This is a genomic window from Microbacterium hominis, assembly GCF_013282805.1.
In the GTDB taxonomy this organism is placed as follows: domain Bacteria; phylum Actinomycetota; class Actinomycetes; order Actinomycetales; family Microbacteriaceae; genus Microbacterium; species Microbacterium hominis_B.
The window spans coordinates 3,382,341-3,613,026 of record NZ_CP054038.1; the positions used below are offsets into that span (position 1 = coordinate 3,382,341).

Consider the following 230,686-nt stretch of genomic DNA (forward strand, 5'->3'; position numbering starts at 1 on the left):
TCCACTTGGAGATCGTGGGGTAGCCCCAGTACTCCTCCTGGTTGAACGCGTGGTCCACGATCTCGCGCAGCGGGTCGCCGTCGAACCAGGCGACGAAGTTCGCCGCCGGGATCGTCTCGGCGATGCGCTCGCCCGAGGCCGACATGAGGTAGCCCTCGCGGGTGTTCCACGCGGCGTCTCCGCCGATGACCCACGATTCGGCCCCCTCGTAGCGGGGGTCGATGTCGCCCGAGGCCCCACGGCCGGTGTCGACCGTCGCCGGGACATCCCACAGGATCTCGCCGGTGCGGGAGTCGCGGAACGTCGCACCGCGGTTGCCGGCGGCGTTCATGTTCTCGTGCACCGAGAACATCTCCAGGCCAGGACGGCTGGGGTCGAGGTCGGAGACATGCTGCGCGTCGCCGTGACCGAGGCCGGTCGCGTAGAGCAGGGTGCCGTCGTCGTCGACCGTGGCCGACCCGAAGATCACCTCGTCCTTGCTGTCGCCGTCCACGTCGGCCACCGACATCGAGTGATAGCCCTCGCCGTACAGGCCCTCGGCACCCTCCTCGTTCGAGTCGATCACCCAGCGGCTGCTGAGGTTCTCGCCGTCGAAGTCGTACGCGCCGATCACCGCGCGGGTGTAGTACCCGCGGCTGAAGATCGCACTCGGCGTCTCCCCGTCGAGGTACGCCACCGACGCGAGGAACCGGTCGACCCGGTTGCCGTAGGCGTCGCCCCACGCACCGACATCGCCGCGCGGCGGGATGAAGTCGATCGTGTCGATCGCCGCACCCGTCTGCCCGTCGAACACCGTGAGGAACTCCGGACCGGTGAGCACGTACCCCGAGCTGTTGCGGTGGTCGGCGCTCGCGTTGCCGATCGGCTGACCCACGCCGTCGATCGTGCCGTCGGCGGTGCGGGTGATGAGCTCCGCCGTGCCGTTGCCGTCGAAGTCGTAGAACATCAGGTCGGTGTAGTGGGCACCGGCGCGGATGTTCACGCCCAGGTCGACGCGCCACAGGCGCGTGCCGTCGAGGCGGTACGCATCCACGTACACGTTGCCGGTGTAACCGGCCTGCGAGTTGTCCTTCGCGTTGGACGGGTACCACTTGACGAGGTACTCGTACTGGCCGTCGCCGTCGACATCGCCCACCGAGGCGTCGTTGGCCGAGTAGCTGTAGGGCTGCCCGTCCTTCGTGTACGCGTCGGCCGGCTTCTGCAGCGGGATCGACAGGTAGGCGCTCGTCTGCACGCCGAACTCGTCGGTCTCGGTCGTCTCGACCTCGTTCAGCACCCCTGTGCCCGTGAGCGCCGTGACGAAGTAGATCGAGTCCGCGTCGCCGTCGGCGTCGAGCAGGTTCGTCGAGCCGGTGACCGGCTCGTCGGTGATCCGCTTCCCGTCGCGGTAGACGTGGAACGCCACGCTCGCCGGGTCGGTGCCCAGCAGACGCCACGTCACGAGGTTGCCCTCATCGGTGGCCATCGCATGCGGCGCCCGGTCGAGGTACTCCGCCTGACGCTGCAGCACGGTCGGAGCATCCGTCTCGAGCTGAGTGGATGCCGCACCCGCGCCACCCGCGTTCACACCGATCACGGTGTAGAAGTACGGGATGGTGGTCAGCACGTCGGCGTCGGTGAATCGGCTCGTCGGGGCGAAGCCGACCAGGTCGCCCTGCTCGCCCTCCACCTCGGAGCGGAACACGAGGTAGTACAGCGTGTTCACCGGCGCGGCCCACGAGATCTCGAGCTCGCGCTTGTCGAGGCTCACGACCGAGAGGTCCTGCGGCGCGCTGGGCACCTCGACCTCGGCATCCACGAACGAGACCTCCACCGTCTGGGACGGCACCGACTCGAGCGCGGTCTGGTCGACGGCGGTCACGTAGTAGTCGTAGTCGAGCCCCACCCGCGCGGTGGTGTCGACGTACGACGGCTCGCTCACCGAGCCGACGCGCACCGGCTTGGTCTCGAACGGCGACTGCCGGTAGACGTTCCAGGTGAGGCCGGGCTCGGCATCCCACACCAGCGACACACTCGGCGCCTCGGGGTCGGCATCGACCGATGCCACCTCGAGCCCGGTCGGGCCGAGGAGGATCGGCGTGACCTCGAGTCCGTTGAAGCGCGTGCCGGCGGCGGCGCCGTAGGCCTCGACGTTCAGCTGACCGTCGGTGACCAGGAACGGTCCGCGCAGCGTGTCGTTGACACTCGCGCGACCGGCGTTCCCGGTGCCCGCCTCGCGGCCCTCGACCCGGAAGCTCGTGCGGGTGGAGCCGATCCAGTCGCCCGAGTAGGTCTTCACGGAGTAGGTGCCGTTGGGCACGTCGAGCGTGAAGGTCGACGAGTCACCCGGCAGCATGAAGTCGCGGATGAGGTCGTTCGATCCCTCGGCGGGGCCGCGGTCGCGGCCCGCGCCCGACGAGAGTGGTGTCTCGAAGCCGAACCCGCGCTCCGCGGTGTAGCCCATGGTCGGCAGCACCTCGGTGTAGCCGGGCATGAGCGGGTTGCCCGCGAGCTGGAAGTCGAACTTGTACTTCGCCTGCTTCGTGGTGAAGGTCACCGCAGCGCTCGGCTCGGACTCGCCGCGGCCGTTGACGGCCACGACCCGGTACCGGTACGCGGTGCCCTCGGCGAGACCCTGCACGATCGAGCTCGTCTGGGTGACCATGCCCACGAGCGCCCAGGTGGGCTCCGGGTCGGCGACGGCCTGACGATAGATCTTGTAGATGTCGGCGGTCGGCGCGGCATCCCATTGCAGGGTCGCACCGCCGTTGGAGATCGCACCCGCGACGACGTTCTGCGGCGCCGGCGGCACCTCGGCCGGAGGCTCGATGTCGGCTACCTCGGCGGCCAGCGGGTCGTCGAGCTGCGCGACGTCCTGCGCGATGAGCCGGGCCATCTGGATGGCGCCGTACTCCTGGAAGTGCGTGTCGTCGACGATGCCGGCGGGGCGGTTCGGGAACACGCCCGGATCGACGTGCAGGAACACGGCCTTGGCCGCCTCGGGGCCGATCTCGTTCAGGTACTCCCGCGACGAGAGGGAGAGGTCGACCAGCAGCACGTCCTCCTCCTGTGCGAGCTCGGTCATCTTCGCGACGTACTCGGGGAAGCTGACGTTGAACAGTCCCGTGTCGGCGTTGAAGCTCCGGCGCGAGACCGGGGTCACCAGGATCGGGGTCGCGCCGCGCTGGCGGGCGCCCTCGACGTAGGTGCGGAGGTACTCCTTGTAGTCCTCGGGGCTCGCGTAACGGTCGTCGACGCCCTGCGTGGCGTCGTTGTGCCCGAACTGCACGAACAGGTAGTCACCCGGACGGATGGCGCGCAGCACCTCGTCGAGACGCCCCTGCGTGATGAAGTTCTTCGACGACCGGCCGCCGATCGCGTGGTTGGCGAAGGCGATGTCGTCGGCGAAGAACCGGTCGATCATCTGGCCCCAGCCGGCCTGCGGCGCGTAGGCGATCGGGTCGTAGGTCTGCACCGTGGAGTCGCCCGTGATGTACGCGGTGGTGATGGCACCGGCCACGCGCGCGGGCAGTCGGGTGATGGTGAGGGCGTTGAGGGATGCCGCGTCCCCGGCGAACTCGAGGGTCAGCGTGCCGTCGACGAGCGCGAGCGTGAACGCCATCTCCAGGTACGCGCCCGCCGCCTGCGGGTTGGCGAGCACCTTGGCGATGCCCTCTGCGGTGATCGTGGTGGTGGTGGCGTTCTCCGCGTCGCCGGCGATCAGCTGCACGGAGTAGTCGCCCGCGCCGAGGGCCACCTCGAAGGTGGAGTCCGTCACGGCGACGAAGTCGCTGCGGAGGGCGTCGGCCGTGCCGCGGTCGATGTCGGCGGGAGTCGCGGCCGGCGCGGTGGTGAAGCCGTAGCCCCACTCCTCGGCGAACGTGGTCGCGGCCGTCACCGGCAGCGCACCGTCGGCGACGGCACCGGAGCCGAAGTCGAAGGTCACGACGTCGCTGTCGGGCAGCGGCGCCGGGGCGATGTACACGGCGGAGTCGACCGAGGTGGATGCCGCGCCGGCCGCGTTCTGAGCCGTGACGCGGTACGTCCACGCCTGGTCGGTGTCGACCCCGGTGTCGGTGTACCCGGGGGCGTCGAGGGTGGCGAGCGTCTCGAAAGCGTCGCTGCCGGCGGCCGCACGCTCGACCAGGTACGTGTCGGTGTTCGCGACCGCGCTCCAGGTGAGGGCCACCGAGTCGGTGGTGACCGCGGCGACCGCGAGGTCGGCCGGGGCCTCGGGCTCGGCCAGCGCCGGGATCTCGCCGCTGAGCGCGTTCGCGCTCGGGGCGGAGGACCGGTCGTAGGCGCTGACCGCGACGACGGCGTAGGCGTACGAGCCGCCGACCGCGACAGACGTGTCAGAGTATGCCGGGTCGGTGAGGCCCTCGGCGATCGGTGCGAAGGTGCCGGTGGTGTCGCCGGTGACGTCGGCGCGCAGCACGCGGTAGGTCGCAGCATCCGCCATAGCGGACCAGGTGAGGTCCACCGCGTTCCACGCGATGCGGCTCACCGTGACGTCGGCGGGAGCATCGGGGACGACCGGGGCGACCTCGAGGCCGTTGATGTACGCGCCGAGGTTGCTGCCGGTGAACCGGACGCTGAGCTGCCCGTCTTCGACCACGACGTTCGCTGTTTGGGATGCCGAAGAACCGCGGCCGTTCGTGAAGCGCGGCTGCGCGACGCTTTCGTAGCTGATGGTGGCGTTTGTTCCAGACGCGCTGGCGAGCGCGTCTCCGATCGTCGCCTTCACCATATACGCCCCGTCGGGGACGTCGACGGCGAACTCATAGTCCGTAGATGCGAGGAAATCGCCGAGCATCGGATCGGGCTGATCACCCGTTCGATCGCGTGAAAACAGCGCGGTTCCCGTGACGGCAGTGATGCCGTAACCGGCCTCCTCGGTGTAGAGCGACGTCGCGTCGATCTCTATCCAGCCCTCGGCGACCGGGCTCGTGCCGGTGCCGAAGTCGAACAGGTACGCGCCGTCGGCATTCGGCTCGATGGCGGTCGCGGCGCCGGCGGGGGCGACGGTCAGCAGGGCGCCGACGACGGCCGCTGCGGTCGTGGCGGCCGCGATGCGGCGCGCGCGGTGGACGGGGGGCGAGGGCGGCGCGACGGCCGTGTGCTCGGGTCGTGCGCTCTGGGGGCGCACAGACGGATCAGGCACGGTTCCTCCTTGTGTCTACATCGGCAAAGGAGCGAACGGATGCCGCTACGGCGCGGCGTCCTCTCGCGGTGAACCGGGCGCGTACGGACTCGGGCCCTGCGTTCTTCTGTTGTGGATCGACCTGTCGTGCGACGGACTACGGACGGATGGAAAACGCATTCCTAGGTCGACCGTGGGCAGTCTTGCACAGCCGTCCCGACTCCGGCAAGCCCTTTCCCGAAACGTTTCATGGATCCGGAGGCTGTACTTGCGGGCATCCCCCCTCCTCGCCTAGCCTCGACCGCGAAACGTTTCACGGCTCACCGTCGACGTGATTACGGACCTCGTCGACGGTGGGCCACCTGTATGTTTCCGCCATGCCCCAGCGGCACCCGCCGCCGGTTCGACGACGAGACGAGGCGCCATGAAGCGAGTCGGCATCCGCGATGTCGCCGACCGCGCCGGCGTGTCGATCTCCACGGTCTCCAACGCCCTCAACCGCCCTCACCTGGTGAGCGAGCGACTCGTCGAGCGGGTCCGCAGCGCCGCCGACCAGCTCGGCTACGTGCCCCTGCAGGCGGCGCAGCAGCTGCGCGCCGGGCGCAGCGGACTGCTCGGCATGACCGTCATCAACATCGCCAATCCGTTCTTCGGCGACATGGTCGCCGGCGCGGAAGACGCCGCTTCGGCCGCCGGGCTGCGGATCCTCGTCGGAAACTCGAGTGACGACGCCGCCAAGGAGCGCGACCACCTCGAGCTGTTCGAACGCGTGCAGGTCGAGGGCGCGCTCGTCTCCCCCTTCGGCGAGACCGGGCCGTGGCTCGAGCGGCTGCGACGGCGCGGCATCCCGGTCGTGCTGGTCGATGCGATCGACGACCAGGGCGAGCTCCCCTCGGTCTCGTTCGACGACGTGGCGGGTGGCCGCCTCGCGGCCGAGCACCTGCTCGCAACGGGACGGCGGCGCCTGGCCTATGTCGGTGCGCGAGAAGCCGTGCGACAGGTGCGCGAGCGTCTGCAGGGCGCCCGCGCGGCCGTCGCCGCGGTGGCCGGCGCGACGCTCGAGCCGGTGTGGACCGAGCGCACGACCTCGGAGCTCGGTCGCGCGTTCGGCGAGCAGCTCGCCGCGCGGGCTCCCGAGGACCGGCCCGACGGCCTCGTCGTGTCGAACGACCACCTCGCGATCGGCCTCGTGCACGGACTCATCTCGCGCGGTGTGCGCGTGCCCGAAGACGTCGCGGTCGTCGGCTACGACGACATCGAGTTCGCGGCGATCGCCGCGGTGCCGCTCACGTCGGTGCGCCAGCCTGCGCGGGAGATGGGGCGCACAGCCGCCGACCTGCTCATCGCGCGCATCAACGGCGAGGCCGGGTCCACCCTCGGCAACATCGTCTACCAGCCCGAGCTCGCCGTGCGCGCCTCCACCGCGGGCCGCGGCAGGTACTGAGCGCCGCCGCCCGCAGAGCCCTGGCCCCGCGTCCACCGCTCGGCTGCGCCCCGCCGCCCCGCGTCCGCTGCTCCGCTGTCCCCGCCGTCCCGCGTCCGCCGCCCCGCGTCCGCTGCTCCGCTGTCGCAATCTGCGCTTGCCCGTGCACTTTGTGACAGCGGAGCGGTGGACGGCGGGCGGGGAGGCGCCTGCCTGGCGTCAGCTCACAAGCTGCGAGCCCTTCGCCGGCTGATCGCCGTCGCGGCGCTCGATCGCGCGCAGCTGCCGGCCGGCGTACGCCGCGATGCGGCGCGCCCCGCGCTCGTGGAAGTGCGTGTCGTCGGCGAGTCCATCGGGCCACAGCGGGTGCTCCCCCGGTGCGAAGTGCGAGAGCAGCTCCGTGGATGCCGCGGGCCCGAGATCCTCGTAGAGCCAGGTCGTGAACGCGGTGAGGTCGATCAGCGGCACGTCGAGCTCGTGCGCGAGGTCGCGCACGGCGTTCGGGTAGTCGCCGTGCGTGGGGGTCACCCGGTCCCCGTCGAACCAGCGGCGCTCGGTCGAAGTGCACAGCACCGCCGACGCGCCGCGCTCGCGCACCTCGGCCACGAAGCCGCGCAGCCGGTCGGCGTAGCCGCCGCGCGCGGCGAGCTCGGCGACCTTCTGGTCGTTGTGCCCGAATTGGATGACCACGGTGTCACCGGCGACCACGCCGCCGATCAGCTCGGCCCAGGAGCCGGCATCGATGAACGACTGGGTCGTCGCCCCGCCGAAGGCGAGGTTGCGCACCGGCGCCTCCACGACCGGCTCGAGGTAGTCGCCCCATCCGGTCATCGGCAGCTCGGCGGGCTTGGCGGGCGCGACTGTCGAGTCGCCGGCGAGGTGGTACGTCATTTCTTCCTCCGGTCGGCCGCGGTGCGGCATCCATCGCTACGATGTCATCATGACGCAGAAAGCGTTTACCGGGACGATCCGGATCGTGCAGAACCCCCGCCCCGCGCGCTCGGTGCTGCGCCTCTTGGCGCGCCGACCGGGCCGGATGACGGTCGCGATCCTCGCCTTCGCGTGCAAGGAGATCCCGCTGTGGTTCCTGCCGGTGGTGACCGCGCGCATCATCGACATCGTCGCCAACGGCGGCGAGGTGTCCACGGTGCTCATCTGGTTCGCCATCGCCGCCGTGCTGCTGCTGCAGAACTACCCGATGCACATCGTCTACACGCGCAACTTCATGACGGTGGTGCGCGACACCGGCGCGGACCTGCGCAACGCCCTCGCCGCACGCCTGCAGAGCCTGTCGATCGGCTACCACACGCGGGTGAGCTCCTCGATCGTGCAGACCAAGGTCGTGCGCGATGTCGAGAACATCGAACTCATGCTGCAGCAGGTCACGCACCCGCTGCTGTCGGCGACGATGGTGATGATCGGCGCGATCTCGATGACGGCGATCGCCGTGCCGCAGTTCCTGCCCGTGTACGCGCTCGCCGTGCCGATCGCCCTCGGCATCCGGTACGGGCTGCGCAACCGCTCGCGCGAGCGCAACGAGGTGTTCCGCCGCGAGGTGGAGACGCTCTCGGCCCGCGTCGGCGAGATGGCCTCCCTCATCCCCGTCACCCGTGCGCACGGCCTCGAGCAGACGGCCGTCACGCGCGTGGCGACGGGCGCCGACGGCGTGCGGCGCGCGGGGCTGCACCTCGACATGCTCAACGGGCACGTGGCATCCATCTCCTGGGTGGCGATGCAGCTGCTCGGAGTGGGCTGCCTGGTGCTCGCCGCGATCTTCTCGCTCACCGGCGTGCTGCCGATCACGCCCGGCGAGGTCGTGCTGCTCTCGACCTACTTCACGCTGCTGACCGGCGGGCTCACCCAGCTGCTCATGCTCATCCCCGTCGGCGCGCGCGGCCTGGAGTCCATGCGCTCGATCTCGGAGGTGCTGCAGGAGCCCGACCTCGAGCAGAACGAGGGCAAGCGGGCGGTCGACGACGTGGGCGGCCACCTCGCGCTCGACCACGTCTCGCACCGCTACGACGGCGCGGACCGGGATGCCGTGCACGACGTCTCGCTCGACATCCGCCCGGGCGAGACCGTGGCGTTCGTGGGGTCGTCGGGGTCGGGCAAGTCGACCATGCTGAACCTCGTGCTCGGATTCGTGCGCCCCTCTTCCGGCCGGATCCTGCTCGACGGCGCCGATATGCAGGACCTCGACCTGCGCACGGTGCGCCGGTCGGTCTCGGTCGTGCCGCAGGAATCCGTGCTGTTCGAGGGGACGATCCGCGAGAACATCGCGTACGGCCTCGACGACGTATCGGACGAGCAGCTGCGGGCGGCGCTGCGCGACGCCAACGCCGCGGAGTTCGTCGACACGCTGCCGGGCGGATGGGACACCGTCGTCGGCGAGCGCGGCGCGCGCCTGTCCGGCGGCCAGCGCCAGCGCCTGGCGATCGCGCGGGCGCTCGTGCGGGATCCGCGGATCCTGCTGCTCGACGAGGCGACCTCGGCTCTCGACCCGGAGTCGGAGGAGCTCGTCAAAGACGCCCTCAACCGCCTCATGCGGGGCCGCACGACGCTCGTGGTCGCCCACCGGCTCTCGACGATCCGCGAGGCCGACCGCATCGTGGTGCTCGAGCACGGCCGGGTGGTCGAGGTCGGTCCCCACGATGCGCTCGTCGCCTCGGGCGGCCGCTACGCCCACCTGCATGCCACGCAGGCCGGCCTCGCCCGCTGAACCGGCGCGCACGGGCGGGATAGCGCTTTCCTGCGAAACGTTTTAGGGTGGGATGGATGCCGCGGGGTGCGGCATCCACCCGTCGAAGGAGACCACCTGTGACCGACTCCCTCCGCTGCGTGATCGTGGGCACCGGTGCGATCGCCCACGCCCACGCCGACGCGATCGAGGCCTACCCGGCCGCCGAGCTGGTGGCGGTCACCGACCTCTCACGGGCGTCGGCCGAGGCCTTCGCCGAGCGCCACGGCGTGGCCGCGGTCTACGACGACCTCGACACCCTCCTGGCCGAGGTGAAGCCCGACGTCGTGCACGTGTGCACTCCCCCCGTTGCGCACACCGCCCAGACGCTCGCCGCCTTCGCCGCGGGTGCCCACGTGGTGGTCGAGAAGCCCCCGGCACCGAGCCTCGAGGAGCTCGACCAGATGCGCGCGGCCGCCGCCGCGGCAGGGCGCGAGCTCGCTGTCGTGTTCCAGCAGCGGACCGGCACCGCCGCCGCCCACGTCAAGCGCCTCCTCGACGCCGGCGCCTTCGGCCGGCCTCTGATGGCCCAGTGCCAGACGCTCTGGTTCCGGGGCGCCGACTACTTCGCCGTACCGTGGCGCGGCAAGTGGGAGACCGAGGGCGGCGGCCCCACCCTCGGTCACGCGATCCACCAGATCGACCTGCTCGCCTACCTCCTCGGCGAGTGGGAGAGCGTGCAGGGACAGCTCTGGCGCCTCGACCGCGAGACCGGCACCGAAGACGCCTCGACGGCGACCGTGACGTTCGCGAACGGCGCCGTCGCCGCGGTGACGACCAGCGCGGTCTCGCCGCGCGAGGTGAGCTCCATCCGCATCGACACGCAGAAGGCCACGATCACCGTCGACCACCTCTACGGGCACGCGCACGAGCACTGGAAGATCACCCCCGCACCGGGCTTCGAAGCCGAGGCCGAGGCCTGGCAGCTGCCGGAGAGCGAGGAGGCGAGCGGCCACAACCCGCTCATCCGTGCGGTCTTCGATGCGCTGCGGGCGGGGGCCCCGCTGCCTCCGACTGCGGCCGACCCGGCGCGCTCGTTCGAGATCGTCGCGGCGATCTACGCCTCGGCAGCCGACGGCGCCGCGGTGACGCCGGAGCGCCTGGCGCAGCATCCGACGCACCGCCGCGGGTTCGCGAGCCCCGTCACCGACCGACGCGCCTGATCCCATGACGGCCGCCGACCGCGACACGGACGCCATCGACCCCGATGCGCCCGCCATCGACCCCGATGCCTCCGCCCCGGGCGAGATCTACCGGGACCCGGTCTACGACGGCGCCACCGACCCGCGCGTGGTGCGCGACGCGGGGAGCGGATGGTGGATGTTCTACACGCAGCGCCGGGCGACGCATCCCGAACCCGGTCCCGGGGTCGCGTGGGTGCACGGGTCGCGGGTGGGCGTCGCCCGCAGCGACGACGGGCTGCGCTGGACCTATGCCGGAACCCTCGAGCCCGAGGCCGCCCGCCTCGTGCTGCGGTCCGGCGAACCGCCGACGGCGGTGGATGCCACGCACTGGGCCCCGGAGATCGTCCACGACGGTGCGCGGTGGCGCATGTACCTCACCGAGATCGCGGGCATCCCGTCGCAGTGGGCGGGGCATCCGCGGCACATCGTGGAGTACGTGTCCGACGATCTCGCGACGTGGACGCGGCGCGGCAAACTCGACCTCGACAGCGACCGCGTGATCGACGCGGCCGTCGAGCGCTGCCCCGACGGGCTGTGGCGCCTCTGGTACAAGGACGAGGCGGCCGATTCGGTGACCAAGGTCGCGGTCTCGCCGGACCTCTCGTCGTGGCGGGCCGACGGCACCGCGATCGGCGGGCGTCCCCACGAGGGCCCGACCGCGTTCCCCCTCGACGGCTCGTGGTTCCTGATCGTCGACGAGTGGCGCGGCATGGCGGTGTATCGCTCCGACGACGCGATCTCGTGGGAGCGGCAGGGCGGGGCGGATGCCGTGGTCCTCGGCGAATCCGGACCGCCCGCGCGCGGCATCCAGATCGGCCGGCACGGCGCCGTGACCCTCGTCGGCGACGAGGCGCTGCTCTACTACTTCACGCATCCGTGGTGGGACGGCAGCGAACTCGAGGACGCCGCCGACCTGGCGCACCGCCGCAGCGCCGTGCACGTCGCGCGGCTCCGCGTGGAGGACGGCGAGCTCGTCGCCGAGCGCTGAGCGCGGAGCGCTCGCGGCGCGCAGCGCTGCGCGCGCGGCGCGCGGGGCGCGGCATCCACTGCTGTTCCCCACTTGCTGAGATCAGGTGATCCGCCGAAGACAGGCCGATCGGGAGCGCCTGCGGCCTGTTCTCGGCAGAACACCTGATCTCAGCAACAATGGGCGGGCGACGCATCCACTCCCCGTTTGCGGAGAACCGGTGATCTGCCGGAGACAGGCCTTATGCAGCAACATGCGGCCTGCCGTCGGCAGAACACCTTTTCTCGGCGACGGTGTCTGAGCACCGACTCGTCACTCGGGCAGACGGTGGCCGATCAGCGCGAGATTCTGGATCGCGGCGAGACCGTACTGTGCGACGTCGTTTGTGCCCACGCTCGGCGCCTCATCGACGGGGTTCAGAACCGCGGCGCCGTCGATCCGCTTCAGCACGAAGTCGCTGCGGTGAACGAGCCACTCGCCGATGCCCTCGAAGGCCTCCCACGCCGAGTCTGCAAGCGCATCGTCGCCGGTCGCCGCCGCCGCGTATGCGGTGAGACGGCTGTGGGCCTGCTCGAGATGGATGCCGCTCAGCTGCTCGCCCACGGCGGCGATCTGCTCCTCCGGTGAGGCCAGATACAGGCGGCAGTAATCGATCCAGGCCCCCCGGAACCCGGGGACATCGACCAGCGAGATCAGCTCGCTCGCGACCTCCACGAGGCCGAAGACGGCGCTCAGATGCGACACCGCGACGCGATCGCGGGTCGTCTCGAACCGGCCCGCGTCGATGTCGTACAGCGCCTCCCCCGTGAGGAACCCGCGCGGCAGTGCGCCGATGTCCGCCATCGTCCCCAGGAGACGGTCGCGCGACCGCTCGTTGCCCGTGCGCTCCCAGTCCGCGAGCCACGTCGCGGCCAGAGCGCCCCAATCGGTGCCCAAGCCCACCGCCAGGGCGCCACGATCCGGACGGTAGGTGGCGGCATCCGGGCGCACCTTGCGCGTCGGGTCGGTATCGAGGAATCGGGCGTCGCTGTCACGCAGCTCCGTCAGCAGGTCGCCGACCCGCTCGTCGGCGGTGAGGTAGTGGAAGAAGCGACGGTATATCGGGCTGGAGATGCGGAGCTGCTTGGCACTGCATCCCCAGTGCTGCACGTTGTGCCGAGATCCGAGGCCCTGCCAGCGACCGAGGTGATAGACATCGACCTCGCCGGTATGACGGGTCATCGCCTCGGCGAGACGGAAGACGTCTGCTCGACCGGTGCGCAGGTACGAGTACCACAGCCACAGGTCGGGCGAGAGCTCGCTGTTGTCCCAGGCGTAGCCGCCGACGTCGTAACGCCAGACATGTCGGTCCGGATCGTACGCGTGCATGACATCGCCGTAGTTCCAGAACCCGTACCAGCGGCGCTGATCGATCTGCCGCAGGTAGAAGTCGAGCAGGAAGTCGAGGCTGTCCTCGATCTCCGCCCGGGCCGCCGTGGAACGGTCCACCGGAGCCCAATCGCCGAACACGCCCACCGAAGCGAGGTGTCCGGGCGTCGGCTGGAGGAGCGGCGGCTGCTGCAGCGCCGACACCGCCTCGGCGGCGCGCTCGATGGTGGGCGTCGCGTCGTACGCGAACAGAGTCAGCTCGTGCGTCCGGGCGACACCATGGGCGTCGCCGAAACCGGGCTCATAGTCCTCGTAGGTGATCTCGAGCGCTTCGAGCTGCGTCGCGAAGTCCTCCTGGCCAAGGCCGTCGTGGTAGAAACGCATGTCCATCGGTCGCGCCTCGGGCGCATACAGCCACGCCGTGAGCTCCGCCCTCTCTCCCGTCAAGCCCCTCAGGTCGAGCTGGCCGGGGTGGGACTGCCAGAACGACCGGATGCCGACACCCAGGCCACCGCTCGGGTCGCTGACCGCGACGTACCCCTCCGCGCGTGTGCCGGCCCCCGCATCGATCCAGGCGTGCCCGGCCTTCGTCCGCTTGCGGATGGCGAAGCCGTCGGCGCTCAGCTGGGTGAGCGTGAGGTCGGCCCAGGACGGGATGAGCTCCAACCGGTTCGAGACCTCGGGATTCCATGACTCCGTCGCCGGTGTACGCCGCCCGGCGATCTGGGCGGCGCGCACATCTGCGCCGGGGTCGCGGCGCAGGCCGGTCACGCCGCGCACCGACTCCGAGAAGAATCCCCCCTCTGCCCCGGCGAGTCTCACGTGGCGGTCGTGCAGCGGTTCTCTGAGCGGAACCGCAGCACGCAGGCCCAATCCTGCGAGGAAGTCATGCTCGGCGTCGCCGTCCCAGATCACGCTGTGCACGAGGCGCAGCTGCGCAGAGCCCGTAACCACGACGACGCGCAGGGTGAACGGCAGCCACTCCCGGTCTCCGTCCTGAGCGCGATGGATGCCCTCGATGCGCACGACCGCGCGCACGGGGCCGCGCTGCTCGACCTCGACGGCTGTGGTGCGCGAGGCGAAGCGCACACGGGGCGCCGCCCCGCCGTCCTCCGGGATTTCGTGCTGCAGCAGACTCACCATGCGCACGTCCTCGGCGACCGCCCGGCCGCCTCTATCGATGGAGCGCAGGAGCATGTCGGAACCCACGGCGCCGAACTCGACCTCGACCAGGCCGTTGGAGACCACGACGCTGCCGCCCCGGTGCTCGACGGTGACGGGCGCCTCCGGCTGCACAGACGCGCCCACGGCATCCGCGATCACGACCTCGTACTCGCGCGGCTCGTCCAGCGCTCCCACGGCGGTGCCGGCCCACTTCACCGAACCGTCGGGCCAGGTCGCGAGCGTCCAGAACTGCGCGGGCACCTCGGCCCCCGCGACCTCACGCAGTCGCAGCGATGCCGGGTCGGCGACCGTTCCGCGCGTGAGGGGCACTCCCCAGGTGGCGCCTGCGGCCAGGGAGGCCGGCACCGCATCGTCGAGCCAGCGGAGCGGGATGGTGGTCTCGGACCGGGTCACAGCGCGTGAACCTCCAGGTTTCGATAGCGGGCGACGAGAGGCGACATCTGGCGGAATCCGATGCGGCCGTCGCGGATGCGAGGACCGGTGGATTGGTCGTCGCTCCAGGAGAAGAGCGGAAGTCCGTCGATCGCGAACGCGACGTGCGCGCCGTCCTTTACGACCTCGATGCGGTAGAACGCGTCGCGGGCGTCGGCGACGGGCGGCAACGGGTCCGCACCCTGCGCAACCAGGTGGAAGCCCGGCGACTTGCGCAGGTTGCACGTGTGGAACGCGCGTTCGTCTTCCCACCGACGGCGGAAGTACGACACGTGCAGGGTGCGGATGTCGCCAGAGTGGTACTGGGGATACGCGCCCGTGCGCGCGGCGAGACCGTCATCGAAGATCCCGCCGCCGCCATCGGCGGCGGCCCCGAAGAACAGCATGGCGAGCCCGGGCTCACCACGGGGCGAGAACTCCCACGTCACCCGGATGCGATCACCGAAGACCTCGGGGCACCAGAGCGTCCAGTGGTCGTCGAAGCCGCCGCCGCTGGAGAGCTCCAGTCCATCGCCGCCGGGCCCGGCGGACAGCGGCCCCTCAGCGACCCAATCGGCGATGTCGTCGGGTTCCGCGAGCGGGTTCGCGTACAGCAGGCTCATCCCTTCACCGAGCCGATCAGCATGCCCTTGGCGAAGTGCTTCTGCAGGAACGGGTAGAACAGGACGATCGGGAGCGTGGCCACGATGATCACGGCGAACTTGATCCCCTGGGCCGGCGGCAGCTGCGACGGATCGGCTTCGACGATGGAGAGATCCGTCGCGACGGTGACCTGGCGCAGGAACATCTGCAGCGTCCACATCGAGTTGTCGTTCAGGTAGAGCAGCGGCGACATGAAGTCGTTCCAGATGCCGACGGCATAGAACAGGGCGAAGGTCGCCAGCACGGGCTTGGACAGCGGGAGGACGACGCTCCAGAGCGTCTGCAACTCGTTGGCGCCGTCGATCTTCGCCGACTCCTCCAGCTCGTTCGGGAGCTGCTGGAAGAAGTTCTTGATGATGATCAGGCTGAAGGGGTTGATGGCCATGGGCAAGATCAACGCCCAGTAGTTGTTGAGCAACCCGAGATCCTTCACCACGAGGAAGGTCGGGATCATGCCGCCCGAGAACACCATCGTGAAGACCACCAGAGAGAGGATCAACCGCCCACCGGGCAGGTTCGCCTTACTGAGCGGGTAGGCCATCGTGGCAGTCAGCATCAGCTGCACGAGGGTTCCGACCGCGGTCACGGCGATCGTCGTGATCAGCGCCCGCACGAACGCGGGGCTGGTGAAGATCGCCTCATACGCCCTCAGCGAGAACGTCTCCGGCCAGAGGAAGAAAGATCGGGTCGCGAGCTCGGCTTCGGTCGCGAACGATCCCGCGAGCACGAAGACGAACGGCACCAGGGCGATGATCCCGATGGCGATCATCAGGACGACGTTGAAGACGTCGAAGACGCGCCCCGCAGGGGTGTTGAAGCGGTACTTCTCGCGTGCCATCAGAAGATTCCCGTCTGGTTGAGGCGCTTGGCGAGCCAGTTCGCGCCGAAGATCAGAACGACCCCGACGACCGCCTTGAACAGGCCGACCGCGGTGGAGTAGCTGTACGAGCCCTGCGTGATGCCCATGAAGTAGACGTACGTGTCGAAGACGTCGGCGACCGACCGGTTCAGCGAGTTCGTCATGAGGTAGATCTGCTCGAAACCGGTGTTGAGGATCTGCCCCATCTGGAGCACGAGCATGACGATGATCGTCGGCATGATGGACGGCAACGTGATGTGCCAGACGCGCTGGAAACGGCCCGCGCCATCGATGATGGCCGCCTCATACTGTTCCTGATCGACCGTCGCGAGTGCGGCGAGGAAGATGATGGTTCCCCATCCGGTGTTCTTCCAGATGTCTTGCAGCACGATGATCGGCCGGAACCACGCCGGATCGGCGAGGAAGTTGATGTCGGTGCCGAGGATGCCGTTGATGAGCTGGAACAGCGGTCCCACATCGAGCGCGAACAGCAGATACGTCAGCGAGGCCACCACTGTCCAGGACAGGAAGTGCGGGATGTAGATGAGGGTCTGCACCGATCGCTTGAGGATCATCACGCGCATCTCGTTGAGCAGGAGCGCGACGACGATCGTCAAGGGGAAGGCGATCAGCAGGCTCAGTGCGGCGAGGATCAGCGTGTTCGCAAGCAGCCGGGGGAAGTCCGGGCTCGAGAAGAAGTCTTCGAAGTGCTGGAAGCCCACCCACGGACTGTCGGCGATGCCCAGGAACGGCACATAGTCCTTGAACGCGATGACCGCGCCGTACATCGGCCAGTAACGGAAGAGCGCGAAGTACAGGATGCCGGGCAGCAGCAGGAGATAAAGCCACTTGTATTGCGTGAAGTGCACGCGCACGCCGCGCCGTCGCTTCGATGCCGTTTCGACCGTGATGGTCTCGGTCGCCGTGACGGCGGTGTCGAGGATAGCCATGGGAGAACCTCCGGGAAGTGCCGGAGGCGACGCGAGCGCCGCCCCCGGCATCCGAATCAGGAGTCAGCCGAAGCCAGCTCGTTGATCTCGGCGATGATGTCGTCGCCGCCGCTCGTGCGCCACAGCTCGATCGCGTCCTCCAGCGCGGCGAGGTCGATCTGACCTGCGAGGTACTGGATACGCGCGTCTGCGACGATCGTGTCCAGCTGGGCACCCTTCGACACGTAGGTGGGAGACACGTACGGTGCGGACGGGTCGAATTCGGCGGACTCGGTGTCCTCGGCTTCGATCGCCTTGCGCTTGTCGTACATCTCCTGCTCGTAATCCGTCGCCTGCTTCGGCAGGTATCCCTGGAAGCCCGTGACGTTCATGCCCAGCTGAGCGAAGCTCATGACGGTGTCCTTCAGCGCCTGAGGTGCGTCGTCGACGGCGACGGCGAGATCGCCGTCGAGCTCGTAGGTGACGCCTTCGATGCCGTTGTTCAGCAGCGGGCCGGCCTCGTCGGAGTTCAGGTCGTTCAGCACCGCGAGCACGGCGCGCAGGTCCTCCTCGGTGCGCACCTTCGCCTTGGGGATGGCCAGGAAGCCGCTGTAGCCCGTGGTCGGCAGGGCGTGCATGTCGCCGTCAGGACCCGTGAGGTTTCCCGTGACGTCGACGTACGCGTCGAAGTTGTCCGGGTCGGCCTCCTTGAAGAGGTTGATCAGCACACCGGCGCGCGAGTGCACGTCGATGATGATCCCGCCCTTGCCGTTGAGGAAGGGCTCGTTCCAGGTCGCGGAATCGAAGGTCGCGAAGTCAGGGTTGACGACGCCCTCCTCGACGAGCTTCCGCTCGAACTGGACGGCCTCCAGCCACTGGTCGGTCGTGAAGTTGGGAACCAGCTCGCCACCGTCCTCAGTCCAGCGGTTGCCGGCGCCGTACCAGGTCTCCATGGCGTCCCAGGGGCTGTTGGTGCCGATGGTTCCCGGCCACTTCGGCACGATGATGCCGTAGGTGTCGTCCTGGCCGTTGCCGTCGGGGTCGTCCTCGGTGAAGGCCTTCGCGACCTCGTAAAGGTCCTCGGTCGTCTTCGGCAGCTCCAGGCCGAGGTTCTCGAGCCAGTCCTTCCGAACGATCACGGCCTCACGCATCACGTCTCGGGCGCGGAACACTCCGTAGACCTTGCCGTTGACGCTCGAGGCCTTCTGCACCTCAGGGAACGTCGTGTCGAGGTTGGGGTACTCGGCCAGATAGTCGGTGAGGTCCCAGAACGCGCCGGCCTCGGCGTTGCGCACGAAGCCCGGGTCCTTGCCCTGAATGACCATCACGTGAGGAAGGTCATCGCCGGCCAGGGTGATGTTCACCTTGTCGCCGTAAGACGAGTTCGGAACCCAGGTGATGTCGAGGTCGACGCCGACGACGTCCTCGACCGCGGTCTCGATCTCGTTGCCCTCTTCGGGCGCGTTCGTCACGAGGTAGGGCGCCATGATCTCGATGGTGTCGAGATCAGCCGCTTCGGTGCCGCCGCCGGCCGAGCATCCGGCCAGCGCGAGCGCCGTCACTGTGACGGCGCCGATACCGGCGATCGCCTTGGTGCGAATCATGAAGGAACTCCTTCGTTCATTGGTGGGGGTGGGGGCTGCGATGCCGTGAGGTCATCGCGCGGACTGCTCGAGAGCAACCCGCTTGTCATTGGAGACGTAGAAGGCGATGCACATGGCCGTGCTGGCCGTGATCCATGCACCGAGTGACAGGAAGGGGATGATTCCGGGTAGGACGAATCCGGCGCCGACGATCGCGACGCCGACGAGAGCGAGCATCGCGATGTGCGGGAGATTGCGCACCGTCCACCGCATCGCCGTGAAAAGGTAGGCGCCGCGCGGGAGGTCGTAGTGGGCGTACATCGTGACGGCCACGGTGGTCACGGCGGTCGCCACGCTCAGAGCGCCGACGGCGATAACCCCGAAGGCGGAGCCGAGGCTTCCCGCCTGCGCCATTCCGAGCACGCCGACCAGCAGCAGCGCCGATGCGCCGAACCCTGGAAGAAGCGCCACGTTGGCGTCCCGGAAGTGGCGACGCCAACTGCGCGAGAACTCATGGAGGACAGGAAATGCCTCGCCACGCAGCCGCCGACGAGTCAGCTCCGATGCGACCGCCGACGCCGGGGCAGCCCCGAGGACCACTCCACCGAGAATCGTGAACAGGTACCAGAGGGCATTGACCGTGAGCACCCACGAGATCCATTCGAAAGCGTCGTGCAGACGCAGCGCCCAGGTGGGCGAAGGCGTGCTCGTCGTCATCAGGATCTCCGTCGATGTGGTGGCGGATGTCGGCGAAGACATCCTGGAATGCGTTTTCCCGGCAACGTAACCCACAACTTGAAACGAGTCAACCTGGGTTGGCGCCGTTACTGAATCGTTCGAATTTCTTCCTTGCCGGTATTGCGAAACGTTTTTCTCTGCAGTACGTTAGCGGGCAAGCGCTTTCCGCCACCCGGGCACCAAGGGATGCGCACACACCGCACCAACGGACAACGAACGCCGTCGCGGGACAATGGACGCAGGCGTTCAGAGAGAGGACAAGGATGTTCAGCAAGAAGCGGACGTTCGCCGGCATCGCACTCGCGACCGGCGCCGCACTGACGCTGGCCGGTTGCGCGGGCGGCGACGCCCCCGAAGCCGACCCCACGTTCAACCCCGACGAAGAGGTCACGCTCGACCTCGCCTTCTGGGGCAACGACGTGCGCGCGGAGCTCTACAACGAGGCCATCGAGGCCTTCAACGAGGAGTACCCCAACATCACGGTCAACGCGACCTTCCTCGGCTTCCCCGAGTTCTGGGAGAAGCGCCAGACCGAGGCCGCCGGCGGCAACCTGCCCGACGTGATGCAGTTCGACTACTCGTACCTGCGCCAGTACTCCGAGAACGGCCTCCTGCTCGACCTCGACCCGTACCTCGGCAGCATCATCGACACCGAGCCGCTCCCCGAGAACATCCTCGGCATCGGCGTCGTGAACGGCACCACCTACGGCATCGCCACCTCGACCAACGCCTGGGGCCTGTTCACCAACCCCGTGCTGCTCGAGGAGGCCGGCGTCGAGGAGTTCGCCGGTGGCAGCTGGGAGGACTACGCCGGCTGGATGACGGAGATCACGGATGCCGCGGGCGGCGAGTTCTACGGCGGCGGCGACTACGCCGGCCGCATCCAGAACTTCGAGGTGCAGCTTCGCGCCGAGGGCTCGTACCTGTTCAGCGACGAGGGCGAGGCCGGCTTCGACGAGGAGCGCCTGACCGAGTTCTGGGAGTCGACCGCGGACTTCCGCGCCGACGGCATGATCCCGCAGCAGCGCGTCGAGGAGGTCGCTCCCAAGGGTGGCTTCGACTCGGCCCTGACCGCCAGCGAGCTCACCTGGGACAACTTCGGCGCCGGCTACCTCGCCGGTCTGGGCGAGGGTTACACCGAGCTCGGCCTCATCGCTCCCCCCGTGCAGGTGGAGGGTGCGAAGGACCTTTACCTGAAGCCGTCGATGCTGCACGCGATCTCGGCGAACACCGACAACCCCGAGGCTGCCGCCACGCTGGTCGACTTCCTCGTGAACTCGGAGCAGTCGGGTGAGATCTTCGGCACCAACCGTGGCCTTCCGGCTTCGGAGACCGCTCTGGCCGCGGCCGAGCTCGACCCGCTGAGCCAGCAGGTCAAGGACTACGAGGCCTCGATCGCCGACCGCCTGGGCGACGCCCCGCCGGTGCCGATCGTCGGCTACGGCACGCTCGAGGAGAAGTTCCGCCAGCTCGGCACCGAGCTCGCCTTCGGCACCATCACGGTCGAAGAAGCTGTCTCGCAGTTCTTCGCCGAGATGGACGTCATCCTCACCCAGTAAGACCTTCCGGGGTCCGGTGGCGTCTCGTCTCCGGACCCCGGAACACCACCGAGCCACCAATCAGGAGAGAGTCGACGTGAGTACCACAGCGACGAGAGTGATCACGACGGGGAAGCCGTCGTCGGGTCGGAGCCTGTTCCGGCGCCGGTACCGTGAGGACAATCTGTCGCGGCCGGGTCAGAAGGCTCGTCTGCGGAAGGAGTCGCTGGCCGGGTACGGGTTCCTGGTGCCGTGGCTGGTCGGGTTCTTCGGGTTGACGATCATCCCGATGGTGTACTCGCTGTACCTGTCGTTCACGTCGTACAACATCTTCTCCCCGCCCCGGTGGATCGGGTTCGACAACTATGTGCGGATGTTCACGAACGACCCGTCGTTCATCCAGTCCGCGCAGATCACCCTGGTCTACGTGCTGGTCGGCACCCCGATCACCCTGCTGGCCGCTCTGCTGGTGGCGATGCTGCTGAACTACCGGGACAAGGGTGCCGGGTTCTACCGGTCCGCGTTCTACGCCCCCTCCCTGATCGGCGGGTCGGTGAGCGTGGCGATCGTGTGGCGAGCGATGTTCGCCTCCGACGGCCCCGTCGACCAATCGCTCAGCTTCTTCGGCATCGATCTGGGCGGGTGGATCGGGAACCCCTCGCTGGTGCTCCCGGCGATGATCCTGCTCGCGGTGTGGCAGTTCGGATCGACGATGGTGATCTTCCTCGCCGGTCTGAAGCAGATCCCGAAGGAACTGTACGAAGCCGCCGAGATGGACGGCGCCGGCCCCTGGCACCGATTCCGGGCGGTCACCATCCCGATGCTGTCCCCGGTGATCTTCTTCAACCTGCTGCTCGGCCTGATCGGCGCGTTCCAGGTGTTCTCCTCCGCCTACATCATCAGCAACGGGTCCGGCGGCCCCGCGGGCATGACGAACTTCATCACCCTGTACCTGTACAAGCGCGGCTTCTCCGACGGGCAGATGGGTTACGCGGCCGCGATCGCGTGGGTGCTGCTGATCGTCGTCGCGATCATCGCCTTCATTCTGTTCCGCACCCAGAAATCGTGGGTCCACTACGCGGGAGACAACCGATGACCACTGCAAGCCTCGGCGCCGGCGGCGTCCAGATGCTCGAGAACCAGCTCACCGACGAGCAGGTCCCCACCCCCACACGCCGCAAGGTCAAGCGCAAGACCTGGCAGACCCTGATCTGGTTCATCGCGCTCACCGCGATCACCCTGATCGTGCTGTACCCGCTGGTGTGGCTGCTGTTCGCGACCTTCAAACCCAACAGCGAGTTCGGCCAGTCCATCGCGCTGCTGCCCAACAACCCCACCCTGGACAACTACATCAAGGTGTCCGAAGGCATCGCCGGGGTGCCCATGTGGCGGTTCTTCCTGAACTCGCTGATCATCGCGGTCGGGTCCGTGATCGGCACCGTGCTGTCCTCAGCCCTGGCCGCGTACGCGTTCGCGCGGATCCAGTTCAAGGGCCTCGGCATCCTGTTCGCCGCGATGATCGGCACCCTGCTGCTGCCGTTCCACGTCGTGATCATCCCGCAGTACATCATCTTCAACAACCTCGACATGGTCGACACGTTCTGGCCGCTGCTGCTGCCCAAGTTCCTGGCCACCGAAGCGTTCTTCGTGTTCCTGCTGGTCCAGTTCATGCGGCAGATGCCCCGCGACATGGACGAAGCAGCCCGCATCGACGGCGCCGGCCACGTCCGCATCTTCTGGTCGATCATCCTGCCGCTGATCAAGCCCGCGCTGATCACCTGCTCGATCTTCGCGTTCATCTGGGCCTGGAACGACTTCCTCGGCCCCCTCCTCTACCTCACCTCGCCGGAGAACTACCCCCTCCCCATCGCCCTCCGCCTCTACAACGACCAGACCTCGTCGTCGGACTACGGCGCCACCGTCACCGCGTCGTTCATCGCCCTCCTCCCCGTCCTCCTCTTCTTCCTGGTGTTCCAGCGCTTCCTCGTCGACGGCGTCGCCACCCAGGGCCTCAAAGGCTGACACCATGGACCGCCGAGAAGCGAGAGCCGCCCGTCGCGCCGAGCGCGACGGCTCGGGCCCCACGCTCGAAGAGCGGGAGCCCACGCGCTATCCCGGCGCGACGGGCGCGTTCGCACTGTTCGGCGAGGCCCTGTACACCGGGCTGCTCATCACGATCGCGAGCCTGCCGATTGTCACGATGCCCGCCGCGCTGACGGCCGGCATCCGGCACCTGCGCCGCTACCTGAACGCCGAGCAGTCCCATGCGCGACAGTTCTGGCGCGACTACCGCACCGCACTCCCTGGCGGGATCGCCGTCGGGGCGGTCACCGCGGTGATCGCCGCGGTGCTCACCGCCGACATCCTGCTCGCCGGTACCGGCGCCCTCCCCGGCGGCACCGTCATCGGCGCGGTCGGCTGGGTGGGCCTGGTCGCCGCCGGCGTCGCCCTGCTGGCCATCACCGGCGGGTACGAACCGGCACGCGGATGGATGCCGGCTGTGCGCGGCATCCCGAGCATCATCCGCGCCGACTTCGTCGGCGCCCTCTACCTCGCCGCGACCGTCGTCTTCGTCGGCGTCGCGACCTGGATGCTCATCCCCCTGCTGCTCCCGGCCCTCGGGCTCGCAGCCCTCGCCGTCGTCGCCATCCCCACCCGCCGCCGCGGGCGCTGACGACGACCGCTTCCCGCATCACCCACCACCCATCCCCTCTCAGGAGACCCGCTTTGCTGTACGGCGCCGACTACAACCCCGACCAGTGGCCGGAGGAGGTGTGGGACGAGGATGTTCGTCTCATGCAGGAGGCGGGCGTCAACATCGTGAGCCTCGGGATCTTCGCGTGGTCGCGCATCCAGCCGGCCGAGCACGTGTGGGACTTCGCATGGCTCGACGCCGTCATCGAGAAGCTGCACGCGGGCGGCATCCAGGTGAACCTCGCGACCGCGACCGCGTCGCCCCCGCCGTGGGTGAGCGCGAACTACCCCGAGACGCTCCCGGCGGACGAGAGCGGCGCCTCGTACTGGCCGGGCAGCCGACAGCACTTCGCCCCGTCGTCTCCGACGTATCGCCGGCTCGCCGGGGAACTGGTGCGCCGCCTCGCCGAGCGCTACGTGCACCACCCGGCCGTGGTCATGTGGCACGTGGGCAATGAGTTCGGCTGCCACCTGTGGATGGACTTCTCCGACTCCGCCCGCGATGCCTACCGGATCTGGCTCGCGGACCGCTACGAGCACATCGACGCGCTCAACGCGGCGTGGGGCACGAGCTTCTGGTCGCAGCGGTACGGCTCGTTCGAGGAGATCTTCCCGCCGCGCCTCGCGCCCTACAGCCACAACCCGTCGTCGATGCTCGACTGGCGCCGGTTCACGAGCGACATGCTGCTGGAGTGCTACCTCGCCGAGCGCGCGATCCTGCTCGAGGCCGGCGCGACCCAGCCGATCACCACGAACTTCATGGGCCCGTTCAAGCCCGCCGACTATGCGAAGTGGGCGCCGTTCATGGACGTGATCGCCGACGACTGCTACCCCGACCCCACGAGCCCCACCCGCGTGCGCGACGCCGCGTTCCAGCGCGATCTCGTGCGCTCGCTCAAGCCGGGTGTGCCCTGGCTGCTGTGGGAGCAGGCGACGGATGCCGTCAACTGGCGCCCCTCGAACCCCGGCAAGCGCCCCGGTGCCCTGATGGCAGAGACGGCGCAGTCGATCGGCCGCGGCGCCGACGGGATCATGTTCTTCCAGTGGCGCCAGTCCCGTGCAGGCAGCGAGAAATTCCACTCCGCGATGCTCCCCCACGCCGGCACCGACACGTCCACGTGGCGCGCGGTCACCGAGCTCGGTGCGCGCCTGAAGGCGCTCGGCGACCTGCCCGCCCCCGGACGCGACGCGCGTGTGGCGCTCGTGTTCGACTGGGAGGCGTGGTGGGCGGTCGAGGAGCGCGACCACCCGGTGCAGATCGACTACCTCGCCGTGATGCTCGAGTGGTACGGGGCGCTCCATGCCCGCGGCATCCAGGTCGACATCGTCGCGCCCGAGCGCGTCGACGACGGCTACGACCTGGCCCTGGCCCCCGTGCTCTATCTGCTGCGCGACGAGGGCGCCGCGGCGCTCATCCGCTTCGTCGAAGGCGGCGGCACCCTGCTCGCCGGGCCGTTCACCGATCTCGTCGACGGTCACGACCAGTTCCGCGCCGGCGGCTTCGTCACCCAGCTGCGCGCCCTGCTCGGCATCCGCTACGAGGACTTCGGCGCCCTGGGCGGCACCTCCGCGGGCGGCATGGGCGTGGGCGCGATGAGCCTGAAGGCCGTGCTCGCGCAGGTCGACACCGCGCGCTTCGCCGTCGGCGGTGTGGATGCCGCCGGCAGCCTGCTCGCGGAGGTGGTGCACCCCGCCGGTGCGCAGGTCGAGTCGCGCTTCGAAACCGGTCCTTCGGCCGGCAGCCCCGCCCTCACCCGCCACCGCCACGGCGCGGGCGAGGCGTGGTACATCGCCACGGTCCCCGATGCCGCAGGCGCCGACGCCGTCGTGGGGGCTCTCGTGGCCGCGGCCGACGTGCACCCCATCGTCGAGGGGCTCCCCACCGGCGTCGAGGTCGCCCGGCGCGGCGACCTCGTCACGCTGATCAACCACGGCGATGACACCGTCTCGATCCCGGTCTCGGGGACGGATGCCGAGACGGGCGCCGCCCTCGAGCACCTCACACTGGCGAGCCAGGAGGTGGCGTTCGTGCGGGTGCCCGTGGCCGCCGATCGGCTCGACGCGAACGCCGCGGCATCCATCTCCGTGTCCTGACTCCCCCGCCGACCGCACCGCCTCGAAAGGCCATGATGACCGACGCGACCGCACGCTTGGACCCCTACAACGAGATCTCCGATATCGACCGACGCGTCTTCGGCGGCTTCGTCGAGCACCTCGGCCGGCACATCTACGACGGGATCTTCGAGCCCGGTCACCCCGCCGCCGATGAGTCCGGCTTCCGCACGGATGTGATCGACCTCGTCAAGGAGCTCGGCGTCTCGACGATCCGCTACCCCGGCGGCAACTTCGTGTCGGGCTACCGCTGGGAGGACGGCATCGGCCCGGTCGAGGACCGACCCCGCCGACTCGACCTCGCGTGGCACTCGACCGAGACCAACGAGGTCGGCCTGCACGAATTCTCCGACTGGCTCGAGCGCGTCGGCTCCGAGCTCATGCTCGCCGTCAACCTCGGCACGCGGGGCACGCAGGAGGCCCTCGACGTGCTGGAGTACTCCAACTCTTCAGCGCACACCGCCTGGACCGACCGGCGCGCCGCCAACGGGCATCCCGAGCCGTTCGCCGTGACGATGTGGTGCCTCGGCAACGAGATGGACGGCCCGTGGCAGATCGGCCACAAGAACGCCGACGACTACGGCAAGCTCGCCTCGCAGACCGCGAAGGCGATGCGCATGCTCGACCCGGGCGTCGAGCTCGTGGTCTGCGGCTCGTCGGGTCGCGGGATGCCGACGTTCGGCTCGTGGGAGCGCACGGTTCTCGAGCACACCTTCGACGACGTCGACTTCATCTCGTGCCACTCCTACTACCAGGAGATGGGCGGCAACGCCCAGGAATTCCTCGCGTCGGGCGTCGACATGGCGAAGTTCATCGAGTCGGTGGTAGCGATCGCCGACACGGTGGCGGCCACCAAGAAGAGCGAGAAGCGCATCATGATCTCGTTCGACGAGTGGAACATCTGGTACCTCCACAACGAGGAGGGCGGGCAGAACGACAAGCCCGAGGAGCAGGGCTGGCCGGTCGCACCCCGCCTGCTCGAAGACCAGTACCACGCGCTCGACGCGGTCGTCTTCGGCGACCTCATGATCACGCTGCTGCAGCACGCCGACCGTGTGCGCTCGGCCTCGCTCGCTCAGCTCGTGAACGTCATCGCCCCGATCATGACCGAGCCCGGCGGACCCGCCTGGAAGCAGACGACCTTCTTCCCGTTCTCGCTGACGTCCCGGCTGGCGAACGGCCGCGCGGTGCGTGTTCCGGTCGATGCCGGCACGTTCGAGTCCGACAAGCTCGGGTCGGTCGACAAGGTCAATGCCGTCGCGACGATCGATGAAGAAGGCGTCTCGCTGTTCGTCGTGAACCGTTCGGTGACAGAGTCCGCCGACCTGCGCGTCGACCTGTCGCCGCTCGTCGCAGCGCTCGGCCGCTCAGTCGCGGTGGTCGAGTCGCACCTCCTCCACGAGGACGACATGTACGCCGCGAACACGCTCGAATCCCCCGAGCGCGTGGGTGTTCGGGATGCCTCGGCCTCGGTCGACTCCGACACCCTCACGGTGTCGCTCCCCGCCGTCAGCTGGGCGGCGATCCGCCTGGCGTGACCCCGACCGCCGCGGGTCCGGGCTCCGGGGGGATGCCCCGGGCCCGCGGCATCCCGAATCTGTGCCGGGCGGAGGCTTTGTGACCGGCGGAGGCCGTTTCGCCCCCGATGCGGCCTCCACCCCTCGCAAAGCCTCCGCTCGTTCCGCGACGAAAGGACGATGATGACCCTTCGCACAGCCTCGACCCCGCCGCTGGGGTGGAACAGCTGGGACTCGTACGGCACGACGATCACCGAGGACGAGGTGCTCGCGAACGCCCGGTTCCTGGCCGAGCACCTGCTGCCGCACGGGTGGGACACCGTCGTGATCGACGCCGACTGGTCCGATCCGACCCCGCGCACCCATGGCTACACAGAGGATGCGCAGCTGAACCTCGACGCCCACGGCCGGCTGATCCCCGATCCGGTGCGGTTCCCGTCGTCGGCCGGCGGCGCCGGGTTCGGCCCGCTCGCGGCTCGGCTGCACGAGATGGGCCTGAAGCTCGGCATCCACATCATGCGAGGCATCCCGAAGCGCGCGGTCGCGCTCGACCTTCCCGTCGCGGGCACCGACCTGACCGCCGCGCAGATCGCCGATCTGACGAACCTCTGCGAGTGGAACCCCCACTACTCCGGCCTCGCGCCCGAGCACGCGGGTGACTACTACCGCTCGCTCATCGCGCTGTACGACCAGTGGGGCATCGACTTCATCAAGGCCGATGACCTGCTGTGGCCGTATCAGGCCGCCGACATCGAAGCGCTGTCGGCCGCGATCGAGGCGTCTCCGCGCGAGATCTCGCTGTCGCTGTCTCCCGGCCGGCACCTGTCGGCCGCGCACCTCGACCACCTCCGCGCCCACTCCACGATGTGGCGCGTGTGCGACGACGTGTGGGACCGCTGGATCGACGTCGAAGAGAACTTCTCGCGCCTCGCCCGGTGGGCTCCGTTCGCGGGCGAAGGCGGATGGCCGGACGCCGACATGCTCCCGCTCGGGCGCATCGGCCTGCGCGCCGAGCGCGGCGATCCTCGCCACGACCTCCTCACCCCCGGCGAGCGGCGGTCGATGGTGACGCTGTGGTGCATCGCCCGGTCGCCGCTCATGGTCGGCGGCGACCTGCCGACCTCCGACCCCGCGACGATCGCGCTGCTGCAGAACGACGACGTGCTGGCGCTCCTGCGGTCGGCGAACAGCCGCGAACTCCTCCGCGAACGCGACCTCGTCGTGTGGGCTGCCGAGGGTGCGGACGGCGAGCGCTGGGTCGCCGTGTTCAACCTCTCCGACGAGCACCGCGTCGAGCCGTTCGACACCCGCTCGCTGGGGCTCGGTCCGGCGCCGGCGCGGATCGTCGAGGTGTGGACCGGGTCGGATGCCTCGGTCGAGGCGGTCCACGAGCAGTCGAATGCCGCCCGCAGCGTCGCTCCGGGTTCGTCGGTCGTGCGGGCCGACCTCGCTCCGCACGGGTGCGTGCTGTGGCGGGCCTGAGCACCTTCGTCCCACTGGGTGACGTCCGCCTTCTCGAGGGGCCGGATGCCTCGGCCCAGCGCACCGTGTCGGCCACGCTTCAGCGGCTCGACCCCGAGCGGCTGCTGGCTCCGTTCCGACGCGAGGCCGGGCTGACGCCGCACGCCGAGCCGTACCCGGGGTGGGAGTCGGACGGGCTGGACGGACACACCGCCGGCCATGTGCTCACCGCCGCGAGTCAGCTCGCCGCCCAGGGCGACGCGGCCGCCCGTGCGCTGGCGGCGCACATCGTCGCGGGCATGCGGGCCTGCCAGGTCGCGATCGGCACCGGGTACGTCGGCGGAGTTCCGGACGGTGCCGCGCTGTGGGACGAGCTCGCCGCCGGCCGCGTCGAGGCGGGCGCGTTCCATCTCAACGGACGCTGGGTTCCGCTCTACAACCTGCACAAGACGCTCGCCGGGCTCCTCGACGCGGCGCAGCTCGCCGCGATCCCCGATGCCGAGACCGCGGTGGCCGCGTTCGGCGACTGGTGGCTGGCTGCCTGCGCCCGGCTCGATGACCCGACGCTCCAGACGATCCTGCGCACCGAGTTCGGAGGCATCCCGGACGCCCTCGCACGGCTCGCGCTGCACCGCCGCGACCGCGCGCTGCTCGACCTGGCTCGCCGGTTCGTGCCCGATGCCCTCGTCGAACCCCTCGCCGCCGGACGCGACGAGCTCGACGGCCTGCACGCGAACACGCAGATCCCGGTGGTGGTGGGCTTCGCGGCGATCGAGCGCGCTGCGGCGGTCCTCGCCCCCGACCTCGCAGCCGACATCGCCGCCCGCGAAGGGGCGGCCGCGCGCACCTTCTTCGCCGCCGTCGCCCACCGCCGCAGCTCGGCGATCGGCGGTGACAGCGTGCGCGAGCACTTCCCGGCCGACGCGCTCGCGATGTTCACTGCGCGCGAAGGTCCCGAGACCTGCAACACGCACAACATGGTGCGCCTCGCCGGCGAGCTCCACCTGCTGACCGGCGACGACCGGTACCTGCTGTGGGCCGAGAACGCCCGGATCAACCATCTGCGCTCGGCGCAGCATCCCGAGCATGGCGGGCTCGTGTACTTCACGAGCCAGCGCCCGGCGCACTACCGCGTGTACTCGCCCGAGGCCGAGGGCTTCTGGTGCTGCATGGGCTCGGGCTTCGAGGCGCAATCCCGCCACGCGGCGCAGGTGTTCTCGGTCACGGGTGACGGCGTGCTGCAGCTCAACGCGTTCCCCGCCGCCGAGGCGAGGTGGAACGACGGGGTGGTGTCGATCGCACCTGCCGACGGCGTCGACGTCTGGCACCTGACGGCGACGACCTCGACGCGGGTGAGCGTTCTGATCCCCGACTGGGTCGACGGCGTCGCGACCGTGGATGGGGCGATGGATGCCTCGGCCGGGTCTCGTGTCGCGCTCGAGCTCGCCGCCGGGGAGGGGGTCGAGCTCCGACTCCCCCGCCGGCTGAGGGTCGAGAGGATGCCCGGCGCCGAGGACTGGGGCTGGGTCGTGGACGGACCGCACGTGCTCGCCCAGCGCATCCCCGATGACACGGTGTCGTACCGTGGCGACGGCGCCCGCCTCGGACACATCGCGACCGGTCCGCTGCGACGCCTGGCCGAGACGCCCGTGCTCGAGCCCGAGCTCAGGGCCGTCCGCCTCGGCGACGGGCGCGTGCGCGTCGTGACCGACGTCGGCCCCGTCGACCTCGAACCTTTCGCGCATCTGCACGACGCCCGTTACACGCTGGCGTGGCCGTTGGGCGACCCGGCCACACGGCGCGACCAGCTCGCCGCTATCGACGCCGCTTCGCTCGAACTCGACGCCCGCACCCGCGACGTCATCCGCTTCGGCGAGCAGCAACCCGAGAGCGACCACGGCCTCACCGCGACCGACGAGCTGACCGGCATCGACGGGGGCGAGCGCTGGCGCGCGACGCGCGGCACGATCACGGTGACGCTGCGCGACTGGTCGGGCGCAGCATCCCATCTCCTGCTCGCGGGAGCAGGCGGCGACGTCCGGGTGCGCGTCCGCGACACCGTCCTGCACGAGGGCGCGGTGGATGCCTCGGGCACCGCGATTCCGCTGCCTCCGGGCGGTGCGGAGGTCGAGCACACGGTGCACCTCGAGTCCGCCGGCGGCGAGCCGACCGCACGCCTGACCGAGCTGCGACTGATGGCCGAGGCATCCGACTGATCGGAAAGCGCTTGCGGGATGCCTCGCCCCGTGGCACACTGTTGGAAAGCGTTTACCCGCTCCCTTGAACTTCCTGTCGTGACCGTGGCGTCGCAACAGGCCACACCGAAGAAAGCAGGACCATCGTGACCGACACGACCCTCGTCGCAGCCCAGGCCGAGGCTGCCCCCGCCGTCCGCGAGATCGGCATCATCATGAACGGCGTCTCGGGCCGCATGGGCTACCGCCAGCACCTCGTTCGCTCGATCCTCGCGATCCGCGACCAGGGCGGCATCGAGCTGTCCGACGGCACCAAGGTCACCGTCAAGCCCCTGCTCGTCGGCCGCACCGAGGGCAAGCTCGCCGAGCTCGCCGCCAAGCACGGCATCGAGGACTACACGACCGACCTCGACGCCGCCCTCGCCGACCCGCGCTGGGAGATCTACGCCGACTTCCTCGTCACGAAGGCCCGCGCCACGGCGCTCCGCAAGGCCATCGCCGCCGGCAAGACCATCTACACCGAGAAGCCCACGGCCGAGTCGGTCGAAGAGGCCCTCGAGCTCGCGCAGCTCGCCAAGGCCGCCGGCGTCAAGACCGGTGTCGTGCACGACAAGCTCTACCTGCCGGGTCTGCAGAAGCTCAAGCGCCTCATCGACTCCGGCTTCTTCGGCCGCATCCTGTCGGTGCGCGGCGAGTTCGGCTACTGGGTGTTCGAGGGCGACTGGCAGCCCGCGCAGCGTCCGTCGTGGAACTACCGCGTCGAAGACGGCGGCGGCATCATCGTCGACATGTTCCCGCACTGGAACTACATCCTCGAGAACCTCTTCGGCGGCGTGAAGACCGTCTACGCGCAGGCATCGACCCACATCCCCACCCGTTGGGACGAGCAGAACCAGCCCTACACCGCGACCGCCGAGGACGCCGCGTACGGCATCTTCGAGCTCGAGAACGACGTGATCGCCCAGATCAACTCGTCGTGGACGGTGCGCGTGAACCGCGACGAGCTCGTCGAGTTCCACGTCGACGGCACGCACGGCTCGGCCGTCGTGGGCCTGTTCGGCGCGAAGATCCAGCACCGCAACGCCACCCCCAAGCCGGTGTGGAACCCCGACCTGGCCGACAGCCACGACTACGACCGCGACTGGGCCGAGGTGCCCACGAACGAGATCTTCATCAACGGCTTCCGCCAGCAGTGGGAGGAGTTCCTGGAGTCCTACGTGCTCGGCACCGAGTACGAGTACGACCTGCTCGCCGGCGCCCGCGGCGTCGCGCTCGCCGAGGCCGGCCTCGAGTCGGCCCGCGAGGGCCGCAAGGTCGCGCTCCCCGAGCTGAACCTGGGCTGACCCGCATGGTCACCCTCTCGCTGCTCGGCGCCGACGGCGCCGTCACGGGCACAGAGCTCAACGAGGCCCCGGGCTATAACAAGCCCGAAGGCCCGCTGAAGAGCCGCGTCGCCTACGCCGCCGCGCACGTCGTGCCGAAGATCCACGCCGACAACACGCCGGGTCAGCCGGCCGACGTCGACTGGGACGCCACGCTCGACTTCCGCCGTGCCGTGTACTCGTGGGGTCTGGGCGTCGCCGACGCCATGGACACCGCCCAGCGCAACATGGGACTGGATGCCGCGGCCACCCGCGACCTCATCGCCCGCTCGGCACAGGTCGCGCGCGAAGAGGGCGGCTCGGTCGTCGTCGGCGTCAACACCGACCACGTCGAGGACGAGCACATCTCACTCGACCAGGTGATCGACGCCTACAAGTCGCAGCTGCACTTCACCGAAGAGCAGGGCGCGGGCCCGGTCCTCATGGCATCGCGTCACCTGGCGCGCGTGGCGCAGTCGGCCGACGACTACCGTCACGTCTACCGCGAGGTGCTGCAGTCGGCCACCGCGCCGGTCGTCCTGCACTGGCTGGGCACCGCGTTCGACCCGGTGCTCGAGGGCTACTTCGGCTCGACCGACTGGCGCGAGGCATCCAGTGTTCTGCTCGACGTGATCGGCGAGAACACCGACAAGGTGGCGGGCGTCAAGATGAGCCTGCTGGATGCCGCGAGCGAGGTCTCCGTGCGCGAGCGCCTCCCCGAGGGCGTGCGCATGTTCACGGGCGACGACTTCAACTACGTAGGACTCATCGGCGGTGCCGACGTGCCCCAGGCGACGCAGCCAGACCGCGATCCGAGCTCCCCGCGCCAGCACTCCGACGCGCTGCTCGGCGCGTTCGCCGCGCTCACCCCGGTGGCCTCGGCGGCCATCCAGGCGCTCGATGCCGGTCGCCCCGACGAGTACCTGCGCATCCTCGGTCCCACCGAGGAGCTCAGCCGCCAGATCTTCGCCGCGCCCACGTTCTACTACAAGACGGGCGTCGCGTTCCTGTCGTGGCTGAACGGCCACCAGTCCGCGTTCCAGATGGTCGGCGGTCTGCACTCCGCGCGCAGCCTGCCGCATCTGTCACGCATCGTCGAGCTGGCGAACGCCTCGGGAGCGCTCGAGAAGCCCGAACTGGCGATGATCCGCTGGCACGGGATGCTGCGCCACAACGGCATCGATGTTCCGGGAGTCATCGCATGAGCACGGTCGACCCGCGCCTGTCCATCAACCAGGGCACCATCAAGAAGGCCGACCTCGCCGAGGCGCTGCGGGCGACCGCGGCGAACGGCGTGTCGTCGATCGGACTGTGGCGCGAGCCCGTGCAGGAGGTGGGCCTGGCCACCGCGGCGAAGATGCTCGCCGACTCGGGCCTGCGCTTCTCCACGCACTGCCGCTCGGGCTTCTTCACGATGCCCGAGGGCCCCGCCCGCCGCGCGTCGATCGACGACAACCTCGTCGCGATCGAAGAGGCCGCAACCCTCGCCGCCGCCGGCGCCCCGGGCTCGTTCCCGGTGCTCGTGCTCGTCGCAGGCGGTCTGCCGGAAGGCTCGCGCGACGTCGTCGGCGCCCGCGAGCGGGTGCGCGACGCGATCGGCGAGCTGGCTCCCGCGGCACAGGCGGCCGGCGTGCAGCTGGCGATCGAGCCGCTGCACCCGATGTACGCGTCCGACCGCTGCGTCGTCTCGACCCTCGGCCAGGCGCTCGACATCGCGGCAGACTTCGCGCCCGAGGTCGTCGGCGTCACGGTCGACACCTTCCACATCTGGTGGGACCCCGAGGTGCTGGCATCCATCGCCCGCGCCGGTCGCGAGGGACGCATCGCCACCTATCAGGTCTGCGACTGGAAGACGCCGCTGGCCGCCGACGTGCTGCTGAGCCGCCACTACCCGGGCGACGGCGTGATCGATTTCGCATCGCTCACGCGCGCCGTGGAGGAGACCGGCTACGACCGCGACATCGAGGTCGAGATCTTCAACGCCGACATCTGGGCGAAGGACCCCGACACGATCGTGCGCGAGACGGCGGCCGGCTTCGGCGCCGCGGTCTCCCCGCACCTGCGCGCGACCGTCGCGCGGTGACTCCCGCCATGCCCTGCGGCCTCCCGCGATGAGCGGGGGCCGCTGGCGGGGTACCTCGATCTGTCCGCCTACCTCGCCGGCGCCGAGCCGCCCCCTCTGCGGGATGCCGACCGGCAGCGACTCGCCCGGATTCTGGGGGCTCGCACCGCCGTCGCCACGGACATCCGCACCGAACGCGAATGGCGGGAAGGTGGCGTGCACGGCCGCGCGCTGTCGTGGGACGTCGGTTTCGGCCCCCGCACGCGCGCGTTCCTCCTGACTCCGGCGGAGCACAACGGCGTGCTTCCCGGTCTGCTCGCCCTGCACTGCCACGGCGGGGTGCGCTCGACCGGCGCCGAGCAGCTGGTCGGCACGGGCCTTGCCCCGCACCCCTCCGCCGCGGCGCTGCGCGGCTCCGTGTACGCCGGGCTGCCGGTCGCCAACGACCTCGCCCGCGCCGGGTTCGCGGTGCTGGCGCACGACGCGTTCTCGTGGGGCTCCCGCGCGTTCGACCTGTCGGCGCCGTCGCCGAGGCTCGCCGCACAGGTCGACGCGCTCGAGGCGCTGTGGCGCGAACGCGGCGGCGCACCCAGCGACGAGGAGCGGTTCGACGCGATCTCCGCCCTGCACGAGGATCACCTCGCGAAGGCGCTCGGCGTGCTCGGCTCGACGCCGGCGGGGATGGTCGCCACCGACGACCTCGCCGCCCTCGAGGTGCTTGCGGCGCTGCCGGAGGTGGACCCCGCCCGGCTCGGTGCCTTCGGCCTCTCCGGCGGCGGCGGACGTGCGGTGGTGCTGTCCGCCCTCGACGAGCGCGTTCGGGCATCGGTCGTCGCGTGCATGATGGCCACGTCGGCCTCGCTGTTGCCCGACCACCTCGACGCGCACTCGTGGCTGCTCCACTCCCCGGGGCTGGCCGCCTGGCGCGACTGGCCTGACATCGCCGCGATGACCGACGGCCGGATGCTGGTGCTGTACGGGCAGCGCGATCCGCTGTTCCCGCCCGCGGGGATGGCGGCGGCCGACCGGAGGCTGGCCTCCCTTCTCGGGGCGCGGTACACCGGCATCCACTACGACGCGGGCCACGAGTGGAGCGCGCCGATGCAGGCCGACGCCGCGGCGTGGCTGGCCGATGCCCTGGCGGTCCGACAGTGACGCCCGCGCGCGAGGAGATCGCGAACGAGCGATCGGCCGCCCCCGGGCGGAAACCGCTTCCCGCCCTGGCATTCGCCGGGAGCGCCGCGCCGCCCCCGCGCGATCGGCGTTCTAGACTCGGCGCTGTGAGCGACCCGACGCGAACCACCCGCACTGCCGCAACCCTGCACGACGTCGCCCGCGAGGCCGGCGTCTCGCTCGCGACCGCCTCCCGCGTGCTCAACGGCTCCACCCGCAAGGTGGCGGAGAGCTATCGCGAACGCGTGCAGGCCGCGGCCGACAAGCTCGGCTACACGGCGAACCTGTCCGCGCAGGCGACCGCCCGCGGCACGGCCGCGATCGTCGCCCTGCTCGTTGCCGACATCGCCGACCCGTACTTCGGCCAGCTCGCCTCCGGCGTCGCCCGCGGCGCCGATGAGGCGGGTCTCGTGGTGACGATCGCGATCACCGAGCGCGATCCGCAGCGCGAGGTGCGCCTGGTGCGGGCGCTGCGGGGCCAGCGGCCGCGCGGACTCATCCTCGCGGCATCCCGCACCGACGAGAACGACGCGGCGGGCCTCGCTCCCGAGCTGGAGGCGTTCGCGGCGAACGGCGGCCGGGTCGTGGCCCTCGGCCGTGTCGCCGGGGACATCCGCTCGGTGCCTCTCGACAACCACGCCGGCGCGGCGGCGCTGGGCGCCCGGCTCGCGGGCCTCGGCTACCGAGACGCCGTCATCGTGGGCGCCGCCGAGGGCATCCGCACCTCCGACGACCGCATCGCCGGGTTCGCCGCCGGCTTCGGCGGGGGCGGCGGAACGGTCCGCGAGATCGTGCGCGGTGGCTTCACGCGCGACGCCGGCTATGAGACCGGCGTGCGGCTGCTCGAAGACGGCCTCGCCGAGGGAACTCTCGTGTTCGGCATCTCCGATGTCGTCGCGATCGGCATCATGTCGGCGGTGCGCGACGCGGGCCGCAGCATCGGCGACGACATCGCGGTCGCGGGCTTCGACGACATCGCGACTGGGCGGGACATCCGCCCGGGCCTGACCACCGTGCGCGTTCCGCTCGAGGAACTCGGCCACCGCGCGCTGCGTGCCGTCGTCGACGAGGACTGGGACGCCGACCAGGCTCCGCTCCCCCTCGAGGTCATCGTGCGCGGCAGCACCCCGCCCCGCAGCTGAGTCCCGCGAGAGGAGCTCCATGGCCCGCCAGCCCAAGGGCGTCACGATCACCGATGTCGCCAAGAAGGCGGGCGTGTCACTGTCGACCGTGTCACGCGCCCTCAACGGCAACCCGACCGTCGACCCCGCCCTCGTGGAGCGGGTGAGGGATGCCGCGGCCGAACTCGACTACTCCGCCAACCCCCTCGCGCGCAGCCTGGTGCTCGGCCGCACCCAGACCGTCGCCGTAGTGGTGCCCGACCTCGGCAACCCGACCTTCCAGGCGATCCTGCGAGGACTCAGCCGCGCGGCGGCCGCCGACGACTACCACGTGCTCGTCGCCGACTCGGCCGAGAGCATCGACGAGGAGCGGGCGCTCGCCGGCACCACGCGGCGGCGCACCGACGGGGTGATCCTCTGCTCGCCGCGTGTTCCGCAGGAGGAGCTCGACCGCCTCGTCGGAGGCCTGCGTCCGGTCGTGCTGGTCAATCGGTCCTCCGGTGACATCCCCTCCGTGCGCGCGGACTATCGCGCCGCGCTCGCCGATGCGCTCGCCCATCTGCACGGGCTCGGGCACCGCCGCATCGTCTTCCTCGCCGGCGTGCAAGCGAGCGTCGCGAACACCTCTCGCCTCGAAGCGATCGCGGCCTTCCGCCAGGCCCATCCCGACACCACGATCGAGGAACTGCCGGGCGGCGTCGACTTCGACGCGGGCGCGGCTGCGGCCGACGCTGTGCTGTCGTCGGGCGCGACGGCCGCGCTCGCCTTCAACGACCTCGTGGCCATGGGGCTGCTGAGCGCCGTGCAGGCGAGGGGATGCCGCGTGCCGGCCGACCTGTCGATCGTCGGCTTCGACGACATCCCGTTCGCCCGGTACACGACGCCTCCGCTGACGACCGCGCGCGTGCCGGCCGAGGAGCTCGGCGCCCAGGCGTGGGCGCGCATGCGCGCGCTGCTGGACGCCGCAAGCACCGTCCCGCAGCCCGCGCTGTGGCTGACCCCGGAGCTCACCGCTCGGGGGACGACCGGCCCCGCCCCCGCCTGACCGGCCCACGCGGCATCCATCACGCTCCCCCGCGTCTCCGCCACCCCGTGATACTCTGAGAAAACGTTTCCTGAAGGAGTGAGATGAGTCACCGTCGTTACGCCCTGGTCGGGGCCGGCGCCCGCGCGCAGATGTACGTCGACGCGATCCTGCACACGTATGCGGATCGTGCCGAGCTGGTCGCGATCGTGGAGCCGAACCCGGTGCGCGCACAGTTCTACGTCGATCTGGTGACCGCCGCGGGCAGCCCCGCGCCGGTGGTCGCCGGCCCCGACGACCTCGAGACGGTCATCGCCGAACAGCGGATCGACCGGGTCATCATCTGCGCCCGCGACGACAAGCACGCCGAGCTCATCGTGCGGTCGCTCGATGCCGGGGCCGACGTCGTCGTCGAGAAGCCCCTCACCATCGACGGGCCGTCCGCCGCGGCGATCGAGGACGCCATCGACCGCACCGGCCGCGAGGTCGTCATCACGTTCAACTACCGCTACTCCCCCGCAACTCCGCGCTGCGTCAGGTCATCCAGGACGGCACGATCGGGCAGGTCACCTCGATCGACTTCTCGTGGATGCTGGACACCAAGCACGGTGCGGACTACTTCCGCCGCTGGCACCGCGACAAGAAGAACGCCGGCGGTCTCCTCGTCCACAAATCCAGCCACCACTTCGACCTGGTGAACTGGTGGATCCGCTCCGCCCCGCGTCGCGTGTACGCCTCCGGCGGGCTGAAGTTCTACGGGGCCGACAACGCCGCCGAGCGCGGCATCACCGGCCGCGCCGCCCGCGGCACCCACGACGGCGCCGACGCGTTCGACCTCGACCTGCGCGACGACGAGCGCCTCAAGGCGCTGTACCTCGATGCCGAGCAGCACGACGGCTACCTCCGAGACCTCGACGTGTTCAGCGACGGCATCACCATCGAGGACAACCTCGCCCTCGTCGTCGACTACCTCTCCGGCGCCACCCTGTCCTACTCCCTCAACGCCCACGCCCCTGGGAGGGATACCGGGTCGCCGTCAACGGCACCGAAGGACGCGCCGAGCTGGAGGTGATCGAGCGCGGCGCCGTGCTCGCCGACGAGGGACTCCACCCGGTGCTCGACCCCTCCGCGACCGATGCCGGCTCCTCCGGGTCGCTGCGCCCCGAGGGCGAACGCCTGCTCGTGCAGCGGCACTGGGAGGCCGCCTACGAGGTCGAGATCGTGAACCAGGCCGGCGGCCACGGCGGCGGCGACCGGCTGCTGCTGGCCGACGTGTTCGAGGGCGCCGACCCGACCGATCCGCTCGCCCGCGCCGCGGACTGGCGCGACGGCGTCCGCTCGATCGCCACGGGCATCGCCGGCAACATCTCGCTCGAGACGGGGCTCCCGGTCGAGGTCGCCGACCTCGGCGTGCGCTTCCTCCTCGCCGACGCCGTCGCCAAGGCCGGGCGATGAGCCGCATCGTCGTCACCGGCGGAGCCGGGCGCCTCGGGCGCAGCCTCGTGCGCGGACTCGCCGACGCGGGGCACGAGCTCGTCTCGCTCGATCGCGCCGTCTCCGACGCGACCGAGCTCGCCGGCATCGAGCAGGTCGCCGTCGACCTCACCGACGCGGATGCCGCGCACGCCGCCGTCGCGGGCGCCCGCGCCGACGCGCTCATCCACCTGGCGGCCATCGCGGTGCCCTTCAGCGCCCCCGAAGACGTCATCATCCGCACCAACGCGGCGCTGGCCGTCAACGCGATCGGTGCGGGCGTCGCCGCCGGCATCCCCAAGATCGTCGCCGCGTCCAGCCCCACGGTGCTCGGCTACAACGCCCCTGCGGGGTGGCTGCCCGACCGGTTCCCGCTCGACGAGGACACCGCGCCGAAGCCGTGGAACGCGTACGCCCTGTCGAAGCACCTCGTCGAGCAGACGCTCGCGATGTTCGCCCGCCAGACCGGCGACGCGACGCGGTTCGCGGCGTTCCGCCCGTGCTACGTGATCGCGCCCGAGGAATGGCGGGGCGCCCTCACCCAGCAGGGCCACACCGTTCTCGAGCGGCTCGCCGACCCGGCGCTGTCGGCGCCCGCGCTGTTCAACTACGTCGATGCGCGCGACGTGGCGTCTTTCATCGACACGCTGCTGCACGCGCTGCCGGAGATCCCCAACGCCGAGGTGTTCTTCGTAGGCGCCGACGACGCCCTCGCCCGCCGGCCGCTGGCCGAACTGCTCCCGCAGTTCGTTCCCGGCTCCGAGACCCTGGCGGCACACCTCACCGGCACCGCGCCCGCATTCTCGAACGCCAAGGCCGCGCGCCTGCTCGGCTGGCGTCCGGCGCGCACCTGGCGCGGCGAACTGGGCGAGAGCCCGGTCGACGCCTTTGCCACCCCCGCCGCCCCGACCCGAAAGGACGTGCTGGCGTGAACTTCGACGGCATCCTCTTCTTCCCCGTCACCCCCTTCGACGCCGACGGCCGCGTCGACGACGACCTGCTCCGCCAGCACGTGTCGACGACCCTCGAGCACTCCCCGGGCGGCGTCTTCCCCGCCTGCGGCACGGGCGAGTTCCACGCCCTCTCGGCCGATGAGGCTGCGCACGTCGTGCGGGTCGCCACCGAGACCGTCGCGGGCCGCGTGCCCGTGGTCGCCGGCACCGGCGGTCCGCTCGGCCAGGCCGTGGCCCTCGCGAAGTCGGCGGCGGATGCCGGCGCCGACGCCCTGCTGGTGCTGCCGCCCTACCTGGTCGGCGGCCCGCAGGCGGGACTCGTCGCCTACGTCGAAGCCGTCGCGGCGGCATCCGATCTCCCCGTCGTCATTTACCACCGCGGCACCGCGCAGTACTCCGTCGAGTCCGTTCGCCGGCTCGCCCGAAATCCGAAGGTCGTCGGCTTCAAGGACGGCGTGGGCGACGTCGGACTCGCGCAGCAGATCGTGCGCGCGGTCGCCGAGGAGGGCCGCGACGACTTCGCGTTCTTCAACGGCCTGCTCACGGCGGAGCTCAGTCAGGGCGCCTACCGCGGCATCGGCATCCCGCTGTACTCGTCGGCGGCCTTCGCGATGATCCCCGAGGTGGCGAACGCGTATTACCGCGCGTACGTCGACGGCGACGAGGCGCGCCGCGCGGAGCTGCTCGACGGCTTCTACGCGCCGCTCGTGCGTCTGCGCGACGAGACCCCGGGGTTCGGCGTCTCGCTCATCAAGGCGGGGCTGCGGCTGAGCGGCCTGGCCGTCGGCCCGGTGCGGGCACCCCTCGTCGACCCGACCCCCGCACAGGAGGAGCGCCTCGCCGACATCCTCGCCGCGGGACGGGAACTGCTGTGACCCTGCCCTCACCGACGATGGATGCCGCGGGTGCGGCGACCTCCGCGACGATCGCCTCGTTCGACACGCGGCTCGTGCGGGTTCCGCTCACGCGCCCGTGGGCGGCCGACGTGACCTCGGTCGGGGTCGTGGCCACCCACGTCGTGCGCTCGGACGGCGTCGAAGGCTGGGGCTTCTCGTGGACGCCGCAGATCGGCGCCGAGGCCGTGCACGCCCTGCTCGCGCACGACATCACCGCGTTCGCGGTCGGGCGCTCGGCCGCCCCCGACGAGATGTGGCTGCCGGCCTGGCAGCACCTGCACGAGGCGGGCGGCGGCGGGGTGACCACCATCGCCCTCGCGGGGCTCGACCTCGCCCTGTGGGACGCCGCCGCCCGTGCCGCCCACACGTCGGTGTCGACGCTGCTCGGCCGCACCCGATCGAGCGTGCGCGCCTACGGGTCGGGCGTGAACCTCCACTACAGCGAGGACGAACTGGTCGCCCAGGTGCGCCGGTGGGTGGAGGCCGGGTTCGACGCCGTCAAGGTGAAGGTCGGCAAGCCCGACGTGCACGAGGACCTCGACCGCATGGAGGCCGTGCGCGAGGTGCTGGGGCCCGACCGCGCCCTGATGATCGACGCGAACCAGCGCTGGGACCTCGAGCGTGCGACGCGCTCCCTCGAGGTGCTCGCCGCCGTCGCCCCCGCCTGGATCGAGGAGCCCCTCCGCGCCGACGACCTGGCCGGGCACGCGGAGCTCGCCGCGCGGCTGCGCTCGTCGAGCGGCATCCCGATCGCGGTCGGCGAGAACCTGCACACCGCCTATCGCTTCGACGACTTCCTGCGCACCGGGGCCGCGCAGATCGTGCAGCCCAATGTCGTGCGCGTGGGCGGGATCACGCCGTTCCTGGAGGTCGCGCGGATCTCCGCCGCGCACGGTGCGGCCCTGCACCCGCACCTGCTGCCCGAGCTCTCGGGCCCGCTCGCCCTGACCCTTCCCGACGTGCCGGGCGTGCCCGCGCCGATGGCCGAGGACGTGGAGGATGCCGGCTTCGGCGCCCTCGGCGCACTGCAGGACCCCTCGCCCGTCGCGATCGCCGACGGCACGCTCATCGAGGTCAACCACGTCGGCCTCGGCATCCGCTTCTCCTGATTCTCGACCGAGAGGACTCCCCCGATGACCACCCTCACCGCGACCACCACCGTCGAGCAGCTCGACGCGCTCGCACAGGCCGCCGAGGCGGCGGCCCCGGTCTGGCGCGCAGCCGATGCCGCCACGCGCGCCTCCTGGCTGCGCGCCGCGGCCGACGCCCTCGACGCCGCGATCGACGAGCTGGTCGCGATCGCCGACGAGGAGACCCGGCTCGGCGAGACCCGCCTGCGCGGCGAGGTCGGCCGCACGAGCGGACAGCTGCGCCTGTTCGCCACCGTCGTCGAGGAGGGCTCGTACCTCGAGCTCACCATCGACGACGCCGACCCGTCGGCCACTCCGCCCCGCCCCGAACTGCGCCGCATGCTGACCGGCGTCGGCCCCGTGGCGGTGTTCTCGGCCTCCAACTTCCCGTTCGCCTTCTCCGTCGCCGGCGGCGACACGGCCTCGGCACTCGCCGCCGGCAACCCGGTGATCGTGAAGGCCCACTCGGGCCACCCGCGGCTGTCGGAGCGGACGGCCGAGGTCGTCGCCGCGGCCCTGGTCGCCGCCGGCGCACCGGAGGGCTCGCTGACGCTGGTCACCGGGCGCGAGGCCGGCAACGCCCTCGTGCAGCACCCGGTCATCCAGGCGGCGGGCTTCACCGGATCGGTCGCGGGCGGGCGCGCGCTGTTCGACCTCGCATCGGGGCGCCCCGACCCCATCCCCTTCTACGGCGAGCTCGGCTCGGTGAACCCGGTGGTCCTCACCCCCGCCGCCGTCATCGCGCGCGGCGAGGCGCTCGCCCAGGGGCTCGTCGGCTCGTTCACCCTCGGCGTCGGGCAGTTCTGCACGAAGCCGGGCGTCGTGTTCGTGCCCGAGGGCGCGGGCTTCGAGGCGCTCGTCGCCGGCTTCGCCGCCGGCGCGGCCGGCGGGCCGCTGCTGACCGATCGCATCACCGACGCGTTCCCGTCGGGCATCGCGCACCTGGAGGCCGACCCCTCGGTCGCCATCGTGGCGCAGGGTCTGCCCGCCGCCGACGACGCCGCGCGCCCCGTGGTGCTGTCGACGGATGCCGCGGCCGTCGCCGCGCGCCCGGAGACGCTGCTGGAGGAGTGCTTCGGCCCGGTGACGCTGCTCGTGCGCTACGCGTCGCAGGACGACCTGCTCGCGGCGCTGCGCGCCGTGCCCGGATCGCTCACCGCCACGCTCCACAGCGAAGACGGCGACGAGGTCGACGACGTGCTCGCGGTGCTCGAGCGACGCGCCGGCCGTGTGCTGTTCGCGGGCTGGCCGACGGGAGTCGCGGTCACGTGGTCGCAGCACCACGGCGGACCGTGGCCGGCGACGACGTCGCTGCACACGTCGGTGGGTGCCACCGCGATCCGCCGGTTCCTGCGGCCGGTCGTGTTCCAGGACGCCCCCGAGCGGCTGCTGCCCCCGGTGCTGCGCGAGAGCGCGCTGGCCGCGCTGCCGCACCGCCGCAACGGCGTGCTGCGCGTACCCTAGGGCGCGCCAGTCAGCCGCCGAGCGTCGTCGCGAGGCGCGCCCCGGCGGCGCGCAGCCATGTCGCCGGCTCCGCCATCGCGGCCTCGGGTGAACCCGCGAGGGTCGTCAGCGACACCGCCTCGGCGAACGCCGTCACGTCGGCGTCGGCGGTGATCCGCCCCGCGACGAGCGCGACGGGAACACCCGCGTCTTCGGCGAGCGCGCCCACGTGCGCGGGAACCTTGCCGGCCGCCGACTGCCCGTCGAACGACCCCTCGCCGGTGATCACGTGGGATGCCGCCTCCACGGCGTCGTGCAGGCCGATCAGCTCCGCGACCGCCGGAGAGCCCGGCACGAGCGACGCGCCCCACGCGATGAGGCCGAATCCGGTGCCGCCTGCCGCCCCGGCGCCCGGCGTCGACGGGTCGGCGCGGCCCGGACCGACGAGATCGGCGAATCGGGCGAGCGCGGCATCCAGCCGCACGACATCGTCGGGACGTGCCCCCTTCTGAGGGCCGAACACCGCGGCCGCGCCCCACGCGCCGAGGAGCGGATTGGTGACGTCGCTCAGCACCTGCACCCCACCCGCGGGAAGCGCGGCAAGACCCGACAGGTCGATCGCGGCGACGGCAGCGAGCCCGCGCCCGCCCGGTGGGACCGGCAGCCCCGCCCGGTCGACGGCGGTGGCGCCGAGCGCGCGCAGCATCCCGAGTCCGCCGTCGGTCGACGAGCTGGATCCTATGCCGAGCACGAGCCGGCTCACGCCGTGCGCCAGCGCCGCGGCGATCGCCTCGCCGAACCCGCGGGTGTCGGCGTCGAGCGGGCGCAGTCGCTGCGGTGCACCGAGCAGCTCGATGCCGCTCGTGGAGGCGAGTTCGACCACCGCGGTCCCCGCCGGCGCGTCAGGGGTGGGCGGGAGAAGGAGCCAGGATGCCGCCACCGGCGACGCCTCGGGACCGGTCACGGTCACCGGCATTCGCCGGGCACCGGGCACTGCGGCCGCGAACGCATCGAGCGTGCCCTCGCCCCCGTCGGCCATCGGCCGGAGCCGGATCCGGTCGTCGGGGCGGGCCGAAGTCCACCCCTCGGCGAGGGCGGCTGCGGCGGAGGCAGCGGGGATCGACCCCTTGAAGCTGTCCGGGGCGATCACGACCGTGTGCGGCATCCCCCCATTCTGGCCGACACGGCGGGAAAACGCTATCCCGCTGGGGTTTCCGGCCGGATCCCCGCCGATCCCCCCGCGCGGCTCAGCCCGCCGCCCGGCGGGCCTCCCAGCCCGTGCGCACCATCTCGTCGACGCTGTAGCGCATCTTCCAGTCGAGGTCGCGGGCCGCGAGCTCGCCGGTGGCGACGATCCGGTCCGGATCGCCGGGCCGGCGCGGCGACACCTCGGGGACGAAGTCGATTCCGGTGACGCGGGCCATGGCATCCATGATCTGCTTCACGGACAGCCCGTCGCCCGACCCGAGGTTGTAGGCCGGCTCGACCGCCTCGCCCGCGGCCAGGCGCTGCGCGGCGACCACGTGGGCAGCGGCGATGTCGGCGACGTGCACGTAGTCGCGCACGTTCGTGCCGTCGGCGGTGTCGTAGTCGTCGCCGAAGATCTTCGGCGTGCGCCCGTCGATGAGCGCCTCGAACACGAGCGGGAAGAGGTTGTGAGGGCTCGTGTCGTACACGCTCGGGTCGCCGGAGCCGACGACGTTGAAGTACCGCAGCGAGGTGTGGCGCAGCGGCGTGTCGGTGCCGGCGGTCGCGATGCCCTGATCGCGCAGCAGCCACTCGCCGATGAGCTTCGACTCGCCGTACGGCGAGGCCGGGCGCTTGGGCAGATCCTCGGTCACCAGCGGCACGTCGGGCGTGCCGAAGACCGCCGCGCTCGACGAGAACACGATGTTCGCGACGCCGACCGCCGCCATCGCCTCGAGAACGATGCGCGTGCCCTCGACGTTCTGCGCATAGGTGTGCAGCGGCCGCTGCACCGAGACCCCCGCGTACTTGAAGCCCGCGACGTGGATGACGCCCTCGACCTCGTGCGCGCGCAGCGTCTGCTCGACGAGGTCGCGATCGAGGATCGAGCCCCGCACGAACGCGACCCCCTCGGGCACGAAGCCGCCGTGACCGCTGGAGAGGTCATCGAGCACGATCGGCGCGATGCCGGCGGCGGCGAGCGCGCGGACGACGTGGGCGCCGATGTAACCGGCACCTCCGGTGACGAGCCAGGACATGTGTCTCCTCAGGTGTTTCTCGGATGGATGCCGGGAGCGGACCGCTCCCCATTGTGCATGGTCAGCGGGCCGCGGGCGCTCCGGTGCTCGCGCGCACGACGAGCTCGGTCGGCACCGTCGCGGCGACGGCCGCGTCGGGGGCGGGGTCCTGCTCGGCGAGCAGCGCGACGGCGCGCTCGCCCAGCACGTCGAAGCGCTGGCGCACCGTGGTCAGCGGCGGGCGGTAGTCGGCGGCGTCCGCGACGTCGTCGAAGCCGACCACGCTCACGCGCCCCGGAACGTCGAGTCCCGCCTCGGCGAGGCCGCGCAGCAGGCCGAGCGCCATCTGGTCGTTGGCGGCGAAGACCGCCGTGACGGCGTCTGCGCGGGGGGTGTGAATGTCGCCGGCGGCGGCGTCTGCGAACCGGGATGCCGCGCGATGCCCCGACGCCGAGGTCCAGTCTCCGCGCACGGGCGCCGGCACGGCCGCCCCGGCCGCCTCCAGCGCGGCGCGCCAGCCGCGCTCGCGCTCGGCGGCCGCGAACGAGTCGGCCGGCCCCGCGAGGTGGTGGACGGTGCGGTGCCCGAGCGCGAGCAGGTGCTCGGTGGCCGCGCGCGCGCCGCCGGCATGGTCGGACTGCACGATCGACGCGCGCGGATCGGGCGCGCTGTCGACGATGACCAGCCGCAGCGACGAGGGCAGTGTCGCGCCGCGGGCGATCGCGGTCGCCTCGTTGAGCACGATCGCTCCGTCGACCCCCTGGTCATGGAGGCGCTCGAACGCATCGACGAGCGCGTCGGCGCCCGAGGCCGTCACGACGGTGACGGCATAGCCGCGCTCGGTCGCCGCGTCGGCGACGGCCTGCAGCATGCGGAAGTTGCCGACCGTCTCCAGCGTCGACACGACCAGCCCGAGAGTCTGCGTGCGGCCGGTGCGCAGCGCCCGGGCGGCGCGATGCGGGCGGTAGCCGAGCTGCGACATGGCGGCCTCGACGCGCGCGCGAGTGGCCGGATCGACGCGGGGACTGCCGTTGACCACGCGCGAGACCGTCTGCCCGGACACCCCCGCACGGGCGGCGACGTCGGCCATCGAGACGCGGCGCTGCGCGGCATCCACAATTCCTCGCCCTTCCGCCCACGACGTGAAACCCGGGGGCGTGTTGACGTTACCACGCTTGTCGGGTTACCGTGTTTACGTGAACATGCCCGCTGCTTCGACCACGCCCGCCCCCGCGGCGGTCTCCCTCGGCGCCGGCGTCGTCAAGCGCGCCACGCGCCTGGCCGACGGCCGGGAGCTGATCTACTTCGACGACCCCGGCACGGCTCTCGGGGCGGACCGTCGCGTCGACGCCCGCACGCTCGACCCGCGCCCCGCGACGGCCACGATGCGTCGCGACGTGCTGACCGGCGACTGGGTCTCGGTGGCCGCGGCACGCCAGAACCGGGCGTTCCTCCCGCCCGCCGAACTCGACCCGCTCGCACCCCAGACGCCGACCAATCCGTCGGAGATCCCGTCGCGGTACGACGTCGCGGTCTTCGAGAACAAGAGCCCCTCGTTCGGACCGGCTCTGGCCACGGCGCACGGCGACGCTCCCGCCGCGGTCGACGCGCCGCTCGGCCTCGACGACCTCGACGCCCCGGGACTCGGCCGCACGCGCACGAGCGTCGGGCGCTGCGAGGTCGTGTGCTTCAGCCCCGAGCACGCGGGGTCGTTCGGAACGCAGTCTCGCGTGCGGGCCCGCACGGTGATCGAGGCGTGGGCCGACCGCGTCGCCGCGCTGTCGGCGCTGCCCGGGATCGAACAGGTCTTCCCGTTCGAGAACCGGGGCGAGGCCATCGGCGTCACGCTGCCGCACCCGCATGGGCAGATCTACGCCTACCCGTACGTCACGCCGCGCACGCAGGGGTTGCTGCGCTCGATCGAGCGCGAGGGCGAGGACCTCTTCGCGCGGATCCTGGAGTTCGAGCGCGCGTCCGAGCGCGTCATCCTCGCGGGCGAGCACTGGACGGCGTTCGTGCCGTTCGCGGCCCGGTGGCCGCTCGAGGTGCACCTCATGCCGCACCGGCATGTCGCCGATCTCGCCGAGACCAGCGCGGCCGAGCGCGACGAGCTCGCACCGCTCTACCTGCGGCTGCTGCGCGGCGTCGACGCGCTCTACGACTCGCCCACGCCGTACATCGCAGCCTGGCACCAGGCGCCGGTGAACGTCGGCCGCTCCTCGGTGCGTCTGCACCTGCAGCTGACGAGCCCGCGCCGCGCCGCCGACAAGCTCAAGTTCCTCGCCGGATCCGAGGCCGCCATGGGCGCCTGGATCGGCGACATCCCGCCCGAGGCGGCCGCCGCGCGTCTGCGCGAGGCCGTCGCATCCATCCCCGAGGTGACCGAATGACCGTTTCCGCCGCCACCACCACCGCGTCCGCCCTCTTCGCCGCGCGCTTCGGCTCGGCGCCCATCGGCACGTGGTCGGCGCCGGGTCGTGTGAACCTCATCGGCGAGCACACCGACTACAACGACGGATTCGTCCTGCCGTTCGCAATCCAGCACCGCACGCACGTGGCACTGGGGACCCGCCCCGACGGCGTGATCCGCGTGGTGTCGACCTTCGACGACGACGCCGTCGAGGTCGCGCTCGATGCGCTCGACGCCGTGTTCCCGGATCGGCGCGACGAGATCGTCGAGTGGGCGCGGTATCCGCTCGGGGTCGCGTGGGCGCTGCTGTCGGCCGCCGGCGCCGACCCGGCGTCGGTGACAGGCGTCGACCTCGCGTTCGCCTCCGACGTGCCGGTGGGGGCGGGCCTGTCGTCCTCAGCGGCCATCGAGGGAGCGACCGCCGTCGCCCTCGCCGACACGTGGGGACTCGACCTCGACCGCGTCGCGCTCGCGCGTGCAGGGCGCCGTGCCGAGAACGAGGCCGTCGGTGCGCCCACCGGGATCATGGATCAGATGGCGTCGCTGCTCGGACGCGCCGATGCGGCGATCTTCCTCGACTGCCGGTCGCTGGAGGCGACGACCGTCGACCTCGGCTTCGAGGCCGCGGGGCTCGAGCTGCTCGTGATGGACACCGGGGTGAAGCACGCCCACTCCACCGGCGGCTACGGCGAGCGCCGGGCCGCCTGCGAGCGCGGTGCGGCGGCGCTGGGGGTGCCGGCGCTGCGCGACGTGAACGAGGCGGACCTCGATCGCCTCGCGGCGCTGGTCGACGAGGTGACGCTGCGCCGCGTCCGTCACGTCGTGACCGAGAACCAGCGGGTGCTCGACACGGTGCGGCTCGTCGGCGCCCAGGGCCCGGCAGCCATCGGCGATCTGCTCGTCGCCTCGCACGCCTCGATGCGCGACGACTTCGAGATCTCCGTGCCCGAACTCGACACCGCGGTGGAGGCGGCGCTGGCCGCGGGAGCGGTGGGTGCGCGCATGACCGGCGGCGGGTTCGGCGGGGCCGCGATCGCGCTCGTCGCCCGGGAGCGGATCGACGCAGTGCGCGAAGCCGTCGCAGCCGCCTTCGCGGCGGCGGGATTCGCCGCGCCGACGCAGTTCACCGTCGCGCCCTCCGCGGGCGCGGCCCGGGACTGAGGGCCGCCGGGACTGAGCGCCGCAGGGAACGGAGAGTTCACCGGGCGGCATCCACAAGCCCCTTCCGAACGTGGATGCCGCGGCCTAGCGTTCTTCGCGTAGCCGCGGCATCCGGATCCCGCGGCGCGGAAGGAGCGATCGTGGCTTACATCACCGTCGGAACCGAGAACTCGGTCGACATCGACCTCTTCTACACCGACCAGGGCTCCGGCCAGCCCGTGGTGCTCATCCACGGGTTCCCGCTGAACGGGGAGTCGTGGGGCAAGCAGCAGGCGGCGCTGTTGGATGCCGGCTTCCGCGTGATCGCCTACGACCGTCGTGGTTTCGGCGCGTCGACCAAGGTGGCAGGGGGCTTCGACTACGACACGTTCGCGGGCGACCTGCACGCGCTCATGGAGGACCTCGACCTGCGGGATGCCGTGCTCGTCGGATTCTCGATGGGCACCGGCGAGGTCGCGCGCTACCTCTCGCGCTACGGCAGCGGACGCGTCGCGAAGGCCGTCTTCCTGGGCTCGCTCGAGCCCTACCTGCTCAAGACGGACGACAACCCGGAGGGCGCGGGTCCGCAGGAGTTCTTCGACGGCATCGCCGCGGCGGTGCGCGAAGACCGCTACGCGTTCATGGGCGGGTTCTTCAAGGACTTCTACAACCTCGACGACACGCTCGGGTCGCGCATCTCGGAGGAGGCGGTCGCCGCGAGTGTGGCGACCGCGGCGCAGGCGGGCAACGCGGCGCTCGCCGCCGCCCCGCTGACGTGGCCGACGGACTTCCGCGCGGACATTCCCGCAATCGACGTGCCGGCACTGATCGTGCACGGCACGGCCGACAACATCCTCCCGATCGATCCGACCGCGCGCCGGTTCAAGGATCTGCTTCCTTCGGCCACGTACGTGGAGCTCGAGGGCGCACCCCACGGCATGCTCTGGACGCACGGCGCGGAGATCAACGAGCTGCTGCTCGGATTCCTGCGGGACTGAGCGGTGATGCCGGGCGGGGCGCGCGCGGCTTGGACTTCACGGGGTGCGCGCGTCGTGGATTTCCCGGGGTGCGCGCGGCTCGGCGTTCACGGGGGGGCGCGCGTCTCAGATTTCACGTGGTCTCGAAATCACCATTGAACTTCCGGCTCACACACCACCCCATTGAACCTCCCGCTCACACAGCATCCCCGACAGGGGGTGTGGTGCGTGTGAGCGGGAAGTTCAATGGCGAAATCGGGAACACCGCGGCGCCCCGAACGCCGCGAACGCCGCGAAGCCGCCGGCCTACTGCCGCGGGGCGTTCGCCATCGCGATGAGGCCGTCGATCATCTCGGGGCTCACACCCCCGCCCTCACCGCCCGCCTGACCGGCGGCGAACATCCCGATGCGACCGAAGGGGAACGACTCCATCATCTTGGTGGCGTCCACGCCCTCGGGCATGATCGCCTCGACGCCGTCCATGCCGCTCATCATCTGCGCGATCGCAGCCTGGACGACCGGACCAGCCACCGGGTGGGCCATGACCTCCCCCATCGACGAGGACTTCGACAGCGGCACGACCACGTCGTCGCCGGGGATCTCGACGGCAGCCGCCGCGCGGATGTCACGACTCGACGCACCGACCTCGACGGAGTACGCGCCTCCCTCGACGACCCACTGGTCCACCCGGATGTCCCAGTACGCGAGGTCCTTCCGGCGCACCGTCAGGACGACCTCGCGGGTCTCCCCCGGCGCGAGGGCGACCGACGCGAACGACTTGAGCTCGCGCACCGGACGCTGCACGCGCGACCCCGCGAGCGACGTGTAGACCTGAACCACCTCGCGACCGTCGCGGTCGCCGGTGTTGGTGACCGGCACGGTGACGACCACGTCGCCGTCGCCGGCGACCGCCGCGACGGCATCCCCGTACGAGAAGGTCGTGTACGACAGGCCGTGACCGAACGGGAACGCCACCGGCAGCCGCCGCGCGTCGTACCAGCGGTACCCGACGAACAGGCCCTCGCCGTAGCGCACCCGCGAGAACTCGCCCGGGAAGTCGAGGTACGCGGGGGTGTCCTCGAGCCGCACCGGGATGGTCTCGGTGAGCTTCGCCGACGGGTTGACCACGCCGAACAGCACGTCGGCAGTCGCCCCGCCGCCGGCCTGGCCGAGAAGCCAGCCCTCGAGCAGAGCCGGCACGCGCTCGGCGAACGGCAGCGCCACGACACCGCCATTGGAGAGCACCACGACGACGTTCGCGTTCACGGCGAGCACGGCATCCAGCAGCTCGAGCTGTTCGGCGGGCAGGTCGATGTCGGTGCGGTCGTAGCCCTCCGACTCGAGGCGCGCGGGCAGGCCGAGGAACAGCACGACCGTCTCGGCATCCGCGGCGACCGCGACGGCCTCCGCGCGAAGGGCCGCGTTCTGCTCCGCCGTGGTCGTCGAATGGATGCCGAACCCGGCCGCGTACGACACCTCGCCGTCGGCGAGGGCGCGGATCTCGTCGAGCGCGCTGTCCAGACGCGTCGGATTGATCATCGACGACCCTGCGCCCTGGTAGCGCGGCTTCTCGGCGAACTCGCCGATCACCGCGATGCGCCCGTCGCGCGCCAGTGGCAGCACGCCGCCCTCGTTGCGCAGCAGCACGATCGAGCGGCCCGCCGCCTCGCGCGCCAGCGCGTGGTGCGCATCGACGTCGAGCGGTCCCTCGACCGCCCCGGCGCCGTCGGTCGCCTTGCGCACGAGGTCGAGCACACGGCCCGCCGCGACGTCGACGACCGCCTCATCGAGCGAGCCGTCGCGGACCGCCGCCACGATCTGCGCGTCGGTCACCCCGCCCGACGAGGGCATCTCCAGATCCATGCCGGCCGCAAGGCCCGGGACCCGCTCGTTGACCGCACCCCAGTCCGAGACGACGAGCCCCTCGAAGCCCCACTCGTCGCGCAGCACCTTGGTGAGGAGCCACGGATCCTCCGAGGCGTACACGCCGTTGATGCGGTTGTACGAGCACATGACCGTCCACGGCTGCGCGTCCTCGACCACGCGCTGGAATCCGCGCAGGTAGATCTCGCGCAGCGGGCGCGGGTCGACGTCGGACGACGCGCGCATGCGGTCGTCCTCCTGGTTGTTGGCCGCGAAGTGCTTGAGCGAGGCGCCGACGCCCTGCGACTGCACACCCTTCACGATCGCCGCGCCCAGCACACCCGACACGATCGGGTCCTCCGAGAGGTACTCGAAGTTGCGGCCGCACAGCGGCGAGCGCTTGATGTTGATGCCGGGCCCGAGGAGCACGGCGACGCCCTCGATCGAGGTCTCCGCGCCGAGCGCCTCGCCCACGCGGCGGGCGAGGTCGGCGTCCCATGACGATCCGAGAGCCACCGCCGGCGGGAAGCACGTCGCCGGAACGCTCGTGCCGATGCCGAGGTGGTCGCCGCCCTCCGCCTGCTTGCGCAGACCGTGCGGGCCATCGGTCACCATGATCGCCGGGATGCCGACGCGCTGGATCGGCTTGGTCCACCAGAAGCTCGCGCCGCTGGTGAGCGACGCCTTCTCCTCGAGCGTGAGGTCGTCGATGGATGCCGCGGGCGCGGCATCCAGGGTGCTGAGGTCTGTCATCTCATCGTCCTTTCGGGGGATCTCAGGCGGCGACAGCCGCCTCCGTCTTCGTGCGGTCGCCGAGGTGGAGGAACCAGACCGGGCGGCCGTAGTCCTTCTGCAGCCACGGCCAGAACGCCCACCAGATCAGGAGGACCGCACCCGCACCCGCGATCAGCCCGAAGAACGTGTCGCTGAGCCAGTGCGCGTTGATGAGCGTGCGCTGCCACATCATGCCGAGCATCAGCACGCCGCCGATCACCCACCACACGCGCCGGAGCACGCCCGGGCGGATGACGGCGGCGATCGTGAAGGCGAAGGCCGCCGCCGCGACCGCGTGGCCCGACGGGTACGAGCCGTGGTCCACCTCGAAGAGCGGTCCGAACAGGCCGAGCGCCTCATCGGCCGCAGGGCGCGGGCGGTCGACGAGGTTCTTCATGCCCTGCGAGTACAGGCCCATCGAGGTCATGGTCGCCGCGACCACGAACAGCGCCGAGCGCCAGCGGCCGATGACGGCGAGCACGAGCGGGAGTCCCGCCACCAGCAGCAGCGATCCGGGGCCGCCGATGAATTGGTAGAACATCGCGAACGGCGCGAGGTACATCGTGCTCTCGGGCGAGGCGCCCACGATGAGACGCCACGCGTCGTCGGTCGCCTGCGTGAACGGCGCCTCCGCGTCGAGCGCGACGATCATGCCCATCGCGGCGAACGCCGCGGTGAGGCCCAGCGCCCACCACAGGAGTGCGCGCGGGCGGCGCGCGGCGGGTGCGGCATCCATCTCGGTCATCTCTTCGCCGGGCACGGTCAGCGCACCGCCTTGATCGGCCACACCGCGAAGGCGCCGGCGATGCCCAGCACGATCGCGACAGGGAACAGGCCCGCATAGCCGAAGGCGAGCACGATCGCGCCTGCCACACCCGGGGCGAGGGTCTGCGGCAGGGTCGCGGCGATGTTGACGACGCCGAGGTCCTTCGCGAAGGACTTCGCCGAGGGCAGCACCTCGCTCATGAGGGCGGTGTCGACGGCCTGGAACATGCCGAATCCGAGGCCCGAGATGAAGGTCATGATCATCCACGCGTTGAGGTCCTGCCACACCCACGGCAGGAGGAACGCGGCGCCGACGACGACCGACGACGCGAACACGAACGGCTTGCGGCGGCCGAGGCGGTCGGAGAGCGGCCCCGACACGATCGTGGCGAGCAGGATGCCGGAGAGGCTGATGAGTCCCAGCAGCGGGATCACCGTCTCGGGGCTCTCGACGCCGAAGTAGTCGGTGAGCAGGAACAGCTGGTAGCCGGTGACGGCGAAGTAGCCGGTGTAGAGCAGCAGGCGTCCGGTGAAGGCCCAGAAGAAGTCGGGGTGCTGGATCGGGTTGACCCAGAAGGTGCCGAGGAAGGCCTTGAGGTCGAAGGGCTCGGGCTCGAGGTCGGTGCTGGAGTAGTCGGGGTTGAAGACCGTGAACAGGGTGAGGGTGACCACGGAGATCGCCGCGAAGGTGATGTACCCCGCGGTGATGCTGTTGAAGAACAGCGAGCCGACGATGGAGCCGCCGAGCGCGCCGACCATGAGGCCGATGCCCGACAGCGCCGCGAAGGTGCCGCGGCGCTTGAGCGGCACCCGGTCGGGCAGGATCGCCGACAGCGGACCCTGGGCGACGTTGAACGACACCTGCACGAAGATCCAGGCGACGATGAAGCCCACGAGCGAGTCCGCGAACGCGAGGCCGATGAGCGAGAGTGCGCCGGCGAGCGCGCCGATCACGATCCACGGTGCCCGGCGGCCGAAGCGCGAGCGCGTGCGATCGGACACCGTGCCCGCGATGGGCTGGGCGAGCATCGCGACGAACGCGCCGATCGTGGCGACGATGGCGAGGTTCGCGACCTTGTCGGCTTCGCCGAGGGTCAGCGTGATCTGCTGCGGGAGGAGGATGCCGGGCACGGCGCCCCAGATGAGGAACACGCCGAGGTTGGCGGGGATGATCCATCCGAGCAGTCGCCCGAGGCCCTTCTTCGGGGCCGGCGGATCATCGTTTCCGGCCGCCTCGGCGATGAACGCGAGGTCGGTGGTGGTGTCGGCCGGCGGCTCTGCGGGCGAGGGTGCGGTGGCTTCTGACGACGTCGTCATGGGGTTCCTTCTCGGGTGAGGAGTCGCTCGTCATCGAGCAACGAAGAAACCATATGCCACTAGGTTTTGAAGTTCAAGCAGTCTTCGGCTTTACTGACCTCATGGCACAGACGCAGCGGGGACGACGCGGTTCCTACGCCAAGGGCATCGCCAAGCGCGAGGAGATCCTCACGCGCGCACTCGACGTGATCGCCCGGGAGGGCATGGCCGGCACGTCCGTCAAGGAACTGGCCGCCGCGGTGGGACTGAGCCAGGCCGGGCTCCTCCATTACTTCGACAGCAAGGAGGAGCTCTTCGCCGAGATCCTCCGCAAGCGCGACGAGGTCGACTCGGCCGCGTTCTCGGTGCCCGAGGACCTCTCGCGGGCGACCCTCGAGGACATCCGCCGGGGGTATGTCGGCATCACCCGCCACAACGCCCAGGTCCCCGGAGTCGTGCAGCTGTTCGCACAGCTCTCCGTCGAGGCCGCCGACCCGGGGCACGCGGCGCACGACTTCTTCGTCGCACGCGGCGCGCAGCTGCGCGGCTACTTCGCCGACGCCGTCGCGCGCGCGCAGGCCGACGGGCTGATCACCTCGGAGGTGGCCCCCGAGACGATCGCGCGCATCTTCCAGGCTGTCGCGGACGGGCTTCAGGTGCAGTGGATGCTCGAGCCCGACCTCGACATGGCCGACGCCGTCGACGCGCTCTTCACCCTCCTCACCGCCCGCACCTCCCCGACCGAGAAGGAGCACGTCGCCGATGACGAGCAGCGCTGACACCACCCTCGCCCCCACCGTCACCTTCTCGGCGGGCGCCGTCCGCGGCACGTGGCGGGGCGAGCCGGGCGCCGCGGGTTCGTCGGCGGCCTTCCTCGGCATCCCGTTCGCGCAGCCGCCCGTCGGCGACCTCCGCTTCGCGGCGCCGCTGCCGGCCGAGCCGTGGGAGGGCGTGCGCGACGCGACCGCGTACGGCGCGACGCCCCAGCGCGGCGACAACGGCATCACGCTCATCCCGGAGCCCTCCGTCCCCGGAGAGTCGACCCTGAACGTGAACGTCTTCACACCCGTGCCGGGGGAGATGGATGCCGCGCTCCCGGTGCTCGTCTACATCCACGGCGGCGGGTACGTGTCGGGCTCGCCCGCGAGCCCCTGGTACGACGGCGCCGCGTTCAACCGGGACGGCGTCGTCACGGTGACCGTCTCGTACCGGCTCGGATTCGACGGCTTCGGGCACATCGCGGGGGCGCCGAGCAACCGCGGCGTGCGGGACTGGATCGCCGCGCTCGAGTGGGTGCAGGCGAACATCCGCGCCTTCGGCGGCGACCCCGGCCAGGTGACGATCGCGGGCCAGTCGGCCGGCGGCGGGGCCGTGATGACCCTGCTCGGCATGCCCGCCACCCAGCACCTGTTCCACCGCGTGTGGGCGCTGTCGTCGGCCACCTCGCTCGTCACCGGCGAGCGCGCCCGCACCCTCTCGGCCAAGCTCGCGAACATCGCCGCCGTCGCGCCGACGCGCGACGGCTTCGCATCGATCCCCGAGGAGCAGCTGCGCGGCCTCCAGGAGAAGGCCGCGGCGCCCGACACGAAGAATCCGCTCGGAATGCTGCACGCGCTCGTGTCGGACGGCCTCGCCTGGGGTCCCATGATCGACGGCGACCTGATCACCCGTCCGACGCTCGAGTCCCTCGCGGCGGGCGTGGGCGCCGACAAGCCGCTCGTCCTGGGCGCCACCGACGACGAGTTCACCATGGCGCTCGACGGCGCGCGCGGCAAGCTGCGGTTCGTGCCGGTCGACCTGGCGCTGCGCCCTCTCAAGCTCGACCGGGCCGTGCGGCGCGACTACCTCGCCGCCAACAAGGACGTGCGCGCGAAGGGCACCGCGGCGATGCTCGGCCGCTACATCACCGACGCGATCTTCCGCTCGTCGGTCGTGCGCATCGCGGAGGCACGGACGAAGGTCGGCGCCGCGCCGACGTGGACGTACCGGTTCAGCTGGGCATCCCCCACCCGCACATGGTCGCTGCACTGCCTCGACGTGCCGTTCTGGTTCGACTGCCTCGACGCGCCCACGGTCTCGGCGATCGCGGGCGAGAACCCGCCGCCCGCGCTCGCCGCCGCGGTGCACGGCAGCGCGGTGGCGCTCATACGGGACGGCGACCCGGGCTGGACGCCGTGGTCGGCATCCCCTGGCGCGACGCGCGTGTTCGGCGGCGACCCCTCCCGGCCCGACGTCGACGCCGACGGCTACGCGAGCGTGCGCCCCCTCGTCTGACCCGCGAACAGGTCAGCTCATCGCGGGGATGACGTCGCGCTCGAAGAGGTCGACGCCGGAGCGGTCGAACGCGTGCTCGGGGAAGTAGTGGATCGCGTAATCCAGCCCCCGTGCGCGCATCGCATCGAGGCGCTCGGAGACCTCCTCGATCGTGCCCACGAGGGCCGTGCGCGATCGGTACTCGCGCATGTAGTCGGCCGTCTTGGCCCCGAGGAAGGGCTCGATGCGCGCCTCCATCCGGTCGAGGCGCTCCTCGACCTCGCCGTCGGTCTCGCCGACCACGGTGTTGAAGTTCGCCGAGCGCACGATCTCGTCCGCATCCCGGCCGAGCGTCGCGCAGTGTCCCTCGAAGATCTCGCGCTTGCGCGAGAACTCGTCGGGGTTCGAACTCCAGTTGACGTAGTCGCCGTACTGCGCCGCGATGCGCAGGGTGACCTTCTCGCCGCCGCCGGCGATCCACACGGGGATGCCGCCCTCCTGCAGCGGCTGCGGCTGCACGATGGCGCCGTCGACGGTGTAGTGCTTCCCCGCGAAGGTCGCCGAGCCGGTGGCCCAGGCCTCCTTCATGATCTGCACGCCCTCGTCGAGCATGCCGAGCCGCTCGCCGATGGACGGGAAGCCGTAGCCGTACGCGCGCCACTCGTGCTCGTACCACCCGCCGCCGATGCCCATCTCGACGCGTCCGCCCGAGATCACATCGATCGTCGCGGCGACCTTCGCCAGGTAGGCGGGGTTGCGGTAGCCCATGCACGTGCACATCTGACCGAGCCGGATGCGGTCGGTCGCGGCGGCGAACGCGGCCATGAGCGTCCACGCCTCGTGGGTCGCCTCCTGGCTCACCACCGGCACGGTGTGGAAGTGGTCGTAGACCCACAGCGACTCCCACGGGCCGCGGTCGGCGGACTGCGCGAGCGACGCCATGACGCGCCATTGGTCGGCGGGCTCGATGCCCACGAGGTCGTGTCGCCAGCCCTGCGGGATGAAGGTTCCGAATCGCATGCGGTTCAGCCTATTCCTCTGGCTAACCTGGGCGGGATGAACATCTGGTTCGCCCGGGCGGCGTGGCTGTGGGCCGAGGCCTCCGCTCCCGCGCGGCCGGACGAACTGGCGGCCTTCGCGGCGCGCCACACGGTGCGCGAGGTCTCGGTCAGCGTGCCGTGGAACGGGCCCACCCGTGGCACCGCCGCCCACGTGCGGGCGCTCGCCGCACGCGGAATCGCCGCGTCGGCGCTCGGCGGCACGCCGGAATGGACGATGGATGCCGCCTCCGCCGTCACCTGGACGGAGCGGGCCCTGCGCGGCGGGCTGTTCACCGGCATCCATCTCGACATCGAGCCCTGGGCTCTGCCGGACTGGCCCGCCGACGCGGACCCCCTCCTCGACCGGCTCGTGCGCACCGTGCGGGCCGTGGCGGATTCCGCGGGGCGCGTGCCGATCGAGATCGACCTGCCCGGATGGCTGGCGCGCACGCATCCGGAGGCGTTCGTGGCCCTCGTGCGCGCCGCCGATGCGATCACGATCATGGCGTACCGCGACACGGCTGCGGCGATCCTCGCCGAGGCCGCAGCGGCGGTGGAGATCGCCGAGACGCGCGCCCGCTCCTTCCGGATCGGCGTGGATGCGGTGCCCGCCCTCGAGCCGGGCACGACGTTCGCCGACGACGGCGCCGACGCGCTGGCACGGCACACGGCCGTCGTGGCGGCGACCTTGGCGCGGCATCCCGAGTTCTGCGGCATCGCCGTGCACGACCTCGCCGCGTGGCGGGCTCTGCGCCCGTAGGCTCCGGGGGCTCAGCCGGCGGCGGGCGTCAGCACCCGCGCGTGCGGCATGCGGCGGCGCATGATCTCGATCGCGGCGGGGTTCGCGTCGACCAGCACCGCATCGCGGCCGAGGGCGGAGGCGACCGCGCCGGTGGTGCCGCTGCCGGCGAACAGGTCGAGCACCCGGTCGCCCGGGCGGCTGGAGGCCTGCACGATGCGCCGCAGCACGCCCTCGGGCTTCTGGGTCGGGTAGCCGGTCTTCTCGCGGCCGGTGGTCGGAACGATCGTGTGCCACCACACGTCGGTGGGGAGCTTGCCGCGCTCCGCCTTCTCGGGGGTCACCAGCCCCGGCGCCATGTACGGCTCGCGGTCGACGGCCTCGGAGTCGAACCAGTAGCGCGACGGATCCTTCACGTACACGAGGATCGTGTCGTGCTTAGTGGGCCAGCGCCGCCGGGTCTTGCCGCCGAAGTCATAGGCCCAGATGAGCTCGTTGAGGAAGCGCTCGCGGCCGAACAGGGCGTCCATCAGCACCTTGGCGTAGTGCGCTTCGCGGTAGTCGAGGTGGAGGTAGAGTGTGCCGTCGTCGGCCAGGAGCCGCCAGGCTTCGGCGAGGCGCGGCTCGAGGAAGCCCCAGTAGTCCTCGAAGCGGTCGTCGTACGAGGTGAGGTCGCCCCGCAGGCGCTCGTACTCCCGGCCGTGGAACCCCCGGCGCACGACGGCCGGGGCGGCCGGGGCGGGCGGGGCGGGCGGGGCGGCCGCGCCTGCAGAACTCCGGAGATCCGCGCCGGAATCGCCGGTATCGGGCTCGGGATCGGGCTCGGCGGCGAATTCTTCCGGAGTTCTGCCTGCGACCGTCGTCGCACGGGCCGTCTCGAGGCTCCGCTCCCGCGCGCGGCCGGTGTTGAACGGCGGGTCGAGGTAGACGAGCGTGAAGGATGCCGCGGGCAGCCCCTGCGCGACCGCGAGGTTGTCGCCGTGGTGGATATCGACGGCGCCCGGTGTCGCGTCGGTCACGGCACCCGGTGCAGCCACGCGTCGGTGGCGAACTTCGCCTCGACGAGGGCTTCGGCCTCGGCGTACTCGTCGTCGGAGATCGTCCCGGGGACGGCGCCGTAGAGGTTCGCGAACGTCTCCTTGAAGCGCTCGATGATGGCCTCGCGCGGGAGCCCCGTCTGGCGCCGCAGCGGATCGACGCGCTTGGCCGCGGAGGTCGTGCCCTTGTCACTCAGCTTCTCGCGGCCGATGCGCAGCACCTCCGTCATCATCTGGCCGTCCATGTCGTACGACAGGGTGGCGTGGTGCAGCACGCCGCCGTTGGCGAGGCGCTTCTGGGCGGCGCCGCCGATCTTGCCCTGGGCGCCGGCGATGTCGTTGAGCGGCTGGTAGGTCGCCTCGATGCCGAGCGAGCGCAGCGCGTGCAGCACCCAGTCGTCGAGGAACGCGTACGAGTCGGCGAAGGTCATCCCGGCGACGAGGGATGCCGGCACGTACAGCGAGTAGGTGACGATCGAGTTCGCGCCCATCATCATCGCGCCGCCGCCCGAGATCCGGCGCACCACATCGAAGCCGTGCCGGGCCGCGCCCTCGGGGTCGACCTCGTTGCGGTACGACTGGAACGAGCCGATCACGACCGCGGACTCGTTCCATTCCCACAGGCGCAGGGTGGGCCGGCGGCGCCCGTCGCCGACGCGCCCCGTGAGCACCTCGTCGAGGGCGAGGTTCATGCGCGGCGAAACCGGCTTCTCGTGCACGATCTCCCAGTCGAAGTCGCGCCAGCCCGGCGCGGTGACCAGGGCGCGGCGCACCGCGGTGCCCACCGATTCGGGCGTGAAGCCGAGCAGCTGCGCGCCCTCCGGCAGCGCGCCGCGCACGGCGGCCGCGATGGCGGCCACGTCCGACTCGATCGGCAGGCCGTTCACGGCCGCGTCGATGTCGAGGAGGGCTTCGTCGGGCTCCAGGAAGAAGTCGCCCGCGAGGTGGAAGTCGGCGATGCGGCCGTCGCGCTCTTCGAGATCGACGACGACGAGCTTGCCGCCGGGAACCTTGTACTCGCCGTGCATGACTTCGACTCTAGATCGCGCGGGGCCGCGCGGGCGCGCGCCGCTCAGTCGCGCGCCGGGAACCGCCGGTCCAGCCACGCGAGGAGATCGCCGCGCACGTCCTCCTGCATGACCTCGTTGAAGATCTCGTGGCGCGCGTCCGGGTACACGAGGGTGGTCACGTCGGTGAATCCCGACCGGGTGCGGTAGGCCTCGGCGAGGCGGTGGACGCTGCGCGGACCGCCCACCGTGTCGTCGCGGCCCACCATGAGGAGGGTCGGGATGTCTCGCGCGAGGTCGCGCCGGGGCTTGCCGATGAGGCGGAGCGTGTCGAGCGGGCCGAACAGCTGGGGAAGCGGCGTCGTCGTGACCAGCGGGTCGTCGAGGAACCCCTGCTGCACCGTCACATCGGTCGACAGCCACTCCACGCCGTTGGCGCCGGCCCCCTTCCACGGTGCATTCAGGTCTCCGGAGTTCAGCGATCCCGGCCACCGCAGCGACGAGCCGCTGAGCACCAGCGCGTCATAGGCGTCGGGATGCCGATCCACCAGCATCTGCGCGAGGAACGATCCCCACGAGTGGCCGAGGAGCACGAGCGGCAGGTCGGGGTTCTCGGCGCGGATGAGGTCGGTGAGCCGGGCGACCGCATCGCGGGCGGCGCGCAGTCCGCCGGGCCCCAGACGCCCGAGCTGGGACGCGTCTCCCCCGTGCTGGCGCATGCCGGTGCGCCCGTGCCCGCGATGATCGTCGGCGTACACGATGTAGCCGGCGGCCGTCAGCGCATCGACCAGTGCGGTGTATCTCCCGGCGTGCTCGCCGACCCCGTGGAGCAGCTGGACGACCGCGCGCGCCGTGGTCCGGGCGGGGTGGACGTCGTAGACGATCGCGATGCCGTGTGCATCGGTGAACTCGGGCATGGCGGCCAGTCTAGGCATCGGAATTTACTTAACCAGGGTAATGAACTAGGTTAACTATTCTGATGCCCCACGGAACGCCCGCGCCCACGCTCTCCACCGCCGCCTCACAGCTGCGCATCTCCACCTTCCGGCTCGCCCGCCGCATGCGCACGCAGCGCGCCATCGACTCGATGAGCGACGGCCAGTTCGCCGTGCTCGCGGCGCTCTTCGTGCACGGCCCGCATACCCTCAGCGACCTCGCCGACCGCGAGCGCGTGTCCGCCCCGGCCATGACCCGCACGATCAACTGCCTGCAGGAGTCGGGGTACGTCACCCGCGGGGCCGACGAGACCGACGGCCGCAAGGTCGTCGTCGACCTGACCGAGACCGGTCGCTCGGTCGTCGACGAGACGGCCCGTCGCCGCGACGCGTGGGTGGAGGCAGCCCTCGAGGAGCTCACCGCTGATGAGCGCGCGACCCTCGCCGCCGCCGCCGAGATCATGGAGCGGATGGTGGCCCGATGACCCCCATGTTCCGTTCGTTCTCCGTGTTCAACTACCGCGTGTGGTTCATCGGCGCGCTCGTGTCGAACATCGGCGCCTGGATGCAGGCCACCGCGATCAGCTGGGTGGTGCTCACCGAGCTGACCGACAACGACGCCGGCGCGATGGGGGTCACGATGGCCCTCCAGTTCGCACCCCCGCTGCTGCTGGTCGGGGTGACCGGGTGGGTCGCCGACCGCTTCGACCGCCGGCGCCTGCTCCTGGTGACGCAGGGGGCGCTGATGCTCCTCGGCATCGCGATCGGCGCACTGATCTTCGCGGGCGCGATGACCCTGCCGATCATGTACGGCTTCGCTCTCGCCCTCGGCGTCGTCGCCGCGTTCGACAACCCCACCCGACAGGCGTTCGTCTCGGACCTGGTCGCGAAGGAGAACGCCTCCAACGCCGTCGCCCTCAACGCCGCGTCGTTCAACGGCGCGCGCATGATCGGCCCGGCGGTCGGCGGCGTCGTCATCGTCGCGGTCGGAACGGGCTGGGTGTTCGTCATCAACGCGGTGACGTTCATCGCGATGCTCGTCGCGCTGATGCTCATCCGCACCCACGAGCTGATCCCTCGGGTGAAGGCGCCGGGCTCGGCGCGCCTGGCGGACGGCTTCCGGTATGTCGCGCGTCGGCCCGACCTCATGGTGGTGTTCGCGATGGTGTTCATCGTCGGCGCGTTCGGCATGAACTTCCCGATCGTCGCATCCACCATGGCGATCGAGTTCGGGCACGACGCCGACGGGTTCGGTCTGCTGAGTTCGATCCTCGCGATCGGCTCGCTCGCCGGAGCGCTGCTCGCGGCTCGGCGCGACCGCGCCCGGATCCGGGTGGTGATCGGCGGCATCCTGCTGTTCGCCGCCGCCGCCGGCCTGTCGACGCTGATGCCCTCGTACTGGCTCTACGCGGTCACGCTCATGCTCACGGGCTTCTCGGTCGTCACGATGCTGACCACCGCCAACGGCTACGTGCAGACGACGACCGACCCCGCCCTGCGCGGCCGGGTGCTCGCCCTCTACATGGCGATCCTGCTCGGCGGCACACCCGTCGGCGCGCCGATCGTGGGATGGGTCGCCGCCGAGTTCGGCCCGCGCGCGGCGATCCTGCTCGGCGCGGCCGCCGCGGTGGTCGCCTTCGGGATCGGCGCGACATGGCTGATCATGTCGGGCCGCCTGCAGCGCCACGAGCAGAAGCGCTTCCGCCTCACCCTCGCCGAGACCCGCCCGCTGTCGATCGTGCAGCCCGTGCCGGAGGAATTCAGCGACGAGGTGGCCGGGACCACGCCGATCAGCCTCCCGGAGCCCGAGCGCGCCGCACTCGCCGCGCGTCGCGCGGGCTGAGCGGCAGCTCAGTCGCGCGGGAGCACGATCGCCGCGTCGAGCGCTTCCTCGAGCGAGGTCATGTCGAAGCCGAGCACGAGCGCGCGCAGGAAATCGGCCAGCGCATCGGCCATGTCGATGGCATCGGGATTGAGCAGCCACTGCACCTGCAGTCCGTCCATCATCGCGATCGTCGCGACGGCGGCCCGATCCGGATCCACGTCGCCGCGCAGGCGACCGGCGGCGGCGACGCGCTCGAACGAGCCGCGGATGCTCGTGCGCACGTCGACGTAGCGGCGCGTGAAGTAGTCGTGGGCGGGATGATCGGGGGCGGTGGCCTCCGCCGAGAGCACGCAGAACAGCTCGACGACCCCGGGGACGGACTGGTTGTAGCGGGCGAGCGCGACGAGTCCGCGCAGGGCGTCGGCGCCGTCCTCGCTCTCGAGGTCGACGATCGAGCGGGAGTGCTCGTCGCGGTGGTCGAGCACCGCCATGAGCAGCGCGCTCTTGCTCTTGAAGTGGTGGAGCAGTCCCGCCTCGCTCATGCCCACCCGTGCGGCGATGTCGCGCAGCGAACCGCCGTGGTACCCCTGCGAGAACACCTCGAGCGCGGCATCCAGGATCGCCAGACGCTTCTCGGCCGTCTTCGCATACGAGCCGCGAGGCTTGCGCACCCGCGGCGGGGCTGAAGCCGCTGTCAGCTCTGTCATCGTCCCACCGTAACCGGCACGCGGTGTCGCCATCGGCACCTCCGCAACCGCCTTTCACGTCTGTTCTATAACGAAATCCAAGCGATCGCTAGTTTTTTATTGTAAAAACCTAGCGCTCACTCGGTATTGCTGTTACTTTCGTGCCACAGAGGCGATCCGCAGGGGGACCGCCCAGACCGAAAGGGACCAAGGATGTTCCGATGGAAGGCCACAGCAGCCCTCACGGCCATCGCGGCGCTCGCCCTCACCGGGTGCGCCGGTGGCAGCGGTGACACCGATGGCGAGAACGCCTCCGGCCGCGCAGACCGACTCACACTGACCGCGATCATCGGCCCGACCAGCTACGACGTCGGCGCCGGCGCGGAGTGGGGCAACCGCAGCCCCTACTTCCAGGCGGTGTTCGACACGCTGCTGATGAGCAGCGCCACGGGCGAGATCGAGCCGTGGCTGGCGACCGAGTGGGAGTTCAACGAGGACAACACGGTCCTCACCCTCACCCTCCGCGACGATGTCACCTTCACCGACGGCGAGACGCTGGATGCCGACGCCGTGGTCGCGAGCCTGGAGCGCTTCCGCGACGGCACGTCGCCGCAGGCGTCGAACCTCGCCGGCAAGGAGTTCACCGCGGTCGACGCCACCACGGTCGAGATCGCGATGGAGGCTCCCGACCCGTCGCTGCTGAGCGTGCTCTCGAAGGCGGCCGGCCTCATCCAGGCGCCGTCGACCTTCGACGACCCGAACTCGGCGACCAACCCGATCGGCTCGGGCCCGTACGTTCTCGACACGGACGCCTCCGTCACCGGCACGACGTACGTGTACACGGCCAACCCCGACTACTGGAACCCCGACGCGGTGAAGTACGACAACCTGACGATCAACGTCATCGAAGACCCGACGGCCACCCTTAACGCCATCAAGGCCGGCGAGGCGAACGGCGCCAAGATCACCCTCAACGACCAGATCCCCGAGATCGAGGGATCGGGCTGGGTCATAGAGGCCAACGAGCTCGACTTCCAGGGCCTGCTGCTGTTCGACCGCGACGGCACGATGGCGCCCGAGCTCGGCGACGTCCGCGTTCGCCAGGCGATCAACATGGCCTTCGATCGCGAGGCGCTGCTGCAGGCGCTGCAGTCCGGCTACGGCACCGTCACGGAGCAGGTGTTCCCCGAGAGCTCGGTCGGCTACGACGACGCCCTCGACAGCACCTACGGGTACGACCCCGAGGCCGCCATGGAGCTGCTGGCCGATGCCGGCTACCCGGACGGTTTCGAGCTCGACATGATGTCGACGCCCGCGTTCCAGACCACGTTCGACCTCGTCGCCCAGCAGCTGGCCGACATCGGCATCACCGTGAACTACACCGACCCCGGAGCGGGGAACTTCATCACCGACATGCTGGCACCGAAGTACCCCGCCACCTGGATGGCGCTGGAGCAGAACCCCGACTGGCAGCTGATCAACTTCATGATCTCGCCCGAGGCGACGTTCAACCCGTTCCACTCGCAGGACCCGCAGGTGGACGAGTACATCTCGACGATCCAGCTGGGCACGCCCGAGGAAGCCGAGCAGGCGACCAAGGATCTCAACGCCTACATGGTCGACCAGGCCTGGTTCGCTCCGTTCTTCCGCGTGCAGGGCACCTACGCGGTCGACGCGAACACCGACCTGGAGATGTGGTCGGTCAACGCCTACCCGTCGATCTTCGCCTTCTCGCCGAAGAACTGATCCGCTCGGGCCGCCCGCTCTGCACCCGCAGCGCGGGCGGCCCGCACCAGACGGGAACCACTCATGCTCTCCTTCATCTTCCGGCGCTTGATCTCCGGCGTCGTGCTGCTCTTCGTGATCTCCCTCATCACCTTCGCGCTCCTCTACCTCGGTGGCGGCGACATCGCCCGCCGCATCCTCGGAGAGAACGCGACCGCGGAGACCGTCGCCCGGCGCACCGAAGAGCTCGGACTCAACCGGCCCTTCTTCGTGCAGTACTGGGACTGGCTCACCTCCGCCCTCACCGGCGACCTCGGCCGCAGCTGGTTCACGGGCGAACTCGTCACCGTGAGCGTCAGCGGCCGCGTCGCGGTCACCCTGTCGCTCGTGATCGGCACGACGGTCGTGTCGGCGATCCTCGCGGTCGTGCTCGGCGTCTGGGCGGCACGCCGCGGCGGCGCCGTCGACGGCGGTGTGCAGATCTTCTCGCTGATCGGCTTCGCGATCCCCGGCTTCCTCATCGCCCTCGTGCTCGTGCTCGTGTTCGCGGTCAACCTCGGCTGGTTCAAGGCCACCGGGTACATCCCGATCTCGACGTCGTTCACGGGCTGGCTCTCGTCGGTCACCCTGCCGATCATCGCCCTCTCGATCGGCGCGATCGCGGTGGTGGCCCAGCAGGTGCGCGGTTCGGTCATCGACGCGATGTCGCGCGACTACGTGCGCACGCTGCGTTCCCGCGGCCTCGGCTCGAACACGGTCGTCTACCAGCACGTGCTGCGCAACGCCGGCGGCCCCGCCCTCGCGGTGCTCGCCGTGCAGTTCATCGGGCTCCTCGGCGGCGCCGTCATCGTCGAGCAGGTCTTCGCCATCCCCGGTATGGGCCAGCTCACGGTGCGCGCCGGAACGCTCGGCGACATCCCGGTGATGATGGGCCTCGTGGTCGTCTACGCGATCATCGTGGTCATCGTCAACCTCCTCATCGACCTCGCCCAGGCGGCGCTCAACCCGAAGGTGCGACTCTCATGACCGCCATCGACGTCCCTCCCGCCGTCCCGACGGCGCCCGTCCGCGTGTCGCTGTGGCGACGCCTGATGCGTCGCCCGCTGGGCGTGGCATCCCTCCTCTTCCTCGCCTTCGTGGTGCTGATCGCCATCATCGGACCGTTCATCGCCCCGCAGGACCCCAACTTCGCCGATATCCGCAACGTGCTCGCCGCGCCGAGCGCCGAGCACCTGCTCGGCACCGACGGCAGCGGCCGCGACGTGCTGTCGCGACTGCTCTACGCGACGCAGACCACCATCGCCGCGGCGATGGTCGCGATCGTCGTCTCGCTCGTGCTCGGCGTGATCAGCGGCCTCATCGCCGGCTACTACCAGGGGTGGTTCAACTCGGCCGCGACCTGGGTCACCGAGCTCACGATGGCCCTGCCGGGGATCGTGATCCTGCTGGCGGCGCGCTCCGTGCTCGGACCGTCGGTGTGGATCTCGATGCTCATCTTCGGGCTCCTGCTGGCACCCGCCTTCTACCGGCTCGTGTTCGCTTCGGTGACGGCCGTCCGCTCCGAGCTGTACGTGGATGCCGCGCGGGTGTCGGGTCTGAGCGACGGGCGCATCATCGGCCGCCACGTGCTGTCGGTGGTGCGGGCGCCCATCATCATCCAGGGCGCGATCATCGCGGGCATCGCGCTCGCGATCCAGTCGGGGCTGGAGTTCCTCGGCCTCGGCGACATCGGGGTGCCGACGTGGGGCTCCATGCTCAACGACGGCTTCAAGAACATCTTCAAGGAGCCGATCCTGATGCTGTGGCCGGCCCTCGCCCTCGGCCTCACGTGCATGGCGCTGACGCTGCTCGCCAACGTCATGCGCGACGAGCTCGAGCGCACCGTGACCGTCCGCCGCAAGCGTCGGCGCGCCGTCACGACCGCCACCGGCTCCATCGCCGCCGTCACCACCTCGGTGTCGATGAGCGGCAAGGACCACGTCGATGACCTCGACGAGCCGCCGGTCTTCGACGACGCGGGTGTGATCGTGCACCGCGAAGACGACCGCAGCAAGATCAGCGAGAAGGTGCTCGAGATCACCGACCTGCGCGTCGGCTACGACCAGCCCGACGGATCGCACATCGAGGTCGTCCACGGCGTGAGCCTCGACATCCGCAAGGGCGAGGTGCACGGGCTGATCGGCGAATCCGGCTCCGGGAAGACCCAGACGGCGTTCGCGGTGCTCGGCCTTCTCCCCCGGGGCGGCCACGTCACCGCGGGGTCGATCCTCTACGAGGGCACGCAGCTGGCCGACGGGTCCGAGAAGGACTACGCCGGCGTGCGCGGCAAGCGCATCGGCTACATCCCGCAGGAGCCGATGTCGAACCTCGACCCGTCGTTCACGATCGGCAGCCAGCTGGTGCAGCCGCTGCGCAAGAACCTGGGGCTGTCCAAGAAGGACGCCACGGATCGTGCACTCCACCTGCTCGACCGGGTCGGCATCCCGAACCCGAAGCGCACGTTCGACGCCTACCCGTTCGAGGTCTCCGGCGGCATGGCCCAGCGCGTGCTCATCGCGGGAGCCGTCTCGACCGACCCCGACCTCATCATCGCCGACGAGCCGACCACCGCTCTCGACGTGACGGTGCAGGCCGAGGTGCTGGAGCTCTTGCGGGACCTGCAGAACGAGCGTCACATGGCGATGCTGCTGGTCACGCACAACTTCGGCGTCGTCGCCGACCTGTGCGACCGGGTCACGGTCATGCAGAACGGCCTGTTCGTCGAGCAGGGCCCGGTGCGCGCCATCTTCAATCAGGCGCAGCACCCCTACACGCAGACGCTGCTGGACGCGATCCTCGACGAGGGTCCCGCCCGCGGACCGCTGGTCACGAAGGGAGCACTCGCATGAGCGCGCCGCTGCTGGACATCAAGGATCTCGTCGTCGAGTACCCCGGAAAGGGTCTGCGGGCCAAGCCGTTCCGCGCCCTGAAGGGCGTCTCGCTCGACATCCTCCCCGGTGAGACCGTGGGACTGGTCGGCGAGTCGGGCTCGGGCAAGACCACGCTCGGACGCGCCGCGCTGGGCCTGGCCCCCGTCACCGAGGGCTCGATCCACTACGACGGGAACGACATCTCCCACCTGCACCGCCGCGAGCGCCGGGCGCTCAGCTCGGAGATCCAGGTGGTCTTCCAGGATCCCTACTCGTCGCTGAACCCGTCGATGACGGTCGAGCAGATCCTCATCGAGCCGCTGACCGTCGCCGGCGTCCCGTCGGCCGAGGCCAAGGCGCGGGTGAAGGAGCTGCTCGATCAGGTGGGGCTCCCCGTCGACGCGCGCAGCCGCCTTCCCCGCGAGTTCTCCGGCGGGCAGCGCCAGCGCGTCGCGATCGCCCGCGCCCTCGCGCTGAGCCCGCGCCTGATCGTCTGCGACGAGCCGGTGTCGGCCCTGGACCTGTCGACGCAGGCCCGCGTGCTCGACCTGTTCATCGAGATCCAGGAGCGCACCGGCGTCGCGTACCTGTTCGTCACCCACGACCTCGCCGTCGTCCGCCACATCAGCCACCGCGTGGCCGTGATGTACCGGGGCGAGATCGTGGAGTCCGGCGACGGCGACCGGGTCACGTCGGCGCCCGAGCACCCCTACACGCAGCGCCTCTTCATGGCGGCGCCCGTGCCCGATCCCGACAAGCAGGAGGAGCGCCGCATCGCGCGGCGGGCGATGCTCGCCGCCGAGGCGACCGCCGCGGCATCCACAGCCTCCGTCTGACCGAGGAGCCATCCCGGTGGGGGCGCCGCATGCGTCCCCGCCGTCTCCTCCCCTGCCTTCCCGAAAAGCCCCGCTCCACAGATTGGACGCCCCTCATGACCGAGTCCGTCGACCACCTCCGTCCCCTGCTCGAGAAGCTCTCGCTGGAGCAGAAGGCCGCCTTCGTGCAGGGCGCCGATTTCTGGACGACCGTGCCGCTGCCCGAGGCGGGGGTGCGGGCGATGACGCTCTCCGACGGCCCCGCCGGCGTGCGCGGCCCGCGCTGGGATGAGCGCGATCCGTCGCTGAACCTGCCCTCCGGCTCCGCTCTCGCCGCCTCCTGGGATGCCGACCTCGCCTACCGGTACGGCGCCGCCGCCGCCGCCGAGGCCCGCCGCAAGGGCGTCGACGTCGTGCTCGGCCCGACCATCAACCTGCACCGCTCGCCCCTCGGCGGCCGGCATTTCGAGTGCTTCAGCGAGGATCCGGAGCTCACCGCCGACCTCGCCGCCGCCTACGTGCGGGGGCTGCAGGACAACGGCGTCGCCGCCTGTCCCAAGCACTACGTCGCCAACGACTCCGAGACCGACCGGTTCACCGTCGACGTGCAGGTGCACGAGCGTCCGCTGCGCGAGCTCTACCTCGCGCCCTTCGAGCGCGCGGTGGATGCCGGCGCCTGGACGCTCATGAGCGCCTACAACGCCGTCGACGGCGTCACGATGACCGAGAACGATCTCCTCGAGACACCGCTGAACTCCGAGTGGGGATTCGACGGCGTGGTGATCAGCGACTGGACCGCGGTCCGCTCGCTGGGCTCGATCCCGGCCGCGCAGGATCTCGCGATGCCCGGCCCCGCCCCCGCGTGGGCGGACCTGGTCGAGGCCGTCCGCGACGGACGCGTCGACGAGGCCGACATCGACCGCAAGGTGCTGCGTCTGCTGCTGCTCGCCGAGCGCGTCGGCGCGCTCGAGGGTGCGGCCGGGGTCGAGCCGGCGCCCGTCGACGGCGTCGCGTTCGCTCGCGAGGCGGCGATCGAGGGCACGGTGCTGCTCGCCAACGACGGCATCCTGCCTCTCGACGCCGACGCGCTGCGCTCGGTCGCGGTGATCGGTCAGAACGCCCGTGACGCGCGCACGCAGGGCGGCGGCAGTGCCACGGTGCTCCCCGAGCACGTGGTCACGCCGCTCGACGGCATCCGCGCCGCCCTGCCCGCAGCCGACGTGCGCTACGAGCTCGGCGCGGTCGTGCAGGAGGGCGTGGCCGAGATCCCGCTCGCGCAGCTCACCAACCCCGTGACCGGCGAGCCGGGCATGCGCGTCAGCTTCGTGGATGCCGCCGGCACCGAGCTGTTCGCCGAAGACCGCCGCGCCACCGCGCTCGTGTGGTTCGGCGGCGACGCCCCCATCGCGCAGACCCGCACCCTCGTCTTCGAGACCACCTACACACCGGCGGAGTCGGGCGAGATCGAGCTCGGCTTCGCCGGCGCCAACCCCGGCCGACTGTTCGTCGACGGCACGCTCGTGCTCGACGACAGCCCGGTCATCATCGGCACGGATCTCGGCGCGGCTTTCCTCAACCCGCCGTCGATCACCGCACCGGTCGCGGTCGAGGCGGGCGTGCCCGTCGCCGTGCGCGTGGAGTTCACCCGCGAAGCCCGCGGCGCGCTCGACGGCGCGATGAGCGCCACGCTCGGCATCGCCCCGGAGCGCACCGCGTCGTCGGAGCTGATCGCCCGAGCCGTGGATGCCGCGACCTCGGCCGACGTCGCCATCGTCGTCGTCGGCACCAACGCCAAGGTCGAGTCCGAGGGCTACGACCGCGAGAGCCTGGACCTGCCGGGCGACCAGGACGCCCTCGTGCGCGCCGTCGTCGCCGCGAACCCCCGCACCGTCGTCGTCGTCAACGCGGGCTCACCCGTCGTGCTGCCGTGGGCCGACGAGGTCGCCGCGGTCGTGCAGGGCTACTTCGGCGGCCAGGAGTTCGGCGCCGCCCTCGCCGACGTGCTCACCGGCGCCGCCGAGCCCGGCGGACGTCTGCCCACCACCTGGCCCGCCGCTCTCGCGGATGTGCCGGTGACCGAGGTGATCCCGACCGACGGCGTGCTGCGCTACACCGAGGGGCTGCACATCGGCTACCGGGCGTGGCTGCGCGCCGGTGCCGAGCCGGCGTTCCCGTTCGGGCACGGCCTGGGCTACACGACGTGGTCGTGGGGCCTCGCCCAGCGCGACGGCGACGTGCTGGAGGTCACCGTGACCAACACCGGCGAGCGCTCCGGCAAGCAGGTCGTGCAGGTCTACGCCGAGCGGGCAGGCTCAGCCGTCGAGCGTCCGGTGCGCTGGCTGGTCGGCTCCGCCGTGGTCCGTGCCGCCGCCGGCGAGACCGTCACCGCCCGCATCGAGCTTCCCGATCGACGCTTCGCCCACTACGAGGGCGGGTGGCAGCGGGAGGCGGGCACCTTCGACCTCCGTGTCGGATCGTCGTCGACCGACCTGCCGCTGTCGGCGGAGTGGGCCGTCGAGCCGGCGCTGGTCGGCTGATGCTGACGACTCCCGGCACCCGCTTGCAGGGCCGCGTCGACGCGCGCCTCGACGAGATCGCCGCGCGCCTCGACGGCTACCTCGCCGCCGATCCCGACCTCTCGTTCCAGGCGGCCGCCTATCACGAGGGCGCTCTCGTGCTCGACGTGTGGGGCGGGCCTCACCTGGCGGAGGACTCCGTCATGGTGCCGTATTCGGTCACCAAGAACACGATCGGCCTCACGGTGGGCCTGCTCGTGCAGCGAGGCGAGCTCGACCTCGACCAGACCGTCGCGCACTACTGGCCCGAGTTCGCGGAGAAGGGCAAGGCGCGAGTCACCGTCCGGCAGCTGCTCTCGCACCAGGCGGGACTGCCGCAGGCGACGCCGGCGCTCACCTGGGACGAGCTGCTCGACCACCACGCCGGCGCCGCCCGGCTCGCCGCCAGCACGCCGTTCTGGCACCCGGGCAGCGCCTTCGGCTACCACGCGATCACGATCGGCAATCTGGCCTCGGAGCTCATCTTCCGCGCGACCGGCCGCACGCTGCACGAGGTGTACGAGCAGGACGTGCGCGCGCCGCACGGCATCGACTTCCACCTGGGCCTGCCGCCCGAGCACGACCACCGCAAAGCGCCGACGCTGCCGATGATCCGCCCGGCCAACGACACCGCCGAGATCTTCGGCTCGCTCCTGGGCCCGGCCGTCTTCGCGACGCCGGGCGCACCGGTCGACCTCGCCAACGACGAGCGCTCCTGGCGATTCGGCCACCCCGCGGGATCGGGCACGGGCACGGCCCGCGGTCTCGCGACGCTGTTCGCGACGATGGTCACCGGCATCGGCGACGCCGCACCGGTGCTCGATGCCGACACCGTCGCGACCATCGGCCAGCAGCAGGTGCGCGGCTACGACGAGGTGCTCGGGCAGCCGCACCGCTCGCACTCCATCGTGTTCCAGAAGCCGACACCGTCGCTCGCCTTCGGCGGTCCGCGCGCTTTCGGGCACGACGGCGCCATGGGCGCACTCGCGTGCGTCGACCCCGACACCGGCGTCGCCTTCGCGTGGACGATCGCGCGCGGCCCGTGGCCGGGCGGCGCCGACCCGCGCGCCCTGGCTCTCGCGACCGAACTCGGCGCCGTGCTCGGCGGCTGAGGTCGGCATCCACACCCTCCCGCACTCACGAACGGACCGACGATGACGACGCTGCACAACCCCCTGATCAACGGCTTCCACCCCGATCCGTCGGTGGTGAAGGTGGGCGACTGGTACTACATCGCCACCTCCACGTTCGAGTACCTGCCCGGCATCCCGATCCATCGCTCGCGCGATTTCGAGACCTGGGAGCTCATCGGCCACGTGGCCACCCGCCCCGGCCAGCTCGGCGCGGCGACCGTGCCCACCGGCGGCGGCGCGTGGGCGCCGACGATCCGCCACCACGGCGGGCGGTTCCACCTCGTCATCACCGACGCGATGGGCCGGGGCATGCTCCACTTCACCGCCGACGACGCCGCCGGTCCGTGGAGCGACGGCGACCTCCTCCTGGTGGAGGACGGGTCGGCGACCATCTCGGGCATCGACCCCGACATCGCCTGGGATGCCGCGGGCCAGGCCTACCTCACGTTCTCGGGTCTGCTCCTGGGCGGCGGGATCGACCCCAACGCGCCGGCGCACCTGGGCATCCAGCAGGTGAAGGTCGACCTCGAGACGCACCGCGCCGTGGAGGAGCCCCGCTCCCTGTGGTCGGGAACGGGTCTCATGTTCCCGGAGGCACCGCACCTCTACGAGATCGACGGGGCCTGGTACCTGATGATCGCCGAGGGCGGCACCGAGCGCGGCCACTCGATCTCCATCGCGCGGGGCGCCTCCCCGGAGGGCCCGTTCGAGGGCGCGCCCGGCAACCCGCTCGTCTCGGCCCGGTCGACGCCCCGGCCGATCCAGAACACGGGCCACGGCGACCTCGTCGAGGGGCCCGGCGGCCAGTGGCTGTGCGTGCTCCTGGGCGTGCGGCCGCGCGGCGGCACCCGCGCCTTCTCCGCGCTCGGCCGCGAGACCTTCGTCACGCCGGTGACGTGGGCCGACGGCTGGCCGGCGATCGCGCCGGTCGCGCTCAGCCCCCGCGCGGGCACGCGCGTGGACATCGCCTTCGACGCGCCGCTCGACGCCGAGTGGGTGGGCGTGCGCCGCTTCCCGGCCGAGGTGTCGACGATCGAGGGCGGGCGCCTCGTGCTCACCGCCGACGGGTCGACGCTCGCCGACGCGCAGCCGGTGTTCGTGGGGCGACGGCAGGAGCACCTCTCCAACGAGGTGTCGGTCTCCCTCGACGTCTCCGCCGGCGTGGGCGGACTCGCCGTGCGCTACGACGAGGGCTTCCGCATCGAGCTCGAAGCGGGCGCCGGCGCGGTCACCGCACGTGCCCACATCGGCGGACTCCTGCAGGAGTGGTCGGCGCCGCTCGCCGGCGACGCGCTCGAACTGCATCTCGCCTCGCGCCGGCCCGACGGGTTCGCGCACGGCATGTTCGCCGCCAGCGACGCGTTCCACCTCGCCGCCACGATCGACGGCGAGCGCATCGAGCTCGCGCGCATCGACGGGCGCTTCCTCTCGAGCGAGGTCACCGAATCATTCACCGGACGCGTCATCGGCGTCTACGCTGTCGAGGGCCGCGTCGCCGTGTCGCGCTGGGTCGCCGAAGGAGACGACGAATGACGAGTACCGCACGCATCGCGACGCTGAAGGCCGAGCTGCGCGACGACACGACGTTCGTCGCCACCACCGCACCGCGTCTGAGCTGGACCGTGGATGCTGCGGAGCCGGGCTGGCTGCAGGCGGCCGCCGATCTCACCGACGGCCGCGCGACCGTCACCGTCGAGGGGCGCGACAGCGTGCTCGTCGACTGGCCGTTCGCGCCGCTGGCGGCCGGCGAGACGCGCGAGGTGCGCGTGCGCGCCCGCGCGGAGTCGGGGGCGGGCACCGACTGGAGCGCGCCGTTGCGCGTCGACGCCGGCTTCCTCGCGGAGGGCGAGTGGACCGCGCAGCCGATCGGCCTGGCCGATCCCGATCGCGAGGCGCAGCCGTTCGAGGCGCGCACGCGATTCACGCTCGACCGGCCGGTGCAGCGTGCCCTGCTGTTCTGGACCGCGCTGGGCGTGGCCGAGCCCGCCGTGAACGGGTCGCCGGTCTCCGACGAGGTGCTCGCCCCCGGCTGGACCTCGTACCGCGATCGCCTCGTGCACGAGACCGTCGACATCACCGCGCTCGTGCGCGAAGGCGAGAACGTGCTCAGCGCCACGGTCGCGGGCGCCTGGTACACCGAGAAGTACGGCTTCTTCGCCTTCGCCGACCGCCTCTACGGCACGCAGCCGTCACTGCTCGCGCAGCTGCGGGTGACGTACGCCGACGGCGTGGTCGAGACCCTCGCCGCCACCGGAGCGGGCTGGGATGCCGCCGGCGACGGCACCGTCGTCGACAGCGGCATCTACCCCGGCGAGCACCAGGACCTCCGCCGCTCCGCCCGGGCCTGGGCGCCCGCCCGCGTCGGCACAGCCGCGCACGCCGGCTTCGAGAACGTGCCGGTGCCCGAGGCGCGCATCGCGCCGCCGGTGCGCGAGATCGAGACCCTTCCGGTCGCGGAGGTCATCGCGTCGGCATCCGGCGGCCGCATCCTCGACTTCGGACAGAACCTCGTCGGCCGCCTCCGCGTGCGCGCGCACGGCGAGCCCGGTCAGCGCGTCGTCATCCGGCACGCCGAGGTGCTCGAGCACGGGGAGCTCGGCATCCGACCGCTTCGCAACGCCGCCGCGACCGCGACGTTCGACCTGTCCGGTGGCGACGACGTGCTCGAGTCCCGCTTCACGTTCTACGGCTTCCGGTACGCCGAGATCACGGGCCTCGACGTCGACCCCGACGACATCGAGGCGGTCGTGCTGCACACCGACATGACGCGCACGGGCTGGTTCGCGGCATCCGACCCGCTCATCGAGCGCCTGCACGAGAACGTCGTGTGGGGCATGCGCGGAAACTTCCTCTCGATCCCCACGGACTGCCCGCAGCGCGATGAGCGGCTCGGATGGACCGGCGACATCCAGGTGTTCGCTCCGACGGCGTCGTTCCTGTTCGACTGCGACGGATTCCTCACCTCCTGGCTGCGCGACCTCGCCCACGAGCAGGCACGCTCGGGCGGAGTCGTGCCCGTGGTGATCCCCTCGGCGCTGCCTGCGTTCGCCGGCGGCGGACCCACCGCCGCCTGGGGCGATGCGGCCACGGTCGTGCCGACGGTGCTGCACGACCGGTTCGGCGACGTCGAGGTGCTGGCGGCGCAGTATCCGAGCATGACCGCATGGGTGGATGCCGTGCTCGCCGACACCGACGGCTCGGGGCTCTGGGCCGGGCGCATGCAGCTCGGCGACTGGCTCGACCCCGCCGCGCCGCCGGACAAGCCGGGCAAGGCGAAGGTCGACGGCGACATCGTCGCCACCGCCTACCTCGCCCGTTCTCTGCGTCAGGTCGCCGAGGCGGCGGCGCTGCTCGGCTTCGACGGCGACGCGGAGGCCTACGGCGCTCTGGCGGAGCGCTCGCGCGCGGCCTTCGTCTCCGAGTACGTCACCCCGTCGGGCCGCATGATGAGCGATGCGCCCACCGCCTACGCGCTGGCCCTGGAATTCGACCTCGTCCGCGACCCGGCTCTGCGGCAGGCGCTGGCCGACCGGCTGGCGGCCCTCGTGCGCGAGGGCGGCTACCGCATCGGCACCGGCTTCGTCGGAACGCCGCTGGTCACCGACGCCCTCTGTGCCGGCGGACACGTGGGTGCCGCTGAGCGGCTGCTCACGCAGACCGAGAGCCCGTCGTGGCTGTACCCGGTGACGATGGGCGCCACCACCGTCTGGGAGCGCTGGGACTCGATGCTGCCCGACGGCACGATCAACCCCGGCGAGATGACCTCGTTCAACCACTACGCGCTGGGCGCGGTCGCCGACTGGCTCCACCGGGTGGTCGCCGGGCTCGCCCCCGCCTCGTCGGGCTACCGGTCGCTGCGGATCGCCCCGCGCTTCCTCGATGCGCTCGCCTACGCCTCGGCCCGCCACCTCACCCCGTACGGCGAGGCGTCCGTGGCGTGGGAGCGCGACGGAGCCGAGATCGTCGTGCGCGCGACGGTGCCCGCCAACACCACGGCGACCGTGGATCTGCCGGGCAGCGCGCCCCGCGAGGTCGGGTCGGGCGCGCACGAGTGGCGGGTGGCGGCATCCGCCCCTGTCGTCCGTCCCGCACTGCCGGGACTCGACGCCGCCCTGGCCGACGTCATCGACGACCCCCGCGCCTACCGCGCGCTGTTCGACACGCTCGAGGCCTTCGACCCCGCGCGCGCGGAGGCCGTGCGCACCGGCACGATGTGGGGCGCACGGCGCCCGGTGTCGACGGCGCTCATGTTCACGCCGCCGGCGGTTCTGGAGCAGGTCGACGAGGCGATCCGCGCCGCCACGGCCTGACCCGCGATTCCCGCTGTCGCGCACCCGCCGCTCCCTGCTCGGCGGGTGCGCGGTGGCGTTCTGCGCAGCCCGGCGCGATCCGGAAACCGGACCCCGTCACGTTCTCCGGATCGTCGCACTCTTCCGGTCCGGAAAGGCCGCGAGCCTCCGGTTTCCGGATCGGCCGCCCAGAGGGAACACCTGAGGGGGGTCGCCGGAAGCAACCCCCCTCAGGTACGTGAACGCGGGGACGTCAGACGAGCTCGTCCGACGTGCGCGCCTGCAGCGCAGCGCGCACGACCGCGGTGTCGCGCGGGTAGGTGCGGTACAGGATCGACAGGAACGCCGCGTTGACCAGCATCAAGCCGACCAGCACCCACAGGAACACCTGCTGCAGGCCGAACTGCACCGCGAGCGAGCCCGCGCTCAGGGCGAAGATCGCCCAGCCGATCGTCTCGAAGACGGTCAGCCAGATCGCGAAGGCCTGACCGCGCAGCTCCGGCATGACGACCGCCGCGACGATCGGGCGGTTCACCGGCGGGTTGAGACCCTGGGCGATGCCCAGCACGCCCCACAGCACGGCGTACGCCGCGAAGTCGTCGTAGACGATCTGCGTGGCGAAGAACGCGGTGACGGCGAACAGCACCTGCGCGGCCTGGAGCACGACAACGCGCGAGCGCTCCCCCATGAGGCGGTCCAGCGCGGGCAGCGCGTAGCCGATCGAAACCGTCGAGATCGCATAGCCGACGCCGAAGGGCAGCGCCACGATGACAGCGAACGCGTTGTCGATGCCGCGCTCGGTGACCAGGAACTGCACGCCGAAGATGAGGATCAGCAGGTGCCCGGAGAGCAGCCGCGAGACCATCATCACGTTGTACGACGGGATGCGGAACAGACCCATCACCTGGCGCACGGTCACCTTGCCGCGGGTGTCGCTGGCGGCCGGAGCCCCCTCCAGGCGGTCGGCCGCGCCCACGCCAGGATCGCGGAAGAGCGAGAGCACGACGACGCCGATGACGAAGCAGGCGACACCCATGGCGCCGAACGCCCACCGCCAGCCGTCGACCATGCCGAGGAAGGCCGCGATGAGCGGTGCGATCGCGAGGCTGATCAGCTGCAGGGCCCCGAAGAAGATGCCCATGGCGCGCGCACGCTCACGGTCGACGAACGAATCCGAGATGACCGCCATCGAGATCGGCATGCCGCCGATCGCCGACATCGCCATGAGCGTGGTGAACACCAGCAGCATCGGGAACGACTCGGAGAACGCGGCGCCCAGGCCGAAGGCGCCCGAGGCGAACGACGTGAGAGCGAGCACCCACCGTCGGCCGACCTTCGTCGACAGCCACACCCAGAACGGCCCTGCCGGGACGCTTGCGACCTTGCCGAGCGCGGCGATGATTCCGAGGTGGCTGCTGTCGAGACGGAGACTGGCCGCGAGCGACGGGAACACCATGTTCACGAGGCCGGCCTCGGTGTTGTCGACGATGGACGAACCGCCCATCACGCTGAGATTGCGCCAGCGGTGCGGCACCTTCTGCGGGGACGCCGACTCCATCTCGGGGAGGTCGACCGTGGACTTCGTTGTCATGAATGCTCCTCTTTGCGCATTTCTTCGGGGGGTGGGTGGCTGTGAGCGCCTCAGCGGTGGACCGCGACGGCGACAGCGAGTTCGGCATCCAGGAAGCGCAGCTGGTCCGCGGGGATCATGCCGAATCGTGCGAGACCGATCAGCGAGAGACCCATGCCCGCGCCGAGGCCCTCGCTGTTGCCGAGCTGCGGTGCCAGACGTGAGAGCACGTCGCGCACCGGAGTGATCGCGAGCGCCTCGATGATCGGCAGCTCGAGGATGTCGCGGCACTGAAGGTCGTCGGGGGCGGGCAGGGGCGCGGCCGTGGCCGTGGCGAGGTCGCGCTGCGCGCGCACGAGCAGATGCGCGCTCGTCAGCTCGCCGACGCGCGGAAACCCGAGACGTTCGAACTGGCTGTCGGGAGCGTCGTTGGCGATGAGCTGGGCTCGCAGGAGCTCGAGCATGCGCAACTCCACCGTGTCGTCGACCATCGGGAGCTCCTGTCGGGGGTCCTTCTCGAGGTCGAACAGCAGCGTGCCGTGCTGCCAGGGGCTCATCCACATGCCGGTCGTCGGCATGCGCATCGTACGCACTCCCTTGGTGAACGACATCGGCTCGGCGGGCTCCCACGCGGTCAGCTCATGTACCCCGAAGCGCGAGCGCATGTGCGTGGGCATGAGCGTGAACTCCTCCAGCGGTGTGTTCTCACGCGCCGCCGCGGCGCGCATGTACACGTAGCGCCCGTCGGTCACGTTCACGTGCCCGCCGTGGATGCCGAACAACGCCGCCTCACGGGGCTCGGACTCCGCGACGAGGATCTCGCCGAGGTCGTGGCCGAGCATGTCCTCGGTCGGCTCGAGCTCGAAGTAGCGAAGCACCGTGGGGGCGATGTCGATCGTCTGCGTGAGTGCGGACCGCCGGTCGCCGCGTGCCTTCGTGCGGGGATCCCACACGAACATGGGCAGGTGGACGAGCTCGTTATACCAGGGCTGCACCGACTTCGCCCACCAGCCGTGCTCGCCGAGGAGGAACCCGTGATCGGTGTTGACGATCAGCAGCGTGTCTTCCCAGAGCCCGTGCCGGTCGAACGCGTCGAGCACGCGCCCGAGGGAGGCGTCGCACATGCTCACCAGAGCGGCATACTCCATGCGCGCATGCTCGACCTGGTCCTCGGGCTCGTAGACCTTCTGGTACCCCGGCCAGTCGAACTCCGGTCCGTCGTATTCGTGCGGGTACTGATCCTTGTACTTCTGATGCGTGAAGAACGGCTCGTGCGGGTCGAAGAGCTCGATCTGCACCAGCCACTTGTCGGCGGCGCTGTTCGTGTCGATGAACTCCAGGCCGGCATCCACGGTCAGCGTCTGCGAGTGCTCCGCCTCGGTGGGCATGTAGCGGCGGTTGATCGCGTCCTGCCGCCGCATCGCGACCAACGGGTTCGAGGCAGCACCGGCCGGGTCGACGACGCCCTTCCACGGGTCGCCCTCCTGCCCGCGCAGGAACTCCCACGTGCTGTAGCGCGTGTGGTAGGTGGCCCCGCCGTCTTCCCAGTAGTGGGGGTGGTCGGACACGAGATGGGTGTGGATGCCGGCATCCCGGAGCATCTCGGGCATCGAGTCGTCGAAGGGCTCGAGCGGCCCCCAGCTGCGGTGCAGGAAGTTGTAGCGGCCGGTGTGCATCTCGCGACGCGCGGGCATGCACGGCATCGAGCCCGCGTAGAAGTTGTCGAACACGACGGTGCGGGCGGCGAGCCGGTCGAAGTTCGGCGTCTGGATGAAGCTGTCCGCGTACGGGCTCAGCATGTGCCGGTTGAGGCTGTCGAACATCAGGATCACGGCCCTCATCGCTGCGCTCCTTCCGCCGCGGGAACGTCTTCCCTGTCGATGAGCGGGCGGCCGTCCATCAGCCGAGCCCGCAGATCCATCAGCGAGGCGATGTGGCGATCCATCTCCGAAGCGCCGCGCCGATGCGTCCACTCCTCCAGCTCCGCAAGCCGCTCGGCGCTCAGGCCGGTGGACCGCGGGAACCGCTCGCGGTCGCGGCCGCGATACTTCGCGACCTCGGCGAGGCGCGTCTCGATCTCGGTGTCGAGCAGCCGCATCAGCTGCTCCTCGCTCATGTGGCCGGCGTTGCTCAGACGCACAGCGAAATCCGGGTCCTGGAAGCGCGACGGCGGGTTGTACGGCGAGTCGATCCAGTCCTGAAACGCGCCCAGGCCCTCTTCGGTCAGTGCGTAGCGCTTGGCATCGTTGGCGCCGGCACGGGACTCGACCGTGTGGGTGACCCAGCCGCGGGCCTCCATCGACGCGAGCGTGCGGTACACCTGGCTCATCGTCGTGTTCGAGCGCGCGAAGCGCGCCGAGGTGTCGAAGTGCCGCTTGATCTCGTACCCCGTCGAGGGGTGATCGAAGAGCGTTCCGAAGAGAAGAATCTCGAGCTTCATTGCCGTCCTCACGTGCATCCATGCCACTTGTGACACGGATAACCATGACACAAGTGGAATAGCACGTCAAGAGAATGGGGAACTCCCCCTGCGAGAGTTCCCCGTTCTCGTGATCAGCGCACGGTGAGGATGACCCGCCCGTACGACGTGAGCGGGCGGGGTGCGGCATCCCGAGCCTCGACGATGAGGTGGATGCTGTCCCCCGGCCGCGCGTCGTCGGGCACCCGCACCACAGCCTCGGCCCCATCGGTGTGCACCGTGACGTCCGCCTCGCACGTGCCCGCCTCGCGGTACACCCACCAGCGGCACGACACGTCGTCGCCGTCGGGGTCGGACACGGTCGCAGCCAGCGCGACCTCCTCACCCGGGACGACCTCGCGGTCGGCGGGCACCTCGAGCACGGGGTGATGGTTGGCGTCCGAGAACTCCGGGGTGACCGACCATCGCAGCCGCTCGGCGAAGTCCTCCTGCGCGAGGCGGAACCAGCGGGTGACCGACCGCTCGTCGCCCTCGCCGCCGAAGCCCGTGTCGGCGATGACCCACGTATCGGGGCCGACGGCGGTGGGCGTCGAGCGCCCGCCCCAGCCTCCGAACGAGGGATGCTCGTGGCCACGCAGCGACGGAACGATCAGGTTCAGCATGTTCGTGGTGTCACCCTCGGAGATCCACTCGCCCGCGGGCTGCGGGTCGATCCAGACCTTGTAGCCCTCGGCCCTCAGCTCGTCGGCGGTGAGCCCCGAGAGGCCGAAGAAGTCCGTGGTGTCGCCCGGCACCATCTGCTTGCCGTCGCCCCAGACCCGGTACAGCGCGCCGAGCGGGCCGACGCCGGTCACGTTCTCGCGCATCCACGATGCGCTCAGCAGCGGAAGGTCTTCCTCCGGCACCCGGAGCCGGGCCGTGTACCCCCAGGTGAACGTCGCCACCTCGATCACCCGGATGTCGGGCCACCGCGTCAGGATGTATCCGTCGTAGGTCTCGTCCTGCGATGCGAACTTGGTGATGACGGCCTTGGCCGACACGGCGGCGTGCACGCGATCCCACTCGGGAGTGCCGCCGTAGCGCTCCTCGATCGACAGGAGTGCGCGCGCGACGGTGCTCGGCCCCGCCCATAGCTGCAGGAACACCGGATCGGTGCGGTCGTCGAGCAGCACGTCGGCGATCAGCTGCGATCCGGGCGACTCGGCCGAGATGTCGCCCTCGAAGGCGACGTTGCCGTGGCGCACGAGCGCCCGCAGCGCCTCGGGCGCGGGGTAGCGCGGATCGTGCACCGCGAGATTGGCGTGCACCTGCGCGTATGCGTCGAGCGCGTCGTCGATGAACCGCTCGCCGTCGGCCCAGCGGTGCGACGACTGCGGCTCGGTGTACTCGCGATCCGGCAGGAAGAAGGTCGTGCCCCGGCCGTCGCCGCGCCAGTGGAACCGGCTGCTCGCGTACACGAGCCCCGCCACCTCCACCTCGTTGGTGTACAGCAGGAAGCGGATCATCGAGTTGAGGTCGTCGAGCTCCGGATCCGCGGTGACGATCGTGCGCGGGCGCACGGTGGCCGTGCGGCGGTCGTGCAGCGCGGTCATGACGCCGCCCCCGCGGCATCCACTGCGGCCTGCCAGTCGCAGAACTCGGCGAGCTTGAGGTACATGTCCTCGAACATCAGGCGGGTGTCGACCCAGGTGTACACGCGCATCGGACGCGCGTCGGGCGCCGCGAGGTACCCGCCGTCGTCGGCGAGGGCCGGGGTCGGCATCGAGACGTAACGGCTCGACGAGGGGTCGGGCTCGAAGACCGACTGCAGCGCCGTGAGCAGCACGAGCGGAGAGTCGCCGAGCGCGTACGTCTCGCTCGCACCACCCAGGTGCCGGTCGATCATCGTGAAGACGGTGGCGAGCTCGTCGTACAGGTACCGGCCCAGGGAGCCGGTGGATGCCACGCGCAGCCGCAGCTCGGCATCGGAGACCAGGGTCTGACGGTAGACGTCGCGCGGAACCTGCCAGATCGGGATCGCCGAGTCGTTGAACACGACCTGGCCCGCGACCGGATCGATGAGCAGGTTGTACTCGATCGGCATGGGGTTCGGCGGCGGCACCGCAAGGCCGTCATGCTCGGCGCCCCCGATCCACACGAGCGTGAGGCGTTCGGCGATCGCGGGCTCGGTGAGCACGGCGGAGGCGAGGTCGGTGAGCCCGCCGCCGGCGACGTAGAACAGCGGACGGGGATCGTCGCGCAACGCTTCGGCGATGATCGCGTCGACCGCCGGCGCCGGGCGGGGCGTGCCGCGGTCGACGAGCGCCTCGTTCGAGCCGGTGACGATCACGTCGGTCGAGGTCAGGCCCATGCGCGCGAACACGTCGTGCACGATGAGGGCCGCGTTCTCGGCGCTGCGCCCCGACGGATCCCAGAAGTCGTCGGCTCGCAGGTGCGAAGCGACCACGAGCGGGATCTCCACGCTCGGCGACAGCAGGTGGTGCACGAGCTGGTAGAGGTCGTCGGGATCACCGGCGAAATCGTTGTCGATGATCACGCGGGCCCGGCCGGTCGAGGCGGGCGCTATCGCCTGCCAGGGCGCGGTGCCGAGTGTCCACGCGGCGGCGGAGCGGTGCTCCTCGATCGCCTCGGGGGTGGGGATTCGGGTCATCGTCGACGTCCTTTCGCCGAGGCGAGCCTACTGGTCGCCGGGCTCGATTGCCAAACCGGTTGACCACTTGCCCGGTTGGAGCACGCCCGGGGCGGTCAGCGCGCGTCGCGCACGCCCAGGCGCACGAGGTGGTCGTTGACGAAGCGTCCTTCCGGATCGAGGCGCTCGAATACCGCGCGGGCATCGGCGAGGCGCGGATGCACACGCTCGATGGCCTCGCGGTCGAACGCGTGGACCTTCCCCCAGTGCGGACGTGCGTCGAACGGCGCCAGCGCCTCCTCGATGCGCGGCAGCAGCGCGCCCACCTCCGCCGGGTGGTTGTGCCAGGTGAAGTGGATGATCACGACGTCCCGCCGGTACGCGGGACTCAGCCACAGCTCGTCGGCGGCGGCCGTGCGCAGCTCAGTCCAGATCAGGTGGGGACGGATGCCGTCGCCCAGCGCCTTCACCGCGGCGAGCGCCGCGGGCGCGTGCGCCCGGGCCACGAAGTACTCGGACTGGATCTCGTCGCCGAACGACGGCTGCGCGTCGAGGCGGAAGTGCGGGAGGCGCAGCATCCACGGACCCGGCACGCCCGCGAGCTCCGTCACGTTGTCCTCGACGCCCAGCGGCGATTCCCCACCGGTGGCGCGCACGCCGTCCAGCAGCGTGTCGGCGACCGGGTCGTCGTCGGCGGCCAGCCGGGTCTTCACCCAGACGAACCCGACGGAGGGATCCTCCCACCGCGAGAAGATCGAGACGCTGTAGCCGCCGCCGGTCACGCCCGCGTAGTCGGCGAGCGCGGCATCCCACGAGACTCCCGTGTAGATGTCCTGCCGCACCCGGAAGGCCGGCACCACGTCGAGGGTCACCGCGACGATGACGCCGAAGGCGCCGAGGCCGACCACCAGCGCATCGAAGTCGGGATCGCCGCGGCGCACCTCGTGCACCTCGGCGTCGGCGCCGACGTATCGCAGCGCCCGCACGGAGGCCGAGAGCACCTGATTGGCGTCACCCGACCCGTGGGTGCCGGTCGCGGTCGCCCCGCCGACGTTGATGTGCGGCAGCGAGCCCATGTTGCGCAGCGCCCAGTCCCGTTCGTCGAGCCACAGCGCGAGCACGCCGTAGCGCGTGCCGGCGGCGACGGTGACGGTCTGCGCCCCCTCGTCGAGCGCGAACGCGGGCGGCAGCCCGGTGACATCGATCAGGGTGCCGACGGTGTCGGGCAGGTCGGTGAACGAGTGCCGCGTGCCGAGCGCATGCACCGGCCCGGGACGGGCGAGGGTCCGGCGCACGTCATCGACCGAGCGCGCCTCGACGATGCGCGGTGCGGCGTATTCGTAGGTTCCTGCCCAGTTGCGCGGCATCCCTCACTCACTCCCGCCGAGCGCGTCGATGGCCGCCCACACCTCTTCGGGAACGACGGCGGTGGCGAACGCATCGACTCCTGCGAGGCGATCAGCGGTCTTCACTCCCACCACGGTCGAGTCGATGAGGTCCGAGCGCAGCGAGAACTGGAGCGCCACGGCCGGGAGCGCAACCCCGTGCGCGCGGCAGATCTCCTCGAGCCGGTGGACACGCTCGACGATCTCGGGCTCGGGCTCGCGGTAGACGTACGTCGCCGACGCGCCCTTCACGAGGATGCCGCTCGCGAACGGCGCCGCGTTGAAGACCGTCATCCCCCGGCGCCGGGCTTCGCCGAACAGCGGCGCGGCACTCTGATCGAGCAGGGTGTAGCGGTTGTGGCTGAGCACCGCGTCGAACACCCCGGTGCCGACATACTCGAGCATCTCGTCGACCGGGTAGGTCGCGATGCCGATGGCGCCGACCACTCCCGCGTCGCGCAGCTCCCGCAGGCCGTCGACGGCGCCGCCGGGGGCCATCGCCTCGGCCACGCTCACCGCGTAAGGGTCGTGGAAGTGCAGCAGCGGCAGACGATCGACGCCGAGGCGGGACGCGCTCTCCTCGAAGGAGCGCAGCACCCGGTCGCGATCGAACGCGCCAGTCACCGGGTCGACGTCGACCTTGGTGATGACGCGGGATGCCGCATCACCGCCCGCCTGCGCGAGCGCGAGTCCGATCACGGCTTCGGAGCGCCCGCCGGCGTAGTTGTTGGAGGTGTCGAGGTAGGCGTGCGGCGATTCGAGCAGCGCGACCACATCGGCCACCGCCGCCGCCTCGCCTTCGCTGCCGGGCGCGGTGCCTTCCCCGAGGCCTGACATGCCGAGGGTGAGGGGGCTGGGATTCACGACAGGGGGCTTCATCGTCGATGTCCTTCCATGTGCGATCGATGCGGGCGCCGCGACCCGGTCTCCGGCGGCTCGCGCCTCAACCTACCGCCGTGAGAGCACTGTCGGCGCGGTCAGTCACCGCCCCGATTCGGCAGCCAGGCGCGCAGACGCGGTCGCCATGTGCGCCGCCATCGCGGATGCCGCGGCGTCGGCATTCACGGCTTCGACCGCCGCGAGGACGGCGTCGTGCTCCCCGATCGCGGTCTGCGCGGCCTCGGCGTCGTGCACCGCGCGGTCGGAGTACACCTGGAGCAGCGACCGCACGACGTGGAGCAGATCGACGAGCGTCTCGTTGTGGGCTGCTGTCGCGAGGGCGGCGTGGAAGTCGGCGTCCGCCTTCGCGAAGGACTTGAGGTCGCCGACGGTGCCGCGCATGCGCTGGAGAGTGGATGCCAGCACCGCGCGCTCGGGTTCCGACGCCCGTGCGGCGGCCAGCCGCGCGACGTAGATCTCGAGCCCCGAGCGCAGGTCGAGAAGGTCGGCCGTGCTCTTCTCCCCGATGAGCAGGCCCCATCGGAGCGTCTGCGGCAGCAGGTCGCTCGCGGTGCCGCGCAGGTAGGTGCCGGATCCCGGCCGCACGTCGACGATGCCGAGGATCTCGAGCGCGGCGAGCGCCTCGCGCACCGCGGACCGCCCGACCTCGAGGGTCGCCGCGAGCTGACGCTCGGGGGCAGTCGGGTGCCGGCGGCGATCGAGCCGCCGGTGAACAGGTCCATGAGGCGGCGCGCCACTTCGGAGACCGGCGTGCCGGACGGGAGCGCGCCGAGGGCGGCGGTGATCTCCGCTGATCGGTCGCCGGGGTATGCGGGCATGCAGACACTGTATCCTCCAGTTCGGCTTGCAATTGGTCAACCGGTTTGTCAGACTTGTGCTGTTCCCGCCAGATGCCAGTGGGAGCTGCACCGCGAACGACCAAGGAGCCGCGATGACGCGCCTGTGGAACGACCCCGCCGACTTCGCCGACGAGATGATCGACGGCTTCGTGGCCGCGAACGGCCGCTATGTGCGCCGAGTCACCGGCGGGGTGGTGCGCTCGACCGTGTCGCCGGCGGGACAGGTGGCCGTGGTCGTCGGCGGCGGCTCGGGCCACTACCCCGCGTTCGGCGGGCTGGTGGGTCCGGGGCTGGCGCACGGCGCGGCGATGGGCAACCTGTTCGCCTCGCCTTCCACGCAGCAGGTCTACGCGGTCGCGAAGGCGTCCGACAACGGCGGCGGCGTGTTCTTCTCGTACGGCAACTACGCCGGCGATGTGCTGAACTTCGACGCCGCCCAGGAGCGGCTGCGGGCCGAGGGCATCGCGTGCGAGACGGTGACGGTGACGGACGACATCTTCAGCGCCTCCACGGTCGAGAAGCACAAGCGCCGCGGGATCGCGGGCGATCTCACCGTCTTCCGCGTCGCCGCCGCAGCCGCCGAAGCGGGTGCGGACCTCGCCGAGGTCACCCGGCTCGCCCGCCTCGCCAATGAGCGCACGCGTTCCTTCGGCGTGGCCTTCACGGGGTGCACGCTGCCCGGCGCCGCGCAGCCCCTCTTCTCGGTGCCCGAAGGCCGCATGGCGGTCGGGCTCGGCATCCACGGCGAGCCGGGCATCGATGAGACCGACATCCCGACCGCCGACGGCCTGGCGGAGCTTCTCGTCGACAAGCTCCTGCAAGAGCTCCCCGACGGTGTGGACAACCCCGAGGGCGCCCGCGTCGTGCCGATCCTGAACGGTCTCGGTTCGCTCAAGTACGAGGAGATGTTCGTCGTCTACCGGCGCATCGCGCAGCTGCTCGAAGCTGCCGGCATCGAGCTGGTCGACCCGCACGTCGGCGAGTACTGCACGAGCTTCGACATGGCAGGCACATCGCTCACCCTGTTCTGGCTGACCGACGAGCTCGCCGCACTGTGGGAGACCCCCGTCGACACGCCCGCCTACCGACGCGGTGCGGTCGCGCCGCAGGAGCGGGCGATGGATGCCGCACCCGGCACCCCGGCCGAGGCCGACGCCGTTCCAGCCGCCGACGACGACTCCCGGCGCCTGGCCGTGCGCGTCGCGGCGGCCGTCGAGACGATCGCGGCCACCGTGGACGCCCACGTCGACGAGCTGGGCCGCATCGACGCGATCGCCGGCGACGGCGACCACGGCATCGGCATGCAGCGCGGCTCCCACGCCGCCCGCGACGCCGCCCGCACCGCGCGGGATGCCGGCGCGGGAGCCCAGACCGTGCTCGCCCGCGCCGCCGACGCGTGGAGCGACAGGGCCGGCGGCACCTCGGGCGCACTGTGGGGCGTCATCCTCCAGGCGCTCGCGGCGCGGCTGGGCGACACGGGCTCTCCCGATGCCACCGCGATCGCCGCGGGCGTGTCCGCCGCCTCCGCCGGGGTGATGGCCTACGGCAAGGCGGAACCCGGCGACAAGACCCTCGTCGACGCGCTCGTGCCGTTCGCCTCGACGCTGTCCGCCCAGGTCGACGCGGGCGCCTCCCTCATCGACGCATGGATCGTCGCCGCCGACGCGGCCACGCGCGCCGCCGACGCCACCGCCGACCTCCTCCCCCGCATGGGCCGCGCCCGCTCGCACGGCCAGAACAGTGTGGGAACCCCCGACCCCGGCGCGATCTCGCTCGCGCTCATCGTGACCGCCGTGGGCGAGCAGCTCGCGGCCGAGAAGGAGACCGTACGATGACCACCTCCCCCGCACCCCTGCGCATCGTGATCGGCTGCGATGACGCCGGGTTCGACTACAAGGAGATCCTCAAGAAGGACCTCGAGCAGAACGCCGGCGTCGCAAGCGTCGTCGATGTCGGCGTCGATGCCGACGGACACACGCCCTACCCGAAGGTCGCGATCGAGGCCGCGCAGCAGGTCGCGGCCGGTGACGCCGACCGCGCACTCCTCATCTGCGGCACGGGCCTGGGCGTCGCGATCGCGGCGAACAAGGTCGCCGGCATCCGCGCCGTCACCGCCCACGACTCGTTCTCGGTCGAACGCGGCGTGCTCTCCAACAACGCGCAGGTGCTCACCATGGGACAGCGCGTGGTCGGCATCGAGCTCGCCCGCCGCCTCGTGCGGGAATGGCTCACCTACCGCTTCGACACGACCTCGGCCTCCGCCGACAAGGTCGCCGTCATCGACGAGTACGAGACCACCGGAAGCTGCTGATGCCCGCACCCGTCACCGTCGGCGTGAGCCTGAAGATGTACTTCGGTCATCGGCAGGCTCGGGAGTGGTTCGCGCGCGTCGCACCGCGCCTCGCGGCGCACCCCGCCGTGGCGAGCGGTGGCGTGCGGGTGTTCGTCATCCCGACCTACCTGCAGGTGCTCCCGGCACGGGAGGCGTTCGCGGACACCCCTGTGCTCGTGGGTGCGCAGGACGCCGCGACCGAGGACTCCGGCGCCTTCACCGGCGAGGTCAGTGCCGCCGAGCTCGCCGAGGTCGGCGCCTCGGTGGTCGAGATCGGCCATGCCGAGCGGCGACGCCTGTTCGGAGAGACCGACGAGATCACCGCGCTGAAGGCGGCAGCCGCGCTGCGCAACGGCCTGACCCCGGTGCTGTGCCTCGGCGAGGCCGACCGCCAGGACGGGGTGGATGCCGCCGCAGCCACCGTCGCGCAGCTGCACGCCGACCTCGCGGGGGCGCCTGCCGGCCCCGTGATCGTGGCCTATGAGCCGGTGTGGGCGATCGGCGCCGCCGAGCCCGCACCCGTCGCGCACATCGAGACGGTGACCCGGGCGCTGACCGCCGCACTGTCGGCTCTTCCCGACCGCGCGGGCAGCGCCGTGATCTACGGCGGATCGGCCGGACCCGGCCTGCTCACCGAGCTCGGCGACGCGGTCGACGGACTCTTCCTCGGACGCTTCGCGCACGACCCCGACGCGTTCCTGGCCGTCATCGACGAGGCCGCCGCGCTCGCGGAGGTGAGCCGATGATCGGCCTCGGCACCTACGCCTACTTCTGGCAGCACTCCGACCGGGTGCCCGAGCCGCTCTCGCTCATCGGCGCGTTCGAAGACACCGCGGCGCAGGGCGTCGCCCTGTTCCAGATCTGCGACTACGCGCCGCTGGAGGGAATGGATGCCGCCGCGCTTGCCGACGCGGCCACCGCCGCCCGCGATCTCGGTCTCACCATCGAACTCGGCACGAAGGGCCTCGAACCGGAACGCCTCGCCCGCTTCCTCGCCCTCGCCGAGGTGTTCGACGCCACGCTCGTACGCAGCATGCTGCTCTCGCCGACGTCGCGCCCGACGCTCGATGAGGCCGAGGTGTGGCTGCGCGCCGCGATGCCCGCATTCGAGGACGCCGGAGTCACCCTCGCGCTGGAGACGTACGAGCAGGTCGCGACCTGCGATCTCGTCGCGCTGATCGAGCGGGTCGGCAGCGACCGGCTCGGCGTCTGCCTCGACCCCGCCAATGTCGTGGCGAGACTCGAATCCCCGCGGGCGTGCGTCGAGGTCGCGGCATCCCTCGTGAAGAACATCCACGTGAAGGACTTCGCGTTCGCCCGCCAAGACGGCTGGGTCGGCTTCACGTACGGCGGTGCGCCCATGGGCTCGGGCCTCCACGACTACCCCCACCTGCTCGAGACCGTCACGCCGCGCGACCGGGGCGTCAACGAGATCGTCGAGCACTGGCTCTCCTGGCAGGGAGACGCCGAGACCACCATCCGAACCGAGCGGGAATGGACCCGCACCACCCTCGAATACCTCAGGAGCACACCGTGAGCACTGCAACCGACACGTACAAGATCGCCGTCATCGGCGCAGGCGGCAAGATGGGTATGCGCGTGTCCAACAACCTCGCACGGACCGACCACACCGTCTGGTACGTCGAGAACTCCCCCGCCGGACAGCAGCGCACCATCGACGCCGGTCGCGAGCTGACGGATGCCGCCACCGCCGTCTCCGACGCCGACATCGTCGTGCTCGCCGTGCCCGACCTGGCGCTCGGCCCGGTCACCGCCGACCTCGTGCCGCAGATGAAGGCCGGCGCGATCGTGCTGACCCTCGACCCCGCCGCCGCGTACGCGGGCCTTCTCACCACACGCGCCGACGTGATCCAGGCTGTCGCCCACCCGTGCCACCCGTCGATCTTCCTGCAGCGCGAGACGCCCGAGCAGTGGGCCGACACCTTCGGCGGCATCGCCGCCCCGCAGGACGCCATCGCCGCCGTCGAGAGCGCCGACCCCGCCAAGCAGGCGATCGTCGAGGCGACGGTCCGCGCGATCTACGCCCCGGTCATCGACGTGCACTGGGTGACGATCAAGCAGCTCGCCCAGCTCGAGCCCACACTCGTCGAGACGGTGGCCTGCATGATCGGCGCCCTCCTCAACGAGGCCCTCGAGGAGACGGTGAACACGATGGGCGTTCCCGAGGCGGCCGCGCGCAGCATCCTCTACGGTCACACCCAGGTCGCGCTCGCCAACGGTCTGCGCGGCGACAACCCGTTCAGCGACGCCTGCCTCATCGCCATGGACTATGGCCGCGAGTCGATCATCAAGGAAGACTGGAAGAAGATCTTCCGCGACGACGAGCTCGACAAGAACCTCGCCCGCATGCTGCACCTCGACCACATCGAGCGCTGACCCGGAACTGAGATCCCCATGGCACAACTCGAAGGCAAGACCGCGCTGATCACCGGCGGCGCGCTGGGCATCGGCCTGGCCGTCGCGCAGCGCTTCGCCCGTGAGGGCGCGCGGGTCATCCTCGCCGACCGCAACGGCGAGGGCGCCGCCGCGGCCGCCGCCGAGATCGGCGCGAACGCGCGCGCGGTCACGATGGACATCTCCGACGAAGCTGCGGTCGCCGCAGCCTTCGCCGAGGTGGAGGCCGACGGCTGGGCGCCCGACGTGGTCGTCGCCAACGCCGGCGTGCAGTTGTTCGGGCAGGACGCCCCGGTCGCCGACCTCGACCTCGATGTCTGGAAGCGCACGATCGACATCAACCTGACCGGCGCCTTCCTCACCGTGAAGTACGCGGTGCGCACGATGCTGAAGCTCGGCGGCGGGTCGATCATCCTCACCGGCAGCCCGACGGCTGTCAACGGCGAGGGCAAGGACTTCACGGCGTACAGCTCGTCGAAGGCCGGTATGCACGGCCTTTCGCGCACGGTCGCCGCCGCATATGCCGATCGCGGCATCCGTGTGAACACGGTGCAGCCCGCCTACACCGAGACCCCCTCGTGGCGGCCATCAGCGAAGACCCGGAGTCGCGTGCGGCGATCATCAGCCGCATCCCGATCGGCCGGGCGGGCACGCCCGACGACGTCGCCGGGATCATGGTGTACCTGGCCAGCGACGACGGCGCGTTCGCCACGGGCGCCACGTTCCAGGTCGACGGCGGAATGACATCGCTCTGATGTGCTGGCGCACCTCGTCTCGCGCGCGGTCGAGCGGCCCGTGGTCGCTCGACCTGCGCGACGACGAGATCGCCGACCTCGCGTACGACGGCGTGCCGGTGCTGCGCAGCATCCGCGCCGTCGTGCGCGACCGCGACTGGGCCGCGGCCGCGCTCGTGGTCGACCGCGTGCGCGAGACCGACGCGACCCTCACGCTCCACGTGCGCTCGCAGGGCCTCGGTTCCTCGTTCGCGGGCGTCGTGCGCGTGGAGGCGCGCGCCGACGGGCTCGTGGTGCTGTGCGACCTCGAGTCCGCCGACGAGTTCTGGACCAACCGCACCGGCCTTGTCGTGCTGCACCCGCCGCAGACCGCGGGCGCCGCAGTGGAGGTCACCCACTCCGACGGCGAGCGCGTCGCATCGACGCTGCCCGTGGAGATCAGCCCCCACCAGCCGGTGTTCGACATCGCGGCTCTGGCCTGGGAGCACGGCGGCCTCGCCGTGTCGGTCGCCTTCGCCGGCGACGTGTTCGAGATGGAGGACCAGCGCAACTGGACCGACGCCTCGTTCAAGACCTACAGCCGTCCGCTCGCCCTGCCGTTCCCGTATCGTGTCGCGCCCGGTGAACGGGTGCGGCAGTCGATCACCGTGCGGGCGGAGCATGTGGATGCCGCGCCCGCCGCCTCTGCCGATCGGGATGTGATCACGCTCAGCCCGGCCGGGGCGTTCCCCGAGGTCGCCGTCGGCGCCTCGACCGCTCCCGACCCGGCGCCCGCCGACTGGACGCCCGTGACCGACACGGTGCTCGTCGAACTCGACCTCGCGAGCACGAACTGGCGCGCCGCGCTCGCACGCGCGGCCGCATCCGGCCTGCGGCTCGACGTGCGGCTCACGCTCGACGCCCGCCGGCCGGAGGCGGTCGCCGAGGCCGCCGAAGCACTGTCGGGCCTGCCGGTGGTGCGCGTCGCGGCGTTCCAGCCCGCCGGTCACCCGGCCGAGCACGTGACGGATGCCGCCGCGGCATCCGCTCTGCGCGCCGCGCTCGCCGATGCCGGGCTGAACGTGCCGGTCATCGGGGGCGCGCGCTCGCATTTCACCGAGCTCAACCGCGAGGCCGATCGGGTGCCCGGCGACCTCGACGCGATCGCGGTGGCGATGACGCCGCTGTTCCACGCGCGGGGAACGGAGCAGCTCATCGAGTCGATCGCGATGCAGCGACTCGTGGCGCGACAGACCGTCGCGTTCGCGGCGGGCCGCCCGGTGCACGTCGGCCCCGTGTGCCTGCGGCCCCGCTTCAACAACGTGGCGACCGGGCCTCAGCCGGGGCCAACGCGCGACGACCTGTCGGAGGGGTACGGCGCGGCGTTCACGGGAGCGGCCGACCCGCGTCAGTCCGCCCCGGAGCTCGCGGCGTGGGTGATCGCGAGCGCTGCGGCCCTCGGCGTGCCGGGTGTGGCGTCGCTCGCCTACTTCGAGGAGTGGGGGCCGCGCGGCATCCACTCCGATGACGGAGCCGCGTACGCGGCGGCCGCGGCGGTGGCCGCGCTGGCCGCGCTCTCCGGCGCAGAGCTGCTGACCGGAGACAGCCCCGACGGCCTCGTGTGGGCGATCGGGGCCTTCCGCGACGATCGCACGACGGTCCTCCTCGCCAACCTCGACGAGCGCCCCCGGCGGATCGTGGCGCACACGCCCCACGGCACGGCGGAAGCCGTCGTCGCCTCCTTCAGCCACGCGGCGATCTCCCTCACCGCCTGATCCCCTCATGCGTCGGCGGGAGTCGGCGCTGCTGCCGACGAGACCGGAGAATCCGATGACGCTCACCGTGTCCGCCCCCCGATTCGAGCACCACCGCGAGGCGCGGGGAATCGGCGAGCCGCGGCCCCGCCTCTCGTGGGTCGTCGAGTCCGCCCCGGCCGGATGGACCGCCACGGCATATCGCGTCGCGATCGTCCGCGGCGACGCCACCGATCGTTACGAGGTCGAGGGCGGCGATCAGGTGCTCGTGCCGTGGCCCGCCCCCGCACTCGCATCCCGTGAACGGGCCGATGTGCGCATCGCGGTGCGCGGCGCCGACGGCGCGTGGAGCGCGTACTCGGCGCCCGCGACAGTGGAAGCGGGCCTGCTCGACCTGTCGGAGTGGACGGCCGGGCCGATCGGATCGATCGAGAACGAGAACCCGCTCACCGACACGCGCCGCCCGATGCTCGTGCGGCGGGAGTTCGCCGCGGGACCGGGCCTGGTCCGCGCGCGCCTGTATGCGACGGCTCACGGGCTGTACCAGGCGGAGATCAACGGCGTCCGTGTCGGCGATGACGTGCTGTCGCCGGGCTGGACGGTCTACCGCGAACGGCTCCGGTACTACACGTACGACGTCACCCATCTCATCCGCGAGGGCGCCAACGCGATCGGCGCGTGGCTCGGCGACGGCTGGTACCGCGGGCGTCTGGGCTGGCGTGGCGGGTTCCGCAACGTCTACGGCGACGACCAGTCCTTCATCGGGCAGCTCGAGCTCACGTACGCCGACGGCACGCGCGAGACCGTCGCCACGGATACGTCCTGGCGCGCGGCATCCAGCCCCATCCTCACCTCCGGGATCTACGACGGCGAGACCTACGACGCTCGGCAGGAACGGCCGGGCTGGTCGTCTCCGGGCTTCGACGACCGCGAGTGGGGGCGGGTGCAGCTGCGCCGCCGTGACCCCGCCACCCTCGTCGCCCCGACGGCGCCGCCGGTGCGGGTGACCCAGGAGGTCTCCCCCGTCGAGGTGCTCACCACTCCGACCGGTCGCGTCGTGCTGGACTTCGGTCAGAACCTGGTCGGCGTCGTGCGCCTGCGCGCCACCGCCGCGCCGGGCACCACGGTGACGCTGCGGACGGCCGAGGTGCTCCAGGACGGCGAGCTCTACACCCGCCCGCTGCGCGATGCGACATCGACCGACGTGTACACGTTCGCCGGGCGCCCTGAGGGCGAGGAGTGGGAGCCCCGCTTCACGTACCACGGCTTCCGCTACGTCGAGGTCGACGGCTGGCCGGGCGATCTGCACCGGGCCGTGGCCGACGGCGGGCTGGTAGCGCGGGTGCTGCACACCGACCTCGAGCGGACCGGCTGGTTCACGTGTTCGAACCCGCTCGTCGACCGGCTGCACGAGAACGTCGTCTGGGGCATGCGCGGCAACTTCGTCGACATCCCGAGCGACTGCCCGCAGCGCGACGAGCGTCTGGGCTGGACCGGTGACATCCAGGTCTTCGCGCCGACCGCGTCGTACCTCTACGACTGCTCGGGCATGCTCGCCGGCTGGCTGCGCGATCTCGCCGCCGAGCAGCTGCCCGACGGCACCGTGCCGTGGTTCGTTCCCGTCATCCCCTCCGACCGCATGTGGACACCGCAGCGGCCGGGGGCGGCGTGGGGGGATGCCGCCACCGTCGTCCCCTGGACGCTGTTCACCCGGTTCGGGGATGCCGGGGTGCTGCGCGCGCAGTTCGACAGCGCTCGGGCGTGGGTGGACCTCCAATCCGAGATCGCGGGCCCGTCGCGCCTGTGGGACACCGGGTTCCAGCTGGGCGACTGGCTCGACCCGGCCGCGCCCCCGCAGGATCCCGCCGATGCCCGCGCCGACCGCCACCTCGTTGCCGGCGCGTACTTCGCCCTGTCGGCGCGGCTGGTCGCACGCATGGCCGCGGTGCTCGGCGAGTCCGAGCACGCCGAGTCGTACGGTCGGCTCGCCGACGAGGTGCGCGACGCCTTCGCCGCGGCGTACATCGGCTCCGACGGCACCATGACCAGCGACGCCCCCACCGCCTACGCGGTCGCACTCCAGTTCGGCCTCATGCCGTCGGAGCTCCGCGCCGCCGCCGCCACGCGACTGGCCGACCTCGTCCACGCCGAGGGCAACCGCATCGCGACGGGCTTCGTGGGCACGCCGCTCGTGTCCGACGCCCTCAGTGCGAACGGCCGGCTCGCGACGGCGTACGACCTGCTGCTCGAGGAGGGATGCCCCTCGTGGCTGTACCAGGTCACCATGGGCGCCACCACGATCTGGGAGCGCTGGGACTCGATGCTCCCCGACGGCTCGGTCAATCCCGGGACGATGACCTCGTTCAACCACTACGCGCTGGGGGCGGTCGCCGACTGGCTGCACCGGGTGGTCGCGGGGCTCGCCCCGGATGGGCCGGGCTATCGCCGCATCCGCTTCGCCCCGCGTCCGGGCGGCGGACTCACCCACGCGTCGGCGCGGCACCGCACGCCGTACGGCGACGCGGCCATCGCCTGGCGTCTCGACGACGACGGCCTGCATGTGGACCTGGAGGTTCCGATCGGCACCACGGCTGTCATCGACATCGAGGGTCACGGTGACGAGGATCTCGTCCCCGGCCGGCACACCCGCACCTTCGCGGTTCAGCGATAGCCGTCCCATACGGGCGCGTGAAACGAGCGCCGCTCAGGCGAGCGCCGAGTCCGCCCACACGGCGACCGCCCACGGCCCGAGCGTCACCGTCTCCCCGCTCGGGTATGCCCGCCCGCCGTGGAGGAGATCCTGCGCCGCCCGCGCCGTCGTCACCGACGACGGATGGGGCGACCAGTTGTGCAGCACCCACACGCGCCCGCGGGGTCCGATGAGGGAGTGCGCGGTCATCGAGCCTGCGAGCCCGGCGACCGGCGGGGCGGGATCCGGCGCCGGGGCGACGGCCGCGAGGAGGCGTGCGAGCATGGCCCGATCCGCGATCGTGCCGACCGTGAGCACGCGCCCCTCCCCGAAGGAATGTGCGACCGCGGCGGCGAACCGTCCGTAATGGGGGTGCCGGTAGCCGGCCACCACCTCACCGCCTTCCGGAACGAGCCCGTCGATCCAGCCCGACGCGACGCCCTCGACCCCCTCGAGCGGCCCCGAACCGCGCAGAGCGATCTCGCCGGAGAGCGCGGCGAACTCGTCGTGTCGCACCCCGGCCGCCGCACGCAGCACCCCCGGCGCCGTCACCGACCGCACGCGCCCGAGGCCGTCGGCGACGCCCGTGCGCGGTCCGAGGATGAGCACCCCGCCGCGCCTCACGTACTCGACGAGCACGTCCATCGTTCGATCGGCGAGACAGAACAGTCCCGCAGCGACGACGATCGGGAACCGCGCGAGCATCGCGGTCGCGTCGGGGAGCTGACGCTCGTCGACGACGCCCGCCTGAAGCCCGGCATCCAGCACCGCGCGCGCGAACGAGCGCTGGATCCGCGCGAACGAGCGCGGATCAGCCGAGCCGTCGGCCCGGGCGAGCGGAGGCTCGAAGTCCATCATCCATTCCGCGTCGCGCGACGAGAGGATCGCGACCTGCGCATCGGGCACGGCATCGGCGAGCCAGTCCTCGGCTGCGGCGAACTGGGCGGCGATATCGGCGATCTCGCCGTGGATGCGGCCCGGGCGGAGGTCGTGGCCGAGGATCCCTCCCCAGTGCGACTCCCATCCCGAGTGCAGCGTGTGCCAGTGCCAGTACGACACCAGGCGCGCGCCGCGCGATGCCAGCAGCCAGGCGGTCTGGCCGAGCTGACCGGCGTACGGCGGGCGCGTCTGGTGGGCGGCGCCGATCGATGCGGCGCCGGTCTCCGTGACGAGGAACGGCTCCTGGCGCGACCCGCGCATGCGGTCGGCCAGGAGCACGAGCTGCGGAACGTCGTCGGCGAACCACTGGTCGCCCGCTCCCTCCCTCTCGAGCTGCAGGGCGTCCTGCGCGATCGCGTAGGCGTTGCCGCCGGCGATATCGAGGGTCGCGCCGACGGCGACGTCGTCCATCGCGGGGCGGCCGTAGGCGATGCAGGTCGTGAGAGCCGTGGTCTCAGCGACCAGCGGACGGACGACCTCCGCCTGCCACGCGAGGTAAGCGGTCGTCTGCTCAGCCTGGAACCTCCGCCACGCCAGATCATAGGCGGGCGTCGTGTTGCCTGCGGGCGCCCAGAGCTCGTCGAAGGAGGAGATGCGGTGCGACCAGTAGGCCAGGCCCCACGCCCGGTTGAGCTCATCCGGCGTCTCGAATCTGTCGGCCACCCAGCCCCGGAACCGCGCGACGAGCTGTTCGTTGTGGATGAGATGCAGGCCCGCTTCGTTGTCGAGCTGGACGGCCACGAGGGCAGAGTGCCGGCCGTGCCGGCCGACGACCGTCTCGATCACCCGCCGCGCGTACCCGCGGAACAGCTCCGACGTGTAGTCGACCTCCTGCCGCCCACCCCACGGCACCGGCGACCCGTCTCGGCGCACCACGGCGAGTTCGGGATGCTTCACCTGCAGCCACGGCGGAATGGCGTACGTCGGCGTGCCCAGGATCACGTCGATCCCGTGATCGGCCGCGCCGTCGAGCACGGGGGTGAGCCACTCGAGGTCGAATACGCCCTCACGGGGCTCCCATGTCGACCACACCGACTCGCCCACCCGGATGACGGAGAGCCCCGCCTCGCGCATCAGCTGCAGATCGATCGCGAGCCGCGAAGGATCGGGCAGGTATTCGTTGTAGTACGCCGAGCCGAGCCGCGGTCCCCGCCGCCAGTGCGCGAGCCGGTCGATGCGCCGGCGCGGGGCGGTGGTCGTCATCAGCGCACCCGGGTGATCCGCAGCGCGATCGCCTCGCCCTCGGGCAGGGCGAGCGCGGCATCCGCCGTCGCGAAGGCGTCGTTGCGCCGCACGTCGTCGAGTGTGAACGTGCGGCCCGCGGGCGTCACCGTCATGCCCCACGTGTCGATGACGTCGACCTCGAACCGGTCGCCGACCTCGAGCGGCACTCCGCCGCTCCCCTGCGGCAGGCGGAACGTCCACTGCGCGGGCGCCGACCGTCCGAGGTACTGCAGATACTGATCCCGCGCGCGTCCGGCAACATGGGCGGGATCATCCCACTTGTCGATGGGATCGAGGCCGGGGATCCGCAGCTCCTCCAGGATGCGGCGGAGGAAGGCGAGGCGCTGCGGCGACCGCCCCCGCAGTCGGCCGCCCTCGACCATGTGGAGGCTGCCGCTCGGAATCGCGAAGCTCTCGCCGTGCGATGCGTAGCAGCCCGCCACGGTCGTGATCCAGAACTGGTGCACGAGCTGCTCCGCGGCGATGTTCCCCCAGCGCTCCGGGATGTCGCCCTCGTACTTGATCTCGTCGAGCACCACGGGCTTGCGCCACACGTCCCGATAGAGCGAGGCGCGGCCGAAGTCGGTCGTCGCCGACCCGTTCTGGATCGACGCGTGGGTGACCCACGACTGGTTGTTGTCGTAGATCTCCTCCCAGTTGTGGATCGATCGGAGGTGGTCGTGCGGGTCGATCTCGGCCAGGAGCGCACCGATGCGATCCCAGCGCTCCTCGGGACGGTCGAGCTGGTCGTACTCGTTACACAGCGACCACCACACATGCGGGTGGGCCGAGAGGCGCGCGACGAGGTAGCGCAGGTAGGCGGCGTCCTCCTCCTCGGTCAACTCGTTCAACCCGAACTGCCCACGGTCGTACGCGTTGTAGATGAGGACGTCGGCCTGGATGCCACGAGCCCCGAGCATCTCGACGGCGCGGTCGAGGCGCTGGAAGAAGGCGGGCACCGGCCGGCTCACGTCGTACCGCCCGTCGGTCTTCTCGAACGGCATCAGCGCGGGAACGTGCTCGACGTACCCGCCGCCCTGCGGGAAGACCATGAACCGCAGCTTGTTGAACCCCGCCGCCGCGATCTCGTCCACGGTCTGCGTGAACAGCGGCTCGTCCTGGTGCAGCCAGTTGTACGCGGTCGCGCCGACCGGCCGGAAGGGTGTGCCGTCAGCGTGAGCGAAGTGGAACCGGTGTGCGACGCGCACGACACCATGGTCCCCCGCGGCGGCGCCGGCGACCTCGACCTCGCCGGTGAGGCCGTCGAGCGCGGCATCCTCGCTCTCGGTCCGCCAGGACCACGTACCCGGCTCCTCCGGCAGGAACCGCACGAGGTAGCGGCGGCCGCCGTCCCAGAATCCCTGGACGGCGCGTTCAGCTCCGCCGCCGGCGCGCACGAACGCGGTCATCGGCGTGCGGGTGGCGGGGATCGGCACCTCCGGTCCTTCGAAGACGAGCTCGACGATCTGGTGCGGGGCGGTCATGCGGGTCCTCCGGGGATGAAGCTGTCGGTGGGCGGGGGGACGCGATCGCGGATCAGGCGGTGCGCCAGTCGTGCGCTGCCTCGAACCCGAGCCGCTCCCGGATCCTTCGGGTGGACATCAGCGACTCGTACTCCCCGAGGTCGTCGTCGACCGCTGTGCCGGGGAACCACAGGGCGGCGAGCTCCCTCGTCGGCCGCGCGTTGCCGGACTCGGGCGCCGCGACGTTGTATACCTCGAATCCGGGCTCCGCCGCCGCGAGGGCCAGGGCGATCGCCGTCGCACCGTCGCGGGCATCGATCCACGAGCCGATGAGGTCCCGCCGATATCCGGGGTCGGCTGCGCGCGCGAAGGTGCCGTACTCGTCGGCCGCGACCACGTTGGTGAAGCGGAGCGCCGTGATCGACATCCCGTCGCCCCAGCGCACCAGCTGCGCAGCCAGTGCCTCCTCGACCACCTTCCCCAGGCCGTAGGTGTTGTTGGCGCTCGTGTACGTCTCGTCGACGGGCAGGGCGGGCGGCGCCTCGTCGAAGGGGAAGCCCATCGCGGTGATGCTCGATGCCGACACGGCCGTGCGGATCCCCGCGCGATGTGCGGCGAAGAGCACGTTGAAGCTCACCGTCACGTTGTTCTGGAACGTCGCCGCGTCGGGCACGAGCCCGTTCACCGGGATGGCGGCGAGATGCACGATCGCGTCGAGGCCGCCGTGGCGCGCCGTCACTCCGAGGAGGGCGTCGAGGGTCTGACCGTAGTCGGACAGATCGACGCGCGTGAATCCCGGGCCGGGGGCACCCGTCAGGTCGAAGCCGATCACCTCATGCCCGTCCGCGCGCAGCCGATCGACCGTCGCGCGCCCGAGCTTGCCGCCGCTTCCGGTGACTCCGACGATCATCGTTCGACTCCGCATCCTCGAGGTGTCCGGTTCTTCTCGACCGGATTTGCATATTCATTCTAGTGTGCAATCACATGCACAGGCCAGGGGCGATGATGGGTGTGACACTCGCGTTCCCCCGCCGAAGTGAATATCCTTTCGTAAGCGAATGTCAATGCCGCCGATTCCCGGCCCACCGCATCGCCGACGATCGGAGAGCCCGTGCCCACGAGTCGATTCACGCGACCCCAGGACGGCCAGCTGCGCCTCATCACGAAGGTCGCCCGCATGTACCACGAGCGCGGCATCCGACAGGCGGACATCGCGACCGCGCTCTCCATCTCCCAGGCCAAGGTCTCGCGACTGCTCAAGCGCGCCGAGGCCACGGGCATCGTCCGCACCATCGTCACCGTCGCACCCGGCGTCTATGCCGAGCTCGAAGAGGAGCTCGAGCAGCGATACGGCATCGCCGAGGCGGTCGTGGTCGATGTGGACGCCGACGCCGACGAGCGCGAGACGCTCGCATCGATCGGCGCCGGCGCCGCCGCATACCTCGAGGCTTCGCTGTCGGGCAACGACCGGATCGGCGTCTCGTCGTGGAGCCAGACCGTGCTCGCGATGATCGATCGCATGCGCCCGTTCCAGGTGCGTGGCGCGACGGAGGTCGTACAGCTGCTCGGCGGAGTCGGCTCCCCGGAGGTGCAGAGCCACTCCCACCGCATCCTGGGCGAGCTCGGCAGCATCCTGGGCGCCGAGCCCGTGTACGTCCAGGCACCGGGGATCGTCGCCGGAGCCGGCATCCGCGACAGCCTGCTCACCGATCCCTCGATGCAGGAGGTGCAGCAGCGCTGGCGCGAACTGACCATGGCGATCATGGGAATCGGGAGCATCGAGCCGAGCGACGTGCTGGCTGAGAGCGGAAACGCGTTCTCGGACGCCGAACGACGCTCGCTCATGGCGGACGGCGCCGTCGGCGACATCTGCCACCGCATCTTCCGTGCGGACGGCTCTCAGGTGCGCGGCGACCTCGACGACCGCATCATCGCGATCCCCGTGGATGATCTGCTGCGGATCCCGCGCCGCGTCGGGATCGCCGGCGGCGCACGCAAGCTCGAGGCGATCCACGGCGCGCTGGCGGGCGGCTGGGTGACCGCCCTGGTGACCGACCTCACGACGGCCGAGAAGCTCGCCGAGCGCTGAGCCTCCGCAGCGGCGGAATCGTCAGGCGGAGAGCGTCTCGGCGAGTCGCTCGACCCCGAGTCGGGGGCTGGTGAGCACGGGCACCGAGACCGTCACGGCCTCGGCGGCGGACGCCATGGACGCCTGCGCGAGCACGATCACCTCGGCGTCCATGGCACCCCGCTCGATCGCGGCCGCGACCAGGCGGTCGTGCGTGGCACGATCACCGCCGGACACGGCCGCGAAGGCTCCATCGATGACCTCGCTGGTGAACTCGGGCTCCGCCCCCGCGAGGGCGGCCCGCTCCTCGAGCAGACCGAGGGTCGGACGGCACGTGGTCGCCAGGGTGGCGAGCACCCGGATGCGACGGCCGGCCGCGACCGCGGCATCGGCCATCGCCTCATCGACCCGGAGCACGCGCACGCCCGCAGCCTCGGCGGCGGGCGCGGCGAGCTCGGAGATCGACGAGCACGTGAACATGACGGCATCCGCTCCCCCCGCAGCGGCTGCCTTGACCAGGTCGTCGATGCGCTCGGGCACCGAGTCGGCGCGCGCGGCGTCGCCGAGATCCGCGACGATCCGGTCGTCGAGATAGTTCACGACGACCGCCCCCGGCAGGAGCTCGGCCGCGAGCGCACCGAACGGAGCGATGTTCACGGCTCCGGTGTGGAGGAATGCGATGCGGGGTGCGGTGGTCACGGTTCAGCCCTTCAGCGCGCCGCCGGCCATGCCGGCCATGATCTTCTTGTTGAGTGCCAGGAACAGCACCAGCAGCACCAGGATGTTGATGCTCACCGCGGCGAACAGCGGCCCGTACTGCGTCGAACCATACTCGTCCGAGAGGCTGAGCAGACCCACCTGGATCGTTGCCAGCTCGGGCCGGGTCGTGAAGGTCAGCGCGATCAGCAGATCGTTCCAGACGCTGAAGAACTGGACGAGCCCGATCGTGAGGATCGCGTTCTTCATCATCGGGATGCCGATCACGAAGAAGGACCGCAGCGGTCCGGAGCCGTCGACCGTCGCCGCCTCGAAGATCTCCCTCGGCACCGACCGGAAGTAGGTCGCCATGAGGAAGGTCGTCAGAGGCAGACCCATCACCGTGTAGGTGATGATCAGGGGCCACAGCGTGTCGGTGATGCCGATCCGGAAGTAGGTGATGAACAGCGGCACTAGGATCATCTGCCCGGGCACCATGATGCCCGCGAGGATATAGAGGAGCACGCCGTTGCGGCCCTTCCAGATCATCACCTCGAGCGCGTAGCCGGCCGCGACGCCGATGAAGACGATGAACAGCACCGACGGGATCGTCACCAGGATGCTGTTGAGCCAGTTGCGAGCGACGTTGCCGTTCGTGAGCGCCGTGACGTAGTTGTCGAACTGCCAGGTCTCGGGCAGCGACAGCGCGGGGTTGGAGAGGAACTCCGACTGCGTCTTGAACGACCCGAGGACCATCCACACCTGCGGATAGAGCACCACGATCATGAGGACCGCGACGACGATCCAGACGGGCAGGCGGCGCAGCGCCTTCAGGGCGGTGCGGCGCGCGCGACCGGGACGGGGCTTGTGGACCGTGGGGGTGGCGACCGTGTACATCGGGTCGGCTTGCGTCATCGTCATGATCAGACCTCCGCCTTCCGGCGCGACGATCGGAAGATCGCCAGGGTGAAGACCAGGCACAGCGCGGTGAGGATCACGGCGATCGTCGAGCCGTAGCCGTACTCGGCGAACTCGAAGGCGGTGCGGTACATGTACAGGGTCATGGGAGCGGTCGAGGTGCCCGGCCCGCCGCCGTTGAGCGCGAGGAGGCTGTCGAACACCTTGAGCGTGGCGTTGAGGCTGAAGATGATCGAGGAGAGCAGGATCGGCAGCGAAAGGGGCAGCACGATGTGGCGGACGAGCTTCAGGCCGTTCGCTCCGTCGAGGCGCGCCGACTCGATGATCTCCTCGGGGATGTCGAGCAGACCCGCGTAAAGCAGGATGGCGTAGAAGCCCATCGAGCTCCACAGCGTCATCACGATCGCCGTCGTCATGGTGCCGACGGTGGATGCCAGCACTTCGACGCTGTCGCCGCCGAAGAAGTTGATGATGTCGTTGACCGGCCCCTGGTTCTCGCCGACGGCGACGAAGCTGCGGAACAGCAGCGCCACGGCGACCGTCGGGAGGACCGTCGGGAAGAACACGAACGTCCGGACGATGGTCGACCCCTTGCGCAGGACGAAGACGTAGAGCAGCGCGAGCGCGTAGCCGAGGGCGACCTGCAGGACCGTCGCGACGATGGCGAAGAAGACGCTCACCCACATCGACTGGAGCGCCGCGGGGTCGGTGAAGAAGGTGGCGAAGTTCTCGAGGCCCACCCACTCGAACCCGCGGAGGGTGTTGCCCTCGAAGAACGAGAGTCCGAGCGACCAGCCGACGGGCACGACCTTGAGGAGCGTGTACAGCAGGAGCGCCGGGGCCAGCAGGATGAAGATCGTCTTCCGATCTCCGAAGATCGAGTTCATCTGCGAACTGCTTTCTCTGTGTGTGCCGGCCTCCCGAGCCTAGGCCCGGGAGGCCGGCGCTGACGGTTCAGCGGTTGCCGTCGATGCTCGCCTGGAGCTCGGTCATGTAGTCCTCGGGGGACATCTGCCCGGTCGTCAGCAGGGTCACATTGGTCGACGCGAGCGAGTTGCTCTGCGAGTCCATGAGGGCCTCGAACCACAGCACGGTCTCGTCGATGCCCGCGATGCGCTCCTGGATGGCGGCGGTGTTAGTCGGGATGTCGGTGACCTCGCCGTTCACCTCGAAGCCCGAGATCACGCCCGCGGACTGCAGCGCCTGCTGCCCGTAGTTCTCGGCGATGCAGCTGATCCAGTCGACCACCTTGGGACCGAACTGCTCGGCGTTGATGATCATCGGGGCGCCGGCGTTCGCGGCGTACTGGTCGATCGATCCGGCGCCGCCGTCGACAGCGGGGAACGGCATGAAGCCGATGTTGTCCTCGCCGATCTGGTTGCGCTCGGGGTCGTTGATCGCGCTGAGGAACCACGATCCGTCGTAGGTCATCGCGGCCTTGCCCGTGAGGAACATGTTCGACGAGGTGTCTCCGTCGCGCGTGGAGAAGCCCTCGCCGAAGTAGCCGGCGGCCGCGTAGTCGGCGAGCGCCTGGGCGCCGGCGACGTAGTCGGCCGAGGTGAGCTCGGAGTCGCCGTCGCGGACGGCTGCCATCGCCTCGGGTCCGACGTTGCGGAAGATGTACATGCCCATGAGACGCGTGAGCGGCCAGCCGTTGGCACCGGCCTCGGTCATCGGGACGACTCCGGCATCGAGGAGCGTCTGCGAGGCGTCGACGAACTCATCCCAGGTCTGGGGCTCCTCGACGCCGTTGTCGGCGAGGATCTGCTTGTTGTACCAGATCCCCTCGATGTTGTACTGGTACGGCATCGAGTACATGCCGCCGTAGACCTGCTCGACGGTGGATGCCGCGGCGGGCAGCACGTTCTCCCAGGCGCCCGAGCCCTCCAGCGCGGCCTTCAGGTCGCCGACGAGGCCGGCGGCGTTGAGGTCGCCGTCCGGGCGGATGAGGGCGGTGCCGGCGATCGTGTGCGTGGGGAGCGCGCCCTGGGAGGCCAGGAGCGTCACCTTCTGCACGGTGTCGGCCTGGGCGACCTTCTGGTGCTCCAGAGGCAGCGCCTCGTTCTCGGCCTCGCACGCGCCCTCGGCGAGTGCGGTCAGCTGCTCTTCGAGAACCGGGTTCTCGTTGGCGGTCATGACGGTGAAGGCCTCGGGATCGGTGCCGTCGCCCGAGCCGTCGCCGGACGAGCTCGAGCCGCCCCCGGCGCAGGCGGCGAGGGGCATCACTGCGGCGAGGGCAATACCGATCGCCGCGACGGAGCGGCGGTGGCTGCGGGTGTTCATAGCGTCCTCCTTGACGACGGCCATGGGTGTGGCGGGTACGACAGCGACAGTACGGATGAATCGTTTCTGTGTCAACAGTCAGGGTTGAAATTCTATTCACTTTGTGGCTCAATCGAGATGTGGCCGCGATGGATGCGGTCGCACGAACCCTCCGCAACGGGTCGCAGAAGACCCGCTCCGGTTGCCGGGGAACTTCCCCGGCGAGAGACTGAACGGCACTCGGAAGGACCACTCCATGCCCGCCACGACAGCGCATCGGGCCTCACTCCGCCCGCTCGACGCCACGCACGCGCGCTGGGCGCGAGGCTTCTGGGGAGAGGTGCACGATCGCACGCGAGACGTGACCATCCCCTCGATCTACGACTCGCTCGCCGACCCCGCAGTCAGCCCGGGCCTGCGGAACTTCCGTCTGGCGGCCGGGCTCGAACAGGGCGAGCACATCGGGCCGCCGTTCATGGACGGCGACTTCTACAAGTGGTTCGAGGCGGCCGTCGCGCGCCTCGAGACCGATCCCGATCCCGAACTCGCCGCGCAGCTCGAAGAACTGGCGCAGCTGATCGCGTCGGTGCAGCGCGAAGACGGCTATCTCCACACGCCCACCTTCATCTCGGAGCGCAACAGCGAAGCCGCTGTGGCCCTGGCCGACCGGTTCAACTTCGAGACCTACAACCTCGGGCACCTGATCACGGCCGGGGTGCGCCACCACCAGGTGACCGGTTCCCTCACGCTCCTGGATGCCGCGAAGGGCGCTGCCCGCTTCCTGTGGACCCTGGCGACGGAGAAGCCGCTCGAGCTCGCCCGCAGCGCCATCTGCCCGTCCCACTACATGGCGGTCATCGAGCTGTACCGCGCCACCGGCGACGAGCAGTACCTGCGCCTCGCCGAGGCGTTCGTGAAGGTGCGCGACGACTTCCAGGGCGGCGACGACAACCAGGATCGCGTGCCCGTGCGGGAGCAGACGGTCGTCGCCGGCCACGCCGTGCGCGCGAACTACCTCTACGCGGGCCTCGCCGATCTCGTGTCCGAGACGGGGGACGCCGAGCTGCAGGCGGTGCTCGAGAAGCTGTGGGCGGACGTCGTCGACACCAAGCTCTACCTGACCGGCGGCTGCGGCGCGCTCTACGACGGCGCCTCGCCCGACGGGTATCCGTGGCAGCGCGAGATCAGCCGGGTGCACCAGGCGTACGGCCGCGCCTACCAGCTGCCGAACACCACCGCCCACGCGGAGTCGTGCGCGAACATCGGAATGATCTTCTGGGGCGAGCGGATGCTCTCGCTCACCCGCGACCCCCGCTACGCCGACACGATCGAGCAGATCGCCTACAACAGCCTTCTCGCCAGCATCAGCCTCGACGGTTCCGAGTACTTCTACACGAACGCGCTCCGGCAGGTGCGGGATCTCCCCTACCCGCTCCGCCGACCCGGAGACACCGGCCAGCCGGTCGTTCCGCCTCCGCCGCCGTCCGACGAGCGACTGCGTCAGCGCTACCTCACCTGCTTCTGCTGCCCACCGAACATCGCCCGCACGCTCGCGCGGTTCCACGAGCGCGCCGCCTCCATCGGCGACGACGGACTCTACGTCCACCAGTACGGCGGCAGCGAGCTGAGCTTCACCACGGACGACGGCCGCGCACTCGCGCTGGCCGAGGAGAGCGACTACCCGTGGGACGGCCGCATCGTCTTCACGGTGATCGAGGCGCACGGCGGCGGCTTCCCGGTGCACCTGCGCGTGCCGGCCTGGACTCGGGATGCCGCGCTCGCGGTGAACGGCGAGCGGCTGCCGGCACCGGCATCCGGCGCCTACGTCGCGATCGAGCGCGAATGGGCCGTCGGCGATGTCGTCGAGCTCACGCTGCCGATGCCGATCCGCGTTCTGCGCGCCCACCGGCTCGCCGAGGAGGTCACGAACCAGGTCGCGATCCAGCGCGGTCCCGTCGTGTACGCGCTGGAATCGGCCGACCTGCCCGCGGGCGTCACGCTCGAGCAGGTGGCGTTCCGCCGCGGCACCGAACTCGCCACCATCGAAGCGGAAGTCGCCGGTCACCGCGTGATCGCGCTCGAGGGCGACTTCGTGCGTATCCCGGATGCCGACGAGGACGCGCTGTACGACGACATCGGGGAAGCCGACATCGACACGGTCCGCGGCCGCCTCGTGCCGTACTTCGCGTGGGGGAACCGCGGTGCCGGTGAGATGTCGGTGTGGCTCCCGGTGGTGTGGTGAGGTGGTGACGGGCATGAGCAGCCAGCACGTCGTCGCGACGTACATCATCGAGACCTCCCTCCCCCTCGCCCGCGCGGCCGAGGTGCTCGCGGGAGAACAGTCCACCGGCACATTCGTCCGAGTCGAGCGAGAGTCCGACGACGTGCGCGCACGCTTCGCGGCTCAGGTAGCGAGCCTGGAGGAACTCCCACTGACCGACGCCGGGCCGCTGCCCGGAACGATCGGCGACCCCGCGCTGCGCCGACGGGCGCGGCTGAAGCTGCGCTTCCCGCTCGACAACTTCGGCCCCAGCATCCCGAATCTCCTCGCGGCCGTCGCCGGCAACCTGTTCGAGCTCAAGGAACTCGCCGCGATCCGCCTCATCGACCTCGATCTGCCGCCCGCGTTCGCCGATCGCTACGCGGGGCCGGGGTTCGGGGTCGAGGGCACGCGGCGTCTGATCTCGCGACCGACCGGGGCGATGATCGGCACGATCGTGAAGCCGTCGATCGGGCTGCGGCCCGATGAGCTCGCCGAGGTGGTGGGCGAACTGGCCGCCGCCGGCATCGACTTCATCAAGGACGACGAGCTCCAGGGGAACGGACCGAGCGCGCCGCTGTACGAGCGGGTGCGCGCGGTCATGCCCGTGCTCGAGCGCCACGCCGATCGCACCGGTGTCAAGCCCATGTACGCGTTCAACATCACCGACGACATCGGCCGGCTCGAGGCCAACCACGACCTCGTGGTGGCAGCCGGCGGCACGTGCGTCATGGCGTGCATCAACATGGTGGGGCTCGCAGGACTGGAATTCCTGCGCGGCCACGCGGAGGTGCCGATCCACGGCCACCGCGCGATGCTCGGCGCGATCGCCCGCTCCGAGCAGGTCGGGATCGCCTTCCGCGCCTGGCAGAAGCTCGCCCGGCTCGCCGGGGCCGATCATCTGCACACGAACGGCATCAGCAACAAGTTCTACGAGTCCGACGCTCAGGTGCTCGACTCCATCGCGGCGGTGCGCGAGCCGCTGCTCGGCCTCACCTCGACCGTCCCGGTGCTCTCCAGCGGCCAGTGGGGCGGCCTGGCGCACGCCACCTACGACGCCGTGCGCACGACCGACCTCCTCGTGCTGGCGGGGGGCGGCATCCACGGGCATCCCGACGGCGCGGCCGCGGGAGTCGCGAGCATGCGTGCCGCGTGGGCGTCGGCCGAGAGCGGGGAATCGCCGGGAGCGGCGCTGGCCGCCTCGGAGCCTCTGCGGCGCGCGACAGAGCTGTTCGGTCCCGTCCGTGTCTGAGCTGCGCGCCGCGTTCTACGGCGACGACTTCACCGGGAGCGTCGACGCCCTCCTGCAGTTCGCGCGGCGCGGCTGGTCGGGACGCCTGTTCGTCGGACTTCCGGATGCCGCGGTGCTGACCGCCGCGGCATCCGCGGTCGACGTGGTGGGCATCGCCGGAATCGCACGGTCCCTGGCACCGGCGGAGATGGACGCGGAGGTTCGCCCCGTCTTCGAGGTGTTCGCCTGCCTGGCACCCGACCTCGTGCAGTACAAGGCCTGCTCGACCGCCGACTCCGCACCCGACGTGGGAAGCCTCGGCCGCGTCATCGAGCTCGCCCGCGAACGATTCGGAGAGCGCGCCGTGCCGATGCTGTTCGCCCAGCCCGACTTCGGCCGCCACACCGTGTTCGGCCAGCATTTCGCGGCCGAGCAGGGTGTGATCCATCGCCTCGACCGGCAGCCGACGATGTCGAACCATCCGTCGACGCCGATGACCGAGGCCGATCTCGCGGTGCACATCGGGCGCCAGACCTCCCTGCCGATCGGCTCGATCCCGCTCACCTCGTACGGCGACCTGCCCGGCCGCCTCGCCGCCGCCGGCGAGGCGGCGCTGGTGCTCGACGCCCTCACCGATGACGACCTCGTCACGGTCGGAGCCGCGCTGGGCGCACTCGCCCCGCCGGTGTTCGCGATCGGGTCCGGCGGGCTCTCCCACGGGGTCGCCGCCGCCGCACCGGGCGGCGAGGGCCCCATCCCCATGGCCACGGGCGAGACCGGCCCGGTACTGGTCGTCTCGGGCAGCCGATCCGCGCAGACCCGCCGGCAGGCAGACGCCGCGGCCGCCGCGGGCTGGCTGGTCCGGCCTCTCGTGCTGGGCGAGGAGGGGACCGACGCGGCCGCCGCTGTCGTCGCGTCTGCGCTCCGATCGGGCCGGAGCGTCGTGCTCACCTCCGACGACGTCGACGCGAGCGCGCACGGCCGTGCGCCGCTGGAGGCGATCGCCGAGGCCGCCGCCGGTGTGGTCCGGCGGGCCGTCCAGGCGGGCGTCGGGCGCCGCGTCATCGTCTGCGGCGGAGACACCTCGAGCCGCGTGACGCGCCTCCTCGGTGTCGGATCGCTCTCGATCGCCGCGAACCCGGAGGGCAACATCGTGCTGCTGCGAGCGCACGCCGATGACCCGGTGATCGATGGCCTCGAGCTGCTCCTCAAGGGAGGGCAGGTCGGGCGCGACGCGCTCTTCACGGACGTCGAAGCGCTCGGTCGCTGAGCCCGGCGTGGCGCGGCAGCGCGCGGCGCTCAAGCCCCGCGCGGCCGCGTCTCAGCCAAGAGAGAGCCGCACTCCCCACCGGGTGCGCTCCCGGGGGATCCGGTAGCGCTCCGGGAGCGCCGGGCCGACCGAAGCCGAGCCCAGACCCTGCTGACGATGGTCGATGTTGAGCCACACGAGACCGGAGTCACGCAGCTGCGCCGGCTTGTCCGCGCGCTCCAGGTCCAGCGACGTCCAGCGTCTCGCGGTGAACGCGAAGTCGCCGTCCACCCGCAGCGCCTGGGCGGCCGAGCCGATGCGCAGCCAGCGCGTCTGGACGTGGTTCCCGTTCTCCTGCGGCACCGGGTAGGGAACCTGGAGGTCGTCGACGGACGACCGGAACCGGCCGAGCCGGGATCCCGCGTAGGAATCCACGTAGGTCTCGCCCGGGCCTCGACCGAACCACTCGACCCGATCGAGGTTCCCCGGGAGCGCGAAGAGGAGGCCCAGCCGGGGCACCCAGATATCGCGATCCATGTACGGGGTGTCCTCCCACGGACCTATGAAGTCAACCTCGACCACGAGTTCGAGCGCGTCGTGGCCCGCAACCCAGGTCATCGACCACTCGACGCCGTGCGGATGCGTCGTCGGGGCGGTCCGCCCCTCCGCGCGCAGCCAGCCGTCGCCGTGGGCGACCCGGTCGGTGCGGTGAAGCATCCGGTTCATGCCGGTCGCACCCCACACCGCGGCCACGTTGTTGAGCGCTCCCTGACCCCGGTCGTTCTCCGTCGGCGCGCGATGCAGGTCCAGCCAGGGGCCGTCGACCTCGATCCCTCCGAACGCTCGCAGGCGCCCCGTCGCGCCGTCGAAGCGGGCATCGCCGACGGACACCTCGCCTGCCGGCGCGCGCGCCGCGCCGCGCGGGACCGGCGGGGACATCATGACCGGCGCCGGCGCCGACTGCCCCCACGCCACGACGTGGCCCGCCGGCGCCCATGAGGCCTCCGCGGCGAGCGCCGCCTCCACGGTCCGCACGACGAGCGGGCCGGATGCCGCGGCGAACGCCTCCGGCGGTGCGACCTCGACCGTCGAGCCGGCGGGCACGACCGGGACGCTCAGCGGTCCCGAGGCGAGCACGACACCGTCGTCCTCGATGCGCCAGTGGAAGGCGAGGTCGGAGGTGTCCGCACTGTGCCGTTCATTCGCGATCCACACTCGGTCTCCGATCGTGATCGCGACCGGCTCGTGAGCCTTGGCGAGCTCCACGAGGCCCGGCGTCGGCGTGCGATCGCTGAACACGAGTCCATGGAGTCCGAACCGCCCGCCCCGGGGCTCGTAGTCGACGTCGTCGCCGTGCATGAGGGTACGCACGCCGTCCGCGTCGGTGACGTGGAAGCCGTGATCGATCCACTCCCAGACGAACGCACCGCAGAGCCGGTCGTACCGGCGGATGATGCTCCAGTAGTCCTGGAGCGAGCCGGGGCCGTTGCCCATCGCGTGTGCGTATTCGACGAGCAGGAAGGGCAGCCCTCTGCGCCGCTCATCGTCGGCATCGGTGATCGCGTCCGCGGCGGACGGTGCGTCGTCTCCCGGCTCGCCGAACACCATGCCGTGCATGCTGACCCGGCCTCCGCGCGGCTCCTCGCGACGGCCGATCTGGTCGAGCAGGTCGAGCGAGGGATACATGAGCGAGTAGAAGTCGGAGTCCCGATACCGCGGATCGCGCTCGTAGAGCGCGGGGCGCGACGGGTCGCGCTCCTGGAGCCACCGCCGCATGTGCGAGAAGGCCTCACCGGTCATGCTCTCGTTCGCGAGCGACCACACCACCACGCTCGGGCGGTTCTTGTCGCGCTCGACCGTGCGCACGAGTCGGTCCATGATCGCGTCGCGCCACTCCGGCCGGGCGGGCGGGTTGCCCTCCCACCCCGCATAGATGAAGCCGTGCGTCTCGAGGTCGACCTCGAGCACGACCCACAGTCCGTACTCGTCGCACAGCCGCACGAACTCCGGGTGCGGCGGATAGTGGCTGGTGCGCACCGCGTCGATGTTCGCGCGCTTCATCATCACGATGTCCTGGATCATCGTGTCCCGGTCGAGCGTCCGCCCCGTATCGGGATGGTGCTCGTGCCGATTCACCCCGCGGAATGTGACCGGCCGGCCGTTGACGCGGAAGACCCCGTCGACGATCTCGACGCGACGGAAGCCGACCGCGAGCTCGACGACCTCACCCGCGGACGTCAGCGTTCCGTGGTAAAGACGCGGGATGTCCGCACTCCACGGCTCGACGAGGATCGACGCCGTCTCCCCCGCCGCCATGCGGATACCGAGCTCCGGGATGTCGACCGTGGCCGGTATGGACGCATCGACGCGGAGGGTGCCCCGGCCCGTCGCCGGATCGTAGTCGGCATGCACGAAGTGGTCGTCGATCGCATGCTCCGGCCGTTCGATCAGCTCGACCTCGCGGAAGATGCCGGGCAGCCACCACATGTCCTGATCCTCGAGGTATGTCCCGGCGGACCACCGGTGCACTCGGACCGCCAGCACATTGCGACCGGGCCGCACGGGGGCGTCGAACTCGAACGGGAGGCGACTGCCGGCAGACCAGCCGAGCTCGACGCCGTTGAGCCAGACCTTGGCGCACGAGTCGACGCCGTGGAAGCGCAGCACCGCGGCGCCCCAGTCGGCGGGGAGGTCGAACACGAGGCGATAGTCGCCGGTGGGATTCTCCTCCGGCACGCGCGGCGGATCGAGCGGGATCGGGTAGGCGGTGTTCGTGTACAGCGGCCCCTCGGCGGTGCCGCGCAGGGACCGGGCCGGTCCCCCGGCGAGCGGCGTGAACTCCTCGAGCACCCAGTGGGACGGAACCGGCATGGCATCCCACCCGGAATCGTCGAAGTCGTCTTCGACGAACGCGTCGCCGGTCCCTCGGGCCGTCGGCGCGAGGCGGAACCGCCAGGTGCCGCCGAGATCCAGTCGCCGGGCGTCGCCGACCGCGTCGGCCCGTGCGGCGCGGCGGCCTCGCCCGGGGCGTGTGCTCTCCCAGTACCGCTCACCCGGACCGGCTGCCGGGGTGTGGGTGGAGCGGGACATCGTCGATCCGGTACCCTGCATATCCATAAGAGTTTGAATATCCATTCTCTGTCGAATGCGATTGCAGTCTAGCTCAGCGAGGAGACCCCGTGGGAAGCGCATCCAGCTCACTCCCTCCAGCATCGATCCCCGCGGGCGTCGCCGCGGCTGTGGCCGAGACATCCCGCGTCAAGACCCGAGCGCTCGACCGCGTCGCCTACGCGAGCGACGCCTCCCACTTCCTCCTCACCCCGTCGGCCGTCGTGGTCGCCGAGGATGCCGCTGAAATCGCCCGCATCCTGCGCGCCGCCACGGCCGCCGGATCTCCGATCGCCTTCCGCTCCGGCGGCACGAGCCTGTCCGGCCAGGGCGCGACCGACGGCATCCTCGTCGACGTACGTCGGGGATTCCGTCGGGTCGATGTTCTCGACGGCGGTCGACGCGTGCGGGCGCAGCCCGGCGCGACCGTCCGTCAGGTGAACGCGATCCTGGCCCGGCACGGCCGGCGACTCGGCCCCGACCCCGCGAGCGAGGCCGCGTGCACGATCGGCGGCGTGGTCAGCAACAACTCCAGCGGCATGGCGTGCGGGATCGTCGAGAACACCTACCGCACCCTGGAGTCGCTGGTCTTCGTGCTCCCGTCGGGCACGGTGGTCGACACGGCCGCCCCCGATGCCGACGCGGCACTCACCGCCGCCGAGCCGGAGCTGGTCGCCGGTCTCGAGCGCCTCCGACAGCGCGTGTCGGGGAATGCGGACTCGGTGTCGCGCATCGAGCGCGCATTCGCGATGAAGAACACGATGGGCTACGGCGTCAACGCCTTCCTGGACTTCGCCTCTCCCGCGGATCTCCTCGCCCACCTCGTCATCGGGAGCGAAGGCACGCTCGCCTTCGTCGCCGAGGCGACCTATCGGACGGTTCCCCTCCACTCCCACATCGCGACCGCTCTCGCCGTGTTCCCCGATCTGGATGCCGCGACACGGGCCCTGCCCGGTCTCGTGTCGACGGGGGCGGCGACCCTCGAGCTGATGGATTCGACGAGCATTCGCGTCGGGCGGACGCTGCGGGACGCACCGGCGGCGATCCGCGGCTTCGAGCTGCGCGACCAGGCAGCGCTCCTGGTCGAGTACCAGGCCGACGACGAGCACGCTCTCGCCGCCCTCGTGGATGCCGCCACCCCTGCCCTGGCAGATCACCCGCTGGTCGCCCCTGCCGCGCTCTCCACGGACCCTCGCGAGCGCGCCGCGGCGTGGAAGCTCCGCAAGGGCCTGTACGCCACGGTGGCCGGCGCGCGACCGTCGGGCACGACCGCGCTCCTGGAGGACGTCGTGGTGCCGGTCTCGGAGCTCGCATCGACGTGCGGCGAGCTGCAGGTGCTGTTCGAGCGTTACGGGTATCGCGACAGCGTGATCTTCGGACACGCCAAGGACGGCAACATCCACTTCATGCTGACCGACCGATTCGAGACCGACGAGCAGCTCGCGCGGTTCAGCGGGTTCACCGAGGACATGGTCGACCTCGTGCTCGACGCCGGGGGCAACCTCAAGGCCGAGCACGGCACCGGGCGCGCGATGGCCGCGTACGTTCGCCGCCAGTACGGCGACGAGCTGTACGGGGTGATGTGCGAGCTCAAGCGTCTGTGCGATCCGGCCGGCATCCTCAACCCGGGCGTCATCATCGACGAGGACCCCCGCGCGCACATGGCGAACATCAAGCTCGCCGAGACCATCGAGGTCGAAGCCGATCGCTGCGTGGAATGCGGGTACTGCGAGCCCGTGTGCCCGAGCAAGGACATCACGCTCACGCCCCGTCAGCGCATCGTCGCGCGCCGCGCGATCGCGCGGGCCGCTGCGGCGGGCGACGACCGCCTCGTGGGCGAGCTCGAGCGCGACTACGACTACGGGGGCGTCCAGACGTGCGCCGTCGACGGGATGTGCCAGACCGCGTGCCCGGTGCTGATCAACACCGGAGCGCTCGTCAAGCGTCTGCGCAGCGAGAAGACGACAGCGCCCGCCGCGGCGGGGTGGGACGCCGCCGCGCGGTCCTGGGGAGCTGTCACGCGCGTCGGTGCGGCCGCCCTCTCGATCGCCGACGCCCTGCCCGCGGGCGTGGTCACGTCGTCGACGGATGCCGCGCGCACGCTCGTCGGCGACGACACCGTGCCGCGCTACGCCGCCGACCTGCCTCGGGGCGGGCGCGCGCGCCGGCGGTGGACGCCGGGGATCGGGCCGCGCGACGAGACGCCGCTGGCGGTGTACGTCCCCGCCTGCGTCAACAGCATGTTCGGCCCCGCGGCAGGCGGCATCGGCGTCACCGACGCGTTCGCCCGACTCGCGGAACGCGCGAGTGTCCGGCTCATCGTCCCCGACGCTGTCGAGTCGCTGTGTTGCGGCACCCCCTGGAGCTCGAAGGGATTCACGACCGGGCGCGAGCGCATGGCGGAGCGCGTCGCCGCTTCTCTGTCCGACGGCATCGGGCGCAGCATCCCGCTCGTCACCGACGCCTCCAGCTGCACCGAGGGCTTCGCACAGCTGCTCGAGGCGCGCGGGATCCCCGTCGAGGTCGAGGATGCGGTCGCCTTCACCCGGCGCGTGATCGTCCCGCGACTGGGCGCGTTCGCGCCGACCCTCGATGCCCTCACGCTGCATCCCACCTGTTCCTCGCGCCAGCTCGGGCTCGATCCCGTCCTCGTCGAGCTCGGACGCCTCGTCGCGCGGGAGGTGACGATTCCGGACGACTGGGGCTGCTGCGCGTTCGCCGGCGACCGCGGGATGCTGCATCCCGAGCTCACCGCGTCCGCCACCTCCGCGGAGGCCGCCGAGGTGCGCGCCCTCGACGCGGAAGCGCACGCCTCGTGCAACCGCACGTGCGAACTCGGCATGACCCGGGCCACCGGCCAGGAGTACAGCCACGTGCTGGAACTGCTCGAGGAGGCGACGCGTCCTGCGTCGTGAAGCCGGGGGCTCGGGCGCAGCGCGCCCGCAACATCCCGACCTCCTAGGGTGGGTGGCATGCCGCTCGTGGAGCGCGACGATCAGCTGAACGTGCTCGGCGGCCTCGCGGAGAGGCTGCCGAGGGGCTCCGTCGTGCTGATCGGGGCCGAGGCCGGCGCCGGGAAGTCCGCCCTCCTGCGCGAGTTCGCGACCCGCATTCCCCCCACGATGGCCGTGCGCGCCGGCCGGTGCGACGACCTCGCGACCCCGGCGTCGTTCGCCCCGCTCTGGGACATGGTCGAGACCCTCCCGACTGCCGTCGCGAAGGCACTCTCCGGCAGGGGCGGCCGGGTCTCGGCGGCGCTGACGGCGGCGCTGCGTCGGCGGCCGAGCGTGCTGATCCTCGACGACATCCACTGGGCTGACGAGGCGACCGTCGATCTGATCGGCCACCTCTCCCGGCGGATCGATGAGCTGCCGGTGCTGCTGTGCCTCTCGTTCCGCAGCGACGAAGTGGATCGGGACCACCACCTGCGCCGCGCGCTCGGCGAGATCGAGCGCGCGGCGGTGCGCATCGAGCTGCCGGCGCTCACCCTGCACGGCGTGCGCTCGCTCGCCGAGACGGCCGGCGTCGACGCCGGCGTCGACATCGACCGGCTCTATGCCCGGTCCGGCGGCAATGCCTTCTTCGTCACGGAACTGCTCGCGAACCCGGCGACGGAGCACTCACGGGCGGTGTCGGGTGCCGTGCTCGCACGCGTGGCGAGCCTCCCGCAGACGACGTGGCGCGTCCTGGAGGCAGCGGCGCTCGCCCCCCAGGGAATCCCGTTGGACCTGCTCGACGATCTCGGCCCCGACGCCGCCGACGATGCCGACCGCGCTATCGAGCGGGGGCTGCTCGAGGCGACCGCGACCAAGCTGCGCTGTCGACACGATCTCGTGCGCGTCGCGCTCGCCGAGCACATTCCTCCGGTGCGCCGCCGTCAGGTGCACCAACGCCTGGTCGACTTACTCGCGCCACGCGCAGCGACGACCGCGGACGTCGCGCAGGTCGCTTCGCATGCGGTGAGCGCCGGTGACTCCGCGCGCGCTGCCGCGTTCTCGCTGCGTGCGGCCGAACGGGCCGCCGACGACGGGGCGCACCGCGAGGCGGTGCGGCACCTCGTGAATGCGCTGGAGAACCGCGGACACCTGACCGTGCAGGATACCGATCGCGCGCTCGAGACGTGCGCGATCGAGGCCTACTTCACGCATGCGCTGGATCTCGCGTTGGACTGCGCGCTCGAGCTGCGCGCACGCGCGGAGGACCATGCGCCGGCCGAGCGCGGCCGACGCACGGCCTGGTGTTCGCGGCTCGCCTTCTACGGCGGCGATGGGGAGCGCGCCGTCGCGCTCGCCGAGGAGAGCATCGCGCTGTTCGCCGACGGAGTCGATCCGCTGCGCGAGGCCTATGCACGCTGGTGGCGCGCGAGTCTCCTCGGCGCGCACGAGGAGACCCGACGGCTCGGCGATCTGACGATCGCGCGCGCGAAGGCGGCCGGTGAGCTCTCGATCGCCGCGCACGTGCTCGTGAGCGCCGACGGGTCCGAGGACGACACCAGCGGGGCCGCGATCGATCGTCTCACCGAGGGCCTCGACCTGGCCCGCCGTTCCGGCACTGATGAGCAGACAGCACGGGCGTACTGCAATCTGGCCTACCTCACGGTGGTGGATCGCCGCCTCGATGCTGCGGACGCCTGGCTCGCGGAAGGACTGGACTGGACCTGGGCGGAGGACCTCACGTTCTGGTGGGACGCGATGGTCGACACCCGCGCGATGCTCCGGATGTTCCGCGGCGCCTGGGACGACGCCCTCGATGACTGCGCGCAGACCATCGACGGGAACCGTGCTCTGCGCTGGCAGGTATGCGCCGCCAGCACGCGCGCCGCGATTCTGCTGCGACGTGACGCCCGGGGCGCATCGGAGGCGCTCGACTTCGCGGATGCGACCGCTGGCGACGCCGGTCCCGACGGCCTCTTCGCCGCCGCGGTCAACGCCGAGGCGGCATGGACCTCCGGGGCGGACCCGTCGCGCGCCCTGGACCAGCTCGGCAGGCAGCTGTCGATGGGCTCGCCCAACCCGTGGCTGGTCGGAGGAGTGACCTTCTGGCTCGCCAAGATCGACCCCGACCTGGTGAGCCCGGCGATGCGAGCACGGTCGCCGGAGCCGATCGCCCTCGAACTCCGGGGCGATCGTCGCGGTGCGGCAGAGGCCTGGCGCTCACTTGGCTGTCGGTTCGAGTCGGCCGTCCTGGACGGGCTCGGAGACGACCCCGCAGCGCTGCGCCGTGCGTTCACAGAGCTCACCGCGGTCGGCGCCGCAGCGACGCTCGCCCGGCTGCGGCGCCTGGCCCACGCCCGGGGCATTCGCGCCGTTCCTCGCGGAGCGCGCACCGCGACGGCCGCCGACCCGGATGGTCTCACTCCGCGTCAGCTCGATGTGCTCGCCCTCCTCGGCGAGCGACTCACCGACGCCCAGATCGCGCGCCGTCTCACGATCTCGGAGAAGACCGCCGGCCACCACGTGTCGGCGATACTGGCGCGACTGGGCGTGGGCGACAGGCACGAGGCAGGCGCCCACGCCCGCGCGCGGACGGCCGCGACCCCCAGCGCCACGGGTCACCCGCGCGATCCCGTCAGCTGACGGCCGCGACCTCGGCCGTGCGCGGACCGATCTCGTTCGCGATGACGGTCACCTTGTCGGCGGGGAACCCGCCTCGACGGGCGTGCTCGAGGATCACATCGGCACTCGGCGCCTCATGCACGCAGTAGATCTTGTCGCCGGCGACGTAGCTCGTCACCCACGTGTAGGGCTCGCCGAGCGAATCGACGACGGCGTTCGAGGCCCGCGCGATCTCCGCCAGCTCTGCCTGCGAGAGTTCTCCAGCACCGGGGATCTCGCGCTCGATGATGAACCGCTCCATGTTCTCTGCTCCCTTTTTCGAGGTGGTTCGGCGGATCGCCGAGATGTGTCCACCCTCGTCGACCCGCATCGCCCCGACATCGGGAGGGGCTCCCCATCTTGCGCGCACTCACCCTCGCTCCCGGCGAGGGCGCCGGGTTCGTGTTTCCGGTCAGAACGGCGCCGGGTCGGGATCGGACACGAACACGACCCGCGGCGGATGGTCGGGGTAGCTGCGACGGGAGGGGCTGCGCCATTCGAGGTGACCACCCGGGAGCTGCCGGACCGTCCACTCCGTCTCGGTCTTCATCGTGCGATGGCGCACACACAGGCAGGCGAGGTTGTCGACGCTGGTCGCCCCATCCTCGTGGTGTTCGAGGTTGTGGTCGACCTGGCATCTGCGCGCCGGCATGCGGCATCCGGGGAACCGGCAGTGTCGATCCCGCGCCTGCAGGAGTCGCACCTGAGCGGACGACGGCCGATACCGGTCGACGGCGACGACGACCGCCGAGACGGGGTCGTACATGACCCGGTCCCACACCGGCGCAGCCCCGGAGAGGAACCGACCGGCCTCCGGGTCGATCGGCGCTTTGCCGTCGATCTCGACCCCACCCTGCGTCACGCCGGTGAGGGTGGTCAGGGGCATCGTGATCTGCACCTGTGCGCGGATCGCGCCGAGACCTCCCGCGCCGACGTCGTCGGTCGGGTCGACGGCAGGCGCACCGGTGAGGAGCGTGTCGACGAACACATCGGCGCGAATCTGGTCGAGGGTGCGGTCGTCGAACGGACCGCCGACCTCGCCCGCGGCAACCGCAACCCCGTCGTCGGACGAGGTATCACGCCTCTCGCCGTCGACGCCTGCACCACCCGCCACATCCTCCCGCTCACGGGCCGCCCGTCGCGCGGCACGATCGGCATCGCGGATCGCGTGCCCCTGCCGCGTCAGCCGGTCGAGGACGGCATGCGCATAGACCGTGGGGACGAGGGCGACGATCTGCGACATTCCATCGTCGAGATCGTGGACCGTGATCGAACGCTCGTCGGCGGCCTCGGCGTGACGCTCGAGCATCGTGCGCGGATCGAGCTTCTCCGCCAGCTGCCGCGCATACGCCCGCGTTCGGCCGACGGTCTCGGCGGTGGCCCACTCCAGCACGACGGTCTCGAATGCCTCGCGCACGTCGTCGTCGAGCCGTCCGCCGGTGTCGAGGACCACCTCGGCATGGCCCTTCGAGATGCGCCCCGCTTCGAGCGCCGCCACCGTGGCGGCGAACTGGGTCACCAGTCGCCAGGAATCGTGCATGCGCCGCTGCACCGTGCGGTCATGCACGTGCGTCTCGACGCTGATCTGCGAGGCCATGCACCGCAGCGGCATGTCCCGACGACGGGAGTCCGCGGACTCGATCCGCTCGGTCTGCTCGTTCGCCAGCATCCAGGCATCGGCCAGCCGCCGCATGAGCCTGGCCTCTGCCGCAGCGATCGAGGCGCCGATGGCGGCACAGTCATCGGCGATCGCCGCGCTCGCCGCGTTCTCTCGGAGCGATCGCTCATGGTCGTCCACAGGCGTGCCCTTTCCTCGCCGTGACCCGCTCCGGACGGAGAAGGCCTCTGCACCGCGGGCACTCGGTGACGATGCTTCCATCCTGACAGGGGGCTCCGACATCGGCCTCGCCGGGCCGCGCTCGCGCCGTCGTCGCCGGGCGGCTGGGTCGAGATGGATATGCTCCCGACGGCAGACGAGGGACGCGGGGCTCAGTCCCGCATGAATCCCGTGGTGGATTCCCGCACGATGAGCTTCGGGTCGACCAGGCGGTGGAGACGTTCGACGGGCTTGTGCTGGATGACGTCGAACAGCAGGTCGACCACCTCGGCGCCGAACCCGGCGGGTACGCCCCGCAGTGTCGTGAGGGGGATCAGCGAAGCCGCCGCGTACTCGATGTCGTCGAACCCGATGAGCGCGGTGTCCTGGGGAACGCGCACCCCGCGCTCGTGATAGGCGCGGAGGATGCCGAGAGCCATGATGTCGTTGATCGCGAAGATGCCGTGCGGGCGCGCATCGGGTTCGCGGTCCAGGAGTGCGCGCCCGACCCGATAGCCCTCGGCGAGCGAGCGCACCGGGGTGTCGATGATCTCGAGCATCGCGGTGCCGGCGCGGTCGATCGCCTCACGCGCGCCCACGAGGCGATCCGCGATCTGCGGGAGGGTGTGCGGCCCGCCGACGACGGCGATGCGGCGGCATCCCACCTCGAGCAGGTGCGACACGGCGCGGCGGCCGCCCTCCACGTAGTCGATCGCGACGAACGGCTGATCGGGGCGGTGGGCCCGCTGGCCGACGAGCACCGACGGGATGCCGCGGCGGCGCATCTGGTCCAGTCGCTCCTCGATGTCGCGCCACGAGGAGATCAGCATCCCCTGCACGCGGTACTGCTCGAAGACGGTCAGGTAGCGGTCCTCGCGCTCGGCATCCCCGTGGTTGTCCACCTGGAACATCGACAGGCCGAGCTCCGTCGCGCGCTGCTCCACGGACTGGGCCGTCTCGATCGCGTTGGGGTTGCCCAGCTCCGTCCCCATGTGGACGATCACGCGGCTCACCCCCGACCGCAGCTGGCGCCCCGCGCTGCTGGGCACGAAGCCCAGCAGCTGGATGGCCTCCTCCACACGGCGGGCGCGGTCGGCGGCGACGATCTCGGGGCGATTGAGGTAGTTCGAGACCGTGCCGATCGAGACCCCCGCCTCCTGGGCGACGTCTCGGATGCCCACGCGCGCCGTCACGACGCGCCGTCCTCATCCACGGGTCGACTCGCGCACGACGAGCTCCGGACGGAACCGGATCGCCCGCTCGTGCGGCTCGGCCGCCTCGCCGATCTCCTTGAGCAGCAGATCGACGGCGGAGTACCCGATGAGGTGCGCCGGCTGGCGGATCGAGCTCAGCGGCACGACGGTGGCCGACGCGAAGTCGATGTCGTCGTAGCCGATCAGGGCGATGTCCTGCGGCACGCGCACATCGCCCAGCAGCGACAGCGCCTGGAGCACGCCGACGGCCAGCAGGTCGTTGGCCGCGAAGACGGCGTCGGGGCGCTCGGCGGGTGGCCGCGCCAGCAGGCCGTCGCCCGCCGTCCGTCCGTGCAGCACGGTGAGCGCCGGCATCTCGACGACCTCGAGGGTGGCATCCGGAACCGCGGCGACGGCGCGGCGGGCGCCTTCGAGCCGATCGCGCACCTGCCGGATGCCCAGGGGCCCGGCCACGAACGCGATCCGCCGCTTGCCTGTCTCGAGCAGGTGGGATGCCGCCAGGTGGCCGCCTTCGACGTCGTCGACGGCCACGGAGGCGAACCCGTCGTCGTCGACCTCGCGGTCCACGAGGATCACCGGCACGCCTCCCTCGCGCAGCCGCTCGAGATGGCCGAGATCCTCGGTCGTCGGCGTCACGAGAACGCCGTTGACCCGCTGCTCGCGGAACAGGTCGAGGTAGCGGCTCTCGCGATCCTGCCGTTCGTCGCTGTTGCCGAGCAACACCGTCATGCCGTTCTCGGCGGCGCGCTCCTCGGCGCCGCGCGCGACCTCGGCGAAGAACGGGTTGCCGACGTCGAGCACGACGAGTCCGATGCTGCGGCTGCGCCCGGCGCGCAGCTGACGCGCGGCGTCGTTGCGCACGAAGCCGAGCTTCTCGATCGCCTCGTGCACGCGCTCCACCGTCGCCGGAGCCACTTTCTCGGGCCGGTTCAGCACGTTCGAGACGGTCCCCACCGACACGGATGCCGCCAGCGCGACATCCCGCACGCTCACCGACATGGCGCCACCGACTTTCAGATCGAACTTCCCGTGAGTGTAGAGGAAGCGTTCTCCGCCGCGGCGGAACCGCGGGCGATCGCCGGCGCGGTGACGACCAGATGGTGGATGCCGTGCCCGACGCTTCCGCCCGCGGGAGCGCCGTCCACGGTGACGGTCGAGGCATCGGTGACCGGCAGGTCGAGCACCGCCCGAGCACCGAAGGGCACCTCGAGCGTCGCGGCGAACGCGTCGCCGTCGACCCGCCAGTCGATCGCCAGCCGCCCGTACGACGTCTGGATCGAAGCCGTCGCGTGGTCGAGACCGTCGGTGGGCCGTGGGGCGATGTGCACCGTCCGGTAGCCGGGGTCGTCGAGGTCGGGCGCGAGGCCGGCGACGTTGCGGTAGACCCAGTCGATCATCGCGCCGTACGCGTAGTGGTTGAAGGAGAGCATGCTGTTCTCCTCCTCCTCGTGGCCTTCGCCGGCGACGGCATCCATCGCCCCGGAGTGGATCGAGCCGTCGGGGAGGATCGCGTCCCACCGCTCCCACACCGTCGTCGCGCCGCGATCGACCTGGTACAGCCACGACGGAGCGTCGCGGCGCAGCAGCATCAGGTAGGCCTCGTCGAGGTGGCCGTTGTGCGAGAGGGCGAACAGCACCAGCGGCGTGCCGAGGAAGCCCGTCGCGATGCGGCCGTTCTCGGCCCGCACGTTCGCGGCGAGGAGGTCGGCGATCTCCTCGCGCCGGGCGGCGGGCGCGAGGTCGAACTCGAGTGCGAGCGCCGCGCCGGTCTGCGTGGTGATCGCCTCCTCGCCCCATCGATCGAAGGTCGCCGCGGCGACGCGATCCGCGAGCGCGTCGTACCCGGCGGCGCGATCGTCGTCGCCGACGATCCGCTCGGCGCGGGCCAGCAGCCGCGTGGACTGCACGTAGAACGCGTTGGCGACGTAGTCGCTCGACACCTTCGCCTCCCACGGGCGGTCGCCCGGGGCGTCCGGATCCAGCCAGTCGCCGTACTGGAACGGCTCCGTGGGAAGGACGACGCCGTCGCCCGCGCGCCGACGCAGGTGCTCGACCCACCGCCGCATGCTGTCGAGCTGCCGCTCGAGCACCTCGACCTCGCCGTACGACTCGTACACCGACAGGGGCACGATGGTGGCGGCATCCGCCCACCCGGCCCGGCCCATGTTCTCGGTCGGCACCCCGCCCATCATCATGTCGACCGGGCGGATGATGTCGGGCACCACCGAGGCCACGCCGCCCTCGTCGGTCTGATCGATCTCGAGGTCGCGCAGCCACGAGCCCCAGAAGGAGCGCGTGTCCATGAGCGTGTTCGCGGTGGCGGCGAAGGCCTGCGCGTCGCCCGTCCACCCGAGGCGCTCGTCGCGCTGCGGGCAGTCGGTGGGCACCGAGACGAAGTTGTCGCGCTGCGACCAGATGACGTTCTCGTGGAAGCGATCCAGCGCCGCGTGCGACGAGGAGAAGGAGCTGCGCGGGGCCAGGTCGCTGGAGATCGCGACGGCCGTGGCCGAGAGCACCTGCGCGCCGGTGACCTCGGCGTACCGGAACCCGTGGAAGGTGAACGCCGGCTCGAGCACGTGCTCGCCGTCGCGGTCGAGGATGTAGGTGTCGGTGGCCTTGGCGCTGCGCAGCGCCGCGGTGTGGAGGTCGCCGCTGGGCTCGAGCACTTCGGCGTGGCGGACGGTGACCGTCTCCCCCGCCCGGCCGACGACGCTCAGCCGCACCCAGCCGGAGATGTTCTGCCCGCCGTCGAGCTGCGTCGCCCCGCCGCTTCGCACCGTGGGCGACATCGGCCGCTCGGCCACGATGCGCACCGGCGGCGCCGAGCGGGGCTCGAACAGCGACAGGTCGGTGTCGACGACCTCTGCCGAGCGCCAGCCGCTGTCGTCGAAGCCGGGGTGATGGATGCCGTCCTCCCGCGCGCGCAGATCGATGGCGGTCCCGTCGTACAGCGATGCGGAGCGCACCGCGCCGAACCCGCCTCGCCAGAACGAGTCCGTCACGAGGGCGACCTCGCCGTCGATCTCGAGCTGCGCGATCGCGCCGATGCGGTCGCCGTAGATGCCGGCGCGACGCGCGAATCCGAAGCTGCCGCGGTACCAGCCGTCGCCGACGGCGAGAACGATGACGTTCTCGCCCTCGCGCAGGAGGGACGTGACGTCGTACGTGTCGATGAGGATGCGCTCCTGGTACGACGTCCAGCCGGGGGTGAGCAGGGCATCGGAGATCTTCACCCCGTTGATCCACCCGTCGACGAGTCCGAGCGCACTCACCCGCAGGCGTGCCCGCGTCGCCCCACCGGCGAGCGGGAACTCGCGCCGCAGCAGCGGCACCGGACCCGCCTCCTCGCTCGGGATGCCGATCACCGACGCGGCGAGCGCTTCGCCGCCGAGGCCGGCCTCCACCGCGAGGGGGGCGCTCCAAGCGGTCCAGCCGGCGTCGGTCGCGATGCGCACCGCGAACGAGCGCCGCTCTCCGGGAGCGAGGGGCAGCGGAGCCGGGATGCCGATCGCGGCCGCACCGGCGACCGGAGGCTGCGCGACGAGATCGCCGGCGTCATCGAGCGTCGCGAGCTGGTAGCCGAGCTGACGGGATCCGGGCGTCGCGCTCTCGACCCGCCAGGAGAGGCGGACCGGGCCGGCGGGAACTCCGAGGAGGTCGGCGGACGGAGATGACGTGACCGCCACGACCCGCGTGGTCGCGTCGGCGGCAGAGTCCTGAGGAAGATCCGACATGGGGCGTGATCCTTTCGCGCGCACGCCTCGTCGCGGGCGCCCTGAAATCATGAAACGGTTCAACCGTCGTTGTCAAGATCGCCCACGACCCGCGGTCGGTAAGCGATTCCCGTTATGCAACCGTAATGAAACGGTTCAAGAAACGTGGTTGACCTGCGCCGCGGGCGGGCGTACGTTCAACGTGCTGAATGGTTTCAACCGGCATCCACGGATGTCACCGCGACGGAGCGGACACCCCGCTCGGCGTCCTTACAAGGAGGTAAAGGATGAGCTTCATGCACAGCCGCCGCGCCCGCGCAGCGGCGATCACCGGCGCAGCACTGCTCGCGCTGCCCCTGGCAGCCTGCTCGGGAGGAGGAGATGCCGGCGGCGACGGCGGCTCGGGCGATGAGGAAGTCACGATCTCCTTCCTCTTCGACAACGGCGAGCAGACGATCTCGATGGTCGAGGCGCTCACCGAGGCCTACACCGCGGAGAACCCCAACGTCACCTTCGACCTCGAGCAGCGACCCGGCGGCGGCGAGGGCGACAACATCGTGAAGACGCGCCTGGCCACCGGCGAGATGAACGACATGTTCCTCTACAACTCCGGCTCGCTGTTCCAGGCCCTCGGCCCCGACCAGACCCTGACCCCGCTCGACGACCAGGAGTGGGTCGGCCGGCTCACCGAGGACTTCCGTCGCGTCGTCTCGACCGACAACGGCGTCTACGGCTCACCGATCGGCACTTCGATGGCAGGGGCCGTGCTCTACAACATCCCGCTCTACGAGGAGCTGGGACTCGAGATCCCCGAGACCTGGGACGACTTCATCGCCAACGCCGAGGCGGTCAAGGACGCGGGCACCGCGGCGCCGATCGCCCAGACCTACGGCGACACGTGGACGAGCCAGCTGTTCGTGCTCGGCGACTTCGGCAACGTGCTCGCGCAGGACCCCGAGTGGGCCGACGAGTACACCGCGAACAACGCGAAGTACGTCGACGAGCCCGCACTGCAGGGCTTCGAGAACCAGCAGGCCGCGTATGAGGCCGATCTGTTCAACGAGGACTTCGCGTCGGCGCTCTACGACGATGGCGTGCGCATGGTCGCCACCGGTGAAGCCGCGCACTACCCGATGCTGACCTTCGCGGTCGGCGTGCTGCAGAACGTGTACCCCGACAACCTCAACGACGTGGGCGTGTTCGCGCTCCCCGCACAGGATGCCGCCGACACGACGCTCACGACGTGGCAGCCGGCCGGCCTGTACGTGCCGAACACCACCGAGGGCGCCGTGCTCGATGCCGTCAAGGACTTCCTCGCCTTCACCGTGAGCGCGGAGGGCTGCGAGCTCCAGCTGAACGCCGGCGGCGCGAACGGCCCGTTCGTGATCGACGGCTGCGCCCTCCCGGAGGACGTGCCGCAGCTGGTGAAGGACATGCAGCCCTACTTCGACGAGGGACGCACCGCGCCGGCTCTCGAGTTCCTGTCCCCCATCAAGGGACCGGCCCTCGAGCAGATCACCGTCGAGGTCGGCTCCGGCATCCGCTCGGCCGAGGACGGCGCCGCGCTCTACGACGAGGACGTGGAGAAGCAGGCACAGCAGCTGGGCCTCGAGGGCTGGTGATCCGGCCTCCCGGCACAGCTCGCCTCTAGGCAACCGGTGAGGGGCGGGCCGCGCCCGCCCCTCACCCGCCTGCGGCGACCGATCAATGGAGATGCGATGACCGCGACAGCCACGCCACCGACCACCGTCAGCCCCCAACCACCACAGCGCGACCGGGCCCGCAGACCGAAGCGGAAGAGCCCGTACCCGCTCTGGTTCTACATTCCCGCGGGGATCATCTTCACGGCGCTCTTCCTGGTGCCCACGATCTCCTCCTTCTACTTCAGCCTCACCCGCTGGTCGATCTTCGACGTGCAGTTCATCGGGTTCGACAACTACGTGCAGTTCTTCCGGGAGCCCGCCCTCGTGCAGGGCTTCCTCAACACCTTCTTCTTCGGCTTCGTCACGTCGGCGCTGAAGGTGGTGCTCGGCCTTCTGCTCGGGGTGCTGCTCACCTCGACGATCATCGGCCGGGGTTACCTGCGCTCGGTCGTCTTCTTTCCCGTGCTCGTCTCGGTCATCGGCGTCGGCTTCACGTTCAAGGTGCTGATGGACCCGTTCGACGGCGCCATCAACGAGGCCCTCTCCTGGTTCGGCATCGACGGTCCCGGGTGGCTCACCGACCCGTCCTGGGCGCTGTTCTCGGTCGCGCTCGTGGACGTCTGGCGCGGCGTGGGTCTCGCGACCCTCATCTACATCGCCGGCATCGTCGGCATCCCGGCCGAGTACTACGAAGCCGCGCGCGTCGACGGTGCGAACGCCTGGCACAGTTTCCGCCACATCACCCTGCCGCTGGCCTGGCCGGCGACCTCGACCGTGATCCTGCTGTCGCTCATCGGCGGCCTCCGCTCGTTCGACCTCATCTGGGCGATGACCCGCGGCGGGCCCGGGTTCACCAGCGACGTGATCGCATCGGTGATCTACAAGCAGTACCAAGCAGGTTTCTACGGACTCTCGACGGCAGGCAACGTGATCCTCTTCCTCGTGGTGACCGCGATCGTGGTCCCCCTCTCCATCTGGATGCGACGCCGGGAGGTGGAAGCATGAGCGAGACGCGCACCATCGTCACCGCCGGCGCCGGCAGGAGCGCGAAGATCCCGCGGCGGCGCCCGCTCACGTGGCGTGGAAAACTGCAGCGCTACGGCCTGGGCGGGATCGCGATCGTCGCCTCGATCGTCGTGTTCATCCTGCCGTTCCTGTTCATCCTCTTCACCGCGGCGAAGTCGCGGCAGGAGGCGTCGCTGCTGCAGTTCACCCCGCCGACCGAGTGGTTCATCGTCGAGAACTTCCTCGCCGTGCTCGAGACCCGCGACTACATGGTGGTGCGCGCGTTCGGGAACTCGCTCGCGCTGACCATCTTCAGCGTCGCCATCATGGTGATCCTGGGTGCGGCGGTCGGCTACGTGCTGCAGCGGCGCCAGTCCCGCTGGAACACGCTCGTGATGCTGCTCGTGCTCGCGGGCCTGATCATCCCGCCCGCCGTCGTCCCGACGGTGTGGGTGATGCAGTCCCTCGAGCTCTACGGCACCCTGATCGGCCTCATCCTCATCGAGGTGGCGTTCGGGCTGTCGTTCACCGTGCTGCTGGTGCGCGCGTTCGTGGCATCCATTCCCCGGGAGCTCGACGAGGCGGCCATCATCGACGGCGCGGGCCCCCTGCGCCTGTTCTTCCAGGTCGTGTTCCCGCTGCTGCGCGGGGTGCTCGTCACGATCGTCGTCGTGCAGTCGGTCGCGGTGTTCAACACCTTCGTGAACGCGCTCTACTTCCTGCCCGGTGAGCCGACGCTGCAGCTGACGCTCTACAACTTCCAGTCGCAGTCGGGCAACCAGTGGAACCTGCTGTTCATGAACATCCTGATCATCACGATCCCGCCGCTGCTCATGTACATCTTCTTCAACCGGCAGATCGTCGCGGGCATGACCAGCGGGGCCGTCAAGGGCTGAGCGGTGCGCGCCGAGACGACGAGGGGCGGTGCGACCGATCGTCGCACCGCCCCCGTGTCGGAGCGATCACTCGCTCACGACGTCGTCACCCTCGGGTTCGGCGACGACAGCCTCGATGGCCGCGTCGTCTTCGACGGCCTCCGCGACGGGCGCGGCGGGCGCGGCATCCACGACCTGCTCGACCGCGGCGGGCTCAGCCGGCGCGACCTCGACGGGAGCGACCGCCGCAGGCTCCTCGACTCGCGCCTCTTCGACAGGCGCAGCGGCGGGCGCGGCATCCACGACCTGGTCAGCCGTGGCGGGCGCGACCGGCGCCTGCACGGTGAACGCGTACATGCCGGCGTGGCCCGCCAGGTCGGTGAAGGCGACGGTGACGTCCTTGGCGCGGTAGTAGACCTTCGTGAAGGTCGTGCCCTCGCCGTACCAGCCCTGGCCGAGCGCCGAACTGTCGATCGGCTCGCTGAACGTGAGGGTGACAGCGGTGCGTCCGCCCTCCTTCTCCTGATACACCTGCGCGACATCGACGACCTCGGGCGCGACGGTGTCGAGCGTGAACTCGATCGTCGAGCTGTTGCCGGCCGTGTCGAAGACGGTGACCACGTTCACACCCTGCTCGGCGCGATAGTTTCCTGCGTTCAGGTCGGACCACTTCGCGTTGGTGCGCTCGATCTTGACGCCGTTGACCACGACGTAGTCGACCTGGCCGATGCCCGAGTCGGAGAGCTTGAAGCTCGGCGGCGCGGTGTAGATGCCGTTCACGACGCTCGCACCCGGCTTCACGGTGATGGCCGGAGCCACCGAGTCGAGCGTGAACTCGGCGGTGGTGCTGTTGCCGGCCGTGTCGAAGAGGGTGACGACGTTCACACCCTGGTGCGCGGTGTAGTTGCCCGCGTTCAGATCGGACCACTTCGCGTTGGTGCGCTCGATCTTCACGCCGTTGACCACGACGTAGTCGACCTGGCCCTGACCGGCGTCGGAGAGCTTGAAGCTCGGCGGCGCCGTGTAGATGCCGTTGACGACCGACGCTCCGTCCTTGACGGCGAGGCTCGGCGCGGTGGTGTCGAGCTCGAACGCGAACTGACCGGTCGCCGCGACATTGCCCGCAAGATCCGACGCGTTGTAGCGGATGACGTACTCGCCGTCGGGCAGCGCCACCGTCGCGCGGTGGGTCGCCGCTGTCGCCCCGCCCGCTGCCGACGACGTCGACCGCACCAGGACGCCGTCCTTGTAGATGTTCGCGGTGACGCGGCTGAGACCCTGGTCATCGGTCGCGTCGACCTGGAGGTCGATGGTGGATGCCGCCACCGGCGCGCCATCGGTCGGCGTCACCAGGGTCGCGACGGGCTTCACGTTGTCGATGGCGACGGGGAAGGTACGGCTGGCGTGATTGCCGGCGGCATCCCACGTGCTGACCTTCAGCTGGGTCGCCGCACCCGACGTGAGCGCGGTCGTGTCGACGGTGAGGGCGAAGTCGTTGGTCTGCAGGAAGTACTGCCCCGCGAACTTGGCCCACTTCCCGTCGACGAGCTGCTGGATCTCGACGTAAGCGCGCTCGGGGTTCTCCTCCACCTGCGAGAGGTGGAAGGTCTGCGAGCCGCGCACGGTGCCGAAGTCGGCGTCGTTGATGACCGGCTTGGTCGCATCGACCGCCGGGGTCGTGTCGGCGTCGGTTTCCGCGTCGGCTTCGGCGTCGGTCTCGGTCTCGGTCTCGGGATCGGCATCAGCGTCGGCGTCGACACCCGCCCCCTGCGACCCAGCGGGACCGGGCCGGTCAGCGGGACCGGGCCGGTCAGCAGGTCCGGGCCGGTCTGCGGGGCCGTGCCCGGCTGCGGCATCGGGCAGCGCGTCGGGCGCGGAATCGCTGCGGTTGTCCCCGCGCCGGTCGCCGTCCGCCCGCGTGCCGTTGTCGCTCTTGCCCGGCCGGCCGGTGTCGTCGTCGCCGGTCTCGATCGCCGACTCGAGTTCGATCTCGGCGGCGTCAGCGACGGCCACGAACTCGGACTCCGCGGCGCCCGTGGCGCCGGGGGCGAGCGCGCCGGTGGCGACACCGGCGACGGGGGCGACGAGTGCGGCCAGCGCCACGGCGGCCACGGTCATTCTCTTCTTCTGCATGTTCTTCCCATCCATGGAAACGGGCGCACCGGGGAGACCCGCGGTTCGACTCATCGCCGCCGTTTTCCGGCCGGCCCATGCCCCCATGAAGTCGAACGTGCGAACGATCTGTCCGCAGACTCGCAGCGCGCACCCGCACTCTACCGCTGTGGTCTGACCACAACCTGTGAATCGCTTCCCCTGCGAGGGGCTTTGCGCGCAGCATCCGATTGATCTATGCTTTGAAACGATTCACTAGCCACCACCCTTGGAGCCCTCGATGACGAGCACCGCCGCACCGACGCGGGTCTGCTTCCAGCTGCAGGTCGAGCCCGATCTGCTCGACGAGTACATCGCCCGCCACACGCCGGTCTGGCCGGAGATGCTCGAGGAGATCGCCGCCTCCGGGCGTCGCAACTACTCGCTGTTCCTCGGCGAGGGCGGCCGGCTCATCGGCTACTACGAGACCGACGACGATGCCGCCGCGCAGGCGTATCTCGCGGCATCCCCCATCGCGGCCAAGTGGGAAGCCGAGATGGCCCGCTTCTTCGTCGGCCTCGCGGGCCGCCCCGACCAGGCGGCGACGCCGCTCACCGAAGTCTTCAACCTCTCCGCCCAGCTCGACGCCGCGCGGGCAGCCACCACCACCGAAGAAAGCACCGCATCATGACGACTCTCTCCCCCGAGAACCTCTCGGCACTCGAAGGCCAGGGCATCGAGCTCCCCTCGTGGGCGTTCGGCAACTCCGGCACGCGCTTCCGCGTGTGGACGACCGAGGGCACCCCGCGCGACCCGTACGAGAAGATCGCCGACGCCGCCAAGGTGAACGAGTACACCGCGCTCGCGCCGAGCGTGGCGCTGCACATCCCGTGGGACAAGGTCGACTCCTACGACGACCTGCGCGCGCACGCCGAGGGGCTCGGCGTCGCGCTCGGAACGATCAACTCCAACACGTTCCAGGACGAGGACTACAAGTTCGGCGCGCTCACCCACCACGACGAGCGGATCCGCCGCAAGGCCATCGACCACCACTTCGAGTGCATCGACATCATGCACGCGACCGGGTCGCGCGACCTCAAGATCTGGCTCGCCGAGGGCTCGAACTACCCCGGCCAGATGGACATGCGCGGCCGCCAGGACCGCCTCGCCGACTCGCTGCAGCAGATCTACGCACGCCTCGGCGACGAGCAGCGACTGGTGCTCGAGTACAAGTTCTTCGAGCCGTCGTTCTACCACACTGATGTTCCCGACTGGGGCACCTCGTACGCCCAGGTCGCCGCGCTCGGCGACAAGGCGATGGTGTGCCTGGACACCGGCCACCACGCGCCGGGCACCAACATCGAGTTCATCGTCATGCAGCTGCTGCGCCTCGGAAAGCTCGGCTCGTTCGACTTCAACTCGCGCTTCTACGCCGACGACGACCTCATCGTGGGCGCGGCCGACCCGTTCCAGCTGTTCCGCATCGTGTTCGAGGTGATCCGCGGCGGCGGCCTGAACAACCCCGACGTGGCGTTCATGCTCGACCAGTGCCACAACGTCGAGGACAAGATCCCCGGCCAGATCCGCTCCGTGCTCAACGTGCAGGAGATGACCGCGCGCGCCCTGCTGGTCGACCGCGAGGCACTGGATGCCGCACAGGCGGCCAACGACGTGCTGGGCGCCCAGGCCGTGTTCATGGACGCCTTCTACACCGATGTGCGCCCGGCCCTGGCCGAGTGGCGCGAGTCGCGCGGCCTTCCCGCCGACCCGATGGCCGCCTACGCGGCATCCAGCTACCAGCAGCAGATCGCGGCCGACCGCGTCGGCGGCACCCAGGCCGGCTGGGGCGCGTGACCGCATGAGCGAGCCGTACCTCGAGGCCGACGGCCTCGTGCGGGTGTACCCCGCGCAGCAGCCGGACGGCACGGGCCTGGTGTGGGCGCACGGCGGCGGGTTCGCCGGCGGCACCCTCGATATGCCCGAGTCCGACTGGGTCGCGCGCCGGCTGTCGGCCCGGGGTACGACCGTCATCTCGGTCGACTACCGGCTCGCCCCCACGCCCGCGGCGTGGGCGGCGGCGGCCGGCGTACCGGCGAAGGGCGGGGTGCACTACCCCGCTCCGTCCGACGACATGCTCGCGGCGTGGTCGTGGACGGTCGAGCGGGCCCAGCGCCTGCGCATCGACCCGGCGCGGCTCGCGATCGGCGGCACGAGCGCCGGCGGCAACCTCGCCGCGGGCGCCACACTGCGCCTCATCGAGCGCCGCTTCCCGACGCTTCCGGCACTGGCGGTGCTCGCCTACCCCACACTGCTCGCCGTGCAGCCGGCACCGTCCCCGGAGCTGCGCGCGGCTCTCGACGCGCATCCTGACGCGGACCGCTTCGGACCCGAGGTCGTGCTCGGGATGTACGAGAACTACCTCGGCGGTTCGATCGAGGGCGCACCGCAAGGCGCGATCCCGGGTCTCGCCCGCCCGGTCGACCTCGTGCAGTTCCCGCCGACGCTCATGATCAACGGCGAGATCGACGAACTCCGCGTCTCCGGCGAGGCGTTCGCGCACTCGCTGCGCACTGCGGGCCGCGAGATCGAGGTCGTCACCGAGCCCGGCACCGAGCACGGCCACCTCAACCGACCGCACGAGCCCGCGGCATCCCTCACCATCGACCGCATTGCGGCGCGCCTCGCCGCGCTGCGCTCCTCGGCCCCGCTCCGCAGTCACAACGTGCCTGCGGGAACCCTCTGACCCGCAGTTTCCGACTGCCGAAGCCTCTGAAACGAAGGAACCTCCCATGACGAACTCCGCTGCCGCGGACCTCATCGCGCGCTCGAACCGCCTGGGCGCCGACCCGAAGAACACGAACTACGCGGGTGGCAACACCTCCGCGAAGGGCACCGAGACCGACCCGGTCACCGGCGAGCCGGTCGAGCTGCTGTGGGTGAAGGGCTCGGGCGGCGATCTGGGCACCCTGAAGGAGTCGGGCCTGGCCGTGCTGCGCCTGGACCGCATGCGCTCGCTCGTGAACGTCTACCCCGGCATCGAGCGCGAGGACGAGATGGTCGCCGCGTTCGACTACTGCCTGCACGGCAAGGGCGGCGCCGCCCCCTCGATCGACACGGCCATGCACGGCCTGGTCGATGCCGCGCACGTGGACCACCTGCACCCCGACTCGGGCATCGCGATCGCGACCGCCGCGGACGGCGAGGAGCTGACGGCGAAGATCTTCGGCGACAAGGTCGTGTGGGTGCCGTGGCGCCGCCCCGGCTTCCAGCTCGGCCTGGACATCGCCGAGATCAAGGCGCAGAACCCGCAGGCGGTCGGCTGCATCCTCGGCGGCCACGGCATCACCGCGTGGGGCGACACGTCGGAGGAGTCCGAGCGCAACAGCCTCTGGATCATCGACACCGCCGCCGCCTACATCGCCGCGAACGGCAAGGCCGAGCCCTTCGGCGCCGTGCGCGCCGGGTTCGAGGCCCTCCCCGAGGCCGAGCGCCGCGCCAAGGCCGCCGCGCTCGCGGCCACCATCCGCGGCATCGCGTCGACCGACAAGCCGATGGTCGGCCACTTCACCGACTCCGACGTCGTGCTCGACTTCCTCGCCTCGGAGAACGCGCCGGCCCTCGCTGAGCTCGGCACCAGCTGCCCCGACCACTTCCTGCGCACCAAGGTCAAGCCGATGCTGCTCGACCTGCCCGCCTCCGCCACCGTCGAGGAGTCGCTCGCGCGTCTGACCGAGCTGCACGAGGCCTACCGGGCCGACTACCAGGCCTACTACGACGCGCACGCGACCGCCGAGTCCCCCGCGATCCGCGGCGCCGACCCGCTCATCGTGCTCGTCCCGGGTGTGGGCATGTTCTCGTACGGCGCGAACAAGCAGACCGCGCGCGTGGCCGGCGAGTTCTACGTCAACGCGATCAACGTGATGCGCGGCGCCGAGTCGCTGTCGACGTACACGCCGATCAGCGACGCCGAGAAGTTCCGCATCGAGTACTGGGCGCTCGAGGAGGCCAAGCTCCAGCGCATGCCCAAGCCCAAGACCCACCAGGGCCGCATCGCGTTCGTCACCGGCGCCGCCTCCGGCATCGGCAAGGCCATCGCCACCCGCCTCGCGGCCGAGGGCGCGTGCGTCGTGGTCGCCGACCTCGACCTGGAGAAGGCGCAGGCCGCCGCCGCCGAGCTCGGCAACACCGACGTCGCGATCGGCGTGGCCGCCAACGTCGCCGACGCCGACGCGATCCAGCAGGCGATGGATGCCGCCCTGCTCGCCTTCGGGGGCGTCGACCTGGTCGTCAACAACGCCGGCCTGTCGCTGTCCAAGCCCCTGCTGGAGACCACCGAGAAGGACTGGGACCTGCAGCACGACGTCATGGCCAAGGGCTCCTTCCTCGTGTCGAAGGCCGCCGCGAAGATCCTCATCGACCAGAAGCTCGGCGGCGACGTGATCTACATCTCGTCGAAGAACTCCGTCTTCGCGGGACCGAACAACATCGCGTACTCGGCCACCAAGGCCGACCAGGCCCACCAGGTGCGCCTGCTCGCGGTCGAGCTCGGCGAGCACGGCGTGCGCGTGAACGGCATCAACCCCGACGGCGTCGTGCGCGGCTCGGGCATCTTCGCCGCCGGCTGGGGCGCGAACCGCGCCGCCACCTACGGCGTCAAGGAAGAGGACCTCGGCCAGTACTACGCCAACCGCACCATCCTCAAGCGCGAGGTCGTGCCCGAGAACGTCGCCGACGCGGTGTACGTGCTCACCGGCCCCGAGCTCAGCCGCACCACCGGCCTGCACATCCCCGTCGACTCCGGCGTCGCCGCCGCCTTCCTGCGATGACGGCCCAGACCCACGGGATCGTCGCCGCCGTCGACCTGGGCGCGACCAGCGGCCGGGTGATGCTCGGCCACGTGGGCGACGGGGAGCTCCGCCTCGAGTCGGTCGCGCGCTTCCCGAACGGTCCCGTCGAGGGACCCGACGGCGCGCTGCACTGGGACTTCTCGGCGCTGTACCGCCACATCGTCGAGGGACTGCGCGAGGCGGTCTCGCGCGAGCCGTCCATCGCGAGCATCGGCATCGACTCCTGGGCCGTGGACTACGGCAAGGTCGTCGGCGGAGAGGTGCTCGACGAGCCCTTCCACTACCGGGACGAGCGCACCGCGGCGGGTGTCGAAGCGGTGCATGCGAAGGTGCCGTTCGAGGAGCTGTACCGCCGCAACGGGCTGCAGTTCCTGCCGTTCAACACGCTGTACCAGTTCGTGGTCGAGCGCGGTCTGTCCGATGCCGACGCCGCACTGCTGATCCCGGACCTCGTCGCCTTCCTGCTCACCGGAGCGGTGGTCGCCGAGCGCACCAACGCCTCGACGACCGGGCTCGTCGACGTCACGACCGGCGAGTGGGACACCGCCCTGGCGGCCGAGCTCGGCATCCCTCATGAGGTCCTCGCCCCGCTCGTCGACCCCGGCGCGCACCTCGGCACCCTCGCCGGCGCTGCGCGCGAGCGCGTCGGGGCGCCGCTCGAGGTCGTCGCCGTCGGCTCGCACGACACCGCGTCGGCGGTCGTCGCGGTGCCGCTGTCGACCCCGCACGCCGCGTACATCTCGTGCGGCACGTGGGGCCTCGTCGGCGTCGAGCTCGACGCCCCGGTCGTCAGCGATGCGGCGCGCGAGGCGAACTTCACGAACGAGGGCGGCGTCGACGGGCGCGTGCGGTTCCTCCACAACGTCACCGGGCTGTGGCTGCTGAGCGAAGCGGTGCGCACCTGGGAGGCGGAGGACGGCGCGCCGATCGACCTGCCGACTCTGCTGGATGCCGCCTCCGCCGTCACCGGCGAGGTCGCGCTGTTCGACGCCAACGACCCGCGCCTCTCCGCCCCCGGCGACATGCCCGCGCGCATCGCCGCGGTGCTCGAGGAGCAGGCAGCGCCGGTGCCGGCATCCCGACCCGCGTTCGCGCGCACGATCGTGGAATCTATCGCCGCCGCGTTCGCCGACGCCGTCGCGACGGCCGGACGCCTCACCGATCGGGAGATCGACGTGATCCACGTGGTCGGCGGCGGCGCGCTCAACCGGCTCCTCTGCCAGGCGACCGCCGACCGCTCGGGGCTGCCGGTGCTGGCCGGACCCGTCGAGGCCACGGCGCTCGGCAACGTGCTCGTGCAGGCGCGCGCGCACGGCTGGTTCGGCGAAGATGCGACGCTGGAGACCCTGCGCGCGGCGGTCGCGGCCTCGTTCCCGCCTGTGCGGTACGAGCCGCGCGGCTGACGCGCCGTTCACAACCTGTCTCGCCGACCGCAGTCGCCCGCCGCGCGTGGGGGCCCGCGGTCGGCGAGTGCTTATGCTGTGACCGACCCGCCCACCGGGCACACGCCCACCGCACGAGGAGACCTCGATGACGTCTTACAGCGCCGCCTTCGACTGGGCCCGCAGGCATGTGGATGCCGGCCGGCTGCCCTCGGCCGTGCTCGGCGTCACCACCGCCGACGGCGTGGTCGCCCTCGACGCCATCGGGGCCACGAACGGCCGCGTGGCGCGCGTCGAGGATGCCTACCGCCTCTTCTCGATCACCAAGCCCCTCACCGGAATCGCCGCAGCCCGCGCCATCGAGCGCGGATTGGCGACCCCCGAGACGCCGCTGCGGGAGGCGCTGCCGGAGTTCGGCGCGAACCGCGACGACATCGTGCGCCTAAAGCACCTCGCCAGCCACACGTCCGGCATCAGCGAGCCGCCGCTCGACCCCGCCGAGCCGCTGCGCGACCTGCTCGTGCGCGGCGGCCGCGACTTCGCCGCCGGCACCGTCTCGCGCTACTCGACGGTCGCCTTCGAGGGGATCGCGGCGATGATCGAGCACGCGACCGGCTCGACCTGGCACGCCGAGGTCGCCCGCTTCGGGCATGCGATCGGTGCGGACGGCTTCACCCTCGACGAGTCCGCGGACCCGCACGAGGTGGTGGATGCCGCGGCCGCCGGCCTCGACACGGCGAGGTTCATCGCCGCCAAGCACCCGGGCGCGGGACTCATCGCGCGCGCCGGCGACCTGCTCGCGCTCGGCGCGGAACTGCTGCGCATCGAAGCGGGCGAGCCCGGCATCCTGCGTCCGGCCACGCTCGCGATGATGCGCCGCCCCCTCACCGGTGCGATCCCACGCCTCGACCCCTACCCCGCCGAGCGCGGCCAGGACTGGGGCTTCACGTGGAATCTGCGCACGCGCGCTCCGGGCCTCATCGACCAGGACGTGTACGGGCACGGCGGCTGGGCCGGCACCGAGTTCTGGGTGCATCCCACCGCCGGCATCGCCTGGGTGCTGATGACGAACAAGGGCCAGCGCCCCGGCGTCGACGCCGACGAACTCGCCAACGCCATCGTCTCGGCGCACTGACCCGCGCAGCGCCGCTTCGCCCGGCATCCGCGGGCGCCGCGCAGCGCCGCGGCGGATCCGGAAACCGGAGATCCTCGCGTTTTCCGGGCGTAGGCGCCACCAGAGTCCGGAAAGTGTGGGGGCCTCCGGTTTCCGGATCGCGCGGGATCGGCCGCGAGCCGACGCGCGGCATCCGCGGGCGCCGGCGACAGCAGAGCGCCCGGCCTGCGCGAAGCAGACCGGGCGCTCGAGGGGATGCCGGCACCGGCGCGACTCAGAAGTCGAAGTCGCCGATGTTGGCCGTGTCGAACACGAACGGGTCGCCGAGGAGCACGGCGCCGTCGGCGCCGACCTCGTAGGAGCCGAGCTTGCCCGCCTCGAACTCGTCGCCCTCTTCGCCAGTGATCTCACCGGTGATCAGCGCCTGAGCGGCGTACGCGGCGAGGTAGCCGAGGTCGGCCGGGTTCCAGAGCGCGAAGGCCTGCACCGTGCCGTCCTCGACGTACTCGCGCATCTGGTTCGGGGTGCCGAGACCGGTCAGCGCGACCTGGCCCTTGAACTCCGACGTCGACAGGTAGCGCGCCGCGGCCGAGATGCCGACCGTGGTGGGCGAGATGATGCCGCGCAGCTCCGGGTAGGTCTGGAGGAGGGCCGCGGTGCGGTCGAACGAGGTCTGGTCGTCGTCGTCGCCGTACACGATGTCGACGAGCTCGATGTTCGGGTGGCTCGCCTCGAGCTCGGCCTCCATCATCTCGATCCAGGCGTTCTGGTTGGTCGCGTTGGCCGACGCCGACAGCACCGCGATCTGGCCCTCGTCGCCGATCTGCTCGGCGATGAGGTCGACCTGCACCTTGGCGATGCCCTCGGCAGTGGCCTGGTTGATGAACAGGTCGCGGCACTCGGGGTTGGTGTCGGAGTCGAAGGTGACGACCTTGACGTCGACCGAACGAGCCTCGTCGAGCGCGTCGCAGATCGCCTCGGGGTCGTTGGCCGACACGATGAGCGCGCCGGTGCCCTGCTGGGCCGCGGTCTGGATGAAGCTCACCTGCGAGGTGGGGCTCGCCTCGGTGGGGCCGACCTCCTCGAACTCGCCGCCGAACTCCTCGACGGCCTCTTCGGCGCCGCCGGTCGAGGTGTCGAAGTACGGGTTGCCGAGGTTCTTGGGCAGCATCGTGATCGACAGGTTGGCGTCGCCGCCATCGCCGCCGTCGCCCCCGTCAGTGGAGCCGCCCGAGCAGCCGGTCGCGACGAGCGCGATCCCGACGGTCAGGGCCGCGGCGGTGAAGCCGCCGCGGGTCTTGCGCTGAAGTCCGAACATCGTTGTTTCCTTCCTTGGTGCGAAGTATTCGCGTTGAGGGTCTATTGCTTGGTCGGGGTCGCGGCCGCGTGTTCGGCGGCCCGCGTCCCCCGTCTCTTCCCGATGGCGGCGACGCGACGGCGCTGCAGCCAGGCGAGGAGGCTTGCCGACACCACGGAGACGATCAGCAGGACGCCCGTGATGATGTTGATGATGTCGCTGGTGACACCGGCCAGACGCAGCGCGCTGGCGAGCGTGCCGATCAGCAGCACGCCGGCGATGACGCCGTGCAGGGCTCCACGGCCGCCGAAGATCGATACCCCGCCCAGGAGCACGGCCGCGATGATCTGCAGTTCCATGCCCATGGCGTTGTCGCCGCGGGCGTTCGAGTAGAGCAGCGTGAAGTACACGCCCGCGAAGCCCGAGACGGCACCCGACAGCACGAACAGGGTGAACTTCGTGCGGTCCACATCGATGCCCGAGAAGTGAGCCGCCTCCTTGTTCAGGCCGATCGCGTACAGCGCCCGCCCGAACGGGGTGAAGTGGAGCAGCAACGCGAAGGCGATCGCCAGCACGACGAACGGGATCAGGATCATCGGCACCGGCGTGCCCGGGATGTTCGCCTTGGCGAGATCGGTCCACTCATCGGGGAAGTCGGTGATCGCCGTGGTGCCGAGGAGCCCGACCGCGATGCCGCGGAACAGCGCCAGAGTGCCGATCGTCACTGCGAGCGAGGGCAGGCCGACGACGGTGACGAGGAAGCCGTTGAACGCACCGGCGACCGTGCCCACGAGGATCGCGATCACGGCGGCCACCGGAAGCGGAAGACCCGCCTGCACCAGGATGCCGGTCATGACGCTGGACAGGCCCACGATCGAGGCGACGGACAGGTCGATCTCCTCGGTGATGATGATGAGCGTCATCGGCAGGGCGATCAGCAGGATCGGGGCGATGTCGCGGATCAGGAAGGTCACCGTCAGCGGGCTGTCGAAGTTCGGCACGGCCGCGAGCGAGACCACGATGACCAGCAGCAGGATGCCGATGATCGCCGATTCGCGGGTCAGGAGCACCCGGCGCCAGGCAGGGCGGCCGTGGGCCTCGTACAGGCGCACCGGCACGGTCTCGGTGGCGGTGGCGGTCATCGGCCTTCCTCCCTCTGTGCGATGAGTCGTCGATGCTGTCTGACGGCGAGCACCCGGTCGAGCACGATGGCGCCGATGATCAGCACGCCCACGACGGCGCGCTGCCAGAAGTCGTCGATGCCCAGGATGGGCAGCGCCCGGTTGATCGTGAGGAGCAGGAACGCGCCGATCGCCGCGCCCCACACCGTGCCGACGCCGCCGGAGATGGCGACGCCGCCGATGACGGCCGCGCCGATGGCCTGCAGCTCCCAGCCGAATCCGGCAGCAGAGCTCACCGTGCCGTAGCGCGCCGCGTAGAGCACGCCCGCCAGGCCCGACAGGGCCCCCGACACGACGAACGCGGTGATCACGCGGCGCGTGACCCGCAGCCCGTACAGGTGCGCCGCGGCGGGATCGGAGCCGATCGCGTAGAACTCGCGCCCGCCCCGCAGGTTGCGCAGGTACCACGCGGCGGCGACCAGCACGACGACCGCGATGATGGTGAGGTACGGGATGCCGAGCAGCTGATCGGTGCCGAGACCGCGGAACTCGCGCGGCAGGTCGGACGCGTTGATGCGATCGGATCCCGTCCACGCCACGTTGAGGCCGCGGTAGATGTACATCGTGCCGAGGGTGATCACCAGCGCCGGCACCCGCGCGAACGCGACGAGTGCGCCGTTGATCGCGCCGAGCAGTCCGCCCAGCAGCACTCCCCCGACGAAGACGCCGATGATCGGGATGCCGGGCACGTCGATGAACAGGCGGCCGGTGAGGTACGCGGTGAGCCCCACGATCGAGCCGACCGACAGGTCGACGTTGCGCGTGATGATCACGACCGCCTGGCCGACGGCGACCAGCAGCAGCAGCGAGGGCGTCAGCAGCAGATCGCGGAAGCCGTCGTTGGAGAACAGGAAGTTCGGGTTGGCGAGGGTCGCCGCGAGGATCACCAGGAGCAGCGCGAGGAGGATGCCCGTCTCACGCGCCGTCGCGATGGAGCGCACGAGGCGGGATGCCGCGCTGGTGCCCGGCTGTACGGGTGCGGTGGTCGTGCTCATCGCGCCACCTCCGCGTCTGCCGTGGCGGCGTACATGATCGCCTCGGGCGTCGCCTGCGCGCGGGTGAACTCACCCGTGAGGCGCCCTTCGCGCATGACCAGGACTCGATCGGCCATGCCGAGCACCTCCGGGAGTTCGGACGAGATCATGAGGATCGCCATCCCCTGCTGAGCCAGTTCGCTGAGGAGGCGATGGACCTCCGCCTTGGTGCCCACGTCGATGCCGCGTGTCGGCTCGTCGACGATGAGCACGGCCGGCTCGGTGGCCAGCCACTTGCTGAGGACGACCTTCTGCTGGTTGCCGCCCGAGAGCGTGCCGGTCTCGGCGTCGAGGGCGGCGGTCTTCACTTCGAGCCTGCTGGCCCACACCTTCGCGGCCTCGTTCTCGAGGCCGGTCCACAGCAGGCCCCACTTGGCGAGCTTGGCTCGGATGGCGAGGGTCACGTTGCGAGCGACGCCGTCGTCGAGCACGAGTCCCTGCTTGCGACGGTCCTCGGGGACGAGCGCGATGCCGCGCGTGGTCGCCAGCCGCGGGTTGCCCTTGGGCAGGACCGTGCCCCGCAGCGTGACCGTGCCCGACTGGTACGCGTCGACGCCGAACACCGCGCGTGCGACCTCGGAGCGGCCTGCGCCCACCAGGCCCGCGAGGCCGAGGATCTCCCCCGCACGCAGCTGGAAGGAGATGTCGCGGAACACGCCGCGCCGGGTGAGTCCCTCGACCTCGAGCACGACGTCGCCGATCTCCGCCGGCAGCTTCGGGAACAGCTCGGTCACGTCGCGCCCGACCATCTGACGCACGAGGTCGTCGACGGTCGTGTCCGCGATCGGGGTGGTGTCGATGTACGAGCCGTCGCGCATGACGGTGACGGTGTCGCACAGGTCGAACACCTCGTCGAAGCGGTGCGATATGAAAAGGAGCGCTCGGCCCTCGTCGCGCAGGCTCCGCGCGACGGCGAAGAGGCGCTCCACCTCGACGCCCGAGAGCGCGGCGGTCGGCTCGTCCATGATCAGCACGCGCGCGTCGAGGGAGATCGCCTTCGCGATCTCGATGATCTGCTGGTCCGCGATCGACAGGCCGTCGGTGACGCGGTCGGGGTCGAGGTGTACGCCCAGGCGCTGGAAGATCTCGACGGCCTCTGCCCGCATCGCCTTCCGGTCGATGCGGCCGAAGCGGTTGGTGGGCTGGCGGCCCATGAAGATGTTCTCGGTCACCGAAAGGTCGGGGAAGAGCGTCGGCTCCTGATAGATCACGGCGACACCGGCGGCCTTCGATTGGGCGGTGCTGGTGAAGTCCACCGATTCGCCGCCGAGCAGGAAGTCTCCCGCGTCGCGGCGGTACAGCCCGGCGATGATCTTCACGAGCGTCGACTTGCCCGCGCCGTTCTCGCCGATCAGTGCGTGGATCGAGCCCGGGTGCAGGGTGAGGCTCCCCGAGCGCAGTGCGACCACCGCGCCGAACGACTTGACCACTCGTCGCAGTTCGAGCGCGGGTGCGGCGTCTGAGAGTGCGTCCGCTGTCACGGTGCGTCCTCCTCGTTGAGGTGAATCAAGGGGTGTGAGTCCGGGAGAGACCCGGTCTGAAATTACCTGAATCGATTCAGGTTGTTTCAGGCTACTCTAAGGAGGACGGTGCGAGTGGTCAAGCGATCATCCGCCGCGAGACCGGATCGTGATCCGAGACGTCCGACAAGGGAGTGGGTGACGCAGTGCCAGCAAGCATTCGCGACGTCGCGCTGCGCGCGGGCGTCTCGGTGGGCACGGTGTCCAATGTCCTCAACCGCCCCGACGAGGTCTCGGCGGACTCGGTCGACCGGGTCAGCCGCGCGATCGAGGAGCTCGGGTACGTGCGCAACGACGCCGCTCGCAAGCTCCGCGCGGGGGTCTCCACGACCATCGGCTTCGTGGTGCTCGACGGGCAGAACCCGTTCTACACCGACGTCGTGCGCGGCGCGGAAGACGAGGCGACCAAGCACGGCATCGCGATCCTCTACGGAAACACCGACGAGGACCATTCCCGCGAGCGCATGTACATCGACCTGTTCGAGGAGCAGCAGGTGCGGGGACTGCTCATCGCCCCGTACGGCGATGTCACCGCACGCCTGCGGCGCCTGCGCCAGCGCGGGATCGCCACCGTGCTCGTCGACCGGTTCAGCGGCGATGGTGCCTTCTCCTCCGTCTCCGTCGACAACATCATGGGCGGGCGCCTCGCCGTCGAGCACCTCATCGACGGCGGCCGACGCCGCATCGCGTTCGTCGGCGGTCCGTTCGATCTCCGACAGGTCACCGATCGCCTGGCCGGCGCCCGCGTCGCCGCCGAGAACGCCGGAGCCCCGGTCGAGGTCGAGGTGGTCGCGACCGAGGCGATGACGGTCGACGAGGGCGTCGCCGCCGGGGCCCGCATCCTCGCCAGGCCACGCCGTGACTGGCCCGATGCCCTCTTCGCAGCCAACGACCTCCTGGCCCTCGGCCTCCTGCAGTCGCTCGTCGTCGACGGCCGGATGCTCGCCCCCGACCAGATCGCGGTCATCGGCTTCGACGACATCCCGTTCGCCGCCGCGGCCGCCGTTCCGCTGTCGTCGATCCGGCAGCCGAGCCGCATGATCGGTCGCACGGCGCTGCGGATCGTGCTCGAGGAGGCATCCGATCCCGAGAACATCGCGCGCCAGACGGTGTTCCAGCCCGAGCTCGTCGTGCGCGAGTCCACGCGGGCGCGGTAGCCGCGGGCGACGGAGACCGGTGGATGCCGCGGCCCGCGGCATCCACGCAGCCTCACGCTTCGCGGGTGATCGTCACCTTCACGTGCAGGTGGCTCTTGTGGGGGCCGGCGTACACGCCGCGCAGCGGCGGGACGTCGTTGTAGTCGCGTCCGCGCCCGACGAGCACATGGCGGTCGCCGATCTCGAGGTTGTTCGTGGGGTCGAAGCCCTGCCACTCCCCGGCGAACCATTCGACCCACGCGTGGGACTCGCCGGTCACGGGCTCCCCCACCTCGGCGTCGGCGCGCGGGTGGAGGTATCCCGACACGTAGCGGGCGGGGATTCCGACCTCGCGGAGGGCGCCGAGGGTGATGTGCGCGATGTCCTGGCACACGCCCTTGCGGGCTTCCCATGCCTCGGCGGCCGTCGAGTGCACGCCCGTGATGCCGTGCATGTACTCGACGGCGTCGCCCACGGCGGCGGCGATCGCGTGCGCGGCGCGACCCGGGTGGTCGTGCTCGGCGACGATGCGGCGGGCGAGGTCGGCGACATCGGCGTGCGGCAGGGTGCGCTTGGTCTGGCTCAGCTGCTCGACCGTCTCGATGGAGCGGGCGGCGTCGCGCTCGAGGTCGGCCCAGGTGTACTCGCGGTGCTCGATGGGGCGCGGGCGCACCTCCACGAGCGAGCGCGCCGTGATCATGAGGGCCGGATGGGCTGAGAGCACGTCGAAAGCGGCGACACGGGTGCCGAAGTAGTCGACGTACTGGTTGACCGAGGTCGACGGCTCGATGTCGAGCGACGAGTTGAGCACGAACTGGCTGTCGGTCGAACCGGGGAGCATGCGGGCCTCGTTGTACGAGGCCGACACGTCGCCCTGGTAGCTGAAGCCGGTCTGGTGCTCGATGCGCAGACGCTTCATGAGATCTCTCCGATCCAGCTGGGTTCGGCCTGTGTCGGGAAGAACCGCTGCCGGATGGCCTCGGATGCCTCGCGGGTGACCGTCTGCACGCGGTGCATGTGCAGCGGCAGTTCGTTCAGGATCTCGCTGATCGGGCGGTACTCGAGGTCGTTGCGGATCTGCCCGAGCGCCCGCAGCACGGTGTTCGAGTGGCCGACGCGATCGGCGCGCGGGTCGATCGCGCTCATGCACTGCTCGGCACCCTGGATCGAGAAGATGATCGACCGCGGGAACAGGCGGTCCAGCAGCAGGAACTCGGCCGCGTTGCGCGCGCTGGGCATGCCGCGGTAGGTGCGGAGGTACCCCTCGTAGGCGCCGCACGAACGGAGGATCGTCGTCCAGGAGGGACCGGATGCCTCGGTCAGCGACCTCGTGGCGAGCAGTCGCGCCGTCATGTCCGCCCGTTCGATGCAGCGGCCGAGCGTGAAGAACTGCCAGGCCTCGTCGCGGTTGGTGGACGAGTCCACGACGCCGACCGACAGTGCCGCACGCTCGCGCACCCACTGGAAGAACTCGTGCACCTTGTCGGTTTGCAGCCGCCGCGGCATGCGGGCGCTGGTGGTGTTGAGCGTCTCCCACAGCTCGGTCGAGACGATCTCCCGGGCGCGGCGCGCGTTCTCCCGCGCGGCGGTGAGCGCGTAGGCGATGCTCGACGGGTTCATGCGGTCGACGGCGAGGCGCTGCAGCACATCCTCGCGCCGCACGACCTCGAGCCCCTCGGGCGGGAACGACCCCATGACGCTCAGCAGCGACCGGCAGGCGGTGTCCTCATCGATCCACGGGTCTTCGAGCAGCAGCTGCAGGTGCACATCGAGGATGCGCGCCGTGCCGTCGCTGCGCTCGACATAGCGCCCGATCCAGAACAGGCTTTCAGCGATCCGCGAGAGCATCCGACACCTCCTCGGCCGACGGCGTGGCGTCCCGGCCCTGCTGCTGCTGCTCCTGCTGCTCGACGCGCGAACGCGGGCGATCGTGCGGGGAGTGGGGCGGTTCGTCCGCGACCTCGTCGTAGATGATCGGGATCGCCGCGGTGATGGCCGCCTGATCGGCGACGAGGCCGGCCATCCCCTGACCCTGGCCGTACTCGACATGGCCGGGGGCGGAGCCGCCGACGATCCAGGTGTCCTTCGATCCGCCGCCCTGCGACGAGTTCACCACCAGCTGCCCCTCCGGCAGCGCCACACGGGTGAGGCCGCCCGGCAGCACCCAGACGTCTTCGCCGTCGTTGACCGCGAACGGCCGGAGGTCGGCGTGACGCGGGCGCATGCCGTCTTCGACAAGGGTGGGGATGGTCGAGAGCATCACGACCGGCTGGGCGATCCAGCCGCGCGGATCGGCCAGGAGTCGCTTGCGCAGCGCGTCGAGTTCGGCGGGCGAGGCATCCGGTCCCACGACCAGCCCCTTGCCGCCGGAGCCGTCGACCGGCTTGACCACGAGCTCGTCGAGCCGGTCGAGCACCTCCTCGAGGGCGTTCGGGTCTTCGAGGCGCCACGTGTCGACGTTCTTGAGGATGGGCTCCTCCGCCAGGTAGTACCGAATGAGGTCCGGAACATAGGTGTACAGCAGCTTGTCGTCGGCGACGCCGTTGCCCACCGCGTTCGCGATGGTCACGTTGCCCAGGCGCGCGGCGAGCATGAGCCCCGGCGCCCCGAGCATCGAGTCGGCGCGGAACTGCAGCGGGTCGAGGAAGTCGTCGTCGACGCGGCGGTAGATGACGTCGACGCGCTTGGGGCCGCGGGTGGTGCGCATGAACACCTTGCCGCCGATGCACAGCAGGTCGCGGCCCTCGACGAGCTCGACGCCCATCAGGCGCGCGAGCAGCGTGTGCTCGAAGTAGGCGGAGTTGTACACGCCCGGCGTCAGCACGACGACGTTCGGCTCCTCCACCCCGGGCGGCGCCGAGGCGCGCAGCGCCGCGAGCAGCTTGTTCGGATAGTCGCCGACGGGCCGCACGCGCATCGACACGAACAGCTCGGGCAGGGTCTGGGCCATGACGCGGCGGTTCGAGATGACGTACGACACGCCCGAGGGCACGCGCACGTTGTCTTCGAGCACCCGCATCTCGCCGTGCTCGTCGCGGATGAGGTCGATCCCGGCGACCTGGATGCGCACGCCGTTGGCGGAGTGGATGCCGGCGGCCTGCCGGTAGAAGTACTGTGAGCTGGCGATGAGACGGGCCGGCAGCACGTCGTCGCGCACGCAGTGCTGGTGACCGTAGGCGTCGTCGAGGAACGCCTCCAGCGCCTGGACGCGCTGCTTCACACCGGCCTCGACGCGCGACCACTCGTCGTAGGTGATCACGCGGGGCACGGCATCCAGGGGGAAGGGTCGCTCCTCGCCCGCGAAATCGAACGTCACGCCCTGCGCGAGATACGAGCTCGCCAGGGAGTCGGTGCGTCCGCGCAGCTCCTCCTGCGTCATCTGCGCGAGAGCCTGATAGAGCTCGCGGTACGCCTCGCGCGAGGTGCCCGGCGACCCGGGCACTTGGGCGGCCGAGAACATCTCGTCGAACGCCGGCACCCCTGACACGGTCTTCCGCGGGGACCGGGTGTTGCCGTAGCCGTCGAAGAGATCACCCATGGCAAGAGCCTAGCCCGGGGCGTGTTGCGCAGATGTTTCCACTCCGTCATACCTTGGGCAGGTCCCGGCGCCACGCCGCGACGTAGGCTCGGAACGTGGCCACGCCGCGCACCCGCCAGAACCTCGCCGCCGCCGGCGCCGGAGTGGCTTCCGCCCTGCTCGGAGCGGGCGTCGGCGAGCTCGTCGCGGCGCTGGTGGCCCCGGCATCCAGCCCGTTCGCCGTCTTCGGCGGCGGCCTCATCGACATCGCACCCCCGTGGGCGAAGGATCTCGCGATCGCCCTGTTCGGCCTCGCCGACAAGGTCGCGCTGCTGACCGGGATCGCGATCGTGCTCGCGGCGGTGTCGGCGTTCGCCGGCGTGCTGGAGCTGCGCCGCCCGCCGTGGGGCTCGCTCGTGACCTTCGGTCTCGGGGTGGTGGGCGCCATCATCGCGGTGACCCGCGCCGACGCCGGCGGGCTGGCGTGGGTGCCGGCGATCGTCGCGGGCGGAACTGCCGCGCTCGCGATGCGGCTGCTCGTGCGGCTGCTGCGGCCCGCGGCGCCCGCCGACCCCCGCCCGGCTCGGACGAACGGGATGCCGCGGCCGACGACCTGCCCGACCGCCGACGCTTCCTCGCCTGGACCGGCACGGCCACCGCCGTCGGCGTCGTCGCGCTGATCGGCTCGTCGCTGGCCCGCGCGGGCACGCGTGCGGTGACGACCGTGCGCGAGGTGCTGCGGCTGCCCGCGCCCGCGGTCGCGGCGGCGCCGGTTCCCGCGTCGGCCGAGCTCGGCATCCCGGACCTTGCCCCGGTCGTGACCTCGAACGGCACCTTCTACCGGATCGACACCGCGCTGGTGGTGCCGCAGATCGACCCCGCCGAGTGGTCGCTGCGCGTGCACGGCATGGTCGAGCAGGAGGTCGTGCTCACCTGGGACGAGCTGCTGGCCCTCCCGCTCGAGGAGAGCGACACCACCCTCGCGTGCGTGTCGAACACGGTGGGCGGCCTGCTGATCGGCAATGCGCGGTGGCTGGGCTACCCGATCCGCGAGGTGCTCGCCCGCGCGAACCCGTCGGCCGACGCCGATATGGTGCTCTCGCGCTCGATCGACGGGTTCACGGCATCCACTCCCCTCGACGTGCTCACCGACGACCGCAATGCGATCTTCGCGGTCGGCATGAACGGGGAGCCGCTGCCGCTGGAGCACGGGTTCCCGGTGCGGATGGTCGTGCCGGGCCTGTACGGCTACGTGTCGGCGACCAAGTGGGTGGTCGAGCTCGAAGTCACCCGGTTCGACCGTGCGACGGCGTACTGGACCACCCGCGGGTGGGCCGACCGCGCCCCCATCAAGCTCCAGTCCCGCATCGACGTGCCACGGCGCGGGCGTCGCCTCTCGACCGGGGAGAACGTCATCGCCGGCGTCGCGTGGCACCAGCACGTGGGCGTCGCGGGCGTGGAGGTGCGCATCGACGACGGCGACTGGATGCCGGCGGAGCTGGCGACCGCGATCTCCGACGACACCTGGGTGCAGTGGAGCGTGCCGTGGGACGCGACGGCGGGGACGCACGAGATCCGCTGCCGCGCGATCAGCAAGGACGGCGAGGTGCAGACCTCGGATCCGGCGCCCCCGGCACCGGACGGGGCGCAGGGGCACCACCGGATCCAGGTGATCGTGGAGTAGGCCCGGCGTCGCGGGGCGGGCGCCCGGGGCGGGCCGCCCGGCGGGGGCTCAGCCCGCGAGCACGAGCTTCAGCTGCTCGATCGCCCAGTCGAGCTCGGTCGCCCGCACGACCAGCGGCGGAGCGATGCGGATCGTCTGGCCGTGGGTGTCCTTCACGAGCACGCCGCGGGCGAGCATGCGCTCGGCGATCTCGCGGCCGGTGCCGGCGGCGGGGTCGATGTCGACGCCCGCCCAGAGCCCCGCCACGCGCACTGCTGTCACACCGTGGCCGATGAGGGTCTCCAGGCGCGCCTCGAGGTGCTCGCCGAGCGCCGCGGCGCGGGTCTGCACCTCGCCGGTCGCGAGCATCTCGACGACGCGCAGCCCGACCGCCGACGCGAGGGGGTTGCCGCCGAAGGTCGAGCCGTGCTCACCGGGACGGATCACCCCGAGCACGTCGGCATCGGCCACCACGGCCGACAGGGGCAGGATGCCGCCGCCGAGCGCCTTGCCGAGCAGGTACACATCGGGCACGACGTCCTCGCGGTCGCAGGCGAACGTGGTGCCCACGCGGCCGAGGCCCGACTGGATCTCGTCGGCGATCATCAGCACGCCGTGTCGGGTGCAGATCTCGCGCACGGCGGCGAGGTACCCGACCGGCGGGATCACGACGCCGGCCTCGCCCTGGATCGGCTCGATGAGCACCGCCACCGTGTCAGGCGTGATCGCGGCCTCGATCGCGGCGGCGTCGCCGAAGGGCACGGCGCTGAAGCCCGGCGCGAACGGTCCGAAGTCATCGCGGGCGACGGGGTCGTCGCTGAAGCCGACGATCGTGGTGGTGCGCCCGTGGAAGTTGCCGTGCGCGACCACGACGTGCGCGGCATCCTGAGCCACACCCTTCACACGGTAGCCCCACGCGCGGGCGACCTTGATGCCGGTCTCGACGGCCTCGGCGCCGGTGTTCATCGGCAGCACGAGGTCCTTGCCGCACAGTTCGGCCAGGGCCCGGGCGAACCGTCCGAGCTGGTCGTTGTGGTACGCGCGGCTGGTGAGGGTGAGGCGGCCGAGCTGCTCCTGCGCGGCGGCCACGATCGCGGGATGCCGGTGGCCGAAGTTCAGCGCCGAGTAGGCCGACAGCAGGTCGAGGTAGCGCTTGCCCTCGACGTCGGTGACCCACGCGCCCTCGCCGCGCGAGATGACGACGGGCAGCGGCGCGTAGTTGCGGGCGACGTGCGCGTCTTCGGAGTCGATGATGCGGATCGCGGCGGTCGCGAGGTTCTGGGGCGCGGAGGTCATCGGGCTTCCCTTCAGCGTCGGAGTTCGAGCGTGCAGCACTTGATGCCGCCGCCGCCGAGCAGCAGCTCGGACAGGTCGACCAGCACCGGGTTGTAGCCGCGCTCGCGCAGCTGGGCCTCGAAGCCCCGCGCCCGCGGCGAGATGATGACGTTGAGCCCGTCGCTCGACGAGTTGAGGCCGAACACGGCGCCGTCCTCGTCGGAGACGCGGATCGCGTCGGGGTAGCGCTCGGCGAGGATCGCCTGGCTGCGCTCGTCGAACGCGTGCTCGAGGTAGGCGATGTTCGCCCGTTCCACGCCGCCCGGGCCTTGAACCGGGTCGAGCACCGAGATCGCGGTGTCGAGGTGGTAGAACCGCGGGTCCACGAGATTCAGGCTCACGACCTCCTTGCCGAACACCTCGGCGAGCTCACGGTGGCTGTCACCGGTGGAGCGGAAGCCGGTCCCCGCGAGGATCGCGTCGCCCACGAGCAGGAAGTCGCCCTCGCCCTCGTTGGTCTCCACCGGGTCGGCGACCCGGAACCCGTTGTCGCGGAACCAGTCCATGAACGCAGGTCCCTCGGGCTGGCGCTCCGCGAAGCGGAACTTCGCGCCGTAGGCGACGCCGTCGATGAGGAAGCCGCCGTTGGCGGTGTAGACCATGTCGGGAAGCCCCGGGATCGGGTCGATGAGGTGCACGTCATGGCCGAGCGCGATGTACGTGTCGTGCAGCTTCTGCCACTGAGCGACGGCCTTGGCCGTGTCGGTCGGGTTCGATGGGTGCATCCACGGGTTGATCGTGTAGCTGACCGTGAAGTGCTCCGGGCGGCACATCAGGTACGAGCGGTGTTGCTGGATGCGAGTGCTCGCGACCGTCGGCTCGGTCGCGGGCGCGGTGTTCTGCGTGGACATTCGGCTCCTTCGGAAGGGGCGGCGGACGCTGTCCAGAGGCTCGGCGGGGCTGTGGAAGCCGGCATTCCGAGCACGCCGGAGCCATTCTCTCACGGCCCCCGCGCGACGCCGGGGTGCACGCCGCGTTCGTGGGGCGCGTCGCGCGGGCTGCGGGGCGTGGATGCCGCAGAAACCGCCCCACGAACTCCGGGGCAGCCCTACGAACCCCGGGACACCTCGCTCGTGGGGCGCTTCGCGTGGCCTACGGGGCGTGGATGCCGCACCAACCGCCCCACGAACCCACGGGCACCCCCACGAACCCCGGGGCACCCCGTTCTTGGGGCGCGTCGCGCGGGGTGCGGGGCGTGGATGCCGCACCAACCGCCCCACGAACCCACGGGCACCCCGTTCGTGGGGCGCGTCGCGCGGGCTGCGGGGCGTGAATGCCGCAGAAACCGCCCCACGAACCCCGGTGCGGGAGCGCTAGGAGACCGTGACCACGACCTTCCCGGCGGAGCGGCCGCTGTCGACGTGCGCGAGGGCGGCGCCGGCCTCGGCGAGCGGCCAGGTCCTCTCGATCACGGGGGCGAGCGAGCCGTTGTCGGCGAGCGCGACCAGGCGCTCGAGCACCGCGGTGTCGGCGCTCGCCGCGAGCGCGGTGAGCGTGCGCTTCGACCCGATCCCGCGCACGGCGGCACCGGCGATGCGGCCGAGCGGCCCCCAGAAGCGGTCGCCCTCCCCCGAGACCAGCACCACGCGGCCGCCCTCGCGCACGAGCCCGAGCAGCACGCCGAGGGGCGCGGTGCCGGCGATGTCGACGACGACGTCGTAGGCGCCCGCGGGCAGGGCCGCGGCATCCACCTTCCGGTAGTCGAACGTGCGCGAGGCGCCGAGGCTCCGCACGAGCTCGTCGTTCGCGGCGCCGCACGTCGCGTGCACCTCCGCGCCGCGCAGCCGGGCCAGCTGCACCGCGAACGTGCCGACGCCTCCGGTCGCGCGCAGCACGAGCACGCGATCGCCGTCGGTCACGCCGACGCGCTCCAGCGCCTGCCAGGCGGTGACCGCGCTCACCGGCAGCGTGGCCGCGACCACCGGGTCGAGCCCGGGCGGCCGCCGCACCAGCCGGGCGGCGGGCGAGACCGCGTACTCGGCGAGTCCGCCGCCGAGGCCCACCTCTCCCAGCACTTCGTCGCCGACCGCGAGGCCCGCCACCTCGGGGCCGAGGCCGACGACGGTGCCGGCGACCTCGATCCCGCGCACCGGGTTCTTCGGGCGGCGAAGGCCGAAGGCGACGCGGGCCACGAGCGGCTCGCCGCGCATGAGCTTCACGTCGCCCGCGGCGAGCGCCGTCGCCCGCACCCGCAGGAGAACCTCTCCGCGCCCGGGCTGCGGCACCTCGACGCGCGCCGCCGACATCGTCTCGGGTCCGCCGTAGGCGCTCTGGCGCCACGCGGTCATCGTGGCCGGGAGGCCGGGTTCGGCATCCACCGTCTTCTCGTCATGGGTGGTCATGTCAGTCCTCCGGGTACTGGAAGAGGTCGTCGAGCCCGACGCCGAACGCGCGGGCGAGCTGGAAGGCGAGTTCGAGGGTGGGCGAGTACTTCCCCTGTTCGATCGCGATGAGGGTCTGGCGGGTGACGCCGACCTGACGGGCGAGCTCGGCCTGGGTGATGCCGACCTCTTCGCGCACGGCGCGCAGCGAGTTGGTGACGCGGGTGGGCTTGACCATCAGACGAGCCCCCGCCGGTAGGCGATGACGCTCGCGGTGCCGCCGATGATCGACGACGCCGCGAAGCCGTAGAACATGGTGTTGGCGATCCAGAACCAGTCGGCCTGGAAGGCGCACTCGACGATCACCCCGAGTCCGGCGATGACCAGGAACGCCTGCCCGACCCGGCTCGACATGGCGGCGATGTCGCCGTCGCGCTGGTCGCTGCGGCCGACGCCGTCGGGGTCGCGCATGCCGGCGAAGATGCCCCACAGGATGCTGACGACGATGGATGCCGCGATGCTGAGCCCGATCGTCCAGAGCATGATCGGCACCCAGTCGACGTCTTCCACCGAGCCGCCCGCGGCCTGCGGCAGCACGATCACGGTGTAGACGACCATGCCGATCGTGCTCACGATGAGCCCGGCCCAGATGTTGCGCTCCTCGTAGACCACGACGACCTCCAAGTGTCTAGAATCTTTGACATCGACGACGGTACGCCGGGTGCGGCATCCATGTCAAGGATTCTTTACATTCGTTCCCCGACCGACGTTCGGCTTAGGATGCTTCGACCGTCGGCGCCGACGGTCCGGTCACCCGAAGACCGCAGCATCACCCCCGGAGTCCCCTCATGCGCAAGCGCTGGATCGCGCTCATCGTCGTCGCGTCCGTCCTTCTCGTCGCCGTGGCCGGCGCGTACTGGGCCGGCCGCAGCCTCTTCCACATGCCCACCGCCCGCGGCGTCGACTCGATCGTCGGCGAGCTCGACGGCGAGCGCGTACTCGGCGTGTTCGCGCACCCCGACGACGAGCAGACCGTCAACGGCCTGTTCTGGCGGGCCAAGAACGACGACGGCGCGTACACCGCCATGATCACCGCCACCAAGGGCGAGGCCGGCCACCAGGTGCCGGTGGTCGCGCGCCAGAGCGACCTCGGGATCGTGCGCGAGGCCGAGGCGCTGAAGAACAGCTACCACCTGGGGGTCGACGAGCACGAGGTCTGGGACTTCCCCGACGGCGGCGTGCCCGAGGCCGACGAGCAGGAGCTCGTCGACCGCGTCGTGGACGTCATGCAGCGCGTGGAGCCGGACGTGGTCGTGGCCTTCTGGCCCGCCTCCGGCGCGACCGGCCACAAGGACCACAGGGAGATGGGCCGCATCACCGAGCTCGCGATCGCGCAGGTCGCCGCGGCGGGCGGCTCCTACGCGGGGCCGGAGCACCTCGTGTACACGATCAGCCCCACGACCGCGCTGGAGCTGTTCGGCGGCGAGGCCGGCGCCTTCGTCACGGCCAACCAGCCCGACCCCGAGTACGCGATGAGCGCCGAGACGGGCAAGAAGCTCGACGGCTGGAAGATCCACGCTTCCCAGGAGAACTACCTGCAGGCGGCGTACTACCTCCCCGCGTGGCTCGTGTATCTGCTCTGGGACCAGGAGTTCTACCACGTGCGCGATCTCACGGCCGACCCGCTGGGCTGACCCTGCCGGAGCGCGGCCGCGTCGCGGCACCCCGACCCCACGACCGCGCCAGGTTCCGGCATCCGCGCCACATCGCGGCATCCGCGCCACATCGCGGCGCCCCGACCCCACGACCGCGCCAGGTTGCGGCATCCGCGCCATCGATCGGTGCAGCGGATGCCGCAAACTGCCGCGCACGCGTGACCGGACCCCCGGTCAGATGACCTCGGCGCTCCAGTCGTCGGGGTTGCCGAAGCGGTGGGCGGTGATCGTGATCGACTGCTCGTGCAGGAACGGGAGCAGCTCGAGCCGGCCGGCCGTGGTCACCTCGTTGTCGTAGACGGCGACGTCGGGGTCGCCGTCGATCGCCTCGGCGAGAGCGCGGTGCAGCACCCCCGTCGATGCGGCGGGCCCGACCAGGCGCACCCGCCCCGGGCGTGGCGCACCGTCGGCGCCGCCCCGCATCCGCACGAGCCACTCGTCGTCGGTCTCGATGAACACCGGGATGCCGAACTCGCCGAGCACGCGCCGCACGCCGCCCGGGATCCCGACGGGCAGGCTCAGCACCATCTCCGACCCGGTGCGAAGGCCGGCGAGGATCACGCGCAGGAGCGCCTGCCACGCGGCATCCCCCGTCGCCCGCACCATCACGGGCAGCGGCCGGTACCGCAGGAGGTTGCGCTCGAGCCCGAGGCGCGACACGTCGCGCACCTGGCCGAACTCGCGGTTCCACGCGATCGCGTCGGACAGCGCTCCCCGGCGCAGCCACTCGAACGCCTCGTAGTCCAGCGAGGGCTGGGCGGCCTCGATGAGCTGGGTGATGCGCGAGTCGAGGCCGCGCAGGTGCAGCGTCGGCGACCCGCTGCCGCCCGCGCTCGGCCGCCAGGATCCCAGGCCGACGAGGTAGTTCGGGCCGCCAACCTTGGCGCCGGGCCCGACCGACGAGCGCTTCCAGCCCCCGAACGGCTGGCGCTGCACGATCGCCCCGGTGATCCCACGGTTGACGTAGAGGTTCCCCGCCTCCACCTCGTCGAGCCACAGCGCGAGGTCGTCGGGGCTCTGCGTGTGCAGGCCCGCCGTGAGTCCGTAGGCGACCGCGTTCTGCATCTCGATCGCCTGCGCGAGCGACGAGGCGTGCATGATGCCGAGCACCGGCCCGAAGAACTCCTCCCGATGGAACCTCGACCCGGCGCGCACGCCGACGCGCACCCCGGGGGTCCAGAGCCTCCCGGCGAGGCCGGTTGCGGCATCCACCTCCCGCGGCTCGAGAAGCCACTGCTCGTCCTCGTCGAGCGTCGTGAGCGCCCACTCGAGCTTGCCCTGCGGCACCTCGACGACCGGGCCGACCTCGGCGCGCGGATCGGTGGGCGCCGCGACCTGCAGCGAGGCGACCGCGTCGACGAGCTGCCGCGCGAAACGCCGCGAGCGCCCGACGGGACCGACGAGGATCGCGAGCGACGCCGCCGAGCACTTCTGCCCGGCGTGCCCGAAGGCGCTCTTCACGAGATCGGCCACGGCGAGGTCGAGGTCGGCGGTGGGCGCGATGATCATGGCGTTCTTGCCGCTGGTCTCGGCCAGCAGCGGCAGGTCGGGGCGCCAGGAGCGGAAGAGGGCGGCCGTGTCCCACGATCCGGTGAGGATCACACGGTCGACATCGGGGTGGGCGATCAGGCGCTGCCCGAGCGACCCCTCGTCGATGTCGACGAGGGCGAGCACCTCGCGCGGCACCCCCGCCTCCCACAGCGCCTCCGCGACGACGGCCGCGCAGCGGCGCGCCTGCGGGGCCGGCTTGAAGACGACGCCGGAGCCTGCGGCGAGCGCAGCCAGCACACCCCCGGCCGGGATCGCGACCGGGAAGTTCCACGGCGGTGTCACCACGGTCAGCCGGGCCGGCTCGAACACCGCTCCGCTCACGCGGTCGAGCTCGCGCGCGGTGGCGGCGTAGTAGTTCGCGAAGTCCACCGCCTCGCTCACCTCGACGTCGGCCTCGGCGAAGACCTTGCCCGTCTCGGAGGCGGCGACCTCGATGAGCAGCCCGCGGCGCTGCTCGAGCATCCGCGCCGCCGACTGCAGCGCCTCGGCACGCTCGGCGGCCGGGCGTGCTCCCCACCGGGCGCCCGCCTCGCGCACCCGCGCGACGACCCGTTCGAGCTCCTCGGCGTCGTCGATGCGGGCTGCGGCGATGGCCGCGTCTCCCGCCGTCGATCCCTCGATGCGGCCCAGGATCCCGCGCGCCCAGGCGCGCCCCGGCGCCAGCGCGGGGTCGGAATCGGCCGTGTTCGCGAACCCGGGTGCGCCCGACGCCCGCGTCCCCGACTCCCGCGGCGCGAACACCGCGGTCTCCACGTAGGCGTCGCCGCCGAACAGCTGCTCCTCGACCGACGGCACGATCGGAGCGGTCTCGCCAGGATCGTCGGGAGAGTGGATGCCGCGCCCGCCGGCATCCCCCCGTCCTTCGCCCTTCGCGGAGCGCGCGATGTCGAGCACGACCTGGGTGAGCCCCGCGTCGACCATCGACCCGGCGGCGGGCGACGGCGGCGCGGCGGGCGCGGCCTGCGCACCGGGCGCCCCGGGCGCGGCATCCCGCACCTGCACCCGGTTCGGTCCGGTCGCCAGCGACGGGTCCGCCGCGCGCGCGAGTGAGGCGAGGAACCGGTCGCGCTCCCGCGCGAACAGCGTCGGTTCGTCGGCGAGGTCGAACGCCGCCGAGAGGAAGTTCTCGCTCGAGGCGTTCTCCTCGAGCCGGCGCACGAGGTAGCTGATGGCGACGTCGAACTCCTCGGGAGCCACCACGGGCACATACAGCAGCACGTGGCCGACCTCGCGCGCCACCGCGGCCACCTGGCCCTGGGCCATGCCGAGGAGCATCTCGAACTCCACGTCGCCGCTGGCCCCGCGCTCGCCGGCGAGCAGCCACGCGTGGGCGATGTCGAACAGGTTGTGACCGGCGACGCCCACCCGCACCGCGGCCGTGCTCTCCGGCCGCAGCGCGAGGTCGAGGCAGCGCAGATAGTTCGCGTCGGTGTCGAGCTTCGTGTCGTAGGTCGCAAGGCTCCACCCGTGCAGGGCGGCGTCGACGTGCTCCATCGCCAGGTTCGCGCCCTTGACCAGGCGCACCTTGATGCGGGCGCCGCCGGAGTCCACCCGCTCGCGCGCCCACGCCGTGAGCTGCTCGAGGGCGGGCAGCGCGTCGGGCAGGTAGGCCTGCAGCACGATGCCGGCCTCGAGGTCCTGCAGGCGCTCGTCGGAGAGCAGCCGCGTGAAGACCGCGATGGTCAGGTCGAGGTCGCGGTACTCCTCCATGTCGAGGTTGATGAACGTCTGCGTCGCCCCCGTGTCGGCGCCGGAGCCCGCCGCCGTGAGATACAGCGGCAGCAGCCGTGCGACGACCTCCTCGACGACCTCGTCGAACGCCCACGGCCAGATGCGGCCGGCGATGGCGGATACCTTCACCGAGACGTAGTCCACGTCGCTGCGGCGGATGAGATCGTGGATGCCGTCGAGCCGGCGCCTCGCCTCCTGATCGCCGAGCACCGCTTCGCCGAGCAGGTTGAGGTTGAGACGCGCGCCGCTCTCCCGGATCTTCGCGAGAGCGGGGCCGAGCCGGTCGGGGCGCGCGTCGACGATGAGGTGGCCGACCATCTCCCGCAGCACGCGCCGCGCGATCGGCACGACCGGGGTCGGCAGCACGGGCGCCACCGCTCCGCCCGCGCGGACGGCGGCCCGCAGGTACCAGGGCAGGAACTCCGGCACCAGCGGGGCCACCCGGCGCAGCCGCGATGCCGCGGCGGTCAGGCTCTCCGGCCGCAGCACTCCGTCGACGAACCCGATCGTGAACGGCAGTCCGTCGTCGTCCTTGAGCACTCCCGCGAGCCGCTCGGCGGCGGGATCGGACTCGACCTGCGCCGCCTCCTGGATCCAGCGCTTCGCGAGCGCGATCGTCTCATCGGCCCTCGCCCCTGCACCCTCTTCGCCCGCCACCCCTCCAGGGTGCCAGGCGCCGGGGTCATGCGCGGGAGTCCACTCCGTCACCGCGGCGCTCCGTGACGCGAGGCTCCTGCGGGTCTCCGTCCGCGCGGCGCTCGATCACCGGCTCGGCCGCGGGGTCGGCATCGGCGCGGCGTTCGACGACCGGCTCGGCCGCCGGCTCGGCCGCTGCGTCGTCTTCGGCGGCGCGACGCGTCGCGCGGCGGGTGCCGTCGCCGTCGGCGACGACGTCGGGATCGATCTCATCGGCCTTGCGCAGCGCCTCCTCCTGCTCGGAGCGGTGGGATGCCGCCGCCTCGAGCGGCTCGTCCACCTGGTCGGCGCGTCGCTGAGCCTCGGCCGTGGCCTGGGCGGCACGCGCCCGCGCCTGCTCGGCGGCAGCCGCCGCGGAGGCCGCATCGGCGCGCACCTGGGCGGCCTCGGCCTCCCGCTCCCGCGCGGCGATCTCGGATTCGCGCGCCTGGGCGCGCAGCTCCTCGGCGCGCTCCCGCTGGGCTTCGGCGCGCCGCCGGCGGCGGCCCTTCGACGTGAGGACCAGCGTGACGACGACGATCACCGCCACCACGACCAGGCCGACGATGATCCAGATGAGTGCGGTGGTGTCCATGCTCACCCTTTCGCTCCGGGCGCCACCGGGTCGCGGCGCCATGCAGGCCACGCAACCGCACCGTCCTGGGAACGGCCTACCCCATTGCGCGCCGCTCATCCCTGCGCTATGGCGCCGGCGCTCGCGCTCAGCGCCAGATGCTCGGCGCGTCCGCCTTCGTCGAGGGGAGGGCCGACGCGGCCGCCCACTCGTGCACCCACGGCTCCACGTCGGGGAGGTCGTCGGGGCGCCCGACCGCGGCGAACAGCTCCTCGTGGCTCACGATGCCGCCCGCGCGCTTGAGGAAGCGGGCCCGCACGATCATCTCGGTGTAGACCTCGCCGTCCACCACCGCGCGATGCATGAGGTACACCGACTTGTCGTCGTGGCCGAGCAGGCGCGACTCGATGGTGAACCGCTGCCAGAGCTCCAGCGACTTGCGGAACGTGATCGTCGAACTCGCCACCACGGCGTACCACCCGCGCGTGGTGAGGGCATCCCACATGCCGGTGCGGATGAGGAGGTCGAACCGGCCGAGGTCGAACAGCGATCCGTACCGGCCGTTGTTCATGTGGCCGAGCAGATCGATGTCGGTGGGAAGCGTGCGCACCCGCAGGCGCCCCACGGTCAGCGGCGGGACCGTGCCGTGGCGCCGGAGCAGCACACGCGCACGGAGGATGACCAGGAGGGTGCGCCAGATCACGTTCACGAGGCGTGATGTTAGTGAATCCGCGAGCGATGCGCGCAATGCTTTGTCGGTCTCCCACATACTCGCCGCGCATCGCGCCGCGCCGGGTCCGGCATCCGTTCCTCCGCCGTTCACCCCGTCGTCACCCGATTTCGCGTCGCGGGAGCGCGAGCGTAGAGTCTGCGCCATGGAAGCCGAAACCCAGACCGACATCGTCGTCCGTCCGGTGCGCGACGTCGATGCAGAAGCTCTCGGACGCGTCCACGCCACCTGCTGGCACGAGACGTACGACCACCTCATCAGCAAGGCCGCCCTCGAGAAGGTCTCCCCCCGGCGCCTCGCCGAACTGTGGACGCACTGGGCCGTGCAGGGCCCCGAGTTCAAGATGTTCGCCGCCCTCGCCGACGGCGAGATCATCGGCTTCGCAGGCTCCGGCCCCGCGCGGGACCGCGACGCGCCCCGCAATCGCGAGCTCTACTTCATCTACCTGCTCGACGCGCACCACGGCACCGGCACCGGCCAGAAGCTGTTCGACGCGGTCGTGGAGGCCGACGAGCCGCTGTACCTGTGGGTCGCCGACGACAACCCGCGCGCCCACCGCTTCTACTCCCGCAACGGATTCGCCCTCGACGGCGCCTCGCACACGGAGCCCTTCCTCGGTGAGACCCTCACCGAGGTGCGGTTCGTCCGCTGACGGTGCTGCAGGTCTGGGCGCTGCCGGGGCTGCCGGAGGTGTCCGCCGGCGACGACCTCGTCGCCCAGATCCTGCAGGGGGTGGATGCCGCGCGCGGCGCGCACGGCGACGATGCCGCCCTGCGCGACGGCGACATCGTGGTGGTCACCTCGAAGATCGTCTCGAAGGCCGAGGGGCGCATGCTGCGCGCCGACGACCGTGAGGACGCGATCACGGCCGAGACGGTGCGGCTCGTCGCCGCGCGCACCGGCCCGTCGGGCCATACGACGCGCATCGTGCAGAATCGCCTCGGGATCGTGGCCGCCGCCGCCGGGGTCGACGCCTCGAACACACCAAACGGCACGGTGCTGCTGCTGCCGGAGGACCCCGACGCCTCTGCCCGTGCCCTCGCGGCCGGGCTTCGTTCGGGCACCGGCGCACGGGTGGGCGTGCTCGTGACCGACACGCTCGGCCGCGCCTGGCGCGAGGGGCAGATCGATCAGGCGATCGGCTCCGCCGGAGTGCACGTGTTCGAGGACCTGCGCGGGCAGACCGACGCCGAGGGTCGCGAGCTCGTGGTCACGATGCCCTGCGTCGCCGACGAGATCGCCGCCGCCGCCGACCTCGTGAAGGGCAAGGCGGCGCGGCTGCCGGTGGCGGTGGTGCGCGGGCGCGCCGACCTGGTCGGCGACCTCGATCTGCCCGGTGCGCGGACGATCGTGCGCGCGCTCGAGCGCGACATGTTCCGCCGGGGTGCCGACGAGGCCTACGCCGACGGATACGCCGAAGGGCGTGCCGCCGCGGTTCGCGACGACACGCCCTCCGTCTGAGGCGCGCGCTCTCAGCGCGAGCGCAGAACGATCTCCCCGGCCGACAGCGAGGCCTCCACGGTGCTCTGCGCCCCCGGGCTCTCGTCGAGCCTGCTGTCGAAGTCGCCCGCGGACACCTCGGCGTCCACGTCGTACCGCCCATCGGGAACGGTGAGCCGGAGCGACCCGGCGCTGACGTCGAGCACCAGTGCGTCCGGCTGGTCGCCGGTGAGCTCGCCCTCGATGGAGCCGGCGCTCACCTGCAGGTCGGCCACTCGCACGTCTGCGAGGTCGAGCACCGCGCCGCCGGCGCTGACCTCGACCTCGAGCGCGTCAGCCGAACCGGACACGCGGGCCTCGCCGGCGCTCACGCCCAACGCCACCTCGCGGAAGTCGCCGTCGACCTCGATGCTGCCCGCGGACAGCGTCAGGTCGACGTCCGACCCGGCGAACGACTCCGGCAGGCGCAGCACGGCATCCCCGGCTCCGCCCGTCCACCAGCCGCCTGCGAAGTCGATCTCCGGCGAGGCGACCACGAGCGTGTCGCCACGCGTCTCGAGCGTCCACTCGCCCCAGCCCCACGGGCGGGTGACGTCGAGCTCGGCCTGCGAGACGTCCGCGAACTCGACGCGCAGCGATCCCGCCGCGACATCGGCATCGAGGATGGCTGCCTCGCCCACCGCGACCGCCTGCGACGAGGTCCGCACGCTGGCGGCGGCGACGGTGGAGAGCACCGCCGAACCTGCCGCCCCGACCAGGAGCACCCCGCCGAGCGCGATCGTGAGGATCGAGACCACCTTCGCGGCCCCGGACGATCCGGTCGGCGTCGGTGCGGGCCCCGATGCCGGGGGCGTCGGCGGCGACGGGGGCGGCGCCTGCGGGGGAAGCGGAGGGGGTGTGAGTGTGGTGTTCATCGGTTCGTTCCCTGCTGCGGCTGGGTGCCGCCGTGTTCGATGTGGGCGAGTGCGGCGAGCACCCGTCGGTTGCCGGATTCGTCCTGCTCGAGATCGAGCTTCTGGAACACGGCGGTGATGTGCTTCTCGACGCTCCCCTCCGAGACGTGGAGCGTCTTGGCGATGGCCTGGTTCGAGCGGCCTTCGGCGATGAGTGCGAGGACGGATGCCTCGCGGGCGGTGAGCCGCTGCATCCGCTCGTCGCGGCGGCGCCGGCCGAGCAGCTGGGCCACGACCTCGGGGTCGAGCACCGTGGCTCCGGATCCGATGCGCTCGATCGCCTCGAGGAAGTCGGCGACGTCGGCGACGCGGTCCTTCAGCAGGTAGCCGAGGGCGCCCTCACTCGCCGCGATGAGGTCGGAGGCGTAGCGCTCCTCGACGTACTGGGAGAGCACGAGCAGCGGCAGCGCGGGGCTGCTCGCCCGCAGCTCGAGCGCCGCGCGGATGCCCTCGTCGGTCCAGGTCGGCGGCAGCCGCACATCGAGGATGCACAGGTCGGGCCGTTCGGCCTCGACCGCGTCGGCCAATCCGGTCGCATCGGGCAGCTCGGCCGCGATGGAGTGGCCGGCGTCTTCGAGCAGTCGCACGAGCCCGGCGCGCAGGAGTGCCGAGTCCTCGCAGATCAGGATGCGCATGGGATGCTCACCTCCACGGTGGTCGGGCCCCCGTTGGGGCTGTCGATGCGGGCCTCGCCGCCGGCGGCGGCGATGCGATTGCGGATGCCGTCGAGGCCGCCGCCGGGCACGACCTGCGCCCCGCCGACGCCGTTGTCCTCGACGCGGGCCCACAGCACCCCGGTGTCGCGCAGCCGCACGAGCACGCGCACCTCGGAGGCGCGGGAGTGCTTGGCGGCGTTGGTGAGCGCCTCGGCGATCGCGAAGTACGCGGCCGTCTCGGTCTCGCGGGTGCAGCGTCCGTCGAGTCGCACGTCGAGGCCCACCGGGATCACGGAGCGGGCGGCGAGCGCCGACAGCGCGGCGTCGAGGCCGCGGTCGTCGAGCACCGAGGTGTGGATGCCGCGCGCGAGCTGGCGCAGCTCGGTGATGGCCGCCTTGGTCGAGGTGTGCGCCTCGCCGATCAGCTGCTTGGCCGCCTCGGGATCGGTGTCGATCTTCTGCTGGGCCATGCCGAGCGTCATTCCGACGGAGACGAGGCGGGGCTGGACGCCGTCGTGCAGGTCGCGCTCGATGCGCGTGCGCTCGACGTCGGCGGCACGGACGGCGCCGGCGTGCTGGTAGCTCGAGGTGCGCGCGGCCTCGGCCAGCTGCGCCTCCCGCGAGGGGACCATGATGGCTCGCGAGAGCACCCCGTGAAGCACCGCGAGACCCACGAGGGCGGCGGCGGCCAGGAGTGCGGCGAGGATGCCGACGGGCACGGCCCAGGCGACGGGCACCTCGACGACCGTGCGCGCGAGGTGCACGGTGCCCTCGGCGGCGAACAGCGGCGCGAACGCCAGCACGACGCCCGACCCCACGATCCCGGCCAGGGTCAGGACGATCCAGCCCAGCACGGTCGCGATCGCGGCGCTGGCGAACCCCCGCCACGCGAACGGGTCGATCGTCTGCAGCCAGAGCGTGCGGAGGAAGCCGCCGAAGCCGGGCCGGCCGCTGCGACGCAGCCGGTGCGGCGGGATGCCGAAGCCGTAGAGTCCGTCGACGCGGGCCGCCTCGAGCCAGCCGAGGGCGAAGATGCCGTAGACGAAGGCGAGGAGGAAGAGGAGGCCCACTCCCAGCAGCGGCAGGAGCCCGACGCCGAGCCCGAGGAAGGTGATGAGGACGCTGAAGACGACGGGACCCACGACGCCGAGCGCCGCCATGTGGGCGAGGGCGCCGAGGATGCGAAGGGGCGAATTCACCGATGCGGTGACAGGAGGAGCTGTGGACATGCCTCCAAGTTAGGACCGCGCCTCGCCGCGCGCCCCTGAGCAATCCGCCCGATTCTCTTCGGGTTATCCCCCGGTGCGCCCGCTGCTGCGCTGTCGCAATCGGCGGCTAGGAGCGCACTTTGCGACAGCGGAGCGGCGGAGGTCAGCGGCCACTGACCTTGCCGTGTCTCGATACGGCTGCTTCGCGGCCTACTCGACAACCGTGTCTCGATACGGCTGCTTCGCTGCCTACTCGACAACCGTGTCGCGTCAGCGGCCGCTGACCTTGCCGAACAATCGGGCGATGGGGGCGATGACCAGAGGACGGGCGGCGACCCACGCGGCGATGATCACCAGGATCGACACGGAGAAAATCCAGAAGCCCACCCAGTTGTCCGCATACGCGTTCGGGTCGACGGAGCCCTGCGCCGCGTACATGTGGTTGAGGTTGCGCAGCGCCCCGGTCGCGAACACGAGCACGACGTGCACGAAGATGAACAGCACGAAGTACAGCATCACGGGGAAGTGCACGGCACGCGCCCACTCCACCGGGTACGCCTTGTTCAGGCCCTTCGCGTTCTTCGGCCACACCCCCGACATCCGCACCCCCGTGATCGCGGCGAGCGGTGCGGCGATGAACACGGTCGTGAAGTAGGCGATCTGCTGGAGCGAGTTGTAGTTCACCCAGCCGTTCTCGGTCGGCCAGTCCAGCGACACGTACTGCAGCGCGGCGCTGAGCGCATTGGGGATGACCTCCCAGCTGGTGGGGATGATCCGCATCCACTGGCCGCTGACGAACAGCAGCACGATGAACACCACGCCGTTGACCAGCCACAGCACGTCGAGCGCCTGGTGGAACCACATCGTGAGGCTGATCTTGCCCTTGGGGTTGTTGCGGGGCGTCCAGAACGCCGTCGGCCGCTTCTCGCTGCGGATGCGCAGGCCCGAGCGGATGATCAGCACCATCAGGAAGACGTTGAAGAAATGCTGCCAGCCCAGCCACGCGGGGAATCCGACCGGAGCACCCTCGGGCAGGTGGTACTCGCCGGGGTAGGTCGCCAGGAAGTCCTGCATGAACTCCAGGCTCAGGAACCACCGCACGAACGCGACGGCCATGCCCGCGGCGATGAGCAGGGCCGCGCCGAGCACGATCGTCGCGCCGGCCCACTGCCCCTTCGTGAACGGGCCGATCCGCTGCGGTTCGGGCGCCGGCGCCGGGCGCGTGCGCGCGTGCGCGCCGGGCCAGACGGTGCGGGTGAACGCCAGCGGCGTGCTGTAGTCCTTCGCGGGCACCGCCGGTGCGGCGGGGGCGGCCACCTCGGCGGCGACCGCCACGGGAGCCGCCTCGGCCGCGGGAGCTGCGGCCTCGTCGGTGATCGCAGCACCCGGCGCGAACCCGGCGGGCGGCCAGGGCTCGCCACCGGACACGCGCGGCAGGCCGCGTCGCAGCGGCACCGCGTCGACGGCGGGCGCCGGCGCGGGGGCGGATGCCGGAGCGGGGGCGGATGCCGGAGCGGGGGTGGATGCCGGAGCGGGGGTGGATGCCGCGGCCGGCGCGCTCGCGACGGCAGCGGGGACCGCGGCGGCAGGCTCCGGTGATGCGGCGGGTGCGGCGGCGGGTGCGTCGGAGAAGGAGGCGGGCGGCCACGGCTCCCCGCCCGGAACGCGGGGCAGACCGCGGCGGACCGCACGCGGCACGCCCGTCGCGGCGGCGGCGACAGCCGCCGTGGCTGCGACGGCCGGAGCGGTCGCGACCTCCGCGGGGGCCGCTGGCGCCGCCTCCGCGGGGGCGGTGGGCGCGGCATCCACCGGCACCGGCGCCGAGGTCGGAGCATCGCCGTTCGGCGGTGCGACCTCGACCGGGGCCTCGCCGGCTGCGGGCCAGGGCTCTCCTCCGGCGACGCGCGGCAGGCCGCGGCGCACCGTGCTGCCGTACGTCGCCATCGCGGTTACGCCTTCTTCTTCGCCTCGAGCGCAGCGATGAGCTGCGGCACGACCGTGAACAGGTCTCCGACCACGCCGAAGTCGGCGATCTCGAAGATGGGGGCGTCGCCGTCCTTGTTGATCGCGACGATCGTCTTGGCCGTCTGCATGCCGGCCTTGTGCTGGATCGCGCCCGAGATGCCGAGCGCGACATACAGCTGCGGCGACACCGAGACGCCGGTCTGGCCGACCTGGTACGACTGCGGCACGTAGCCGGCGTCGACGGCGGCGCGCGAGGCGCCGACGGCGGCGCCGAGCGCATCGGCGAGCTGGTCGACGAGCTCGAACTTCTCCCCGGAGCCCAGGCCCCGGCCACCCGAGACGACCTTGGCCGCGCCACGCAGCTCAGGACGCGACGACGAGACGACGGCCTCCTCGACGGCGCCGACGGTGGCGGCCTTGCGTCCGGAGGCCTCCACCTCGAGCTTCTCGACGACCGGGGTGGCGACCGCCTCGGCGCGGGCGTCGATCGAGCCCTGTCGCACTGTGATCACCGGGGCGCCGAAGGTGGCGGCCGCGCTCACGTTGTACGCGCCGCCGTACACCGAGTGCTGGGCGACCACGCCCTCGTCGTCGCGCACGACGCCGACGGCGTCGACGCACAGCGCCGAGCGGGTGCGCGCGGCGAATCGGGCGGCGGCCTCACGGCCCTCGACCGAGTGCGAGGCGAGCACGGCATCGGGCCGCACGAGCGCCGCGGCGGCGGCGAGCGCGTCGGCCACCGGCACGACGAGCCCCTCCCCGGGGGCGGCGACCAGCACCGTCCCCGCGCCCAGCGCGGCAGCGGCCTCGGCGAGGCCGTCGGCATCGGAGACGACGAGGGCCACCGGGGTGCCCACGGTCGACGCGGCGCCCAGGAGGCCTGCCGCCGATGCCGCGAGCGTGCCCGACGGGGTCACATCGAGCAGAACAAGAATCGCGTCCTCTGCGAACGTCATCGCACCCACCTCACGCCAGCCGGTTCTCGATGAGGAAGTCCGCGAGCTTCTCGCCCGCGTCGCCCTCGTCGACGATCTTCACGCCCGCCTCGCGCGGGGGCTTCTCGCCGATGGTGATCATGATCGACCGCGCGGCGGCCGGGTCGTCGGCGGCGACCTCGAGGTCGGCCAGCGACAGGGTCTCGAACGGCTTCTTCTTGGCCGCCATGATGCCCTTGAAGTTCGGGAAGCGCGCGTCGGGAAGGCGCTCGGTGATCGAGATCACCGCCGGGAACTCCGCGGTGACCGTGGCCGTGCCGCCGTCGGTGGCCCGCTCGCCCGACACCGAGCCCTCGCCGATCTCGACCGCGTTGAGCATGGTGGCCGCCGGCACATCGAGGATCTCGGCGATCATCGCGGGGATCACCCCGCCGGTGCCGTCGGTGGAGAGGTTGCCCGCGATCGCGAGGTCGAATCCGATGCGCTTCAGTGCCGCGGCGAGCACCTCTGCCGTCAGCCCCAGGTCGGCGCCGAGCAGCGCCTCATCGACCACCTGCACGGCGGAGGCCGCACCCATCGCCAGGCCCTTGCGCACGGTGGCGGTCGCCGCCTCGGAGGCCATCGTGAGCACGACGACCTCGGTGCCGGCGTTCTTGTCGGCGTACGAGAGAGCGACTTCGAGGGCGCGCTCGCCGATCTCGTCGATGACGCGATCGTTCGCGTCGCGGTCGGCGAGGCCGGTCTCGAGGCTCAGCTTCCGGTCACCGTAGGTGTCCGGAACCTCCTTCACCAGGACGACGATCTTCATTGGGTCTCCGCTCCTTCGACGCATCGAGTCTAAGGGTGCCGCTAGCGTGGTTTTCGCCAGATCGGAGGCATCCATGGCCCGGAACACCCCTCTCCCGATCGATCCGATCGCGGAGGCCAAGCGTCAGTGGGTCGATCACGGGTGGTCGGATGCCGCGGGCGGAATGACCCTGGTCACCTCGATCATGCGCGCCCACCAGCTGCTGCTGGCGCGCATCGACGCGACGCTCAAGCCGTTCGGCCTCTCATTCGCCCGCTACGAGATGCTGCGACTGCTCGCCTTCACCCGTCAGGGGAGGATGCCGATGGCCAGCGCCATCGCCCGCCTGCAGGTGCATCCGACCAGCGTCACCAACACCGTCGACCGTCTCGTGCGCGACGGGCTCGCCGCCCGCGAGCCCCATCCGGTCGACGGTCGCGCGGCGATGCTGGTGATCACCGGCACCGGGCGCAATCTCGTCGAGCGGGCGACGGCGGCGCTCAACACCAACGTGTTCGAGAGTCCGGGCCTGGCCGAAGCGGAGACCGCGGAGGTGGTGCGGCTGATCGCGCGTCTGCGCAAGGGCGCCGGCGACTTCGCCGACCCGCGCCCTCAGCCCGACCCGCTCTGACGGGCGCCACCGCCTCGCGGGTCAGCGGTGCGTGAACTCCGGCGCGCGCTTCTCGCGGAACGCGGCCATGCCCTCCTTCTGGTCGTCGGTGTCGAACAGCGCCGCGAACACGTGCTTCTCCAGGCGCAGCCCCTCGGCGAGCGGCGTCTCCATCGCGGCATCCAGCGTCGCCTTGGCGGCGTAGAGCGAGGGCAGGCTCTTCGACGCGATCGTGTCGGCCAGACGTGCCGCCTCGTCGAGCAGATCGGCGGCGAGCACCACGCGCGAGACGAGTCCCGAGCGCTCCGCCTCGGCGGCATCCATCATGCGCCCCGAGAGGATCAGCTCGGCGGCCTTGTAGTAGCCGACCGCGCGGATGAGCCGCTGCGAGCCACCCATGCCCGGGATCACGCCGAGGTTGATCTCGGGCTGGCCGAACTTCGCGGTGTCGGCGGCGAGGATGATGTCGCACATCATCGCCAGCTCGCACCCGCCGCCCAGCGCGTAGCCGGAGACCGCCGCGATGACGGGCGTGCGCACGGCGGCGAAGGTCGACCAGTCGCCGAAGTGGTCGTCCATGATCATGTCGCGGCCGGACTTCGCCTCCATCTCCTTGATGTCGGCGCCGGCGGCGAAGGCGCGGTCCGATCCGGTGACGACGATGGCGCCGATCCCCTCGTCGGCGTCGAAGGCGGATGCCGCGGCGGCGACCTCGCCGGCCACCCGAGCGTTCAGGGCGTTGAGCGCCTCGGGACGGTTCAGGGTGATCCAGCCGACGCGCCCGCGGGTCTCGACGAGGATCGTCTCGTACTCGGTCATCGAGGTCTCCGTTCCGGTCGCGTCCGGTGCGACCCCCTGCAGTTTTCCACATGGGGATTCCTCCCCATCGGGCTCGTCGCCCACTCCGGTTAGCCTGTTCGCGGGCCGGATCGGGCCCGGTGGATTCCGAAGGGACACGACAATGGCGGACTTCAAGGCGTCGTACGGCGAGATGGAAGCGATGGCGGGCAAGCTCGACTCCGGGCGCGAGGAGATCGGCGACACGCTGCGCCGCCTCAAGAGCGATGTCGACCGCCTGCTCGGCGACGACTTCAAGACCCAGCACGCCTCGGGTAAGTTCGGCGAGGGCTACACCGAGCTGACCACGGGCCTGGAGAAGGCCATCGAGGGCATCAGCGACATGGGCGAGTCCCTGCGCAAGATGATGCAGGCGATCAAGGACACCGACCAGGCCCTCGCCGGCAACTGATCCGGCGGGAGACGAGCCGTGGCCGGTGACCGAATCGACGTCGATCTCGACGATCTGCGTGAGATGAACGAGCGTCTCGGGCTGTTCGTGACCGAGTTCGAGGGGATCGGCGACGCCACCGACCGCGTGCAGGACGCCGTGGGCCGTCCCACCGGGGACGGGCGTCTGCGCGATCGCGTCGGCGACTTCGAGTCCGGGTGGGACGGCAACCGCGAGGTGATCCTCGAGTCCCTGCACAACGTGCACGAGCACATCACGGGGATCATCGACGGACTGAACGAGATCGACGTCGAGATGGCGAAGGACGGCTGATGGCTTTCGGATACGCGCTGCACTCCCCGAACCGGCACTTCCTGCTGCAGGGCATCGAGGGCAACCCCGGCCAGATCGAGTCGGCCGGCAACCACTACAGCAGCATCGGCGCCCAGATGGAGGAGACGGCCGTCGAGCTCGGCAAGCTCTCCTCCGCCGAGAAGTACAAGGCCGAGAGCCTCGATGCGGTGCGGGAGTCGGCGGGCGAGTTGCGCGGCGAGCTCGTGAAGGTCGCGAAGCGGTACACGAAGACAGGTCCCGTGCTGGTGACCTACGCCGAGAAGCTGCGCACCGCGCAGTCGGTCGTCGATCCGCTCGTGCCGAAGATCCAGACGGCGCACACCGCCCACGACGAGGCCCAGGCAGACCTCCGGCAGGCGCAGGGCGACGTCGACGACCTGACCCGCACCTGGTTCTGGGAGGACGAGCCGACCCAGGCCCAGCGCGACAGCGCGTCCCGCGCGCTCGGCGAGGCGCGCACCGCGGCGGGAACGGCGGAGACGAAGCTCGACGGGCTCTGGGAGTCGTTCGAGAGCGGCTACTCGGCGTGGGAGCAGGCGTACGACGACGCCGTCGACGGGGTGTCCGACGCCATCGACGCATCGGGCATCAACGACAGCTGGTGGGAGGACCTCCTCGACGGCATCGCGACGATCGCCACGTGGGTGGGAGCGATCGCCGTCGTGCTGGCGATCGTGATCGGCGGTCCGATCTTCCTGGTCATCGCCACGATCGCGGCCGTCGTGAGCCTCGCCGCGCACCTGATCATGATGGGCGCGGGATCCAAACGCGTCAGCTGGCTCGACATCGCGATCGATGTCGTCGCGGTCGCCCCCTTCATCGGCGCCTGGGCCAAGGGCGCTCTGGCCGGTCGCGGCGTCATGGCCTCGATGCGCGTGGCGGCGGGCGCCGGCGGCGCCTCCTCGCGCACGATCGCGGCGGGTCGAAACGCCGTCACCCGCGACCTCGCCTCCATCACGGGCGCCGGCCGCGGTGCGGGCAACCGGCTCGCCCGGGAGCTGCGCGCCACGGGACTCGCGGACGACTTCGTGCGTGGAGTGCAGGGCGCGTGGGGGCGCAACGCGTGGAACGCGATCCGCAGCGGCGGCGGCCGCTGGGATGGCATGGCCCTCACCATGTCGGAGCGCATGGCCACGGCGTGGCCGGGCGCGGGGCGTGCGAGTCACCGGTCCCTGAACTTCATCGCCGACAACGCCGCGCCGAGCCTCGGCGGCCAGGTCGTGAACGGCTGGAACTTCGCCTACGGCAACTACCAGGTGGTCCAGGAGGTCACCGGGCTCCCCGGCATCCCCGACCTCGCCCGCTGACCGCCCCGCAGGGGTCCCGCCCGCTCGCGACTAGAGTGGCTTGCGTCCCTCCCCAGACCCGGATCCCGCCGTGCCCTCGACTCCGTTCCACTCCTCATACGATCCCGACCGCTGGATCCCTGTGCCGCTCGACTACGTCGGCACGCCCTGGGCCGACGCGCAGGCCTGGGCCGCGTGGATCGCACAGGAGGCCTCCGCGGGCCGCGACGACGCCGCGGAGCTGCTTCCCGCGATCGCGCACGAGGCGCAGACCATCGCCCTGTTCCCCGCCGCCCACGTCTCCTTCCGCTTCTGGCACTACCCCGTCGACGGCGAGCCCACCGGCTTCGTCGACGTCTACGTGCAGGAGCGCGACCCCGACACCACCGCCCCCGCCGACCTCCTGCCGGAGCCGGGATTCACGGCCGTCGACCCCGTGGTCGAAGAGCTCGACATCGCGACCTTCCCCGGTGCGGTCCGTCGACTGACGCTGAACGTCGTGCTGCGCGACGAGGAGTCCGAGCCCGTGCTGTTCCCGAAGGCCGAATGGCTCGGCGTGCGCGGCCGGTGGGTCGCGTACGCGGTGTCGGGCGACCACGACGTCGCCCGGCTTCGGGAGCGCCTCGACGACATCGACGCGTTGTTCGCGTCGCTCGACCCCGCTGGAGATACTGCATGACCGACGTCGCCCTGACCGCACGCTCCCGGGTCGAGAAGCGGCTGCGCGCCGGTTCGTACGCGAGCCCGCGTCACGCCACCGACGATGCCGCGCGCATCGCTCTGTTCGCCGCGGTGCCCGAGCTCGAGCGCAGCCATGACATGGTGCGGGCGGGCGAGGTGCGGGCGGTCGCCGACGGCACGGTGACGGCGAACAGGCCGGCGAACGCGCCGGCGAGCCCGAAGTCGTCGACGGCGCTCCACGAGACCACGCTCGTGGTGGCGCTCCTGCTCGGCATGATCGCGTTCGCACTCATCGTGCCCTCGCCCCGAACAGGGCGCAGCGCGATCGGACTCGACGACGGGCTGCTGTGGTCCGGCGTGCTGGCCGCGGCGACCTTCGGGCTGTACGCGTGGATGGAGCCCTCCCGGCGCTCGACGCGGATGTACGAGCTGCGCGGGGCCGCCACTGGTCTGCTGCTGTTCTTCCCGGTGCTGTGGACCGTGCTGCTGGCCACCGTCGTGGCGCGGTGGAACGAGGTCGACCTCACCGCGTCGACGATCGCGGGTCTCACGCTGCTGGTCGCCGCGATCGGGGCGACCACCGCGCTGTGGTGGCGTGCTCGCGCCGTCGAGCACGTGCCGGCGCCGTCGTCGTCGCTCACGGCCCCGGACGAGGCCCTCGTCACCGCGAGGATGGATGCGTGGTGGCTCGACGTCGACGGCCTCCTGTCGGCCGATGAGCGCGCCGCCGTGGTCAGCGCGCACCGCGCCGCGCTGCAGCGGTTGAAGGAGCTCAAGGTCATCACCGACGCGGACGTGTCGCGCGCGGCATCCACACCCCTCCCCCAGACGTGGCGCGAGGAGCGCCGGTGACATCGCTGCGCGACGAGCTGGGCGGCCGGCACACGGCGCCCACGCCCTACGGCATCCTCTGCCCGCCCGGCTGGCGTCGCACCCACCCGCGCGAGCTGCTCGAGGGTCCCGCCACCGAGGCCGCGCTCGCGCGGATGAAGGCCGCCGGGCGCGCGGACCTCGTGCTCCAGACGCGCAGCATGCTCGCGCAGTACCGGCGCTCGATCGAGGACCTGAAGGTCATCGAGCTGTACCTCCCGCCCGCCGATGCCGAAGCCGGACCGCTGCCGGCGACCCTGATGGTGTCGCCGCTCGTTCGGCCGGCGACGGTCGGATGGGATGCCGCGCTCGGGCGCCTGAGCCGGGGGAAGCCGGTCGAATCGGCCGATTTCGCCCAGACGCCGATGTGGCTCTGGCGCACCGGCGACAGCATCCGCGACGAGCACGCGACCGTCGCCACGCGCGAGACGCACTACGTCGTGCCGGTTCCGGGCGAGGAGCCGTCACGGCGCGCGCTGCGCTTCCAGTTCACCGCGCTCGCCCCCGACGGCCTCGCCTCTGACGACGTCGAGTCGCTCATCGCGCTCGGTGACGTCATGATGAGCACCATGCGCTGGCTCGACGCGCCCGGCGCGGGGCGCGCCTGACGTTCAGTCCGCCGACGCGCTCGCGTCGCGGATGTCGGTGATCACCCCGGAGAAGTCCCGGCGGGCACCCTCCCCCGCCGCGAAGTCCCGATAGATCTCCCGCGCGAGCATGCCCATGCGGGCCTCGACGCCGGTAAGCGCAACGGCCTTCTCCGCGAGACCCAGGTCCTTGTCCATGAGCGCGCCCGCGAACCCCGGCTGATAGTCGCGATTGGCGGGACTCGTGGGCACGGGCCCCGGCACCGGGCAGTTGGTCGTCAGCGCCCAGCACTGGCCCGACGCGTTCGAGACCACGTCGAACAGTGCGTGGTGCTCGAGTCCGAGCCGCTCGCCGAGCACGAACGCCTCCGCGACCGCGATCTGCGACACCGCGAGGATCATGTTGTTGCAGACCTTCGCGGCCTGGCCGAGCCCCGCGCCGCCGCAGTGCACGACACGCCGGCCCATGGCCTCCAGCAGAGGCTTCGCGGCCTCGAAGTCGGCATCGGCCCCGCCGACCATGAACGCCAGCGTGGCGTTCTCGGCGCCGACGACGCCTCCCGACACCGGGGCGTCGATCGAGCGATGGCCGGCGGCCTCGGCCAGCGCGTGCGCGGCCCGTGCGTCGTCGACGGCGATCGTCGACGAGTCGATGAACAGGGTGCCGGGCGCGGCGGCGTCGAGCAGTCCCCTCCCGCCCTCGACGCCGCGATAGGCGTCGATCACCTGCGCGCCGGTCTGGAACATCGTGATCACGACGTCGGCGCCGGTGGCGGCATCGACCCCCGTCTCGGCCACGGGCAGACCGCTGTCCCGGGCGCCGTCCCGCGCGCCCGCGAAGACGTCGAAGCCGACCACCTCGTGTCCGGCCGTCCGCAGGTTGTTCGCCATGGGCAGGCCCATGTGGCCCAGGCCCAGGAATGCGATCCTCATTCGTGCGACTCCTTCGTCGACCGTCATGCGCGAGGGGTCAGCAGCTCGCGACCGATGATGACGCGCATGATCTCGTTCGTGCCCTCGAGGATCTGGTGCACGCGCAGGTCGCGCACCACCTTCTCGATGCCGTACTCCTGAAGGTAGCCGTACCCGCCGTGCAGCTGGAGAGCCTCGTTGGCGATCCGGAAGCCGGCATCGGTCGCGAACCTCTTGGCCATCGCGCACTGCAGCGAGGCGTCCGGCGCCTTCGCGTCGAGGGCGGCGGCGGCATCCCGCACGAGCGCACGCGCGGCGCGCAGCTCGGTGGCCATGTCGGCGATCGTGAACACGACGGACTGCTTCTCGGCCAGCGCCTCGCCGAACGTGAAGCGCTCGTGCACGTACTGCATGGCGCGGTCGAGCGCCCACTGCGCGCCGCCGAGCGAGCACGCGGCGATGTTGATGCGCCCGCCGTCGAGCGCCGACATCGCGATCTTGAAGCCCTGCCCTTCGACGCCGAGCATGCTCGCGGCCGGGACGCGCACCTCGTCGAGGATCACCTGTCGTGTGGGCTGGGCGTTCCAGCCCATCTTCTTCTCGTTCGCGCCGAACGAGAGTCCCGGGGTGCCGTCGGGAACGAGGAACGCCGTGATGCCGCGCGCACCGGGCTCGCCCGTGCGGGCCATCACGATGTAGACGGATGCCTCGCCGCCGCCGGAGATGAACTGCTTGACGCCCGTCAGCACGAACTCGTCGCCGTCGCGGATCGCCGTCGTCGTGATCGCGGCGGCATCGGATCCTGCCCCGGGCTCGGTGAGGCAGTAGCTGCCGAAGCCCTCCATCGAGGTCAGCCGCGGGAGCCATTCGCGACGCTGCTCGTCGGCGCCGTAGGTGTCGATCATCCACGCGACCATGTTGTGGATCGTGATGAAGGCGGCGATCGCCGGGTCGCCCTGCGCGAGCTCCTCGAAGATCTGGACCGCTTCGGCACGCCCGAGACCGGTGCCGCCGACGTCTTCGCGCACGTAGACACCGCCGAGTCCGAGTTCGCCGGCCCGGTGGATGGTCTCGCGGGGGAAGTGCTTGCGCTCGTCCCACTCCAGCGTGTGCGGGGCGAGCTCGCTCTGCGCGAATTCGCGCACGGCTGCGAGGATCGCGTCGCGCTCATCATCGCTCAGGGCGGTCTTCGGGGAGGTGGACATCGTCATCGACACCGTTGCTCCTTCATTCTTCTGCTCGTGCCCTTGTGGGGCATCCTGCTGAATCCGGTTGTGCCGTCGTTGGCACCGTGCTGATTTTACATGGACTTCCTACTATCTGTCCTGGCCTCCATACATCCCATTGTTCGCCGCCCGTTCATAGGGATCTCACCGGGGCTCGGTAGTCACGAGGGGACGCGCGCTCGCGCGTCGTCGAAGCCCCTACCCGAGGATCCGCATGCCTTCTCCCCTGACCCGGCGCTCCGTCGCCACCACGGCGATCCTGGTCGCCGGCGCGCTCGCACTCGCACCGCTGACCGCCGCGTCGGCCGCGATCGTTCCCGCGCCGATCCAGTACTCCGCCGACGACGCCGCCCTCTCGCTCGCCCCCGTCGGCACGTTCGACACCGGCGCCTTCGACGAGTCGGCCGCCGAGATCGTCGCCGCGCACGGCGACCGTCTCTTCGTGGTCAACGCGCAGGCAGGTTCGGTGAGCGTCCTCGACTACTCCGAGCCCGCAGCGATGACCCTCGAGTTCGCGATCTCCTCCGCCGGCATCGCCAACTCCGTCGCCGTGCGCGCCGACGGACTCGGCGTGATCGCCTTCGAGGCGCCCACGAAGACCGACCCCGGCCACCTGGTGTTCTTCGACGCGAACGCGGCGGGCGCGGCATCCACGTATCTCGGCGAGGTCGAGGTCGGGGCGCTCCCCGACATGGTCGCGATCGCGCCCGACGGCAGATACGCCGTCGTCGCCAACGAAGGCGAGCCGAACGACGCGTTCACGATCGACCCCGAAGGTTCGGTGAGCATCGTGAAGCTGCCGAACAAGGTCGCCGCAGCGACGCAGAAGGACGTCAAGACCGCCGACTTCCACGCGTTCGAGGCCGGCGGCTCGAAGACCCTGCCGGCCGACGTGCGGGTCTTCGGGCCGCAGCCGCACGGAAACGACCTGCCGGTGAGCCGCAACCTCGAGCCGGAGTACGTGGCGATCGACGGCAACACCGCCTACGTCGCCCTGCAGGAGGCGAACGCGATCGCCGTCGTGCAGATCCCGAGCGCCCGGGTCACCGGCATCCTGCCGCTGGGGTTCACGGACTTCTCCCTCCCGCAGAACGCGCTCGACCCGAGCGACCGCGACGGCGGATTCGCGCTGCGCACCCTCGAGGGCCTGTTCGGGGCCTACATGCCCGACGGACTCAACGCCTATCGCAGCGGCGGCCAGACGTACCTCGTCACCGCGAACGAGGGCGACGCCCGCGAGTGGGGCGACTATGTCGAAGGTTCGCGGGTGTCCGGCCTCGCGTCGCAGGTGTGCGCCGACAGCCCGCTGGCATCGCAGCTCGGCAACGCCGATCTCGGCCGCCTCAACGTGACGCGCGAGCTCGGCTTCGACGACGCGGCCGGCTGCTACTCCGAGCTGTACACGTTCGGGGCCCGGTCGTTCTCGATCTGGACAACCGACGGCGCGCAGGTGTTCGACTCGGGCTCCTCGTTCGAGGAGATCACCCACGCGGCCAACCCGGCCTTCTTCAACTCGAACCACACCGAGGCGAACCTCGAGGGGCGCAGCGATGACAAGGGCCCTGAGCCGGAGAACCTCGCGATCGGGGAGGTCGGCGGACGCACCTACGCGTTCATCGGCTTCGAGCGCGTGGGCGGCGTCGCCGTGTACGACATCACCGTGCCGACCGAGACCGCCTTCGTGACCTACGTGAACAACCGCGACTTCACGGCCGACCCGACCTCGCCGGCGGCGGGCGATCTCGGCGCCGAAGGCGTCGCGTTCATCCCGGCGTCGGCCTCGGCCACCGGCGAGCCGATGCTCGCGGTCGCGAACGAGGTCTCGGGCACGACCACGCTGTTCGCGATCTCGACCGACTGAGACGCCTCACGCGTCGATCAAGACGACGGTGCCGCCGCACCCGTGGGATGCGGCGGCACCGTCGGACGGATGCTGCGATCAGGGCAGCGTCCAGGTTGCCGGCGGCTTCTCCTGGCCGTAGAGCCAGATCTGGAAGAACGCGTCGAGGTCCTGTCCCGACACCTCCTCGTAGACCGCCTGGAAGTCGGCCGCGGAGCCCGTCGAGTCGTTGTAGCGCTCGACCCACAGACGTGCCCCCGCGAAGAACGCCTCGTCGCCGACCTCGAGTCGCAGGGCGTGCAGGGTTCCGGCACCCCGGTTGTACACCTGGCCCGCGAACAGTCCGAGCGGACCCGGGTCGCCGATCTGGAAGGTCCAGTACGACGACGTGGGCGGCGCCGAGTTGTACCAGATGTTGTACGCCGCCTGGGCGGTGCGGATGCCGCGCTCCTCGTTCCAGATCCACGTCGCGTAGGTCGCCCAGCCTTCGTTGAGCCAGATGTCGGCCCAGCGGTCGGGGCTCACGGCGTTGCCGAACCACTGGTGAGCCAGCTCGTGCGCGACCGTGCCCTCGCTGGCCTGGGCGGAGTACACCGGACGCGTCTGCGTCTCGAGCGCATAGCCGACCGAGTCGTTGTCGACGATCGCGCCGTACGAGTTGAACGGGTACTTCCCGAACAGGCTCTCGAACAGGTCGATCATCGCGGGCTGCCGCAGCAGGCTCGCGTTCGTCGTGGCCAGGCGGCTGGCGCTCAGCTTCGTGTCGACCGCGTCGATGATCGGCACGCCGCTCGCCGAGAAGTACGTGTTGCGCAGGTCGAAGTCGCCGACCGACGCCGTGGTGAGGTAGCTCGCCTGCTCGTCGGGGGCGTCCCAGTACCAGGTGGTCAGGCCGTCGGCGGTGACCGGATCCTGGGCGGGTACGCCGTTGGCGACGGCGACCTTGCCCTCGGGCACCGTGATCTCGAAGCGGTACGACGCCTTGTCGGTCTGGTGATCGCTCACCGGGTACCACGTCATCGACCCGTCGGGCTCGCTGACGACCATGGCGCCGTCGCGCGTGGTGACCCACCCGTACAGGGCGCCCTCGATGTCGAGCGGCCGGATCGTGGTGCCGCCGTACTCGACGACGACCTGGAAGCTCTGGCCGGCCTTGATCTTGGGACGCGGCTGCACGACGAGCTCCCAGATGCGGGCGTCGTCGTCCTGCACCTGCCAGTAGGCGGCCCCGTCGATCTCGGCGCCGGCAGCGGGAACCGGGATGCCGGCTGCCGGCTTGCCGTTCACGGACAGGGCCGAGGCCGTCATTCCGCGCAGGTCGAGGTTGAAGCGGTCGAGGTCCTGTGTGGCCACGATGTCGATGGTCGCCACGCCGGTCAGCTGCCCCTCGAGGAGCGCCGGTGCCGGCGCCGGTGGCGTGTAGTCGAGGTCGAGGTCGTAGTGGGCGACGTCGTAGCCGCCGTTGCCCGAGTAGGGGAAGTACGGGTCGCCCACGCCTTCGGCACCGGGGGCGTAGCGGGGCTGGCCCGGCTTCCCCGGCGCCGCGAGCGCGCCGGACGCACCCGCCCCGCTGATCACGACGAGGGCTGCGAGTCCCGCAGCCGTCATCGTCGTACGCAAACGTTTCATTGCTCTCCCTCTGTCGGCCCCCGTGGGCGAAACTCTAGGGGAGCGTGGTCACCCACGACAACGATGGGATTCGGCGACCTCTCGCCGGATCAGGCGGAGTGCCGGGGCTGGCCGTTCACGCGCGGGTGGATGCCGCGGCGCGGCGCCTTCGCGCCGGTGCCGGCATCTTCGGGCGCGGGCTCGGCGCGACTCACGGCCCCACTTTCGTGAATCGCTCTGTCCACGTCAACCCCGCCGCTGCCACCCGCCCGCGGACAGCTGCCGCGGGCGGGCGGAGCCGGGGAACTACCGGGCCGCCTCCACCAGCACGGCGGCGGTGCGGGCGGGGATCGTCAGGGTGCCGGAGGCGGCATCCCACGTCACGCCCTTGACGATGGCGTCGCTGCCGTCGGCGAGCGCCTCCGCGAGAGCGAACCCGCGCCCCTCGAGCTCGGTGAGCGACTGCACCACCGGCTCCGGCGAGGCGTTGAACACGACCAGGGCGCCGTCGAGCGCACGGTCGGCGTCGGCGCCGACGGTGTCGTCGATGAGCATCGTGATCACGCCGGGTGCGGCATCCACCCCGCTGCCGGGGAACGATACCTTCTGCTCGATGAGCGCCGCCGAGCCGAGACGCAGCAGTCCCACCTCTTCGCGGGTGCGCAGCAGGTCGAGCGCGGCCGCCTCTGCGGAAGCGATGTCGGATGCCGCGGGCTTCAGCGCCGGGTCGGCCAGCAGCGGCGCCATGATCGACCACTTGCCCTCGTTGTCGGCGGCGCGCGGGAGGCCCGAGCCGAAGGTCGACTCCTGCCCCGTCCAGTCGATGCGGTTGAACCAGTCGCCCGAGTTGTAGCTGTTGCGATCCAGCGACTTCGAGCGCAGGAGCTCCGTGCCGGCGTGCCAGAACGACGGCGTCTGGGCGTAGGTCGTCGTCGCGAGCATGAGCGTGTTCATGCGCACGCGGTCGGCCATCGACATGTCGGCCGGCAGCTTCATCACCGCGAGGTCGTAGAGCGTCTCGTTGTCGTGCGCGTCGACGTAGGTGATGACCTCGTCGGGCTCGTCGGCGTACCCGGCAGGCGAGCCGTTGTAGTCGAACTGCGCCCCCGCCTTCGTCGATCCATCGGAGGCGGTCATCGCGAAGTCGCGCAGGTTGCCGGCGAGCCCCAGCTTCACGAGGTCGGTCTTGCGCGCGAGGTCGCCCGCCGCGTCGCCGGGCACGCCCGCGCGGCCGTTCGGGTCGGTGGACAGCCCGGTGCCGAAGCCCTGGAAGAACGTCGACGAGCCGTCGACGGGGCTCCCGCCGTGCACCGCGTCGCGCAGCCGGTCGCTGAACGTGCCGATGCCGGTGCCGCCCAGCTGCCCCTGCGTCGCCTGCTCGAACAGGGCGTTGTCCGCGACCTCGCCGAAGTTCCAGCCCTCGCCGTAGAGGTAGATCGCCGACCCGTCGACACCGTCTTTCTTCAGCGTGAGCGCGTCGAGGGCCGCGCGGATCGCGAGCATGTTCGCCTTCGAGTGGTGTCCCATGAGGTCGAAGCGGAAGCCGTCGACCTTGTAGTCCCGCGCCCACGTGACCACCGAGTCGACCATCAGCTTCTGGGCGACCTCGTGCTCGGTGGCGACGTTCTGGCAGCAGGTCGAGGTCTCGACCGCGCCGGCCGCGTTGAGCCGGTGGTAGTAGCCGGGCACGACGCGGTCGAGCACCGACTTCTCGCCCTGACCCGACTGCGCGGTGTGGTTGAACACCTGGTCGAGCACGACCTGGAGCCCCATCCCGTGGAGGGCGCCCACCATCGCGCGGAACTCCTCCACGCGGGCGCCGCCGTCGGGATCGACGGCGTACGAACCCTCCGGCACCGTGTAGTGATACGGGTCGTAGCCCCAGTTGAAGCCGTCGGCGTCGACGACCCGCTCGATGCAGGCCTGCTGCTCGGCGGAATCCGGCGCGAACGCGGCGAGGTCGCAGTCGGGCTGCGCCTGCTTCGCGCGGTCCTCCTCGATGGTGGCGATGTCGAACGTCGGCAGCAGGTGCACGGTGTTGATGCCCGCCTCGGCGAGCTCGCGCAGCTGCGTGGTGCCGGCGCTGTCGCGCGTGAACGCGCGATAGGTGCCGCGCTCGTCCTCAGGCACCGACGCGTCAGTGATCGAGAAGTCGCGCACGTGGAGTTCGTAGATCGCGCGGTCGACGGGCTGGTCGATCGTCGGGGCCTTCGTCTTCTCCCACGCCTTCGGCCGCCACTGCTTGTCGGCGAGGTCCACTGCGACGCTGCGCTCGGAGTTCAGCGTGAGCGCCACCGAGTACGGGTCGGTCACGATGTTCGTCTCGATCGCGCCGGTGTCGGTCGAGTACACGACCACCTCCCACGCGTACTCGGTGCCGGCGAGGGCGGCCTTGCCCTTGACCGTCCAGATCCCGGATGCCGCGTCCCAGGTCGCCTCATGACGCCGGGGCTCGCCCTCGTCGCCGGCAGCCCACGTGAGCAGGGTCGCCTGCTGGGCCGTTGGCGCCCACAGCCGGAACGTCGGCTTCTTGCCCTGGAAGCTCACCCCGAGCGTGGCGTCTTCGACGGCATCCGCGTAGAGATCGTCGAGCACGCCCGGGATCTGCAGACCGGTGAGGCCGGTGAGAGTGCCGTCGGCGGCGCGCTGCGCGACCCAGAGCTGGCCGCGCAGCAGCTCCGCGACCTCGGCGCGCGTCTGCCCGTCGAGGGTCAGCGCGAGGTCGTCGGCGAGCGCGGGGAAGCGCGCGGCCTGCGCTTCGGTGAGCCCGCCGGCGCCGGCGGTGAGGGCGATGGGCTCGGCCCCGGTCACCGCGCCGTCGGTCAGGGCGAGCGACGCGTCCGTCGACGCGTACAGCTCGTACCCCGCACCGTCGACGGTGCCGAGCCCCGCCGGCCACACGAGCGTGGTCTCGTCGATCCAGTGCGCGCGCTCCTCGCCGATGCCGGCCAGCGGCGGGTTCTCGACGACGATCTCGAGCACGTGCGTCTCGAGCGTGTAGCGGAAGACGACGAGCTCGCCGTCGGCGACGCTGAACGACAGGTTCGCGCCGCCCGGCGCGCCGTCCTGCCCGTAGTTCACGCCCCAGCTGAGGCCGTGGGCGACCTTCACCTCGTACGCGCCCGCGGGGATCGCGGAGGTGGAGAACGTGTACACGCCGTCCTTGTCGCCGTCGGCCATGAGGCTCGCGAGGCAGTCCGGCATCCAGTCGCCGGCGCAGCCGATCTCCTCCTGGAAGGAGCCGGGCAGCGTCACCGTGGGGCCTTCAGCCGTCGACTGCACGACGTTCGAGCGCGGGTCGAAGTAGAAGGTGATCGGACCGCCGACGTGGGTGATGACGATGTTCGGCCCGTTCTGCTCGCCGTTCGCGCCGTAGTTGAGGTCCCACGTGCCGTTGATGGCGGCCTTGTACTCGTAGGTGCCCGCGGGCAGGTCGAACGTGCCCGCCCAGATGCCGTCGGCGCGCAGCGTGAGCTTCGCCGCCTCGCAGCCGGGGCTCCATTCGCCGGCGCAGCCCATCTCGTCGTTCAGGTTTCCGGGGATCGTCACCATGTCGATGTCCGACACGGGCTGCTCCTCGACGGCGAGGGCCACCGCGTTGCCGACGGAGGCGTACGTGGATGCCGCCGCACGCCCGCCCGCGGCATCCATCGTCACCGCGCGGTATTCGACGAGCGTGCCGTTCGCGAGCCCGCGGATGTCGTGGAACACGCGCGGCTCGGTGTCTTCGGCGGTGCCGAGCGCGTGCCACTGGTCGGAGCCGACCACGCGCCACGCGAAGCTCGTCTCCGCCCAGGTCGCATCGTCGACATCGGCCGAGACGGCGACCTGTCCGGTGAGCGCTCCGCCGGGCGCGGGCGCGTTCACCGTGAGGGCGAGCGGCGCCTCGGGCGCCGTGACGGGCGCATCGGCCCGCCACACCACGGCCGACAGGGCCGGGACCGAGACGGATGCCGCGGCGGACGCGTCCGTCGAGAAGGCGGCGCCGTCGCCATAGATCGGGGCGAACCCGGCGCTGCGGGTGAGCGTGGCGAGGCCGACCGTCTGCGCTGTCGTCGCGTTGTTGAGCGCGATCACGTACTCGACCTTCTCGTCGCGGTCGACGCGCGAGAAGGCGTAGACGCCGGGACCGTTGGCGGCGAAGCGCTCGATCTGGGCGCCGGTCACCAGGGCCGGGTGCGCGGCGCGCAGCGCGGCGAGATCGGCGATGTGCGCGTACACCGGGGCGTCGGTGGCGTAGCGGTCGACCGAGCCCGCGTTCTCACCGGTGAGGAGATTCTGGTTCTGGTACTCCTCGACCTGGCTGGCGAACAGCGTCTGCCGCGCGCTCTTGTCGTTTCCGGGAGCTGCGCCCGCGAAGCCCTGCTCGTCGCCGTAGTAGACGACCGGCTGGCCGCGGCCGAGGAACAGGAGATCGTGCGCGAGCAGATCGCGCTCGAGCGGCTGGGTCTGGTTCTGCAGGAAGTACCCGACGCGGCCCATGTCGTGGTTGCCGAGGAAGGTCGGCAGAGCCGTGGCCGAAGAGTCCGGCGTCGTGTAGCGGTCGTCGCCCGCGTACAGGCTCTGCAGCCCCTTCGCGCTGTTGCCGGCGGCGAAGCTCACCGCCGCCGACTGGAACGTGAAGTCGAGCACCGAGTTCATGTCGGTGTCGCGGATGTACGGGGCGAGCTTCACCGGGTCGGCGTCGTACACCTCGCCGAACATGAAGAAGTCGGGCTTGCCGGCGGCGTGCGCGTAGTCGAGCACCTCGGTCGACCACTGCTCCCAGAACTCGAAGTTCACGTGCTTGGCGGTGTCGATGCGGAAGCCGTCGATGCCGAGGTCGATCCAGTCCTGGTACACGCCGACGAAGCCGTTGACGACGGTCGGGTGCTCGGTCATGAGGTCGTCGAGGCCGTCGAAGTCTCCGTACGTGACCGACTCCCCCGACCAGGTCGAGTTGCCGCGATTGTGGTACAGCGTCGGGTCGTTGAGCCACGCGGGTGTCTTGGCGTCGGCATCCTCGGCCGCGACAACCGGGGTGTACGGGAAGCTCGTGGCGGCGTCGAGCGCCGGAAAGTCGCCGGAGCCGGCGTACGTCGCCGGGTCGAAGACGGTGCCGTCGGCGGCGCGGTACGGCTCGGTCGCCTGGTCGATGTAGGAGTACTGGCCCTCCTGGTACGAGATCACGTCGGCGGTGTGGTTCGTGATGATGTCGAAGTACACCTTGATGCCGCGCTCGTGCGCGTCGGCGATGAGCGCCTCGAGCTCCGCGTTCGTGCCCAGGTGCGGGTCGATGCGCGTGAAGTCCGTGACCCAGTAGCCGTGATAGCCGGCGCTGGCGTTCGCGCCCTCGCCCTGCACGGGCTTGTTCGCGAAGCTCGGGGTGAGCCAGATCGCGGTCGTGCCGAGACCCTCGATGTAGTCGAGCTTCTCGTGGAGGCCCGCGAGGTCGCCGCCGTTGAAGAAGCCCTTGTCGGTCGGGTCGAACCCGTGGTCGAGCCGGTCGCCGGCGATGCCGGCCGTGTCGTTCGACGCGTCTCCGTTGGCGAAGCGGTCGGTCATGACGAAGTAGAACTGCTCCTGGCTACCCGGCTGGCGCACGGGAGCGGCGACGAGGTCGGCATCCGCCTCGGTGTAGCCCGCACGCAGGCTCACGGCCTCGAGACCGACCCGGTGGGTCGTGTCGTCGAACACGAACCGCAGGGTCGTGGGGCCGTCGATCGTCAGCGGGATGTTGTCGCCCCCGCCGTTGAGCCCGTAGGACTCGTCCCACGCGTCGTTCACCGCGACCTTGTACTCGTACGTGCCCGCGGGCAGGTCGAACTCGGCGGCGAAGACGTTCGCCGTCTCGGTCGCGACCAGTTCGGTCGCCGCGCAGTCGGGCTGCCAGTCGCCGGGGCAGCCCAGTTCGCTCTGCAGGCTGCCGACGAGCGCGAAGGTGCGATCGGCGGCGACGGCGGGAGCGGCGGCGGCCAATCCCCCGGTGAGGATCAGGGCAGCGGCGGCGAGGCTCGCTGCGGTTCGGCGGACACGGACGGCGGTCGTCTTCGACACGGTGCTCCTGGTGCGGGGCTCGAGGCACGTCGCCGTGCCGGTTGGTGCGTGTCTGCCCGACGCTAGCGGGGATGGCGGGCGGATTGCAAGCGCTTACATCATGAGAACGCCTTAATCGAGGGGATGCCGCGGGCCGCGGCATCCATCATCGACAGATCTGCGCAATCGCTTACGGAGTCATCCCGGCTCGATCGGTTTGCCGGAATCAGGTGATCCGCCGGAGACAGGACGACTCGGCCCCGTCTCGCCTGTGTGCACCAGATCACCTGATCTCGGTCGGTCACCGGGGTCGGCGGCGCCCGATCCGCTGCCACCAGCGGACCTTCCGGACGCTGCGCCGAGCGGGAACGGCTCCCGCGGCGATGACCGGCCCGGCATCCATCGGAGCGGCTTCATCCCCGACGGCCGCACCGACCCCGGGGGTGACGGCGGGCGCGACGTGCTCGGTCCACTGGGCACCATCCCAGTACCGCTGCGCGGAAGGCGCGTGCGGGTCGGGGTACCACCCGGCGGGCGGCGTGAGCGGAGGAACCACCTCGGCGGGTGCTTCGGGCTCGAGGTGGGTGCTGCGGCGCTCGGGCGCGCCGCTGCTGTTGTTGTCGGACATGACGGAAGAACCTTCTGGTCGTTCAAGCGCACACCCCCAGGCATGCGCCACCGGCCGACGGCCAGTAGATCAGGACACACCACACCTCCGACATTGCGACGCGTCGGTCACGCGTCGGTCACCCGCCGGGGCTTCGCGCCCGCAGTGCGCGACTCAGCCGCGCGGGCGATTTCGTCACCGCCCGCCACCTCGACGAGGCGTCCCACCAGCCGGGGCCGCACACCTCGGGCACCCCGCCGCGCATGCGCACCTGCCATCCGCTCGAGTCGATCGTGCGGTGGTGGTACCAGCACAGGAGCACCCCGTTGTCGGTGTGGGTCGCCCCGCCCGCGGCATGCTCGATCACGTGGTGGATCTCGCACCACGCCGCCGGGACGTGACATCCGGGAATGACGCAGCCGCCGTCGCGCAGACTGATCGCCTTGCGCTGGTGGGCGGCGAAGACGCGGTCGCTGATGTCGATCGAGAGGATGCGACCTGCCCGATCGGCGGTCACCCGCTGCACGGCGCCGGTGCACGCCACCTGCCGGGCGACCGTGAGCGGCAGCGGCTCGTCGCACCCGTCGAGGTGGGTGTGACCGCGGCCTGACTCGAGCCCTTCGGCGTCGACCGAGACCACGAGCGTGGGCGCCGCCCCACCGATGGTCGGCAGTTCGCCCGACCGTGCGGCGGCACCGAGGATCGTCGCCAGCGCGTCGTGCTGCAGCTGCGCACGCGATCGCGTCTCCACCGGCACGTCGTCGCCCGCGACCCCTACTGCAGAGTCGACCACTGCTGCGGAGTCGATGAAGTGCGGTCCGGCCGGAGCGGCCGGCCCGTCGCCCTTGGGGTTGAGGATGCTGTCGAACAGCCGCTGCAGCTGACCGGCGACCTCGGGCAGCACCCCGCCGCGCACCGGCACGATCCCGTCGCGACAGACCCCGATCGTGAACCCCCGCTTGCGCAACGCGCGGGCCTCGCGCGGCTCGGCGCCGTCTTGATCGAGATACATCGCCCACACCTGCGCCTGGAGGCGCAGCTCGTCGGCGTTCGGACTGGGCGCATCGCCGACGGCATCGCCACGGGCGGCGGCCGCGAGTTCGACGTCGGCCGCGGCCCGCGCGCCCCGCTCGCAGACAGCGGAGTCGAGGGCGCCGACGATGGCCGCCAGGGCGTCCACACCCACCACGCCGTCCGCGGCCGCCTCACGCAACGCCGGATAGGCAGCCGAGAGCACCTCCCCCGTCGCCACCGACACCGGCTGCTGGACCGCACGGGCCACCCTGATGAGCTCACCGACCGTGCGTCCGGATGCCCGAGTGGTGCGCTGCACCAGCTCCCTCATCGACCGGCACCCGAACCGCGTGGTCGGCCGATCCGCGTGGGGTGCGGCATCCACCCGCTCCTGCACCTCGCCCACCGCAGCGACCAGCGCCGCCTCAGCCAAACGCGCGATACCCGCCGCGCCGGCCATCACCTGCATCAGCGCCACGTCATCGAGCCCGCGCAGCTCTCCCGAACGGAACGCGCGGCCGACCACCTCGCCGAGCGCGCGCTCCACCTCGTGAAGGGCGTCGGCGAGGCTTTCCATGGCTCTATTCTGCCGAGGGCCTCCGACATTGAAGCTAGCTAATTCTCCAGATCAGGGGCTGAATCCGAAATTCGGATCCGTCGCCTGAAATGCGTGCTGGTCGGCTACACCCGCTCGATGATCGTGGCGTTCGCGAGTCCGCCGCCCTCGCACATCGTCTGCAGGCCGTAGCGTCCGCCGGTGGCCTCGAGGTGGGCGACGAGGGTGCCGAGCAGCCGCGTGCCCGAGGCGCCGACGGCGTGCCCGAGCGCGATCGCGCCGCCCCACGGATTGAGCTTGTCCGGGTCGGCGTCGAGCTCGCGCTGCCACGCGAGCGGGACGGACGCGAAGGCCTCATTCACCTCGTACGCATCGAGGTCGTCGAGGGCGAGTCCCGAGCGCTCCAGCACACGCCGCGTCGCGGGGATCGGCCCCGTGAGCATCAGCAGCGGGTCGTCGCCGACGACCGAGAACGCGTGGAAGCGCGCGCGGGGAGTGAGACCCAGCGCGGCTGCAGTGTCGGCGCCCATGATGAGCGCCGCAGAGGCGGCATCGGTCAGCGGCGACGAGTTGCCGGGGGTGATCTTCCAGTCGATCTCCGGGAACCGGGTGGCGAGCTCATCGGTGCGGAACGCGGGCGTGAGACCCGCGAGGCCCTCGGCCGTGGTCCCCTCGCGCACGGTCTCGTCGAACGCGACGGCATCGGCGCCGCCGGCGAACACCGGCACGACCTGCGAGTCGAAGCGCCCCTGCGCCACGCCGAGGCCGCCCGGCGGTGCGACTCGGCCGCGAGCGCGTCGAGCTCCGCGCGCGCGAACCCCCACTTCGCGGCGATGAGCTCGGCGGAGACGCCCTGGTTCACGAGGCCGTCCGGGTAGCGGTGCCGGATGCCCGGAGCCGTGGACCCGCCCGCACGCGACGATCCGAGCGGCACCCTGCTCATCGATTCCACGCCCGCGGCGATGACGATGTCGTACGCACCGGCCATCACGCCCTGCGCCGCGAAGTGCGCCGCCTGCTGGCTCGATCCGCACTGGCGGTCGATCGTGACCGCGGGTACACGCTCATCGAAGCCCGCCGCCAGCACCGCCAGGCGCCCGATGTTCATCGCCTGATCTGCGGCCTGGCTGACGCAGCCCATGATCACGTCGTCGACCTGCGTGGATTCGAGCCCGTTGCGCTCGAGCACCGCCCGCAGCACTTCCGCCGCGAGATCGACGGGGTGCACCGCGCTCAGCGCGCCCCCGGGCTTGCCGCGACCCGACGGGGTGCGGACGACGTCGACGATGACGGCATCTCTCATGTCAGCCTCCTCCCTCGAGCGTACGTCGGCGGTGGATGCCGCGGGCCGCGGCATCCACCCCGTCGCGGGGATAATGGGCGGCATGCCGGGCCTCCGCGACACCACCGCGCCGGGCGCCGTCGTGCTCGAGACCGATCGGCTCCTGCTGCGCCGCTGGATCATCGGCGACGCCGCGCTCCAGCGCCGGCTCTGGGAAGAGCGCGACCCGCGCGCGCCCGCCCACCGCCGCCTGTCGCCCGACGGCCACCCCACGGTGGCGGAGTTCGAGGATCGTATCCGCACCGCCGAGCGGCGCCCCGGTATGGGGCTGCTGGTGGCCGTCCGCCGGGACGACGGCGCTGCCATCGGCTACTGCGGTCTGATCGCGAACCCGGACGGGCCCGACGACGAGCCGGAGATCGCCTACGAGCTCCTCCGTGCCGCGTGGGGCCGCGGCTATGCGACCGAGGCCGCTCACGCGGTCGTGGCGTGGGCGTCGGCATCGGGCCACCGCCGCCTGTGGGCGACGGTGCGGGACTGGAACACCGCCTCGCGTCGGGTCGTCGCCAAGCTCGGCTTCGTCGAGACCGACCGCGTCGAGCCCGACGCCGTGCACGGCGACTCGCTCTTCCACCGGCTGGATCTGCCGGGCGGCCGCTGACCGGGCGCTACCCGACGGAGCGATCCTCCGGCGGCGCGTAGGTCGAGCGCTGCTCGATGATGGCGAGCGTGCAGCGGGAGATGCATACGAGGCGCCCGGCATCGTCGGCGATGCGGATCTCCCACACGTGGGAGCGGCGACCGATCGCGGCCGGGGTGGCCGTGGCGGTCACCCACCCCGACGACACCGGGCGGATGTGGTTGGCGTTGATCTCCTGACCGACCGCGTGGAACCTCTCGCGGTCGACCGCGAGGTGGCCCGCCCACGACGCGAGCGTCTCGGCGAGCGCCACCGACGCCCCACCGTGCAGCACGCCGGCAGGCTGCACGGTGCGGGCGTCGACGGGCATGCGTCCGACGAGCGCGTCGTCACGGACCTCGGTTACCTCGATGCCCAGGTTCTCGATGAGAGTCCCGCCTCGCATCGATGCGAAGTCGACATCGGAGACGTCACCGAACCAGACGCTCACGCCACCGACTCCTCCGGGCGCATCGTGGCCTCGAGGGCGGCCTCGTCGGCCACGTACCCCTCGACGTGACGCTCGTCGGGTCCGTTGTAGGCAGACAGCGGGCGGATGAGCGCGTTGGCGGCCATCTGCTCCATGATGTGCGCGGTCCAGCCGACGACCCGCGCGGCCACGAACAGCGGCGTGAAGGTCAGCGTGTCGAAGCCGATGAGGTTGTAGGCCGGCCCCGACGGGTAGTCGAGGTTCGGGTAGATGCCCTTGCGTGTGACGAACTCGGTCTCGAGCGCGTCGTAGAGGGCGGCGACGTCGGGGCGGTCGTAGTGCTCCACGAGGGTGTCGAGCGCGGCCTTCATCGTCGGTACCCGCGAGTCGCCGCGCTTGTAGACGCGGTGGCCGAAGCCCATGATCTTGCGCTTCTCGCCGAGGGCGGCATCCAGCCACGGCACGACGTTCTCCGCCGAGCCGATCTCGTCGAAGATGTGCATGACCGCCTCGTTCGCCCCGCCGTGCAGCGGTCCCTTGAGGGCGCCGATGGCCCCCACGACCGCGGAGTAGAGGTCGCTGAGCGTCGAGGTGATGACCCGCGCCGTGAAGGTCGAGGCGTTGAACGAGTGCTCCGCGTAGAGGATCATCGAGCGGTTGAACGCGTCGACGACGACCGGGTCGGGCTCTTCGCCGAAGGTCATCCACAGGAAGTTGGCCGCGTAGCCGAGATCGTCGCGGAACGGGATCTCCTCGAGGCCGCGGCGGCGCCGCTGCCCGTAGGCCACGATCGCGGGGAGCGCCGCGAACAGGTGGAGGCTGCGGGCCTGGTTCTCCTCGGGCGTGCCCACTGCGGCGAGCACGTTCGATTCGCCGGCGAGGTCGAGGGCGCCGATGACGCTGACCGCCGTGCGCACCTCGTCCATCGGGTGGGCATCGAGCGGGATCGCGTCGATCGCGGCCTTCACCTCGGGCGCGAGCGGGCGCCACGGCTTGCCGTCGGCGGTCTGCGCGGCCAGCTGCTCCTCGGTGGGCAGGTCGCCGTGCCAGAGGAGATAGGCGACCGCCTCGAACGACTGCGTCGCGGCGAGCTGCTGCACGGGGTACCCCCGGTACAGCAGCGAGTTGGTCTCGGGGTTGACCTTCGAGACGGCGGTCACGTCGGCGACGACGCCGGCGAGTCCCTTCTTGATGTCGGTGTCGGTCATGCTGTGGCTCCTTTGCCGGTCATCGGGCGATCTGGAAGTTGAACACAGAGGTGTCGAAGTGGTTGTACTGCTCGTAGTCGATCAGGTCGTACAGGTCTGCGCGATGCTGCATCTCGCCGAGCTTCGACGTGAGGTGGCCCTCGTCGATGAGCGTGTCGAGCGCCCGATCCGCCGCCCCCATGGCGATGCGCAGCAGCGACACCGGCCAGATCACGATGTTGACGCCGACGTCGCGCAGCTGGTCGACCGAGAACAGCTCCGACTTGCCGAACTCCGTCATGTTGGCCAGGATCGGCACGTCGACGGCCGCGCGCACCGCGTCGAACTCGGCGAGCGAACGCATCGCCTCGGGGAAGATGGCATCGGCACCGGCATCCACCAGCGCCTTCGCGCGGTCGATCGCGGCACCCACGCCCTCGACGGCGGCGATGTCGGTGCGCGCCATGATGAGGAAGTTCGGGTCGCGGCGGGCATCGACGGCGGCACGGATGCGCTTGAGCGCGGTGCCCTCGTCGACGACGGACTTGCCGTCGAGGTGCCCGCAGCGCTTCGGGTTGATCTGGTCCTCGATGTGGGTGCCGGCGAGCCCCGCGTCTTCGAGCGTCTGGATCGTGCGGGCCACGTTCATCGGCTCACCGAAGCCGGTGTCGGCGTCGATGATCGCCGGGAGGTCGGTCATGCGGGCGATCTGCTGCCCGCGCGCGGCCACCTCGGTGAGCGTGGTCAGCCCGATGTCGGGCAGACCCAGGTCTGCCGACAGCACCGCGCCGGAGATGTACACGCCCTCGAAGCCCTTGCGCTCGATGAGCCGTGCCGACAGCGGGTTGAAGGCGCCGGGGAAGCGCAGCAGCTCCCCCGACGCGAGCCGCTCCCGGAACAGCCGCCTCTTCTCGGCGGCGGGCACGGTGGAGTACAGCATCAGAACAGGCCCTTCGGCGCGGGCGCGCCGGCCAGCACGCCGGGCGCGGCGACGATCGACAGCTCGCGCACCTCGGCCGGGGTGAGCTCGGGCAGGCGCTGGGCGAGGTCGAGGAAGCGCTCGATCTCGGCGGCGTCGAGCACCGGTTCGGCCAGCAGCCGGAACTTGCGGATGTAGTCGGCGCGGGCGAAGGGCCGTGCGCCCAGGGGGTGCGCGTCGGCGACGGCGATCTCGTCCTCGATCACGGTGCCGTCGGCGAGGGTGATGACCACGCGGCCGCCGAAGGCCTTCTCGTTCGGGTCGTCGGAGTGATAGCGGCGCGTCCACTCGGCGTCCTCGGCCGTGGTGATCTTGTGCCACAGCGCGACCGTGTCGGCGCGGCCCGCGCGCTCGGGGGTGTACGAGTCGACGTGGTGCCAGCCGCCGTCCTGCAGCGCCACCGCGAAGATGTAGGGGATCGAGTGGTCGAGCGTCTCGCGCGACGCCGTCGGGTCGTACTTCTGCGGGTCGTTCGCGCCCGAGCCGATCACGTAGTGGGTGTGGTGCGAGGTGTGCAGCACGATCGACTCCACGTCGGCGGTGTCGAACCCGCCCTCGTTGTGGAGCTTGCGGGCGAGGTCGATCCATGCCTGCGCCTGGTACTCGGCCGAGTGCTCCTTGGTGTACGAATCGAGGATGCCGCGCTTGGGCTCCCCCGCACCGGGCAGCGGCACGTCGTACGAGGCGTCGGGGCCGTCGAGCATCCAGGCGATGACCCCGTCCTCGCCCTCGTAGATGGGCGACGGGCTGGTCTCGCCGCGCATCGCGCGGTCGACAGCCTCGACGGCGAGCTTGCCGGCGAAGGCCGGCGCGTGCGCCTTCCACGTGGAGATCTCGCCCTTGCGCGACTGGCGGGTCGCGGTCGTGGTGTGGAGGGCCTGTCCGACGGCCTGGTAGATGGTCTCGACGTCGAGGCCGAGGAGGGTGCCGATGCCCGCGGCCGCGGAGGGGCCGAGGTGGGCGACGTGGTCGATCTTGTGCTTGTGCAGGCAGATCGCGCGCACGAGGTCGATCTGGATCTCGTAGCCGGTGGCCAGTCCCCGAACGAGCGCCGCGCCGTCGCTGCCGACGTGCTGGGCGACCGCGAGGATCGGGGGGATGTTGTCGCCCGGGTGCGAGTAGTCGGCCGCGAGGAAGGTGTCGTGGTAGTCGAGCTCGCGCACGGCGACGCCGTTGGCCCAGGCGGCCCACTCCGGGGAGGTACGGCGCTCGAGCGGCGTGCCGAACACGGTCGCGCCCGCGCCCGACACCGACACGGCGTGGTCGAGCGCCTGCTGGCGGGCGGCGCTCACGGGCGCACGGGTGAGGGAGGCGGCGGCCACCGACGCGTTGTCGATGACGCGGTTGATGATCATGTCGACGACCTCCGGCTCGACGTCGACGGGGTCGGCGGCGACCTCGGCGATGTGCCAGGCGAGCTGGCCCTCGCGGGCGAGGTTCTCCTCGCTGCGGTGGACGCGGAGGTAGTGGGTGACGGTCATGCTGCTCCTTGATTTCGAACCGTCGCATCGAGCGACGTGAGGATGCTGGTGAGGGCGTTGTGCAGGTGCACGTGGGTGGCATGGGCGGCGAGATCCGCGTCGCGGGCGGCGATCGCCGCGGCGATGAGCCGGTGCTCGGCGACCGAGGCCGCCAGCCGCTCCGGGTTGTCCCGCGCGAGCCGGCGAACCCGCACGAGGTGGGTGCGCACGGTCCGAAGCGCCGAGGTCAGGTAGTCGTTGCGCACGGCGGCGTCGAGCGCGGTGTCGAAGCGGGCGATGAGCGCGTAATACGCGTCGAGGGCGTCGGCGGCCACGCTCGCCGTCGCGAACTCGGCCGCGAGCGCGGCGAACACGGCGGGCTCCGCGCGCTCCGCCGCCAGTCGCGCGGCGGACTCCTCGAGCGCGCGGCGCACCTCGAACAGCTCGCGGATGTCGCCGGCATCCACGTCGCTCACGACCGTGACCCGCGGCGACTGCTGCACCACGAGGCCGTCGGCGGCGAGGCGCCCGATGGCCTCGCGCAGCGGCGTGCGGCTCACGCCGAGGCGGGCGGCCTGCTCGGCTTCGGCGATGACGGCGCCTGGGGGCAGCAGGCCCGCCTGGATCTCGTCGAGGAGGGTCGCGTACGCGCGGTCACTGGCTCGCATCGGCCGACCTCCTCGCTGTCACGACCTCGCTAGTGTATACATAAGCGGCGCATTAAGGCCACCCATACCGGGTGATCACCGCCAACGGTATACCGAGCGTTCACGCGCCGTGCAGGCCGTCGCCCGGCCGGCTCACCACGAGCCGCGGCACGACGGCGTGGCGCGACATGCGCAGCACCGCGCCGACGAGTTCGGCCACATCGTCGGGGCGGATCATCTCGCCCGCGGCGAGCTCGCCGTGCTTCCACGCGCTCATGTCGGTGTCGACGTAGCCGGGGCAGATCGAGGTGGCCAGCACCCCGCCCTCCGACTCCTCCGCGTTGAGGGTGTCGCACAGCGACACGACAGCGGCCTTGGTCGCCCCGTACGCCGCGAGCCCCTCCTCCGCGATGACGGCGGCCATCGACGACAGCGCGATCACGCGCGCCGCGTGATCTGCCGACGCCGCCGCGCGCAGCGCGGGGATCGCCGCCGACACCAGCGCGAACGACGACCGGAGGTTGATCGCATAGTGGCGGTCAAGGCGCCGCAGCGGGGTGTCGGCGATGCGGCTGCCGTGCCCCATGCCGGCGTTGAGCACGAGGGCGTCCAGCGCCCGGCCCGCGGCGGCGTGGGCGTCGAGGATCGCCGTCGGCGCGTCGTCTTCGGCGAGATCGGCGACGACCTGCACCACCGGGTGGGGCGTATCGAGCGCTGCCGTCGCGGCGGCAAGACCCGCGGCATCCCTGCCCGTGAGGGTGAGCGCCCACCCGTCGGCGGCGAGCCGCCGCGCGATCGCGAGGCCGATGCCGCGCGTGCCGCCGGTGATCACGGCGGCGCGCGGTGCTGCGGTGTCGGTCATGTCAGAGTCCCCTCACGTGGTCGACGGCGCGGCGCAGCAGCGGCTCGACCGCCGCGCCCGCGGTCGCGAAGCCCTCGCCGACGGTGTCGCCGGCGAGGAAGCGGTGGTGGATGCCTTCGGCGATCACCGCGAGCTTGAGGTAGGCGAGCGCCAGGTAGAAGTCGAGATCGTCGAGCGAGAGCCCGCTCGCCCGCGCGTACGCCGCGGCCAGTTCGCGCTGCGACGGGAAGCCCCCCGCGCGATCGAGGTGGGGCACGCCCAGCACGGGCTCGATGACGCGGTCGGCGTAGACGAGAAGGGTCGCGAGGTCGGTGAGCGGGTCGCCGAGCGCCGCCATCTCCCAATCCACGAACGCGAGGATCCGCGGGGACTGCGGCGCGAGGATGGCGTTGTCGAGCCGCAGGTCTCCGTGCAGGATCGACGCCCGCTGCGCCGGCGGCACCCGCGCCGCCAGCTCATCGGCGAGCTTCGCGACGACCGGGAGCTCCCTCGTCCGGACCCGCTCCCACTGGCCGGCCCATCGCGTCACCTGGCGCGCGGTGAACCCGTCGGGGCGCCCGAAGGCCCCGAGGCCCACCGCCGCGGCATCCACCTGATGCAGCGCGGCGAGCCCGGTCGCCAGCGCCAGCGACGCCTCGGCCCGCTCGGCCACGGGCATCGCGCGCGCCTCGTCGGCGGATTGGATGCTCCGCCCGGCCACGAACCCGTAGACGGCGAACACCACGCCCAGCACGTCGGTGTCGTCGCCGAGGGCGATCGACGGCGCCACCGGCACGGGCGAACCCTGCAGGGCGTGGACGACGCGGTACTCCCGCCCCATGTCGTGCGCGCTGGGGGTGAGCGTGCCCAGCGGCGGTCGCCGGAGCACCCAGTCCAGCGGCGCCTCGTCGCCGGCGCGGCCGCGCAGGCGGTAGGTGAGGTTCGACTTGCCCCCGGTGATGAGGTCGATCCGCTCGATCCGGGCGCCGGGCGCCACCTGCGCCGCCCACTCGCCGAGGCGCGCCGGGTCGATGCCGGCCAGCTGCGTCGCGGTCACGCGCGGCCCTCCCGCCGGAAGCGGGAGACGGCGCGGCGGGCGATCGCCCACCGGTGCGTCTCGCTCGGCCCGTCGTAGACCCGGAAGGCCCGCATCTCGCGCCAGTAGCGCGACAGCAGCGTCTCGGCCGTGAGGCCCCGGGCCCCGGCCAGCTGCACGCTGCGGTCGGCGATGCGGCCGACCGCCTCCGACACGAAGACCTTGGCGATCGACGACGCGTTCGCCGCGTCGGCGTCGAGATCGATGGATGCCGCTGCCTGCGCGATCACCGCGCGGGAGGCGGCGATGTCGATCTCGTTGTCGGCGAGCAGCTGGTGCGCGAGGCCGAGATCGGCGATGTCGGCGCCGAAGGCGCGCCGGCTCGTCGCGTGGGCCAGCGCGAGGTCGTGGCAGCGACGCGCGAGGCCGAGCCAGCGCATGCAATGGGTGAGGCGGGCGGGGGCCAGGCGCACCTGCGCGTACGCGAAGCCGCGGTCGACTTCGCCGAGCACGTCGTCGTCGCCGACGCGGCAGTCGTCGAAATCGATCTCGGCGTGCCCGCCGTAGAAGCCGGCATCCATCGTCTCGAGATCGCGCACGATGCGCATGCCGGGGTTGTCGGCGGCGACGAGGAACATCGTCGCGCCGCCGGCGTCGCCCGGCTCTCCGGCCGTGCGCGCCATCACGATCGCGACCGAGGCGCCGCGGGCGCCGGTGATCATCCACTTGCGCCCGTCGATGCGCCAGCCCCCCTCCACGCGGGAGGCGCGGGTCGCGAGGGCGCGCGGGTCGGAGCCGGCACCCGGTGCGGGCTCGGTCATCGCGAAGCAGGTGCGCAGCTCACCGCGCCCGAGCGGGGCGAGCCAGCGCTCCTGCTGGGCGGGCGTGGCCACGCGCTCGAGGAGCAGCCCGTTGCCCTCGTCGGGCGCCGCGCAGCCGGTGGCCAGCGGCCCCAGCAGCGCATAGCCGGCCTCCTCGAAGACCACCGCCTGTGCCCGCGTGTCCAGGCCCTGACCGCCCCACTCCGTCGGCAGCTGCGGAGCGTAGACGCCCGCATCCCGCGCGGCGGCGATGAGCTCGGCGCGCACAGCGGGATCCAGATCGTGCACGTCGCCGCCGATGCGCTCCTCCGCCGGCAGCACCACTTCGCGCACGAACTCCCGCGTCCGGGCGGCGAGGGCCTCGACCCCGGTGGCCGCGAGCGTGTCGGCCTGAGTCATCGGCGAACTCCTTCGATCGCAAACTGTTTATCGGTGATTAAACACCTGCGGCCGATCCTGACGGATTCACGCAGGTTCGACAAGCCCTCGCGCTCATAGAATTTAATGTGCTATAAAAAATGTGTTCACACAGATCGACGAGGATCGGAGCGAGGGTGAAGACGCCACGCAGGCTTTACGACGAAGACCACGAGCAGTTCCGCGAGGTGGTGCGCGCGTTCGTCGACCAGTACGCCGCACCGAACGCCGAGCGCTGGGCCGCCGAGGGGAGGGTAGACAAGTGGCTGTTCACCAAGGCGGCCGAGGCCGGCATCCTCGGATTCGCCCTGCCCGAGGAGTACGGCGGCGGCGGCGCGGAGGACTTCCGGTTCAACGCGATCATGGGCGAGGAGCTCGCCCGCAACCCGGTGTCCGACGGAATGGCCGGCATCGCCCTGCAGAACGACATCGTGTTCCCGTACTTCACCGACCTCACGAACGACGAGCAGAAGGCGCGGTGGCTCCCCGGCATCGCCGCGGGTGAGCTCGTGACCGCGGTCGCGATGACCGAGCCCGGCACCGGCAGCGACCTCGCCGGCATCCGCACCACCGCCGTGCGCGAAGGCGACGAGTACGTGGTCAACGGCTCGAAGACCTTCATCTCCAACGGGCAGAACGCCGACCTCGTCGTCGTCGCCGTGCGCACCTCCCCCGACCGTCACCGCGGCCTCAGCCTTATCGTCATCGAGGGCGACCGCGAGGGCTTCACGCGCGGGCGCAACCTCGAGAAGATCGGGCTGCACGCGCAGGACACCAGTGAGCTGTCGTTCGCAGACGTGCGGGTGCCGGCATCCAATCTGCTCGGCGCCGAGGGCGACGGCTTCCTCGGTCTCATGCGCAACCTCCCCCAGGAGCGCCTGTCGATCGCCGCCGCCGCCGTGGCCTCGTCGGAGGGGGTGCTCGAGCGCGCACTCGAGTACGTCAAGGAGCGCACCGCCTTCGGCCAGCCCATCGGGTCGTTCCAGAACACCCGCTTCGTGCTGTCGGAGATCGCGACGCAGCTGCAGGTGAGCCGCACCTACATCGACGAGTTCATCCGCCTGCACAGCGCGGGCACGCTCACCGCCGAGCAGGCCGCCGCCGCCAAGTGGTACACGACCGAGCAGTACACCGACGTGGTGAACCGCTGCCTGCAGCTGTACGGCGGCTACGGCTACATGCAGGAGTACCGCATCGCGCAGGACTACATGGATGCCCGCATCACCACCATCTACGGAGGCACGACCGAGATCATGAAGGAGATCGTCGGTCGCAGCCTCGGACTCTGACAGCCCGAATCGACGGAGGACACAACCCATGCCCGAGGCATACATCTACGACGCCGTGCGCACGCCGCGCGGCCGCAACAAGGGTGGGTCGCTGCACAGCGTCAAGCCCGTCGACCTCGTGGTGGGGCTCATCGACGCCCTGCGCGAGCGCAATCCCTCGCTGGCGACCGACGACATCGACGACATCGTGCTCGGCGTCGTCTCGCCCATCGGCGAGCAGGGCGGCGACATCGCCCGCACCGCCGCGCTGGTGGCTGGGCTGCCTGAGACCGTGGCCGGCGTGCAGGTGAACCGCTTCTGCGCGTCGGGACTGGAGGCCGTGAACCTCGCCGCGCAGAAGGTGGCGTCGGGGTTCGAGGACCTCGTGCTGGCGGGCGGCGTGGAGTCGATGTCGCGCGTGCCGATCGGCTCGGACGGCGGCGCCTACGCGCAGGATCCCACCACCGGCTACGACAACTACTTCGTGCCGCAGGGCATCGGCGCCGACCTCATCGCGACGCTCGAGGGCTTCACCCGCCAGGATGTGGATGCCTTCGCCGCCCGCTCGCAGGCGCGGGCCGACACCGCGTGGCGGGAGGGGCGGTTCGCGGGATCGGTCGTGCCCGTCACCGACATGAACGGCGTGACCCTCCTGGCCGAGGACGAGCACCGCCGGCCGGAGTCCACGGTCGCCTCGCTCGGCACGCTGCCGGCGAGCTTCGCCGGCATCGGCGAGCAGGCGGGCTTCGACGCGGTCGCGCTGCAGAAGTACCACTGGGTGGAGAAGATCGACCACGTGCACGGCCCCGGCAACTCGTCGGGCATCGTCGACGGCGCGGCGCTGCTCATCGTCGGCACGAAGGAGGCCGGGGAGCGACTCGGCCTCACCCCGCGCGCCCGCATCGTGTCGACCGCGGTCACCGGGTCGGAGCCGACGATCATGCTCACCGGCCCGACCCCGGCGACGCAGAAGGCGCTCGAGCGGGCCGGGCTGACGGTCGAGGACATCGACCTGTTCGAGCTCAACGAGGCCTTCGCGGCCGTCGTCATGAAGTGGCAGAAGGACCTCGGCATCCCGGACGACAAGGTCAACGTCAACGGAGGCGCCATCGCGATGGGCCACCCCCTCGGCGCCACCGGCGCCATGATCCTGGGCACCCTGCTCGACGAGCTCGAGCGCCAGGATCTCCGCCGCGGCCTCGCCACGCTCTGCGTCGGCGCGGGCATGGGCATCGCCACCGTCATCGAGCGCGTCTGATCCGCGACACCAGAAGGAGCAACCCATGAGCACCATCGACATCGCACAGACCTACACCGGGTACGCGTACGACCGTGACGGCGACGGGATCGTCACCGTCACGATGGACGACCCGTCCGCGAGCGTCAACACCATGAACGCCCACTTCGTGGCCGCGCTGGATGCGACCGTCAGCCGGCTGGAGGCCGAGCGCGACGACATCGCCGGGGTCGTCCTCGCCTCCGCGAAGAAGAGCTGGTTCGCCGGCGGCGACCTGAACCTCCTGCGCGCCGCCGACCCCGCCAAGGCCGCCGAGGAGACCGCACACGTCGACCGCGTCAAGGCGATCATGCGCCGGCTCGAGAAGCTCGGCCGCCCGGTCGTCGCGACGCTCAACGGCACCGCGCTCGGCGGTGGGCTCGAGGTGGCCCTCGCCACCCACCACCGCATCGCCGCCGATGTGCGCGGCGCGCAGTTCGGCGTGCCCGAGGTCTCCCTCGGCCTGCTGCCCGGCGGCGGCGGCATCACGCGCCTCGTGCGCATGCTGGGCCTGCAGCGGGCGCTCGCCGACGTCATCCTCCCCGCCACCAAGTTCTCCCCGCGCGACGCCCTCGCCGTGGGGATCATCGACGAGGTCGTCTCCACGGTCGACGAGCTCGTGCCCGCCGCGCGGGCGTGGATCGCCGCGAACCCGGCACCGGTGGTGCCGTGGGACGAGAAGGGCTTCCGCATCCCGGGCGGCGCTCCCACATCCCCCGGCGTCGCGTCGATGCTGCCGGCGCTGCCGGCGACCCTGCGCAAGCAGCTCAAGGGCGCGCCGCTGCCGGCCCCGCGCGCGGCTCTCGCCGCCGCGGTCGAGGGAGCATACGTCGACGTCGACACCGCCTCGCTCATCGAGACCCGCTACCTCGTCTCGCTCACCCACGGCCAGGTCGCGAAGAACATGATCAAGGCGTTCTTCTTCGACCTGCAGCACATCAACGCCGGCGGCAGCCGCCCCGCGATCGACGAGAACGGGCAGCCGATCGAGAAGCGCGAGGTGCGCAAGCTCGGCGTGATCGGTGCGGGCATGATGGGCGCCGCGATCGCCTACGTCGCCGCCCGGGTCGGCATCGAGGTCGTGCTCAATGACGTCTCGGCCGAGGCCGCCGAGAAGGGCAAGGCCTACGCCCGCGCCCTCGAGGACAAGGCACTCGCGCGCGGGAAGACCACGGCCGAGAAGTCCGCGGCGCTGCTCGCCCGCATCCACCCGACCGGCGAGGCCGCGGACTTCTCGGGCGTCGACTTCGTCATCGAGGCCGTCTTCGAGTCGGTCCCGGTGAAGCAGGCGGTGTTCCAGGAGATCCAGCACGTCGTCGACGCCGACGCGGTGCTCGGCTCCAACACATCCACGCTTCCCATCACCGTGCTCTCGGAGGGGGTCGAGCGCCGCAAGGACTTCATCGGCATCCACTTCTTCTCCCCCGTCGACAAGATGCCGCTCGTGGAGATCGTGCGCGGCGAGAACACGAGCGACGAGACGCTCGCGCGCGTGTTCGACTTCGTGCTGCAGATCCGAAAGACCCCGATCGTCGTGAACGACCGGCGCGGGTTCTTCACGTCCCGTGTGATCGGGAAGTTCATCGCCGAGGCGGTCGCCGCGGTCGGCGAGGGCGTGGAGCCCGCGTCGGTCGAGCAGGCGGCCCTCCAGGCGGGCTACCCCGCCGGAGCGCTGCAGCTGCTCGACGAGCTCACCATCTCGCTGTCCCGCAAGATCCGCCTCGAGACCCGCGAAGCCGAGGAGGCCGAAGGAGGCACGTGGATCGAGCATCCGTCCGAAGCCGTCATGGACTGGATGGTCGTCGACGCCGAACGTCCCGGCCGCAAGGCCGGCGGCGGCTTCTACGACTACGACGAGTCGGGCAGACGCGTCGGCATCTGGCCCGGCCTTCGCGAGAAGTACGGCTCCGGGCGCACGGTGCTGCCGCTGAAAGACCTGCAGGAGCGGATGCTGTTCGCCGAGGCACTGGACACGATCGACTGCCTCGACAACGACGTGCTGACTTCGGTACCCGACGCCAACATCGGCTCGATCTACGGCATCGGCTTCCCCGCCTGGACCGGCGGGGTGCTGCAGTACGTCAACCAGTACGAGGGCGGGCTTCCCGGCTTCATCGCCCGTGCGCGGGAGCTCGCCGACACGTACGGTGAGCGCTTCGCTCCGCCGGCATCGCTGCTCGCCAAGGCCGAGGCCGGTGAGACCTATGAGTGAGACGCTCGCCCCGGCGCGGCTGCGCACCCGCTTCACCGAGGCGCTCGGCATCGAGCACCCGGTGGTGCAGGGCGGCATGATGTGGGTCGGGCGGGCGGAGCTCGCAGCAGCGGTGTCCGAGGCCGGCGGCCTCGGCATCATCACGGCGCTCACCCAGCCGACGCCGGCCGACCTGGTGAAGGAGGTCGAGCGGGCGCGCACGATGACCGACAAGCCGATCGGCGTGAACCTCACGATCCTCCCGTCGATCAGCCCGCCGCCCTACGACGAGTACCGTCGCGCGATCGTCGACGCGGGCATCACGATCGTCGAGACCGCCGGATCGAGCCCCGAGCCGCACATGGAGATGTTCCGGGATGCCGGAATCAAGGTGATCCACAAGTGCACCTCCGTGCGCCATGCGCTGAAGGCGCAGAGCGTGGGCGTGACGGCGGTGTCGATCGACGGGTTCGAGTGCGCGGGGCACCCCGGCGAGGACGACGTGCCCGGCCTCGTGCTCATCCCGGCCGCGGCGGATGCGCTGGAGATCCCCTTCATCGCGTCGGGCGGATTCGCCGACGGTCGCGGCCTCGCTGCCGCGCTGGCGCTCGGCGCCGACGGCGTGAACATGGGCTCGCGGTTCATGTGCACCGTCGAATCGCCGATCGCGCAGGCGGTCAAGGAGCGCATCGTGGCGGCCTCCGAGCTCGACACGAACCTCATCTTCCGGTCGCTGCGCAACACCGCGCGCGTCGCGAAGAACGCGGTCAGCGACGAGGTGGTGCAGATCCTCGCCGACGGCGGGCAGTTCCCCGACGTGCAGCCCCTGGTCGCCGGCGCCCGGGGGCGCAAGGTGTTCGAAGACGGCGACATCGAGGCCGGCATCTGGACCGTCGGCCAGGTGCAGGGCATCATCCGCGACATCCCGACCGCGGGCGAGGTCGTGCGCCGTACCGTCGCCGAGGCGCACGAGGTGCTGACGCGGCGCCTCGCCCAGTTCGCCTGACGGCGGATCGCCGCTCGGCAGGTCGCCGCTCGCCAGGTCGCCGCTCGCCTTGCCGAGATCAGGTGATCCGGCGTACGCAGGACGGATGCAGCCTGCATCGCCCTGTGTTCAGCAGATCACCTGATCTCGGCAAGCGAGTGGCGGGGTGGATGCCGCGGGGCAGCGGGATGCCGCGGGGCAGCGGGATGCCGGGGGCAGTGGGATGCCGCGGGGCAGCGGGATGCCGGGGGCAGCGGATCAGGCGCCGGGGCAGCCGATCAGGCGCCGGCGCCGTGGCGCACGAGGTCCTGTGTGGAGCGCACCAGGTCGTCGAGCGAGCGGGTGCGGGGGTTCCACCACTCCACCGCCCAGTTCATGGCGCCCAGCAGCAGCAGCCGGAAGACGTTGATGTCGAGGTCGGCGCGGATGTCGCCGGCCTCCTGCGCCTGTCGGAACAGATCGCGCCAGACCCGGCTGTACTCGCCCTCCTCCGCGGCGGGGCGCACGCGCAGGTGCTCGGGCACCTGCCCGGCGTTGCGGATCGATGCGGTCGTGTAGTCGGAGATCGACAGCTCGTAGCGCAGGTGCGCGTCGACGGCGGCGAGGATCCGCTCGAACGGGGGCGTGTCACCTGGAAGCGCCGCCAGCGCCTCCTCGACATGGAGGCGCACCCGGTGGGCGCCGGCCCACATGACCTCTTCGACCAGGTCATCGCGCGAGCCGAAGTAGTAGTAGATCGCCGGCGCCTGCACACCGGCGACCTCGGCGACGTCGGTCAGGCGCGTGCCGGCATAGCCCTTGCGGCTGAGGATCTCGGCGGCGGCGTCGAGGATGCGCTGCCGGGTGCGCGCGGACTTCGTCGTCGCGGTGTCGGTCTGCTCCATCGCCTGCCTCTCGCGGTCTGCGCCGAGTCTAACGAAGATTAGAAAATCAGGAGTTCCCTTGCACTGGCGCGGCGCGCCGCCTAGTGTGAATCCGCATTCACTTGAGTTCGCAGCGATGCGGACCGGACGACGCTCGAAGACGAGCATCCCCCGAAGCAGAGGAGACCCGACATGACCCTTCTCGCCGATCCCAGCACCCCCGGCGTCCCCCGTACCTACAGCACCGTCGACCCCCGCGACGGCTCCCCCATCGATTCGTACCCGGTCGCCGACGACGCCGCGGTCGCCGCGACCGTGGCCGCCGCGCGCGAGGCGGCCGGGTGGTGGGCCGACCAGGGCTTCGCCGCACGCAAGCGCCTGCTGCTGCGCTGGAAGAGCGCGATCGCCAACGAGGCCTCCGCTCTGGCCGAGGTCATCTCACGCGAGACCGGCAAGTCGGCCTCCGACGCGATGCTCGAGGTGATGCTCACGCTCACGCATCTCGACTGGGCCGCCAAGAACGCGCACGACGTGCTCAAGCGCCGCAAGGTGCACGCGGGTCTGATGAACTACAACCAGAAGGCGTCGCTCGGCTACGAGCCGTACGGCGTCGTCGGCGTCATCGGCCCGTGGAACTATCCCTTCTACACGCCGATGGGGTCGATCTCCTACGCCCTCGCCGCGGGGAACGCCGTCGTGTTCAAGCCGAGCGAGCTCACCCCCGGCACCGCGGTGTGGATCGCCGACCGGTTCGCCAAGGCCGTCGGCCGGCCCGTGCTGCAGGCCCTCACCGGCGACGGCGGCACCGGCGCCGCGCTCGTGCGCGCCGGCGTCGACAAGGTCGCCTTCACCGGCTCGACCCGCACCGCCAAGAAGGTCATGGCCCTGTGCGCGGAGTCGCTCACGCCCCTGGTGGCCGAGTGCGGCGGAAAGGATGCGCTCATCGTCGCCGCCGACGCCGATCTCGACGCGGCGGCCGATTTCGTCGTGTTCGGCTCGATGGGCAACGCCGGTCAGACCTGCGTGGGCGTCGAGCGGGTGTACGTCGACCGCGTCGTGTCGGAGAAGCTCATCGCCAAGGTCGTCGAGCGCGCCCAGCGCGTGCGCGTGGGTGGCGAGAAGCCGACGTACGGCCCGATGACGCTGCCGAGCCAGACAGCGGTGATCGCCGCCCACGTCGACGACGCCCTCGCGAAGGGTGGTCGTGCGGTGCTCGGCGGCCCCGAGTCGGTTGGCGACCGCTACGTCGAGCCCGTCATCCTCCTCGATGTGCCGGAGGACTCCGACGCCGTGCGCCACGAGACGTTCGGACCGACCGTCGTCATCAACACCGTCGGCAGCGTCGACGAAGCCGTCCGGCTCGCCAACGCGACCGAGTACGGCCTGGGCGCGGCCGTCTTCACGAAGGATGCCGCAACCGGCCGCCGCGCGGCGAAGCAGCTCAAGGCGGGTGTCGTCACGATCAACTCGGTGCTCGGGTTCGCCGGCATCCCGGCCCTGCCGTTCGGCGGGGTGAAGGGCAGCGGGTTCGGTCGGATCCACGGCGCCGACGGACTCCGGGAGTTCTCCACGCCGAAGTCGGTGGCCCACCAGACCGGCAAGGCGGCCCTGAACCTGCTCACCGTCGAGCGCAGCGAGAAGGACGACCACATGGTCGCCAAGCTCCTGCCGATGCTGCACGGCCGCGCGAAGTAGACCTCATCGACCATCCCCCCGAACGCTGCGGGCGATCACTCGATTCCGAGGGTCGCCCGCAGCAGCGTGGAGACGCGGGTCGAGACCGCGGCGTTGGTGCGGTGGCGCAGCATCACGGCCACATCGGCGACGACGTTGAAGCCGGCGTGCACCAGCACGAGCGCATCGCGCGACGACAGCTCGGGCCGCGCGCGGCCCAGCAGCTCCGACCACTCGGCGACGTACGCGCGCTGCAGCGCACGCACGCGCCTGCCCTCGTCGGCCTCGAGCGCCGAGATGTCGGCGGCCCACACGCCGACGAGCTGGTAGTTCTCGAAGCTGTGGCGCACGTAGTCGTCGCATAGCGCTCTCAGCACCACGATCGGCGATCCGGTCACCGCGAGCGCATCGATGCGCGCCGCCTCCAGCTGCCCCGAGGCCCGCACGCATGCCTCGAGCAGGATGGCCGACTTGCTCTCGAAATGGCGGTAGACACCCGACGGAGTGAGGTCGACCGCACCGGCGATGTCCTCGATCGTGACCTCGTGGTAGCCCCGCGCGAAGAACTGCGCGATCGCCTCCACGATCAGCCGCTCGCGGCGCGTGGTCGCCTCGTGCGGCTCCGCGCGCTCGCGGGGCAGGTCGGGGTCGTCGGCGGGAAGCTCGACGTCGAGCAGCCGCCAGGCGGCGTCGCCCAGCAGCGCCCGCAGCTGCTTCGAGGCGATCACGGTGCGGTGGGTCGTGATGCTCGCGATGGATGCCAACGCCGCGAGCACCTGCACGACGGCGTCGTCGTCGGTCATGCCCGGACGGTAGACGTGCAGCGCGGGAAGCATGCGCTCGCGAAGCGTGCGGAACTCGCCCGTCAGGCGATCACGGTCCGCCTGCTCCAGATAGCGGCCCTCCCACCGGTACACCCCACCCGTGGCGCGCATCTCGATCGTCGTCGAGATGAGCGCGTTCAGGTGCATGTCGAGGGCGGTGCGCGCCTGCGCGGCGTCGTCGATCGGCATGGCCGCAGCATCCGTCGTCGACTCCACCAGCCGGTGGGCGAGGTCGAACACGGTCTGCGCGAACAGCGCGTACTTGTTGGGGAAGTGCCGGTACAGCGCGGGCGCGGAGATGCCGACGGCCTGGGCGACGTCGTGCATGCTGACCTGGTGATAGCCGTGCTCGGCGAACGCGAGGGCGGCAGCGGTCTCGATCTGCCGCTTGCGCTCCCGGGGACGGCGGCGCACCGTTGCGTCGGCCTGCACCTTCGGGCTGGACATGACGTTGAGCCTACCGCCGGGGTGCGGCGGCGGTGCCGACACGCCGCCAACCCCCGCGGTGCGACCGCTCCGCAGCAGGCATGACGTGATGCACGGTTAACTTACGTCGTGAATCGCTGTTAACAAATATCGTGACAACCATCACCGGCGATGGCATACTCGTATCCACTCGCCGCACCGCAGCGGCGATCCCCCCGACAAGGATGTTTGCGAGGAAGTCATGACCGAAGTGCAGCGCGTGATCCCGAGCGCCGCCCGCCGCAACCACTGGATGAACCAGGTTGCCGGCCACGCCGCGATGAAGCCCGATGCGACGGCCTTCACGTTCGTCGGCAAGGTGTGGACCTGGGGCGCCGTCAACCGCCGCATGGACAGCTTCGCCGCGGCACTCCAGCGCCACGGCGTGGGCTTCGGCGACCGGGTGCTGCTGCTCACGCTCAACCGCCCCGAGGTCGTCGAGGCGATCTTCGGCATCAACCGCATCGGCGCGATGGCCGTGCCCATCAACTTCCGGCTCACGCCGCCCGAGATCGCCTACATCGTCGACGACGCCGACGCGAGCGTCATCGTGGTCGAGGCTCCGCTGGCCCCGCTCGTCGGCGCCGTCGCCCAGATCACCGACCGCATCACGACCGTCATCGTCATCGGCGAGGCCGGCGAAGGACAGGAGTCCTTCGAATCGCTCGTGGCCGAGGGGCCCCAAGGACTCGACGCCCCCGACGTGCCCGAGGACACGCCCGCGCTCATCGTCTACACCTCGGGCACCACCGGCCGCCCCAAGGGCGCCGTGCTCGATCACATCAACATGTTCTCGCAGTCGATCACCTGCATCCGCGCGAACGACGTGACCGATGAGAGCGACATCGCCTTCCTCACCGCCCCGCTGTTCCACATCGCCGGGATGGGCTCCATCGCGCCGAACTTCATCCTCGGCATCCCCACCGTGATCCACCCCCTCGGGGCGTTCAACCCGTCCGAGCTGCTCGACGCGTGGGAGCGCTCGGGCGCGACGATCGTCTTCAACGTCCCCCAGCAGTGGCAGGCCATCTGCGCCGACCCGAGCATCCCGGACCGCGACTTGAAGATCCGCATCGCGAGCTGGGGAGCGGCCCCCGCGTCGGAGACGCTGCTGCGCACGATGGCCGACACCTTCCCCGAAGCGACGATCGTGGCCGTCTTCGGCCAGACCGAGCTCTCCCCCATCACCTGTGTGCTCAAGGGCGAGGACTCCCATCGCAAGATCGGCTCGGTCGGAAGGCCCATCCCGACGATCCAGTACCGCGTCGTCAACGAAGACGGCGAAGATGTGGCACCCGGCGAGGTGGGCGAGATCCTCTACCGCGGCCCCACCCTCATGCAGGGCTACTGGCGCAAGCCCGTGGAGACCGCGGAGGCGTTCGAGGGCGGGTGGTTCCACTCCGGCGACCTCGTGCGTCAGGACGCCGAGGGGTTCGTGTGGGTCGTCGACCGCAAGAAGGACATGATCATCTCGGGCGGCGAGAACGTCTACTGCGCCGAGGTCGAGAACGTGCTGTTCGCCCACCCGAAGATCCTCGACGTGGCGATCTACGGCCGCGAGGACGAGCGCTGGGGCGAGATCCCGGTCGCCGCGGTCGTCGTGACCCCGGGGCAGGAACTCGATCTCGAGGAGCTGCAGGCCTGGGCCGCCGACAAGCTCGCCCGCTACAAGCAGCCGAAGGCCCTGGTGACGGTCGAGGCGGTCGTGCGCAACGCCGGAGGCAAGGTCGACAAGGTCAGGCTGCGCGCCGCGGATCGCGCACTGACGACCGCCTGATATGAACGCCGACGTCGCCGCGATCGTGCGCGATCGCGGCAGTTCCCCCCTGCTCGAACGCGTGTCCGTCGCGGCCCCGCGGGCCGGAGAGGTGCTCGTGCGGGTGCTCGCCACGGGGGTCTGCCACACCGACCTCGTCGCGATCGACGGCGGCGTCGGCTACCCCTTCCCGGCGGTCTTCGGCCACGAGGGCAGCGGCATCGTGGAGGCCGTCGGCGAGGGAGTGAGCCGGGTGCGACCGGGCGATCGGGTCGTGCTCAGCTTCGCCTCGTGCGGCGCATGCACGACCTGCCGCGAGGGACACCCGGCCTACTGCGAGCGGTTCGCCGCTCTCAACCACCGGCCCGAGTCCGACGCGATCGTCGTGGCCGCGACGGGCGAGCCGGTGAGCACCGCCTTCATGCGGCAGTCGTCGTGGGCCACCCGCGTGATCGCGCACGAGTCGAACACCGTGCCCGTCGCCGGCGATGTGCCTGCCGTGGTCGCCGCACCCCTCGGGTGCGGCGTGCTCACCGGCGCGGGCACGGTGCTCAACGTTCTCGCGCCCGCGCCGGGCAGCGGCATCCTCGTCCTCGGATCGGGGGCTGTGGGGCTGTCCGCGGTGATGGCCGCGAAGGCGAGTGGATGCCGCGACATCATCGCGGTCGACCCGCTGCCCGCCCGCCGCCGGCTCGCCCTCGACGTCGGGGCGACCGTCGCGATCCCCCCGGAGCTGGTCGCGGAGACCATCGCGACCGTCGGCGCGGTGCGGCATGTGCTCGACACCGTCGGAACGCAGGAGTCCACCGACGCCGCGATCGCCGCGCTCGCACCGCACGGCACGATCGCCACGGTCGCGCTTCGCCCGGGCAGCAATCGCATCTCGGTCCCGCAGGGGCGACTTCTGTGGGGGCGCACCATCCGCGGCGTGATCGAGGGCGACGCGGTCGTCGAGCGCGACATCCCCCGCCTGGTCGATCTCTGGCGGGCCGGCGCACTGCCCGTCGAGAAGATCGTCACCGTCTACCCGCTCGATGCGATCGGGCAGGCGATCGACGACACGCGGGCCGGGCGCACCGTCAAGGCCGTGCTGCTGACCCCCGACGGGGGTGAGGAGGCGCCGGGCGCGGCATCCCCTCTCGCTCTGCTCGACCAGCTGCGCGAGCGCCGCTTCGGCGACGACGACCTCGCGAGGCTCTGGCGCACGCTGCCGCCGGTCGAGCCGGCGCAGCTGCGGGGACGCTGGCGGGGCTGGGCGGTCACGCGCGGGCACCGCGCCGAGCGCATGCTCGAGCGATCGGGGTGGTACGGCAAGCACTTCCACACCGACGACGACGTCGACCCGATCATCGTGCGCACCCGCGACGGCGACCTCGTCGCCGACGAATCGTTCTCCCGCGGCGGCGCATCGCTGTGGCGCGTCGAGCGCGACGGCGTCCTCACCGCCGCGATGGTCTACGACGCCCTGCCGATCATCGACAGCTTCACCCGACTCTCCGAAGACGCGGTCTTCGGAGTCATGGGCGGCAAGGGCACCGCCGACGCCGGACGCGACTTCTACTTCGTGCTCGAGCGGGACGCCGACGGCGACCCCTCACCCTGACCCCTGCCCCGCACCACATCTGTTCACGGAGGAACACATGCACCACACAGCACGCACGACCCGGGGGCGCATCGCCGCCCTCACCGCCTTCGCCGCGGCATCCGCCCTGGTGCTCGCCGGCTGCGCCGGACGCGGCGACGAGGCGGCCGCACCCGAAGCGGACACGACCGAGGAGTGCAGCCCCGGCTTCACCGACACCGAGGTGCTGATCGGCAACAGCATCCCGCTCTCCGGCCCCGCCGCCGCGTACGGCGCGATCGGCCAGGCGATCGAGCTCTACTTCGACGACATCAACGCCGCCGGCGGACTCGAGTTCGCCGACGGCACGACCCGCGACGTCGAGGTCACCGTGATCGACGACGGCTACGACCCGGCAAAGACCACCGTGAACCTGCGCCAGCTCGTCGAGCAGGACGGCGTCTTCGCCCTCGCCGGCGTGCTCGGCACCGGTGCCGCCATCGGCGCCGCGTCGTACGTCGAAGAGCAGGGCGTGCCGAACCTGTTCGTCGGCACCGGCACCGACGCGATCCTCGCGCTGCACGAGGAGGACCCCTGGACCACGGGCTTCATGCCCCAGTACGGCTTCGAGGTGCAGGCCCTCGCGGAGTACATCGTCGCGGAGCATCCGGGCGCGAAGGCCGCGATCCTGTACCAGAACGACGACTTCGGCGAGAGCATCCGCGCCGGGTTCGAGGCGGCGTTCGAGGGCACCGACGTGGAGATCGTGGCAGCGGAGTCCTACGAGCTGACCTCGGCGACGGTCGACAGCCAGGTGACCAACCTCGCCGCCTCCGACGCCGACGTGTTCCTCGACTGGGCGGTGGGCGCGTTCGCCACGCAGTCCTTGAAGAAGAAGCTCGAGCTCGGCTGGGACGCCACCACGGTGATCAACGCGCCCGCCGCCGACGCGACGTTCTTCCTGAAGCCCGCCGGCGAGGGCGCCGCCGACGGCGTCGTCTCCATCGCCTACACGAAGGACATCACCGACCCGTCGCTGGCGGGAGATGCCGGGTACGACGCGTGGGCGGAGTTCGCCGCCGCCCACTCCGACACGATCAACGCCCTCTCCGCGCCCGCCGCGGCCGGCTACCAGACCGCGCAGCTGCTCGAGGCGGCGCTGATGGCGATGGAGGGCTGCACACGCGAAGCGCTGCTGGAGGCGGCCACCTCGTTCGACGGGCTCGAGCTCGACCTCGCACCGGTGCCGGTCACGACCAGCCCCGACTACCCCTACGTGTGGAGCGAGATCGGGGTTCAGGTCTTCAACGGGGAGAACTGGGATCTCCAGGAGAAGACCTACACGGTGGGCGGCTGAACGCATGACCGCCCCCCTCCTGCAGGTCGCCGAGGTGCGTCTCGCCTTCGGCGGCCTGCAGGCCCTCGACGGGCCGTCGTTCACCGTCGACGACGGCGAGATCGTCGGCCTCATCGGACCGAACGGCGCCGGCAAGACGAGCCTGTTCAACTGCGTCAGCGGCCTCTACCGCCCGCAGTCCGGATCGATCCGCGTGGGCGGCGCCGAGGTGATCGGGATGCCGCGCCACCGCGTCGCCGGCCTGGGGGTGGGCCGCACCTTCCAGAACCTCGGGCTCTTCTCCACCCAGTCGGTGCTCGAGAACGTGCTCGCCGGCGCGCACCACACCACTCGCGGCGGCTATTGGGCGAGCGCCCTCGCAGTGCCGGGAATCGCCCGCACCGAGGCGGCGATCCGCCACGACGCCGCCGAGCTGCTGGAGGCCCTCGATCTCGGCGACGTCGCCCATCGCATCGCCGGCACCCTGCCCTTCGGCACTCTCAAGCGCGTCGAGCTCGCGCGGGCGCTGCTGGCCTCGCCGCGGCTGCTGCTCGTGGATGAGCCGGCGAACGGCCTCATCCACAGCGAGGTCGCCGAGCTCGGCACCACCCTGCGCGGCCTCGCCCGGGAGCGCGGCACCGCGATCCTGCTCGTCGAGCACCACATGGGTCTCGTGATGTCGACGTGCGATCGCGTCGTCGTGCTCAACTTCGGCCGACTCATCGCCTCGGGCAAGCCCGCCGACGTCGCCCGCGACCCCGAGGTCGTCGCCGCCTATCTGGGGGCGGCCGCATGAGCCTGCTCACCGTCGACCTCGCCCACGCCGGCTACGGTGCCGTACCCGTGCTCCACGACGTCGCATTCGAGGTGCCCGAGGGCGGGCGCCTCGTGATCCTCGGTGCGAACGGCGCCGGCAAGACCACCACCCTGCGCGCGCTCACGGGGCTCTGCACGGCGGTGGGAAGCATCCACGTCGCCGGGGCCGAGATCCGAGGACTCGCCACCCACCGCATCGCCCGGCGCGGCGTCGCCCACGTGCCCCAGGGGCGCGGGACGGTCCCCGACCTCACCGTGCGCGAGAACCTGCTGCTCGGGGGCATCACCCGGCCGCCGCGGGAGGTCGCCGGAGATGTCGACTTCTGGATGGAGCGCTTCCCCCGGCTCGGCGAGCGCGCCGCCCGGCCCGCCTCCGGGCTCAGCGGCGGCGAGCAGCAGCTGCTCGCGATCGCCCGCGCATTCATGGCCCGTCCGCGCATCGTGCTGCTCGACGAGCCGTCGCTGGGCCTGGCTCCGCTGGTGACCGCGGAGGTGTTCGCCGCGGTCGACGAGCTCGCGCGCGACCGGGGGACGGCACTGCTCATCGTCGAGCAGAACGCGCGCCTCGCGCTCGACATCGCCGACGAGGCCCTGGTGCTCGAGAACGGCCGCATCGTCACCCGCGGCACCGCCGCCGCCCTGCGCGACGACGCCGACGTGCGCCGCGCGTACCTGGGCGCATGACCGAGAGGAAGGACCGCGGGTGATCCTGCAGCAACTCGCCGACGGCATCGCGACCGGCGCCATCTACGGGGCGCTGGCCCTCGCGATCGTTCTGGTCTACCGGGCGTCGCGGACGCTCAACTTCGCACAGGGCGAGCTCGCCCTGCTCGGCGCCTACGTCTCGTGGCAGTTCACCGGCTGGGGACTCCCGATCTGGTCCGCGATGGCCGCGTCGATGGCCGTGCTCGCCCTGCTGTGCGTGGGCCTTGAACGGGTGCTGTTCCGCCCCCTCGTGCGCCGGCACCAGCACCTGCCGCTCATCATCGTGAGCCTCGGGCTCATGATCGCCATCAACGCCCTGATCGGCTGGATCTGGACCTACCAGACCAAGGAGGTGCCCGCCCTGTTCGGCACGGGCGCCGTCGATCTGGCCGGAACGGCGGTCTCGCGGCAGGACATCGGGATCGTGTTCGCGGTGCTCGGGGTCGCCCTGCTGCTGGCGGTGCTGTTCCGCTTCACGCGCACCGGGCTGCGCATGCGGGCCGCGGTCTCGGCTCCGGAGTCGGCGGAGCTGTCCGGTGTCTCCACGGGCCGGATGATGTCGCTCGGCTGGGCGCTGTCCGGCGCGATCGGGGCCGTCGCTGGCACCCTCATCGCCCCGGAGCTGTTCCTCCACCCCGGCATGATGGCGCCGGTGCTCATCTACGCGTTCGCGGCCGCGACGCTCGGCGGACTGGACTCCCCCGTCGGCGCCCTCGTCGGCGGCGTGATCGTCGGAGTGATCGAGAACCTCGCCGGCAGCTATCTGCCGGGCGTGGGCGGCGAGCTCAAGCAGATCTTCGCCCTCGTCATCATCGTCGGCGTGCTGCTCCTGCGCCCCCAGGGCCTGTTCGGACGAAAGGAGCTGGTGCGGGTATGACGCTGGCGACCCAGACCCTGCCCCGCGTCGGCCGGCCGCCGCGCACCTCGATCGTCGAATGGCTGCGCACCCCCCGCCCGCCGCTCGCGCCCCCGCGCTGGCTGCGCGTGATGCTGTTCGTACTCGGCGCGGTCGCGCTCGCGATCGTGCCGCTGGTCAACCCGAGCTACATCAACCTCTCCCTCACCCTCGTGATGATCTGGACGATCGTGGGCCTCGGCCTCAACCTGCTGGTCGGCTTCGGCGGGCAGGTCTCGCTCGGTCACTCCGCCTTCTTCGCCATCGGCGCGTATACGGTCGCGGTCGGCGGCGAGGCGGGACTCGGCCAGCTCCCCTCGCTCGTCGTCGCCGGCGCCCTCCCGTTCGTCGTCGGCTATCTCGTCGGCCTTCCCGCCCTCCGCCTGCACGGTCTGCAGCTCGGCCTGGTGACGCTGGCGCTCGCAATGGCGACGCCCGCCGTCATCCGTCTGCTCGAACCGCTCACGCACGGCAGCCGCGGCATCGCGATCGACGGCGATCCACCGCCGTTCGTGCCGCTGGCCCACGACCAGTGGGTGTACTACCTGGCGCTGGTGATCGCCGCCCTCGCCTACGTCGTCACCCGCCGTCTCGCGCGCGGGCGCCTGGGGCGCTCCTTCGTGGCGGTGCGCGACGCCGAACTCGTCGCGCAGACGCTCGGGGTCGACATCGCCCAGACCAAGACGCGCCTATTCGCGGCATCCGCCGTCTACGCGGGCGTCGCCGGCGGACTGTACGCGCTGCTGCTCGAGTTCATGGGTCCCGAGAACTTCGGTCTGCTGCTGTCGATCTCGTTCGTGACGCTGATCGTGGTCGGCGGGCTGGCCACGGTGCCCGGTGCCGTGCTCGGCGCGCTGTTCATCCAGTACGTGCCTCAGCTCACGTCGGCGATCAGCCCGGCAGCGACGGGCGCGGCCTATGGCCTGGTGCTCGTGCTGTTCGCGTTCTTCGTGCCGTTCGGGCTCGCGGGGCTCCTGCGCGGTGCGCTCGGTCCGGTGATCGCGAAGATCCCCGGGCGACGCTGACTCGAAGCCGGCAACGCAACAAAGTATTCACAAATTCCTGAAACAGGCGTACGCTCGCGCGCATGACCGATGTCATCCGCACGAGCGGCCTCCACAAGCACTACGGCCGCGTCCACGCCCTCGACGGGCTCGACCTCACCGTCGCCTCCGGTGAGATCCACGGCTTCCTCGGCCCCAACGGGGCAGGCAAGTCGACCACGATCCGCGTGCTGCTCGGCCTCGCTCGCGCGACCTCGGGCGAGGCATCCGTCTTCGGCCTGCATCCGTGGCGGGATGCCGTCGACATCCATCGACGCGTCGCCTACGTGCCCGGCGACGTGAGCCTGTGGCCGAACATCTCCGGCGGCGAGGCGATCGACCTGCTCGCCCGGCTGCGCGGTGCCGGGGCGCACGATCCGGGCTACCGCAGCGAGAAGGAGCGCCTCATCGAGGCGTTCCAGTTCGATCCGCGCAAGAAGGGCCGCGCGTACTCGAAGGGGAATCGGCAGAAGGTCGCCGTGATCGCCGCGTTCGCCGTGCCCGCCGAGCTGTACATCCTCGACGAGCCCACGAGCGGCCTCGACCCCCTGATGGAGGTCATGTTCCGGCGCGAGCTGACCCGCGTGAAGGAGGCGGGCGCCACCGTGCTGCTGTCGAGTCACATCCTCTCCGAGGTCGAGCAGGTGTGCGATCGCGTCTCGATCGTGCGCGCCGGGTCGATCGTCGAATCGGGCACGCTCGCCGAGCTTCGCCACCTGACCCGCACCGAGGTGTCGTTCGAAGGCGCCGATGCCGCCGTCGCGGCCACCCTTCCCGGCGCCCACGACGCGATCGTCGAAGAGGGCCGCGTGCGGTTCACGGTCGACAGCGACCAGATCGCGGGGCTCCTCCCCGACCTCGGCCGGCTCGGCGTGGCGGGGCTGCGGGTCGCGCCGCCCTCGCTCGAGGAGCTGTTCCTGCGCCACTACGGCGACGACTTCGCCGCGCTCGAGGGCCAGGGACGATGAACCTCGTCGGCACGCTGCTGGTGCAGCGGCTGCGCCGCGACGGCCGGCAGCTGCTGATGTGGACGGTGGGCACCGGCCTGCTCGCCTACCTCTCGTACACCGGGGTCGTCCAGTCATTCGGCTCCGCGCAGGACCGCACCGTGCTCATCGCCACCGCGCTGGCGAACCCGGTGATCCTGCTCTTCCGCGGACTGCCGTCGGGCACCGAGCAGAGCCAGGTGATGATCTTCCTGATCATGCCGTTCGTCGCGATGCTCGCCGCCTTCATGAGCACGTTCCTCGCGGTGCGGCACACGCGCGGCGAAGAGGAGCCGGGGCGCGCGGAGCTCATCTCCGCCACGCCCGCCGGGCGCACCGCGCCGCTGATCGCGACGACGATCCACGGTCTGCTCGCGAACGTGGTCCTGGCGGCGTTCGTCACGGAGGCGTTCCTGCTCACCGGCAGCGCCGTCGAAGGTTCGCTGATCGCCGGAACGGCAGCGGGCATGGTCGGCATCGTCTTCCTCGGCGTGGGGCTGCTCACCGCGCAGCTGATGCGCACCTCGCGGGGGGCGAACGCCGCGGCCGTGTGGACGCTGCTGATCGCCTTCCTCGTGTGCGGCTTCGGCAACGCCATCGGCACCCCGAGCGACGATCTCACCCGCATGGAGAGCTCCTGGCTCGCCTGGCTGTCGCCGTTCGGCTGGGCCGAGAACACCCGGGCCTTCGACGAGAACGCGTGGTGGCCGCTGGCCCTGTGCGCGGCGCTGTCCGTGGTGCTCATCACGGCGTCGATGGCACTGTCGGCGGCTCGCGACCTCGGGGGCAGCTTCATCGCCGAGCGCCGCGGCCGCGCCGACGCGGCACGCGGGCTGTCGTCGCCGGTGGGGCTCGCGTGGCGCCTCACGCGGGGCAGCATCGCGGGCTGGGCCGTGGGCGGGCTGGTGGTCGGGATCCTCGCCACGACCGTCGCCGACGTCGTCGGAGAACTCGGCTCGCAGAGCGAATCGATCGCCGAGATCCTGCAGGCGATCTCCGGCGGGGGCGATCTCACCCAGGCGACGATCACGACCTTCTTCACGATGCTCGGCATCCTCGCCGCGTGCAGCGCGGTGCAGATCGTCTGCCACGCACGCCAGGAGGAGGCGCACGGCACCGCCGAGCCGGTGCTGGCCACCGTCGTGAACCGCGTGCAGTGGCTTGCGGGGTTCATGGTGGTCGCCGCCATCGGCGTCGTCGCCGTGATCGTCGCGGCCATCCTGGGATCCGCGCTCGGCATCGCGACCCAGGGCGGCGACGGCGATCTGCTGTTCACCGTATGGGTCACCGGCGCCGGACAGGCGGTCGCGGCCGCGGTCTTCCTCGTGCTCACCGCCGTGATCTTCGTCATCGCGCCCCGGCTGACGATCCCGCTCGGCTGGACGCTCGTGATCGTCGGAATGGTGCTCGGCCTCTTCGGACCCATCTTCGGGTTCCCCGAGTGGCTCGCTAACCTCTCCCCCATCACCGTCACCCCGCTCGTGGTCGGCGATGACGTCGACCTGCAGGGGCTGTGGTGGCTGCTGGCGGTGGTCGCGGCGGGGGCGGCCGGGGCGCTCGCCCTCATGCGACGGCGCGAACTGGCGACGGCCGGGTGACCGCGGGCGGGGGCACGATGGACGACGACACGCGTGACAGCGGGGACGGACAGCCCCGTGATGACGGTGACACGGCGCATCCCGGCGCCCGTCATCCCGGTGCCGAAGCGGCCGAGCAGGCGGCCGCGATGCTGGCAGCCGCGGGGATGCCGCGCATGCCGGCCCGCGTGATGATGGCCCTCGTCGGCTCGCCCGACGAGGGCTACACGGCCGCCGAGATCGGCGAGCGCCTCGGCGTCTCGCCCGCGGCCGTTTCCGGCGCGGTGCGCTACCTGCAGACGCTGCGCCTGGTGCAGCGTCTCTCCCGCCCCGGCGACCGCCGCGACCGCTACGACCTCGCCGATGATGCCTGGGGTGGGGTCATCACCTCGAACGCGCCGATGTACGCGCGCCTCGGCGAGCTCATGGAGCAGATCGCCGACGACAACGGCGACGCACCCACATCGGCGACACGCGCCCGCACGAGCGCCGACTTCCTCCGCTTCCTGGCGGATCGGATGCCGCAGCTGGTGGTCGAGTGGGAGCAGACCCGCTACGACCCGTCGCCGGGCTCCGACCCCTCGTAGAGACCGACGTGGTTGCCGTCGGGATCGACGATGACCGCCCACCAGCTCGTCGGGCTGATCGGAGCCTTCTCCATGGCGACGGTCCCGCCCGCCTCGACGGCGGCCGCGACGGTGTCGTCGATCGAGTCGACCTCGACGTACGAACGCGGCTGGGTGAAGCCGTCGCTGCGCGGGGCGAGGCCGCCCCCGGAGATCTTGTTCGGCGCCTGCCACATGGGATACCCCTCGTAGCCGGGGACCTCGGCGATCTGCCAGCCGAACAGGGTGGAGTAGAACGCCTTCGCGTTCTCCATGTCGGTGACGGGGATGTCGATGTGCGTGATGTCGCCGTGGGCCATGATGGCTCCTTCCGAGACGGGCGGTCAGCAATCGGGCTCAGTCTGGCCCGCCCCTCCGACACCGGCAAGGGGCTTGCACCTCAGGCCGTGGTGCCGTCCATCACCTCGGCGCGCTCGCGCCAGCTGCGGGCGGTGACCCGGTCGAGGGCCACCTGCCGACGCAGCGCATCCGCCTTCTCGTACAGCGTCGGATCGCCGTAGCTGGTGAGCACCTTCACCAGCACCGGCAGCAGCTCGATCATGAAGAACAGCGCCGCGATGAGCCAGTGCGCCCACGCCAGGGTCGGCTCCCGCTCCGAGAGCCGCTCCAGCGCGCCGATCTGGCTGAGGAGCCCGACGGCGTCGGCGTTGCCCCCGGCCACCTCGGCGGCACGGTCGTTGTAGGCGGCAAGGGCGGCCTCGTACTGCGCGCGGGCGGCGGGGAGTTCGTCCGCGGCCTGCTGCTTGTTCTGCGCCTCCGCGGCGCCGGCCGCGGCGGTGCCCTCCGCCTGCGCGGCCGCGAGGTCGGCTTGTGCGCCGCTCAGTTCGGCGGCGAGCGTGTCGTACGCAGACTGCGCGGCGGCGAGCTGATCCTCGGCGGCCTCGGAGCTCGCTCCCTCGCCGGCGACGCCGGAGCAGCCGGTGGCGCTGTCGGCGCCCGCGCCGGTGAGCTCGCACTGATACAGCGCACGCGCCTGATCGATCACGACCTGCTGTTCGGCGAGCTTCGCCGTGAGGTCGTCGACCGTCTGCTGCGCCGACGCCGTCGCCCCCGACGTGGTGTCGGCACCGGCGACCACTCCGCTGGCGGCCTGGCTCTCGAGCGCCGCAACGCGCTCGCTCGCGGCATCCATGGCGAGCTTCTCGGGCCCGGAGGTGACGGCATCCTGGTCGGACTGCGCCTGGGTGAGGTTGGTCGTCGTCACCTCGCGCGCGATGTCGTTGTGGAACACCTGCAGCACCAGGGGCTCGGCCACGACGATGCCGATGATCGCCGCCATGATCACGCGCGGGATCGCGAGCCCGATGAGCCGCCAGATGTTGCGGGTCGAGCGCATCGTCGAGGTGAGGAAGCGATCGAGGTTGAAGATGATGAGCGCCCACACGATGGCCAGGGGCACCGCGAACCAGACCGCCGCCTGCACGCTGGTCGTCAGCGCGAACATCATCGAGATGCCCGAGACCAGTGCGGTCCCCGCCAGCACGAAGAACATCTGCACGAAGCGCGGCGTCTCGGTCGGCACCTCGTCGAGCACCGACCCCTCGGCGCCGCCGAGGATCGCCAGCCGCCGCGTCGCCGAGCCGCGTGCGCGACGTGGCCGCCGCGCGCCACGCGACGGGACCGCGGGCTCGGGCTCGGGCTCGGGCTCCGGTGCGGGCGCGGGCTCGGGCTCCGGCTGCACCTCGGCCGCGGGCTGCGGCTGCGGGTCGCGCTGCGCCTCCGCCGCCGGGGCCGCCGTGGCCGCCGGGGCCCCCGGGGCCTCCGGGTCGGCGCCGTCCTCAGGCTCCGTCGCGCCGGCCGGATCCGGCACGACGACGGGCTGGGTCGAGTTCATCGCGATGGCCTCGGCGAGGAGGTCGTCGGTCGACGGATACGGATCCTCCGGCCCCTCGCCTCCGCCCTCGCCTCCGCCCGAAGCGGACTCGGCCTGCGCGGCACGCACGTCGTCGAGGTACAGGTCCTCGGGCTGCGGGGCGTCCGCGTCGAACTCGATGCGACCCTCGGAACCGAACCGTCCAGGCCTGTGGGCGGAATAAGACATCGGGCCAAAATAGGGTCGCCACCTGGACGACCGGTGGGTGAATGCCCAGGACTTGTCCTATGCCCCCGCGGCGTCGAGGCCCTCGAGCAGCGCGTCGAGTGCCGGGCGCTGCCCCTTCACGAGGCGTGCGCGCGCGGCATCCACACCCGTCCACTCGGCGCGGTCGACTTCGGGGAACGAGGCCGTCCTGCCCGAACGCGGCGGCCACTCCATCTCGAACTCGCCGAACCGCATCCGGTCGAGGGAGAGTCCGGTGCCATCGGCGACGAACACGGTGACGCGCTTGCCCGAGGCGTAGGGAAACGTGCCGAGCTCCGCGTAGGGTCCCTCCGGCGGGGCGATGCCGAACTCCTCCTGGAACTCGCGACGCGCGGCATCCAGCGCCGCCTCCTCGCCGTCGACGAACTCCCCCTTCGGGATCGACCAGGCGCCGGCATCCTTCGCGGCCCAGAAGGGCCCGCCCATATGGGCGAGGAGCACCTCGACGCCGCCATCGGCGGTGAGTCGGTGCAGAAGGATGCCGGCGCTGGTGACGGGCATGCGCGAGTGTCAGCCCACGCGGGTCGCGGGCGAGACCGAGTAGGTCTGCTCCGGGTCGGTGACCGCGACGGGGGTGAGCGCCTCGTCGATCGCGGCCATCGTGTCGGCGTCGAGCACGACGCCCGAGGCCTTCACCGTGTCGTCGAGCTGCTCCGGGCGCGAGGCGCCCACCAGCGCGGCGGCCACGTTCTTGTTCTGCAGCACCCACGCGAGCGCGAGCTGCGGCATCGTCAGGCCCGCCTCGTCGGCGACGGGCTTCAGCTTCTGCACCGCGGTCAGCACCTCCTCGCGAAGGAAGTCGCGGATGAAGCGGTCGCCGCCCTTCTCGTCGGTCGCGCGCGATCCCGCGGGAACGGGCTGACCGGGCAGGTACTTGCCGGTCAGCACGCCCTGCGCCATCGGCGACCAGACGATCTGCGAGATGCCGAGAGCCTCGGAGGTCGGCACGACCTTGCCCTCGATGACACGCCACAGCGCGGAGTACTGCGGCTGGTTCGACACGAGCTGGAACTTCAGCTCCTTCGCGAGTGCGTGACCCTCGCGCAGCTGCTCGGCGGTCCACTCCGAGACGCCGATGTAGAGCGCCTTGCCCTGGCGCACGATGTCGGCGAACGCCTGCATCGTCTCCTCGAGCGGAGTCTCGTAGTCGTAGCGGTGGGCCTGGTAGAGGTCCACGTAGTCGGTGCCGAGCCGCGTGAGCGACCCGTTGATGGAGTCCATGATGTGCTTGCGGCTGAGGCCCGTGTCGTTCGGGCCCTTGGGGCCGGTCGGCCAGTAGACCTTCGTGAAGATCTCGAGCGACTCGCGGCGCTGACCTTTCAGCGCCTCGCCGAGAACCGACTCGGCGGCCGTGTTGGCGTAGACGTCGGCGGTGTCGAAGCTGGTGATGCCGAGGTCGAGGGCGCGATGCACGGTGGCCAGCGCCGCGTCGTCGCCGACCTGCGAGCCATGGGTCACCCAGTTTCCGTAGGTGATCTCCGAGACCTTGAAGCCGCTGTTGCCCAGATAGCGATAGTTGACCATCGTTCCAGGCTACTGCCGGCCGCGAGTGCCGAGATCTGCGCCTGCCGAGATCAGGTGATCCGCTGCGTGCAGCGCTTGCTGAGATCAGGTGATCCGCCGAGAACAGGCCGCTGCGGGCGCGCGTCGTCCTGTCTCCGGCAGATCACCTGTTCTCGGCCGGGAGGCACGCGGGGGCGAGTGGATGCCGAGGGCGAGTGGATGCCGAGGGCGAGTGGATGCCGCGCGCGAGTGGATGCCGCGCGCGAGTGGATGCCGCGCGCGGCGCGCAGCGGCCGGGCGGCCCAGCGGCCGGTCGGCTCCGCGGCCGGGCGGCCCAGCGGCCGGTCGGCCCAGCGGCCGGGCGGCTCCGCGGCCGGGCAGCTCAGCCGACGGGCGTCTGGTCGGCGACGCGCTGGTCGTCCTCGGTGGCGACGAGCTGCCCGCAGGCGCCGTCGATCTCCTTGCCGCGGGTGTCCCGGAGGGTGGTGGGGATGCCCTTGGCCTCGAGGCGTCGCACGAACTCGTCCTGCACGTCGCGATCGGAGGCGGTCCAGATCGAGCCGGGTGTGGGGTTCAGCGGGATGGGGTTGACGTGCACCCAGCCGCGCCCGCGCGCGTTGAGCTTGTCACCCAGGAGGTCGGCGCGCCAGCCGTGGTCGTTCATGTCCTTGATGAGCGCGTACTCGATCGATACGCGCCGGCCGGTCTTCTCGAAGTAGGCGCGCGCGGCATCGAGCGCCTCGTCGACCTTCCAGCGGGAGTTGACCGGGATGAGCTCGTCGCGCAACTCGTCGTCGGGTGCGTGCAGCGACAGCGCGAAGGTCACGGGGATCTCCTCGGCCGCGAGCTTGTTGATCGCCGGCACGAGCCCCACCGTCGACACCGTGATGCCGCGCGCGCTCATTCCCATGCCGTGCGCCTTGTCGGTCATCACGCGCACGGCCTGCATGACGCGGGCGTAGTTGGCCAGGGGCTCGCCCATCCCCATGAAGACGATGTTGGTGACCCGCTCGCCCTCGTGACCGAGCTTGCGGGGGTCGCCCAGTCCGCCGTCGGCGATGAGACGGTTGGCGCGCACGACCTGGTCGACGATCTCGGCCGCCGACATGTTGCGGGTGAGGCCGGCCTGGCCGGTGGCGCAGAACGGGCAGTTCATGCCGCAGCCGGCCTGCGACGAGACGCACAGGGTGATGCGGCCGGGGTAGCGCATGAGCACGGACTCGACGAGAGCGCCGTCGTGGAGCTTCCAGAGGAATTTGATCGTGTCGCCGCGGTCGGTCTCGAGGCGGCGCACCTCGGTGAGCAGAGGCGGCAGCAGGCCTGCGACGAGCTCTTCCCGACCGGATGCCGGCAGGTCGGTCATCTTCGCGGGATCGCCGGTGTAGTGCGTGAAGTAGTGCTTCTCGAGCTGCTTGGCGCGGAATCCGGGGAGTCCGAGCTCCTTCGTCTTGGCGACGCGATCCTCATGGGTGAGGTCGGCCAGGTGCACCGGCGGCTTGCCCCGCTTGGGGCTCGCGAACTGCAGGAGGGGCCGACCCTCGGCATCCTTCTTCTGCGACCAACCCTCGGTCGCCGGACGAACCTGGCGCACGCGCGGGGTCTCAGCGGAAGTCATGCCTCTCAGGGTAGGGGACGCACCTGCGTGAAGGCTGGCCCCGACGCGGTCCTAGAGTTGCGCTGTGGTACCCGCAGAGAACCTCATCGCCTTCGCCGCGGCGGCGCTCGTGCTGATCGTGATCCCGGGACCGAGCGTGCTGTTCACGATCGGGCGCGCGCTGGCGCTCGGCCGCCGCGGCGGACTGCTGAGCGTGCTCGGCAACGCCCTGGGCCTGCTGCCGATCATCGGCCTGGTCGCGATCGGCGTCGGCGGGCTCGTCGCCCGCTCGGTCGTGCTGTTCACCATCCTCAAGATCGTGGGCGCCGCCTACCTCGTCTACCTCGGCGTGCAGGCCATCCGTCACCGTCGGTCCTCGGCTGCGGCGGGCGCCGCGGTCGCGCTCCCCCGCTCGGCGTGGCGCCAGCTGGGCGAGGGGTTCGTCGTGGGCGTGACCAATCCCAAGACGATCGCGTTCTTCGTGGCGGTGCTCCCCCAGTTCGTCGATCTCGATGCGGGCGCGGTGCCGCTGCAGATGGTCACGCTCGGGCTGGTCTTCTTCGCCATCGCGGTGCTGTCCGACGGCGCATGGGCGCTCGTCGCGGCGAGTGCGCGCACGTGGTTCGGCCGTTCCCCGCGCCGCATCGAGACGCTCACCGCGACCGGCGGCGGCATGATGATCGGCCTGGGCGGCATCCTCCTGTTCACCGGCGCCTCGCACTGACGCAGCGCCGGCCGCGGCACCGGCCCCCACTCCCACTCCCACTCCCACTCCCACCCCCGACCCCATTCCCACCCGCGGGCGTTCCCCGCGCGCGCGTACGATCGACACCCATGACGGCCTCTCGCATCGCCTTCCTGGACGTCGACGGCACCATCCTCGATCACGGCAGCTCCGTCGCCGCCTCCACGGTCGCCGCGATCCGCGGTGCCCGGGCCGCCGGGCACCTGGTGTACCTGTGCACCGGACGATCGGCCTCGGACATCCACCCCGACGTCGCCGCCATCGGCTTCGACGGCGCGATCACCAACGGCGGCGCGTACGCCACGAGCGCAGGTGCAACGGTGGTGGATCGCACCATGCCGCCCGAGGCGGTCGACCGGCTCCTGGCCTGGGCGGAGCGCACCGGGTACCTCCTGTTCCTGCAGTCCTCCGACGCGATCTTCGCCTCCGCGTCGACCGGCCGCACCGTCGAGAAGCTCATGCGCCGCTGGGGGATGCACCACGACCGCGACGAGCCGCAGTCCTCGCCGCAGCGGCCGCCGATGTTCCACGACCTCGCCGTCGCCGACCGCTCGCGCATGGCGAAGGCGGTGTTCCTCAGCGACGACACCGACGCGGTGGAGCGGGCGCGCGCCGATCTCGGTGACGCGTTCCATGTGGTCCCGGGAAGCATGCCGCTGCCGGGCGGCTCGAACGGGGAGATCGGGCTGCGCGATGTCACCAAGGGCTCCGCGATCGCAGACGTGCTCGCCCACCTCGCGCGCGACGCGGCCGACGCGATCGGCATCGGCGACAGCTGGAACGACGTCGAGATGTTCGAGGTGTGCGGCGTGGGCATCGCGATGGGCAACGCCGATCCCGCCCTCAAGGAGATCGCCGATGAGGTCACCACGAGCGTGCGCGAGGACGGCGTGCACGCCGCGTTCGTGCGGCACGGCCTGATCTGACGCCCGCGCGGCACCGGGGCACGGCCCCCTGCCGTGCACGCGGACCTCGGAGTAGCGTGAACCGGGTGGACGCTGCGACGCGCCGCGAACTCGACGACCTCCGCCGTCGAGCCTATGGACCGCAGCCCGACATCGACGACGCGGGGATGGCCCGCCTCGCTCTGCTCGAAGACGAGGCGAGACGGGATGCCGCGCCCGCGGCATCCCCCGGGGCGAGGCCCGCGGAGCGGGCGGCGCGCCTCGCGCCCGCCGGGACGCTCCCCGCCGGGACGACCCCCACCGGGACGACCCCCACCGGGACGACCCCCACCGGGGCGACGGCCGCCGCGCCCGCGACGGCCGCCGCCACCACCCCGGCGCACGCCGCGCCTTCAACGCCACGACGGCGCGCGCCGCTGCTGCCCATCGCCCTCGCCGTGGCGGGGCTGCTCGTCGCGGCGTATGCGACGCCGCTGCTGGTCGAAGCGGCGGCTCCGGCATCCGCTCCCGACCCCACCCCCGCCGCGACCGCGTCGGCGACGGCGGCGATGCGAGCGCCCGGCATCCCCGCCGCGGCGGCCACCCCGCTGATCTCGATCCGCCTCGAGGGCTCATTCGGGCGACGGATCGACATCCGGCGACCGCGCGAAGCCGGCGCCGAGCCCATCATGGGCGAGACCCCGGCGTTCCCCTCGCAGCGCCCCCTCGCGTGGGCGCTCGATCTCGGCGATTACTACGGATGGGAGCTGTGGATCGCAGGCGGGCTGCCCACACCGGGAGTGATCGACGACGACCGCGAGCACTGCGTCCTGCTGCGGCGCGACGCCCAGATCCGCGGCGACTGCGAGCCGCTCGTGGCCAAGGAGGCGGGTGCCCTGCACGTGACACTCGACGGCGTCGACATCCCGGTCGCCGAGACCCCCGCCGAGATGGAGCCGTTCCAGGAGATCCGGTTCTGGTGGCTCGCCGACGGCACCGTGCGGGTGGTGCTCGGCGACTTCGACAGCCGCCGCCCGTAGGCGCCCGCCCCGCCGCTGGCTGCTAGTCGAGGAAGATGTCGGGGAACAGCGCCTCGTCGGGGGTGCCGGGAACCGCGGCGTAGCCCGAGAAGTCGGTCACCCCGGCGGCTTCGAGCACGTCTTCGACGACGAGCGTCTGCCCGGTGTACTCCCGCGCCGGCTTCGTGACGATCTCGTACGCGGCGTCGGCGTAGATCTCGGGGGTGCGGCTCACCTTCATCATGCGGTCGCCGCCCAGCGAGAACTGCACGGCCGCCGTCGCGATGGTGGTGCGGGGCCAGAGCGTGTTCGCGGCGATGCCGGCGTCGGCGAACTCGGCCGCGATCCCGAGCGTCGCCATGGTCATGCCGTACTTTGCGAGTGTGTAGGCGGTGTGGGCGCCCAGCCACCGCGGCGAGATGTTCAGCGGCGGCGACAGCGAGAGGATGTGGGGGTTCGCCGAGTCGCGCAGCACCGGGATCGCGGCGCGGCTGAGCATGAAGGTGCCGCGCACGTTGACGTCCTGCATGAGGTCGTACTTCTTGGCGTCCAGGTCGACCGAGCCGGACAGGTCGATGACCGACGCGTTGTTCACGACGATGTCGATGCCGCCGAACTCGCCCACGGTTTTGAGCACGGCCTCGGTCACATCGTCGTCGTTGCGCACGTCGCCCACGATCGGGAGAGCCTGGCCCCCGGCATCCCGGATCTGCTCCGCCGCCGTGTGGATCGTGCCCTCGAGCTTCGGGTGAGGGGTGTCGGTCTTGGCCAGCAGGGCGACGTTCGCGCCGTCGCGGGCGGCGCGCAGCGCGATGGCGAGGCCGATGCCGCGGCTGCCGCCGGACATGAGCATGGTCTTGCCGGCGAGCGGCTTGTCGGTGGTGTCGGTCATGATCGGCTCCTTCAGGCCCGGGACTTGCGCGATGCTGCGGCGAATGCGGCGACGCGGGCCTTCGACTCCGCGGTGTCGAAGGCGGCGCCGATGGTGGATGCCTCGTCGTCGAGATTCTCGGAGAACGTGCGGTCCGCGCCGGTGCGCACAAGCCGCTTGGCCTGCCCGAACGCGCCGGCCGCGTTCTCGAGCCAGAACCGCGCGATCTCGGCCGCGCGCACGGCGGGGTCGTCGGCCACCTCGGCCACCAAGCCCCAGTCGAGAGCGGTCGCGGCGACGATCGTCTCGTCCTGCAGCAGCAGGCGCAGGGCACGGCGGTGTCCGATCGCCCCGGGCAGCAGGGTCGAGACGCCAAGATCGGGGGTGAGCCCGATGTTGGCGTACTTGCTCACGAACTTGGCGCCGGGAGCGGCCACGATGTAGTCCGCCGTCAGCATGAGACCGAGGCCCCCGCCGGCCACGGCGCCCTGCACTGCCGCGACGATCGGCTTGTCGGAGCCGACGAAGGTGGCGATGCCGTCGTGGATCACGTGCGCCATGCGGGTGATGGTCGACCCGGGCTCGCCCGAGGCCGCCATCGCGACCACGTCGCCGCCGGCGCAGAAGGCCGGCCCCGCGGCATCCATGATGATCGCGCCCACCGACACGTCGGAGGTGAGCTCGTGCGCGAGCGAGCGCCAGCGCTCCCCCATCTCGAAGTCCATCGCGTTCAGGAACGCGGGACGGTTGAAGGTGATGCGGGCCAGCGCGCCGTCGCGCTCGAGGAGGATCGTGTCGCTCATCGGTGCTCTTCCGTTTCGCTTGCGGGGGTCATTTCGGCGCCATGCGGATGGCGCCGTCGAGGCGGATGGTCTCGCCGTTGAGGTAGCCGTTGTCGACGATGTGGGCGACCAGCGCCGCATACTCGTCGGGCCGGCCGAGACGCTGCGGGTGGGGCACCTGCTGGCCGAGGGAGTCCTGAGCGGCCTGGGGCAGGCCCATGAGCATGGGGGTCTCCATGATGCCGGGTGCGATCGTGACCACGCGGATGCCGTGGCGGGCGAGCTCGCGCGCGATCGGCAGGGTCATGGCGTGCACGCCGCCCTTGCTCGCCGCGTACGCCGGCTGGCCGATCTGCCCGTCGAAAGCGGCGACCGAGGCCGTGTTGACGATGACGCCGCGGTCGCCGCCGTCGGTCGGCGCGGTCCGGGCGATCGACGCCGAGGCCTGGGAGATGACGTTGTACGTGCCGATGAGGTTGATGCGGATGATCCGCTCGAACGCGTCGAGCGGTGTCGGGTTGCCCTCGCGGTCGAGCACCTTGGCAGGCGGAGCGATCCCCGCGCAGTTGACGACCACGCGCAGGGGCGCGGCGCCGGCCGCGATCTCCACGGCGGCGGCGACCTGCTCCGGGTCGGTGACATCGGCGGCGGCGAACGTGCCGCCGAAGGTCGCGGCCGCTTCGGCACCGGCGGAGGTGGGCAGGTCGACGATCGTGACCGCTGCTCCGGATGCCGCGAGGCGGCGTGCGGTGGCCAGGCCCAGTCCGCTCGCACCGCCGGTGACGAGCGCGGAGGCTCCGCTGATGTCCATGTGTTCTCCTTCGAACGGCGGAATTGCATCTCACCCTACGCGACACCCAGTCTCAACGACCACCAGGGTGCCCGCCCCTCAGCGTACCCGCGCGCCGCAGCGGCCCGCCCCCGTTGGCAGCAGGCCCCCCGCCCTGCCAGAATCGGCGATCATGAGCCTCCTCCTCAGCGTCGTCGATGTGTTCGTCGATGAGTCCGGCGAGCACGGGAATCCGCTCGGGATCGTCTGGTCGTCGGCATCCACCCGCGGCCGGGAACAGGAGATCGCGCGCGACGCCGGCTTCAGCGAGACGATCTTCATCGACGAGGTCACCGCGCACGACGCCCGCGCCCGCATCTTCACCCCGTCGCGGGAGCTCCCGTTCGCCGGGCACCCGACGGTGGGCCTCGCCGCGTGG

The 230,686-nt window shown here is 71.2% G+C and carries 181 protein-coding genes and 3 pseudogenes (2 of these 184 only partly in view); 96 read left to right on the forward strand and 88 right to left on the reverse strand.

What is annotated here, in order from left to right; genetic code table 11:
- On the reverse strand, window positions 1-5,143 hold the 5' portion of the coding sequence (locus tag HQM25_RS15255) for a fibronectin type III domain-containing protein (RefSeq protein ID WP_254359394.1). Its footprint begins 1,196 nt before the window's first position; 5,143 of the gene's 6,339 nt are visible here — the first part of the coding sequence; its start codon is at window positions 5,141-5,143; its stop codon lies beyond the left edge, outside the window.
- Window positions 5,144-5,546: 403 nt separating this feature from the next.
- Between HQM25_RS15255 and HQM25_RS15260 the strand changes: the two genes are divergently transcribed.
- A complete protein-coding gene (locus HQM25_RS15260) occupies window positions 5,547-6,566 on the forward strand; it encodes a LacI family DNA-binding transcriptional regulator (protein ID WP_172991001.1) in 1,020 nt (339 codons plus the stop codon).
- 198 nt (window positions 6,567-6,764) lie between these two features.
- On the opposite strand, the gene HQM25_RS15265 is transcribed toward HQM25_RS15260, so the two are convergent.
- Window positions 6,765-7,436 (reverse strand): rhamnogalacturonan acetylesterase, encoded by a 672-nt coding sequence (locus HQM25_RS15265; protein WP_172991002.1) that lies wholly within the window; start codon window positions 7,434-7,436, stop codon window positions 6,765-6,767.
- 49 nt (window positions 7,437-7,485) lie between these two features.
- Here HQM25_RS15265 and HQM25_RS15270 point away from each other — a divergent pair, with 49 nt between their 5' ends.
- The 3 genes from HQM25_RS15270 to HQM25_RS15280 all read left to right on the forward strand — a co-directional run bounded on the left by HQM25_RS15270 (window position 7,486) and on the right by HQM25_RS15280 (window position 11,454).
- Window positions 7,486-9,264 (forward strand): ABC transporter ATP-binding protein, encoded by a 1,779-nt coding sequence (locus HQM25_RS15270; protein ID WP_172991003.1) that lies wholly within the window; start codon window positions 7,486-7,488, stop codon window positions 9,262-9,264.
- A gap of 98 nt (window positions 9,265-9,362) precedes the next feature.
- On the forward strand, window positions 9,363-10,445 hold the full coding sequence (locus HQM25_RS15275; RefSeq protein WP_172991004.1) for a Gfo/Idh/MocA family protein: 1,083 nt from the start codon (window positions 9,363-9,365) through the stop codon (window positions 10,443-10,445).
- 4 nt (window positions 10,446-10,449) lie between these two features.
- A complete protein-coding gene (locus tag HQM25_RS15280) occupies window positions 10,450-11,454 on the forward strand; it encodes a hypothetical protein (protein WP_254359395.1) in 1,005 nt (334 codons plus the stop codon).
- Between the two features lie 291 nt (window positions 11,455-11,745).
- Here the strand turns inward: HQM25_RS15280 and HQM25_RS15285 are convergent, their stop codons facing one another.
- Genes HQM25_RS15285 through HQM25_RS15310 form a run of 6 tightly spaced genes read right to left on the reverse strand, consistent with a single transcriptional unit; the run spans window position 11,746 to window position 19,148 of the window.
- On the reverse strand, window positions 11,746-14,379 hold the full coding sequence (locus tag HQM25_RS15285) for a Tat pathway signal sequence domain protein (protein WP_217275159.1): 2,634 nt from the start codon (window positions 14,377-14,379) through the stop codon (window positions 11,746-11,748).
- Window positions 14,376-15,020, reverse strand: coding sequence for a DUF1961 family protein (locus tag HQM25_RS15290; RefSeq protein ID WP_172991005.1), 645 nt, complete (start codon window positions 15,018-15,020; stop codon window positions 14,376-14,378). Before HQM25_RS15290 ends, HQM25_RS15285 begins: the two co-directional genes overlap by 4 nt.
- The gene (locus HQM25_RS15295) at window positions 15,017-15,898 is read right to left on the reverse strand and encodes a carbohydrate ABC transporter permease (RefSeq protein WP_172991006.1); all 882 of its coding nucleotides are present in this window, start codon (window positions 15,896-15,898) and stop codon (window positions 15,017-15,019) included. Before HQM25_RS15295 ends, HQM25_RS15290 begins: the two co-directional genes overlap by 4 nt.
- The gene (locus HQM25_RS15300) at window positions 15,898-16,869 is read right to left on the reverse strand and encodes an ABC transporter permease (RefSeq protein WP_172991007.1); all 972 of its coding nucleotides are present in this window, start codon (window positions 16,867-16,869) and stop codon (window positions 15,898-15,900) included. Before HQM25_RS15300 ends, HQM25_RS15295 begins: the two co-directional genes overlap by 1 nt.
- A 56-nt stretch (window positions 16,870-16,925) precedes the next feature.
- Window positions 16,926-18,452 carry an extracellular solute-binding protein gene (locus tag HQM25_RS15305; RefSeq protein ID WP_172991008.1) on the reverse strand — a complete coding sequence of 509 codons (1,527 nt, stop codon included), beginning with the start codon at window positions 18,450-18,452 and terminating at the stop codon, window positions 16,926-16,928.
- Window positions 18,453-18,503: 51 nt separating this feature from the next.
- Window positions 18,504-19,148 (reverse strand): YesL family protein, encoded by a 645-nt coding sequence (locus HQM25_RS15310; protein ID WP_172991009.1) that lies wholly within the window; start codon window positions 19,146-19,148, stop codon window positions 18,504-18,506.
- A 284-nt stretch (window positions 19,149-19,432) separates the two neighbouring features.
- Between HQM25_RS15310 and HQM25_RS15315 the strand changes: the two genes are divergently transcribed.
- The 19 genes and pseudogenes from HQM25_RS15315 to HQM25_RS15405 all read left to right on the forward strand — a co-directional run bounded on the left by HQM25_RS15315 (window position 19,433) and on the right by HQM25_RS15405 (window position 43,343).
- Entirely contained in the window at window positions 19,433-20,728 is a 1,296-nt protein-coding gene (locus HQM25_RS15315) for an ABC transporter substrate-binding protein (RefSeq protein ID WP_172991010.1), read from the forward strand.
- Window positions 20,729-20,804: 76 nt separating this feature from the next.
- Window positions 20,805-21,803 carry a carbohydrate ABC transporter permease gene (locus HQM25_RS15320; RefSeq protein ID WP_172991011.1) on the forward strand — a complete coding sequence of 333 codons (999 nt, stop codon included), beginning with the start codon at window positions 20,805-20,807 and terminating at the stop codon, window positions 21,801-21,803.
- 32 nt (window positions 21,804-21,835) lie between these two features.
- A complete protein-coding gene (locus HQM25_RS15325) occupies window positions 21,836-22,729 on the forward strand; it encodes a carbohydrate ABC transporter permease (protein ID WP_438803638.1) in 894 nt (297 codons plus the stop codon).
- A gap of 4 nt (window positions 22,730-22,733) precedes the next feature.
- Window positions 22,734-23,381 carry a DUF624 domain-containing protein gene (locus HQM25_RS15330; protein WP_172991013.1) on the forward strand — a complete coding sequence of 216 codons (648 nt, stop codon included), beginning with the start codon at window positions 22,734-22,736 and terminating at the stop codon, window positions 23,379-23,381.
- A 53-nt stretch (window positions 23,382-23,434) separates the two neighbouring features.
- Entirely contained in the window at window positions 23,435-25,495 is a 2,061-nt protein-coding gene (locus HQM25_RS15335; protein ID WP_172991014.1) for a beta-galactosidase, read from the forward strand.
- 35 nt (window positions 25,496-25,530) lie between these two features.
- Window positions 25,531-27,051, forward strand: a complete 1,521-nt coding sequence (gene arfA / locus HQM25_RS15340) for an arabinosylfuranosidase ArfA (protein ID WP_172991015.1) — start codon at window positions 25,531-25,533, stop codon at window positions 27,049-27,051.
- Between the two features lie 162 nt (window positions 27,052-27,213).
- On the forward strand, window positions 27,214-28,512 hold the full coding sequence (locus HQM25_RS15345) for a glycoside hydrolase family 27 protein (protein ID WP_172991016.1): 1,299 nt from the start codon (window positions 27,214-27,216) through the stop codon (window positions 28,510-28,512).
- Window positions 28,500-30,707, forward strand: coding sequence for a beta-L-arabinofuranosidase domain-containing protein (locus HQM25_RS15350; protein WP_172991017.1), 2,208 nt, complete (start codon window positions 28,500-28,502; stop codon window positions 30,705-30,707). The genes HQM25_RS15345 and HQM25_RS15350 overlap by 13 nt, the downstream gene beginning before the upstream one ends.
- A 194-nt stretch (window positions 30,708-30,901) precedes the next feature.
- Window positions 30,902-32,029 (forward strand): Gfo/Idh/MocA family protein, encoded by a 1,128-nt coding sequence (locus HQM25_RS15355; RefSeq protein ID WP_172991707.1) that lies wholly within the window; start codon window positions 30,902-30,904, stop codon window positions 32,027-32,029.
- Between the two features lie 5 nt (window positions 32,030-32,034).
- A complete protein-coding gene (locus tag HQM25_RS15360) occupies window positions 32,035-33,252 on the forward strand; it encodes a dihydrodipicolinate synthase family protein (protein ID WP_172991018.1) in 1,218 nt (405 codons plus the stop codon).
- A complete protein-coding gene (locus HQM25_RS15365; protein WP_172991019.1) occupies window positions 33,249-34,130 on the forward strand; it encodes a sugar phosphate isomerase/epimerase family protein in 882 nt (293 codons plus the stop codon). The genes HQM25_RS15360 and HQM25_RS15365 overlap by 4 nt, the downstream gene beginning before the upstream one ends.
- A 195-nt stretch (window positions 34,131-34,325) precedes the next feature.
- The gene (locus HQM25_RS15370) at window positions 34,326-35,264 is read left to right on the forward strand and encodes an acetylxylan esterase (protein ID WP_254359398.1); all 939 of its coding nucleotides are present in this window, start codon (window positions 34,326-34,328) and stop codon (window positions 35,262-35,264) included.
- A gap of 125 nt (window positions 35,265-35,389) precedes the next feature.
- A complete protein-coding gene (locus HQM25_RS15375; protein ID WP_172991020.1) occupies window positions 35,390-36,424 on the forward strand; it encodes a LacI family DNA-binding transcriptional regulator in 1,035 nt (344 codons plus the stop codon).
- Between the two features lie 19 nt (window positions 36,425-36,443).
- Window positions 36,444-37,448 (forward strand): LacI family DNA-binding transcriptional regulator, encoded by a 1,005-nt coding sequence (locus HQM25_RS15380; RefSeq protein ID WP_172991021.1) that lies wholly within the window; start codon window positions 36,444-36,446, stop codon window positions 37,446-37,448.
- 83 nt (window positions 37,449-37,531) lie between these two features.
- Window positions 37,532-38,882 (forward strand): annotated as a pseudogene (locus HQM25_RS15385) (Gfo/Idh/MocA family protein).
- Window positions 38,879-39,832 (forward strand): NAD-dependent epimerase/dehydratase family protein, encoded by a 954-nt coding sequence (locus HQM25_RS15390; protein WP_172991022.1) that lies wholly within the window; start codon window positions 38,879-38,881, stop codon window positions 39,830-39,832. The pseudogene HQM25_RS15385 and the gene HQM25_RS15390 overlap by 4 nt, the downstream one beginning before the upstream one ends.
- Window positions 39,829-40,728 (forward strand): 5-dehydro-4-deoxyglucarate dehydratase, encoded by a 900-nt coding sequence (locus tag HQM25_RS15395; RefSeq protein ID WP_172991023.1) that lies wholly within the window; start codon window positions 39,829-39,831, stop codon window positions 40,726-40,728. Before HQM25_RS15390 ends, HQM25_RS15395 begins: the two co-directional genes overlap by 4 nt.
- A gap of 17 nt (window positions 40,729-40,745) precedes the next feature.
- Window positions 40,746-41,858 (forward strand): mandelate racemase/muconate lactonizing enzyme family protein, encoded by a 1,113-nt coding sequence (locus HQM25_RS15400; RefSeq protein ID WP_172991709.1) that lies wholly within the window; start codon window positions 40,746-40,748, stop codon window positions 41,856-41,858.
- Between the two features lie 24 nt (window positions 41,859-41,882).
- A complete protein-coding gene (locus HQM25_RS15405; protein WP_172991024.1) occupies window positions 41,883-43,343 on the forward strand; it encodes an aldehyde dehydrogenase (NADP(+)) in 1,461 nt (486 codons plus the stop codon).
- A 10-nt stretch (window positions 43,344-43,353) separates the two neighbouring features.
- Here HQM25_RS15405 and HQM25_RS15410 read toward each other — a convergent pair whose 3' ends face one another.
- The 3 genes from HQM25_RS15410 to HQM25_RS15420 form a co-directional block, all read right to left on the reverse strand.
- Window positions 43,354-44,487: a glycerate kinase gene (locus HQM25_RS15410; RefSeq protein WP_172991025.1), complete on the reverse strand. Its 1,134-nt coding sequence runs from the start codon at window positions 44,485-44,487 to the stop codon at window positions 43,354-43,356.
- Window positions 44,488-44,569: 82 nt separating this feature from the next.
- The gene (gene galE, locus HQM25_RS15415; protein WP_172991026.1) at window positions 44,570-45,547 is read right to left on the reverse strand and encodes a UDP-glucose 4-epimerase GalE; all 978 of its coding nucleotides are present in this window, start codon (window positions 45,545-45,547) and stop codon (window positions 44,570-44,572) included.
- A 61-nt stretch (window positions 45,548-45,608) separates the two neighbouring features.
- Window positions 45,609-46,616 (reverse strand): LacI family DNA-binding transcriptional regulator, encoded by a 1,008-nt coding sequence (locus tag HQM25_RS15420; protein WP_172991710.1) that lies wholly within the window; start codon window positions 46,614-46,616, stop codon window positions 45,609-45,611.
- Between the two features lie 112 nt (window positions 46,617-46,728).
- Here HQM25_RS15420 and galT point away from each other — a divergent pair, with 112 nt between their 5' ends.
- The 3 genes from galT to HQM25_RS15435 all read left to right on the forward strand — a co-directional run bounded on the left by galT (window position 46,729) and on the right by HQM25_RS15435 (window position 50,074).
- Window positions 46,729-47,916, forward strand: coding sequence for a galactose-1-phosphate uridylyltransferase (galT, locus tag HQM25_RS15425; protein WP_172991711.1), 1,188 nt, complete (start codon window positions 46,729-46,731; stop codon window positions 47,914-47,916).
- A complete protein-coding gene (gene galK / locus HQM25_RS15430; protein ID WP_172991027.1) occupies window positions 47,913-49,097 on the forward strand; it encodes a galactokinase in 1,185 nt (394 codons plus the stop codon). The genes galT and galK overlap by 4 nt, the downstream gene beginning before the upstream one ends.
- A gap of 140 nt (window positions 49,098-49,237) precedes the next feature.
- Complete coding sequence (locus tag HQM25_RS15435; RefSeq protein WP_172991028.1) at window positions 49,238-50,074, forward strand: alpha/beta fold hydrolase; 837 nt, start codon at window positions 49,238-49,240, stop codon at window positions 50,072-50,074.
- A gap of 285 nt (window positions 50,075-50,359) precedes the next feature.
- Here HQM25_RS15435 and HQM25_RS15440 read toward each other — a convergent pair whose 3' ends face one another.
- The 3 genes from HQM25_RS15440 to HQM25_RS15450 are packed head-to-tail and all read right to left on the reverse strand — an operon-like array spanning window position 50,360 to window position 54,772.
- Window positions 50,360-52,669: a glycoside hydrolase family 3 C-terminal domain-containing protein gene (locus HQM25_RS15440; RefSeq protein ID WP_172991029.1), complete on the reverse strand. Its 2,310-nt coding sequence runs from the start codon at window positions 52,667-52,669 to the stop codon at window positions 50,360-50,362.
- A gap of 22 nt (window positions 52,670-52,691) precedes the next feature.
- On the reverse strand, window positions 52,692-53,477 hold the full coding sequence (locus HQM25_RS15445; protein WP_172991030.1) for a phosphatase PAP2 family protein: 786 nt from the start codon (window positions 53,475-53,477) through the stop codon (window positions 52,692-52,694).
- Complete coding sequence (locus tag HQM25_RS15450) at window positions 53,453-54,772, reverse strand: MFS transporter (RefSeq protein ID WP_172991031.1); 1,320 nt, start codon at window positions 54,770-54,772, stop codon at window positions 53,453-53,455. The genes HQM25_RS15445 and HQM25_RS15450 overlap by 25 nt, the downstream gene beginning before the upstream one ends.
- A gap of 101 nt (window positions 54,773-54,873) precedes the next feature.
- Here HQM25_RS15450 and HQM25_RS15455 point away from each other — a divergent pair, with 101 nt between their 5' ends.
- A complete protein-coding gene (locus tag HQM25_RS15455; protein ID WP_172991032.1) occupies window positions 54,874-55,530 on the forward strand; it encodes a TetR/AcrR family transcriptional regulator in 657 nt (218 codons plus the stop codon).
- Entirely contained in the window at window positions 55,514-57,025 is a 1,512-nt protein-coding gene (locus tag HQM25_RS15460) for a carboxylesterase/lipase family protein (protein ID WP_172991033.1), read from the forward strand. The genes HQM25_RS15455 and HQM25_RS15460 overlap by 17 nt, the downstream gene beginning before the upstream one ends.
- A 12-nt stretch (window positions 57,026-57,037) precedes the next feature.
- On the opposite strand, the gene HQM25_RS15465 is transcribed toward HQM25_RS15460, so the two are convergent.
- Window positions 57,038-58,024, reverse strand: coding sequence for an LLM class F420-dependent oxidoreductase (locus HQM25_RS15465; RefSeq protein WP_172991034.1), 987 nt, complete (start codon window positions 58,022-58,024; stop codon window positions 57,038-57,040).
- A gap of 36 nt (window positions 58,025-58,060) precedes the next feature.
- On the opposite strand from HQM25_RS15465, the gene HQM25_RS15470 reads away from it, so the two are divergent.
- The gene (locus HQM25_RS15470) at window positions 58,061-58,804 is read left to right on the forward strand and encodes a hypothetical protein (protein ID WP_172991035.1); all 744 of its coding nucleotides are present in this window, start codon (window positions 58,061-58,063) and stop codon (window positions 58,802-58,804) included.
- An 11-nt stretch (window positions 58,805-58,815) separates the two neighbouring features.
- Here the strand turns inward: HQM25_RS15470 and HQM25_RS15475 are convergent, their stop codons facing one another.
- Genes HQM25_RS15475 through HQM25_RS15485 form a run of 3 tightly spaced genes read right to left on the reverse strand, consistent with a single transcriptional unit; the run spans window position 58,816 to window position 61,744 of the window.
- Entirely contained in the window at window positions 58,816-59,820 is a 1,005-nt protein-coding gene (locus HQM25_RS15475; protein WP_254359400.1) for a DNA-methyltransferase, read from the reverse strand.
- Window positions 59,799-60,848, reverse strand: a complete 1,050-nt coding sequence (locus HQM25_RS15480; RefSeq protein WP_172991036.1) for a lipoate--protein ligase family protein — start codon at window positions 60,846-60,848, stop codon at window positions 59,799-59,801. Before HQM25_RS15480 ends, HQM25_RS15475 begins: the two co-directional genes overlap by 22 nt.
- Window positions 60,849-60,892: 44 nt before the next feature.
- Window positions 60,893-61,744, reverse strand: coding sequence for an alpha/beta hydrolase (locus HQM25_RS15485; protein ID WP_172991037.1), 852 nt, complete (start codon window positions 61,742-61,744; stop codon window positions 60,893-60,895).
- A 62-nt stretch (window positions 61,745-61,806) separates the two neighbouring features.
- On the opposite strand from HQM25_RS15485, the gene HQM25_RS15490 reads away from it, so the two are divergent.
- On the forward strand, window positions 61,807-62,247 hold the full coding sequence (locus HQM25_RS15490) for a MarR family winged helix-turn-helix transcriptional regulator (protein ID WP_172991038.1): 441 nt from the start codon (window positions 61,807-61,809) through the stop codon (window positions 62,245-62,247).
- A 5-nt stretch (window positions 62,248-62,252) separates the two neighbouring features.
- Window positions 62,253-63,605 (forward strand): MFS transporter, encoded by a 1,353-nt coding sequence (locus HQM25_RS15495; protein WP_172991713.1) that lies wholly within the window; start codon window positions 62,253-62,255, stop codon window positions 63,603-63,605.
- 8 nt (window positions 63,606-63,613) lie between these two features.
- Here the strand turns inward: HQM25_RS15495 and HQM25_RS15500 are convergent, their stop codons facing one another.
- The gene (locus HQM25_RS15500) at window positions 63,614-64,294 is read right to left on the reverse strand and encodes a TetR/AcrR family transcriptional regulator (RefSeq protein WP_172991039.1); all 681 of its coding nucleotides are present in this window, start codon (window positions 64,292-64,294) and stop codon (window positions 63,614-63,616) included.
- A 192-nt stretch (window positions 64,295-64,486) separates the two neighbouring features.
- Between HQM25_RS15500 and HQM25_RS15505 the strand changes: the two genes are divergently transcribed.
- The 8 genes from HQM25_RS15505 to HQM25_RS15540 all read left to right on the forward strand — a co-directional run bounded on the left by HQM25_RS15505 (window position 64,487) and on the right by HQM25_RS15540 (window position 77,720).
- Complete coding sequence (locus tag HQM25_RS15505; protein WP_172991040.1) at window positions 64,487-66,019, forward strand: ABC transporter substrate-binding protein; 1,533 nt, start codon at window positions 64,487-64,489, stop codon at window positions 66,017-66,019.
- Window positions 66,020-66,082: 63 nt separating this feature from the next.
- A complete protein-coding gene (locus tag HQM25_RS15510; protein ID WP_172991041.1) occupies window positions 66,083-67,024 on the forward strand; it encodes an ABC transporter permease in 942 nt (313 codons plus the stop codon).
- A complete protein-coding gene (locus HQM25_RS15515; protein ID WP_172991042.1) occupies window positions 67,021-68,886 on the forward strand; it encodes a dipeptide/oligopeptide/nickel ABC transporter permease/ATP-binding protein in 1,866 nt (621 codons plus the stop codon). The genes HQM25_RS15510 and HQM25_RS15515 overlap by 4 nt, the downstream gene beginning before the upstream one ends.
- The gene (locus HQM25_RS15520; protein ID WP_172991043.1) at window positions 68,883-69,743 is read left to right on the forward strand and encodes an ATP-binding cassette domain-containing protein; all 861 of its coding nucleotides are present in this window, start codon (window positions 68,883-68,885) and stop codon (window positions 69,741-69,743) included. The genes HQM25_RS15515 and HQM25_RS15520 overlap by 4 nt, the downstream gene beginning before the upstream one ends.
- 95 nt (window positions 69,744-69,838) lie before the next feature.
- A complete protein-coding gene (locus HQM25_RS15525; RefSeq protein WP_172991044.1) occupies window positions 69,839-72,259 on the forward strand; it encodes a beta-glucosidase in 2,421 nt (806 codons plus the stop codon).
- Entirely contained in the window at window positions 72,259-73,389 is a 1,131-nt protein-coding gene (locus tag HQM25_RS15530; protein WP_172991045.1) for a serine hydrolase domain-containing protein, read from the forward strand. The genes HQM25_RS15525 and HQM25_RS15530 overlap by 1 nt, the downstream gene beginning before the upstream one ends.
- A 42-nt stretch (window positions 73,390-73,431) precedes the next feature.
- A complete protein-coding gene (locus tag HQM25_RS15535) occupies window positions 73,432-74,943 on the forward strand; it encodes a glycoside hydrolase family 43 protein (RefSeq protein ID WP_172991046.1) in 1,512 nt (503 codons plus the stop codon).
- Window positions 74,940-77,720 (forward strand): alpha-L-rhamnosidase, encoded by a 2,781-nt coding sequence (locus tag HQM25_RS15540; protein ID WP_172991047.1) that lies wholly within the window; start codon window positions 74,940-74,942, stop codon window positions 77,718-77,720. Before HQM25_RS15535 ends, HQM25_RS15540 begins: the two co-directional genes overlap by 4 nt.
- A gap of 232 nt (window positions 77,721-77,952) precedes the next feature.
- Here the strand turns inward: HQM25_RS15540 and HQM25_RS15545 are convergent, their stop codons facing one another.
- From HQM25_RS15545 to HQM25_RS15580, 8 genes are all read right to left on the reverse strand, one after another.
- The gene (locus HQM25_RS15545) at window positions 77,953-79,290 is read right to left on the reverse strand and encodes an MFS transporter (protein ID WP_172991048.1); all 1,338 of its coding nucleotides are present in this window, start codon (window positions 79,288-79,290) and stop codon (window positions 77,953-77,955) included.
- Between the two features lie 50 nt (window positions 79,291-79,340).
- The gene (locus tag HQM25_RS15550) at window positions 79,341-81,110 is read right to left on the reverse strand and encodes a sulfatase (RefSeq protein WP_172991049.1); all 1,770 of its coding nucleotides are present in this window, start codon (window positions 81,108-81,110) and stop codon (window positions 79,341-79,343) included.
- Window positions 81,107-81,709 (reverse strand): PadR family transcriptional regulator, encoded by a 603-nt coding sequence (locus tag HQM25_RS15555; protein ID WP_172991050.1) that lies wholly within the window; start codon window positions 81,707-81,709, stop codon window positions 81,107-81,109. Before HQM25_RS15555 ends, HQM25_RS15550 begins: the two co-directional genes overlap by 4 nt.
- Before the next feature lie 113 nt (window positions 81,710-81,822).
- The gene (locus HQM25_RS15560) at window positions 81,823-83,280 is read right to left on the reverse strand and encodes a DUF1593 domain-containing protein (RefSeq protein ID WP_172991051.1); all 1,458 of its coding nucleotides are present in this window, start codon (window positions 83,278-83,280) and stop codon (window positions 81,823-81,825) included.
- The gene (locus HQM25_RS15565) at window positions 83,277-84,338 is read right to left on the reverse strand and encodes a nucleoside hydrolase (protein WP_172991052.1); all 1,062 of its coding nucleotides are present in this window, start codon (window positions 84,336-84,338) and stop codon (window positions 83,277-83,279) included. Before HQM25_RS15565 ends, HQM25_RS15560 begins: the two co-directional genes overlap by 4 nt.
- 95 nt (window positions 84,339-84,433) lie before the next feature.
- Window positions 84,434-85,684 carry a D-arabinono-1,4-lactone oxidase gene (locus HQM25_RS15570; protein WP_172991053.1) on the reverse strand — a complete coding sequence of 417 codons (1,251 nt, stop codon included), beginning with the start codon at window positions 85,682-85,684 and terminating at the stop codon, window positions 84,434-84,436.
- Between the two features lie 3 nt (window positions 85,685-85,687).
- A complete protein-coding gene (locus tag HQM25_RS15575) occupies window positions 85,688-86,581 on the reverse strand; it encodes an aldo/keto reductase (RefSeq protein WP_172991054.1) in 894 nt (297 codons plus the stop codon).
- 102 nt (window positions 86,582-86,683) lie between these two features.
- Complete coding sequence (locus tag HQM25_RS15580; RefSeq protein WP_367948278.1) at window positions 86,684-87,232, reverse strand: FadR/GntR family transcriptional regulator; 549 nt, start codon at window positions 87,230-87,232, stop codon at window positions 86,684-86,686.
- Window positions 87,233-87,533: 301 nt separating this feature from the next.
- Between HQM25_RS15580 and HQM25_RS15585 the strand changes: the two genes are divergently transcribed.
- The 8 genes and pseudogenes from HQM25_RS15585 (at window position 87,534) to HQM25_RS15620 (ending at window position 97,326) form a co-directional block, all read left to right on the forward strand.
- The gene (locus HQM25_RS15585; RefSeq protein WP_172991055.1) at window positions 87,534-89,276 is read left to right on the forward strand and encodes a dihydroxyacetone kinase family protein; all 1,743 of its coding nucleotides are present in this window, start codon (window positions 87,534-87,536) and stop codon (window positions 89,274-89,276) included.
- Complete coding sequence (locus HQM25_RS15590; protein WP_172991056.1) at window positions 89,273-89,752, forward strand: ribose-5-phosphate isomerase; 480 nt, start codon at window positions 89,273-89,275, stop codon at window positions 89,750-89,752. Before HQM25_RS15585 ends, HQM25_RS15590 begins: the two co-directional genes overlap by 4 nt.
- A complete protein-coding gene (locus HQM25_RS15595; RefSeq protein ID WP_172991057.1) occupies window positions 89,752-90,519 on the forward strand; it encodes a triose-phosphate isomerase family protein in 768 nt (255 codons plus the stop codon). Before HQM25_RS15590 ends, HQM25_RS15595 begins: the two co-directional genes overlap by 1 nt.
- Window positions 90,516-91,310: a sugar phosphate isomerase/epimerase family protein gene (locus HQM25_RS15600; RefSeq protein WP_172991058.1), complete on the forward strand. Its 795-nt coding sequence runs from the start codon at window positions 90,516-90,518 to the stop codon at window positions 91,308-91,310. Before HQM25_RS15595 ends, HQM25_RS15600 begins: the two co-directional genes overlap by 4 nt.
- Entirely contained in the window at window positions 91,268-92,170 is a 903-nt protein-coding gene (locus HQM25_RS15605; protein WP_172991059.1) for a phosphogluconate dehydrogenase C-terminal domain-containing protein, read from the forward strand. The genes HQM25_RS15600 and HQM25_RS15605 overlap by 43 nt, the downstream gene beginning before the upstream one ends.
- An 18-nt stretch (window positions 92,171-92,188) precedes the next feature.
- Window positions 92,189-92,943, forward strand: a pseudogene (locus HQM25_RS15610) (SDR family NAD(P)-dependent oxidoreductase).
- Window positions 92,943-94,676 (forward strand): hypothetical protein, encoded by a 1,734-nt coding sequence (locus tag HQM25_RS15615; RefSeq protein WP_172991060.1) that lies wholly within the window; start codon window positions 92,943-92,945, stop codon window positions 94,674-94,676. The pseudogene HQM25_RS15610 and the gene HQM25_RS15615 overlap by 1 nt, the downstream one beginning before the upstream one ends.
- Window positions 94,677-94,731: 55 nt before the next feature.
- Window positions 94,732-97,326, forward strand: coding sequence for an alpha-L-rhamnosidase (locus tag HQM25_RS15620; RefSeq protein WP_172991061.1), 2,595 nt, complete (start codon window positions 94,732-94,734; stop codon window positions 97,324-97,326).
- Window positions 97,327-97,359: 33 nt separating this feature from the next.
- Here the strand turns inward: HQM25_RS15620 and HQM25_RS15625 are convergent, their stop codons facing one another.
- Genes HQM25_RS15625 through HQM25_RS15635 form a run of 3 tightly spaced genes read right to left on the reverse strand, consistent with a single transcriptional unit; the run spans window position 97,360 to window position 101,880 of the window.
- Window positions 97,360-99,486: a beta-galactosidase gene (locus HQM25_RS15625; RefSeq protein ID WP_172991062.1), complete on the reverse strand. Its 2,127-nt coding sequence runs from the start codon at window positions 99,484-99,486 to the stop codon at window positions 97,360-97,362.
- Window positions 99,486-100,991 carry an apiosidase-like domain-containing protein gene (locus HQM25_RS15630; protein WP_172991063.1) on the reverse strand — a complete coding sequence of 502 codons (1,506 nt, stop codon included), beginning with the start codon at window positions 100,989-100,991 and terminating at the stop codon, window positions 99,486-99,488. Before HQM25_RS15630 ends, HQM25_RS15625 begins: the two co-directional genes overlap by 1 nt.
- 52 nt (window positions 100,992-101,043) lie before the next feature.
- Entirely contained in the window at window positions 101,044-101,880 is an 837-nt protein-coding gene (locus HQM25_RS15635; RefSeq protein ID WP_172991064.1) for an NAD-dependent epimerase/dehydratase family protein, read from the reverse strand.
- Window positions 101,881-102,081: 201 nt separating this feature from the next.
- Between HQM25_RS15635 and HQM25_RS15640 the strand changes: the two genes are divergently transcribed.
- A complete protein-coding gene (locus HQM25_RS15640; RefSeq protein WP_172991065.1) occupies window positions 102,082-103,059 on the forward strand; it encodes a sugar-binding transcriptional regulator in 978 nt (325 codons plus the stop codon).
- A gap of 21 nt (window positions 103,060-103,080) precedes the next feature.
- Here HQM25_RS15640 and HQM25_RS15645 read toward each other — a convergent pair whose 3' ends face one another.
- From HQM25_RS15645 to HQM25_RS15660, 4 genes are all read right to left on the reverse strand, one after another.
- Complete coding sequence (locus HQM25_RS15645) at window positions 103,081-103,737, reverse strand: aspartate/glutamate racemase family protein (protein ID WP_172991066.1); 657 nt, start codon at window positions 103,735-103,737, stop codon at window positions 103,081-103,083.
- 3 nt (window positions 103,738-103,740) lie between these two features.
- Window positions 103,741-104,655, reverse strand: coding sequence for a carbohydrate ABC transporter permease (locus HQM25_RS15650; RefSeq protein WP_172991067.1), 915 nt, complete (start codon window positions 104,653-104,655; stop codon window positions 103,741-103,743).
- A 2-nt stretch (window positions 104,656-104,657) separates the two neighbouring features.
- Window positions 104,658-105,539: a carbohydrate ABC transporter permease gene (locus HQM25_RS15655; protein WP_172991068.1), complete on the reverse strand. Its 882-nt coding sequence runs from the start codon at window positions 105,537-105,539 to the stop codon at window positions 104,658-104,660.
- A gap of 67 nt (window positions 105,540-105,606) precedes the next feature.
- Window positions 105,607-106,935 carry an ABC transporter substrate-binding protein gene (locus tag HQM25_RS15660; protein ID WP_172991069.1) on the reverse strand — a complete coding sequence of 443 codons (1,329 nt, stop codon included), beginning with the start codon at window positions 106,933-106,935 and terminating at the stop codon, window positions 105,607-105,609.
- 235 nt (window positions 106,936-107,170) lie between these two features.
- Between HQM25_RS15660 and HQM25_RS15665 the strand changes: the two genes are divergently transcribed.
- Genes HQM25_RS15665 through HQM25_RS15675 form a run of 3 tightly spaced genes read left to right on the forward strand, consistent with a single transcriptional unit; the run spans window position 107,171 to window position 111,675 of the window.
- Window positions 107,171-109,156 (forward strand): glycoside hydrolase family 127 protein, encoded by a 1,986-nt coding sequence (locus HQM25_RS15665; RefSeq protein WP_172991070.1) that lies wholly within the window; start codon window positions 107,171-107,173, stop codon window positions 109,154-109,156.
- Window positions 109,157-109,169: 13 nt separating this feature from the next.
- Window positions 109,170-110,426 (forward strand): RuBisCO large subunit C-terminal-like domain-containing protein, encoded by a 1,257-nt coding sequence (locus tag HQM25_RS15670; RefSeq protein ID WP_172991071.1) that lies wholly within the window; start codon window positions 109,170-109,172, stop codon window positions 110,424-110,426.
- Complete coding sequence (locus HQM25_RS15675; protein ID WP_172991072.1) at window positions 110,419-111,675, forward strand: four-carbon acid sugar kinase family protein; 1,257 nt, start codon at window positions 110,419-110,421, stop codon at window positions 111,673-111,675. The genes HQM25_RS15670 and HQM25_RS15675 overlap by 8 nt, the downstream gene beginning before the upstream one ends.
- A 51-nt stretch (window positions 111,676-111,726) precedes the next feature.
- Here the strand turns inward: HQM25_RS15675 and HQM25_RS15680 are convergent, their stop codons facing one another.
- Complete coding sequence (locus tag HQM25_RS15680; RefSeq protein ID WP_254359404.1) at window positions 111,727-114,744, reverse strand: glycoside hydrolase family 2 TIM barrel-domain containing protein; 3,018 nt, start codon at window positions 114,742-114,744, stop codon at window positions 111,727-111,729.
- A 149-nt stretch (window positions 114,745-114,893) separates the two neighbouring features.
- Between HQM25_RS15680 and HQM25_RS15685 the strand changes: the two genes are divergently transcribed.
- Together HQM25_RS15685 and HQM25_RS15690 are read left to right on the forward strand one after the other, a co-directional pair.
- Window positions 114,894-117,677 carry an FAD-binding and (Fe-S)-binding domain-containing protein gene (locus tag HQM25_RS15685; RefSeq protein WP_254359405.1) on the forward strand — a complete coding sequence of 928 codons (2,784 nt, stop codon included), beginning with the start codon at window positions 114,894-114,896 and terminating at the stop codon, window positions 117,675-117,677.
- Between the two features lie 57 nt (window positions 117,678-117,734).
- A complete protein-coding gene (locus HQM25_RS15690; RefSeq protein WP_172991074.1) occupies window positions 117,735-120,338 on the forward strand; it encodes an ATP-binding protein in 2,604 nt (867 codons plus the stop codon).
- Here the strand turns inward: HQM25_RS15690 and HQM25_RS15695 are convergent.
- The 5 genes from HQM25_RS15695 to HQM25_RS15715 form a co-directional block, all read right to left on the reverse strand.
- Window positions 120,331-120,618: a DUF4242 domain-containing protein gene (locus HQM25_RS15695; protein ID WP_172991075.1), complete on the reverse strand. Its 288-nt coding sequence runs from the start codon at window positions 120,616-120,618 to the stop codon at window positions 120,331-120,333. The genes HQM25_RS15690 and HQM25_RS15695 overlap by 8 nt on opposite strands.
- Before the next feature lie 150 nt (window positions 120,619-120,768).
- Window positions 120,769-122,154, reverse strand: coding sequence for an HNH endonuclease signature motif containing protein (locus HQM25_RS15700; RefSeq protein WP_172991076.1), 1,386 nt, complete (start codon window positions 122,152-122,154; stop codon window positions 120,769-120,771).
- A 191-nt stretch (window positions 122,155-122,345) separates the two neighbouring features.
- Window positions 122,346-123,365: a LacI family DNA-binding transcriptional regulator gene (locus tag HQM25_RS15705; RefSeq protein ID WP_172991077.1), complete on the reverse strand. Its 1,020-nt coding sequence runs from the start codon at window positions 123,363-123,365 to the stop codon at window positions 122,346-122,348.
- A gap of 12 nt (window positions 123,366-123,377) precedes the next feature.
- On the reverse strand, window positions 123,378-124,385 hold the full coding sequence (locus HQM25_RS15710; RefSeq protein WP_172991078.1) for a LacI family DNA-binding transcriptional regulator: 1,008 nt from the start codon (window positions 124,383-124,385) through the stop codon (window positions 123,378-123,380).
- A gap of 14 nt (window positions 124,386-124,399) precedes the next feature.
- A complete protein-coding gene (locus tag HQM25_RS15715) occupies window positions 124,400-127,120 on the reverse strand; it encodes an alpha-L-rhamnosidase (RefSeq protein ID WP_172991079.1) in 2,721 nt (906 codons plus the stop codon).
- 266 nt (window positions 127,121-127,386) lie between these two features.
- Here HQM25_RS15715 and HQM25_RS15720 point away from each other — a divergent pair, with 266 nt between their 5' ends.
- From HQM25_RS15720 to HQM25_RS15730, 3 genes are all read left to right on the forward strand, one after another.
- Window positions 127,387-128,721, forward strand: a complete 1,335-nt coding sequence (locus HQM25_RS15720; protein ID WP_254359407.1) for an ABC transporter substrate-binding protein — start codon at window positions 127,387-127,389, stop codon at window positions 128,719-128,721.
- A 96-nt stretch (window positions 128,722-128,817) separates the two neighbouring features.
- Entirely contained in the window at window positions 128,818-129,747 is a 930-nt protein-coding gene (locus tag HQM25_RS15725; RefSeq protein ID WP_172991080.1) for a carbohydrate ABC transporter permease, read from the forward strand.
- The gene (locus HQM25_RS15730; RefSeq protein ID WP_172991081.1) at window positions 129,744-130,643 is read left to right on the forward strand and encodes a carbohydrate ABC transporter permease; all 900 of its coding nucleotides are present in this window, start codon (window positions 129,744-129,746) and stop codon (window positions 130,641-130,643) included. The genes HQM25_RS15725 and HQM25_RS15730 overlap by 4 nt, the downstream gene beginning before the upstream one ends.
- Window positions 130,644-130,709: 66 nt before the next feature.
- Here HQM25_RS15730 and HQM25_RS15735 read toward each other — a convergent pair whose 3' ends face one another.
- Entirely contained in the window at window positions 130,710-132,755 is a 2,046-nt protein-coding gene (locus HQM25_RS15735; protein WP_172991082.1) for an Ig-like domain-containing protein, read from the reverse strand.
- 259 nt (window positions 132,756-133,014) lie between these two features.
- Here HQM25_RS15735 and HQM25_RS15740 point away from each other — a divergent pair, with 259 nt between their 5' ends.
- From HQM25_RS15740 to HQM25_RS15765, 6 genes are all read left to right on the forward strand, one after another.
- Entirely contained in the window at window positions 133,015-133,404 is a 390-nt protein-coding gene (locus HQM25_RS15740; RefSeq protein WP_172991083.1) for an L-rhamnose mutarotase, read from the forward strand.
- Entirely contained in the window at window positions 133,401-134,567 is a 1,167-nt protein-coding gene (gene rhaI, locus HQM25_RS15745) for an L-rhamnose isomerase (protein ID WP_172991084.1), read from the forward strand. The genes HQM25_RS15740 and rhaI overlap by 4 nt, the downstream gene beginning before the upstream one ends.
- A 4-nt stretch (window positions 134,568-134,571) precedes the next feature.
- Window positions 134,572-135,456: an alpha/beta hydrolase fold domain-containing protein gene (locus HQM25_RS15750; RefSeq protein ID WP_172991085.1), complete on the forward strand. Its 885-nt coding sequence runs from the start codon at window positions 134,572-134,574 to the stop codon at window positions 135,454-135,456.
- Between the two features lie 46 nt (window positions 135,457-135,502).
- Window positions 135,503-137,539, forward strand: a complete 2,037-nt coding sequence (locus HQM25_RS15755; protein WP_172991086.1) for a bifunctional aldolase/short-chain dehydrogenase — start codon at window positions 135,503-135,505, stop codon at window positions 137,537-137,539.
- Window positions 137,536-138,963, forward strand: a complete 1,428-nt coding sequence (locus tag HQM25_RS15760) for a rhamnulokinase (RefSeq protein WP_172991087.1) — start codon at window positions 137,536-137,538, stop codon at window positions 138,961-138,963. The genes HQM25_RS15755 and HQM25_RS15760 overlap by 4 nt, the downstream gene beginning before the upstream one ends.
- Window positions 138,964-139,090: 127 nt before the next feature.
- A complete protein-coding gene (locus tag HQM25_RS15765) occupies window positions 139,091-140,077 on the forward strand; it encodes a serine hydrolase domain-containing protein (protein ID WP_172991088.1) in 987 nt (328 codons plus the stop codon).
- Between the two features lie 253 nt (window positions 140,078-140,330).
- Here the strand turns inward: HQM25_RS15765 and rhaS are convergent, their stop codons facing one another.
- From rhaS to HQM25_RS15785, 4 genes are read right to left on the reverse strand one after another with little or no spacing between them, the layout of a single operon-like run.
- Window positions 140,331-141,374: a rhamnose ABC transporter substrate-binding protein gene (gene rhaS, locus HQM25_RS15770; protein ID WP_172991089.1), complete on the reverse strand. Its 1,044-nt coding sequence runs from the start codon at window positions 141,372-141,374 to the stop codon at window positions 140,331-140,333.
- Window positions 141,375-141,415: 41 nt separating this feature from the next.
- Entirely contained in the window at window positions 141,416-142,495 is a 1,080-nt protein-coding gene (locus HQM25_RS15775) for an ABC transporter permease (RefSeq protein ID WP_172991090.1), read from the reverse strand.
- Window positions 142,492-143,529, reverse strand: a complete 1,038-nt coding sequence (locus tag HQM25_RS15780; RefSeq protein WP_172991091.1) for an ABC transporter permease — start codon at window positions 143,527-143,529, stop codon at window positions 142,492-142,494. The genes HQM25_RS15775 and HQM25_RS15780 overlap by 4 nt, the downstream gene beginning before the upstream one ends.
- Window positions 143,526-145,049 (reverse strand): sugar ABC transporter ATP-binding protein, encoded by a 1,524-nt coding sequence (locus HQM25_RS15785; RefSeq protein ID WP_172991092.1) that lies wholly within the window; start codon window positions 145,047-145,049, stop codon window positions 143,526-143,528. Before HQM25_RS15785 ends, HQM25_RS15780 begins: the two co-directional genes overlap by 4 nt.
- Window positions 145,050-145,234: 185 nt before the next feature.
- Here HQM25_RS15785 and HQM25_RS15790 point away from each other — a divergent pair, with 185 nt between their 5' ends.
- Window positions 145,235-146,245 carry a LacI family DNA-binding transcriptional regulator gene (locus tag HQM25_RS15790; protein WP_172991093.1) on the forward strand — a complete coding sequence of 337 codons (1,011 nt, stop codon included), beginning with the start codon at window positions 145,235-145,237 and terminating at the stop codon, window positions 146,243-146,245.
- A 52-nt stretch (window positions 146,246-146,297) separates the two neighbouring features.
- Here the strand turns inward: HQM25_RS15790 and HQM25_RS15795 are convergent, their stop codons facing one another.
- The 3 genes from HQM25_RS15795 to HQM25_RS15805 are packed head-to-tail and all read right to left on the reverse strand — an operon-like array spanning window position 146,298 to window position 149,762.
- A complete protein-coding gene (locus tag HQM25_RS15795) occupies window positions 146,298-147,143 on the reverse strand; it encodes a transglutaminase family protein (protein ID WP_172991094.1) in 846 nt (281 codons plus the stop codon).
- A complete protein-coding gene (locus tag HQM25_RS15800) occupies window positions 147,140-148,072 on the reverse strand; it encodes an alpha-E domain-containing protein (RefSeq protein ID WP_172991095.1) in 933 nt (310 codons plus the stop codon). The genes HQM25_RS15795 and HQM25_RS15800 overlap by 4 nt, the downstream gene beginning before the upstream one ends.
- Complete coding sequence (locus HQM25_RS15805) at window positions 148,053-149,762, reverse strand: circularly permuted type 2 ATP-grasp protein (protein ID WP_172991096.1); 1,710 nt, start codon at window positions 149,760-149,762, stop codon at window positions 148,053-148,055. Before HQM25_RS15805 ends, HQM25_RS15800 begins: the two co-directional genes overlap by 20 nt.
- A gap of 95 nt (window positions 149,763-149,857) precedes the next feature.
- On the opposite strand from HQM25_RS15805, the gene HQM25_RS17895 reads away from it, so the two are divergent.
- Both HQM25_RS17895 and HQM25_RS17900 read left to right on the forward strand, forming a co-directional pair.
- On the forward strand, window positions 149,858-150,421 hold the full coding sequence (locus HQM25_RS17895) for a hypothetical protein (protein ID WP_254359408.1): 564 nt from the start codon (window positions 149,858-149,860) through the stop codon (window positions 150,419-150,421).
- Window positions 150,422-150,456: 35 nt separating this feature from the next.
- Entirely contained in the window at window positions 150,457-151,425 is a 969-nt protein-coding gene (locus HQM25_RS17900) for a molybdopterin-dependent oxidoreductase (RefSeq protein ID WP_254359409.1), read from the forward strand.
- A 48-nt stretch (window positions 151,426-151,473) separates the two neighbouring features.
- On the opposite strand, the gene rocD is transcribed toward HQM25_RS17900, so the two are convergent.
- The 5 genes from rocD to HQM25_RS15835 all read right to left on the reverse strand — a co-directional run bounded on the left by rocD (window position 151,474) and on the right by HQM25_RS15835 (window position 155,744).
- Window positions 151,474-152,700, reverse strand: a complete 1,227-nt coding sequence (gene rocD / locus HQM25_RS15815) for an ornithine--oxo-acid transaminase (protein WP_172991097.1) — start codon at window positions 152,698-152,700, stop codon at window positions 151,474-151,476.
- 11 nt (window positions 152,701-152,711) lie between these two features.
- Window positions 152,712-153,590, reverse strand: coding sequence for a dimethylargininase (ddaH, locus tag HQM25_RS15820; protein ID WP_172991098.1), 879 nt, complete (start codon window positions 153,588-153,590; stop codon window positions 152,712-152,714).
- Between the two features lie 462 nt (window positions 153,591-154,052).
- Window positions 154,053-155,081 (reverse strand): NAD(P)-dependent alcohol dehydrogenase, encoded by a 1,029-nt coding sequence (locus HQM25_RS15825; RefSeq protein WP_172991099.1) that lies wholly within the window; start codon window positions 155,079-155,081, stop codon window positions 154,053-154,055.
- Window position 155,082: 1 nt separating this feature from the next.
- Entirely contained in the window at window positions 155,083-155,298 is a 216-nt protein-coding gene (locus HQM25_RS15830; protein WP_172991100.1) for a helix-turn-helix transcriptional regulator, read from the reverse strand.
- Window positions 155,298-155,744, reverse strand: a complete 447-nt coding sequence (locus tag HQM25_RS15835) for a hypothetical protein (RefSeq protein ID WP_254359410.1) — start codon at window positions 155,742-155,744, stop codon at window positions 155,298-155,300. The genes HQM25_RS15830 and HQM25_RS15835 overlap by 1 nt, the downstream gene beginning before the upstream one ends.
- Before the next feature lie 164 nt (window positions 155,745-155,908).
- Between HQM25_RS15835 and HQM25_RS15840 the strand changes: the two genes are divergently transcribed.
- Window positions 155,909-156,754, forward strand: a complete 846-nt coding sequence (locus HQM25_RS15840) for a PIG-L deacetylase family protein (protein WP_172991101.1) — start codon at window positions 155,909-155,911, stop codon at window positions 156,752-156,754.
- 195 nt (window positions 156,755-156,949) lie between these two features.
- Here the strand turns inward: HQM25_RS15840 and HQM25_RS15845 are convergent, their stop codons facing one another.
- The 3 genes from HQM25_RS15845 to HQM25_RS15855 all read right to left on the reverse strand — a co-directional run bounded on the left by HQM25_RS15845 (window position 156,950) and on the right by HQM25_RS15855 (window position 162,015).
- On the reverse strand, window positions 156,950-160,714 hold the full coding sequence (locus tag HQM25_RS15845; protein ID WP_172991102.1) for a proline dehydrogenase family protein: 3,765 nt from the start codon (window positions 160,712-160,714) through the stop codon (window positions 156,950-156,952).
- Between the two features lie 25 nt (window positions 160,715-160,739).
- Window positions 160,740-161,327 carry a hypothetical protein gene (locus HQM25_RS15850; protein ID WP_172991103.1) on the reverse strand — a complete coding sequence of 196 codons (588 nt, stop codon included), beginning with the start codon at window positions 161,325-161,327 and terminating at the stop codon, window positions 160,740-160,742.
- Between the two features lie 127 nt (window positions 161,328-161,454).
- The gene (locus HQM25_RS15855; protein ID WP_172991104.1) at window positions 161,455-162,015 is read right to left on the reverse strand and encodes an acyl-CoA thioesterase; all 561 of its coding nucleotides are present in this window, start codon (window positions 162,013-162,015) and stop codon (window positions 161,455-161,457) included.
- 166 nt (window positions 162,016-162,181) lie between these two features.
- Between HQM25_RS15855 and HQM25_RS15860 the strand changes: the two genes are divergently transcribed.
- On the forward strand, window positions 162,182-162,688 hold the full coding sequence (locus HQM25_RS15860; RefSeq protein WP_172991105.1) for a GNAT family N-acetyltransferase: 507 nt from the start codon (window positions 162,182-162,184) through the stop codon (window positions 162,686-162,688).
- Between the two features lie 2 nt (window positions 162,689-162,690).
- Window positions 162,691-163,497, forward strand: coding sequence for a coenzyme F420-0:L-glutamate ligase (gene cofE, locus HQM25_RS15865; protein ID WP_172991106.1), 807 nt, complete (start codon window positions 162,691-162,693; stop codon window positions 163,495-163,497).
- A gap of 11 nt (window positions 163,498-163,508) precedes the next feature.
- Here the strand turns inward: cofE and HQM25_RS15870 are convergent, their stop codons facing one another.
- The 6 genes from HQM25_RS15870 to HQM25_RS15895 all read right to left on the reverse strand — a co-directional run bounded on the left by HQM25_RS15870 (window position 163,509) and on the right by HQM25_RS15895 (window position 170,001).
- Window positions 163,509-164,390 carry a hypothetical protein gene (locus tag HQM25_RS15870; protein ID WP_172991107.1) on the reverse strand — a complete coding sequence of 294 codons (882 nt, stop codon included), beginning with the start codon at window positions 164,388-164,390 and terminating at the stop codon, window positions 163,509-163,511.
- Window positions 164,387-165,064: a response regulator gene (locus HQM25_RS15875; RefSeq protein ID WP_172991108.1), complete on the reverse strand. Its 678-nt coding sequence runs from the start codon at window positions 165,062-165,064 to the stop codon at window positions 164,387-164,389. Before HQM25_RS15875 ends, HQM25_RS15870 begins: the two co-directional genes overlap by 4 nt.
- Window positions 165,052-166,314, reverse strand: coding sequence for a sensor histidine kinase (locus HQM25_RS15880; RefSeq protein WP_172991109.1), 1,263 nt, complete (start codon window positions 166,312-166,314; stop codon window positions 165,052-165,054). Before HQM25_RS15880 ends, HQM25_RS15875 begins: the two co-directional genes overlap by 13 nt.
- Window positions 166,315-166,563: 249 nt before the next feature.
- Entirely contained in the window at window positions 166,564-168,237 is a 1,674-nt protein-coding gene (locus HQM25_RS15885) for a cytochrome b/b6 domain-containing protein (RefSeq protein ID WP_172991110.1), read from the reverse strand.
- Between the two features lie 5 nt (window positions 168,238-168,242).
- Complete coding sequence (locus tag HQM25_RS15890; protein ID WP_172991111.1) at window positions 168,243-169,214, reverse strand: electron transfer flavoprotein subunit alpha/FixB family protein; 972 nt, start codon at window positions 169,212-169,214, stop codon at window positions 168,243-168,245.
- Between the two features lie 10 nt (window positions 169,215-169,224).
- The gene (locus HQM25_RS15895) at window positions 169,225-170,001 is read right to left on the reverse strand and encodes an electron transfer flavoprotein subunit beta/FixA family protein (RefSeq protein WP_172991112.1); all 777 of its coding nucleotides are present in this window, start codon (window positions 169,999-170,001) and stop codon (window positions 169,225-169,227) included.
- 73 nt (window positions 170,002-170,074) lie between these two features.
- Here HQM25_RS15895 and HQM25_RS15900 point away from each other — a divergent pair, with 73 nt between their 5' ends.
- The gene (locus HQM25_RS15900; protein WP_172991113.1) at window positions 170,075-170,611 is read left to right on the forward strand and encodes a MarR family winged helix-turn-helix transcriptional regulator; all 537 of its coding nucleotides are present in this window, start codon (window positions 170,075-170,077) and stop codon (window positions 170,609-170,611) included.
- Between the two features lie 21 nt (window positions 170,612-170,632).
- Here the strand turns inward: HQM25_RS15900 and HQM25_RS15905 are convergent, their stop codons facing one another.
- Window positions 170,633-171,409 carry an enoyl-CoA hydratase gene (locus HQM25_RS15905; protein WP_172991114.1) on the reverse strand — a complete coding sequence of 259 codons (777 nt, stop codon included), beginning with the start codon at window positions 171,407-171,409 and terminating at the stop codon, window positions 170,633-170,635.
- A gap of 142 nt (window positions 171,410-171,551) precedes the next feature.
- Between HQM25_RS15905 and HQM25_RS15910 the strand changes: the two genes are divergently transcribed.
- The 6 genes from HQM25_RS15910 to HQM25_RS15935 all read left to right on the forward strand — a co-directional run bounded on the left by HQM25_RS15910 (window position 171,552) and on the right by HQM25_RS15935 (window position 175,617).
- A complete protein-coding gene (locus HQM25_RS15910) occupies window positions 171,552-171,839 on the forward strand; it encodes a WXG100 family type VII secretion target (RefSeq protein WP_172991115.1) in 288 nt (95 codons plus the stop codon).
- Between the two features lie 18 nt (window positions 171,840-171,857).
- A complete protein-coding gene (locus HQM25_RS15915; protein WP_172991116.1) occupies window positions 171,858-172,151 on the forward strand; it encodes a hypothetical protein in 294 nt (97 codons plus the stop codon).
- Complete coding sequence (locus HQM25_RS15920) at window positions 172,151-173,479, forward strand: hypothetical protein (protein ID WP_172991117.1); 1,329 nt, start codon at window positions 172,151-172,153, stop codon at window positions 173,477-173,479. Before HQM25_RS15915 ends, HQM25_RS15920 begins: the two co-directional genes overlap by 1 nt.
- Before the next feature lie 70 nt (window positions 173,480-173,549).
- A complete protein-coding gene (locus tag HQM25_RS15925; protein ID WP_172991118.1) occupies window positions 173,550-174,137 on the forward strand; it encodes a hypothetical protein in 588 nt (195 codons plus the stop codon).
- Entirely contained in the window at window positions 174,134-174,991 is an 858-nt protein-coding gene (locus HQM25_RS15930; RefSeq protein ID WP_172991119.1) for a hypothetical protein, read from the forward strand. The genes HQM25_RS15925 and HQM25_RS15930 overlap by 4 nt, the downstream gene beginning before the upstream one ends.
- Complete coding sequence (locus HQM25_RS15935; protein ID WP_172991120.1) at window positions 174,988-175,617, forward strand: hypothetical protein; 630 nt, start codon at window positions 174,988-174,990, stop codon at window positions 175,615-175,617. Before HQM25_RS15930 ends, HQM25_RS15935 begins: the two co-directional genes overlap by 4 nt.
- Window positions 175,618-175,620: 3 nt before the next feature.
- Here HQM25_RS15935 and mmsB read toward each other — a convergent pair whose 3' ends face one another.
- The gene (gene mmsB, locus HQM25_RS15940; RefSeq protein ID WP_172991121.1) at window positions 175,621-176,529 is read right to left on the reverse strand and encodes a 3-hydroxyisobutyrate dehydrogenase; all 909 of its coding nucleotides are present in this window, start codon (window positions 176,527-176,529) and stop codon (window positions 175,621-175,623) included.
- Between the two features lie 23 nt (window positions 176,530-176,552).
- On the reverse strand, window positions 176,553-177,719 hold the full coding sequence (locus tag HQM25_RS15945) for an acyl-CoA dehydrogenase family protein (protein WP_172991122.1): 1,167 nt from the start codon (window positions 177,717-177,719) through the stop codon (window positions 176,553-176,555).
- Window positions 177,720-177,948: 229 nt separating this feature from the next.
- On the opposite strand from HQM25_RS15945, the gene HQM25_RS15950 reads away from it, so the two are divergent.
- Window positions 177,949-179,595, forward strand: coding sequence for a choice-of-anchor I family protein (locus tag HQM25_RS15950; protein WP_172991123.1), 1,647 nt, complete (start codon window positions 177,949-177,951; stop codon window positions 179,593-179,595).
- Window positions 179,596-179,673: 78 nt separating this feature from the next.
- Here the strand turns inward: HQM25_RS15950 and HQM25_RS15955 are convergent, their stop codons facing one another.
- The 5 genes and pseudogenes from HQM25_RS15955 to HQM25_RS15975 all read right to left on the reverse strand — a co-directional run bounded on the left by HQM25_RS15955 (window position 179,674) and on the right by HQM25_RS15975 (window position 190,677).
- Entirely contained in the window at window positions 179,674-181,182 is a 1,509-nt protein-coding gene (locus tag HQM25_RS15955) for a M1 family metallopeptidase (RefSeq protein WP_172991124.1), read from the reverse strand.
- Window positions 181,183-181,488: 306 nt separating this feature from the next.
- On the reverse strand, window positions 181,489-187,218 hold the full coding sequence (gene pulA, locus HQM25_RS15960) for a pullulanase-type alpha-1,6-glucosidase (protein ID WP_172991125.1): 5,730 nt from the start codon (window positions 187,216-187,218) through the stop codon (window positions 181,489-181,491).
- A gap of 280 nt (window positions 187,219-187,498) precedes the next feature.
- On the reverse strand, window positions 187,499-187,825 hold the full coding sequence (locus tag HQM25_RS15965) for a DUF2510 domain-containing protein (RefSeq protein WP_172991126.1): 327 nt from the start codon (window positions 187,823-187,825) through the stop codon (window positions 187,499-187,501).
- A gap of 118 nt (window positions 187,826-187,943) precedes the next feature.
- Complete coding sequence (locus HQM25_RS15970) at window positions 187,944-189,395, reverse strand: HNH endonuclease signature motif containing protein (RefSeq protein ID WP_172991127.1); 1,452 nt, start codon at window positions 189,393-189,395, stop codon at window positions 187,944-187,946.
- Window positions 189,396-189,499: 104 nt separating this feature from the next.
- Window positions 189,500-190,677 (reverse strand): annotated as a pseudogene (locus HQM25_RS15975) (thiolase family protein).
- On the opposite strand from HQM25_RS15975, the gene HQM25_RS15980 reads away from it, so the two are divergent.
- Window positions 190,676-191,317, forward strand: a complete 642-nt coding sequence (locus tag HQM25_RS15980) for a GNAT family N-acetyltransferase (protein ID WP_254359411.1) — start codon at window positions 190,676-190,678, stop codon at window positions 191,315-191,317. The pseudogene HQM25_RS15975 and the gene HQM25_RS15980 overlap by 2 nt on opposite strands.
- Window positions 191,318-191,324: 7 nt before the next feature.
- Here HQM25_RS15980 and HQM25_RS15985 read toward each other — a convergent pair whose 3' ends face one another.
- The 8 genes from HQM25_RS15985 to HQM25_RS16020 form a co-directional block, all read right to left on the reverse strand.
- Window positions 191,325-191,786: a hotdog fold thioesterase gene (locus tag HQM25_RS15985; protein WP_172991128.1), complete on the reverse strand. Its 462-nt coding sequence runs from the start codon at window positions 191,784-191,786 to the stop codon at window positions 191,325-191,327.
- Window positions 191,783-192,973, reverse strand: a complete 1,191-nt coding sequence (locus tag HQM25_RS15990) for a bifunctional 2-methylcitrate synthase/citrate synthase (protein ID WP_172991129.1) — start codon at window positions 192,971-192,973, stop codon at window positions 191,783-191,785. The genes HQM25_RS15985 and HQM25_RS15990 overlap by 4 nt, the downstream gene beginning before the upstream one ends.
- A gap of 19 nt (window positions 192,974-192,992) precedes the next feature.
- Window positions 192,993-193,892, reverse strand: coding sequence for a methylisocitrate lyase (gene prpB / locus HQM25_RS15995; protein ID WP_172991130.1), 900 nt, complete (start codon window positions 193,890-193,892; stop codon window positions 192,993-192,995).
- Window positions 193,892-195,412, reverse strand: coding sequence for an MmgE/PrpD family protein (locus tag HQM25_RS16000; protein ID WP_172991131.1), 1,521 nt, complete (start codon window positions 195,410-195,412; stop codon window positions 193,892-193,894). The genes prpB and HQM25_RS16000 overlap by 1 nt, the downstream gene beginning before the upstream one ends.
- On the reverse strand, window positions 195,409-196,059 hold the full coding sequence (locus HQM25_RS16005) for a GntR family transcriptional regulator (protein ID WP_172991132.1): 651 nt from the start codon (window positions 196,057-196,059) through the stop codon (window positions 195,409-195,411). Before HQM25_RS16005 ends, HQM25_RS16000 begins: the two co-directional genes overlap by 4 nt.
- A 100-nt stretch (window positions 196,060-196,159) precedes the next feature.
- Window positions 196,160-196,900, reverse strand: a complete 741-nt coding sequence (locus HQM25_RS16010) for an SDR family oxidoreductase (RefSeq protein WP_172991133.1) — start codon at window positions 196,898-196,900, stop codon at window positions 196,160-196,162.
- 1 nt (window position 196,901) lies between these two features.
- Window positions 196,902-197,936, reverse strand: a complete 1,035-nt coding sequence (locus tag HQM25_RS16015; RefSeq protein WP_172991134.1) for a phosphotransferase family protein — start codon at window positions 197,934-197,936, stop codon at window positions 196,902-196,904.
- A complete protein-coding gene (locus tag HQM25_RS16020) occupies window positions 197,933-199,135 on the reverse strand; it encodes an acyl-CoA dehydrogenase family protein (RefSeq protein WP_172991135.1) in 1,203 nt (400 codons plus the stop codon). The genes HQM25_RS16015 and HQM25_RS16020 overlap by 4 nt, the downstream gene beginning before the upstream one ends.
- Before the next feature lie 155 nt (window positions 199,136-199,290).
- Here HQM25_RS16020 and HQM25_RS16025 point away from each other — a divergent pair, with 155 nt between their 5' ends.
- The 4 genes from HQM25_RS16025 to HQM25_RS16040 are packed head-to-tail and all read left to right on the forward strand — an operon-like array spanning window position 199,291 to window position 204,894.
- Entirely contained in the window at window positions 199,291-200,442 is a 1,152-nt protein-coding gene (locus HQM25_RS16025) for an acyl-CoA dehydrogenase family protein (RefSeq protein WP_254359413.1), read from the forward strand.
- Between the two features lie 28 nt (window positions 200,443-200,470).
- Entirely contained in the window at window positions 200,471-201,679 is a 1,209-nt protein-coding gene (locus HQM25_RS16030; RefSeq protein ID WP_172991137.1) for an acetyl-CoA C-acetyltransferase, read from the forward strand.
- Window positions 201,680-201,704: 25 nt separating this feature from the next.
- Window positions 201,705-203,909 (forward strand): 3-hydroxyacyl-CoA dehydrogenase NAD-binding domain-containing protein, encoded by a 2,205-nt coding sequence (locus HQM25_RS16035; RefSeq protein ID WP_172991138.1) that lies wholly within the window; start codon window positions 201,705-201,707, stop codon window positions 203,907-203,909.
- Window positions 203,902-204,894, forward strand: coding sequence for an NAD(P)H-dependent flavin oxidoreductase (locus HQM25_RS16040; RefSeq protein WP_172991139.1), 993 nt, complete (start codon window positions 203,902-203,904; stop codon window positions 204,892-204,894). Before HQM25_RS16035 ends, HQM25_RS16040 begins: the two co-directional genes overlap by 8 nt.
- 257 nt (window positions 204,895-205,151) lie before the next feature.
- On the opposite strand, the gene HQM25_RS16045 is transcribed toward HQM25_RS16040, so the two are convergent.
- Window positions 205,152-205,757 carry a TetR/AcrR family transcriptional regulator gene (locus tag HQM25_RS16045; protein WP_172991140.1) on the reverse strand — a complete coding sequence of 202 codons (606 nt, stop codon included), beginning with the start codon at window positions 205,755-205,757 and terminating at the stop codon, window positions 205,152-205,154.
- A 171-nt stretch (window positions 205,758-205,928) separates the two neighbouring features.
- On the opposite strand from HQM25_RS16045, the gene HQM25_RS16050 reads away from it, so the two are divergent.
- A complete protein-coding gene (locus HQM25_RS16050; protein ID WP_172991141.1) occupies window positions 205,929-207,431 on the forward strand; it encodes an aldehyde dehydrogenase family protein in 1,503 nt (500 codons plus the stop codon).
- 35 nt (window positions 207,432-207,466) lie between these two features.
- Here the strand turns inward: HQM25_RS16050 and HQM25_RS16055 are convergent, their stop codons facing one another.
- The gene (locus HQM25_RS16055) at window positions 207,467-208,681 is read right to left on the reverse strand and encodes a TetR/AcrR family transcriptional regulator (RefSeq protein ID WP_172991142.1); all 1,215 of its coding nucleotides are present in this window, start codon (window positions 208,679-208,681) and stop codon (window positions 207,467-207,469) included.
- 220 nt (window positions 208,682-208,901) lie between these two features.
- Here HQM25_RS16055 and HQM25_RS16060 point away from each other — a divergent pair, with 220 nt between their 5' ends.
- From HQM25_RS16060 to HQM25_RS16105, 10 genes are all read left to right on the forward strand, one after another.
- A complete protein-coding gene (locus tag HQM25_RS16060) occupies window positions 208,902-210,476 on the forward strand; it encodes a long-chain-fatty-acid--CoA ligase (protein ID WP_172991143.1) in 1,575 nt (524 codons plus the stop codon).
- A gap of 1 nt (window position 210,477) precedes the next feature.
- Window positions 210,478-212,058 carry an alcohol dehydrogenase catalytic domain-containing protein gene (locus HQM25_RS16065; RefSeq protein WP_172991144.1) on the forward strand — a complete coding sequence of 527 codons (1,581 nt, stop codon included), beginning with the start codon at window positions 210,478-210,480 and terminating at the stop codon, window positions 212,056-212,058.
- A gap of 37 nt (window positions 212,059-212,095) precedes the next feature.
- The gene (locus HQM25_RS16070; RefSeq protein WP_172991145.1) at window positions 212,096-213,373 is read left to right on the forward strand and encodes an ABC transporter substrate-binding protein; all 1,278 of its coding nucleotides are present in this window, start codon (window positions 212,096-212,098) and stop codon (window positions 213,371-213,373) included.
- A gap of 4 nt (window positions 213,374-213,377) precedes the next feature.
- Window positions 213,378-214,148 (forward strand): ABC transporter ATP-binding protein, encoded by a 771-nt coding sequence (locus HQM25_RS16075; protein WP_172991146.1) that lies wholly within the window; start codon window positions 213,378-213,380, stop codon window positions 214,146-214,148.
- Complete coding sequence (locus tag HQM25_RS16080; RefSeq protein ID WP_172991147.1) at window positions 214,145-214,852, forward strand: ABC transporter ATP-binding protein; 708 nt, start codon at window positions 214,145-214,147, stop codon at window positions 214,850-214,852. The genes HQM25_RS16075 and HQM25_RS16080 overlap by 4 nt, the downstream gene beginning before the upstream one ends.
- 19 nt (window positions 214,853-214,871) lie before the next feature.
- On the forward strand, window positions 214,872-215,750 hold the full coding sequence (locus HQM25_RS16085) for a branched-chain amino acid ABC transporter permease (RefSeq protein ID WP_217275160.1): 879 nt from the start codon (window positions 214,872-214,874) through the stop codon (window positions 215,748-215,750).
- A complete protein-coding gene (locus tag HQM25_RS16090) occupies window positions 215,747-216,793 on the forward strand; it encodes a branched-chain amino acid ABC transporter permease (protein WP_172991148.1) in 1,047 nt (348 codons plus the stop codon). The genes HQM25_RS16085 and HQM25_RS16090 overlap by 4 nt, the downstream gene beginning before the upstream one ends.
- Before the next feature lie 62 nt (window positions 216,794-216,855).
- Window positions 216,856-217,779: an ABC transporter ATP-binding protein gene (locus HQM25_RS16095; RefSeq protein WP_172991149.1), complete on the forward strand. Its 924-nt coding sequence runs from the start codon at window positions 216,856-216,858 to the stop codon at window positions 217,777-217,779.
- Window positions 217,776-219,395: an ABC transporter permease gene (locus HQM25_RS16100; RefSeq protein WP_172991150.1), complete on the forward strand. Its 1,620-nt coding sequence runs from the start codon at window positions 217,776-217,778 to the stop codon at window positions 219,393-219,395. The genes HQM25_RS16095 and HQM25_RS16100 overlap by 4 nt, the downstream gene beginning before the upstream one ends.
- 17 nt (window positions 219,396-219,412) lie before the next feature.
- On the forward strand, window positions 219,413-219,961 hold the full coding sequence (locus HQM25_RS16105) for a GbsR/MarR family transcriptional regulator (protein WP_172991151.1): 549 nt from the start codon (window positions 219,413-219,415) through the stop codon (window positions 219,959-219,961).
- Here the strand turns inward: HQM25_RS16105 and HQM25_RS16110 are convergent.
- From HQM25_RS16110 to rlmN, 5 genes are all read right to left on the reverse strand, one after another.
- Entirely contained in the window at window positions 219,928-220,299 is a 372-nt protein-coding gene (locus HQM25_RS16110) for a VOC family protein (protein WP_172991152.1), read from the reverse strand. The genes HQM25_RS16105 and HQM25_RS16110 overlap by 34 nt on opposite strands.
- 80 nt (window positions 220,300-220,379) lie before the next feature.
- Window positions 220,380-222,041, reverse strand: a complete 1,662-nt coding sequence (locus HQM25_RS16115; protein ID WP_172991153.1) for a DUF4407 domain-containing protein — start codon at window positions 222,039-222,041, stop codon at window positions 220,380-220,382.
- A gap of 57 nt (window positions 222,042-222,098) precedes the next feature.
- Complete coding sequence (locus HQM25_RS16120) at window positions 222,099-222,581, reverse strand: NUDIX domain-containing protein (protein ID WP_172991154.1); 483 nt, start codon at window positions 222,579-222,581, stop codon at window positions 222,099-222,101.
- A gap of 9 nt (window positions 222,582-222,590) precedes the next feature.
- Complete coding sequence (locus HQM25_RS16125; protein WP_172991155.1) at window positions 222,591-223,604, reverse strand: aldo/keto reductase family protein; 1,014 nt, start codon at window positions 223,602-223,604, stop codon at window positions 222,591-222,593.
- A gap of 361 nt (window positions 223,605-223,965) precedes the next feature.
- On the reverse strand, window positions 223,966-225,198 hold the full coding sequence (gene rlmN / locus HQM25_RS16130; protein WP_172991156.1) for a 23S rRNA (adenine(2503)-C(2))-methyltransferase RlmN: 1,233 nt from the start codon (window positions 225,196-225,198) through the stop codon (window positions 223,966-223,968).
- 64 nt (window positions 225,199-225,262) lie between these two features.
- On the opposite strand from rlmN, the gene HQM25_RS16135 reads away from it, so the two are divergent.
- The 3 genes from HQM25_RS16135 to HQM25_RS16145 all read left to right on the forward strand — a co-directional run bounded on the left by HQM25_RS16135 (window position 225,263) and on the right by HQM25_RS16145 (window position 227,846).
- Complete coding sequence (locus HQM25_RS16135) at window positions 225,263-225,901, forward strand: LysE family translocator (RefSeq protein ID WP_172991157.1); 639 nt, start codon at window positions 225,263-225,265, stop codon at window positions 225,899-225,901.
- A gap of 110 nt (window positions 225,902-226,011) precedes the next feature.
- Window positions 226,012-226,848, forward strand: coding sequence for a Cof-type HAD-IIB family hydrolase (locus HQM25_RS16140; protein WP_172991158.1), 837 nt, complete (start codon window positions 226,012-226,014; stop codon window positions 226,846-226,848).
- 65 nt (window positions 226,849-226,913) lie between these two features.
- Window positions 226,914-227,846: a hypothetical protein gene (locus HQM25_RS16145; protein WP_172991159.1), complete on the forward strand. Its 933-nt coding sequence runs from the start codon at window positions 226,914-226,916 to the stop codon at window positions 227,844-227,846.
- 22 nt (window positions 227,847-227,868) lie between these two features.
- Here HQM25_RS16145 and HQM25_RS16150 read toward each other — a convergent pair whose 3' ends face one another.
- From HQM25_RS16150 to HQM25_RS16160, 3 genes are read right to left on the reverse strand one after another with little or no spacing between them, the layout of a single operon-like run.
- Window positions 227,869-228,717, reverse strand: coding sequence for an SDR family oxidoreductase (locus HQM25_RS16150; protein WP_172991160.1), 849 nt, complete (start codon window positions 228,715-228,717; stop codon window positions 227,869-227,871).
- Between the two features lie 11 nt (window positions 228,718-228,728).
- The gene (locus HQM25_RS16155) at window positions 228,729-229,499 is read right to left on the reverse strand and encodes an enoyl-CoA hydratase/isomerase family protein (protein ID WP_172991161.1); all 771 of its coding nucleotides are present in this window, start codon (window positions 229,497-229,499) and stop codon (window positions 228,729-228,731) included.
- A 28-nt stretch (window positions 229,500-229,527) separates the two neighbouring features.
- Entirely contained in the window at window positions 229,528-230,289 is a 762-nt protein-coding gene (locus HQM25_RS16160; protein WP_172991162.1) for an SDR family NAD(P)-dependent oxidoreductase, read from the reverse strand.
- A gap of 151 nt (window positions 230,290-230,440) precedes the next feature.
- Here HQM25_RS16160 and HQM25_RS16165 point away from each other — a divergent pair, with 151 nt between their 5' ends.
- Window positions 230,441-230,686 carry the 5' portion of a PhzF family phenazine biosynthesis protein gene (locus HQM25_RS16165; RefSeq protein WP_172991163.1) on the forward strand. Its footprint extends 432 nt past the window's final position, so the window shows 246 of its 678 coding nt (coding positions 1-246); the start codon lies at window positions 230,441-230,443; the stop codon falls past the right edge of the window.

Bases quoted from the DNA above. Each gene is read 5' to 3' on its own strand.
- HQM25_RS15260 (WP_172991001.1), top strand. From the start codon at position 5,547: ATGAAGCGAGTCGGCATCCGCGATGTCGCCGACCGCGCCGGCGTGTCG.
- HQM25_RS15265 (WP_172991002.1), bottom strand. From the start codon at position 7,436: ATGACGTACCACCTCGCCGGCGACTCGACAGTCGCGCCCGCCAAGCCC.
- HQM25_RS15270 (WP_172991003.1), top strand. From the start codon at position 7,486: ATGACGCAGAAAGCGTTTACCGGGACGATCCGGATCGTGCAGAACCCC.
- HQM25_RS15280 (WP_254359395.1), top strand. From the start codon at position 10,450: ATGACGGCCGCCGACCGCGACACGGACGCCATCGACCCCGATGCGCCC.
- HQM25_RS15290 (WP_172991005.1), bottom strand. From the start codon at position 15,020: ATGAGCCTGCTGTACGCGAACCCGCTCGCGGAACCCGACGACATCGCC.
- HQM25_RS15295 (WP_172991006.1), bottom strand. From the start codon at position 15,898: ATGGCACGCGAGAAGTACCGCTTCAACACCCCTGCGGGGCGCGTCTTC.
- HQM25_RS15300 (WP_172991007.1), bottom strand. From the start codon at position 16,869: ATGGCTATCCTCGACACCGCCGTCACGGCGACCGAGACCATCACGGTC.
- HQM25_RS15305 (WP_172991008.1), bottom strand. From the start codon at position 18,452: ATGATTCGCACCAAGGCGATCGCCGGTATCGGCGCCGTCACAGTGACG.
- HQM25_RS15310 (WP_172991009.1), bottom strand. From the start codon at position 19,148: ATGACGACGAGCACGCCTTCGCCCACCTGGGCGCTGCGTCTGCACGAC.
- HQM25_RS15315 (WP_172991010.1), top strand. From the start codon at position 19,433: ATGTTCAGCAAGAAGCGGACGTTCGCCGGCATCGCACTCGCGACCGGC.
- HQM25_RS15325 (WP_438803638.1), top strand. From the start codon at position 21,836: ATGCTCGAGAACCAGCTCACCGACGAGCAGGTCCCCACCCCCACACGC.
- HQM25_RS15330 (WP_172991013.1), top strand. From the start codon at position 22,734: ATGGACCGCCGAGAAGCGAGAGCCGCCCGTCGCGCCGAGCGCGACGGC.
- arfA (WP_172991015.1), top strand. From the start codon at position 25,531: ATGACCGACGCGACCGCACGCTTGGACCCCTACAACGAGATCTCCGAT.
- HQM25_RS15345 (WP_172991016.1), top strand. From the start codon at position 27,214: ATGACCCTTCGCACAGCCTCGACCCCGCCGCTGGGGTGGAACAGCTGG.
- HQM25_RS15355 (WP_172991707.1), top strand. From the start codon at position 30,902: ATGAACGGCGTCTCGGGCCGCATGGGCTACCGCCAGCACCTCGTTCGC.
- HQM25_RS15360 (WP_172991018.1), top strand. From the start codon at position 32,035: ATGGTCACCCTCTCGCTGCTCGGCGCCGACGGCGCCGTCACGGGCACA.
- HQM25_RS15365 (WP_172991019.1), top strand. From the start codon at position 33,249: ATGAGCACGGTCGACCCGCGCCTGTCCATCAACCAGGGCACCATCAAG.
- HQM25_RS15380 (WP_172991021.1), top strand. From the start codon at position 36,444: ATGGCCCGCCAGCCCAAGGGCGTCACGATCACCGATGTCGCCAAGAAG.
- HQM25_RS15390 (WP_172991022.1), top strand. From the start codon at position 38,879: ATGAGCCGCATCGTCGTCACCGGCGGAGCCGGGCGCCTCGGGCGCAGC.
- HQM25_RS15400 (WP_172991709.1), top strand. From the start codon at position 40,746: ATGGATGCCGCGGGTGCGGCGACCTCCGCGACGATCGCCTCGTTCGAC.
- HQM25_RS15405 (WP_172991024.1), top strand. From the start codon at position 41,883: ATGACCACCCTCACCGCGACCACCACCGTCGAGCAGCTCGACGCGCTC.
- HQM25_RS15410 (WP_172991025.1), bottom strand. From the start codon at position 44,487: ATGCCGCACACGGTCGTGATCGCCCCGGACAGCTTCAAGGGGTCGATC.
- galE (WP_172991026.1), bottom strand. From the start codon at position 45,547: ATGTCCTGGCTCGTCACCGGAGGTGCCGGTTACATCGGCGCCCACGTC.
- HQM25_RS15420 (WP_172991710.1), bottom strand. From the start codon at position 46,616: ATGGCCGACGTCGCCGCCCGTGCGGGGGTGTCCGGGCAGACGGTCTCG.
- galT (WP_172991711.1), top strand. From the start codon at position 46,729: ATGCCCGCTGCTTCGACCACGCCCGCCCCCGCGGCGGTCTCCCTCGGC.
- galK (WP_172991027.1), top strand. From the start codon at position 47,913: ATGACCGTTTCCGCCGCCACCACCACCGCGTCCGCCCTCTTCGCCGCG.
- HQM25_RS15440 (WP_172991029.1), bottom strand. From the start codon at position 52,669: ATGACAGACCTCAGCACCCTGGATGCCGCGCCCGCGGCATCCATCGAC.
- HQM25_RS15450 (WP_172991031.1), bottom strand. From the start codon at position 54,772: ATGACGACGTCGTCAGAAGCCACCGCACCCTCGCCCGCAGAGCCGCCG.
- HQM25_RS15455 (WP_172991032.1), top strand. From the start codon at position 54,874: ATGGCACAGACGCAGCGGGGACGACGCGGTTCCTACGCCAAGGGCATC.
- HQM25_RS15460 (WP_172991033.1), top strand. From the start codon at position 55,514: ATGACGAGCAGCGCTGACACCACCCTCGCCCCCACCGTCACCTTCTCG.
- HQM25_RS15465 (WP_172991034.1), bottom strand. From the start codon at position 58,024: ATGCGATTCGGAACCTTCATCCCGCAGGGCTGGCGACACGACCTCGTG.
- HQM25_RS15470 (WP_172991035.1), top strand. From the start codon at position 58,061: ATGAACATCTGGTTCGCCCGGGCGGCGTGGCTGTGGGCCGAGGCCTCC.
- HQM25_RS15480 (WP_172991036.1), bottom strand. From the start codon at position 60,848: ATGCACGGCGAGTACAAGGTTCCCGGCGGCAAGCTCGTCGTCGTCGAT.
- HQM25_RS15485 (WP_172991037.1), bottom strand. From the start codon at position 61,744: ATGCCCGAGTTCACCGATGCACACGGCATCGCGATCGTCTACGACGTC.
- HQM25_RS15490 (WP_172991038.1), top strand. From the start codon at position 61,807: ATGCCCCACGGAACGCCCGCGCCCACGCTCTCCACCGCCGCCTCACAG.
- HQM25_RS15495 (WP_172991713.1), top strand. From the start codon at position 62,253: ATGTTCCGTTCGTTCTCCGTGTTCAACTACCGCGTGTGGTTCATCGGC.
- HQM25_RS15500 (WP_172991039.1), bottom strand. From the start codon at position 64,294: ATGACAGAGCTGACAGCGGCTTCAGCCCCGCCGCGGGTGCGCAAGCCT.
- HQM25_RS15505 (WP_172991040.1), top strand. From the start codon at position 64,487: ATGTTCCGATGGAAGGCCACAGCAGCCCTCACGGCCATCGCGGCGCTC.
- HQM25_RS15510 (WP_172991041.1), top strand. From the start codon at position 66,083: ATGCTCTCCTTCATCTTCCGGCGCTTGATCTCCGGCGTCGTGCTGCTC.
- HQM25_RS15515 (WP_172991042.1), top strand. From the start codon at position 67,021: ATGACCGCCATCGACGTCCCTCCCGCCGTCCCGACGGCGCCCGTCCGC.
- HQM25_RS15520 (WP_172991043.1), top strand. From the start codon at position 68,883: ATGAGCGCGCCGCTGCTGGACATCAAGGATCTCGTCGTCGAGTACCCC.
- HQM25_RS15525 (WP_172991044.1), top strand. From the start codon at position 69,839: ATGACCGAGTCCGTCGACCACCTCCGTCCCCTGCTCGAGAAGCTCTCG.
- HQM25_RS15530 (WP_172991045.1), top strand. From the start codon at position 72,259: ATGCTGACGACTCCCGGCACCCGCTTGCAGGGCCGCGTCGACGCGCGC.
- HQM25_RS15535 (WP_172991046.1), top strand. From the start codon at position 73,432: ATGACGACGCTGCACAACCCCCTGATCAACGGCTTCCACCCCGATCCG.
- HQM25_RS15540 (WP_172991047.1), top strand. From the start codon at position 74,940: ATGACGAGTACCGCACGCATCGCGACGCTGAAGGCCGAGCTGCGCGAC.
- HQM25_RS15545 (WP_172991048.1), bottom strand. From the start codon at position 79,290: ATGACAACGAAGTCCACGGTCGACCTCCCCGAGATGGAGTCGGCGTCC.
- HQM25_RS15550 (WP_172991049.1), bottom strand. From the start codon at position 81,110: ATGAGGGCCGTGATCCTGATGTTCGACAGCCTCAACCGGCACATGCTG.
- HQM25_RS15555 (WP_172991050.1), bottom strand. From the start codon at position 81,709: ATGAAGCTCGAGATTCTTCTCTTCGGAACGCTCTTCGATCACCCCTCG.
- HQM25_RS15560 (WP_172991051.1), bottom strand. From the start codon at position 83,280: ATGACCGCGCTGCACGACCGCCGCACGGCCACCGTGCGCCCGCGCACG.
- HQM25_RS15565 (WP_172991052.1), bottom strand. From the start codon at position 84,338: ATGACCCGAATCCCCACCCCCGAGGCGATCGAGGAGCACCGCTCCGCC.
- HQM25_RS15570 (WP_172991053.1), bottom strand. From the start codon at position 85,684: ATGCCGCGCAACTGGGCAGGAACCTACGAATACGCCGCACCGCGCATC.
- HQM25_RS15575 (WP_172991054.1), bottom strand. From the start codon at position 86,581: ATGAAGCCCCCTGTCGTGAATCCCAGCCCCCTCACCCTCGGCATGTCA.
- HQM25_RS15585 (WP_172991055.1), top strand. From the start codon at position 87,534: ATGACGCGCCTGTGGAACGACCCCGCCGACTTCGCCGACGAGATGATC.
- HQM25_RS15590 (WP_172991056.1), top strand. From the start codon at position 89,273: ATGACCACCTCCCCCGCACCCCTGCGCATCGTGATCGGCTGCGATGAC.
- HQM25_RS15595 (WP_172991057.1), top strand. From the start codon at position 89,752: ATGCCCGCACCCGTCACCGTCGGCGTGAGCCTGAAGATGTACTTCGGT.
- HQM25_RS15600 (WP_172991058.1), top strand. From the start codon at position 90,516: ATGATCGGCCTCGGCACCTACGCCTACTTCTGGCAGCACTCCGACCGG.
- HQM25_RS15605 (WP_172991059.1), top strand. From the start codon at position 91,268: ATGGACCCGCACCACCCTCGAATACCTCAGGAGCACACCGTGAGCACT.
- HQM25_RS15615 (WP_172991060.1), top strand. From the start codon at position 92,943: ATGTGCTGGCGCACCTCGTCTCGCGCGCGGTCGAGCGGCCCGTGGTCG.
- HQM25_RS15620 (WP_172991061.1), top strand. From the start codon at position 94,732: ATGACGCTCACCGTGTCCGCCCCCCGATTCGAGCACCACCGCGAGGCG.
- HQM25_RS15625 (WP_172991062.1), bottom strand. From the start codon at position 99,486: ATGACGACCACCGCCCCGCGCCGGCGCATCGACCGGCTCGCGCACTGG.
- HQM25_RS15630 (WP_172991063.1), bottom strand. From the start codon at position 100,991: ATGACCGCCCCGCACCAGATCGTCGAGCTCGTCTTCGAAGGACCGGAG.
- HQM25_RS15635 (WP_172991064.1), bottom strand. From the start codon at position 101,880: ATGATCGTCGGAGTCACCGGAAGCGGCGGCAAGCTCGGGCGCGCGACG.
- HQM25_RS15650 (WP_172991067.1), bottom strand. From the start codon at position 104,655: ATGACGATGACGCAAGCCGACCCGATGTACACGGTCGCCACCCCCACG.
- HQM25_RS15655 (WP_172991068.1), bottom strand. From the start codon at position 105,539: ATGAACTCGATCTTCGGAGATCGGAAGACGATCTTCATCCTGCTGGCC.
- HQM25_RS15660 (WP_172991069.1), bottom strand. From the start codon at position 106,935: ATGAACACCCGCAGCCACCGCCGCTCCGTCGCGGCGATCGGTATTGCC.
- HQM25_RS15665 (WP_172991070.1), top strand. From the start codon at position 107,171: ATGCCCGCCACGACAGCGCATCGGGCCTCACTCCGCCCGCTCGACGCC.
- HQM25_RS15670 (WP_172991071.1), top strand. From the start codon at position 109,170: ATGAGCAGCCAGCACGTCGTCGCGACGTACATCATCGAGACCTCCCTC.
- HQM25_RS15680 (WP_254359404.1), bottom strand. From the start codon at position 114,744: ATGTCCCGCTCCACCCACACCCCGGCAGCCGGTCCGGGTGAGCGGTAC.
- HQM25_RS15690 (WP_172991074.1), top strand. From the start codon at position 117,735: ATGCCGCTCGTGGAGCGCGACGATCAGCTGAACGTGCTCGGCGGCCTC.
- HQM25_RS15695 (WP_172991075.1), bottom strand. From the start codon at position 120,618: ATGGAGCGGTTCATCATCGAGCGCGAGATCCCCGGTGCTGGAGAACTC.
- HQM25_RS15710 (WP_172991078.1), bottom strand. From the start codon at position 124,385: ATGTCGGTGAGCGTGCGGGATGTCGCGCTGGCGGCATCCGTGTCGGTG.
- HQM25_RS15715 (WP_172991079.1), bottom strand. From the start codon at position 127,120: ATGTCGGATCTTCCTCAGGACTCTGCCGCCGACGCGACCACGCGGGTC.
- HQM25_RS15720 (WP_254359407.1), top strand. From the start codon at position 127,387: ATGAGCTTCATGCACAGCCGCCGCGCCCGCGCAGCGGCGATCACCGGC.
- HQM25_RS15725 (WP_172991080.1), top strand. From the start codon at position 128,818: ATGACCGCGACAGCCACGCCACCGACCACCGTCAGCCCCCAACCACCA.
- HQM25_RS15730 (WP_172991081.1), top strand. From the start codon at position 129,744: ATGAGCGAGACGCGCACCATCGTCACCGCCGGCGCCGGCAGGAGCGCG.
- HQM25_RS15735 (WP_172991082.1), bottom strand. From the start codon at position 132,755: ATGCAGAAGAAGAGAATGACCGTGGCCGCCGTGGCGCTGGCCGCACTC.
- HQM25_RS15740 (WP_172991083.1), top strand. From the start codon at position 133,015: ATGACGAGCACCGCCGCACCGACGCGGGTCTGCTTCCAGCTGCAGGTC.
- rhaI (WP_172991084.1), top strand. From the start codon at position 133,401: ATGACGACTCTCTCCCCCGAGAACCTCTCGGCACTCGAAGGCCAGGGC.
- HQM25_RS15750 (WP_172991085.1), top strand. From the start codon at position 134,572: ATGAGCGAGCCGTACCTCGAGGCCGACGGCCTCGTGCGGGTGTACCCC.
- HQM25_RS15755 (WP_172991086.1), top strand. From the start codon at position 135,503: ATGACGAACTCCGCTGCCGCGGACCTCATCGCGCGCTCGAACCGCCTG.
- HQM25_RS15760 (WP_172991087.1), top strand. From the start codon at position 137,536: ATGACGGCCCAGACCCACGGGATCGTCGCCGCCGTCGACCTGGGCGCG.
- HQM25_RS15765 (WP_172991088.1), top strand. From the start codon at position 139,091: ATGACGTCTTACAGCGCCGCCTTCGACTGGGCCCGCAGGCATGTGGAT.
- rhaS (WP_172991089.1), bottom strand. From the start codon at position 141,374: ATGTTCGGACTTCAGCGCAAGACCCGCGGCGGCTTCACCGCCGCGGCC.
- HQM25_RS15775 (WP_172991090.1), bottom strand. From the start codon at position 142,495: ATGACCGCCACCGCCACCGAGACCGTGCCGGTGCGCCTGTACGAGGCC.
- HQM25_RS15780 (WP_172991091.1), bottom strand. From the start codon at position 143,529: ATGAGCACGACCACCGCACCCGTACAGCCGGGCACCAGCGCGGCATCC.
- HQM25_RS15795 (WP_172991094.1), bottom strand. From the start codon at position 147,143: ATGAAGCGTCTGCGCATCGAGCACCAGACCGGCTTCAGCTACCAGGGC.
- HQM25_RS15800 (WP_172991095.1), bottom strand. From the start codon at position 148,072: ATGCTCTCGCGGATCGCTGAAAGCCTGTTCTGGATCGGGCGCTATGTC.
- HQM25_RS15805 (WP_172991096.1), bottom strand. From the start codon at position 149,762: ATGGGTGATCTCTTCGACGGCTACGGCAACACCCGGTCCCCGCGGAAG.
- rocD (WP_172991097.1), bottom strand. From the start codon at position 152,700: ATGACCTCCGCGCCCCAGAACCTCGCGACCGCCGCGATCCGCATCATC.
- ddaH (WP_172991098.1), bottom strand. From the start codon at position 153,590: ATGTCCACGCAGAACACCGCGCCCGCGACCGAGCCGACGGTCGCGAGC.
- HQM25_RS15825 (WP_172991099.1), bottom strand. From the start codon at position 155,081: ATGACCACCCATGACGAGAAGACGGTGGATGCCGAACCCGGCCTCCCG.
- HQM25_RS15830 (WP_172991100.1), bottom strand. From the start codon at position 155,298: ATGGTCAAGCCCACCCGCGTCACCAACTCGCTGCGCGCCGTGCGCGAA.
- HQM25_RS15840 (WP_172991101.1), top strand. From the start codon at position 155,909: ATGCGCAAGCGCTGGATCGCGCTCATCGTCGTCGCGTCCGTCCTTCTC.
- HQM25_RS15850 (WP_172991103.1), bottom strand. From the start codon at position 161,327: ATGGACACCACCGCACTCATCTGGATCATCGTCGGCCTGGTCGTGGTG.
- HQM25_RS15860 (WP_172991105.1), top strand. From the start codon at position 162,182: ATGGAAGCCGAAACCCAGACCGACATCGTCGTCCGTCCGGTGCGCGAC.
- HQM25_RS15870 (WP_172991107.1), bottom strand. From the start codon at position 164,390: ATGAACACCACACTCACACCCCCTCCGCTTCCCCCGCAGGCGCCGCCC.
- HQM25_RS15875 (WP_172991108.1), bottom strand. From the start codon at position 165,064: ATGCGCATCCTGATCTGCGAGGACTCGGCACTCCTGCGCGCCGGGCTC.
- HQM25_RS15880 (WP_172991109.1), bottom strand. From the start codon at position 166,314: ATGTCCACAGCTCCTCCTGTCACCGCATCGGTGAATTCGCCCCTTCGC.
- HQM25_RS15885 (WP_172991110.1), bottom strand. From the start codon at position 168,237: ATGGCGACGTACGGCAGCACGGTGCGCCGCGGCCTGCCGCGCGTCGCC.
- HQM25_RS15890 (WP_172991111.1), bottom strand. From the start codon at position 169,214: ATGACGTTCGCAGAGGACGCGATTCTTGTTCTGCTCGATGTGACCCCG.
- HQM25_RS15895 (WP_172991112.1), bottom strand. From the start codon at position 170,001: ATGAAGATCGTCGTCCTGGTGAAGGAGGTTCCGGACACCTACGGTGAC.
- HQM25_RS15900 (WP_172991113.1), top strand. From the start codon at position 170,075: ATGGCCCGGAACACCCCTCTCCCGATCGATCCGATCGCGGAGGCCAAG.
- HQM25_RS15905 (WP_172991114.1), bottom strand. From the start codon at position 171,409: ATGACCGAGTACGAGACGATCCTCGTCGAGACCCGCGGGCGCGTCGGC.
- HQM25_RS15910 (WP_172991115.1), top strand. From the start codon at position 171,552: ATGGCGGACTTCAAGGCGTCGTACGGCGAGATGGAAGCGATGGCGGGC.
- HQM25_RS15920 (WP_172991117.1), top strand. From the start codon at position 172,151: ATGGCTTTCGGATACGCGCTGCACTCCCCGAACCGGCACTTCCTGCTG.
- HQM25_RS15930 (WP_172991119.1), top strand. From the start codon at position 174,134: ATGACCGACGTCGCCCTGACCGCACGCTCCCGGGTCGAGAAGCGGCTG.
- mmsB (WP_172991121.1), bottom strand. From the start codon at position 176,529: ATGAGGATCGCATTCCTGGGCCTGGGCCACATGGGCCTGCCCATGGCG.
- HQM25_RS15945 (WP_172991122.1), bottom strand. From the start codon at position 177,719: ATGACGATGTCCACCTCCCCGAAGACCGCCCTGAGCGATGATGAGCGC.
- HQM25_RS15950 (WP_172991123.1), top strand. From the start codon at position 177,949: ATGCCTTCTCCCCTGACCCGGCGCTCCGTCGCCACCACGGCGATCCTG.
- HQM25_RS15955 (WP_172991124.1), bottom strand. From the start codon at position 181,182: ATGACGGCTGCGGGACTCGCAGCCCTCGTCGTGATCAGCGGGGCGGGT.
- HQM25_RS15965 (WP_172991126.1), bottom strand. From the start codon at position 187,825: ATGTCCGACAACAACAGCAGCGGCGCGCCCGAGCGCCGCAGCACCCAC.
- HQM25_RS15970 (WP_172991127.1), bottom strand. From the start codon at position 189,395: ATGGAAAGCCTCGCCGACGCCCTTCACGAGGTGGAGCGCGCGCTCGGC.
- HQM25_RS15980 (WP_254359411.1), top strand. From the start codon at position 190,676: ATGTCAGCCTCCTCCCTCGAGCGTACGTCGGCGGTGGATGCCGCGGGC.
- HQM25_RS15990 (WP_172991129.1), bottom strand. From the start codon at position 192,973: ATGACCGACACCGACATCAAGAAGGGACTCGCCGGCGTCGTCGCCGAC.
- prpB (WP_172991130.1), bottom strand. From the start codon at position 193,892: ATGCTGTACTCCACCGTGCCCGCCGCCGAGAAGAGGCGGCTGTTCCGG.
- HQM25_RS16000 (WP_172991131.1), bottom strand. From the start codon at position 195,412: ATGACCGTCACCCACTACCTCCGCGTCCACCGCAGCGAGGAGAACCTC.
- HQM25_RS16005 (WP_172991132.1), bottom strand. From the start codon at position 196,059: ATGCGAGCCAGTGACCGCGCGTACGCGACCCTCCTCGACGAGATCCAG.
- HQM25_RS16010 (WP_172991133.1), bottom strand. From the start codon at position 196,900: ATGACCGACACCGCAGCACCGCGCGCCGCCGTGATCACCGGCGGCACG.
- HQM25_RS16020 (WP_172991135.1), bottom strand. From the start codon at position 199,135: ATGACTCAGGCCGACACGCTCGCGGCCACCGGGGTCGAGGCCCTCGCC.
- HQM25_RS16030 (WP_172991137.1), top strand. From the start codon at position 200,471: ATGCCCGAGGCATACATCTACGACGCCGTGCGCACGCCGCGCGGCCGC.
- HQM25_RS16035 (WP_172991138.1), top strand. From the start codon at position 201,705: ATGAGCACCATCGACATCGCACAGACCTACACCGGGTACGCGTACGAC.
- HQM25_RS16040 (WP_172991139.1), top strand. From the start codon at position 203,902: ATGAGTGAGACGCTCGCCCCGGCGCGGCTGCGCACCCGCTTCACCGAG.
- HQM25_RS16045 (WP_172991140.1), bottom strand. From the start codon at position 205,757: ATGGAGCAGACCGACACCGCGACGACGAAGTCCGCGCGCACCCGGCAG.
- HQM25_RS16050 (WP_172991141.1), top strand. From the start codon at position 205,929: ATGACCCTTCTCGCCGATCCCAGCACCCCCGGCGTCCCCCGTACCTAC.
- HQM25_RS16055 (WP_172991142.1), bottom strand. From the start codon at position 208,681: ATGTCCAGCCCGAAGGTGCAGGCCGACGCAACGGTGCGCCGCCGTCCC.
- HQM25_RS16060 (WP_172991143.1), top strand. From the start codon at position 208,902: ATGACCGAAGTGCAGCGCGTGATCCCGAGCGCCGCCCGCCGCAACCAC.
- HQM25_RS16065 (WP_172991144.1), top strand. From the start codon at position 210,478: ATGAACGCCGACGTCGCCGCGATCGTGCGCGATCGCGGCAGTTCCCCC.
- HQM25_RS16070 (WP_172991145.1), top strand. From the start codon at position 212,096: ATGCACCACACAGCACGCACGACCCGGGGGCGCATCGCCGCCCTCACC.
- HQM25_RS16075 (WP_172991146.1), top strand. From the start codon at position 213,378: ATGACCGCCCCCCTCCTGCAGGTCGCCGAGGTGCGTCTCGCCTTCGGC.
- HQM25_RS16080 (WP_172991147.1), top strand. From the start codon at position 214,145: ATGAGCCTGCTCACCGTCGACCTCGCCCACGCCGGCTACGGTGCCGTA.
- HQM25_RS16090 (WP_172991148.1), top strand. From the start codon at position 215,747: ATGACGCTGGCGACCCAGACCCTGCCCCGCGTCGGCCGGCCGCCGCGC.
- HQM25_RS16095 (WP_172991149.1), top strand. From the start codon at position 216,856: ATGACCGATGTCATCCGCACGAGCGGCCTCCACAAGCACTACGGCCGC.
- HQM25_RS16100 (WP_172991150.1), top strand. From the start codon at position 217,776: ATGAACCTCGTCGGCACGCTGCTGGTGCAGCGGCTGCGCCGCGACGGC.
- HQM25_RS16105 (WP_172991151.1), top strand. From the start codon at position 219,413: ATGGACGACGACACGCGTGACAGCGGGGACGGACAGCCCCGTGATGAC.
- HQM25_RS16110 (WP_172991152.1), bottom strand. From the start codon at position 220,299: ATGGCCCACGGCGACATCACGCACATCGACATCCCCGTCACCGACATG.
- HQM25_RS16115 (WP_172991153.1), bottom strand. From the start codon at position 222,041: ATGTCTTATTCCGCCCACAGGCCTGGACGGTTCGGTTCCGAGGGTCGC.
- HQM25_RS16120 (WP_172991154.1), bottom strand. From the start codon at position 222,581: ATGCCCGTCACCAGCGCCGGCATCCTTCTGCACCGACTCACCGCCGAT.
- HQM25_RS16125 (WP_172991155.1), bottom strand. From the start codon at position 223,604: ATGGTCAACTATCGCTATCTGGGCAACAGCGGCTTCAAGGTCTCGGAG.
- rlmN (WP_172991156.1), bottom strand. From the start codon at position 225,198: ATGACTTCCGCTGAGACCCCGCGCGTGCGCCAGGTTCGTCCGGCGACC.
- HQM25_RS16140 (WP_172991158.1), top strand. From the start codon at position 226,012: ATGACGGCCTCTCGCATCGCCTTCCTGGACGTCGACGGCACCATCCTC.
- HQM25_RS16150 (WP_172991160.1), bottom strand. From the start codon at position 228,717: ATGACCGACACCACCGACAAGCCGCTCGCCGGCAAGACCATGCTCATG.
- HQM25_RS16155 (WP_172991161.1), bottom strand. From the start codon at position 229,499: ATGAGCGACACGATCCTCCTCGAGCGCGACGGCGCGCTGGCCCGCATC.
- HQM25_RS16160 (WP_172991162.1), bottom strand. From the start codon at position 230,289: ATGGACATCAGCGGAGCCTCCGCGCTCGTCACCGGCGGTGCGAGCGGA.